The following is a 178,277-nucleotide window of genomic DNA, read 5'->3' as shown; positions in this document are numbered from 1 at the left end:
GGCCCCGGTGGGGCGGGGGGCCGGTGCGGGTCGGGCATACTCGGGTGGGTGAGTATCGCAGCGCAGACCCGTAGCCTCCCCGTACCCGACGGCCTGGAGGGCGAGCGGCTGGACGCCGCCCTGGCCCGGATGTTCGGGTTCTCCCGCACCAAGGCCGCCGAACTCGCCGCCGAGGGCAAGGTCACCCTGGACGGCGCGGTCGCCGGGAAGTCGGACCGGGTCACCGCTGGGTCCTGGCTGGAGGTCGAGATCCCGGCCCCCGCCGCGCCCGTGCAGGTCGTCGCCGAGGCCGTCGAGGGCATGCGGATCATCCACGACGACGACCACGTCGTCGTCATCGACAAGCCGGTCGGCGTGGCCGCGCACCCCAGCCCCGGCTGGACCGGCCCCACCGTGATCGGCGGCCTGGCCGCGGCCGGCTACCGGATCTCCACCTCCGGCGCCGCCGAGCGCCAGGGCGTCGTGCACCGCCTGGACGTCGGCACCTCCGGGATCATGGTGGTCGCCAAGTCCGAGCGGGCCTACACCGACCTGAAGCGGCAGTTCCACGACCGGGTCACCGAGAAGAAGTACAACGCGCTGGTCCAGGGCCACCCCGACCCGCTGTCCGGCACCGTGGACGCGCCGATCGGCCGGCACCCCAGCAGCGACTGGAAGTGGGCCGTCACCCGCGACGGCAAGCCCTCCGTCACGCACTACGACCTGATCGAGGCGTACCGGGCCGCGTCCCTGCTGGACATCAAGCTGGAGACCGGCCGCACCCACCAGATCCGGGTGCACATGTCCGCGCTGCGGCACCCCTGCGTCGGCGACCTCACCTACGGCGCGGACCCGACGCTGGCCAAGCGGCTGGGCCTGACCCGGCAGTGGCTGCACGCCGTCTCGCTGGGCTTCGAGCACCCGGAGGACGGGCGCTGGGTCGAGTTCGCCTCCACCTACCCCGAGGACCTCCAGCACGCGCTGGACGTCATCGCGAGGGAGAGCTGAGATGGGCGGTGCGTCGACGGGCGTGTCGATCCGGGTGGTCGACGGGGACGCGGACATGGCGCTGGCGCGCGGTGTCCGGCACGAGGTGTTCGTGGTCGAGCAGGAGGTGCCGCGGGAGCTGGAGTACGACGCGTACGACGCGACCTCCACGCACCTGCTGGCCGTCGACCCGGACGGGGCCGCGCTCGGCACCGTCCGGATGATCCACGGGGCCGAGGCGCTGGCGATGACCGGCGGCACCGAGGGGCGGGTGCTGCTCGGCCGGCTCGCCGTGGTCGCCGCCGCCCGCGGGACCGGGCTGGGCGCGCAACTGGTGCGCGCGGTCGAGGAGTTGGGGCGGGAGCGGGGTGCCCGCGAGGTGGAGCTGCACGCCCAGGTGCAGGCGCTCGGGTTCTACGAGCGGCTGGGGTACGTGGCCGAGGGGCCGGTGTACGAGGACGCCGGGATCCCGCACCGGACCATGACGCGGGTGCTGTAGGGCGCGAGGGGGCGGGGCCGCGTCCGGGGCGTTCCGGACGCGGTCACCCGGTGCGCACGCGCGGCAGGGACTGCGGGTGGTGGTCGCGCAGGTGCGCCAGCAGGTGCTCGCGGGCGGCGAGCCTGAGGGCGGCGGCGGTGTCCGGGTCGCGGGCGGTCATCATGGCGCGCACGACGATGGTGGAGGGGGTGGTGTCGCTGACGGCCAGCGACCACTCCCGGCCGTCCCAGAGGTCGGTGCCGGCGAGGTAGCGCTCCAGTTCGACGCGCAGGGCGTCGACGGGGGTGCGGTGGTCGAGGTGCAGCAGCACCCAGGCGAGCAGGCCCGGGTCGCGGCGGGTCCAGTTCTCGTACGGCCGGGAGACGAAGTAGGAGACCGGGACGACCAGGCGGCGGTGGTCCCACAGGCGCAGCACCAGGTAGGAGAGGGTGATCTCCTCGACGGTGCCCTGCTGGCCGTCCACGACGACGGTGTCGCCGATCCGGACGGTGTCGCTGAAGGCGATCTGCAGGCCGGCGAAGAAGTTGCCCAGGGCGGACTGGGCGGCGATGCCCGCGATGATGCCGAGGATGCCGGCGGAGGCGAGCAGGCCGGCGCCGACGGTGCGCATCGCGTCGAAGGTGAGCAGCAGCGCGCCGACGGTGACGACCCAGACGACGGCGGAGCCGCCCCGGCGGACCAGGCCGAGCTGGGTGCGGACGCGCTGGACCCGGGAGGCGTCCTCGGTGATCGTCTCGTAGCGGCTGAAGACCGCCTCCAGGGCGGCGGCCAGCACCCGGACGGTCAGCCAGCCGAGCGAGCCGATCAGCACCAGCAGGACGCCGTGGCGGATCGCGGCGTCGTCGGTGCGGAGGATCCGGTGTACCGGTCGGGAGGCGAGCAACAGGGCCGACAGCAAAGCCAGTTGGAGCGGGACGCGGCAGCGGCGCAGCTCGGCCCAGACCGGGGCGTCGGGGTTGCGGGCCGCCAGGCGTTGAAGGATCTGGTCGGCCAGCCAGCCGGCGAACAGGGCGGCGAAGACGGCGGTGAGCAGGCTGGCGAGCGGCCAGAACACGGGTCACCTCGGGTGGTCGGCCAGGGGGTGGGGGATTCGCACCCTATCGCGGGGGATTGCGGCGGTTCGGGAGCCCGGGCCGGTGGCGCGGGACGCCGGGCGGGAGGCGCCCCGGGACTGACGGATTCCCTACCTGCCGCCCGGTTAGGATCTTCGGCATGGGCTTCGGTGGGGCGTGGCGCGGGTGGTGGACCAGGCGCAGGACGGTGCTGGCCGGCGGAGTGGCGGCCGTGCTGCTGGTCGGCGGCGGGGCGGTCGCGCTGGCGGGGCAGCCGGAGCGGGTGCACCGGGAGGACCGCTTCCTGGAGATGCCCGAGAGCGCGGGCGGCGCCGGGGCCGTCCGGATCGACACCTCGTTCTTCACCGCCGGCGGCTCCGGGCCGCGCCCGGCGGTGCTGCTGGCGCACGGCTTCGGCGGGTCGAAGGACGAACTGCGCCCGCGCGCCGAGGAGTTGGCCCGCGAAGGGTACGCGGTGCTGACCTGGTCGGCGCGCGGCTTCGGGAAGTCCACCGGGCAGATCGGGCTGAACCAGCCCGAGCGCGAAGTCGCCGACGTGTCGCGGCTGGTGGACTGGCTGGCGCAGCGCCCCGAGGTGCGGCTGGACGGCCCCGGCGACCCGAAGGTGGGCGTCACCGGCGCCTCGTACGGCGGGGCGGTGTCGCTGCTGGCGGCCGGGTACGACAGCCGGATCGACGCGATCGCCCCGCAGATCACCTGGTTCGACCTGGCGGACGCGCTCTTCCCGCAGGCCGCGCAGGGCGGTTCGGCCGCCGACGGGGTGTTCAAGAAGCTGTGGGCCGGGATCTTCTTCACCACCGGCTCGTCCTCGGCCTTCGGGGAGGGCTCGGCGCCTCCCGGCGGGGCTCCCACCGGGGCTCCCGGCGGGGCTCCTTCCGGGGCGCCGGACACCGGGGCCCCGGAGGCGGGGCCGGTGGGCTGCGGGCGGTTCCGGGCCGAGCTGTGCGAGATGTACGACCGGGTCGCGGCGGCCGGGCGGCCGGACGCCGACGCCGTGAAGCTGCTGGAGCACTCCAGCCCCGCCTCGGTGGCGGACCGGATCAAGGTGCCGACGCTGGTGGTCCAGGGCCAGCAGGACTCGCTGTTCCCGCTCGACCAGGGCGACCGGATCGCCAAGGCGGTGGCCGCGAACGGCGCGCCCGTCGCGGTGGACTGGTTCGGCGCCGGACACGACGGCGGCCAGGAGACCAGCACCCGCGCCGACGCCCGGATCACCGCCTGGTTCGACCACTACCTCAAGGGCGACGGCACGGACACCGGCCCCGCGTTCCGGGTCACCCGCACCGGCGGCGTCGACTCCACCGGCTTCCAGGCGGTGCTGCGCGGAGCCGACGCCGACGCCTACCCCGGACTGGACGGCACGGACCGGCGCGAGGTCGAACTGACCGGCCGCGAACAGCGGATCGCCAACCCGCCCGGCGGGGCGCCGCCCAACATCTCCACCCTGCCCGGCATCGGCGCGCTGGCCCAGCTGTCCTCGGTCGGCGCGGGCCTGTCCATCGACTTCCCCGGCCAGTACGCCTCCTTCGACTCGGCCCCGCTGGACACCGCCCTGGACCTGACCGGCGCCCCGTCGGTCTCGGTGCGGATCGCGGCGGACGCCCCCGAGGCGGTGCTGTTCGCCAAGCTGTACGACGTCGCCCCCGACGGCAAGCAGACGCTCCCGCAGCAACTCGTCGCACCGCTGCGGGTGACCGGCGCGGACGCGCCCGGCGGGCGGACGGTGCGGATCACGCTGCCCGCCGTGGAGCACCGGTTCCCGGCCGGGCACCGGCTGCGCCTGGTGCTGGCCGCCACCGACCTGGCGTACGCCTCGCCCGCCCGGCCCGCCACGTACACCGTCTCGGAGGCCGGGGCGCTGAGCGTGCCGACGGTGCCCGGGCTGCGCACCGAGTCCGCGCCGGTGCCGGACCGGACGTGGATGCTGCCGCTGGTCGCGCTGGCCGTCGCCGCGCTGCTGGTGTTCGCCCGTCGGCGCCGGGACACCGCCCCGGCGCCGGAGCCGGAGCTCGCCGACGTGCCGCTGGTGATCACCGGCCTGTCGAAGAAGTACAAGGGCTCCGTCGACCGGTACGCGGTACGGGAGTTGTCGCTGCGCGTGGAGCGCGGGCAGGTGCTCGGCCTGCTCGGCCCCAACGGCGCGGGCAAGACCACCACGCTGCGGATGCTGATGGGCCTGATCCGCCCCGACGCGGGCGAGGTTCGGGTGTTCGGCCAGGCGATCCGGCCGGGCGCGCCGGTGCTCTCCCGGGTCGGCGCGTTCGTCGAGGGCCCGGGCTTCCTGCCGCACCTGACCGGCCGGGCCAACCTGGAGTCGTACTGGGCGGCCACCGGGCGGCCCGTCGAGGACGCCCGCTTCGCCGAGGCACTGGAGATCGCCGGTCTCGGCGAGGCCCTGGAACGCGCGGTGCGCACCTACTCGCAGGGCATGCGGCAGCGCCTGGCCATCGCCCAGGCCATGCTGGGCCTGCCCGACCTGCTGATCCTGGACGAACCCACCAACGGGCTCGACCCGCCGCAGATCCGCGAGATGCGGGAGGTGATGGTCCGGTACGCCGCCGCCGGGCGCACCGTCATCGTCTCCAGCCACCTGCTCGCCGAGGTCGAGCAGTCCTGCACCCACCTGGTGGTGATGGAACGCGGGCAACTGGTGGTCGCCGGGCCGACCGCGGAGATCACCGGCGCGGGCGAACAGCTGCTGGTCTCGGTCGAGGACGGCTTCGAGGGCGCGTCGCTCGAAGCGGTGGCCGGGAAGCTGGCGGAACTGGCCGGCATCGCCTCGGCGGAGGCCGCGGACGCCGGGCTGCTGGTGCGGCTGGACGGCCTGCCCGCGAGCCGGCTGACCGCCGAACTGGTGCGCCTGGGCGTGCCGGTGACCGGCATCGGGCCGCAGCGCCGACTGGAGGACGCCTTCCTGTCCCTGATCCGAGGAGCGGCATGAGCGGGACGAACGGGACGAGCGGAACGACGGGTGCGGGCGGGGCCGTGCTCGGCGCCGCGGGTGACACCGCCGCGCCCGGCTACCGGGCCGGCCGGACGCTGCCGCTGCGGGTCGAGGCGATGCGCCAGCTGCGCCGCCGCCGCACCCTGGTGGTCGGCGGGGTGCTGGCCGTGCTGCCCCTCGTCCTGCTGGCGGCGTTCCAGCTCGGCGGCACGCCCGGGCGGGAGAACCGCACCACGTTCATCGAGCTGGCCACCTCCTCCGGGGTCAACTTCGCCACCACCATGCTGTTCGTGGGCACCGGCTTCCTGCTGGTCATCCCGGTCGCGCTGTTCTCCGGCGACGCGGTGGCCTCCGAGGCGAGCTGGTCCTCGCTGCGCTACCTGCTGGCGGCGCCGGTGCCCAGGGCCCGGCTGCTGGTGCGCAAGTTCACCGTGGCGATGGCGTTCTCGGCCGCGGCGGTGGTCCTGCTGCCCGCGGTGGGGCTGGTGGTCGGCACCGCCGCGTACGGCTGGGGGGACCTGAAGCTCCCCACCGGGGCGAGCCTGACCGCGACCGAGGCGCTGCCCCGGCTGGCGATCGCCGTGCTGTACGTGTTCCTCGCCGAGATCGTGATCGGCGCGCTGGCGTTCTGGCTCTCCACGGCCACCGACGCCCCGCTCGGCGCGGTCGGCGGCGCGGTCTTCGCCTCCATCGTCACGGGCGTGCTGGACGCCGTCACCGCGCTCGGCTCGCTGCGCGAATGGCTGCCCGCGCACTGGCAGTACGCCTGGGCGGACGCGCTCCAACCCCGGCTGGAGTGGGGCGGGATGGTGCAGGGCGTGGTGCTGTCGCTGTCGTACGCGGTGGTGCTGCTGGCGCTGGCGTTCCGCGGGTTCGCGGGGAAGGACGTGGTGTCCTGAGGGGGCGGGGCGGGGGCGGTGCCGCGTCACCCGTGTCACGTCAGCAGTGCCGCGTCACCGGGCGCCGTCGCGGACCAGGAGCAGGTCGAGGTCGAGGGCGTGGGCCCGGGACGTCCAGACGGGCAGGTGCTCGGTGAGGAACCAGAACGCCTCCTCCAGGTCGTCGTCGTCCAGCTCCTCGACGTCCTGCTCGTGGATGGACTCCGAGGCCAGGGCGGCGAGTTCGACCAGCAGGTCGGCGGTGTCGGTGCGGGCGGCCAGGGTCGGGCACGGCCAGGGCCAGTCATAGGCGGCGTCGGCCGGGAACGGCCAGGGGCGGGACCAGAGGGCGGTGAGGGCGGGGAGTTCCAGGGCGGTGAAGACCTCCGTCAGTTCGTCCCAGTGGCGGCCGGGGACGGAGACCGCGCCCAGGGGGGTGCCGAGGGCACCGGCGAGGGCGGGGAGCAGGGCGGTGTAGCGGGAGTCCGCGTCGGGGCGCAGCCGGCCGGAGAGCAACTCGGCGAGCGCGGCGGAGGGGGCCACGCCGGGAAGCGCGCGCTCGCCCGAGCCGGGCAGGCGCAGCAGGGTGGCGGCGTCCACCGCGAAAGCGGAGAAGTACTGTTCGGCCATGCCCGCATTCTGCCTCGGATGGGTGGCAACTGCCCCGGGGAGAGCGGGAATCGTCCGGGGAATCGGCGGGCGGACGGGGCGGTCGGGTCAGGCGGTCGGGGCGGTCGGTCAGGAGAAGCGGAAGAGCTGGGAGCCGTCGCCCGGTTTGCAGGTGGCGACGGTGAGCGTCTTGCCGCTCCCGTTGTCGGTCAGGCAGCCCTGCGGGCCGTAGCCGAACTTCAGCTGGAAGTTGCCGGAACCGGCGTCGGCGGGGTACCAGCTGATCATGTCGCCGAAGGAACCGGAGCCGGCGAGTTCGGCGATGCTGGGGCTGGTCGCGTACTGGGCGCCCAGGTTGATGCCGCTGCCGGCCTTGCAGGCGGTGAAGGTGGTCGCGCCGTTGGAGGCGGACTTGATCCAGCCGTAGGAGGTGTAGCCGCCGGAGACCACGGGGACGCCCGCGCTGACGGCGTCGGAGCCGAGGCCGATGGTCCGGCCGCTGCCGGTGTTGACCAGCCGGCCCCAGCCGGTGCCGCCGCAGCCCGAGGCGGGGCCGGACGGGGTGGTGGGGGCGGTGGTGGTCTGCTTGGGCGGGTTGGGGGTGCTGCCGCCGCCTCCGCCTCCGTTGTTGCCGGTGCCGGTGCCGGTGCCGCTGCCCGAGGTGGTCGAGGTGCCGCCGCCCGCGCTGCCGCCGCCGCTGCCGTTGGAGGTGCCCGGGTTGGTCCCGCCGCCTCCGCCTCCGCCGGTGCCCCCGTTGCCGCCGCCGGGGTTGCCGCCCTGGTTCGGGTCGGTGCCCGGAGGGACGGGGTTGTCGGCCGGATCGGTGGCGGGGGCGGAGGACGGCGGCGGGGCGGGGGAGAGCTGCTCGGTGCCGGAGGCGCTGGGGGACGGGGACGGGGGCGCGGAGGTGCCGGTGGCCGCGGCGGGGACGCTGCCGGGGTTCTGGGTCCGGTCGGCGGCGGTGTGCGCGTCCCGGTCCTGCTGCCAGGGCAGCAGGTCGAAGTGCTGGGCGGTCATCCCGCCGCCGGTGACCAGCACCACGGGCAGGATCAGGGTGGCCAGCCGGCGGCGCCCGGAGCGCTTCTCGGCGGCGGGGGCGGCGGTCGCGGCCGGAGCGGCGGCCGGAGCGGGCTCGGCGGCCGGAGCCGCCACCGGGGTCGCGGTCGGTTCCGGGGCCGGGACGACCGGCGGGCCCTCGACGGGTTCGGGCGGGGCGAGCACCGCGCCGAGGCCGGTCGGGGTGGACATCGCCTGCCGGGCGGCGACGGCCATCGCCGCCGCGTCCGGGTAGCGGTCCTCGGGCTGCTTGGCGAGCGCCTTGGCGACCACCGCCCGCACCGGAGCGGGCACGCTCTCCGGGAGCTCGGGCACCGGCTCGCGGACGTGCTTGAGCACCACTTCGAGCGGTGTCCCGCCGGTGAACGGCACCGCGCCGGCCAGCAGTTCGTACAGCACCACGCCGACCGAGTAGAGGTCGGACACCGCCGAGGCGTCCTTGCCCTCGGCGCGTTCCGGGGCCATGTACAGGGCGGTGCCGATCACCGCGTGGGCGGTGGTGATCCGGGTGTCGGCCAGGGTGCGGGCGATGCCGAAGTCGGTGACGGTGATCCGCCCGTCCGCGTCGATCATCAGGTTGGAGGGCTTGATGTCCCGGTGCACGATGCCCTGCCGGTGCGCGGCGTGCAGCGCGTCCAGCACCTGGGCGGCGACGTCCAGCGCCCGGTCGGGCGGGAACGCCTTGCGCTCGCGGGCCCGGTCGAGCGGCTTGCCGGACAGCAGTTCCATCACGATGTACGCGGTCCTGGCGCCCGGCTCGCCGTCGTCCTCGCCGTAGTCGTGGATGTGCACCACGCCGCGGTGGTTCATCGCGGCCAGCACCGTCGCCTCGCGGCGGAACCGGGCGGCGAAGACCTCGTCCTCCATCAGCGCCGGAAGCACGATCTTCACCGCGACCTGACGGCCCAGCACCTGGTCCTCGGCCCGCCAGACCTCGCCCATCGCGCCGCTGCCGAGCCGCTCGGAGAGGGCGTAGCGGCCCCCGAGCACGGTCCCCCGACCCCACATGTCCCGCATCCCCCGAGCATGGTGTACGACTTGTCAGCGGTCATTCTGACTGCTCGACCGCGCGGGGGGAAGCCGGTACCGCCCCGCGCCCCGCCCGGCCGCGGCGACTCTACACCCGTTGATCGGTGCAACCGCCGTGCGGGCGGTGGATCTTGACGCTCGGTCAGCCGGCCGTGCCTCGCCCCCGGGAACGGTGCCCGGGGGCGAGGGCCGTGCCGGCCGGGGCCCGGTCAGCGGCGCAGGCGGGCGTCGGTGGCCAGGGAGTCGACCAGGGCCTCGACGCTCGCGGGCGGGAGGCCGCGGGAGACGAACCAGGCGCCGACGTTGCGCACGTCCCGCTCCAGGAAGGAGAGGCCGCGCGGGTTGGCCACCACGTCGACGATCTGCGGCACGTCGATGACCACCAGGCGGCCGCGGTGCACCAGGATGTTGTAGGCCGAGAGGTCTCCGTGCGCGTAGCCGTCGTAGGCCAGCAGCGCGAGGCTGCGGCCCAGCTGCGCCCACAGGTCTTCGATGTCGGCCTCCTCGGCGCGCAGTTGGGCCAGCCGGGGCGCGGCCGTGCCGTCCTCGTCGCCGACGAACTCCATCAGGATCTCGGTGCCGGTGATCTGCACCGGGTACGGCACGGCGACGCCCGCCGACCAGAGCCGGCACAGCGCGGCGAACTCGGCGGCCGCCCACTGGCCCGCGATCGCCTCCTTGCCGAAGGCGGTGCGCTTGGCCATCGCCCGGGTGACCCGGGACTCCTTGTGCTGGCGGCCCTCCAGGTATCCCGAGTCGCGGTGGAACATCCGGTGCTGGGCGTCCCGGTACCGCTTGGCGGCCATCAGGGTGCGGCGGCCGGTGCCGGGGACGGCGCGCTCCAGCAGGAAGACGTCCGCCTCCTTGCCGGTCTTCACGATGCCCAGTTCGGTGTCCACGGCCGCGAGTTCGGTGACGACCCAGTCGGGGCGCGGCTCGGGGCCCTTCTCGGTCGGGGTGGACTGGTCCCACGTCGACCAGCGGTCGCCCACGGCGGGGCCGTCGGTCACGGGGGCGGTGAACCGCTCCTCGGCGCCGGTGTCGGCGTCGCCGTCGGTGTCGGCGGCGGACTCGGCGGAGGCGAAGTAGTCGTACTCGGGCTGGGAGTCGTCGAAGCGGTCGGCCCGGCGGCCGCGACGGGAAGCGCCCTTGGGGCGGATGCGGGAGAAGGAATCGCTGTCGGCAAAGCGCTCGCGCACTGCGGTGGCTCCTGAGGAGTGGCCCACCGGGGCGCGGAGTGACGCGCTGTCAGCCGGTGGGGCGAAGACGGGGGGAGGCGTATGGCGCGCACACGAGGGCGCGCCGCGTCACGGCGGCAACCATCGGTCTGCACCTCCTCTCGTCGGGCCCGCGAACGCGCAGGGCGCGGCGGGACGGGGACCACTCTAGGTTCGGGGGCGGACGCGGCGCAAAGGGTTTTTCCCGAGGAGTTCCCCGGGGGAGCCCCGGGCGGTGGCGGCAGGGCGGAGGGCTGCGGGGCACGGCGTGTTGGGGTGGGGAATTCCCTATCACGCTGTACCTTGGGGGAAGATAGGGAAGGATAGGGAATGAACGATTTCTACTCCGTCGAGGACGTGGCGGAGCTGCTCGGGCTGCACGTGAAGACGGTGCGGGGGTACGTGCGGGACGGGAAGCTCAAGGCGGTGCGGATCGGCAAGCAGTACCGGATCGCCCGGGCGGAGGTGGAGGCGTTCACCGGGGGCGGGGTGCCGACGGGGCCGGCCCGGGTGGAGGTCTCGGCGGTGGTGCAGGTGGACGGGGTGGGCGCGCGGGACGCGGACCGGCTGGTGACGGGGGTGCTGGCGGCGGCGTCGGCGTGGTCCGGGGGGCCGCGGCCGCTGTGGGTGCAGGCGGTGCGGGAGGAGGAGCGGAGCGCGCTGCGGTTCGTGGTGATGGGCCCGCCCCGGCGGGTGTCCGAAGTACTGGCGTTGGTCGACGAGTTGGCGGGAGGCATGCGGTGACGGCGATCCGGGAGCTGGGCGGGGCGCAGGTGATGGTGGCCGAGGCCGGGGGCGAGGCGGTGGCGGGGGAGCGGCAGGCGCTGGACCTGCTGGGCGACGCGCACTACCGGGGCGCGTCCTGGGTGGCGGTGCCGGTGGAGCGGCTGGGGGTGGAGTTCTTCCGGCTGCGCAGCGGCGTCGCGGGGGCGGTGGTGCAGAAGTTCGCGCAGTACCGGATGGGCCTGGCGGTGGTGGGGGACGTTGCGGAGCAGGTGGCGGCGTCGGACGCGCTGCGCGACTTCGTCCGGGAGAGCAACCGCGGCCTGCAGCTGTGGTTCGTCGCGGACCTGGCGGAGCTGGCGGAGCGGCTGGCGGAGTAGCGCGTTATGCCGGGCAGTCGACTTGCCCGCGAGGACTTCCGGTGCCAGGTGACATGTGCAATTGTACATGTCACCTGGCCGTCGGGACGCCCCGACGGCCTCCGACCCTCCGCCGCGGCCCCCGACCGCGGCTCCCCACGGCCCGGAGGCCCCCACGTGCGAACCTTCCGGAAGGCATGCGCCCCCGCAGGACGAACGCCGAGCCTGCTGCTCTCCCTCTGCCTGACCCTCGGCTTCCTCGGCGCGCTGGCGCCGAGCGCCGGAGCGGCCGCCCCGGCCGGACAGCGACCGGCCGCGTCCGACCACCCCGCGAAGGCGTCGAAGTCGGCGCCGCGCAGCACCGAGGCGGCCGAGCGCCGCAAGGACTCCGACCGCGACGTGCGCTCGGACGCCAGCGAGCGGCCGCCGCTGGCGGCCACCGGCGAGCCGGACGAACCCGGCGGCGCGCGGGCCGGAGCCCGCGCGGCCGCGGCGGCCTGCAACGCCTCGGACTTCACCGGCCGCACCGGCGCCGCCCTGGTCGCGCAGATCAAGGCGTCCACCGTGGACTGCGTCAACTCGCTGTTCCTGCTCAAGGGCAACGACGCGAAGGCGGCGTTCGACGAGACGCAGATGACCACCGTCGCCGACGCGCTGCGCGACCTGTCAGCCGCCTACCCGGGCGACGACTCCACCTCCGCCCACCAGATCGTGCTGTACCTGCGGGCCGGCTACTACGTGCAGTGGTACAACCCGGACGTGGTGGGGGCGTACGGCAGCAAGCTGAAGAGCGCGATCGAGGGCGGCCTGGACGCCTTCTTCGGCAGCGCGCACTCGCGGGACGTCACCGACGCGAACGGCGAGACGCTGGGCGAGGCGGTCGTCCTGATCGACAGCGCCGCCGAGAACGCCCGCTACCTGAACGTCGTCAAGCGCCTGCTGGACGGCTACGACAGCGGCTACGACGCGTCCTGGTACATGGTCAACGCCGTCAACAACGGCTACACGGTGCTGTGGCGCGGCCACCAGAACAGCGACTTCCCGCCCGCCGTGCAGGCCGACCCGAGCGTGCTGGACACCCTGCGGTCCTTCGCCTCCCGCAACGCCGCGCTGCTCGGCGGCGACCACGGCTTCCTGGTCTCCAACGCCGGCCGCGAACTGGGCCGCTTCCTCCAGTACCCGGCGCTGCTGGCGAAGGTCCGGCCGCTGGTGAAGAGCCTGCTGGACCAGAGCTCGATCACCGGGCGCACCGCCGCGCTGTGGGTGGGCCTGGCCGAGATGACCGACAGCTACGACCAGGCCAACTGCTCGTACTACGGCACCTGCGACCTGGCCGACCGGCTCAAGGCCGCCGTGCTGACGGTCGACCGCACCTGCAGCCCCAGCATCAGGATCCTCGCCCAGGCCCTGACGGCCGACCAGCTGACCACCGCCTGCACCAGCCTCAAGGGCCAGGACGCCTACTTCCACAACGTGGTCCGGGACGGCGGCGCGGTCGCGGACGACAACAACACCACCATCGACGTGGTGGTCTTCCACTCCAGCGGCGACTACCAGACCTACGCCGGCACCATCTTCGGGATCTCCACCGACAACGGCGGCATGTACCTGGAGGGCGACCCGGCCGCGGCGGGCAACCAGCCCCGGTTCATCGCCTACGAGGCCGAGTGGGTCCGCCCGGACTTCCAGATCTGGAACCTCAACCACGAGTACACCCACTACCTCGACGGCCGCTTCGACATGGCCGGCGACTTCGAGGCCGGGATGACCACCCCGACCGTCTGGTGGGTCGAGGGCTTCGCCGAGTACGTCTCCTACTCGTACCGCAACGTCGAGTACACCGACGCGCTCGCCCGGGCCGGGCAGCACACCTACGCGCTGTCCACCCTGTTCGACACCACCTACGACAACGCCGACCAGACCCGGATCTACGACTGGGGCTACCTGGCGGTCCGCTACATGCTCCAGTCGCACCGCGCCGACCTGGACGCGGTGCTGGCCGAGTACCGCGCCGGTGACTGGGACGGGGCCCGGACGATCCTCAAGACCACCATCGGCACCCGCTACGACGCCGACTTCGACGCCTGGCTGACCGCCTGCGACGGTGGCGACTGCGGCGCCCCGGCCACCCCGACCGCCCCCGAGTGCACCGGCACCGACACCCGGCAGCTCGGCCGGGGCTGCGGCCGCTCGAACGTCTCCGCCACCGCCGGCAACTACGCCTACTTCTACCTGTACGTCCCGGCCGGCACCACCAGCCTGACCGTCACCGCCGGCGGCGGCACCGGCGACGCCGACCTCTACTACAACGGCACCGGCTGGGCCACCACCGGCTCGTACACCGCCAAGTCCACCGGAAGCGGCAACGCCGGGACCCTCACCGTCAGCAACCCGCCCGCGGGTTACAACTACGTCAGCCTCTACGGGCAGCAGTCCTTCGGCGGCGTCTCCGTCAGCACCTCGTACTGACCGGCCCCCGCACCGGACGGCCCGGCCCACCCCCGGTGGGCCGGGCCGTCGCGCGCCCCGGGATGGGCGATCATGGGAGGACCGCACCCGCAGCACCGAGGAGCCCGACCCGTGGCCGAGATCGTCCTGTTCCACTCCGCGTACGGCCTGCGCCCCGCCGTCACCGAGGCCGCCGACCGGCTGCGCGCCGCCGGGCACACCGTGCACACCCCCGACCTGTACGAGGGCCGGGTCTTCGACGAGCCGGAGGAGGGGACGGCGTACCGCGACCGGGTCGGCAACGACGAACTGCTGCGCCGGGCCGTCGGCGCCGTCGCCCCGCTGCTGCCGGCGGCGGACGGGCTGGTGTACGCCGGGTTCTCGCTCGGCGGGTCGCTGGCGCAGAACCTGGCGCTGGCCGACGAGCGGGCCCGCGCCCTGCTGCTCCTGCACGGCACCTCCGACCTGCGGGAGGACGCCGCGACGGAGATCCCGGTGCAACTGCACGTCGCCGAGCCGGACGCGTTCGAGTCCGAGGACTGGCTGAACACCTGGTACCTGCTGATGACCCGGGCCGGTGCCGACGTCGAGGTGCACCGCTACCGGGGCGCCGGACACCTGTACACCGACGCCGGGCTGCCCGACCACGACGCCGAGGCCGCCGAGCGGACCTGGGCGGCCGCGCTGGCGTTCCTGGCGGAGCTGGACGGACAGGGCTGACGGGCGGCCGGCCGGCGGGGCCGGGCGCCGCTCAGGACGCGAAGACCACGCTGCGGCCGTCGGCGCCCGGCTCCAGGAAGGCCAGCAGCCGCTCGCCCTCCCGCTCCAGCTCGGCGCGGGCGCCGTGCGGCAGCAGCGGGGTGAGGGTGAGCACGGCGGCGCCGCGCCGGCACTCGTGCTCCCACACGCCCGCCACCCGCCCGTCCACCAGGTAGGAGGCCAGCAGCGTCCCGTTGACCGCCCGGTAGACCCGCCGGTGGATCGCGGCGGGCAGCATCCGGGTGCGGTCGGCGTGCGAGAGCAGCGCGGCGTCCCACTTCGGCAGGAAGCGCACCGGCAGCTCGCGCTCCGGCCCGGCGGGCGGCGGCGGGGCGTCGGGCAGGTCGAGCAGCTCGCGGCCGTCCTCGGCCAGGTAGCGGACCAGGCCGCCCAGTTCGGCCAGCGCCGGGTCGACCTGGCGCAGCCGCAGGCCGGTGAAGTGCGCGACGTCGGCGCGCGAGGCCGGACCGTAGGCCGCCAGGTAGCGGCGCACCAGGCGGGCGGTGGCGACCGGTTCGGGCGGCAGCTCGCCGTCCCAGAGCACCATCCTCGGCTTGCCGTGCGCCCGCCAGTGCCCGGACGGGGCGACGTGCACCAGCGGGAGCAGCGCCCGCGGGTAGTGCAGCAGGTCCGCGGCGCCGACCCGGCCGCCGGACGCCTCGGCGGTGTGCTCGCGCAGCTCCTCGGCGCTGCGCGGGACGGCGGTGAAGGCCCGCAGCGAGGCCTCCAGGGCCGCCTCGTCCAGGCCGGCGTCCCGGTGCCGGGCGCGCAGGTCGGCCAGCCAGCGGCGGCGCCAGGCCGCGGCCAGGTGCCCGTAGTCGGCCCCGGAGACCAGGTGCAGGGTGCCGCGCATCAGCGTCGACTTGACCACGGTGCCGTCCAGCAGCGCGGCCTCCAGCTCCCGGTGCTCGAAGCCGGGCAGCCGGGCCCACAGCGCCAGGTGCGGGGAGGGCGAGTACTGGGCCTGCAGGGCGGTCAGCCGGGCCACCGCGGCGGCGGCGGTCGGCCGCTCGGCGCGGTCCAGCAGCTGACGGCCGAAGTAGGAGAGGGTCAGCTCGCGGTCGGACAGCGTGCGGACGGCGGTCATCGCCTGGCCTCCTGGGGTGCGGGCGGGAGCGGCCCAACCTAACAGCCGGTCAGGACGGCGGGGGGCGCGTGAAGGGTCCGCGTCGGGGTGCTCCCGGGGGGTCGGGAGGGGACTAGACTCGGTGGCGCGAACCCGGAAGCCGTGGTCCGAGCCCTGGTGGTGGCTCGGGCCTCACGTGTTTCAGCCCTCTCCCAGGACCCCGGAGGCCCCGCCTTGAGCGACCAGCCGTACGCGCACCTGCACGTCCACACCGAGTACTCGATGCTGGACGGCGCCGCCCGGTTGAAGCAGCTCTTCAAGGAGGTCGAGCGGCTCGGGCAGACCCACGTCGCGATGACCGACCACGGCAACATGTACGGCGCCGCCGAGTTCCACAAGCAGGCCACCGCGGCCGGCATCACCCCGGTGATCGGCATCGAGGCGTACGTCGCCCCGGACTCCCGGACCAACACCAAGCGCGTCCTGTGGGGCCAGCCGCACCAGAAGAAGGACGACGTCTCGGCGTCCGGCGCGTACACCCACAAGACCATCTGGGCCCGGAACAAGGAGGGCCTGCACAACCTCTTCAAGCTGACCTCGCGCTCCTACGCGGAGGGCTGGCTGGTGAAGTGGCCCCGGATGGACAAGGAGATCATCTCCGAGCACGCGGCCGGCCTGATGGCCACCACCGGCTGCCCCTCCGGCGAGGTGCAGACCCGGCTGCGGCTGGGCCAGTTCGACGAGGCGGTCCGCTCGGCCGGCGAGTACCAGGACATCTTCGGCAAGGAGAACTACTTCCTGGAGCTGATGGACCACGGCCTGGACATCGAGAAGCGGGTCCGCGACGGGCTGCTGGAGATCAGCAGGAAGCTGAACATCCCGCCGGTGGTCACCAACGACTCGCACTACACCACCGAGGCCGACGCGGGCGCCCACGACCTGCTGCTGTGCGTGCAGACCGGCAAGAACCTCTCCGACCCGGACCGCTTCCGGTTCGACGGCACCGGCTACTACATCAAGTCGGCCGCCGAGATGTACGCCCTCGACTCCTCCGACGCCTGGCAGGAGGGCTGCCGCAACAGCCAGCTGCTGGTCGCCCAGCGGGTCGACACCGAGGGCATGTTCACGTTCAAGAACCTGATGCCGCGCTTCCCGATCCCGGAGGGCTTCGAGTCCGAGGCGGACTTCTTCAAGTCCAAGGTCTGGGAGGGCATGGACTGGCGCTTCCCGAACGGCTACGACGAGGAGCACAAGAAGCTCGCCGAGTACGAGATGGACACCATCATCCAGATGGGGTTCCCGGCGTACTTCCTCGTGGTCGCCGACTTCATCATGTGGGCCAAGAGCCAGGGCATCGCGGTCGGCCCCGGCCGCGGCTCGGCGGCCGGCTCGCTGGTCGCCTACGCGATGGGCATCACCGACCTCGACCCGATCCCGCACGGCCTGATCTTCGAGCGCTTCCTCAACCCCGAGCGCATCTCCATGCCCGACGTCGACATCGACTTCGACGAGCGCCGGCGCGGCGACGTGATCCGCTACGTGACCGAGAAGTGGGGCTCCGACAAGGTCGCCATGATCGTCACGTACGGCACCATCAAGGCGAAGGCCGCCATCAAGGACTCCTCCCGGGTCCTGGGCTACCCGTACGCGATGGGCGACCGGATCACCAAGGCGATGCCGCCGGACGTGATGGGCAAGGGCATCCCGCTGTCCGGCATCACCGACCCCTCGCACCCCCGCTACGGCGAGGCGGGCGAGATCCGCGGCCTGTACGAGAACGACCCCGACGTCCGCAAGGTGATCGACACCGCGCGCGGCATCGAGGGCCTGATCCGCCAGCCCGGCGTGCACGCGGCCGGCGTGATCATGTCCGCCGAGCCGCTGACCGACCACATCCCGGTGTGGACCAGGCACACCGACGGCGTCACCATCACCCAGTTCGACTACCCCACCTGCGAAGGCCTCGGCCTCCTCAAGATGGACTTCCTCGGACTGCGCAACCTGACGATCATGGACGACGCCGTCAAGGCGATCGAGAAGAACAAGGGCATCAAGATCGAGCTGCTGGAACTGCCGCTCGACGACAAGCCCGCCTACGAACTGCTCGCCCGCGGCGACACGCTCGGCGTCTTCCAGCTCGACGGCGGCCCGATGCGCTCGCTGCTGCGCCTGATGAAGCCCGACAACTTCGAGGACATCTCCGCCGTCCTGGCGCTGTACCGGCCCGGCCCGATGGGCGTCAACTCGCACACCAACTACGCGCTGCGCAAGAACGGCCAGCAGGAGATCACCCCGATCCACCCGGAGCTGGAGGAGCCGCTGCGGGAGATCCTGGAGCCGACCTACGGCCTGATCGTCTACCAGGAGCAGGTGCAGAAGGCCGCGCAGATCCTGGCCGGCTACTCGCTCGGCCAGGCCGACCTGCTGCGCCGCGCGATGGGCAAGAAGAAGAAGGAGATCCTGGAGGCCGAGTTCGTCCCGTTCCAGAAGGGCTGCCGGGAGCGCGGCTACTCGGACGCGGCGATCCAGGCGGTGTGGGACGTCCTCGTCCCGTTCTCCGGCTACGCCTTCAACAAGGCGCACACCGCCGGCTACGGGCTGGTCTCGTACTGGACGGCGTACCTCAAGGCCAACTACCCGGCCGAGTACATGTCGGCGCTGCTCACCTCGGTCAAGGACGACAAGGACAAGTCCGCGGTCTACCTCAACGAGTGCCGCAAGATGGGCATCCAGGTGCTCCCGCCGGACGTCAACGAGTCGGACGCCGACTTCACCCCGCACGGCAGCGACACCGTCCGGTTCGGCCTGACCGCGATCCGCAACGTCGGCGGGCCGGTGGTGGAGTCGATGATCCGCACCCGCAAGGCCAAGGGGAAGTTCACCTCCTTCCCGGACTTCCTGGAGAAGGTCGAGTCGGTGGTCTGCAACAAGCGCACCGTCGAATCGCTGATCAAGGCCGGCTCCTTCGACTCGCTCGGGCACACCCGCAAGGGCCTGACCGCCCAGTTCGAGCCGATGATCGACAACGTGGTCGGGATCAAGCGCAAGGAGGCCGAGGGGCAGTTCGACCTGTTCGGCGGCGACTCGGTCTCGGACGAGCCGTCCTTCGGGCTGGACGTGGTGTTCTCCGAGGAGGAGTGGGAGAAGTCCTTCCTGCTCACCCAGGAGCGCGAGATGCTCGGCCTGTACGTCTCCTCGCACCCGCTGCACGGCATCGAGCACGTCCTGGCCGACAAGGCGGACTGCGCGGTCGCCGACCTCGCTGAGCGCCCCGACGGCGCGATCGTCACCATCGGCGGCATCATCTCCGGCCTCCAGCGCAAGATGACCAAGCAGGGCAACGCCTGGGCGATCGCCACCGTCGAGGACCTGGCCGGTTCGATCGACTGCATGTTCTTCCCCGCCAGCTACCAGCTGGTCTCCTCCCAACTGGTCGAGGACGCCGTGGTGTTCGTCCGCGGCAAGCTCGACAAGCGGGAGGACGTGCCGCGGCTGATGGGCATGGAGCTGTCGGTGCCCGACCTGAGCAACGTCGGGGCGCAGCTGCCGATCGTGATCACCGTGCCGGAGAACAAGCTCACCCCGCCGATCGTCGCCCGGCTCGGCGAGGTGCTGGGCAGCCACCGGGGCAGCACCGAGGTCCACGTCCACCTGCGCGGCCGGGCCAGGACGGTGGTGCTGCGCCTGGACCGGCACCGGGTGAAGTCCGACCCGGCGCTGTTCGGCGACCTCAAGCAGCTGCTCGGACCGAGCTGCCTGGCCAGCTGACGGAACGGCCCCGGCGGAGCGTGTGCTCCGCCGGGGCCGCGCCGCCCGTTCCGGGCCGCCGGGTCAGGCCTCCTTGACCACCACGGTCTTGGCGGCCTTGTCGTGGAAGCACTGCTGGAGCGGCTTGTCCCACAGCTGGGACAGGACGTTGACCAGCATGAACAGGCCGCCGACGTACGGGACCAGGAACGGGCCGCCGTAGACGCCCGCCCTGGTCCACAGCTCGTTGTCGGTCGGCCGGCCGCCGTGGGCGGCGCTGACCACGCGCAGCCGCATGGCCTTCTTGCCGATGGTCTGGCCCTGCTGGGTCAGCAGCATGCCGCCGTCGTAGGCGACGAGGACCACCGCGGCGAGCACGTAGTACAGGAAGCCCGCCTGCGTGATCAGGCTGATCACCACGAGCGGCACCAGGAGGACCGCCCCGTCGATCAGGCGGGCCAGGAAGCGGTCCAGCGGCGCGGCCAGCGCCCGGGTGCCCGGCGCGGGCTGCGCGCCGGGCGACGGGGTCGGGCCGAGCCAGGCGGGGGTCCCGCCCTGCGGATGGGGGGCGTAGGGGTCGTAGCCGGGAGGGGTGCTGCTGCTCATGCGGGCGACTCCAGCTCAACTGTCGGAAATCCTGGAGTCGTTGTACCGGTCCCGGGTGAATTCGGGAACGGTGATCGGACAATCGTTACCCGGCGCCCGGCTCAACTCCAGCGGTAGCGGCGCCGCAGCGAGTCCACCACCAGCTGGAAGCGGGCCCGGTCCAGGGCGCAGGCCTCCCGGCGCATCCCGCCGTCGCGCACCCGGAACACCCGGTCCAGCGCCACCCAGGAGTCCCGGCCGCTGCGGTCCCACGGGCCGGCGCCCAGCGGCACCCAGTCCCGGTCGTCGGCGTGGCCCTTGCTGGACAGCATCACCGTCAGCAGCGACCCGCCCGGCTCCCGGGCCACCACCAGCACCGGCCGGTCCTTGCCCCGGCCGTCGTTCTCCTCGTACGGCACCCACGTCCAGACGATCTCGCCCGGGTCCGGATCGCCGTCGTGGTCCGGCGCGTACTCGGTGCGCACCGGGCCCACGCCCTCGGCCCGGACCTCCACCGTGGCGTCCGGGCCGAACCGGCCCGGCTGCTCCTGCTGCTCGTTCAACTGATGCATGGCGGAAGGCTAGCGGCCGCTCCGGAGCGCCGGGTCGGCGGCCGTCAGGCGGAGCGCAGTCCGGCCGGGACGGCCGCGTGCAGGGCCGCCGTGAAGGCCGCCACCGCCGGGTGGGCCGCGCCGCCCGAGCGGAACGCGGTGCGGGTGCGCCGGTACAGCGGCAGCCGGGTCAGCGCGACGCCCGGCGGGCAGGGGTCGATGCCCAGGTGCGGGACCAGCGCCACCCCCTGGCCCGCCGCGACCAGGGCCAGCTGCGCGGCGAAGTCGTCCACCCGGTGGCGCACCCGCGGGCTGAACCCGGCGGACTGGCACACCCGTTGGACCATCGCGTGGCAGAGCGTGCCGACCGGGGAGGTGATCCACGGGCTGTCCCGGTGCCCGGCCGGCGTGCCCCCGGAGCGGGCCGCCAGGTACAGCGGCTCGGCGAACACCGGCCCGGTCAGCGCGATCCCCTCCTCGGGCTCGCCCGGCACCAGGTCGTACTCGTGCACCAGCGCCACGTCCAGCTCGCCCGCGCGCAGCGCCCCGGCCACCGCCGCCGGATCCACCTCGCTCACCATCGGCTCCAACTCCGGGTGCCGGGAGGCCAGTTCGGCCAGCGCCACGGGCACCAGGGCGCGCACCGCGGACGGGTAGGCGCCGATCCGCAGCGGCCCGGCCGGCCCCGTCCGGGCGTGCGCCAGCTCGGCGTCCGCCCGCTCCAGCAGCTCCAGCACCGCCTCGGTGTGCCGCACCAGGTTCCGCCCCGCCGGGGTCAGCGCCACCCGCCGCCCGGTCCGCTCCAGCAGCGGCACCCCCGCCTCCCGCTCCAGCACCGACAGCTGCTGGGACACCGCCGAGGGGCTGAACGACAACGCCTCCGCGACCGCCGCGATCGTCCCCAGGTGGGCCAGTTCGCGCAGCAACCGCAGCCTTCGCACATCGAGCATCGGCCCAGCTTACGAGAGCCATCGGAAATGTGAACTGGACCTGCACGGTCACCGCCCGGCAGGCTTCCCGCATGGAACTCCACGGCATCCACGTCCCGCTGGTCACCCCCTTCACCGCCGACGGCGCGCTCGCCCTCGACGCCCTGGAGCGGCTCGCCCGCGACAGCCTGGAGGCCGGTGCGGCCGGCCTGGTCGCCCTCGGCACCACCGGCGAACCCGGCTCGCTGACCGCCGCCGAACAGGACGCGGTGATCGAGGTCTGCCGCCGGGCCGCCGACGCGTACGGCGCGGTGCTCACCGTCGGCGCCGGGCACGGCGGCACCGCCCGCACCGCCGAGGCGGTCGCCGCGCTGGACGGCCGGGCCGACGCCGCGCTGGTCGCCGTCCCCGCCTTCGTCCGCCCCGGCGAGGCCGGCGTCCTCGCCCACTTCCGGGCCCTCGCCGAGCACAGCCCGCTGCCGCTGGTGATCTACCACATCCCGTACCGCACCGGGCAGCCGCTGGGCGCCGCCGCCCTGCTGGAACTGCTCGCGCTGCCCGAAGTGGCCGGGATCAAGTACGCGGTCGGCGGCATCGACGAGGAGACGGTCGCGCTGATGGCCGCCGGACCGCGCGGCGTCCTGGCCGGTGACGACCTGTTCCTCTCTCCGCTGCTCGCGCTCGGCGCCGACGGCGGCATCCTGGCCTCCGCGCACCTGGAGACCGCCCGCTTCGTCGCCCTGCACCGGGCCTGGCAGGACGGCGACGCGGCGCTCGCCCGCAAGCTCGGCGCCGAACTCGCCGGGCTCTCCCGCACCGCCTTCGCCGGTCCCAACCCGACCGCGCTCAAGGCGCTGCTGCACCGCGCCGGGCGCATCCCCACCCCCGCGGTGCGGCTGCCGCTGCTCGCGCACGCCTGAGAAGGACCGGAACGCGCGCAGGATTTCCGGCGGGGGAGGGCCCGCGCAGGAGGGATTGCCGCCCCGGACGGCAAGCGTTCACGCTTTGGGACGCCCCCGCCGAAACCCGTTCTGACAAGGCATGATGGGCCGGGACAAGCGGCCCAACCGGTAGCAGGAGGAGAGACGGATGAGGATCGGCATCGTAGGCGCCACCGGTCAGGTCGGCGGCGTGGTCCGCGAGATCCTGGCGGAGCGGGACTTCCCGGTCGAGCAGCTGCGGCTGTTCGCCTCGGCCCGCTCGGCGGGGCGCACCCTGCCCTGGAAGGACACCGAGGTCACCGTCGAGGACGCCGCCACGGCCGACTACAGCGGCCTGGACATCGTGATCTTCTCGGCGGGCGGCGCCACCTCCAAGGCGCTCGCCCCCAAGGTCGCCGCCGCCGGAGCCGTCGTCATCGACAACTCCTCCGCCTGGCGCCGCGACCCCGAGGTCCCGCTGGTCGTCGCCGAGGTCAACCCCGACGCGATCGCCGAGCGCCCCAAGGGCATCATCGCCAACCCGAACTGCACCACCATGGCCGCGATGCCCGTGCTGCGCCCGCTGCACGAGGAGTCCGAGCTGGTCGCCCTGGTGGTCTCCACCTACCAGGCGGTCTCCGGCTCCGGCCTGGCCGGCGTCTCCGAGCTGCACGAGCAGGCCCGCAAGGTCGTCGACGGGGCCACCGCGCTCGTCCACGACGGCGCGGCCGTCGAGTACCCGGCGCCCGGCGTCTACCAGCGCCCGATCGCGTTCAACGTCGTCCCGCTCGCCGGGTCGATCGTCGACGACGGCAGCAACGAGACCGACGAGGAGCAGAAGCTCCGCCACGAGAGCCGCAAGATCCTCGGCATCCCTGAGCTCAAGGTCGCCGGCACCTGCGTGCGCGTCCCGGTCTTCACCGGCCACTCGCTGCAGGTCAACGCCCGCTTCGCCCGCCCGCTCGCCCCCGAGCGCGCCGTCGAGCTGCTGACCGGAGCCCCCGGCGTGGTGCTGACCGACATCCCGACCCCGCTGCAGGCCGCCGGCCAGGACCCGAGCGCCCCGCCGTGCCGCGTGCGGGGGCTCACTGCCCCGGGTGCGCGCCCGACCCGTCGACCTCCAGCGGCAGCTGCTCCGACAGCGCGGACGTCGTCCACTTGTCGCCCGGCGCGTACCACTGGTACGTCCCCGACAGCCGGGCCGGCACGTTCAGCGCCAGCGTGCCTCGGGCGTCCGCGGTGGCGGCGGCGAGGGTGGTCCAGGTGTCGCCCCCGGCCGGGCGGAACTGCAGGTAGGCGACGGCGCCCTGCTGCGGGATCTCGGTGTTGTCGTCCCAGTCGGCGCGCAGCAGCCGGGCCCGGACGGCGACCGCCCCGCCGACGGCCGCGCGGGCCGGGGCCGCGGAGGCCAGGTCGAGCCGGGCGGTGCGCTTGAGCGAGAAGCCGGCGGCGTTCTTCGACAGGTAGCGGTCGCCGTCGTTGGCGCGGATCCGCAGGTCGACGAACCAGCTCCCGGCCTGGTCGTCGAAGAGCGCCCGGGCGGTGGCCGCGACGGTCGCCTCGCCGGTGCAGCGGGACGTCGTCCCGTCCGGGCCGAACGGCGCGCAGACCATCCGGCCGACCTTCAGGGCGGCGTAGTTGGGCCCCCACAGGCCGACCGGGTCGACCGAGCGGATCCCCGAGTCGTCGCGGGCGGTCACCTCGACCGTCACCGTGCGCGTCTCGGCCGGGCCCAGTTCGACCGTCCGCCCGCCGTCGACCGAGACCGAGAGCAGCGCGGTGTCCCCGCTGGAGGACTCCGGCGCGGTCGCGGGCACCAGCACGACGGCGGCCGCCCCGACCGCCGCCACCGTGCACAACGCCACCGCACTCCTCCGCACGGTGACCCAGTATCCAGGGTCGGACGCCCGGAACGCGGCGCGGTTCGGCGGGCGAACGGAGGGTAAAGGTGTGCCCAACGGTCGCCGGGCCGTCGGGCGGCGCCCCACCGCCGGGGCCGGGCCGAGGAGGAGGTGCCGGAGATGGACCGCTGCGTCGTCCTGGTCGATGCGGGCTACCTGCTGGGCGCGGCCGCCAGTCTGCTCGCCGGGGATCCCGGCCGCTCCCGGATCACCGTCGACCACCAGGTGCTGATCGGCGCGCTGCGCGAACGCGCCGAGGCCGAGACCGGCCTGCCGCTGCTGCGGATCTACTGGTTCGACGCGGCCGTCGACCGCCGCCCCGCCCCCGAGCACCGCAGGCTGCGGGTGCTGCCCCGGGTCACCGTCCGGCTGGGCGCGCTCACCAGGGCCGAGGGCCGCTGGGTGCAGAAGGGCGTGGACGCGGCGATGCACGCCGAACTCAGCGAACTCGCCCGCAACCACGCCTGCGCCGACGTGGTGCTGGTCACCGGCGACGGAGACCTGCTGCCCGGCGTCGCCTCCGCCAAGGAGCACGGAGTGGCGGTGCACCTGTGGGCGCTGGAGGCCGCGGACGGCGACTTCAACCAGTCCGAGGAACTGGTCGGCGAGGCCGACGAGCGCCGGGTGCTCGACCGGCGGTGGATCGAACGCTGGGCCCGCCCCAAGGAGGCCCACGCCGAGCCTGCCGCCGAACCCGCCCCGCGGTCGCTGCCGCCCGTCGCCCTGCCGCCCGTCGCGGTGCTGCCCGCCGCCGTACTGCCCGCCACCGCGCCCCGGCCCCGTCCCGTCCCGCTGGTGCCCGCGCCCGCCGCCGCCGCTGCCGCGGTCGCCGCCGCCGCGGCCCCCGCCCGCAGCGCCCCGCTGCGGGTCATCCCCACCCCCAAGGACCTGGCCGGCCGGGCCGTCCCCGGCCCGCCCCCCGCCGTCCCCGCCGCCACCGCCGGCCCGGTGCTGCGCTGGTCCTCCGACCGCGGCTGGGTCGACCGGGCCGACACCGCCACCGCCGCCGACGCCCTGCCCACCCTGGACCGGATCACCACCTCCGCCCAGCGCTGGGCCGACCGCGAGGAGGACATCACCAGCGTCGGCGGCGACCCGCAGGAGGTCGGCCAGGTCTTCGCCCGCCGCTGGCTCGACCGCCTCCCCGCCGCCGAGCGCCCCGGGCTGCTGTGGACCGACCACCCGCGCATCCCGCACCGCCTGGACGGCGAACTCCTCCGCTACGCCGCCCGGTTCGGGCTGCTCGCGCACAAGGAGGACCAGATCGACGAACAGGACAGGTACGCGATCCGGGAGGGCTTCTGGAAGGAGCTCGCGGCCCGCGTCCCCGACACCCGGCAGCCCCGGGAGGCGGCGGAGGACAGCTGACGCCCCGGCCGACTCCCGCACCCCGCGTGTCCGGAACGCCCCTTACGGCGCGTAGAGTCTTCCGTCGTGAGCAAGGCACCGCAGAGCTGCTGCACGGTCAGCGGCCTGGTCAAGACCTACCGGACGGGCGGCACCGAGGTCAGGGCCAACGACGGCATCGACCTCGTCGTCCACCGCGGCGAGGTCTTCGGCCTGCTCGGGCCCAACGGCGCCGGCAAGTCCACCCTGGTACGCCAGCTCACCGGCCTGCTCCGCCCCGACGCCGGCTCCGTCGAACTGCTCGGCCACGACGTCGTCCGGCACCCCGAACGGGCCGCCCGGCTGCTCGGCTACCTCGGCCAGGAGTCCACCGCCCTCGACGAGCTCACCGTCGCCCTGGCCGCCGAGACCACCGGACGGCTGCGCGGCCTGTCCCGGGCCGCCGCCCGCGCCCGGACCGCCGAGGTGATCACCGAACTCGGCCTCGAACCGCTCGCCCACCGCCCGCTGGCCAAACTCTCCGGCGGACAGCGCCGCCTCGCCTGCTTCGCCGCCGTCCTGATCGGCGAACGCCCGCTGCTGGTCCTGGACGAGCCCACCACCGGCATGGACCCGGTCGCCCGCCGTGCCGTCTGGAGCGCCGTCGACCGCCGCCGCGCCGAACACGGCACCACCGTGCTGCTGGTCACCCACAACGTCATCGAGGCCGAGACCGTCCTCGACCGGGTCGCGGTGATCGACGCCGGCAAGGTCATCGCCTGCGACACGCCGGGCGGCCTCAAGGCCCTGGTCGACGGCCACGTCCGGCTCGACCTGGTCTGGCGCACCGACGCCCCGCTGGGCGTCCCCGCCGTCGCCGCGCTCGCCGACCGCGCCGAACGCACCGGCCGCCGCTGGACCCTGCGCACCACCCCCGACGAGGCCCGCGAACTGGTCGCCGCCGTCACCACCGGCCCCGCCTTCGCCGCGCTCGACGACTTCACCCTGGCCACCCCCACCCTGGAGGACGCCTACCTCCGCCTCGGCGGCCGGACCGGAGGACTCGCCCGATGACCCTGCTCGACGCCCCCGCCGTCGCCACCGCGCCCGCGCCGCTCGCCCCCGCCGCCCGGCTGCTGCCCGCCCTGGCCGCCGTCTACCGCGCCCAGCTGGCCCGTGCCAAGGTCTCCCGGATCCCGCTGCTGTTCGTCGCCACCTTCCAGTCCGTCGGCATCCTGGTGATGATGCGGGGCGTCGTCGACCCCGGCGACAACCCCTCCGCGCACGCCGTGGTGGCCGGCTCCGCCGTCCTGGTGGTCGCCTTCGTCGCGCTCAACCTGCTCGCCCAGTACTTCGGCAAGCTGCGCGCCACCGGCGGCCTCGACCACTACGCGACCCTGCCCGTGCCGCCCGCCTCCGTGGTGCTCGGCACCGCCGCCGCGTACGCCTCCTTCACCGTGCCGGGCGTCTTCGTCACCGCGGGCACCGGCAGCTGGATGTTCGAACTGCCGGTCGCCCGGCTGTGGATCCTGCTCGCCGTCATCCCGCTCTCCGGCGCCGCCCTGGCCGGGCTCGGCGCGGCCCTCGGGCTGCTCGCCCCCCGGCAGGAACTCGCCACCCTGGCCGGCCAGCTCGGCATGTCCGCCGCCCTGCTGCTGGGCGTGCTGCCCGCCTCCCGGCTCCCCGAGCCGGTCCAGTGGCTGCGCGACCTGCTCCCCTCCAGCTACGGCGTCGACGCCTTCGCGCTCACCTTCGCCCCGCACCCCGACTGGGCCCGCGTCCTGATCGACCTCGGCGTCTGCGCCGCCGTCGGCCTGGTCTCGCTCACCCTCGCCACCTGGGCCTACCGGCGCGCGGCGAGGTGACCCGGGGCCCGTCGGGGCGGGGGCCGGATCCGTTGCCGACGGGAGATCGACAGCTCCGTGGCCGTCCATGAAACGATGGGCCCGTGACCGTACCGAACACACCCGCGGGCAGCACGCCCGGGCCGGACCCCTACGCCCCGGTCTTCCCGCCGCAGCCGCCCGCCCCCGCGCAGCGGCCGCCGCTCGGCCCCGAGCTCCGGATCGGGGCGGTCATCACCGGTGCCGGGGCGGTCCTCGGCGTGGTCCTCGGGCTGCTCTGGCTCTGGCTCGCGCCGCGGGTCGGCTACGCCGTCCAGGACAACCACATCCTGTACCGGGACCCGGAGGGCGAGGAGCTGATCGGCGCGGTCGGCGTCTTCTCGCTGCTCGGCCTCGGCTTCGGGCTGCTCACCTCGCTGGGCGCCTTCCTGTGGACCAGGGCCCGCAGCGGCGGCATCGCCGTCGCCGTCGGCCTCGCCGCGGGCGGCCTGCTCGGCTCGGTCATCGCCTGGCAGCTCGGCACCCACCTGGGCGCCACCACCGACCTGCGGGCCCACGCGCTCGCCGTCGGCAACGGCGGGACCTTCGACGGGCCGCTCGAACTCACCGCGAAGGGGGCGCTGATGGTCTGGCCGATGACGGCCATGATCCTGCTGCTGTTCCTCTCCGCGACCTTCGGCAAGCGCGAGCCCGACCGGCCCCCGTACTGGGCCACCCCGGGGCCGGCGCAGATGCAGGGGCCGACGCAGGGGCCGGTGCAGGCGCCGGTGCAGGGGCCGTCGTTGCAGAGGCCGGAGCAGGCCGGGCCGGAGCAGGGCCAGGAGCAGGGCCAGGAACAGGTGGGCCTCCGGAAGCCGGACCAGGAGCCCCCGGCCGGGTAGGGCGCCGCGGGCCCCGGGACGGGTCAGTCCCTGGCGATGGGGGCCGTGAGCGCGGCGGTGAGGCGGACCAGGTCGGCCGGGGCGAGTTCGACCTCGGCGCCGCGCTTGCCGGCCGAGACGAAGACGGTGGGGTGGTCGAGGGCGCCGGAGTCGACGACGGTGCGCAGCTTCCGGCGCTGGCCGAGCGGGGAGATGCCGCCGACCACGTAGCCGGTGGAGCGTTCGGCGGCGGCCGGGTCGGCCATCGCGGCGCGCTTGGTGCCGAGCGCGGCGGCCAGCGCCTTCAGGTCGAGCTGGCCGGAGACCGGGACGACGGCGACGGCGAGCGCGCCGTCGGCCTCGGCCAGCAGCGTCTTGAGGACCCGGCCGGGGGAGACGCCCATGGCCTCGGCGGCCTCGGCGCCGTAGGAGGCGGCGGCCGGGTCGTGGGCGTACTCGTGCAGGGTGAACGGGACGCCGGCGGCGTCGAGCGCGACGGTGGCGGGGGTGCCGCCGGCGGTCTTCTTCTTGGCCAAGGGAGTGGTCCTCCGTGCTCCTCGGTGGGGCTCTCAGCTGGGGGTTCTTGGTCGGGGTTCTCAGCCGGGGTTCTCGGTCGGGGTTCTCAGTTGGGGCTGAACGCCTGGCGGGTGAGATCGACGGCGGGCAGCGAGGGCAGTTTCGCGAGGACGGCGCTCTCGTGGCGGAGCAGGGCGAGTTCGCGGGTGAGCCGCTGGGCGGTGTCGGAGCAGGCGAGGAGTTCCTGCTTGACCTTGGTGGGCAGCGAGGTGGCGGCGGCGACCAGGTAGGAGAGCACCTGCGGGTCGTCGGGGAGCTCGGGTTCGCCGCTGATCGTGGCCTCGCGGGCCCCGGCCAGGCGCTTCTGGTAGGTGCGGAAGGCGCGCTCGACGCCCGCGGCGAGCGCGCCGGAGCCCTCGCCGGGTTCCTCGGGCAGCACGGAGACCTCGCCGACCAGGTAGGGGCCGGTGGCGTCCAGGGCGCGCAGCCGGAACCGGGTGGTGCCGGTGACGAGCAGTTCGTAGCGGCCCTCCGGCTGCTCCCGGACGGAGGCGACGTCGGCGACGCAGCCGACCGGGTAGAACGCCTCCAGCGGGTCGTCGCCGGGGGCGCCGATGCCCTCCAACGGGCCTGCCGGGCCGTCGAGTTCGCGGACGGGCGCGGTCTCCCGGCCGTCCTTGACGGCGACCACGCCGAAGCGGCGCGGCTCGTCCTCGGGCAGCTTCTGCAGGTCGGCGACCAGGTGGCGGTAGCGCTCCTCGAAGACGTGCAGGGGCATCACCAGGCCCGGGTACAGGACCGTGTTGAGCGGGAAGAGCGGGAGCCGATCAGTCACGGCGGACAGCGTAGTTGCCGGTGGGCCGCCGCCGCGCCGTAGTTGTTCGCCGTCGGGGGCGTCAGCCGCGCTGGAGCAGCCTGGTGACGCCCGCGACGGCGGTGGTGGCGAGCACCCAGCCGGTCAGCACGAGGGCGGTGGCGACCCACTGGCCGGTGGGGCCCGGGTCCCAGCCGTTCTGGCCGAGGTCGATCAGCGGGAGGACCTTCCCGGCCGCGTACAGGGCGGGGTTCCACACCACGTGCTCGTCGGCCTTGATCGGGGCGGGCCGGTGCGCGGCGAAGTACGCGGTGCCGAGCACCCAGGCGAGGACCAGCCAGGCGGCGGCCCGGCCGGGCCGGTAGCCGTAGCCGACGGCGGCGTCCTGGAGGCGGCCCCAGAGTCGGCCGGGCAGCGGCAGGGTGCGCCGGCGGCGGCGCTGCTTGGCGTACAGGACGGTGCGGGCGTCCTCGTCGGCGCCGTCGCGGCGCAGGGCGGCGGCGAGCTGCTCGTACGCCTCGGGGCGGAACTCCCGGCCGGAGTCGACCCAGGCGATCCGGCGCTCCAGCGGGAAGGGGACGGTGGGGCGGAGCGACTCGTAGCTGAAGCCGGTGAGCGAGACGTGGTGCTCGGTGGGCCAGGCGGCGGGGGAGTCGACCAGGTTGCCGATCCGGGCCCGGCTGAGGCTGACCGGGCCGGTGGGCGGGGTGTCGCAGGTGAAGCGGAGCTCGGGGGTCTGGATCCGGCTGAGCGCGAGCTCCTCCCCCTCGCCGAGGTGGATCTCGGCACCGGTGATCAGGCAGGCGTTCTCGAAGCGGCCGTCGGAGAGCCGGATGCGGCCCCAGGAGCGGAACGGGGTCTGACTGGACGTGCCCCGCGCGATGCCGGTGGGCTCGCCGTACCCGGCGCCGTAGACGGTGCGCGATCCGGCCCAGGTGCTGTCCTCGGAGGCGGACAGGTAGAGGGTGTGACCGATGGTGACCTTGGCGGCGTTGAGCGCGTAGGGATTGCCGGCGACAGCCCGCAGAGTGCCACCGCGGAGCGCCAGCCGACCACCGATCCGGGCCGAGCGCAGGCTCGTCTCGCCCAGCACGTCGAGGCGTTCGGCCTCGCAGTCCTGGTTGATCGCGATCCCGTCCGCGGAGACCGCCCGCCCGTACGCGTCGGGGCCGATCGCGGACTGGTTGAGCAGCAGGTCGGTGCCGATCCGGGCGTCGGTGAGGCGGACGCCACGGGGTATGCCGCAGCGGGCCAGGTGCACGTCGCCCTCGGTGGCCAGCCGGGACGCCTCCAGCCGGGGCAGGGCGCAGGAGACGATCCGCAGGGTGCCGGCGGTGGCCTCGGAGAGCAGCAGCTTGCGTTCGAAGCGACAGAGCTGGAACTCGACGTAGCAGCCGATCCGGCCACCCGCCAGGGTGAACTCGCCGGTGATCCGGGCGCCGGTGAGCTTGAGCGCGGCGACCTTGCCGGGGGCGGCCTCCGGGCCGTGCAGCAGCAGCCGGGCGATCACCTCGGCGCGGACGGTGCGCTCCGGACCCCACGCCCCGGCGGCGAACGGGTCGTCCGGGCCGTGCCCCTCGTCCCCGGGGCGGACGGCCTGCCCGGCGGGGGCGGGCAGCAGGAGGTCGACGGGGCCGCTCCCGGCCCGCAGGTCGTACACCTCGCCGTGCCGGAAGGCGTCCCACAGGCCGCGCTCGGTGTCGGTCCAGTCCTCCGGTGCCTGCTCCACCGCATCCCCCGATGATCTTGGTTTCGTCTCACCCTTCGTATCACGGACTGAAATGCCGGGCTGTCGCTTTTCGCCACTCCTTACACTTGGGCCTGTGATCTCTCGAATCGACCTCCGCGGCTCCTCCACGGACCCGCGCGACGTGCTGCCCCGTGCCGAGTTCGACGTCGAAGCCGCCCTGGAGAAGGTCCGGCCGATCGCGGAGGACGTGCGCCATCGCGGTGTCGCGGCGCTGATCGAGATCACCGAGCGCTTCGACGGCGTCCGGCTGGAGTCCACCCGCGTCCCGGCCGAGCAGATCGCCGAGGCGCTGGAGCGACTGGACCCGGAGGTCCGCGCCGCGCTGGAGGAGTCGATCCGCCGCGCCCGCGCCGTCCACTCCGACCAGCGCCGGGTCGGCCACACCACCCGGGTGGTGCCCGGCGGCACCGTCACCCAGCGCTGGGTGCCGGTCGACCGGGTCGGCCTGTACGTGCCCGGCGGCCTCGCGGTCTACCCGTCCTCCGTGGTGATGAACGTGGTGCCCGCCCAGGAGGCCGGGGTGGCCGGCATCGCCGTCACCTCGCCGCCGCAGAAGGCCTTCGGCGGCCGCGTCCACCCGACCATCCTGGCCGCCTGCGCGCTGCTCGGCGTGGACGAGGTCTACGCGGTCGGCGGCGCCCAGGCGGTGGCGATGTTCGCCCTCGGCACCGAGGAGTGCGCCCCGGTCAACCTGGTCACCGGCCCCGGCAACATCTACGTCGCCGCCGCCAAGCGCCTGTTCGCGGGCCGGATCGGCATCGACTCGGAGGCCGGCCCGACCGAGATCATGGTGCTCGCCGACGACACCGCCGACGCCGCGGAGGTCGCCGCCGACCTGATCAGCCAGGCCGAGCACGGCCCGACCTCCGGTTCGGTGCTGGTCACCGCCTCGCCCCTGCTGGCCGACGCGGTGGAGGCCGAGCTGAAGGCGCAGGTCGCCCGCACCAAGCACGGCGAGCGGGTGGCCGAGGCGCTCGGCGGCCCGCAGTCCGGCATCATCCTGGTCGACGACCTGGAGCAGGGCCTCGCCGTGGTCAACGCCTACGCCGCCGAGCACCTGGAGATCCAGACCGCCGAGCCGCACGCCGTCTCCGAGCGGGTCCGCAACGCGGGCGCGATCTTCCTCGGCCGCTACACCCCGGTCTCGCTGGGCGACTACGCGGCCGGCTCCAACCACGTGCTGCCCACCGGCGGCTGCGCCTGCCACTCCTCCGGCCTGTCCGTGCAGACCTTCCTGCGCGGCGTCCAGGTCGTCGAGTACGACCGCGAGGCGCTGGCCGGCGTCGCCGCGCACGTGGTCAACCTGTCCGCGGCCGAGGACCTGCCCGGCCACGGCGACGCCATCAAGGCTCGATTCGACTGGACGGTTCCCGGCGCGTGACGAAGATCGACGACCTCCCCATCCGGGACGAGCTGCGTGGCCAGTCCCCGTACGGCGCACCGCAGTTGGACGTTCCCGTCCAGCTCAACACCAACGAGAACCCGTACCCGCTGCCCGAGCCGCTGGTGGCCCGGATCGCCGAGCGGGTCGCCGAGGCCGCCCGCCACCTCAACCGCTACCCGGACCGGGACGCGGTCGAGCTGCGCACCGGCCTGGCGAAGTACCTCGGCGACACCACCGGCTTCGCCGTCGGCACCGAGCAGGTGTGGGCCGCCAACGGCTCCAACGAGGTGCTCCAGCAGCTGCTGCAGACCTTCGGCGGGCCCGGCCGCACCGCGATCGGCTTCGAGCCCTCGTACTCGATGCACGCCCTGATCGCCCGCGGCACCGGCACCGGCTGGGTCTCCGGCCCCCGCAACGCCGACTTCACCATCGACCTGGACGCGGCCCGCACCGCCATCGCCGAGCTTCGCCCGGACGTGGTGTTCGTCTGCTCGCCGAACAACCCGACCGGCACCGCCGTCGAGGCCGACACCGTGCTCGCCCTGTACGAGGCCGCGCAGGCCGCCGGGCCCAGCATGATCGTCGTCGACGAGGCGTACGTCGAGTTCTCGCACCGCGCCTCGCTGCTGCCGCTGCTGGCCGGCCGCCCCAACCTGGTGATCAGCCGCACCATGTCCAAGGCGTTCGGCGCGGCCGGCCTGCGGCTGGGCTACCTCGCCGCCGACCCCGCCGTGGTGGACGCGGTGCAGCTGGTCCGGCTGCCCTACCACCTGTCGGCCGTCACCCAGGCCACCGCGCTGGCCTGCCTGGAGCACACCGACACCCTGCTCGGCTACGTCGACCGGCTCAAGGCCGAGCGCGACCGGGTGGTGCTCGGGCTGCGCGAGCTGGGCTTCGAGGTCACCGAGTCCGACGCCAACTTCATCCAGTTCGGCCGCTTCGCCGACACCCACGCGGTGTGGCGGGCGATCCTCGACCAGGGCGTGCTGATCCGCGACAACGGCGTCCCCGGCTGGCTGCGCGTCACCGCCGGCACCCCCGCCGAGAACGACGCCTTCCTGAGCGCCGTCTCAACCGTGAGCAAGGAGCTGTGACCCGCATGTCCCGCATCGGCCGCGTCGAACGCACCACCAAGGAGACCTCCGTCCTGGTCGAGATCGACCTCGACGGAACCGGCAGGACGGACGTCTCCACGGGCGTCGGGTTCTACGACCACATGCTCGACCAGCTCGGCCGCCACGGCCTCTTCGACCTCACCGTCAAGACCGAGGGCGACCTGCACATCGACACCCACCACACCATCGAGGACACCGCCCTCGCGCTCGGCGCCGCCTTCCGGCAGGCGCTCGGCGACAAGGTCGGCATCTACCGGTTCGGCAACTGCACCGTCCCGCTGGACGAGTCGCTCGCCCAGGTCACCGTCGACCTCTCCGGCCGGCCGTACCTGGTGCACACCGAGCCCGAGAACATGGCGCCGATGATCGGCTCGTACGACACCACGATGACCCGGCACATCCTGGAGTCCTTCGTGGCGCAGGCCCAGGTCGCCCTGCACGTGCACGTGCCGTACGGCCGCAACGCCCACCACATCGTCGAGTGCCAGTTCAAGGCGCTCGCCCGGGCGCTGCGCTACGCCTCCGAGCGCGACCCGCGCGCCGAGGGGATCCTCCCCTCCACCAAGGGCGCGCTCTGATGGCCACCCTGTTCATCATCCTCGGGCTCTTCTTCGCGGGCGGCGTCTGGTCGTTCTGGAAGCAGAAGCTGCCCAAGGGCGTCATCCTCGTCCTCGGCTTCGCCTCGGCCATGTGCCTGGCCGCCGGCATCATGCGCCTCTAGGAGACCCACCGATGTCCAAGAACGTCGTGGTGCTGGACTACGGCTCCGGCAACCTGCGCTCCGCCCAGCGCGCGGTCGAGCGCACCGGCGCCACCGTCACCGTCACCTCGGACTTCCAGCGGGCGCTGGACGCCGACGGGCTGCTGGTGCCCGGCGTCGGCGCCTTCGAGGCGTGCATGCGCGGCCTGAAGGCGGTGCGCGGCGAGCAGGTCATCGGCCGCCGGCTGGCCGGCGGCCGCCCGGTGCTCGGCATCTGCGTCGGCATGCAGATCCTCTTCGAGAAGGGCGTCGAGCACGGCGTCGAGACCGCCGGCTGCGACGAGTGGCCCGGCACGGTCGAGCCGCTGGACGCGCCGATCGTCCCGCACATGGGCTGGAACACCGTCGACGCCCCCGAGGACACCCGGATGTTCGCCGGGATGGACGCCGACACCCGGTTCTACTTCGTGCACTCCTACGGCGTGCGGCACTGGGTGCTGGAGACCCACTCCGAGAAGATCCGCGCCCCCAAGGTCACCTGGGCCACCCACGGGCAGCCCTTCGTCGCCGCCGTGGAGAACGGCCCGCTGTGGGCCACCCAGTTCCACCCCGAGAAGTCCGGCGACGCCGGCGCAGCCCTGCTGACCAACTGGGTCGACACCCTCTGACGCCCCTCCGACGACTGAGAGTCCTCCACACCATGACCAACCGCCTCGAACTGCTGCCCGCCGTCGACGTCCGCGACGGCCAGGCGGTCCGCCTGGTCAAGGGCGCCTCCGGCACCGAGACCTCCTTCGGCGAGCCGCTCGCCGCCGCCCTCGCCTGGCAGAACGCCGGCGCCGAGTGGCTGCACCTGGTCGACCTCGACGCCGCCTTCGGCACCGGCAGCAACCGCGAGCTGCTCCGCGAGGTCACCGGCCGCCTCGACATCAAGGTCGAGCTGTCCGGCGGCATCCGCGACGACGAGTCGCTCGCCGCCGCCCTCGCCACCGGCTGCACCCGGGTCAACCTCGGCACCGCCGCCCTGGAGAGCCCCGAGTGGGTCGCCAAGGTCATCGCCGAGCACGGCGACAAGATCGCCGTCGGCCTCGACGTGGTCGGCACCACCCTGCGCGGCCGCGGCTGGACCCGCGACGGCGGCCAGCTCTACGACGTGCTGGCCCGCCTCGACGCCGAGGGCTGCGCCCGCTACGTGGTCACCGACGTCAACCGCGACGGCACCCTGACCGGCCCCAACCTCCAGCTGCTGCGCGACGTCTGCGCCGCCACCGACAGGCCCGTCGTCGCCTCCGGCGGCGTGTCGTCCCTCGACGACCTGCGCGCCATCGCCACCCTGGTGCCGGAGGGCGTCGAGGGCTCGATCGTGGGGAAGGCGCTCTACGAGCAGAAGTTCACCCTTGAGGAAGCCTTGGAGGCTGTGTCCCGATGACCGACGAGACCCCGACCACCGCCGCCCGCCCGTCCGACCGGTCCCCCTACGAGGACCAGTACGGATTCTCCCGGGCGGTGGTGGCCGGGGACTTCGTCCTGGTCTCGGGCTGCACCGCCCTCGACGACAGCGACGCCGCCGCCGAGGGCGATCCGTACGAGCAGGCGCTGGCCGCCTTCCGGACGGCCCTCGGCGCGCTCGACCACTACGGACTCACCGCCGCCGACGTGGTCCGCACCCGGATGTACCTCACCCACGTCCGGGACCGCGACGAGGTCGGCCGCGCGCACAAGGAACTCTTCGACGAGGTCCGCCCGGCCACCACCATGGTGGTCGTCCAGGGCCTGACCGACTCCCGGATGATGGTCGAGGTCGAGGTCGAGGCCCACCGGCCCGGCCTGGCCCGCACTTTGGAAGGCACCCCGCAGTGACACTCGCAGTACGCGTCATCCCCTGCCTGGACGTGGACGCCGGACGCGTCGTCAAGGGCGTCAACTTCCAGAACCTGCGCGACGCCGGCGACCCGGTCGAACTCGCCAAGCTCTACGACGCCCAGGGCGCCGACGAGTTGACCTTCCTCGACATCACCGCCTCCTCCGGCTCCCGGGAGACCACCTACGACGTGGTCCGCCGCACCGCCGAGCAGGTCTTCATCCCGCTCACCGTCGGCGGCGGCGTCCGCGCCACCGAGGACGTCGACAAGCTGCTGCGGGCCGGCGCCGACAAGGTCGGCGTCAACACCGCCGCCATCGCCCGCCCCGAACTGATCCGCGAGATCGCCCGGCGGTTCGGCCGCCAGGTCCTCGTCCTCTCGGTCGACGCCCGCCGCTGCCCCGAGGGCACCGAGACCGCCTCCGGCTTCGAGGTCACCACCCACGGCGGCCGCCGCGGCACCGGCCTCGACGCCGTCGAGTGGGCGGTGCGCGCCGCCGAACTCGGCGCCGGCGAGATCCTGCTCAACTCGATGGACGCCGACGGCACCAAGGACGGCTACGACCTGGAGATGATCCGGGCCGCCCGCGAGGCCGTCTCCATCCCGGTCATCGCCTCCGGCGGCGCCGGCAAGCTCGCCGACTTCGCCCCCGCGGTCGACGCCGGCGCCGACGCCGTCCTCGCCGCCAGCGTCTTCCACTTCGGCGACCTGACCATCGGCCAGGTCAAGGACGAACTCCGGGCCACCGGGCACCCCGTCCGCTGAGTCCCGCCGGGACCCCGCCGCTACCGGCGGGGTTCCGGCTCCAGCAGCGCGAACTGGGCGCCGAACGGGTCCGCCAGCACCGCGGTCCGGCCCACCCCCGGCACCCGCTCCGGCGGCACCACGACGCTCCCGCCGAGACGGCGCACCTCGTCGGTGGTCAGCAGCGCGTCCGCCACCGCGAAGTGCACCAGCCAGCCCGCGTCCACCCGCGGGTGCACCCCCGCGACGCCGCCGAACTCCTCCCCGCCGTCCGCCGGGCGCAGCACCGTGTACTCCGCTCCCGGCACGTCCGACTCCCCGGTCCGCCAGTCGAACAGGCCCCGGTAGAACCGCAGCGTCCTCGGCACGTCCGAGGTGCGCAGCTCCGCCCAGCACAGCTCGCCCGGCCCGCCCACCGCCTCCAGCCCGGCCGTCCCGCCGCCCTGCCACACCGCGAACCGGCCGCCCACCGGATCGGTCAGCTGCGCGAACCGGCCCTGCCCCGGCACCTCGGTGGGCGGGACGCGGACCGTGCCGCCGGAACGCCCCACCGCCGCCGCGGCACCGGCCGCGTCCGCCGCGGCGAAGTACACCGTCCAGGCGGGCAGCGCCTCCACCTCCGTCAGCGGGCCGGTGCCCGCCACCGTCCGGCCCCCGCTGCGGAAGAAGGCGTAGCCGTTCGGGCCCGGCCGGTCCAGCGTCCAGCCGAACACCGAGCCGTAGAACAGCCCGGACTCGGCGAGGTCCGGGCTGCCCAGACCGATCCAGTTCGGCGAACCCGGCCGGAAGTCGCTGCTCACCACGGTGTGCTCCTGAGGGTGCGGGGAGGGGCCTGGGGCCAGGCTGGCACACCGGCGGAGCGGGAACGGACCGGCCGCGCCGTCAGGCCCCCGCGGCCGGCAGCGGCAGCACGTGCGCCAGCGTCTCCACCGCCTCCGGCACGCCCTCCGCCGCCACCGACGTCCGCGCGCCCCGCCCGTACAGGAACAGCACCAACTCGCCCGGCTCCCCGCGCACGGTCACCACCGGCGTCCCCCGCCGGCGCACCGAGACCTCCCGGCCGTCCGGGTGCACCAGCCGCAACGAGACCGGCGCCTTCGCGTCACCGAACCGCGCCACCGCCGGCACCCGCCGCCACAGCGCCTCCGCCAACTCCGCCCCCACCGGCTCCGGTTCGAACGGCACCGCCCGCCGGACGTCCTCCGCGTGCACGAAGAACTCCACCAGGTTCGCCGCCCCGTCCACCCCCGGCAGGTTGAACGGCGACCACGCCGGCGGCCCCGACCGGAACGACTTCACCAATCCCTCGTACCCCCGCTCCGCCACCTTCCCCTGCACCCGCTCCGTCCACCCCGCCAGCGCCCCCACCCGGATCCCCGCCGCCGCGTCCGGCCGCCCCTCCCGCACCACCAGGTGCGCCACCAAGTCCCGCGTCACCCACCCCTCGCACAACGTCGCACCCTCCGGCCCCGCCGCCGCCAACAACCGACTCAACCGGGCCCGTTCACCCTGCGCAAGACTCACCATGCGCCCAGCGTACGGGGTCAGTGCAGCGGGGCGGTCAGCTTGCGTTCCGGCTGCTGGTTGCTGACCGTCACGGTGCAGCTGGCATCCCGGTAACCCTGCTGGTAGTACTTCGTCAGAGGAACGATCGGGCTGTTGTTGTACAGGTCCAGGCCGCCCCGCTGTTTCTGCACGCCCAGCAGCGAAGGGGTGCAGAGGTCCAACAGGGCCTTGTTGATCGAACGGTCGTCGGTCAGGCCGTCGGGCATCACGACGGTGGCGGTGGTCTCGGCGTCGTGCGGCTGGTCGCACGGAACGACGGTGCTGTCCTTCACCTCGCTCATCCACGGCATCAGCAGGCACGTGCCCGGCGGGTAGAACGGGTACGGGTACGTCTTCGACGGGCTGGGGCTCGGGGTCGGGCTGGGGGAGGGGCTCGGCGGGGGCGGCGCCGCGGCCGGCTGCTCCGGGTCGGGCCACAGCAGCAGCACCGCCGCCGCCACGACGACGAGCGCGGCCACCAGGCCCGCCAGGAACGCCTTCTGTCGTCCACTCATGCCAACCCCCCCGGGATCCACCGCCATTCTGAGGGCACAACAGCTGCCACGTCAGTCCTTTTCGGACATTGGTTTGCTCATCCTTTGCATGCTGATCAGTAGGATGACCCGCCTGTCAGAGGGATGTCGCAGAGAGGTAACTGCCATGGGGGACAGCGGGTTTCAGGTCGAGCCCAGTGCGCTCGACCGGTACTCGTCGCTGCTGGCCGAGCAGGCTGAGCAGTTGGGCCGGATCGCGGAGGCCACTGCCGCGATCACCATCTCGTCGGACGCGTTCGGCCACCTGCCGAACGCCCAGAACCTGGCGTCCGCGTACCAGGAGCACGCCGTGGCCAGCCGCGAGAACGTCGGGCTGATCGGCAGTGCGGTGGACGGCAGTTCGCAGGGGCTGGCGGGGGTGTCGCGGAACTACACCGACCACGAGGACTACGTGGTCGGCACCATGGGGGGCGGCAACCGATGAGCGGCACCACGAGGAGCGGCGGCACCACGAGGAGCGGCGGCGGCTCGTCGGGCAGGCAGCAGCAGCGGCCGACCGTGACCGACCCGCGCGAAGCCCTCGCCCGGCCGAGGCAGCCGGAGCAGGCGCCGCGTCCCGACCGCGGCGGGGCGGCGCCAGCGCCGACGGTGGGCCGCCCGGAGGAGATCCGCACCGGTTCGACCCGGCCGGCGGCTCCGCAGCAGACCCCGCACCCGGCCGCCCGGCACCCCGCTGAGGACGGGGGCGACGCGTCGGCGGAGCCGGAGGGCGCGGACCGGACGAGCTGGTTCGGCGGGATGCTGGGCGGCGCGCGGGAGGCGGCCCGGAACGCCGCCACCGACGCGGCCGGGAACTTCGGCGGCAAGGTCGGCGACTGGGCCGCGGAGCAGGTGTTCGGGCCCGCCGAGGAGCCGACCCCGCTGCTGGCGGGGGCGTTCCAGAGCGACGGGGAGGGCGTGCGGCCGGCCCCGGCGGACCAGTTGAACGGCCTCGACGACCGGGCCCCCACCCAGCCGGGGTCGGCGGCGGCGGGCTGGAGCACCCAGCCCGCCTACGTGCAGCCGGGGTTGGTCGGGGCACCGGGGGCCGCGCTGCCGAAGGGCCGCAGCGAGGCGTACGCGTGGGCCCACGCGCAGGTCGAGCAGAAGATGCAGCAGTTGGAGGAGGCGCGGCACCAGTCCCGGGGCGGCCTGAGCGGGGCGCTCGACGACCTGGTGGTGCAGGCGCTGGAGGCGTCCGGGCTGCTGGACGCGCTGGAGAAGGTCACCGGCAAGCTGGACGAGCTGAACAACGCCACGATGGAGTGGCAGGCCCAGGCGGCCGCGGTGCGGTCGGTGGCGGCGGAGCTGCGCTCGGGCGTGGCGCCGGTGGCGGAGAGCTGGTTGGGGTCGGCGAGCGACGCGTTCGGCGGTCACATGGGCGAGGTCGCGAACGCGCTCGACCAGACCGCCGAGGAGATGATGCAGACCGCGCAGATCATCAACTCGGCGGCGCAGGAGTGCGCGATGGCCGAGGGCATGGTGATCGACATCATCACCGAGGCGATCGAGTCGCTGATCGTGTCGCTGGCCGCGGAGGCGGTGCTCTCGGTCGTCACCTTCGGCGCGGCCGCGCTGGTCGGCGCGCTGCTCGACGAGGCGGAGATCGGCGTCTTCGTCGCTCGGGTGGGCCGGGTGTCGACCAAGCTGGCGAAGGCGCTGGAGGAGTTGCTGAAGGCGCTGCAGGAGATGGGGCGGGCGGTGAAGGCGACCCGGAACCTCAACGACGTCCGCAACGTGATGGAGAAGATGAAGACGGTCGAGACGACCTTCGACAACCTCCGCAAGCTGGAGGAGGGCGAGAGCAGGGCCGCCCGGATCGCCCAGAAGCTCGACGAGAAGGTCACCCAGAAGGCCACCTCCTGGGGGGAGGACCGGCTCAAGGAGGGGTTGGGCATCGACGAGGACGAGCGCGGCGGGATCGAGCGCGGCGACGGCACCGTCAAGGGCGACCTCAAGGCGGCCGGGAAGACGGCGCTCGGGGCCGCCCGGGACGCCTGGAAGAGCGACACCAACCAGGACGCGATCAAGCAGGAGTTCCTGAACGACATCGGGCTGGAACAGGAGCCGGACCCCTACCGGGTGGACCGCTCGCGGATCCGGACGGCGTTCGGCTGAGCACCCGGCCGGGCCGCCGGGCCCAGACGTCGTTCGGGGTGTCCGGGCGCAGCCACCGGCTGCCGACGGGCAGTTCGATCAGCGGGGTGGCCCGGTGCCCGGCGGCGGCGGACCGCCCGGTAGGCGCGCCGGGTCAGCGAGAGGCCGTGGGGGCGACGCCCGTAGCGGCCCGGTCCGAAGACCTCGACGACCCACCGCGGCGGGAAGTACGGCCGGAGGCCGCGCCGCAGCGATTTGCGGAAGTTCGTCGCCCGGACGAGCGGAGCGAAACCGGCGGAGCAAACCGGCGGCGCGAACGGTGTCGCGGTCCCGCCGGAGCGGCAGCAGGCGGTCGAGTTCCACCGCCCACGTGCCGATCGTCGGCTCGCCCGGATACAGGTACTGGCCTGCGGTTCGCTGGGGCCGGTAATTCCCGTGAGCGACCGCCGGAAGCGGTTGTGGCCGATAGGCGCTCATTAGACGAATCCCCCCGTTTACCAATGCGGTTCGGTTTTCGGCGGGGATCAACCCACCGGTGGGGAAGTGATTCCGAGAGGGGCGGCGAGACGGTCGGGCGCCCTGTTCGGGCCTGCGAGAATGGGGCCATGTCGACCACTCCCGCCGCCCCCGGCAGCACCGCACTGGATCCGGCGATCGCCGCCCGTCTCAAGCGCACCCCGGACGGCCTGCTGCCCGCCGTCGCCCAGCAGTACGACACCGGCGAGGTGCTGATGCTCGGCTGGATGGACGACGAGGCGCTGCACCGCACGCTGACCACCGGCCGCTGCACGTACTGGAGCCGCAGCCGCGCCGAGTACTGGGTGAAGGGCGACACCTCGGGCCACGTCCAGCACGTCAAGCAGGTCGCCCTGGACTGCGACGGGGACACCCTGCTGGTCAAGGTCGACCAGGTCGGCGCGGCCTGCCACACCGGCGACCGGACCTGCTTCGACGCCGACGTGCTGCCGCTCGCCGAGTAGCCTTTCCCCGACCAGATCTCCCTCCCATCCGATCGGTGTCCCATGGAACTTGAGGCTTTCCGCACGCTCGCCGCCGACACCCGGGTCATCCCGGTCACCCGCAGGCTCCTGGCGGACGGCCTCACCCCGATCGGCGTGTACCGCAGCCTCGCCGCCGAGCGGCCCGGCACTTTCCTGCTGGAGTCCGCCGAGCAGGGCCGCAGCTGGGCCAGGTACTCGTTCGTCGGGGTGCGCTCCGGCGCGGTCCTCACCGTCGGCCCGGACGGCGGCGCCCGCTGGCTCGGCGAGCCCCCCGTCGGCATCCCCACCGCCGGCGACCCGCTGGAGGTGCTGCGCGCCACCCTCGCCGCCCTGCACACCCCCCGGCACCCGGACGACGGCCTCCCGCCGCTCACCGGCGGCCTGGTCGGCTACCTCGGCTACGACGTGGTGCGCCGCCTGGAGAAGCTTCCGAACCTCACCCCGGACGACCTGGGGCTGCCCGAGCTGACCCTGCTGCTCACCACCGACCTGGCCGTCCTCGACCACGTCGACGGCACCGTGCTGCTGATCGCCAACGCGGTCAACCACAACGACCTGGCCACCGGCGTCGACGAGGCGCACGCGGACGCCGTCGCCCGCCTCGACGCGATGGAGGCCGACCTGCGCCGCCCCGTCGACCCCGGCCTGGCCACGTACACCCCGACCGCGGTCGACGCGCACTCGCCGTTCGGCGGCGAGCCCTACCGCAAGGCCGTCGAGGTGGTGAAGGAGCGGATCCGGGCCGGCGAAGCCTTCCAGGTCGTCCCCTCGCAGCGCTTCGAGGCGCCCTGCCAGGCCTCCGCGCTCGACGTCTACCGCGTCCTGCGCACCACCAACCCCAGCCCGTACATGTACCTGTTCCGCTTCCCCGGCCCGGACGGCGGCGCGGAGGGCGGCTTCGACGTGGTCGGCTCCAGCCCCGAAGCACTGGTCAAGGTCGCCGGCGGCGAAGCCATGCTGCACCCCATCGCCGGCACCCGGCACCGCGGCGCCACCCCGCACGAGGACGCCGAACTCGCCGCCGAACTGCTCGCCGACCCCAAGGAGCGGGCCGAGCACCTGATGCTGGTCGACCTCGGCCGCAACGACCTCGGCCGGGTCTGCGCGCCCGGCTCGGTCGAGGTGGTGGAGTTCATGACCGTCGAGCGCTACAGCCACGTCATGCACATCGTCTCCACCGTCACCGGCCAGGTCGCCGAGGGCCGCAGCGCGTTCGATGTCCTCACCGCCTGCTTCCCGGCCGGCACCCTCTCCGGCGCGCCCAAGCCGCGCGCCATGCAGATCATCGAGGAACTCGAACCCACCCGCCGCGGCCTGTACGGCGGCTGCGTCGGCTACCTGGACTTCGCCGGCGACTCCGACACGGCGATCGCCATCCGCACCGCGGTGATCCGCGGCGGGACGGCGTACGTCCAGGCGGGCGCGGGCGTGGTCGCCGACTCCGACCCGCACGCGGAGGACACCGAGTGCCGCAACAAGGCGGCGGCGGTGCTCAGGGCGGTCGCCACCGCGAACACCCTCCGCTGAGGCACCCGCCGCGCCCTGCCCGTCCACCCACCCGTGCGCCTACCACCGGGCCGGACCCGGCTCCGCCGGAGGAACGGGCGGGGCGGACCGCCGGCTGCGCCGGGCGGGGGCTGTGGGTTGATGGATCGCTGCGCGGGTCCGGCTCCGGCCCCGACCCCGGCCCCGGAGGGGCTTGGCCCGGCTGTGCCCCGCTTGGTTTCCGACCCCCGGCTGCGCCGGGCGGAGGGGCGCGGATGTGGCTCGCTGCGCGGGTCCGGCTCCGGCCCCGATGGGGTTCGGTCCGTCTGTGCCTCGCTCTGCCTCCGACCCCCGGCTGCGCCGGCCGTGCCGGGCGGTGGGGGCGTGGTCTTCCGGTCGGAGCCGGTGCTGTTCCGGCTGTCGCGCGTGCCCGCCGCTCGGGCCCGGCCGTGCCGGGCGGTGGGGCGGGGGTCGGGGGTGGGGTGAGGTCGGGGACACTGGGGGGGTGAGTGAGACGTCTGCTTCGCCTTCCGGTGGGTCCCCTGCTTCGACATCCCGTGGCACGTTGGGGCTGATGCTGCTGTTGACCGCGGTCGGGGCCGCCCTGGTGCTGACCGCGGTGGGGCGGACCTGGGCGGAGGGGGTGGCGCTCGGGATGGGGGGCAGCCGGGTCGCGGTGAGCGCGAGCGGGAGCAGGCTGACCGCGCTGCCGACCGGGATGGCGCTGGTGGCGATGGCGGCGGCGGTCGCGGTGTTCGCGGTGCGCGGCCGGGCGCGGGTGCTGGTGGGGGCGTTGACGGTGCTGGCGGGGGCGGGTGCGGTCGCGGGAGCGGTGATCGGGTACACCGACACCGCGGGCCTGCACTCCGTCGCGGCCGGGCAGCTCGCGCTGAGCAGCGGCCGGGCCGAGGAGATCACCAGGACGGCCTGGCCGTGGGTGGCGCTGGTGGGCGGGGTGCTGCTGGTGGCGGCGGGCGCGGTGACGGCGCGTTTCGGCAGCGGTTGGCCCGCCATGGGCTCGCGGTACGAGGCGCCGACCCGCAGGGCCCCGGTGCGGGCGGACAGCCCGTCCGACCTGTGGAAGGCGCTGGACCGGGGCGAGGACCCGACGGGCTGAGTGTGCTCGGCACCACGGTCGACCCGGCTTGGGGCCGCCGTGTTCGGCCCGGCACAATGGAGGGGTCAACCCGTCGAGCGCCGCCCAGGACCGCCCGACCGGGCCCCGGAGAAACAAGGAGCACCAACAAGATGGCTGCAGCAGCGCACGGCCACACCCCCGCCGCGTGGACCGGCGTGGTCATTGCTTTCGTCGGCTTCTGCGTGTCCGGCGTCGCGATGATCATTCCGAACGTCGTGCTGGTCATCGCGGGCCTCGCCGTGGTTCTGATCGGTGGCGTGGTCGGCAAGGCCATGTCGATGGCGGGCATGGGCAAGCAGCCCAGCAAGAACTTCGCCCCGGCCCCCACCGAGGAGCGCAGCGCGGTCGCCGCGGGCTGACCCGGCGGAGAGCGACGGACCGGACGGCGGGCCTGGGGCCCGCCGTCCGGCGTTTGCGGGTGCGGGCGGCCCGGGGGAGCGGCCCGGCGTTTCGGTGCGGGCGGCGCGCGGCCGGGCGGGGGCACAATCGTCCCCGTGAACGCTCCCGCCGCCCCGCAACCGGCCGTCCCGTCCCCCGTCGGCGGGGGGTCGGCGGTGCGCCGGCTGCTGCGCCCGCTGGCCGCGCTGACCGCGGTGGCGCTGCCGACGGCCTTCGTCGCCCTGGTGGATCCGAACGAGCCCGGGCACTACCCGGCGTGCCCGCTGCTGCGGGCGACGGGCTGGTGGTGTCCGGGGTGCGGCGGGCTGCGCTGCGTGCACGCGCTGGCCAGGGGGGACGTGCCGACGGCGGCGCACGACAACCTGCTGGTGGTGGCGCTGGCGCTGGTGCTGGCGGTGCTGTGGCTGGGCTGGGTGGTGGGGGCGGTGCGCGGCCGGCCGGTCCGGCGGCCGCGGCCGACGGCCCGGCGGGTGGGGGCGCTGCTCCTGGTGGTGCTGCTGTTCGCGGTGGTGCGGAACCTGCCGGTCGGCGCGGGGTTGGCTCCGCCCGGGGTGTGAGCGGGGGGCGCGGGCGGTCCACCGGGGGTCCGCTGGGCGAGACGCGCGCCGGGTTGATGCGGAGTGCGCCCCCGCCGCCCGATACCATCGAACTGCCGGGGCCGCGTTCGCCGTTCCCGGCCTCACCACCGAAACCCGATGGGGGCGCACGCGTGACTGTGCTCGACGAGATCATCGACGGGGTCCGGCAGGACCTCGCCGAGCGACAGGCCCGGGTCTCCCTGGACGAGCTCAAGGAGCTCGCCGCCAAGGCGCCCGAGGCGAAGGACGGCGTGGCCGCGCTGCGCGGCGACGGTGTCCGGGTGATCTGCGAGGTCAAGCGCTCCAGCCCGTCCAAGGGCGCGTTGGCGGCGATCGCCGACCCGGCCGCGCTGGCGGCCGACTACGCGGCCGGCGGTGCCGCCGCGATCAGCGTGCTCACCGAGCAGCGCCGCTTCGGCGGTTCGCTGGCCGACCTGGACGCGGTGCGCGCGGCCGTGCCCACTCCGATCCTGCGCAAGGACTTCATCGTCACCGCCTACCAGCTGTGGGAGGCCCGCGCGCACGGCGCGGACCTGGCGCTGCTGATCGTCGCCGCGCTGGATCAGCCGGCCCTGGTCTCGCTGATCGAGCGGGCCGAGTCGATCGGCCTGACTCCGCTGGTCGAGGTGCACGACGAGGAGGAGATCGCCCGCGCGGTGGACGCCGGCGCCCGGATCATCGGCGTCAACGCCCGCAACCTGAAGACCCTGGAGGTCGACCGGAACACCTTCGGCAACGTGGTGGACGCCATCCCGGCGCACATCGTGAAGGTCGCCGAGTCCGGGGTGCGCGGGCCGCACGACCTGATCACCTACGCCAACCAGGGCGCCGACGCGGTGCTGGTCGGCGAGTCCCTGGTCACCGGCCGGGACCCGAAGGCCGCGGTCGCCGACCTGGTCGCCGCCGGGGCGCACCCGGCGCTGCGCAACAACGGGCGGGGCTGAGCCTCCGCCGTGTCGATCGCCTCCCGTCTCGCCCCCGGCTGCCGCCCGCGCGGCTGCCGCGCGCCCGCACGCCGGGCGCTGGGGCGGCGGGTGCGCTACGTGATCGGCTGCGAGCCCGGACAGGTCCCCGGACGCCGATGGCGCGGCCCCCGCGGCTGACCACCCGCCGCGCGTTCCACGTCCACGCCGTCAATCCTTCATCCGAGGACGGATCATGTCCGAGCACCACCTTCCGGGCACCCAGGTGCCCACCGCGCACATCCCCGACGCCCGCGGCTACTTCGGCGCCTACGGCGGCCGCTTCATCCCGGAGGCGCTGGTCGCCGCCGTGGAGCAGGTCGCCGAGGAGTACGAGAAGGCCAAGAACGACCCGGCGTTCGCCGCCGAGCTGGACGCCCTGCTCAAGGACTACACCGGCCGGCCGAGCCCGCTGACCGACGTCCACCGGTTCTCCGCGGAGGCCGGCGGGGCGCGGGTCCTGCTCAAGCGCGAGGACCTCAACCACACCGGCTCGCACAAGATCAACAACGTGCTGGGCCAGGCGCTGCTGACCCGCCGGATGGGCAAGACCCGGATCATCGCCGAGACCGGCGCCGGCCAGCACGGCGTGGCCACCGCCACCGCCTGCGCGCTGTTCGGCTTCGACTGCACCATCTACATGGGCGAGGTCGACACCCGGCGGCAGGCGCTGAACGTGGCCCGGATGCGGATGCTGGGCGCCGAGGTGATCCCGGTGACCTCCGGCAGCCGCACCCTGAAGGACGCCATCAACGAGGCGTTCCGCGACTGGGTCGCCAACGTCGACTCCACCCACTACCTGTTCGGCACGGTGGCCGGTCCGCACCCGTTCCCGATGATGGTGCGCGACTTCCACCGCGTCATCGGCGTCGAGGCCCGGCAGCAGGTGCTGGACCGCACCGGGAGGCTGCCGGACGCGGTGGTGGCCTGCGTCGGCGGCGGCTCCAACGCGATGGGCATCTTCCACGAGTTCATCCCGGACGCGGGCGTCCGCCTGATCGGCTGCGAGGCGGCCGGCGAGGGCGCCGAGACCCCCAAGCACGCCGCCACCCTGACCAAGGGCGACCCGGGCGTGCTGCACGGTTCGCGCACCTACGTGCTGCAGGACGAGGACGGCCAGACCATCGAGTCGCACTCGATCTCGGCCGGCCTGGACTACCCGGGCGTCGGCCCGGAGCACGCCTGGCTGAAGGACACCGGACGGGCCGAGTACCGCCCGGTGACCGACCGCGCCGCGATGGAGGCGCTGCGGCTGCTGTCCCGCACCGAGGGCATCATCCCGGCCATCGAGTCCGCGCACGCCCTGGCCGGCGCGCTCGAACTCGGCCGCGAGCTCGGCCCGGAGGCGACCGTCCTGGTCTCGCTCTCCGGCCGCGGCGACAAGGACATGCACACCGCCGCCGAGTACTTCGGCCTCTACGACGCCGAAGGGACCAACTGACCATGGCCGACACCAAGCTCACCGCCGCCCTGGCCGCCGCGAAGGCCGAGGGCCGGGCGGCCCTGATCGGCTACCTGCCGGCCGGCTTCCCGACCGTGGACGGCGGCATCGCCGCGATCAACGCGCTGATCGAGGGCGGCTGCGACGCCGTCGAGGTCGGCCTGCCGCACTCGGACCCGGTGCTGGACGGCGCGGTGATCCAGACCGCCGACGACATCGCGCTGCGCGGCGGGGTGAAGATCAAGGACGTGCTGCGCACCGTCGCCGAGGTCGCGGCGGCCCACCCGGCCGTGCCGGTCCTGGTGATGACGTACTGGAACCCGGTGGACCGCTACGGCACGGCCCGGTTCGCCGCCGACCTGGCCGCGGCCGGGGGAGCGGGCTGCATCCTGCCGGACCTGCCGGTGGAGGAGTCCGAGGAGTGGCGCAAGGCCGCCGCCGAGCACGGTCTGGACACCGTGTTCGTGGTCGCCCCGTCCTCCCGGGACCACCGGCTGGCCGAGGTCACCGCGGCCGGCTCCGGCTTCGTGTACGCGGCCGCGGTGATGGGCGTCACCGGCACCCGGGCGGCCGTCGGCAACCTGGCCGAGGACCTGGCGGCCCGCACCCGCGCCACCACCGCGCTGCCGGTCTGCGTCGGCCTGGGCGTCTCCAACGCCGACCAGGCCGCCGAGGTCGCCGCCTTCGCGGACGGCGTGATCGTCGGCTCGGCGTTCGTCCAGCGCCTGCTGGACGCCGGTCGGACCGAGGACGGCGTGGCCGCGGTCCGCGCGCTCGCGGGCGAGCTGGCCGAGGGCGTCCGCCGCGCGTAGGACGCCAGGCAGCCAGGCAGGACCTGAGGGCCGTCCGGGGAGCAACTTCCGCTCCCCGGACGGCCCTTCGCGTTGCGCGACCGGCAAGACCGGCAAGACCGGCAAGACCGGCAAGACCGGCAAGGCCGACCGGGGCGGGGCCTACTCCGGCAGGGTGAAAAACCGGCGGGCGCGGGTGCTGCCCGGCGGGTCGACGGCGTTGGACCCTCCGGTGGTTCGTCGGCGAAAGGGCATCCGGATGGCGCGGGTTCACCGGGCGGTGCTGCTGCGGGCGCTGGCGGCCGGCCTGGCGCTGGCCGCCGCGCTGGCCGGAAGCGGGGACGTGGAGCGGGAGTTGGCCCGCCGGGGGGCCGAGCGGGCGGTGCTGTGCCGGCAGTTGGAGGCGGGCTGCGACGTGCCGGGACGATGATCCGGAAAATCGGACGTATGACCGTTTAAGGTCGCTCAAACGGCTTAACTCGCCAATGTGGAGGAACCACCCGCCATCCCCTACGGTTCATCAGGCAGGAAACGGTGGACGCGTCCGAGGGGGAACTTGATGGCCAGTCAGCAGGCCGACCGGGGCCGGGTGGGCGGGCTGCGCCGGGCGGTGGACGGCACGGCGGCCGAGTGGTTCGGGCTGGCGGTGCGGCTGGGCCTGGCGGTGGTGTGGGGCTGGGCGGGCCTGGCCAAGGTCTCCGACCCGGCGGAGGCGGCGCAGGCGGTGCGGGCCTACGAGATCCTGCCCGAGTCGCTGGTGAAGCCGGTCGGCTGGGGCCTGCCGTTCCTGGAGCTGGCGCTGGCGCTGCTGCTGGCGCTCGGCCTCGGGACCAGGATCGTCGCGGTCGTCTCGGCCGTGCTGCTGCTGGTGTTCATCGCCGGCATCTCCTCCGCGTGGACGCGCGGCATCTCGATCGACTGCGGCTGCTTCGGTGGCGGCGGCGCGGTGGACGAGTCGCAGACCAAGTACCTGCAGGAGATCCTGCGCGACTCCGGGTTCCTGCTGCTGTCGGCGTGGCTGGTCTACCGCCCCCGCACCAGGCTCTCGATGGACGCCTGGCTGGCGGCCTGACACCGCCGCCCCCGTCCCCGTCCCCGCACCGTTCCGCCGCCCGGCACCGACCCGATCCGACGATCCGACCCCTGGACTGGCAAGAGCACCCCATGAGCGAGAAGAACCGAGAAGGCAAGCGCAACGCCCGGGACAAGATGAAGGAGGCCCGGGCGGCCGAGGAGGCCAAGGCGCGGCGGAACAAGAAGCTGGCGGTCGGCGGCGTGGTGGCCGTGGTGATCGCCGCCGCCGTGGTGGTCGGCGTGGTGGTGCAGAACCAGCGCTCCAAGCCGGAGACCCCCACCGCCGCCCCGGCCGGCACCGTCGGCGACAAGAACCTGGTCATCCCGGTCGGCGCCGCCAACGCCCCGTCCACGCTGACGGTCTACGAGGACCCGCGCTGCCCGGCCTGCGGCAGTTTCGAGCGGACCTTCTCGCCGACCGTCGACCAGCTGGAGGACGCCGGCAAGATCGTCGTCAACTACCACATCGTCTCGTTCATCGACCGCTCGCTGGGCGGCAGCGGCTCCAAGTACGGCGCCAACGCGCTGGGCTGCGCGCAGGACGCCGGGCACTTCCGCGACTACCACGACGTGCTCTACCGCAACCAGCCGGAGGAGACCGAGGACTCCTTCGGCAGCAAGCAGACCCTGATCGACCTGGCCAAGCAGGTCCCCGGGCTGGACACCCCGGAGTTCCAGGCGTGCGTCAACGACAACGAGTTCGGCGGCTGGGTCTCTGCGGTGCAGCAGGACTTCGACAAGTCCAGCTACAAGTCGACCCCGACGGTGCTGCTGAACGGCGAGGCGGTCTACCCGAAGAAGGGCGACGAGCAGATCAGCCCGGAGAACCTGGTGAAGTGGGTGGACGCGGCCAACCAGGGCAAGGAGCTCGGCACCCCCGGCTCCAACGGCCAGAGCCCCGCGCCCAGCTCGACCGCCGCCGAGTCCAACAACCCGCCCTCGCCCTGACCGGCGGCCGCCGCGTGACGCTACCGTGACCCGCTCCGGTGCCGGTGTGGCCGGTGGGACACGGTAGCGTCGAGAGTGCCATGGATCTCGCATACATTCCGAGCCCGTCGCGGGGCGTCCTCAACCTGGGGCCCGTCCCGCTGCGCGCCTACGCCTTTTGCATCATCATCGGTGTCGTCGTGGCCGTGTGGCTGGGCAGCAGGCGCTGGGTCGCCCGCGGCGGCGGCCGGCACACGGTCGGTGACATCGCGGTCTGGGCGGTGCCGTTCGGCCTGGTCGGCGGTCGGCTCTACCACGTCATCACCGACAACCAGCTGTACTTCGGCGAGGGCAAGCACCCGATCGACGCGCTGAAGATCTGGGAGGGCGGCCTCGGCATCTGGGGAGCCATCGCCCTCGGCGCGGTCGGCGCCTGGATCGGCGCCCGCCGCCGCGGCGTCCCGCTGCCCGCCTACGCCGACGCGATCGCCCCCGGCATCGTGCTCGCCCAGGCCTGCGGCCGCTGGGGCAACTGGTTCAACCAGGAGCTGTACGGTCGGGAGACCACCCTGCCCTGGGGCCTGAAGATCGACAAGACGCTGGCGGACGGCACCGTCGTCCAGGGCGTCTACCACCCGACCTTCCTGTACGAGTCGATCTGGTGCGTGCTGGTCGCGGTCCTGGTCATCTGGGCCGACCGGCGCTTCACCCTCGGCCACGGCCGGGCCTTCTGGCTGTACGTGGCGGCCTACACCTTCGGCCGGTTCTGGACCGAGTGGCTGCGGATCGACGAGGCGCACCGCTTCTTCGGCCTGCGCCTGAACGACTGGACCGCGATCCTGGTCTTCCTCGGCGCGATCGTCGCCTTCGTGCTCTCCGCCAGGCTCCGCCCCGGCCGCGAGGACCCGGACTCGATCGACCCGCAGGCCACGAAGGAGCGCGCCGAGACCGAGGCCGCCGCCGACGCCGCCGAGCCGGCCAGCGAGTCGGCCGCCGAGCCGGAGCGGCCGGAGGACGCCGCGGACACCCCCGCGAAGCTCTCGAAGGACGCCGAGAAGCGCTCCTGAGCGAGACCGCTCGACCCCGTCGGGGCCGCCACCGCCGAGACCGGCGGAGGCGGCCCCAACTGCCTTTGGGCAGGCTTACTTTGCTGGAAAGCGGCAGGTCAAAACGGGTACGTTCGAGAGGCCCGGCAACCCGGCCGACGCGCGGCCCGGGGGGATCCGCCGCGCCCGGAAGGGGAGCCGCCAGCATGAGCACCGTCACCGCAGGCCCGCAGACCGACAGCCCGCAGCCCCGGATACCCGACGCCGACCACCACCGGGACGTCAACGGCGGCTGGCTGCGCCCGGCCGTGTTCGGCGCGATGGACGGCCTGGTCTCCAACTTCGCGCTGATGACCGGCGTGGTCGGCGGCGCGGCCGCCCCGAGCACCGTGGTGCTCACCGGCCTGGCCGGCCTGGCGGCCGGCGCGTTCTCCATGGCGGCCGGCGAGTACACCTCGGTGGCCTCCCAGCGCGAGCTGGTGGAGGCCGAGTTGGAGGCCGAGCGGATCGAGCTGCGGCGCAACCCGCAGGGCGAGCTGGCCGAGCTGGCCCAGCTGTACGTGGCCAAGGGCGTCGACCCGGAGCTGGCCCACGAGGTGGCCCGGCAGCTGTCCGCCGACCCGGAGACCACGCTGGCCGTGCACGCCCGGGAAGAGCTCGGCGTCGACCCGGACGACCTGCCCTCGCCGCTGGTGGCCGCGTTCTCCTCGTTCGGCTGCTTCGCGCTCGGCGCGCTGCTGCCGGTGCTGCCCTACCTGCTGGGCGCGACCACGCTGTGGCCGGCCGCCCTGCTGGCGGTGCTCGGCCTGTTCGGCTGCGGCGCGGTGGTGGCCCGGGTGACGGCCCGCAGCTGGTGGTTCTCCGGCCTGCGGCAACTGGTGCTGGGCGGGGCCGCGGCGGGCGTCACCTACCTGCTGGGACGGCTGATCGGCGGAGCCGTCGGCTGACCCGCCGCCCGGCCCGTCACCCGGCCGTCGTCCGGCCCTCATCCGAACAGCCTTGTACGAAAATCCAGACCTCTGTATAGTTATGCCATGGAACGCGTGATGTTCCGCACATGGGCCTGAGCCTGCGCCTTGCCCTAGTCTCGACATCCGGCTGTCGACCCCCGAAATCAAAAGCGGGGGCGGCGTCGACTTCGAAGATTCCCAGGTGGAACGGCCGAGACGTGTGTGGCGAGGGGGTTTCGCCCCTGTTTCACGGCCTTCGGCACAGGGCACACTGGAGGGAACGCGCGACGCTGCGCCTTCCCCCCATCCGCCCCCTGACCTGGGGATCAGTCCGGGATGTGGACGCAGGAATCCACTTCCCGGGCCAGGCGGCATCATGTAACCTGCACCGACAAATCGCATCAGGGCCAACGTCGTCCCTTTGCATGAAGCAACTGTTTACGACGACGGGAGAGCCGATGCTGTCTGCATCCATGCACTCCGGCCACGAGGACGCCAAGGCCACCGGCCCCTACGCCCTCGTTCCGGACGCGCGTCCCCAGGCCCAGGGTCTCTACGACCCGCGCAACGAGCACGACGCCTGCGGCGTCGGCTTCGTGGCCACGCTGACCGGCATCGCCGACCACAAGATCGTCGAGCAGGCGCTGACCGTCCTGCGCAACCTGGAGCACCGCGGCGCCACCGGCGCCGAGCCGGACTCCGGTGACGGCGCGGGCATCCTGACCCAGGTCCCGGACGCGTTCCTGCGCGCGAACACGGACTTCGAGCTGCCGGCCGCCGGCTCCTACGCGGTCGGCATCGCCTTCCTCCCGGTCGAGGACGAGGCGGCCGCCGCCGCGGCCACCCGGATCGAGGTCATCGCGGCCGAGGAGGGCCTGACCGTCCTCGGCTGGCGCGACGTCCCGGTCACCCCCGACCTGCTGGGCGCCACCGCCCGCTCCGTCATGCCGCGCTTCCGCCAGCTGTTCGTCACGCACGGCGAGCGCACCGGCATCGAGCTGGACCGGATCGCCTTCGTGCTGCGCAAGCGCGCCGAGCGCGAGGCCGGGGTGTACTTCCCCTCGCTCTCCGCCCGCACCCTGGTCTACAAGGGCATGCTGACCACCGGCCAGCTGGAGCCCTTCTTCCCCGACCTGTCGGACCGGCTCTACGCCTCCGCGATCGGCCTGGTGCACTCGCGCTTCTCCACCAATACCTTCCCGAGCTGGCCGCTCGCCCACCCGTACCGCTTCGTCGCGCACAACGGCGAGATCAACACGGTCAAGGGCAACCGCAACTGGATGACCGCCCGGGAGTCCCAGCTCGCCACCGACCTGATCCCCGGCGACCTGGACCGGATCTTCCCGATCTGCACCCCGGACCACTCCGACTCGGCGTCCTTCGACGAGGTCCTGGAGCTGCTCCACCTCGGCGGCCGCTCGCTGCCGCACGCGGTGCTGATGATGATCCCGGAGGCGTGGGAGAACCACGCCACCATGGACCCGGCCCGCCGCGCGTTCTACCAGTACCACTCCAACCTGATGGAGCCCTGGGACGGCCCGGCCTGCGTCACCTTCACCGACGGCACCCGGATCGGCGCGGTCCTGGACCGCAACGGCCTGCGCCCGGCCCGGTACTGGATCACCGAGGACGGCCTGGTCGTGCTCTCCTCCGAGGTCGGCGTGCTCGACATCGACCAGGAGAAGGTCACCAGGAAGGGCCGCCTGCAGCCCGGCCGGATGTTCCTGATCGACACCGCCGAGCACCGCATCGTCGAGGACGAGGAGATCAAGGCCGCCCTCGCCGCCGAGCACCCCTACGAGGAGTGGGTCGCCGCCGGGCAGATCCAGCTCGCCAAGCTCCCCGAGCGCGAGCACATCGCCCACACCCACGCCTCCGTCACCCGCCGCCAGCAGACCTTCGGCTACACCGAGGAGGAGCTGCGGGTCATCCTCGCGCCGATGGCCAAGACCGGCGGCGAGGCGCTCGGCTCGATGGGCACCGACTCGCCGATCGCCGCGCTCAGCGAGAAGCCGCGCCTGCTGTTCGACTACTTCACCCAGCTGTTCGCCCAGGTCACCAACCCGCCGCTGGACGCGATCCGCGAAGAGCTGGTCACCTCGCTGCACAGCAACCTCGGCCCCGAGGGCAACCTGCTGGACGCCTCCCCGGCGCACTGCCGCTCGGTCGGTATCACCTTCCCGGTGATCGACAACGACGAGCTGGCCAAGCTGGTCCACATCAACGTGGACGGCGACCAGCCCGGCCTGAAGGCCGTCACCCTCTCCGGCCTGTACAAGGTCGCCACCGGCGGCGAGGGCCTGGCCGCCCGCCTCGCCGAGATCGCCGCCGAGGCCGACGCCGCGATCGCCGACGGCGCCCGCATCATCGTCCTCTCCGACCGCCACTCGGACGCCGAGCACGCGCCGATCCCGTCGCTGCTGCTCACCTCGGCGATCCACCACCACCTGATCCGCACCAAGCAGCGCACCCAGGTGTCGCTGCTGGTCGAGGCCGGCGACGTCCGCGAGGTGCACCACGTCGCGCTGCTGGTCGGCTACGGCGCCGGCGCGGTCAACCCGTACCTGGCCATGGAGTCGGTCGAGGACCTGGTCGCCCAGGGCGTGTTCGTCTCGGGCATCGAGGCCGAGAAGGCGATCAAGAACCTGATCAAGGCGCTCGGCAAGGGCGTCCTGAAGGTGATGTCCAAGATGGGCATCTCCACCGTCGCCTCCTACCGCGGCGCGCAGGTCTTCGAGGCCATCGGCCTCTCCCAGGATCTGGTCGACGCCTACTTCGCGGGCACCACCACCAAGCTCGGCGGCATCGGCCTGGACGAGATCGCCAAGGAGACCGCCGCCCGCCACGCCAAGGCGTACCCGGCCTCCGGCATCTCCGCCGCGCACCGCGCGCTGGAGATCGGCGGCGAGTACCAGTGGCGCCGCGAGGGCGAGCCGCACCTGTTCGACCCGGAGACGGTCTTCCGCCTCCAGCACTCGACCCGCACCAAGCGCTACGACATCTTCAAGCAGTACACGGACCGGGTGAACGCCCAGTCCGAGCGCCTGATGACGCTGCGCGGCCTGTTCCAGCTGGACGGCCTCGGCCGGGCCCCGATCTCCATCGACGAGGTCGAGCCGGTCTCCGAGATCGTCAAGCGGTTCTCCACCGGCGCCATGTCCTACGGCTCCATCTCGATGGAGGCGCACGAGACGCTCGCCATCGCGATGAACCAGCTCGGCGGCAAGTCCAACACCGGCGAGGGCGGCGAGGACCCGGAGCGCCTGTACGACCCGGCGCGCCGCTCGGCGATCAAGCAGGTCGCCTCCGGCCGCTTCGGCGTCACCTCCGAGTACCTGGTCAACGCCGACGACATCCAGATCAAGATGGCCCAGGGCGCCAAGCCCGGCGAGGGCGGCCAGCTGCCCGGCCACAAGGTCTACCCGTGGGTGGCCAAGACCCGGCACTCGACCCCGGGCGTCGGCCTGATCTCCCCGCCGCCGCACCACGACATCTACTCCATCGAGGACCTGGCCCAGCTGATCCACGACCTCAAGAACGCCAACCCGCAGGCCCGCGTCCACGTGAAGCTGGTCTCCGAGGTCGGCGTGGGCACCGTCGCGGCCGGCGTCTCCAAGGCGCACGCCGACGTGGTGCTGATCTCCGGCCACGACGGCGGCACCGGCGCCTCCCCGCTGACCTCGCTCAAGCACGCGGGCGGCCCCTGGGAGCTCGGCCTCGCCGAGACCCAGCAGACCCTGCTGCTCAACGGCCTGCGCGACCGCATCGTGGTGCAGACCGACGGCCAGCTCAAGACCGGCCGCGACGTGGTCATCGCCGCCCTGCTGGGCGCCGAGGAGTTCGGCTTCGCGACCGCCCCGCTGGTGGTCTCCGGCTGCATCATGATGCGGGTGTGCCACCTGGACACCTGCCCGGTCGGCGTCGCCACCCAGAACCCGGTGCTGCGCGAGCGCTTCTCCGGCAAGCCCGAGTTCGTGGTCAACTTCTTCGAGTTCATCGCCGAGGAGGTCCGCGAGATCCTCGCCGAGCTCGGCTTCCGCTCGATCGAGGAGGCCGTCGGCCACGCCGAGCACATCAACGCCCAGGCCGCCATCGACCACTGGAAGGCCGCCGGGCTCGACCTGGCCCCGCTGTTCCACGTCCCGGCGCTGCCCGAGGGCGCGGCCCTGCACAACACCACGGGCCAGGACCACGCGCTCGACAAGGCCCTCGACAACCAGCTCATCGAGCTGGCCGAGGACGCCCTGGAGCGCGGCGAGGCCGTCCGCATCCAGCTGCCGATCCGCAACGTCAACCGCACCGTCGGCACCATGCTCGGCCACGAGGTGACCAAGCGGTACCGCGGCGCGGGCCTGCCCGAGGGCACCATCGACGTGACCTTCACCGGTTCGGCCGGCCAGTCCTTCGGCGCCTTCGTGCCCAAGGGCGTCACGCTCCGGCTGGAGGGCGACGCCAACGACTACGTCGGCAAGGGCCTGTCCGGCGGCGTGCTCGTGGTCCGTCCCGCCCGGGACGCCGCCGCGATCGGCGCCGACGCGCAGAACCACGTCATCGCCGGCAACACCATCGGCTACGGCGCCACCTCCGGCCGCATCCACCTGCGCGGCAAGGCCGGCGAGCGCTTCGCGGTCCGCAACTCCGGGGCTACCCTGGTGGTCGAGGGCGTGGGCGACCACGGCCTGGAGTACATGACCGGCGGCCGGGTGGTCATCCTCGGCGAGACCGGCCGCAACCTGGCGGCGGGCATGTCCGGCGGCATCGCCTACGTGCTCGACCTGCGCCCGGCCAACGTCAACAGCGGCATGGTGGGCATCGAGGCCCCCAGCGCCGCCGACCGCGACTGGCTGCGCGAGACCGTCCAGCAGCACTACGAGGAGACCGGCTCCACCGTCGCCGCCGAGCTCCTGGCCGACTGGGGCAGCGGGGTCTCCCGCTTCTCCAAGATCATGCCCACCGACTACAAGGCTGTGCTCGCCGCCAAGGACGCCGCTGAGCGCGATGGCCTCTCCGAGGTGGAGACCACTCGCAAGATGATGGAGGCGGCAAATGGCTGACCCCAAGGGCTTCCTGACCACGCCCAAGCAGCTGGCGGAGCGCCGTCCGGTGGACGTCCGGCTCCGTGACTGGAACGAGGTCTACGTCGAGCGCAGCCTCCTTCCGATCATCAGCAAGCAGGCCGGTCGCTGCATGGACTGCGGCATCCCGTTCTGCCACAACGGCTGCCCGCTCGGGAACCTGATCCCCGAGTGGAACGACCTCGCCTACCGGGACGACTGGTCCGGCGCGATCGAGCGGCTGCACGCCACCAACAACTTCCCGGAGTTCACCGGCCGCCTGTGCCCGGCTCCGTGCGAGTCGGCGTGCGTGCTCGGCATCAACCAGGACGCGGTGACCATCAAGAACGTCGAGGTCACCATCATCGACAAGGCCTGGGACCGCGGCGGGGTCACCCCGCAGGTCCCCGAGCGCCTGTCCGGCAAGACCGTCGCCGTGATCGGCTCCGGCCCGGCCGGCCTGGCCGCCGCCCAGCAGCTCACCCGGGCCGGGCACACCGTGGTGGTGTACGAGCGCGCCGACCGCATCGGCGGCCTGCTGCGCTACGGCATCCCCGAGTTCAAGATGGAGAAGCGCCACATCAACCGCCGCATCGAGCAGATGCGCGCGGAGGGCACCCGCTTCCGCACCGGCGTCGAGGCCGGCGTCGACATCAGCGGCCAGGACCTGCGCTCGCGCTTCGACGCGGTCGTCATCGCGGCCGGCGCCACCACCGCCCGCGACCTGCCCGTCCCCGGCCGGGAGCTGAACGGCGTCCACCAGGCGATGGAGTACCTGCCGCTGGCCAACAAGGTCCAGGAGGGCGACTACGTCGACTCCCCGATCTCGGCCAAGGGCAAGCACGTGGTCGTCATCGGCGGCGGCGACACCGGCGCGGACTGCGTCGGCACCGCGCACCGCCAGGGCGCCCTCTCCGTCACCCAGCTGGAGATCATGCCGCGGCCGTCCGAGGACCGCCCGGCCAACCAGCCCTGGCCGACCATGCCGATGACCTACAAGGTCACCTCGGCCCACGAGGAGGGCGGCGAGCGGATCTACTCCGTCTCCACCACCCACTTCGCCGGCGACGAGGACGGCAACGTCCAGGAGCTGCACCTGGTCGAGGTCGAGTTCAAGGACGGCAGGTTCGAGCCCGTCCCCGGCAGCGAGAAGGTCATCCCGGCCCAGCTCGTCACCCTCGCCATGGGCTTCACCGGCACCGACGTCAAGAACGGCCTCGTGGAGCAGCTCGGCGTCGACCTCGACGCCCGCGGCAACGTCGCCCGCGACGGCAAGTTCGGCACCAACGTCGACGGGGTGTACGTTTGCGGTGACGCCGGTCGCGGCCAGTCGCTGATCGTCTGGGCGATCGCGGAGGGCCGTTCGGCCGCCTCGGCGGTCGACAGGTACCTGGGCGGCAAGACCGCGCTCCCCGCCCCGATCAAGCCGACCGACCGCTCGCTGGTGGTCTGACCGACCACCGCCCCGAGAACGCCCACGCCCCCCGCGAGGGGGGTACGGCCGACAAACACCGACCCGCCAGAGCCGCCGGGACCCGGTCATCACGACGCCTGCCCACTCCCCGACCAGGTAAGGGCAGGCGTCGTTGTCCGTTCTCCGGCGGGTTTCAGGCCGTCGGGACCTTGTCCAGGAAGCCGACCACGGTGGCGATCCGGCCGTCCTCGGTGGCGGTGAGGACGTCGAAGCCGATCACCAGGGGCTCCGCGGCGCCCTCCGGGGCCAGCTCCCAGGTGAAGCGGGCGACGTCGTGGTGGGCGTCGACCGGGCCGCCGAGGCGGAAGACCAGCCCGGCGAACTGGTCCTGGACGGCGGCCAGGGTGGCGTCGAACTGCTCGTGGCCGCGGGCCTCCACCAGCGGGTCGGTGTAGCTGCCGTCGGCGGCCCAGGTCTCCTCGACCAGCTTGCGGCGGGCGGCCGGGTCGGTCTCGTTCCAGGCGGCGAGGTAGCGCTCGGCGAGGTTCTGCAGGTCCATCGTGGGCTCCTTCGTTCTGCTTCGTTCTCCGTGGTTCCCCTTGCGGGACAAGACGTTACGGAGACCGGGAGCCCGGGGAATCGGTCGCGTATAGGTAGGGTCGACCCATGCTGTACGGACGGGGGACGGAACGGGCGGCGGTCGACCGGCTGCTCGCGGCGGCAACCGGGGGGCGGGCCGGGGCACTGGTGCTGCGCGGCGAGCCGGGCATCGGCAAGAGCGCGCTGCTGGACGCGGTGGCCGGCGCGGCCACCGGGTGGCGGGTGCTGCGGGCGGCCGGGGTGGAGTCGGAGGCCAGCCTGCCGTACGCCGTGCTCAGCCAGCTGCTGGCACCCGTACTGGGCGAGCTCGACGGCCTGCCCGGGCCGCAACGGGCCGCGCTGGAACGCACGTTGGGGCTGGCGGACGGCCCGCCCGGCGACCGGCTGCTGGTCGGCCTCGCGGTGCTGACGCTGCTGGGCGACCTCGCCGATCACCGGCCGGTGCTGGTCCTGCTGGACGACGAGCAGTGGGCCGACCCGGAGTCCGCCGCGGCGCTGCGGCTCGCCGCCCGCCGACTGGGCGCGGAGCGCGTCGCGCTGCTGCTGGCCACCCGGGACGACGGGCCGGACCGGACCGGGCTGCCCGAACTGCGGGTGGAGCCGCTCGCCGAACCCGACGCGGCCGCCCTGCTGGCCTCGGTCGCGCCGGGGCTCGCCGACCCGGCCGCGGTGCTGCGCGCCGCCCGGGGCAACCCGCTGGCGCTGCGCGAACTGCCCGCCGCCGGCGCCTCCGGCGCCCTGCCGCCCGCCGGACGGCTGCGGCTGGCCTACCACGGCCAGGTCAGCCGGCTGCCCGCCGCCGCCCAGCGCTGGCTGCTGCTGGCCGCGCTGGAGGAGAGCGGCGAGCTGGAGGTGCTGCTGCGGGCCGCGCAGGACAGCGGGCTGGCCCCGGACGACCTGGCGCCCGCCGAACGGCAGGGCCTGCTGAGCGTCGACCTGGCGGCCGGCCGGGTCGCCTTCCGGCACCCGCTGCTGCGCTCCGCCCTGGTCGACCGGGCGCCGCTCGCCGACCGGCTGGACGCCCACCGGGCGCTGGCCGGCGCCTACCGGCCCGACCAGGCGCTGCGGCGGGCCTGGCACCGGGCGCTGGCGGCCGGCGGACGGGACGCCGGGGCGGCGGCGGAACTGGCGGCGGCGGCCGGCGCGGCCGCCTCCCGCGGCGGGCACACCGGCGCGTCGGCGGCCTACGAGCGGGCCGCCCGGCTCAGCCCCGACCCGGAACTGGCCCGGAAGTGGACGGTGGAGGCGGTGGAGGCCGCGCTGGAGGCCGGTGAGGTGGAGCGCGCCGAGCGGCTCGCCGCCGCCGCCGACCGCCCCGACGCCGACCCGGTCACCCGGGCCCACCTGCTGTTCGCCCGCGGCGTCGCCGAGTTCTGGCGCGGCGAGAACCGCTCCGCGCACCGGCGGCTGACCGACGCCGCCGCCCTGGTCGCCGAGGAGCACCCCGGCCCGGCGGCCCGCGTCCTGGTGCAGGCCGTGCACGTCGCCTGGTACGACGAACTCCCGTCCGTGCGGCGGGCCCTGGCGTCGCTCGCCGGGCTCCCGCTGCCGGACGGCGACCCGCTGGCCCCGGTGGCGCGCTACCTGGCCGCCGCGCTGGGCGGCGCGGACGGCCCGTCGCTGCCCGAGGCCGAGCGGGCGGCCCGGGCGGCCGGCGCCGCCGTCCCCGTCGACCTGGTGCTGCCCTGCGGGGCCGGGCTGGTGCCCGGCCACGACGCCGAGGTGCTGGACCTCTCCCGCCGCCTGGTCCGCGAGGCCCGCGAGAGCGGCGCCTTCGGGACGCTGCCCACCCTGCTGTTCTTCCTCGCCGAGGCCGAACTCTTCGACGGCCGCCCCGCCCTGGCCGCCGACCACGCCGCCGAGGCGCTGCGGCTGGCCCAGGACAGCGGGCAGCCGCTGTGGACCGGCCAGCTGCACGGCTTCCAGGCGTACCTGGCCGCGGCCCGCGGCGAGGCCGGGCCCTGCCGGGAGCAGGCCGCCGCGGCCTTCGCCCGGGGCGGCGCCGGCACCCCCTGGGCCCGCTGGGGGCTCGGCCTGCTCGACCTCGGCGCGGGCCGGGCCGAGGACGCCCACGGGCAGCTGGCCGCGCTCACCGGCGGCGCGCACGGCTACCACGTCTGTGCCGTCCGCGCGGTGCCCGACCTGGTGGAGGCCGCGGTCCGGCTGCGCCGCGGCGAGGAGTGCGCCGAGCCGCTGGCCCGCTTCGAGCGGTGGGCGGAGCGCTCCGGCCGGCCCTGGGCCCGCGCCCTGGTGCACCGCTGCCACGCGCTGCTCGCCCCCGACGAGTTCGCCGAGGACCTCTACCTCCGGGCGCTGGCCCGGCACGCCGAACAGCCCCGCCCCTGGGAGCAGGCCCGCACCGAGCTGCTGTACGGCGAGTGGCTGCGCCGCGTCCGCCGCCGGGCCGAGGCCAGGGCGCCGCTGCGCTCCGCCGAGCAGGCGCTGCGCCGGCTGGGCGCCGGGCCCTGGGCCGAGCGGGCCCGGCTGGAGCTGGACGCGACCGGCGCGCCCGCCGCCGCCGGCCCGGCCCGGACGGTGGCCGGGCTGACCCCGCAGGAGTCGCAGATCGTCCGGCTGGCCGCGCAGGGCCTGTCCAACCGGGACATCGCCGCGCAGCTGTTCCTGAGCGCCCGGACCGTCGGGCACCACCTGTACAAGGCCTACCCGAAGCTCGGGGTGAGCTCCCGGACCGACCTCGCGGAGGTGCTGCCCGCGCTGTCCTGAGCGGAGTCGAAACCCGCGCCAGTACAACGGATTGGCCAAATGCCGGAAGGACCTCGCGGAGTGTCGCCGCCCAGTGGCAGACTGCTTCCCACGAGGTCCACTCGGCGTTCCTGGGGCGGAGGGTTTGCAATGACGGGCCTGCAGACGGGCAGCGGTGCGACCGCGCGTCGCATCCAGTTGGGCGCCCAGTTGCGGCGCCTGCGCGAGGCCCGCGGCGTGACCCGGGAGGACGCCGGGTACTCGATCCGGGCCTCGGAGTCGAAGATCAGCCGGATGGAGCTCGGCCGGGTCGGCTTCAAGCAGCGCGACGTGGCGGACCTGCTGACGCTCTACGGCGTCGACGACGAGGAGTCCCGCGCCGCCCTGCTCGGCCTGGTCGGCGGCACCAACGCCCCGTCCTGGTGGCACGGTTACGGAGACGTGGTGCCCGGCTGGTTCCAGACGTACCTCAACCTGGAGGACGCGGCCGACCTGGTGCGCAGCTACGAGGTGCAGTTCGTGCCCGGCCTGCTGCAGACCCCCGAGTACGCGTACGCGGTGATGCGGGCCGGCAGCCCCGCCGCGTCCGAGGAGGAGATCGGGCGCCGGGCCGCGGTCCGGATGCGCCGGCAGGAGCGCTTCCTCGCCGAGGGGGCGACGGCCCGGCTGGAGCTGATCGTCGACGAGACGGCGCTGCGCCGCCCCTGCGGGGGGCCGGAGGTGATGCGGGCGCAGCTGGCGCGGCTGTCGGAGCTGTCGCTGCGCGGGACGATCAGCCTGCGGGTGCTGCCGCTGGGGATGGGCGCGCTGGCGGCCGACAGCGGGGCGTTCACGGTGCTGTGCTTCCCCGAGCCGGACTTGGCGGACGTGGTCTACGTCGAGCAGTTCACCACCGCGCTGTACCTGGACAAGCCGGCCGAGGTGGCCGAGTACGCGACGGCGCTGGAGCGGGTGTCGGCGGCCGCGCTGGGCGAGGAGGAGACCAGGGGACTTCTCGCGGAGATCCTCCGGACCACCTGATCCCCAATTAGGATGACGATCCGTCAGTAGGTGTTATTCGGCGCCGAAGGGGATCGGATGTCCTTGATCGCGGAACTCGCCCAGCAGTACATCGACGGCCGGTGGCGGCCCGGTACCGGCTCCTGGGACATCGTGGACCTGGACCCCTTCACCGGCGAGAAGCTCGCCTCGTTCACGGTCGCCACCGCCGAGGAGATCGACCAGGCCTACCGCGCCGCCGAACGGGCCCAGCCCGACTGGGCGGCCACCAGCCCGTACGAGCGCCGGCTGGTCTTCGAACGGGCGCTGCGGGTGGTCGAGGAGCGCGAGGCGGAGATCCTCCAGGTGATGACCGCCGAGCTCGGCGGCACGCTGATGAAGTCCGCCTTCGAACTCTCCCTGGTCAAGGACATGCTGCGGGAGGCCGGCTCGCTGGCGCTGCGCGCCGAGGGGAAGATCCTGCCCTCGCCGGTGCCCGGCAAGGAGAACCGGCTCTACCGCCTCCCGGTCGGCGTGGTCGGCGTGATCAGCCCGTTCAACGCCCCGGTCTTCCTCTCGCTCAAGGCCGTCGCCCCGGCGCTCGCCCTCGGCAACGCGGTCGTCCTCAAGCCGCACCAGGACGCCCCGGTGGCCGGCGGCACCCTGATCGCCAAGGTCTTCGAGGAGGCCGGGCTGCCGGCCGGCCTGCTGAACGTCGTCCTCACCGACATCGCCGAGATCGGCGACGCGTTCATCGAGCACCCGGTGCCCAAGGTGATCGCCTTCACCGGCTCCGACGCCGTCGGGCGGCACGTCGCCGCCGTCGCCGGCGGCCACCTCAAGCGCACCGTCCTCGAACTCGGCGGCAACAGCGCGCTGGTGGTCCTCGACGACGCCGACCTCGACTACGCGGTGGACGCCGCCGTCGCCAGCCGCTTCGTCCACCAGGGCCAGATCTGCATGGCCGCCAACCGGATCCTGGTCGACCGCGCGCTGTTCGCCGAGTTCAGCGAGAAGTTCACCGCCAAGGTCGCCTCGCTGTCGGTCGGCGACCCCGGCGACCCCGGCACCGACCTCGGCCCGCTCATCAACGCCGCCCAGGCCGAGGCGATCACCGCCGAGGTCGACCGCGCGCTGGCGGCCGGCGCCCGCGCCCTGCTGCACGGCTCGACCGTCGGCACCCTGGTCCGCCCGACCGTCCTGACCGACATCCCCGCCGACGACCCGATCCTGCACCGCGAGGTGTTCGGCCCGGTCGCGCTGCTGATCCCCTTCGACGGCGAGGACGAGGCCGTCCGGATCGCCAACGACACGCCCTTCGGCCTGTCCGGCGCGGTGCACACCGCGAACGTCGAACGCGGCGTGCGGTTCGCCCAGCGGATCGACACCGGCATGATCCACGTCAACGACGGGACGATCGCGGACGAGCCGGTCGTGCCGTTCGGCGGCGAGAAGGGCTCCGGCGTCGGGCGCCTGAACGGCGACACCAGCCTGGACGCGTTCACCACGGTGAAGTGGATATCGATCCAGCACGGGCGCTCGCGCTTCCCGTTCTAGGGACGGGTGGAGCCTCGCCGAGCGGGCGCGAAGCCGGGGGCGCGGGGAACTGCGCGAAGGGGGCCGCACGTCAGCAAGGTCGCGGACCGACCGGGCTCGGTGCCGGGGCAGTTGCGGGAGGCCGTCGGCGAGGCCGAGGACGGTGCGGGTGCCGAGCGGGCGGGAGAGCCGGAACTGGACCGGCGCGGCGCTGATGCCCGCCGGGTACCCTCCCCCGGGCCGTGGTCGGTGGCCGGACAGGGCTTGGACGGGCCCGGGCGGGAAGCGGTTCCCGGGGCGCGCGGGGGGCCGTCCGGGACGGAACTCCCGGACGGCCCCGGACCGGGCCTAGAAGACCGGCACGCCGGCCCGGACCAGGCGCCAGCCGCCCTGGCCGGAGAAGTCGGCCGGGTCGATGACGCCCTTGGCCTTCACCCAGGCGATCATCGTGTTGCGGATCTCGTCGGAGTCGGCCCACACCTGCTGGGCGGCGGCGACGTGCGGGAAGTTGCCGCCGCCGTTGGCCCGGTAGTTGTTGACGGCGAGGACGAACTTCGCCGCCGGGTCGACCGCCGCGCCCTGGTGCGACAGGTTGACGATCCGGCTGCCGACCGGCTGCGCGATGTCGATGTCGTAGGACAGGCCGTAGATCGAGTCGTAGTTGTAGTCGGGGGTGTTGTTGGCCTGGTTGGTCAGGGTGGCCGGGTCGATCGGGGCGCCGGGGGCGACCTGGGCGTAGTACTTGGCGGAGTACTCCAGGTAGTCCTTGAGCTGGGCGCCGGTCAGGATCCGGGCCTCCAGGGTGTTCTCGTAGATGTACAGGCCGGCCGCGTCGCGCAGCTTGACCTCGCCGGCCGGGATGACCGCGGTGCGGTTGAACGGCGCGGCCTGGGCGAGCACCGGCAGGCTCGCGTACTGGCCGCCGGCCAGCGCGTCGCGCACCGCGTCGGCCTGGACGCGGCCGATCAGGTCGATGATCGGGGTGTCCTTGAACCGGGACTCGGCGATGGAGAGGGTCTCCTTGCAGGTGCCGATGACCTGGTTGACGTAGGCGACGACCTTCTGGTGCTGGTCCTTGACCAGCTTGACGACCGCCGGGTCCTCGGCGACGGTGTTGGAGTTCAGCAGCCGCGCGCTGACGCCGGTGACGGTCCACTCGCCGCGGGCGAACTCGACCTCGAAGTCGAAGCAGGTCAGCCGCTCGCCCCAGAGCGCCGGCTCGGACAGCACGACGTTCTTGCCGGTCTTCTCGTTGACCACGATCCGCTGCGGGATCTCCTTGTGGGCGTGGCCGACCAGGATCGCGTCGATGCCGGGCACGGTCGCGGCGATCTCGGCGCCCGCGTTCTCCGAGTAGGGCAGCTGGTCGCCCCAGGAGGAGGTGCCGTCCACGCCGGTGTGCGCGGTGATCACGACCACGTCGGCGCCGGCCGCGCGGACCTTGGGGACCCACTTGGCGGCGATCTCCGGGATGCCCGGGAAGGCCAGCTGCCCCTGCACGTTGGCCTTGTCCCAGATGGCGATGCCGGGGTTGGTCAGGCCGAGGATGCCGACCCGGAGCGGGCGGCCGTGGCCGAGGCGCAGCTCGCGGATCACGTACGGCGGGAAGGCCGGCTTCTCGTCCTTGACGTTGACCGCGTTGGCGCCCAGCAGCGGGAAGTCCAGCTGCGCCTGGTAGGCGCGCAGCAGCGGGATGCCGTAGTTGAACTCGTGGTTGCCGAGCGCGGCGGCGTCGTAGCCGATGGCGTTCATCGCGGCGGCCATCGGGTGGCGCGGGGCCTTCTTGCCGGTGATCGGCTCGATCCGGGCGAAGTAGTAGGAGAGCTGGGTGCCCTGGATGGTGTCGCCGGCGTCGATCAGCAGGGTGCGGCCGTGGCCCTTCTCCCGGCGGACCTGCTGGACCAGGGTGGAGATCTTGGCCAGGCCGACGTCGTTGTGGGCGGCGTCGTCGTACTCGGAGTCGGTGAAGTACTCCCAGTTGAGGACGTGGCCGTGCAGGTCGGTGGTGCCCATCACGGTGAAGGCGGCCTTGAACGGGACGGGGCCCTTGCCGCGGGCCTCGTCCCGGTCGTGGTCCGCGGCGGCGGCGGGGGCGGCCGCGAGGCCGCCGGCCAGGGCGGCGCCGGCCGCGGTGGCGGCGGAGCGGGTGACGAAGTCACGGCGGTTCAGGGGCATCGAGGACTCCAAGTCGGGCGGTACGGGCGGTCAGCGGGCGTCCGGGCCGGGGCAGACGGTACCCCGCCACCCGTGGTGACGCGCGTAGAAAACGCGTCTGGCAGTCTGCCGCTTTCCGGCCGCCGGGGCCAGACCCTCCGGCCGTCCAACGGGTGAGACGTGGGTGACCTCCGTGTGACGCGGCCCCGCCGGACCGCACGCGCGTGCGTCAATCCGGGCCCCGGGCGCTCACCCCGCGCGCCACCCGCCGCACGCTGCGGGCCCGTTCACCAAATCTTTCGCCAACTGCCATGGGGGGACTGGCCGGAACCGCGCTGTTACGACCCGGTAATGCCTAGGCTCTGCTGTATGCGCCGAGCAAAAATCGTTTGTACTCTCGGGCCTGCCGCGGACTCGTACGACCAGATCAAGGCCCTGGTCGACGCGGGCATGGACATCGCCCGACTGAACCTCAGCCACGGCTCCCACGCGGAGCACGAGGACCGTTACCACCGGGTCCGCAAGGCCTCGGACGAGTCGGGCCGCAGCGTCGGTGTGCTGGCCGACCTGCAGGGCCCGAAGATCCGCCTCGCCACCTTCGCTGACGGGCCCGTCCTGCTGGAGCGCGGGGACGAGTTCACCATCACCGTCGACGACGTCCCCGGGGACCGGGAGATCTGCGGCACCACGTACAAGGGCCTGGCCGCGGACGTCTCGCGCGGCGAGCGGATCCTGGTGGACGACGGCCGGGTCTGCCTGGAGGTCACCCACGTCGAGGGCCCCCGGGTGCACTGCATCGTCATCGAGGGCGGCCTGGTCTCCGACCACAAGGGGCTCAACCTCCCCGGCGTCGCCGTCTCGGTGCCCGCGCTCTCCGACAAGGACGTCGAGGACCTGCGCTGGGCGCTGCGGACCGGGGCCGACATCATCGCGCTGTCGTTCGTGCGCAGCGGGAGGGACGTCGAGGAGGTGCACCGGATCATGGCCGAGGAGGGCCGCCGGATCCCGGTCATCGCCAAGATCGAGAAGCCGCAGGCGGTGGAGAACCTGGAGTCCATCGTGGACGCCTTCGACGGCATCATGGTCGCCCGCGGCGACCTGGGCGTCGAACTCCCGCTGGAGCAGGTGCCGATCGTCCAGAAGCGCGCCGTCAAGCTGGCCAAGCGCAACGCCAAGCCGGTCATCGTCGCCACCCAGATGCTGGACTCGATGATCAACGCCTCCCGGCCGACCCGCGCCGAGGCGTCCGACGTCGCCAACGCGGTGCTGGACGGCACCGACGCGGTGATGCTCTCCGGCGAGACCTCGGTCGGCAAGTACCCGGTCGAGACGGTCAAGACCATGGCCCGGATCGTCGCGGCCGCCGAGGAGGACATCCTGGCCGCGGGCCTGCCGCCGCTCACCGACAAGAACAAGCCCCGCACCCAGGGCGGCGCGGTCGCCCGGGCCGCCGCCGAGATCGGCGACTTCCTGGACGCCAAGTACCTGGTCGCGTTCACCCAGAGCGGCGACACCGCCCGCCGGCTGACCCGCTACCGCTCGCCGATCCCGGTCCTGGCGTTCACCTACGAGCCCGCCGTGCGCAGCCAGTTGGCGCTCACCTGGGGCGTGGAGACCTTCCTCGGCCCGTTCGTCACCACCACCGACGAGCTGGTCGCCCAGGTCGACTCCGCGCTGCTGAGCCTGGGCCGCTGCAAGCCCGGCGACGTCGTGATCATCACCGCCGGCTCCCCGCCCGGCCTGGCCGGCTCCACCAACCTGGTGCGCGTCCACCACGTCGGCGAACTGGACAACTGACGCCCCGCGCCGCGCGGAGCCTGACGGGGTGTCAGGCTCCCCGCGCCGGGGCCCGGCACGTTGTCGGTAGCATGCCCCGGGTGGTGTCCCGGGGCCGGGGCCGCACCGGAACCGGGGGGAAGACGCAGGTTGATACGCCGCCGCATCGCAGTGGTCTGGACCGCGGTCGTCCTTGTCGCGGGCTGCACGCCCTACGGTGCGGACACCCTGCGGGCGGTGCGGTCCAGCGGTCCCGCCCGGCCGCCCTCCCGGACCGTGACCCTGGACCGGACCGCCTGGTGGGGCGGCGACTCCTACCGGCTCACCGCGCTGACCACCACCGTGCAGCCGGACGGCCGGACTTCGGTCGAACTCGTCCTGGGCGTCGCCATCGAGTCCCCGGTGCCGGTCGCCGCCGCCCTGCCCCGGGCCACCCTGGAGTCCGACGGGGTCACCGTCAGCGGCCCGCTGGAGATGACGCCGCCGCCGTACGGCCGCGCCTCGCTGACCGCCACCGTGCAGGACGTCGGCACCCCCGGGCAGGAACTCGACCCCGACCGGCTCGCGCTGGTCCTCACCGCCCCCGGCTCGGCCCGCGCGGTGATCCCGGTCGGCACCCGGCCCGGCCAGGACCAGGTGGACCTGGCCCCGACCCCGCTGCGCCCCTCGGCGGACACCGTGCGGGCCGGCCGCTACCGGCTCGCGCTGGCCTCCGCCCGGCTGCGCGAGGACTGCGGCGGCGGGACGGGCACCGCGCCCACCGTCCTGCTCGGCACCGTCCCGGTCGTCCCGCGGGTGCTGAGCGCCCCGAAGCCGGGCCGGCACGCGGTCGAGGTGCTGTTCGAGGCCCCGGCCGGCACCACCCCCGACGGCCTGCTGCTGCACCTGACGCTCCCGGACGGGCGGCGGCTCGCCCCCGGCGTCCCGGTCGGCGCCACGCCCTACCCCGACCCGACGGGCCGGGTCAGCCTGGCGGCCTGGTTCGACTTCTACGGGGACACCGCGGGGACGTACACCCTGGAGGCGGTGGACGGGCAGCGGCCGGACGACCCGGCGGTGCTCACGCTGGTGGCCGGTTGAGGGCGACGGCTCCGAGGCGGCGCGGCCTCGGAGCCGGTGGAACGGGGTGCCCCGAGTGGGATTCGAACCCACACCGGACGGTGTTTGAGACCGTTGCCTCTGCCGATTGGGCTATCGGGGCCCAGCGGATCGAAGGTCGGACCCCCCACCCGTGGTGAACCAAACATACCGTGTCTGGGTAGGCTCATGCATGCAGCACCCCGCCGGACCGAGGAGCCCCGTGAGCACCGCCGACGAGCAGGCCCAGCCGCTTGACACCGACCCGCCCCAGATCACCCGAATCGTCATCGCCGAGGACGAGGCACTGATCCGCCTCGACCTCAAGGAGATGCTGGAGGAGGAGGGCTACACCGTCGTCGGCGAGGCCGGTGACGGGGAGAGCGCGGTCAGGCTGGTCGAGGAGCTCAAGCCCGACCTGGCCATCCTGGACGTGAAGATGCCCGTCCTGGACGGCCTCTCGGCCGCCGAGCGGATCCACGAGCAGCACCTCGCCCCGGTGCTGATGCTCACCGCGTTCTCCCAGCGCGAACTGGTCGACCGGGCCCGCGACGCCGGCGCGATGGCGTACATCGTCAAGCCGTTCAGCAAGAGCGACCTCGTCCCGGCGATCGAGATGGCGGTCTCCCGCTACACCGAGATGCGCACCCTGGAACAGGAGATCGCGGACCTCTCGCAGCGGCTGGAGACCCGCAAGCTGGTCGACCGCGCCAAGAGCGTGCTGCAGACCAAGTTCGGCCTGAACGAGCCCGCCGCGTTCCGCTGGATCCAGAAGACCTCGATGGACCGCCGGATGACCATGGCCGCCGTCGCCGAGGCCGTGATCGAGGAGGGCGCCGCCCAGGACCGCAAGAAGGCCGAGGCCGCCGAGGGCTGAACCGGCCCCGCCGCACGCGCGAGCGCCCCCGCCCGAACCGGGCGGGGGCGCTCGCACGCGGACTGACGGGCGGTCAGTCCTCGCCCAGGTACTGGCGGCGCACCGACTCGTCGTGCAGCAGGTCCGCGCCGGTGCCCGACAGGGTGATCCGGCCGGTGGTCATCACGTACGCCCGGTCCGAGAGCGACAGCGCGGCCTGCGCGTTCTGCTCCACCAGCAGGATGGTGGTGCCGGCCGCCCGCAGCTCGACGATGGTCGCCATGATCTTCTGCATCATCAGCGGCGACAGGCCCATCGACGGCTCGTCCAGCATCAGCAGCCTGGGCCGGGACATCAGCGCCCGCCCCATCGCCAGCATCTGCTGCTCGCCGCCGGACAGGGTGCCCGCGGCCTGCTTGCGCCGCTCGGCCAGGATCGGGAAGAGCGTGCAGGCGCGCTCCACGTCCTCGGCGATGCCCGCGGCGTCGCGCCGCAGGAAGGCGCCCAGCAGCAGGTTCTCCTCGATGGTCATCCGGGGGAAGATGTGCCGGCCCTCGGGGGAGTGCGCCAGGCCGCGGGCGACGATCCGGTGCGCGGGCACCGCGTCGATCGGCTCGCCCTCGAACAGGATCTTCCCCGAGGTCGGCCGCAGCAGCCCGGACAGGGTGCGCAGGGTGGTGGTCTTGCCGGCCCCGTTGGTGCCGATCAGGGTGGTGACCTCGCCCTGTTCGACGGTGAACGAGACGCCCTTGACCGCCTCGATCTTGCCGTAGGCGACACGGAGGTCCTCGACCTCCAGCAGAGCGGTCACTGGCCGTCCTCCTGAGCTGCGGTGGTTCCTTCGAGCGGGGCGCCCAGGTACGCGGTGACGACCCGCTCGTCGTTCTGGACGGTCTCCCGGTCGCCCTCGACGATCTTCCTGCCCTGCACCAGCACCGCGGTGCGGTCGCACAGGTTGAAGATGAACTTCATGTCGTGCTCGATCACCAGCACCGCGATCCCCAGGTCCCGGATCGCGAACACCAGCTCCTCGGCGGCCCGGGTCTCCTGCGGGTTCATGCCCGCCGTCGGCTCGTCCAGCAGCAGCAGGCCGGGCTCGGACGCCAGCGCCCGGGCGATCTCCAGCTTCCGCTGCTCGCCGTACGGCAGGTTGCGGGCCAGGTGGTCGGCCTTGGCGCCGAGGCCGCAGAACTCCAGCAGCTCCCGGGCCCGTTCCCGGCTCTCCGCCTCGGCCCGCCGGTAGCCCGGGCCGCGCAGGATCGCCGAGAACAGCCCCTCCTTGGTGCGGGTGTGCCGGCCCACCAGGACGTTCTCCAGCGCCGTCATGTTGGCGAACAGCCGGATGTTCTGGAAGGTGCGGGCGATGCCCGCCCGGGTCACCAGGTGCGGCTTCGGGGGCAGCACCTGTCCCCGGTACCGCACGGTGCCCTCGGTCGGGACGTACAGCCCCGTCAGGCAGTTGAAGAACGTCGTCTTCCCGGCCCCGTTCGGGCCGATCAGGCCGACGATCTCGCCCTGGCGGACCGTCAGGTCGACGTCGTTCACGGCGGTCAGGCCGCCGAAGCGCATCACCACGCCGGAGGCTTCCAGCACGGGGGCGGCCGTCGGCGCGGGCGCCGGCGCGGCGGGGGCGGTGTCGGTGGTCACGGCGCTCACGCCCCCGTCTTGGTCGGTACGTCGTCGATCGGGGCGGCCTGCGCGGGCAGCTGCGCCTCGTGGAACTCCAGCCGCTGCCGGCGGCTGGCGATCAGGCCCTCCGGGCGGAAGCGCATCAGCAGGACCAGCGCCGTGCCGAACGCCAGCAGCTGGTACTGCTGCAGGAACTCCAGCTTCGCCGGGATCAGGAACAGCAGCGCCGCGCCCACCAGCGGGCCGCTGATGGTGCCCATGCCGCCGAGGATCACCGCGGCCAGCAGGAACGCCGAGTTCGGCGGCGTCGGCCCGCTGAACAGGTACTGGTCGGGCGAGATCGCGCCCGACACGTGCGCCTGCACCGCACCGGCCAGGCCGGCCAGGGTCGCGCCCAGCGCGAAGGCGATCAGCTTCACCCGGAAGCCGTTGATGCCCATCGCCTCGGCCGCCGTCTCGTCCTCCCGGATCGCCACCCAGGCCCGGCCGATCCGGGAGTTGGCCACCCGGGCGAATACCGTCACCACGACCGCGGTCGCCACCAGCATCAGCAGCAGGTAGTTGCCGTTCTTGCCCAGGTGCAGGGCCCCGAAGTCGTGCGCCTCGCCGAAGTCGAAGCCGAACAGGCTGACGTCCGGGATCGCCGCGATGCCGTTCGGGCCGTTGGTCAGGCTCGGGCCCGACTTGCCGTCCAGGTTGTTCATCGCGATCCGGAAGATCTCACCGAAGCCCAGCGTGACGATCGCCAGGTAGTCGCCGCGCAGCCGCAGCGTCGGAGCGCCGATCACCACGCCGAACACCAGCGCCGCCAGCGCGCCGATCAGCACCGCCACCGGGAACGGCAGGTGCAGGTCCCGGAAGACCGAGAACCGCGAGCCGGAGACCAGCGCCGCCGCGTACGCGCCCACGCCCAGGAAGGCCACGTAGCCGAGGTCCAGCAGGCCGGCCAGGCCGACCACCACGTTCAGGCCGAGCGCCACCGTCGCGAAGATCAGGATGTTCGTGCCGATCAGCACGTACGTCTCGCTGCTCTGGGTGAACGGGAACGCGCCCGCCGCGGCGAACGCCGCGCCCGTGGTCACCGCCCGGTGCCGGGCGGTCAGTTCGCGCAGCCGGCCCACCGCGCCGGACGCCAGCAGCGCCGCGGTGCCGAAGGCGGTCAGCAGCAGGAAGCCGATGAACAGCTCGCCGTACTCGGTGGAGACGCCGAACTCCACCATGCCCAGGCCCACCGCGAACACCGCGGTCACCACCAGGATCTCCGCCCAGGCGGGCAGCGTCCGGGCGGCGGGCAGCGGGCGCTCGATCCGGCCGATCCGCAGCCACCCGTCCAGCAGCCGCCACAGCCGCAGCGCCGCGATGACGGCCGGCAGGGCGACGAAGAACCACAGGTTCTCGGTGAAGATCGGCCGGATGCCGGGCGGGACGGCGTGCAGCGCCCAGCCCTGGTCGAGGCCGACCCGCAGCACCACCGAGAGGACCAGGGCCGCGTACAGGCCCCAGTGCAGCTCGGCGTGGCGGACGGCGCGCCGGCGGTCCAGCGGCAGGCCGAGCGCGCCGAGGACGGCGAGCAGCGAGCCGACCGCGGCCAGCCAGCCGCCCGGGTCCAGGTTGACCAGGCCGTCCAGCTCCACGGCGATCGCCACCACCGCGTACCAGCACACCGCGAGGGTGCCGAGCGCGGCGAACAGCACGCCGTTGGCGCTGCCGGACGGGTTCAGCCAGCGCAGGCCCCTCAGCCCGCGCCAGGCCAGCGCCAGCAGCGCGGTCAGCACGCCGCCGGCCAGCGCCAGCCACTGCAGGCCGGCCGGGGAGCCGTAGTACGTCAGGTCGCCGGGGAAGTCCGCCGTCCAGGTCCAGGACATCGCCGAGGAGGCGGCGGCCAGCACCCCGCCGGCCACCACCGCGCCGAGCGCGGGGTTGGCGGGCAGCGGCAGGACCCGGCTGGTCTCGTGGGTGGCGCTCTCGCGGGCGGTGCCCTCGGCGGCGGTGCTCTCGGGGGTGGTCACGTTCATCGTCCTCACACCCGATCCGCGACGCGCTCGCCGAGCAGGCCCTGCGGCCGCACCAGCAGGACGACGATCAGCAGCACGAACGCCCACACGTTGGCCCAGGCGCCGCCGCCGAGCTGGTGCATGCCCGGGACGTCCTGCACGTAGGCGGTGGCCAGCGACTCGGCCACGCCCAACACCAGGCCGCCCAGCATCGCGCCGTAGATGTTGCCGATGCCGCCCAGCACGGCGGCGGTGAACGCCTTCAGACCGGCCAGGAAGCCCATGGCGAAGTCGACCTGGCCGTAGCGCAGGCCGTGCGCGACCGCGGCGACGGCCGCGAAGCCCGCGCCCAGCGCGAACGCGACCACGATGATCCGGTCGGTGTCTATGCCCATCAGCTTGGCGGTGTCCGGGTCCTGCGCGGTGGCCTGCATGGCCCGGCCGGTGCGGGTCAGCCGCACGAAGGCGGCCAGCACCAGCATGCACAGCGGCGCCGCCACCAGCAGGAACAGGTCGTTGCGCTGCAGGTGGAAGGAGCCCAGGCCGATCGGGTCGCCGGCGAACTGCGGGAAGGACAGCGCCTTCTTGGCGTTCGGGTAGAACGCCCACACCACCTGCTGCAGCGCGATCGACAGGCCGATCGCGGTGATCAGCGGCGCCAGCCGGGGCGCGGTGCGCAGCGGTCGGTAGGCGAAGCGCTCGGCGGCGGTGGCGGTGAGCACGGAGGCGATCACACCGCCGATGATCATGACCGGCAGGGCCAGCCAGAGGGAGGTGCCGTGCGGCAGCGCCGCGTAGGCGGTCAGCGCGCCGAAGCCTCCGATCATGAAGATCTCGCCGTGGGCGAAGTTGATGAGCTGGACGATGCCGTAGACCATCGTGTAGCCGATGGCGATCAGGCCGTACATCAGGCCGAGCATCAGTCCGTTGGCCAGGTTTTGCGGCAGTTCGTGCACCGCGGGCCTCCGTGGATAGGGGGGTACGAGCAGGCGGAGGGCACTTGTGGTGCCCTCCGCCTCACGGGTGTCTTAGCGGGAGGGGGGAGTGCGGTGCGGATCAGCCGCCGTACGTACCGCTCTTGACCTTCTTCCACGTGCCGCCCTGGACGCTGTACACGGTGAGCTGCTTGTTGGTGGTGTCGCCGTACTCGTCGAAGGCGACCGGGCCGGTGACGCCGGTGAACTTCACCTTGCCGAGCTCGCCCAGCACCTTGGTGCGCAGGTCGGACGGGACCTTGCCGCCGTTGTGCTCGACCGCGGCCTTGACCGCCTCGATGATCGACCAGGCGGCGTCGTACGAGTAGCCGCCGTACGCCGCGTACGGGTCCTTGAAGCCGGCGGCGGCGTAGTTGGCGACGAACTCCTTGGCGCTGTCCAGCTCCTCGACCGGGACGCCGACCGAGGTGGCCAGGTCGCCCTCGCCGTTGCCGTTGGCGAGCTTGATGAACTCCGGGTCGTAGATGCCGTCGCCGCCGAACAGCGGGACCTTGGCGTTGCCCTTCTTCAGCTGGTCGCTGAGCGGGCCGGCGTCCGGGTACTCGCCGCCGTAGTAGACCGAGTCGGCGCCCGCCGAGGCGACCTTGGTGGCGATCGCCGAGAAGTCCTTGTCGCCCGGGTTGATGTGGTCGGTGCCGACCACGGTGCCGCCGAGCTTCTTGAACTCGTCCGCGAAGATGGACGCCAGGCCCGCGCCGTAGGTCTTCTTGTCGTCGATGACGTAGACCTTGGTCTTCTTGGCGTCGTTGTACAGGTACTGGGCGGCGAACTTGCCCTGCACCACGTCGGTGGTGGCGGTGCGGAAGTACGACTGGTACTGGCGGGTGAACTTGCCGCTGCCCCAGTCCGGGCCCAGCGACAGGTCGGGGCTGGTGTTGGCCGGCGAGACCTGGGCCAGCTTGGCGTCGTCGAAGACCTTCTGCATGGTCAGCGAGACGCTGGAGTTGAGCGGGCCGACCACGCCGACGACGCTCTTGCTGTCGACCAGCGCGGTGGCGTTCTGCTTGCCCGTGGTCGGGTTGGCCTGGTCGTCCTTGGCCTCGATGGAGAAGGTCACGCCGGGGACGTAGTTCTTCGCGTTGGCCTGCTTGGCCGCGAGGTCCACCGAGTTCCGGATGCCCAGGCCCAGCGCCGACAGGCTGCCGCTGATCGGCGCGTCGACGCCGATCACGACCTTGGTGCTCGCCTTGCCGTCGCCGCTGCCGCTGCTCGCGCTGTCCGTACCGGAGTCGGACTTGTCGCCGCGCGAACCGCAGGCGGACAGGGTGAGCGCCGCGGTCACTGCAATGGTCACGGCAAGAAGTGAGCTCTTTCGCACGACGAGGGTCTCCTTCTGGATCTGGAGGACACGCGCACAGGGCTGGCGGTGCCGAATCGCGACGGCCCAGCCCGAAAACCGGACACGCGGTGACTGGGCGTGACTCTAGACCGCCGCTGCCGACTCGGGCAGAGGGGTGGGAGAGGCTGTGATTCTCTTGTTATGACCACGGCGCATGTTGATCTCACATCATGGTCGAAAACTCCAGGTGGAGGCCGGAATTCCGGGCCCCGTCCCGATTAGCGGATGCTCTCCTTCCTCAACTCCCTGGTCACGCCTGGGTTCTCCGATTATCGGACAGGTTTGTCCGAGACTGGAGGCCCGGTCGTCGGCGTCCGGTAATCGGTGCCTCCGCAGGCCGCGCGCAGCATCGAGGTGAGGTCCGGGGCGGAGGGGGCGTCCAGGGGCGGTCGCACCGTCTCCATTGCGCGCGTGTTACGCAGAGTTACATCCAGGGAAAGGGCGGCCCCGCCCGCCGACGCCGCCGAGCAGTCCGTCACCCGCAGCCCCAGCCGCAGCGACACCGCCCCGCCGGGCGGCACCGTCCGCGGCAGCCAGCCCGACACCAGCACGGTCAGGCCCGGCCGGCCCTGCCGCACCCCCAGCACGTCCACCGGGCCGGGCCCGGCGTTGTGCACCGCCAGCTCCAGCGCGAACGACTCCTGCCGGGCCGGGACCCGGCCGACGTACTCGAACCGGACGGACTGCGAGGGGAAGGGCAGCACCTGCCGTTGCGGCGGGGGCGAATTCGCCGCCTGTTCAGGGTAGTTCGCGATGTGCCTGGCCGTCAGGGCCAACACCGAAAGCAGCAAGAAACTTGCCACCAGCAGCTTCTGACGCCTGGTCAGCAGCCTGGGCGGGGCCTCCGGAGCCGGCCCGGGGCGCAGCACGAGCGGCGTCCAGGTGCCCTCGCCCGGCTCGACCGGGCCGACGAACCCGGCGGTGGACCCGGCGGCGCTCCTCGGTGATTCGCGCTCTGCGGACATGGCGGCGCCCCCTCGTCCAGCCCAGGCTGCCCCTGGCGGGGCGCGGCCAAACCGGGAGGGGGCGTGCGGGGGAGGACGGGCCCGGGGAGGAGCGTGCGCCCGACGCGGAGCTAGAGGTCGCGCAGCATGCAGGTCAGCCGGCAGGAGGTGATCCGGCGGCCGGTGTCGTCCGTCACCGCGATCTCGTACGTGGCCGCGGTGCGCCCCTTGAAGACCGCCGTCGCCACGCCCGTCACCAGGCCGGAGGTCGCCGAGCGGTGGTGCGTCGCGTTCAGGTCCACGCCCACCGCGTAGCGGCCCGGCCCGGCGTGCAGCATCGCCCCGATCGAGCCCAGCGTCTCGGCCAGCGCCGCCGACGCCCCGCCGTGCAGCAGCCCGTACGGCTGCTGGTTGCCCTCCACCGGCATCGTCCCGACCACCCGGTCCGGGGACGCCTCGACGAGGGTGATGCCCAGCTTCTCGCCCAGGTGGCCGCCGGAGAAGGTCTCCGCGCTGACCCCCAGCTTGGCGAAGTGGTCCAGCACGTCCTGGGGCACTTTCAGTACGGGCGCCGCGTCGGTCATGGTGCTCCCTGCTTCCGGTTTCGCTTCGTTGCGCGTCGATCGTACGACTGTCTACCCGCCGGTAGGGAGGCGCTCCGCGCCGCGCCGGAGATGTCCGCGCCACGCCCTAGGATCGGGGAGGCAGTGCAACCGGCAGGACGGGACGGGACGTGGCGACACAGGGTGCGGGTAAGAGTGCGGCCGGACGGCCCCGGCTGATGCTGCTGGACGGGCATTCGATGGCCTACCGGGCCTTCTTCGCCCTGCCGGTGGAGAACTTCTCCACCGCCACCGGCCAGCACACCAACGCCGTCTACGGCTTCGCCTCGATGCTGGCCAACACCGTGCGGGACGAGCGGCCCACCCACCTCGCGGTGGCCTTCGACCTGTCCCGGCAGACCTTCCGGTCCGCCGAGTTCCCCGAGTACAAGGCCAACCGCTCCGCCACGCCGGACGAGTTCCGCAGCCAGGTCCCGCTGATCGGCGAGCTGCTCGACGCCATGCGGGTGCCCCGGATCACCGCCGAGGGCTTCGAGGCCGACGACGTCATCGCCACCCTGGCCACCGCCGCCGCGGCCGAGGGCTTCGAGGTGCTGATCGTCACCGGCGACCGGGACTCGCTCCAGCTCGTCACCGACGACGTCACCGTGCTGTACCCCACCAAGGGCGTCTCCGAGCTGACGCGCTACACCCCGGAGAAGGTCGCCGAGAAGTACGGCGTCCGCCCCGACCAGTACCCGGACCTGGCGGCCCTGCGCGGCGACCCGTCCGACAACCTGCCCGGCATCCCCGGCGTCGGCGAGAAGACCGCCGCCAAGTGGGTCAACCAGTTCGGCTCCTTCGCCGAACTGGTCGAGCGGGCCGACGAGGTCAAGGGCAAGGTCGGCGAGAAGCTCCGCGAGCACCTCGACTCCGTCAAGCGCAACCGCTTCCTCACCGAACTCGTCCGGGACGTCGAACTGCCGCTCGGCGTCACCCAGTTGGAGCGCGCCCCGTTCGACAAGGACGAGGTCGCCCGGCTGATGGAGGCGCTGGAGTTCCGCAACCCCAACTTCCGCGACCGGGTGGCCGGCATCGACCCGGCCGGCGCCGAGTCCGCCGCCGCCGTCGAGGTCCCGGCCGGCCCCGCCGTCGACGGCGACCTGCTCACCGTCCCCGGCGCGCTCGTCGCCTGGCTGGAGCAGCACGCCGGCGAGGACGCCCGCACCGCGCTCGCCGCCGACTACACCTGGGCCCTCGGCAGCGGCAAGGTCGACCAGATCGCCCTGGCCACCGGCACCGCCGCCGCCTGGTTCGACCCCGCCGCGCTCACCGAGGACGACGACCGCGCCTTCACCGCCTGGCTCGCCGACCCCAAGCGCCCCAAGGCCCTGCACATCGCCAAGCAGGTGATGCGGGCCTTCGCCGAGCAGGGCTGGCAGTTCGCCGGCGTCACCGCCGACACCGCGCTCGCCGCCTACCTGGAGAAGCCCGGCCGCCGCGCCTTCACCCTCGACGTCCTCGCCGAGGAGTACCTGGGCCGCTCGCTCGCCCCCGCCGCCCAGGCCGAGACCGGCCAGCTCAGCTTCGACTCCGACGAGCCCGACCCGACGGCCGGCGCCCAGGCCCTGATGACCCAGGCCCGCGCCGTCCACGACCTCGCCGTCCTGTTCGACACCCGGCTCGCCGAGGTCGGCGCGGTCGAGCTGTTCCACGACATGGAGCTGCCGATCGCCGAACTCCTCGCCCGGATGGAGCGCCACGGCATCGCCGCCGACCGCGAGTGGCTGCAGGGCCTGGAGGCCCAGTTCGCCGCCGAGATCCAGCGCTGCGTCGAGGAGGCGCACGCCGCGGCCGGCCGCGAGTTCAACCTCGGCTCGCCCAAGCAGCTCCAGGAGGTCCTGTTCGGCGACCTCGGCCTGCCCAGGACCAAGAAGATCAAGACCGGCTACACCACCGACGCCGACGCCCTCACCTGGCTCGCCACCCAGACCACCAACGAACTCCCGGTCATCCTGCTCCGCCACCGGGACCAGGCCAAGCTGCGCACCACCGTCGAGGGCCTGCTCAAGACCGTCTCCCCGCAGGGCCGGATCCACACCACCTTCAACCAGATGGTCGCCGCCACCGGCCGGCTCTCCTCCCAGGACCCGAACCTGCAGAACATCCCCGTCCGCACCGAGGAGGGCCGCGCCATCCGCCGCGCCTTCGTGGTCGGCGCGGGCTACGAGACGCTGCTCACCGCCGACTACTCGCAGATCGAACTGCGCATCATGGCCCACCTCTCCGAGGACGAGGCCCTGATCGAGGCCTTCACCACCGGCGAGGACCTGCACACCACCGTCGCCTCCCAGGTCTTCGCGGTCGCCCCCGGAGCCGTCGACGCCGAGATGCGCCGCAAGATCAAGGCGATGTCGTACGGCCTCGCCTACGGCCTGTCCGCGTACGGCCTCTCCCAGCAGCTCGGCATCAAGCCCGCCGAGGCCCAGGGCCTGATGGACACCTACTTCGAGCGCTTCGGCGGCGTCCGCGACTACCTGCAGAACGTGGTCGAGGAGGCCCGCGCCGTCGGCTACACCGAGACGCTGCTCGGCCGCCGCCGCTACCTGCCCGACCTCACCAGCGACAACCGGCAGCGCCGCGAGATGGCCGAACGGATGGCCCTCAACGCCCCCATCCAGGGCTCCGCCGCCGACATCGTCAAGATCGCCATGCTCCGGGTCGACGAGGCGCTGCGCGCGGCCGGCCTCACCACCCGGATGCTCCTCCAGGTGCACGACGAGATCGTCCTGGAGGTCGCCCCCGGCGAACGCGAGCGGGTCGAGGCGCTGGTCCGCGAGCAGATGGCCGGCGCGTACCCGCTGCGCGCCCCGCTGGACGTCTCGGTCGGGGCGGGCGCCAACTGGGAGGTCGCGGCGCACTAGACGGTGCGCCAAACGGTTTGCGGGCGTCCGGCCGGTCCTTCCAGACTGGCCGGATGCCCGCTTCCACGACCTTCGCCGACAAGCCCACCCTGGTGGGCGAGAAGGTCCTCCTGCGCCCCGTCCGGCCCCAGGAGGACCTCCCCATGCTCCGCGTCATGATCAACGACCCGGACGTGCTCCGCTACACCTCCGCCTCCCACACCCCCGAACCACCCGAGTGGGACGAGGCGACGGAACGCCGCGTCGTCGACTGGTACACCACCCGCAACGACCGGACCGACCGCCTCGACCTGATCGTCGTCGACCGCGCCACCGGCCGCGGCGTCGGCGAGATCGTCCTCAACGAGTGGGACGAACCCAACCGCGCCTGCAACCTCCGCATCGCCATCGGCCCCGACGGCCGCGACCGCGGCCTCGGCACCGAAGCCGTCCGCCTCCTCACCGACCACGCGATCCGCGCCCTCGGCCTCAACCGGGTCTCGCTCTCCGTCTACGCCTTCAACGGCCGGGGCCGACGCGCCTACGAGAAGGCCGGCTTCCAGGTCGAGGGGGTGCGGCGCCAGGTGCTGCGCCACGGGGACGAGTGGATCGACGACATCGACATGGCGGTCCTGGCCCAGGACTGGGCCTGACGGCCCCGCCCCGCTCCGTCCCGCCCACCCCCGCTGGGCGTGCGCGGGCGGGCGGGCGGTGCCGGGCGGCGCGGCGTCACTTGCGCGGGTTGGCGCGGCGGGTGGCCTCCGCCGTGGTGGGGTCCTCGGGCCAGGGGTGGCGGGGGTAGCGGCCGCGGAGGTCGGCGCGGACGGCCGGGTAGCCGGTGCGCCAGAACGCGGCGAGGTCGCCGGTGACGGCGGCCGGGCGGCCCGCGGGGGAGAGCAGGTGGACGGTGAGCGGGACGCGGCCCCCGGCCAGGGCGGGCGCCGCCCCCCAACCGAACAGCTCCTGCAACTTGACGGCCAGGACCGGGCGTTCGGGGTCGGACGCGTAGTCGACCCGGATCCGGCTGCCGCTGGGGACGGTGATCCGCTCCGGCGCCAGCTCGTCCAGCCGTCCGGCCTGGCCGCCCGCCCAGGGCAGCAGGCGCTGCAGCGCGGCCGCGGTGTCGATCCGCTCCAGGTCGGCGCGGCGCCGGGCCCGGGACAGCTCCGGCTCCAGCCACCGCCCGGCGGCGGCCAGCAGCGCGTCGTCCGTGACGTCCGGCCACGGCTCGCCGATCGCCCGGTGCAGGAAGGCGAGCCGTTCGCGCAGCCCGCTCGCGGCCGGCGGCCAGCGCAGCAGCGCGGAGACGCCCTCCCGTTCGAGGCCGTCCAGCAGCGCGGCCCGCAGCAGCGCCGGGTCGGGCGCCGGCAGCGGCGCGGCGGCCAGCTCGATCGCCCCCAGCGCCTCCACCCGGCGGGAGGCCACCTCCCGCTGCCTTACCGACCAGCGCACCTCCTCGCGGGCCGCCAGCAGCGGCGCGGCCGCCCGCCTGGCCGTCGCCTCGTCCACCGCCACCGCCCGCAGCACCCGCGCCGACGGCGACCCGGCGGGCCGGTCCGCCACCGCGACGGCCAGCCAGCCGCCGGACGGCAGCCGCGTCCCGGCGGCCAGCCGCGCCGCCGTCCCGGACGCCATCAGGTACGCGCCGTCCCCGCCCTCCCGGGTCCGCGCCACCCGCTCCGGGTACGCCAGCCCGACCACCAGCCCGGCGGCGACGGCGTCGGGGAGGCCCGAGGGCGCGGAGGGCGCGTCGGCCAGCGCGCGTTCCAGCCGGCGGGTCTCCTCCCGCCAGCGGTGGGCGTACGGCTCGGTGGAGCGGCGGACGTCGCGGTGGATCCCGGCCAGGTCGTCGCCGAGGGCGCGCGGAGGCTCCTCGGAGAGCAGGGCGACGAGTTCGGCGGCGCGGCGGGCGCCGACGGCGGGGGCGCCGTCGAGCAGGGCCCGGGCGAGGCGGGGGTGCAGGCCGGTGCGGGCGATGGCGCGGCCGCGGTCGGTGGGGCGGCCGTCGGGGCCGACGGCGGCGAGGGCGCGCAGGACGTCGCGGGCGGCGGCCATCGCGCCGGCCGGCGGCGGGTCGGGGAGGGTGAGGCCGGTGGCGTCGGGGTCGCCCCAGCAGGCGGCCTGGAGGGCGAAGGGGGTGAGGTCGGCGAGGGCGATCTCGGGAGTGGGGAAGCGGGCGGCGCGGGCGTCCTCGGCCTCCGACCAGCAGCGGTAGACGGTGCCGGGGGCCTCGCGTCCGGCGCGTCCGGCGCGCTGCCGGGCGGCGGCCAGCGAGGTGCGGACGGTGACCAGCCCGGACAGGCCGCGGGCGTGGTCGGTGCGCGGCTCCCTGGTCAGCCCGGAGTCGACCACGACCCGGACGCCGGGGACGGTCAGCGAGGACTCGGCGACCGAGGTGGCCAGCACCACCCGCCGCCGCCCGCCGGGGCTCAGCGCCGCGTCCTGCACGGCCTGCGGCGCCCGCCCGTGCAGCTGGAGGACGTCGATCCCGGTCAGCTGCCCGGCCACCCGGGCGATCTCGCCCACGCCGGGCAGGAAGCACAGCACGTCGCCGTCCCGCTCGGCCAGCGCCCGGCGGACCGCCGCCGCGACGTGCGACAGCAGCGCCGGGTCGACCCGCGTCCCGTGCGGCGGGCGGACGGCGGTCGGCGGCGGGGCCCAGACCGTCTCCACCGGGTGCGAGACGCCCTCGGCGGCCACCACGGGCGCGCCGTCCAGCAGTTCGGCCCAGGCGGCGGTGTCGGCGGTCGCGGAGGCCAGCAGCAGGCGCAGTTCGGGGCGCAGCGCGGCCCGGACGTCGAGCAGGAAGGCGAGCGCGGTGTCGGCGTCCAGGTGCCGTTCGTGGCACTCGTCGAGCACCACCGCGTCCACGCCGGGCAGTTCCGGGTCGCGCTGCAGGCGCTGCAGCAGGACGCCGGTGGTGACCACCTCGGCCCGGGTGCCGGGCCCGGCCCGGCGCTCGCCGCGGACGGTGAACCCGACCGAGGCGCCGACCGGTTCGTCCAGCAGCCAGGCCATCCGCCGGGCCGCCGCCCGCACCGCGAGCCGGCGCGGCTCGGCGACCAGCACCCGGCGCGGCGGCGCGGCCGGCCCGTCCCCGAGCAGACCGGCCAGGGCGAGCGGCACCAGGGTGGTCTTGCCGGTGCCGGGCGGCGCGGACAGCACCGCCGCGCCGTGCCGGTCCAGCGCGGCGGCCAGCTCGGGGAGGGCCGCGGCGACGGGCAGGTCGAGCCCCCCGGGCCGCACCGCGCTCAGCCGTTCCGGCGGGCGACGAAGATCGCCGTCCCGGGGATGTGCTCGCCGCGCAGCGGGCTCCAGCCGCCCCACTCCTGCTCCAGCCCCTCCGGCCACTCCGGCTCCACCAGGTCGAGCAGCGTGAAGCCGGCCGCGACCAGCTCCCGCACCCGGTCGCCGATCGTGCGGTGGTGCTCGACGTAGGTGGCGACGCCCTGTTCGTCCTGCTCGACGTACGGGGTGCGGTCGAAGTACGAGGAGGTGGCGGTCAGGCCCTCCACCCCGGGCTCGTCCGGGAACGCCCAGCGGATCGGGTGGGTCACCGAGAACACCCAGCGCCCGCCGGGCCGCAGCACCCGGTGCACCTCGCGCATCAGCCGGGCGGTGTCCGCGCTGAACGGCACCGCGCCGTACGCCGAGCAGGCGTGGTCGAAGGAGCCGTCGGCGAACGGCAGCACCGCCGCGTCCGCCTGCACCACCGCGACGGGCTCCAGGCCGCGGCCCAGGTCGATCCGGCGGGAGTGCTGCAACTGCCGGTAGGAGATGTCCAGCGCGACCGGGCGGGCGCCCCGCGCGGCCAGCCAGCGCGAGCACTGCGCGGCGCCGGAGCCGATCTCCAGCACGTCCGCCCCCTTCAGCGCGGCCGGGTCGCCGAGCAGCCGGGCCCCGTCCTCGTCGACGCCCTCCGGGCACCAGGTGAACCGGTCGTCGCCGAGGAACTCCCCGTGCTCGTCCTGGTAGTCGTCCGCGTTCCGGTCCCACCAGTGCCGGCTGGCCCGGCTCGACTCCCGCTCGCCGGCCTCCCGCCGCAGCGCCTCGTCGCCGTCCTCCCCCTCGTCGTCCGGCGGCAGGGGGGCGGAGGGGACGTCGTACCCGGCCGGGTCGTAGTCGAGGGGTTCGGCGTCGCCGGGGGTGGAGTGGGTCATGGAATCCGTCACCTGGTGCATCGGGGAGGGCCGGCCGGGGCCGGGCGGGCGGGCCCCTGGCGCAAGCCGGGGCTGGACGTCAAGTAGGCTATGGGCTTGCGGAAGCGCCGCTGCCGCGGAGCCGGACCTGTACGGGGACGGGTCGGGCCGTGGCATCCGGGGTAGGGCCTGTGCTCCAGCCGCCGTCAGGCGCGCCATCGGAGGATATGGCCTGATCCGTCCCGGCCTCCACCGTCTCGTCGGCTTCGACGTTGACCGTGCCTGGGTGTCCCCGTATGCTACAAGTTGCGCTGCGGGCCTGCGCGCCTCGGACGGAGCAGGTCGCGCTCGCATCTGTCGAAGACCCCACGGTCGTCAGACGGACACCGGGACCCTGTCGTTTGCGGGTGTTCCTCCGGTGGGCCGTTTTCTGGCCTGTACGGCTTTCGGTGGGAGCGATCAGGGCCCTCCGCGTGGCATTACCTACGACTTCATGTCCGTACCGGAGCCCTTTTCCTAATGACGAGCCCCACCGACACCTCTGTCAGCACCACCCCGCAGGTTGCGGTCAACGACATCGGCGACGCGGACGCGTTCCTCGCCGCGATCGACGAGACCATCAAGTACTTCAACGACGGCGACATCGTTGAGGGCGTCATCGTGAAGGTCGACCGTGACGAGGTGCTCCTCGACATCGGTTACAAGACCGAGGGTGTCATCCCGTCCCGCGAGCTCTCGATCAAGCACGACGTCGACCCCCACGAGGTTGTCTCCGTCGGCGACAACATCGAGGCCCTGGTTCTCCAGAAGGAGGACAAGGAGGGTCGCCTGATCCTGTCCAAGAAGCGCGCGCAGTACGAGCGCGCCTGGGGCACGATCGAGAAGATCAAGGAAGAGGACGGCATCGTCACCGGTACCGTCATCGAGGTCGTCAAGGGTGGTCTCATCCTCGACATCGGCCTCCGCGGCTTCCTCCCGGCCTCGCTGGTCGAGATGCGCCGCGTCCGCGACCTCCAGCCCTACGTGGGCAAGGAGCTCGAGGCGAAGATCATCGAGCTGGACAAGAACCGCAACAACGTGGTCCTGTCCCGCCGCGCCTGGCTGGAGCAGACCCAGAGCGAGGTCCGCCAGACCTTCCTCACCACCCTGCAGAAGGGCCAGGTGCGCTCCGGCGTCGTCTCCTCGATCGTCAACTTCGGTGCGTTCGTCGACCTCGGCGGCGTCGACGGTCTGGTGCACGTCTCCGAGCTGTCCTGGAAGCACATCGACCACCCGAACGAGGTTGTCGAGGTCGGCCAGGAGGTCACCGTCGAGGTCCTCGACGTGGACATGGACCGCGAGCGCGTCTCCCTGTCGCTGAAGGCGACCCAGGAGGACCCGTGGCAGCAGTTCGCCCGGACGCACCAGATCTCGCAGGTCGTCCCGGGTAAGGTCACCAAGCTGGTTCCGTTCGGTGCGTTCGTCCGCGTGGACGAGGGCATCGAGGGCCTGGTCCACATCTCCGAGCTGGCCGAGCGCCACGTCGAGATCCCGGAGCAGGTCGTCCAGGTCGGCGACGAGATCTTCGTCAAGGTCATCGACATCGACCTCGAGCGCCGCCGCATCAGCCTCTCGCTGAAGCAGGCCAACGAGTCCCTCGGTGCCGACCCGGCGTCGGTCGAGTTCGACCCGACCCTGTACGGCATGGCCGCGTCCTACGACGACCAGGGCAACTACATCTACCCGGAGGGCTTCGACCCCGAGGCGAACGACTGGCTGCCCGGCTTCGAGAAGCAGCGCGAGGAGTGGGAGCGGCAGTACGCCGAGGCCCAGGCCCGCTTCGAGCAGCACCAGGCCCAGGTCATCAAGTCCCGCGAGGCCGACGCGGCTGCCGCCGCCGAGGCCGGCGAGGAGGCCCCCGTCTCCGGTGGCGGCGGTTCGTACTCCTCCAGCAGCGACGAGGGCTCCGGCGCGCTCGCCTCGGACGAGGCCCTGGCCGCGCTCCGCGAGAAGCTGGCCGGCGGCCAGAGCTGAAGCACCGCGCTTCGGCAGCTGCCTAGCTGACTGAACAGCGACCCCCCGTTCCAGGGTTTCCCTGGAACGGGGGGTCGCTGTTTTTTGCTGCCCGTCCACCTTCGCGGCGCGCGCGGATGGGTGGGTGAGGTGGAGCTTAAGTGGCTTTTATATGAAGGGAATTGTGAGATGAGGCTCATCGTCCGCCTATAGGAGGAATCGCGCGCTCGCGCATACATTGATGGGACTTGTCCGAAAGGCTCCCCGCATGCGCAGCTCTCGCTCCACCGCAGCAGAGGTCCAGGTTTCCCAGGTTCCCGGCCGGTTGGCCGCTCTGGGGCGAGTGTGTTTCCGGCACCGGCGTTGGGTGCTGGCGTTCTGGGCGCTGGTGCTCGTGGTGGGGGTGGTGATCGGCGGGCGGGTGTTCGAGGGCTCGGTGGCCGGGACGGGCGGCGGGGGGTCGGAGTCGGCGAAGGGGACGGCCGTCGTGCAGGCGGCCGACCCGGTGCAGGGCACCGTGACCGCCGTGGTGGACGGGCCCGCCGTCGGTGCCGAAGGCGTGAAGGCGGCGGTCGAGCGGGCGAGCGCGGAGGTGACGAAGCTGCCGGGCGTGGTCTCGGTGGCGGACACGTACTCCACCGGCGGGCGGCTGACCGCGAGCGACGGCAAGGCGTCGCTGGTGAGCGTGCGGATGGCGGACGGGTCGACGGCCAAGCAGCTCGCGGCCGTCACCGACCGGCTGGGGAAGATCGACGCGGACGGCGCGCACACCGTGGTCGGCGGCGACCTGGTGCTGCAGCAGGAGGTCAAGGACCAGACCGCGAAGGACACCCGGTTCGGCGAGATCGTCACGCTGCCGTTGACGCTGGTCGTGATGGTGCTGGTGTTCGGCGGGCTGGCCGCGGCGGGTCTGCCGGGCATCGGGGCGATCGCCTCGGTGGGCGGCGCGCTGCTGGCGATGTTCGGGTTCAGCAAGCTGATGGACATCGACACCTCCGTCCTGCCGATCGCCACCGTCCTGGGCCTGGGCCTGTCGATCGACTACGCGCTGCTGATGGTGAACCGGTTCCGGGAGGAGCGCGGCCACGGCGCGGACACCGCGCAGGCGGTGGAGCGGACGGCGGCCACCGCCGGCCGGACGGTGGCGTTCTCGGGGCTGACGGTGGCGGTCGCGCTGAGCGGGCTGTTCGTGTTCACCAGCCCGGTGTTCCGGGCGGTCGCGGTGGCGGGCGTCAGCGTGGTGGTGATCGCGGTGGCGGCGGCGCTGACGCTGGTGCCGGCGCTGCTGGGCTTCATGGGCGCGAAGATCAAGGCGCCGACCGCGCCCGTCCCGGACGAGGGCTTCTTCTCCCGGACGGTGCGCCGGGTGCAGCGCCGGGCGGTCCCGGTGATGCTGGCCTGCGTGGCGCTGCTGCTGGCGGCGGGCGCGCCGTTCCTGGGCTCGGAGTTCCGCAACTCGGGCGCCGACGTGCTGCCGAAGAGCTTCTCGTCCCGGCAGGTCGCCGAGTCCGTCGGGGCGCGCTTCCCGGACCAGGCCCCGGCGGCCGTGCAGGTGGTCGTCGAGGGGTCGCAGCAGCAGGCGCGGGACTACGCGGACCGGGTCGTCTCCGAGCTGCCGGGCGTGGCGGGCGTCCGGGCGGTGACGCCGGTCTCGGACGGCGTGCAGACCGTGGACGTGCTGGTCAACGGCGACCCGCAGGGCGCCGAGGCCAAGCGGGTGGTCGGCGAGCTGCGCGCGGAGCGCGGCGGGCTGGACACGTACGTGACGGGCGACGCGGCCTCGCTGGTGGACTTCCAGCACGAGATCGGCTCGCGCGGCCCGTGGGCGCTGGGCCTGGTCGCGGCCGGGACGCTGGTGCTGCTGTTCATGATGACCGGCTCGGTGGTGCTGCCGGTCAAGGCGCTGCTGATGAACGTGCTGTCGCTGGGGGCGTCGCTGGGCGCGCTGACCCTGGTGTTCCAGCACGGGTACTTCAGCTCGCTGCTCGGGTTCACGCCGACCGGCGGCCTGGAGACGGTGATCCCGGTGCTGGTGTTCGCCTTCGCGTTCGGGCTGTCGATGGACTACGAGGTCTTCCTGCTCTCGCGGATCAAGGAGCTGCACGACCAGGGGTACGACTGCGCGAAGTCGGTGGAGCTCGGCCTGCAGCGCAGCGGCCGGATCATCACCTCGGCCGGGCTGCTGATGGTGATCGTGTTCGCCGGGTTCGCCGCCGGGCAGATGCTCATGGTCAAGCAGATGGGCATCGCGCTGGCCGTGGCCGTCGCCGTGGACGCCACCCTGGTCCGCACCCTGCTGGTGCCCGCCACCATGACGCTGTTCGGCCGCCTCAACTGGTGGGCGCCCGCCCCGCTGCGCCGCCTGCACCGGGTCATCGGCCTGCACGAGCACGTCGAACTGCCGCCGCTGCGCCCGGTGGTGCTGCCCGTGCCGCGCCTGGTGAAACCGCGCGGCCTGGTGGGCGCGCCGTAGGCCCGGTCGTACGCCGGGCCGCATGCGACTGACGGAGTTCGGCCACGCCTGCGTCCGGATCGAGCACGCCGAGGGGGCGGTGCTGATCGACCCCGGCATGTTCGGCGCCCCGGAGGTGGTGGCGGGCGTGAGCGCCCTGCTGATCACCCGCGAGCACGCCGACCACCTGCGCGACGCCCGGCCCCGGGAGGCGGTGGCGATCCACGAGGCGACGCTCAGCGAGGCCGGGCAGGCGATCCACGGGCGGCTGCCCGGCCCGCAGGGCCCCGGCACCGGCGGCGTGGAGCACCGGACGCTGGGCGCGGGGGAGTCCCTCGGCCTGGCCTGACCCCGGCCCGACCCGCCGCCCGCCCCGGTAACCTGGCGGCATGCTGAGGATCGGACTGACCGGCGGGATCGGCGCGGGCAAGAGCGAGGTCTCCCGCCAACTGGCCGCGCGCGGCGCGGTGATCGTCGACTCGGACGTGATCGCCCGCGAGGTGGTCGCCCCCGGGACGCCCGGACTGGCCGCCGTCGCCGCCGAGTTCGGCCCCGGGGTGCTGCTGCCCGACGGCGCGCTGGACCGCCCCGCGCTCGGCCGGGTCGTCTTCGCCGACCCGGCCCGGCTGGCGAAGCTGAACGCCATCGTCCACCCGCTGGTGCGGGCCCGCTCCGCCGAGCTGGAGGCCGCCGCCGGCCCGGACGCGATCGTGGTGCACGACGTCCCGCTGCTCGCCGAGAACGGCCTCGCCCCGCTGTACGACCTGGTCGTGGTCGTCGACGTCCCGGACGCGGAGCGGCTGCGCCGCCTGGTCGCGCTGCGCGGCATGGCCGAGGACGAGGCGCGCGCCCGGATGGCCGCCCAGGCGAGCCGCGAGGACCGCCTGGCGGTCGCCGACCTGGTCCTCGACAACAGCGGCGACCTGGACCGGTTGACCGCCCGCGTCGACGAGTTGTGGCGCGAACTGGAGCGGCGCCGGGCCTGAGGGCCGGTCAGGCCAGCAGGTCGAACACGGTCTCGGTGAACTTCGTGCCGATGCCGGCCTGGGCGCGCAGGTAGGTGTTCATGTCCGCGTACTCGTCCAGGTCGGACGGGACGGACACCTCGACCGAGAAGGCGCCGGCGGCGTCGGACTCGGTGTCCCGCAGGTCCCGGTGCTGGTACTCCGTGCCGTTCGGGCCCTTGACGACGAAGGAGACCCGGACCACCGCGTCCGGCGGGAAGCCCTGCCCGGTGAGCACCGTCCGCGTCCCGCCGCGCCCGACGTCCGGCGAGGCCAGCAGGATCCGGTCCGCACCCGTCGCCGGGCCGGTCGGCGCCTCGCTGGGCAGGGCGTGGACGGGCGGGGCGGCGGACGCCGTGACGGTGGGGCCGGGCACGGTGACGGTGACGGTCGGCTGCGGCCGGGCGCCGGGGGCGGACTGCGACTGCGTGAGGTAGCCGCCCGCGAACCCCGCCCCCAGGGTGGCGACACCGACCAGCGCGGTCACCACGGCGCTCCAGCCCTGCAGGTCGATCCGCCGGGAGGGGGCCGGCTGGACGGTCGAATACGGAGGCATGTCGTCGGGTGGGGTCGGCGCGGTCACAGGTTCACCTCGTACTGGTCGGCGAGGACCCGGTCGCCCCAGGTCAGCGGCCGTGTCCCAGGTGATTCGTCCCCGCACCGACCGGGCTCGCAAACGCCCGCGCCCGCCCCACGGGGCGCGCGGCCCCGACCGGGGCGCGACGGCGGCGCCGGGGGCGCGGGGGGACGGACCGACCCGACGGCTGCCCCGCCCGACCCGGACGACCCGGACGGCCCGGACGTCCCGGATGACCCCGAGGAGACGTCCGACCGCTACGACCGGGAGCCGCCCCCCCCGGGCACCGTGGCAGGACTGCCGAGAAGACTGACCGCCTTCGCCCGGACAGGTGCACGGGGGAGGGCCCCGCCGACCCCGGTCGCCGGCGGCGGGCGGTACGGCGCCGCGCCCCCTCCGTCAGGGCTTGCGGGCGACGCCGGCCCAGATGGCGACCTCGCGGTCGGTGTCCTGCGGGGCCTGGTCGGGGCGCCAGAGCGGGGCGGTGACCAGGCCGGGGTCCAGCAGTTCGAGGCCGTCGAAGAAGCGCAGTACCTGCTCGCGGCTGCGCATGCTGAGCTGGGCGGTCGCGGACTTGTAGACGGCGGGGCCCTTGGCCGCGTCCTGCGGGGGGACGAAGTCGCCGGTGGCGTGCGAGAGGGCGAGGTAGCTGCCGGAGGGCAGCGCGTCGACCAGGGTGCGGACGATCGCGTACGGGTCGTCGGCGTCGTCGATGAAGTGCAGGATCGCGAACAGCTGGAGGGCGACCGGCTGTTCGAGGTCGAGCAGTTCGCGGACGGCCGGGTCGGCGATGATCGCCTTGGGTTCGCGCAGGTCGGCCTGCAGGACGCTGACGGTGCCGGGCCGGGCGCCGGAGAGCAGGGCCCGGCCGTGCACCAGCACGATCGGGTCGTTGTCGAGGTAGGCGACCTTCGCGGACGGGTCGACGGCCTGGGCGATCTCGTGGGTGTTCCCGGCCGAGGGGATGCCGGTGCCGATGTCGAGGAACTGGCGCACGCCCAGTTCGGCGAGGGTGCGCACGGCCCGCTGCAGGAACGCCCGGTTGGCCTGGGCGCTGATCCGCACCAGCGGGCTGAGCGAGAGGACCTGTTCGGCGGCGGCCCGGTCGGCGGGGAAGTTGTCCTTGCCGCCGAGGTAGTAGTCGTACATCCGGGCCGGGTGCGGCACCTCGGGGCGCAGGTCGGCGGACGGCGGCGTGCTCTGGTCGCCGGACATCCAGTCGAGCGAGATTTCCTGATGATCGGTCATGTCCGGCTCCCCGTGGGTGGAACGCGCTTCGGGAGGCAGCATAGACGGCCCGCCGGGCGGGGCGGCGGCGGGCCGGGAACGAGGCGGATCAGCCCTCCGGGTCCGGGCCGGGCCCGGGTTCGGGGCCGGTGTCCGGGTCGCGGGTGAGCAGGTAGCGGGCGCCGGGCCCGGCGGCGGCGGCCCGGTCGGCGGCGTTGTAGAGGCCGCAGCGGGTCAGGGAGAGGCAGCCGCAGCCGATGCAGCCGGTCAACTTGGCCCGCATCAGCTGGAGTTCGGCGATCTGCTGGTCGATCCGGTGCTGCCAGGCGGTGGCCACGGCGTCCCACTGGCGGGAGCTGGGGGCGCGGTCCTCGGGGAGCCTGGCGAGGGCGGCGCGGGCCTCGTCGAGGCTGAGTCCGACCTGCTGGGCGGCCCGGACGAAGGCGATCCGGCGCAGCGCGGCGCGCGGGTAGCGGCGCTGGTTCCCGGTGGTGCGGGTGGAGTGGATCAGTCCGAGGCTCTCGTAGTAGCGCAGCGCGGAGGCGGCCAGGCCGCTGCGTTCGGCGAGCTGGCCGATGGTGAGGACGTCGTGCCGGGAGGGTGCCATACCCGCGGAGGATACCGGGCGGTGCCCGCTTGACTTCAAGCGCGCTTGAAGTCGGAGGCTGTTCCCCATGACGAGCGAAGCGACCCGCACCCTCGGCGGCGGGTACACCGACCTGCCGCGCCTGATCTCCCTGATGACCGGCGACGAGAAGCACTCTCCGGCCGCGAACTCCACCCTGGACGCGCTGTGGGTGCTCTACGACCGGGTGCTGGACGTGCACCCGGGCAACGTGGACGTGCCCGACCGCGACAGGTTCCTGCTGTCCAAGGGCCACGGCCCGATGGCGTACTACGCGGTGCTGGCCGCGAAGGGCTTCTTCCCGGTGGAACTGCTGCACAGCTTCGGCGCGTACGACTCGCCGCTGGGCCACCACCCGGACCGGCTGCTGGTGCCCGGCGCGGAGATCGGCTCCGGTTCGCTGGGCCACGGCCTGCCGCTGGCGGTGGGGACGGCGCTGGGCCTGCGGGCGCAGGGGCTGGGGCGTCCGGCGGTGTGGGTGCTGATCGGGGACGCCGAGTTCGACGAGGGCTCCAACCACGAGGCGGTGGCCTTCGCCGGGGCGGTCGGCCTGGAGCGGCTGCACGCCCTGGTGATCGACAACTCCTCGGCCACGCACGGCTGGAGCGGCGGCATCGCGGCCCGCTTCGCCGGCGAGGGCTGGTCGACGGCCACCGTCGACGGCCGCGACCACGAGCAGCTGTACCGGGCGTTCACCGCCCCGCACCCGGGCCGCCCGCACGTCGTGGTGGCCCGCACCGAACCCAAGCACGGCTGAGCACAGGGGAGAAGAGACCATGCAGAGCGTCCACGAGAGCGTCCACGAGGCCACCATGCGCGAGCAGTTCGCCGCGACCGTCACCGAACTGCTGGAGCGGGACCCGCGCACCGCGCTGGTGCTCGCCGACATCGGGGTGGCGCAGTTCCCCGAGGCGGCCCGCGCCCATCCCGACCGGGTGGTCAACGTCGGCATCCGGGAGCAGTTGCTGATCGGCGTCGCGGGCGGCCTGGCGCTGACCGGGATGCGGCCGATCGCCCACACCTTCGCCAGCTTCCTGATCGAACGGCCCTTCGAGCAGCTGAAGTTGGACCTGGTGCACCAGGGCGTCGGCGCCGTCCTGGTGTCCGCGGCCGGCTCCTACGACTGGCCGGCCGGCGGCCGCACCCACATGTCCCCGGGGGACGTCGCCCTGCTCGACACCCTCCCCGGCTGGCAGGTGCACGTCCCAGGCCACCCCGCCGAGGCCGACCTGCTGCTGCGCCACGCGGTCGCCGCCGACGACTCCCTGCAGTACGTCCGGCTCTCCGCCCACCAGAACGCCGAACCCCGGCCCGTCGCCCCGGGCAGGTTCCTCACCGTCCGCCAGGGCTCCAGGACGGCGGGCGTGGTGCTGGCGGTCGGCCCGATGCTGGACGCCGTGCTGGAGGCCACCGAGACGCTGGACGTGACGGTGCTGTACGCCGCCACCGTCCGCCCGTTCGACGCGGCGGGCCTGCGCGCCGCGCTCGGCGACCGGGCCGACGTGGTGCTGGTGGAGCCCTACCTGGCGGGCACCTCCGAGCGCGCGGCGCACCTGGCGCTGGACGGACTGCCGCACCGCGTCCTCGGGTTGGGCGTGCCGGTGGCCGAGCACCGGCACTACGGCTCGATCCCCGAGCACCTGGCCGCCTACGGCCTGGACGCCGCCGGCCTGCACGCCAGGATCGCCGAGCGCCTCTGGTAGCCGCTCGGGCGTCAGGCGGTGCGCACCACCGCCACCGCGTCCGGGCCGAGCAGCACCGCACCGCCGGGGGCGGCCGCCACCTCGCCGAACGACGCCTCCAGCGCGGCGAGTTCGCCCTCCAGCGGGACGGGCAGCGGCGCGTCGCCGCCGAGTCGGACCAGCACCCGGTAGCGGCCCCGGTGCACCGCCAGCCAGCCCGCCGCCGCGTCGTGGCGCACCCGCACCGCCGCCAGGTCGCCGTCCGCCAACTCCGGGGCGGCCCGCCGCAGCCGGATCAACTCGCGGTACCAGGCGAGCAGTTCGCTGTGCGGGGCGCGCTGCGGCTCGGCCCAGTCCAGGGTCGAGGCGGCCACCGTCGCCGGGCTCTGCGGGTCCGGCACGTCCTCGGCCCGCCAGCCGTGCCCGGCGAACTCCCGCCGCCGCCCCTGCCGGACGGCCTCGGCCAGCCGCGGGTCGGTGTGGTCGGTGAAGTACTGCCAGGGCGTGCCCGCGCCCCACTCCTCGCCCATGAACAGCATCGGCGTGAACGGCGAGGTCAGCACCAGCGCGGCCGCCGCCGCCAGCCGCCCCGGCGGCAGCGACGCGGAGAGCCGGTCGCCGGTGGCCCGGTTGCCGACCTGGTCGTGGGTCTGCGCGTAGCCCAGCAGCCGGTGCCCGCGCTCCGGCGGGAACGGCCGCCCGTGCGAACGGCCCCGGAACGAGGACCAGCTCCCGTCGTGGAAGAACCCCCCGGTGAGCGTCTTGGCGAGCGCCGCGTACGGGTCGGCGGCGAAGTCCGCGTAGTAGCCCTGCGACTCGCCGGTCAGCAGGCAGTGCAGCGCGTGGTGGAAGTCGTCGCTCCACTGCGCGTCCAGCCCGTACCCGCCCGCCTCCCGGGCGGTGGTGGTGCGCGGGTCGTTCAGGTCGGACTCGCCGACCAGGAACAGCGGCCGGCCGGTGGCCTGCGCCAACTTCTGCACCTCGGCGGCGAGTTCCTCCAGGAAGTGCCGGGCCCTGGTGTCCACCAGGGCGTGCACCGCGTCCAGCCGCAGCCCGTCGATCCGGTAGTCGCGCAGCCAGGACAGCGCGCTGCCGATCAGGAACGCCCGCACCTCGTCCGAGCCCGGCGCGTCCAGGTTGACCGCCGAGCCCCACGGCGTCTGGTGCCGGTCGGTGAAGTACGGGCCGTACTGCGGAAGGTAGTTGCCGGAAGGGCCGAGGTGGTTGTGCACCACGTCCAGCACCACGCCCAGCCCGCGCCGGTGCGCCGCGTCCACGAACCGCTTCAGCCCGTCCGGCCCGCCGTACGGCTCGTGCACCGCCCACAGGTCCACCCCGTCGTACCCCCAGCCGGAGCGGCCGGGGAACGCGCACACCGGCATCAACTCGACGAAGTCCACGCCCAGTTCGACCAGGTGGTCGAGCTTCTCGGCGGCCGCGTCGAACGTCCCCCGGGGGGTGAAGGTGCCCACGTGCAGCTCGTACACCACCGACCCCGGCAGCGGGCGCCCCCGCCAGGCCGTCTCCGACCAGGCGAACGCGCCGTGGTCGACGGGCCGGCTCAGCCCGTCCGGCCCGTCCGGCTGCCACGCCGAGCGCGGGTCCGGCAGCGCCCGGCCCCCGTTCAGCCGGAACCCGTAGTCGCCCTCCGGCGCCTCCCCGTGCCACCAGCCCGGCCGGGCCGGATCGCGCTCCAGCAGGTACGGGATCGCCCCGACCTCGACCTCGACCACCTTGGCGTCCGGCGCCCACACCCGATACCGCGTCACGACCCCTCCGAGAGCAGAGCAACCGGCAACTGCCGGAACAGGTACGACACTTCGACCGGACCACCGGTGAAGTGGCGGCCGGTCAGCAGATCCGTCCAGCGGCCCGGCGGCAGCTCCAGCACGGTCTCCCGCCAGCCGCCCGCCCGGTGCAGCCCGTACGGCAGCCTGGTCGCCGCGCACAGCACCCGCTCGCCGCGCCCGAACGCCACCAGGTGCTCGGCGGCCGGGCCGTCCGCCGCCAGCGGCCGGTAGGAGCCCAACCCGCCCGAGCGGCGCAGGTGCAGGGCCGTGGTCGTCAGGTGCAGCTTCTCCCGGGCCAGGTCGCCCGGGCGCGGCTCCGGCGAGTCGGTCAGCCGCACCGCCAGCGCGTCCAGGTCCACCGGCGCCCGGTTGTCCGGGTCGACCAGCGTGTACAGCGGCTCCTCACCGCCCTGGAACACGTCCGGCACACCCGGCACCAGCAGGTGCAGCAGCGCCGCCGACAGCGAGTTCACCCGGGCGAACGGCGCGATCAGCCCGGCGAACCCGGCGATCCGCGGACACAGCCCCGGATTGGCCAGCGCCCCCCGCGCGTACCGCGTCAGCCAGCCCTCGAACCCGGCGTCCGGCTCCTTCCACGAGGTGCGCCGCTTCGCCTCCCGCACCGACTTCAGCACCACCCCCAGCAGCCGCTCCTCGGACACCGGCCACGCCGCCAGCAGCGTCTGCCACAGCAGCCACGCCGTCGAGCGGTCCGCGCACGGCCCCGCCGCCAGCGTCCACGCCGCGCACTCCGCCGCCCACACCTCCGGCAGCTCCGCCAGCACCGCGAGCCGCGCCCGGGCGTCCGCGCTGCGCTTGGTGTCGTGCGTGGACAGCGCCGTCATCGCCGCCGGCCACAGCCGCTCCTGCTCCGCGCACCAGTGGTGGAACTCCTCCACCGACACGCCCGGGTGCTCCGGCAGGCCGCCCACCTCGTTCAGCGACAGCAGCGCGTTGAACCGGTAGAACGCGGTGTCCTCCACGCCCTTGGCCGCCACCGCCGACGCCGTCTGCCCGAACCGCTGGCAGAACTCGTCCTTCGCCGCCGACCGCCCGTGCGCGCCCAGCGCCAGCGCCCGCACCAGCAGCTCGGTCTCCGAGGCGTCCGCCGGGGCCGCCAGCGCCGCCCGGGCCTCCGGCGGGGCGTCCTCGCCCGGCACCACGTACGGCCGGTACACCGGGTAGCCGGTCAGCAGGCCCTCCAGCGCCCGGCGCACCGCCAGCGGCGAGTGGTCCGCCAGCTCGGGCCCCTCTGCGCAGATCCGCCCCACCAGGCGCACCAGCCGGTCCGTCTCCGCGGCCAGCGCCCCGCCCGGCGCGACCATCTCCGCCCGCCCCTCCCGGCCCGCCTCCGCCGGACCGGCCGCGTCGCCCACGTCCCGCCGGTAGGCCGCGAACAGCTTCTCCGCACCCCGCCGGTCGGTCAGCACCCCGTCGATCCGGCGCAGCGCGTCGTACCCCGTCGTCCCCGCGCACGGCCAGTCCGCGGGCAGCGACTCGTCCCCCGTCAGGATCTTCTCCACCACCGTGTACGCCCCGCCGGTGGCCTCCGCGAGCCGCCGCAGGTAGCCGCGCGGGTCCGCCAGCCCGTCCGGGTGGTCGATCCGGAACCCGGACAGCACCCCCTCCCGGTGCAGCCGCAGCAGCACCCCGTGCGTCGCCTCGAACACCTCCGGGGCCTCCACCCGGACGGCGATCAGGTCGTTCACGGTGAAGAACCGGCGGTAGTTGACCTGCTCGTCCGCCAACTGCCACCAGCACAGCCGGTACCACTGCCGCTCCAGCAGCTCCGCCGGCGGCAGGCCCTCGGTGCCGGGCCGCAGCGGGAACTCGTGCTCGTGGTAGCGCAGCACGTCGCCGTCCACCACCAGCTGCTCCAGCACCGCGCCCAGCCGGTCGCCCAGCAGCGGCAGCAGCACCCGGCCCCGCTCCGGCGCGTCCACCGGGCCCGGCTGGGCGCTCCAGTCGATGTCGAACCAGGCCGCGAACGGGTCGTCCGGGCCGTTCTTCAGCACCTGCCACAGCGGGCCGTTCAGGTGCTCCGGCACCGGCAGCGCCATGTGGTTCGGCACCACGTCCGCGATCAGCGCCAGCCCGTGCTCGGCCGCCGCCGCGGCCAGCTCGCGCAGCGCCCCCTCACCGCCCAGCTGCTCGCTGATCCGGCTGTGGTCGAGCGTGTCGTACCCGTGCGTCGAGCCCGCCACCGCCTCCAGCAGCGGTGACAGGTGCAGGTGCGACACGCCGAGCGCCGCCAGGTACGGCACCGCCCGGCGGGCGTCGTGCAGGGTGAACTCCGGCTGCAGCTGGAGCCGGTAACTGGCCGTCGGAGCTGCGGCAGTCTCAGGGCGTGCGGCGGCAGACGTCATACCCGCATGCCTACCCCGGCCGCCCCGGGCCTACCGCCCCCACTGCGCCGAACGGGGCGGGCCGGGCCCCGGCGCTCAGACCGGATCGGGCTCCGCCACCCCCGCGCCCGCCAGCGCCCGCGCCGCCGCCAGCTCCGCCGCCTCCCCGGCCAGCGCCGCCTCCACCATCGCGTACGCGTCCGGCCCCACCGGCACCCGCACCGGGCCGGCCGGCCCGGCGACGGCCCGCAGCACCAGCTCCGCGAACGCCTCCGGCCGGTTCAGCTCCGCGTCCCCCGCCATGCCGCGCAGCGCCCGGTGCATCGGCGCGAGCGCCTCCCCGTACGCCGGCAGCTTCACCGCCGTCTCGGCCAGCGAACTCCCGTACGAGGTGGCGAAACCGCCCGGCTCCACCACCGTCACCCGCACCCCGAACGGCGCGGCCTCCGCCGCCAGCGCCAGGCTCATCCCCTCCAGCGCGAACTTGCCCGCCACGTACGCCCCCAGGCCGGGGAAGGCCATCCGGCCGCCCACCGAGGAGACGTTCACCACGTGCCCGCCGCCCTGCTCCCGCATCAGCGGCAGCACCAGCCGCGCCAGCCGCCACGGCGCCACCGCCAGCACCTCCAGCTGGTCGCGCAGCTCCGCGTCCGAGACCTCCTCCACCGCCCCGAACAGGCCCACCCCGGCATTGTTCACCAGCACGTCCACCCCGCCCAGGCGCTCCCGGGCCAGCTCCACCGCCGCCGCGCAGTCCGCCGCGCTGCGCAGCTCCAGCCGGGCCGGCACCACCCGCCCCGGGAACTCCGCCGCCAGCGCGTCCAGCGGCGAGGCCCCACGGCTGGTCGCCACGAGCACGTCCCCGCCCGCCACCACCGCCCGCGCCAGCGCCAGCCCCAACCCCGACGAACACCCGGTCACCAACCATCGACGAGACACTTCGTACCCCCTCTGATCTGCGGATCCGCACTGGGCGGGGGGCTACCCGCAGCGGCGGGCGTTCAGACCGGCGGGCGGGGGCGCACGGGGGTGCTACGCGGGGCGCTGGAGGACCATCAGGGCGCGGTCGGGGAGGCGGAGGGTGTCGCCGGCCTTGACGCGGGGGCCGGTGCCGCGCGGGGGGAGGGTGGGCAGGGAGGTGTCGACGACGACCTGCCAGGCCTCGCCGTGGTCGGCGGGGACGGTGAAGGAGAGCGGCTCGAAGTGGGCGTTGAACATCAGCAGGAAGGAGTCGTCGACGATCTTGCCGCCGCGGCGGTCGGGCTCGGAGATGGCGTTGCCGTTGAGGAAGACGGTCAGCGACTTCGCGTACGAGGTCGACCAGTCCCGCTTGGTCATCTCCTCGCCGGCGGGGGTGAACCAGGCGATGTCGGTGAGGTCGTCGTGGGTGCCGGAGACCGGGCGGCCGTGGAAGAAGCGGCGGCGGCGGAAGACCGGGTGGTCGCGGCGCAGCCAGATCATCGCCTGGGTGAACTCCAGCAGGGAGGCGTCGGCGCCCGCCCAGTCCACCCAGGTGAGTTCGGAGTCCTGGCAGTAGGCGTTGTTGTTGCCGCGCTGGGTGCGCCCGGCCTCGTCGCCGTGGCAGAGCATCGGGACGCCCTGGGAGAGCATCAGGGTGGCGATGAAGTTGCGCTGCTGGCGGGCCCGCAGGTCGAGGACGGCCGGGTCGGTGGTGGGGCCCTCGGCGCCGCAGTTCCAGGAGCGGTTGTGCGACTCGCCGTCCCGGTTGTCCTCGTGGTTGGCCTCGTTGTGCTTGTCGTTGTAGGAGACCAGGTCGCGCAGGGTGAAGCCGTCGTGGCAGGTGACGAAGTTGATCGAGGCGATCGGGCGGCGCCCGTCGTCCTGGTACAGGTCGGAGGAGCCGGTCAGCCGGGAGCCGAACTCGGCCAGCGTCGCGGGCTCGCCGCGCCAGAAGTCGCGGACGGTGTCGCGGTACTTGCCGTTCCACTCCGTCCACAGCGGCGGGAAGTTGCCGACCTGGTAGCCGCCCTCGCCCAGGTCCCACGGCTCGGCGATCAGCTTGGCCTGGGAGACCACCGGGTCCTGCTGGACCAGGTCGAAGAACGAGGAGAGCCGGTCGACCTCGTGGAACTGCCGGGCCAGCGTCGCCGCCAGGTCGAAGCGGAAGCCGTCCACGTGCATCTCGGTGACCCAGTAGCGCAGCGAGTCCATGATCATCTGGAGCACGTGCGGGCTGCGCATCAGCAGCGAGTTGCCGGTGCCGGTGGTGTCCTCGTAGAAGCGCTGGTCCTTGGCGAGCCGGTAGTACGAGGCGTTGTCCAGGCCGCGGAAGGACAGCGTCGGGCCCAGGTGGTTGCCCTCGGCGGTGTGGTTGTAGACCACGTCGAGGATCACCTCGATGCCGGCCGCGTGCAGCGCCTTGACCATCGACTTGAACTCCTGCACCTGCTGGCCGCGGTCGCCGGTGGAGGAGTACGAGGAGTGCGGGGCGAAGAAGCCGATGGTGTTGTAGCCCCAGTAGTTGGACAGCCCCAGGTCCCGCAGCCGGTGGTCGCGGACGAACTGGTGCACCGGCATCAGCTCGATCGCGGTCACGCCCAGCTTCGCCAGGTGCTCGATCACCGCCGGGTGCGCCAGGCCCGCGTACGTGCCGCGGATCTCCTCCGGGATGCCCGGGTGCAGCCTGGTCAGGCCCTTCACGTGGGCCTCGTAGAGCACGGTGCGGTGGTAGTCGGTGCGCGGCGGCCGGTCGGTGCCCCAGTCGAAGTACGGGTTGATCACCACCGAGTGCATGGTGTGCGGGGCCGAGTCCAGGTCGTTGCGGCGCTCGGGCGCGCCGAAGTGGTAGCCGTAGACCGACTCGTCCCAGTCGATGTGCCCGCTCATCGCCTTCGCGTACGGGTCGAGCAGCAGCTTGGAGGCGTTGTGCCGCTGCCCCAGGCCCGGCTGGTACGGGCCGTGCACCCGGAAGCCGTAGCGCTGGCCGGGCTGCACGCCCGGCAGGTAGGCGTGCCGGACGAAGGCGTCGGTCTCGCGGAGCTCGACCACCGTCTCGGTGCCGTCCTCGGCGAGCAGACAGAGCTCGATCCGGTGCGCGCTCTCGGAGTACACGGCGAAGTTGGTGCCCGCGCCGTCGTAGGTGGCGCCGAGCGGGTAGGGCTGCCCCGGCCAGACCTGCATGTGTCCTCGACTTCCTCGTACCTGACGCGAAGTGGCGCTCCCACGGGGGTTTCCCGGTGGAGCGCCCGGTCATGTGCCCGGCGGCAACCAGGTGACGCACGGCACACCCGCATACTCCCCGGCGGCGGCCCGAACTCCTCGCCCATTCGCGCGTGGTTCGCCCGAACGGGTGTCCCAGCCGCCCGACCGTCGGCGTGGCGTGGCCGGCCGGTGACGGACCGTCGGGAGCAGGTCCGCTTGCTGTCAAGAGGGCTGCGGCCCGGCGCCGGCGGGCGATACCCTTGATCGTCCGGATCGCGAGCCCCGGGCCCGCGCGGCGTGCGACCAGGGCCGTCGCGGTGGAGCGACACAGCGGACGCACCGCCACCGGCAGGGCGGCGGACGAGAGGTGAGGTAGCGGATGGGGTTCCCCGCCGGCGGCGACGGCACGGACCCGCGGGCGGGCAGCAGCGAGGCCCCCACGCTGATCGTCCGCGGCGGCCGCGGCCCGCTGCCCCCGCAGGGCGGCCCGCTGGAGGGGATGCCGCCCGCCTGGGCCCCCGACCAGTGGGACGACGCCTACCGCAGGGTCCGCCTGGCCGGGCGCGCCTACGTCTGGCTGAACCTGGTCGAGCAGCGGATGCGCGCCCTGGTGGACGAGGTGCTGCGCCCGGTCTACGCACCCGCCCACGGCGAGGAGTGGGTGACCGCCGCCGCCGGCCCGGCCGGCGAGGAGTGGGTGCACCGGGCCGCCGCCGTCCGCGAGGTCTCCCGCCGCAAGGGCTACCTGCTGGACCCGCTGGACGACGACCCGCTGGTCTTCCTCACCCTGCCGCAGCTGCGCGAGCTGATGGTGCAGCACTGGCCCTGCTTCGAACCGCACCTGGTGGACCGCCGGGAGGTCGAACTGGCCCTGGACGAGCTGGAGGTCGCCCGGCACGTGGTCTCCCGCAACCGGGCCCTGTCGCAGACCGTCCTCGACCAGACCGAGCGGGCCGCCGCCCGGCTGCTCGCCCTGCTCGACGGCGGGCACGGCGGCGTCCCCGCCGACGTGGTCGAGGAACTCGTGGCCGGCCGCTACGCGGACGTGGTCGCCGTCCACCCCGACCGGGTCCGGCTCCAGCGCGACCTGCCGGTCGAGGACCTGCTCGACGGCGCCCGCCGACTGGACGCGGTCGGCATCGGCCTGGGCATGCTCTGCCAGAACTACACCGGCAAGCGGCTGGTCCGGCTCGCCTCCGAGGGCTGCCGGGTGCGGCTGCTGTTCCTCAACCCGGCGAGCAGCGCGGTACGCCGACGCGAACGCGAACTGGGCATCGGGCGCGGCGAGTTGGGGCGCGCGGTGGAGATGAACATCATGCACGTGCGGCGGGTGCGGGCCCGGCTGCGCGACCAGGGCAGCTTCGAGATCCGGGTGTTCGACGAACTGCCCCGGTTCACCGCGTACCTGGTCGAGGGCCAGCGCACCACCGGCGCCGGCGGGCGCCGCAGCTCCACCGACCTCGGCGTCGTCCAGCCCTACCTGCGCAAGGCGCGCGGCATCGAGTCGCCCGCGCTGGTGCTGCGCGGCGGCGCCGGGCAGGAGTCCGGCGGCACCGAACCCGGGCTGCTGGAGGTCTACCGGGAGGAGTTCGAGGGGCTGTGGGGCGACTCCCGGCCGGTGTCCTGAGCGCGTGCCGGCCCGACCGGCGGGCAGACGTGCCGCGAGCGCTGTCACTGCGGCGCGCGATGATGGACGCACCTTGGCAGTGCTGACGGAAGGACACACCCCATGACCTGGTGGAAGGGGCCGCTCACCGGTTTCGACCTGGAGACCACCGGCACCGACCCGGAGGAGTCACGGATCGTCACCGCCGCCGTGGTCGACACCCTCGGCGGCGGCGTCCAGAGCGCCACCACCTGGCTGCTCGATCCGGGCGTGCCGATACCCGCCGAGGCCGCCGCCATCCACGGCATCACCGACGAGGAGGCCCGCGCGCACGGCCGCCCCGCCGCCGAGGCGGTCGAGGAGATCGCCCGCGCCCTGGTCGACCGGCTCGCCGCCGGGCGGCCCGTGGTCGCCTTCAACGCCCCGTTCGACCTCTCCCTGCTGGACGCCGAACTGCGCCGCCACGGCCTGCCCGTGCTGGCCGACCGGCTCGGCGGCCCGGTCGGCCCCGTGGTCGACGCGATGGTCGTCGACCGCGCGCTGGACAAGTACCGCAAGGGCTCGCGCACCCTGCAGCGGGTCTGCGAGGTCTACGGCGTCGAACTGCGCGACGCGCACGAGGCCGGCAGCGACGCGCTGGCCGCCGTCCGGGTCGCCGTCGCCCTCGGCCACCGGTACCCGGCGCAGGCCGGCGACCTGCCGCTGGACGAGCTGCACCGGCGGCAGGTCGACTGGCACCGGGCCTGGGCCGCCGACCTGCAGAGCTGGCTGCGCCGCAAGGACCCGGCGGCCGTGGTCGACCCGCGCTGGCCGCTCAAGGCCGCCTCCTGACGGCCCTCCCGGCGGTCCGTCAGGACCGCGGGAGGTCTCAGGACTGCGGGAGGTCTCAGGACCGCGGGAAGTCGAAGGAGTAGCCCTGCGCGACCAGCCACGGCAGCAGCTGCTTGAGCGCTGCCACCGTCTGGCTGCGGTCGCCGCCGCCGTCGTGCATCAGCACCACCCCGCCCGGGCGCAGGTTGTGCTGCACGTTGGAGACGATCGCCTGCACGCCCGGGCGGGACCAGTCGCGCGGGTCGACCGACCAGCCCAGCGACTTCATCCCCAGGTCGGCGCCGATCCCCTCGTTCTCCGCGGTGAAGTCGCCGCCCGGGGCGCGCCACCAGGTGATCTCCGGGGCGTTGCCGGCCGCCGCCTCGATGTCGGCCTTGGCGTCGCGGATCTCCGCGACCTGCTGCTCGTGCGACCGGGTGTGCATCGGCTGCGGGTGGTCCACGGTGTGGTCGCACAGCCGGTGGCCCTCGGCGAGGATCCGCCGCACCGCCGCCGGGTGGGTCTTCGCGTTGTTCCCGATCTCGCAGAACGTCGCCTTGGCGCCGTACTGCGCCAGCAGGTCCAGCACCTGACCGGTCGCCGAGCCGGGACCGTCGTCGAAGGTCAGTGCCACCGTCCGGCCGCCCGAGGCGGTGTGCCGCAGCACGTTCGAGGCCGGGGCGGGCGCGGTGCCGCTCGGCGAGGCGGCGGGCGTGCCCGGCGTGCCCGGCGTGGCGCTCGCGGCGGGCCGGGAGGGGGCCGCGCCGGTCCGCGACGCGGACGGGGAGGCGTACGGGGAGGCGGAGGCGGAGGCCGGGTCGGTGCTCCCGGCCGGCGGGGGGACGCGGGTGGGGGAGGCGGTGGCCTCCTCGCTGCCGTCCGGGGTCGGCCGCGCCGCCACCGAGGGGCTCCCGCCCGCCGGGCCCGTCGTGCTCGCGCTCGGCGGCGCCGAGCGGTGCGCGGCGTCCCCCGCCGCGGAGGTGGTGCCCGGCGCGCCGCACGCCGCCAGCAGGGCGGACGTGCCGAGCAGCGCGGAGGCACCGAGGAGGAGGGAACGACGGGGGGCGGGTATGCGGGGCTTCACCATGGGGCGACTCCTGACGTCGTACCGGCCGCCTGGGGGGGCGGGGCGTCCGGTACGACGCCAGGCACGAGCGGGGTGGTTCCGTCCGGGTGTGAGCCGGGCCACAGGGCGGGCGGTGTGCGCCGCGCCACGGGGCGGCCACCGGACGGAAGCGGTCAGAACGCGAACCAGCGTACTGCCGTCGCTCCGTCGCGCAGCGAGTCCACCCGGCGGCGGAACTCCGCCGCCGCGGCCGGGTTCCCGGCCGCCTGCTGGGCCACCCACGCGGCGCTCGCGGTCTCCCGCGCCCCGCGCAGCACCGCGAAGCCCGGCCACTCGCGGACGTCCCAGCCGTAGGCCGAGTCGAACGCGGCGACCTCCTCGGCCGGTACGCCGTAGCGGTCCTGACTGAGCGCCAGCACCACCAGGTCGTGCTCCCGCAGGTCGGAGGCCATGTACTCCAGGTCGAGCAGCACCGGGCCGTCCGGGGTGACGTGCACGTTGCGCGGCAGCGCGTCGCCGTGGATCGGGCCGGGCGGCAGGACGGGGGACAGGCCGGCGATCGCGGTGACAAAGCTCTCTTTCCGGGCACGCAGGAAGGCCGTGTCGGCCGGGTCGACGTGCCCCTCGGCGGCCGCCAGCCAGCCCTCCACCGGGGCCAGCAGCTCACGCCGCCCCAGCGGGACGGGGGCCGGGCCCAGTGCGTGCAGCGCGCGCAGCAGCGGCGCCAGGTCGACCGGCCGGGCCGGGCGGACGGCCGGCGCGAGCCGGTGCCACCACGTCACCGGGTGCTCGCGCACCACCGCGACGGTGCCGGCGGCCGGGCGCACCACCGGCACGCCCGCGCCGTCCAGCCATCCGGCCAGCGCGAGTTCGCGCTCGGCCCGCGGCGCCCCGCCCGGGGTGCGGCCCACCTTGGCCACCAGCCCCTCGGCGGGGAGGTCGAAGACGGCGTTCTGCCCCAGCGCGAGCAGCGAAGCCCCGGCCGGGTCGATCCCGGCCGGGGCGCAGGCTTCCTGCAGGAGGGCCAGCGCCCTCGGTTCGTCGAAGATCACCCGTTCATTGTCCCGGGGAGGGGCGGCCGGGCGTGCGCGCGGGGCCCGGGGAACCGCCGCGCCCCGGGCCCCGCGCACCGCCGGACGGCCTCAGCGGCCGGCCGCGGCGCGGCGCCGCCCCCGGCCGGCTCGACGGCCGGACCCTCGGCCCCGATCCGGGGGAGCCGGCTCAGCCAGCGGGGCAGGTACCAGTTCTTCTCGCCGAGCAGCGACATCACGGCGGGCAGCAGGACGGCGCGGACGACGGTGGCGTCGATCAGGACGGCGACGGCCAGGCCCACGCCCATCTGCTTCATGGACTGCATGGAGAGGGTGCCGAAGACCGCGAAGACGCCGACCATGATGACCGCGGCGCTGGTGACCACGCCGGCGGTGGTGCGGATGCCGTGGGCGACGGCGGCGCCGGTGGCCAGGCCGCGGTCGCGGGCCTCCTTGATCCGGGAGACCACGAAGACGTGGTAGTCCATCGAGAGGCCGAAGAGGATGACGAAGAGGAACAGCGGGATCCAGCTCTCGACCGCCCCCACGCCCGCGGTGCCGATCAGGGAGGCGCCGACGCCGTGCTGGAAGACCAGCGCGAGCACGCCGTAGGCGGCGCCGATGGAGAGCAGGTTGAGCAGGACGGCGGTCAGCGCGACGGTCAGCGAGCGGAAGGAGAGCAGCATCAGCAGGAAGGCGAAGGCGACCACGAAGCCGAAGACCGGCAGCAGGGAGCCCGACATCTGCCGGTTGAAGTCGACCGACCCGGCGGTGCTGCCGGTGACCGGGGCCTCGGCGCCGGCGACCCTGCCGACCGTGGCGGGCACGACCTCCTCGCGCAGGGCCTTCAGCGCGGCGACCGAGGTCTCGTCGTTGCCGCTGCCGTAGAGCGGGATGTCGACCGTCGCGACGTTCTGCTCGGCGTGCACGGTCAGCCCGGTGGGGCCGTGCATCTTCCCGGTGGCGAGGGCCCGGGCCTGCAGGTCGGCCAGGGCCCTGGTCATCTCCGGGGAGGTGATGTCCCGGGCCTTGACCACGACGGTGGCGGGGGAGGGGCTGCCGGGGAAGGCGGCCTCGACCCGCTGGGAGGTGGCGACCAGGGCGTTGCCCGCGGGCAGTTCCTGCTGGAAGGTCAGGTTCGCGGTGCGCATGGTCAGCAGCGGGGCGGCGACGGCGAGCAGGAGGCCGGTGGCGAGCACGGCGGCGGCCAGCGGGCGGCGCAGCACCGGGGTGAGCACCGCGTTCCAGAACCGGCCGCCGTCCCCGGCGCCGCGCCGCGGGCGGTGCAGGAAGGGGAGGCGGCCCTTCTCCACGCGGTCGCCGAGCATCGAGAGCAGGGCGGGCAGCACCGTCAGCGAGCCGACCACGGCGGTGATCACGACCACGATGGTGGCGAAGGCCATCGACCGGAAGTCGGCCATGCCGGTGAGGAACATGCCCGCCATGGCGACCACCACGGTGACGCCGGAGACCAGGACGGCGCGGCCGCTGGTGGCGGCGGCGATCCGCAGCGCGGTGGCGTGGTCGCGGCCGGCGGCGCGCTCCTCGCGCTCGCGGCGCAGGTAGAACAGGCAGTAGTCGACGCCGACGGCGAGGCCGACCAGCAGCATCACCGAGCCGGCGTTGTCGCTGGTGCGCAGCACGCCGGAGGCGAGCGAGACCAGGCCGCCGGCGGCGACGAAGGCGGTGATCGCCAGGACCACCGGCAGCACGGCGGCGACCACGGCCCCGAAGGCGATCAGCAGGATGCCCAGCGCCAGCGGCACGGCCGTCCACTCGGCGCGGGCGAAGTCGTCCTCGAACTGGTCGCTGAACCACTTGCCGGAGCTGGCCTCGCCGTACTCCTCGATCACGAAGTCGGCGCGCTCCTTCCGCACGCCGGCCACCGCGTCCATCACCGGGGGCACGTTGGCGACGGCGGCCTCGCGGTCGTCCCCGTCCACGGTGAACCGCAGCAGCGCCGAGTGCCGGTCCGCGGAGACCGCGCCGGTGTCGTACGGGCTCAGCGGCGCGCTGGTGCGGCCGGTGCCCCGGACGGCGGCGGAGACCTGCTCGACGGCGGCGCGGAAGGCCGGGTCGTCGACCGTCAGCGACCCGCTCTGCACCAGTACGGTCTCACCGGCCGGGGACGTCAGCCCCGCCTCGTCCAGGATCCGGGCGGCCCGGGCGGTCTGGCCGGGCAGCGACTCGGACTCGGTGACCTTGTCCGAGCCGTGCGCGCCGCCGAGGAAGGAGACGAGGACGACGAACAGGAGCCAGCCGAAGACCGCGGTCTTCCGGTGGCGGGCGCTCCAGGCGCCCATGGTGGCGGCGATTCCCTGCTTCACTGCTGGTTCCCCCAGGGTGTCGGGCGGCCGTGGACCGCCCCGGTCAGTGGGCCCCGGAAGCGGGTTCCGGCGGCACGGACAACGCTAGGAACCGGCTTCCTGACGGACCATCCGGCTAGTCACCGGCTTCCCCCTGGCCCTTCCCCCAGGGGGGAGTAGGGGGTTAACCCCACCCCGGGGGCCGGGGTCTCCTCCTTGGGGGGCGGTGCGGCGTCCACCCTGAGGGGGAGCGATCTCCACCCGGAGCACGAGGTGGGGCGGGCGGCGGCCGGGGGACGATGGTGCGGGGCCGGCTCCGTGGCCGTCCCTAGGGGGCAGACGCGAAACCCACTTGCCGGGCGGCAAGTAAGGTCCCGTAGGATGCTCGCTAGTCCTTACCTGCCGACCGGCTAGATCCCGCTGGGGTCCGCGTGCCGGTCAGAGCCGTTGCCCGGTCCCCGTCCCCCGGCGGCGGTGAACCATGCCCAGGAGGCATTTCGAGCATGTTCCACCGACTTGGACACTTCGTCGTCAAGCGGGCCTGGTGGGTGATCGCGGCCTGGGTGATCGGCATGATCGCCATCGCCGCCACCGCGCCGAAGATCAGCGCGCAGACGGACGAGGCATCGTTCCTGCCCAAGCACTACGAGTCGATCCAGGCCGCCGAGCTCCAGGAGAAGGCCTTCCCGACCAGCTTCACCCCGTCCGCGTACGCGCTCTTCGAGCGCAACGACGGCGGTGCGCTGACCGAGAAGGACAAGGCCGACATCGCCAGGATCACCCAGGGCCTGACCGACAAGAAGATCGAATCGGTCCAGCAGGTCGTGCCGGTCAGCGAGGACACGACCTCGAAGAACGGCCAGTACGCCCTGTCGCCGATCGCCATCGACAAGGCGAAGCAGCAGGACTCCAAGGAGTTCGGCGACATCGCCAAGAAGATCCGCGAGGACGGCAAGGCCCTCGCCCAGGGCACCGACGTGAAGTTCCAGCTCGGCGGCCCCGCCGCCCAGGCGCTGGACCAGCAGGACGCCTCCGGCTCGGCCGACGCGGTCATCGCCCTGTCCACCGTGCTGCTGGTCGCGGTCATCGTGGGCATCATCTTCCGCAGCGTCCTGGCCGGCATCCTGCCGCTGCTGGTGTCGCTGATGTTCGCCATGCCGACGGCCAGTGGCGTGATCAACTACGTCACCAAGGCCTTCGACCTGGACAGCACGCCGGTCCTCTCGGCGATCCTGATCGTCGTGGTGCTCGGCGTCGGCACCGACTACTTCCTGTTCCTGGCCTTCCGCTACCGCGAGCGGCTGCGGGCCGGCGACGACCGCAAGACCGCCGTGGTCAACGCGGTCGGCCGGGTCGGCGAGGCGATCACCTCGGCGGCCGGCGCGGTCACCATCGCGTTCGCGGCGCTGATCCTCTCCAGCCTCGGCATGTTCAAGGCGCTCGGCCCGGCGCTGGCCATCGCCGTCGTGGTCACCGCCTTCGCCGCGCTCACCCTGGCCCCCGCGCTGCTCGCCGTCATCCCCGCCAAGGCCGTGTTCTGGCCCGGCAAGAAGTGGATGAACGAACCCAGCGACGCCCGCTTCACCGCGCTCGGCAAGGCGGTCGAGAAGCGCCCCGCGTTCGTCGCGGTCGCCTCCGGCGCGGTGCTGGTGGCGCTGTCGGTGGGTGCCGTCAACTACAACGGCTTCTTCGACCTGGCCGGCAGCTCCATGCCCAAGGACGTGGAGTCGATGGTGGTCCAGGACAAGCTGGCCCACGGCTTCTCGGCCGGCGCGGCCGACCCGGCGCACGTCTACCTGACGAGCAAGTCCGGCACGAAGCTCGACCCGGCGGCCTTCGAGTCCTACGCCGCCGAACTCGGCAAGGTCGAGGGCGTGGCCGCGGCCGCACCCAAGCCGAAGGTCAGCGAGGACGGCGCGACCGCCGACTTCACCGTGATGTTCAACGACAAGCCGGAGAGCAACACGGCGATCGACGCCGTCACCGACCTCCGGGACGTCGCGCACGCGAAGGCCCCGGCGGGCACCGAGGCCAAGGTCGGCGGCATGAGCGCGATCTACAAGGACATCAACCTGGCGATGAACCACGACTACCGGCTGGTCTTCCCGGTCGCGGGTCTGCTGATCCTGCTGATCCTGGGCCTGCAGCTGCGCAGCGTGGTCGCGCCCTGGTACCTGATGGCCTCGGTCGGCCTCGGCTTCACCGCCACGCTGGGCGCCGCCACCGTGCTGTTCCAGAACATCAAGGGCGAGCCCGGGATGATGTTCATGATGCCGATCCTGATCTACCTCTTCGTGGTGGCGATCGGCACCGACTACAACATCCTGATCATCGCCCGCCTGCGGGAGGAGGCCCGCGCGGGCCGCAGCCCGCGCGAGGCGGCCCGCGAGGCGCTGCGTCACGGCGGCCCGACCGTCGCGGCGGCCGGCTTCATCCTGGCGGCCTCGTTCGCCACGTTCATGCTGGCGGGCAACGTCTTCATGCTGGAGTTCGGCTTCGCGATGGCCTTCGGCATCGCGGTGGCGGCCTTCGTGATGGCGATGTTCTTCACCCCGGCGATCACCGCGCTGCTCGGCAGGAGCGCCTGGTGGCCCGGCCACGGCGCGATGCCCGACCACGGCCCCGAGTCGATCGGCGAGCGCGAGCCGCAGCCGGCCGGCCGGGCCTGATCCGGCGGGCGGCGCGACCGCCCGGCGGCCCCGTGCGAGGGGGCGTGCGGCCCGAGAGGACCGCATGCCCCCTCCGCGCGGCCGCGAAACACGGTGTGACCAGCGCAACCATTGCCGCCATTGACGCGGGTGGGCGTGCTATTGTCGAAGCAGTTGCAGTATTGGTTCCCATGAACGTGTGTGTGCGCCTGCTGGTTACAACCGACAGGCGCATTTGTTTTGTCCGGTGTTTAGTCTCCGGATGGGGATCGCGGCTACGTGGGGCGCACGAGGTGTGCGTCCCAATGCCCCAGTGAAAGTGGAGACGGTTATGGCTACCGGCACCGTGAAGTGGTTCAACAGCGAAAAGGGCTACGGCTTCATCGAGCAGGACGGCGGCGGCGCCGACGTCTTCGCCCACTACTCGAACATCCAGTCGAACGGCTTCCGTGAGCTCGTCGAGGGCCAGAAGGTCGAGTTCGACGTCACCCAGGGCCAGAAGGGCCCGCAGGCGGAGAACATCCGCACCATCTGAGTCCCGGCTCACGCCGACTCCAGATGTCGCAGGCGAGGGCCCGTACCTCAAGGGTACGGGCCCTCGTCCATGCCGCCCGACGGCCGGGGCGGCCCCCTCACCCTTTCCGGCGGCCGGTTCATCGTTCAGCCCCTTCCGCGGTACGTGCCGCGCCCGGGCTGACGGCCCCCAGAGAGTGGAACCCGCATGCCCGAGCAGTCCCGTCCGCGCACCGACCAGTCCCGTACCGGGCGGTCCCGCACCGACCAGCCCCGCGGTGAGCAGCCCCGCGGCGGCAAGCCCCGCACCGGCGGCGGCAAGCCCCGTACCGGTGGCGCGCCCCGCGTCGAGCAGCCGCGCCGGCCGCGCCGCGCGGCCGCCGCGCCCGCGCCCGCCGAGGACTTCACGCCCGTCCAGGGCACCCCGTCCCGGCCGCCGGCGGCGAGCTTCGCCGAGCTGGAGCTGTCCGCCGGGCTGATGAAGGAGCTCGGCGCGCAGGGCGTCACCGAGCCGTTCCCGATCCAGGCCGCCACCCTGCCGGACGCGCTGGCCGGGCGCGACGTGCTCGGCCGGGGCCGCACCGGCTCCGGCAAGACGCTCGCCTTCGGCCTGCCGCTGCTGGTGCGCACCGCCGGCAAGCGGGCCACCGCACGGCGCCCGCTGGCCCTGGTGCTGGTGCCCACCCGCGAGCTGGCCCAGCAGGTCACCGACGCGCTCGCCCCGTACGCCGGGGTGCTGAACCTGCGGATCACCACCGTGGTCGGCGGCATGTCGATCACCCGGCAGTCCAACCAGGTCCGGCGCGGCACCGAGGTGCTGGTGGCCACCCCCGGCCGGCTGGACGACCTGATCCAGCGCGGCGACGTCTTCCTCGACGACGTGGCGATCACCGTCCTCGACGAGGCCGACCAGATGGCCGACATGGGCTTCCTGCCGCAGGTCGTCAAGCTGCTGGAGCAGGTCGCCGAGGGCGGGCAGCGGATGCTGTTCTCCGCCACCCTGGACCGCAACGTGGACCGGCTGGTCAACCGCTTCCTCACCGACCCGGTCACCCACTCGGTGGACCCGTCGGCCGGGGCGGTCACCACCATGGACCACCACCTGCTCCAGCTCGAACCGGCCGACAAGGCCGAGACCACCGCCCGGATCGCCGCCCGCGAGGGCCGGGTGATCATGTTCGTGCACACCAAGCACGGCGCGGACCGCCTCGCCAAGCAGCTGCGGGCCAACGGCGTGGTCGCCGCCGCGCTGCACGGCGGCAAGTCGCAGCCGCAGCGCAACCGGGTCCTCGACCAGTTCCGCGGCGGCGAGGTCACCGCGCTGATCGCCACCAACGTGGCCGCCCGCGGCATCCACATCGACGGCCTCGACCTGGTCGTCAACGTCGACCCGCCGATCGACCACAAGGACTACCTGCACCGCGGCGGCCGCACCGCCCGGGCCGGCGAGTCCGGCACCGTGGTGACCCTGGTGCTGCCCGAGCAGCGCCGCGAGGTCAACCGGCTGATGAGCATCGCCGGGATCCGGCCGACCGTCACCAAGGTCCGCCCCGAGGACGGCGAGCTCAAGCGGATCACCGGGGCCCGCACCCCGTCCGGCGTGGCCGTGGTCCTGCCGGTGCCGGCCTCGGCCGCCCCGGCTCCGGCCGCGCAGCAGCCGGCCGCCGGCGCCGAGAACGGCACCGGCGGGCGCGGGCGCGGCCGCGGGCGCGGCGGGGCCAAGCCGGTGGACGGCGAGGCGCGCCGCCGCCCGGCGAAGCGGGCCGACAGCGGCCTGCCCAAGGACGTCGACATGAGCGGCAACCCGCGCCGCCCCCGCCCCAAGCAGCGCCCCGGCGGCGGGAGTTCGCAGATGGCGGCGGGCTTCATCGGCAAGGCGTCCGGCCGGGCGAAGCCGGGCTCCGGCTCGAAGAGCGGCGCCAACTACGGGACGGGCCGCCAGCGCCGCAAGACGGACTGAGGCTGCGGACCGGGGCGGCGAACGGCCGCCCCGGTGCCGGGCCGGGGGCTCAGCCCTTCGGTTCGGCGAGCGCCCGGACGGCCGTGACCAGCGGGGCCAGCTCGGGGCGCAGTTCGGCGCTGTCCAGCGCCTCGGCGAGGGCCCGGTCGTTGGTGGGCCGGGCCCGGGCCAGCAGCTCCAGGCCGGCCGGGGTGACGTTGGTGTAGATGCCGCGCCGGTCGGTGGGGCACAGGTAGCGGGCCAGCAGGCCGCGGTCCTCCAGCCTGGTGACCAGGCGGGTGGTGGCGCTCTGGCTGAGCACCACCGCGTCGGCCAGCTGGTTCATCCGGAAGTGGCCGCCGTCGCCGTCGTGCTGGTCGGAGAGCACGTCCAGGACGGAGAACTCGCGGACGCTGAGCTCGTGCTCGGCCTGCAGCGCGCGCTCGACGTGGGCCTCGATCCGGCCGTGCAGGGCGGTGAGGGCGCACCAGCCGTGCGCCAGGCCTGGGTCCGGTCGGGTCATGGCCGCGGGCTCCCTTCGTCGGTGGTCCTGGGTCCTGTCGGTGTCAAGCTTATTCGAGGTGCGCAAATTCCCGCGCCTGCAAGTATCGGCGGGCGGCGCGGGGCGCGAGGGGAGACGGGATGGAGCGGGGTGAGCGGCTGGACGCCCAGGAGGCGGCGCTGGACGCGCTGCTGGCGGCGCTCGGCGTGCAGGTCCGGATCGAGCCGGACGAACGGGTCGCGGCGCTGGCCGCCCGGGCCCCCGGGTACGAGCAGTACCACCGGATCGGGCACAAGCGGCAGGCCGCGTACCGGCACCTGGCCGGGGACCGGGCGGCGGTCCGCGCCCACTACGGGCCGGTGCTGGAGGCGCTGCTGACCGACGACGACCCCTCCTCGCCGCGCTGGCTGGCGCAGGTGCTGGTGGTCGCGGGCGGGCGCCGGCGGCTGCAGGAGGAACTGGTCGCGGCGGTGGAGGCGGGCGGCCCGCTGCGGCGGGCGTGCGCGGCCGGCGCCTGGCGGTGGGCGGACGCCCCGTACGAGGACCTGGCGCGGCGGTTCCGGGCGGCGTGCCGGGAGGGGGCGCAGAACGCCGCCGACCCGTGGGTGCGCGAACGCCTGGCGGATCGGGCCGGTGCCCCGGAAAGGTGACGGCGCGTCGGCTCCTCCGCCGTCACCTGGCCTTTCCGTGACCGCCCCCGGCGAACTCCTGCGGGCCGTCCCGACCCGGTCTCGCTCGCCCCCGCGTGCGCCCCGCACCTGGAGCCGCCCCGGCGCGGGACCGCCGCCGCGTCCGGGCCCGTCGCGCCGGGCCGTCCCCCGTGCGAGCTACCTACGGGTGCCCCCGGTGAGGTGACGATTTCCGGCCGCCGCCTGCGTAGCGTTCGGTGCGGCCGCAGCGCTCGACTGCGGGCGGCGCACGCAACCGAGGGAAGAGACGTCATGAAACTGGTGTGGCAGGTCCTGGCCGTGGTCCTGGTCGGCGCGATCGGCGGGCAGGGCACCACCGCCGTCCGGGACGACCCGTGGCTCTCGCCCCTGCTGGGCGGCCTGACGGTGGTGCTCTGCGTGCTCGTCTACCGGTGGGTGGTGGGCCGCACCGAGCGCCGCCAGGTCACCGAACTCGCCCCGCGGGGAGCGTCCGCGGCGCTGCTGCGGGGCGCGGTCGTCGGGACGGTGATGTTCGCGGGCGTCATAGCCCTCATCGCCCTCCACGGGGACTACCGGATCAACGGCTTCGGCTCGCTGTCCGGGGCGATCGCGCTGGTCGGCTTCATGGCGGGCGCCGCCGTCACGGAGGAACTGATGTTCCGCGGCCTGCTCTTCCGGCTCGCCGAACGCGGACTCGGCACGTACCTGGCGCTGGCGCTGTCCGGCGTGGCGTTCGGCGCCGCCCACCTGCTGAACAAGGACGCCACCCTGGTGGGCGCCCTCGCCATCGCGATCGAGGCCGGCGGCATGCTCGCCGCCGGGTACGCCGCCACCCGCTCCCTGTGGCTGCCGATCGGCCTGCACTTCGCCTGGAACTTCGCGGAGTCCGGCATCTTCGGCACCGAGGTCTCCGGCAACGGCGACACGCACGGCCTGCTGGACGCCTCGATGTCGGGCGCCACCCTGGTCACCGGCGGCGAGTTCGGCCCCGAGGCCAGCGTGTACGCGGTGCTGTTCGGCGCGGTGCTGATGGCCTTCTTCCTGCGGCTGGCCCACCGGCGCGGCCGCATCGTCCCCCGGCGCCGGGCCGGGCGCACCGTCGCGCTCGCCGCGCTCGCCCGGTGACCCGGCTCCGCGACGCCCGCCGCGCGTGGCACGCGCTCCCCGTCGTCCTGCGCGACCTCCCGCTGGGAGCGCTGTTCCTGGCCATGCTGTTCGTCCCCGGGCTGCGCGGCCACGGCACCGAGCTCGGAGACCTGCCGACCCGCCCCTTCGACGCGCTCGCCGCCCTGGCCGTCGCGCCCGAATGCCTCGCCCTCGTGCTGCGCCGGCGCCGGCCGGAGGTCAGCCTCGCCCTGGTGGCGTGCGGCTTCGCCCTCGACCAGCTGCGCGGCTACCACTCGGCCGCCGGCACCGCCCTGCCGCTCGTGCTGATCAGCGCGGGCTCCCACCTGGCGCGCCACCGGCGCGCCACCGTGGCCCTCCTCACCGCGGCGTACCTGCCGCTGTCGGTGGCGCTCGCCCGGCTCGGCTCGGGCGCCGAGACGCCGACGGACTACGCCTCCTTCTACCTGGTGCTCGCGCTGGCCTGGGGGGCCGGGGCCTGGCTGCGCTCCGACCGGGCCGCCGAGGCCGCCCGCCGCGAGACCGTGGCGGGCGAGGCCCGCGCCGCCGAACGCGCCCGCATCGCCCGGGAGTTGCACGACGTGGTGACCCACCACGTGACCGCGATGGTGGTGCAGGCCGAGGCCGCCCGCTACCTGACCGCCGCCCCCGAGCGGCTGGAGCAGTCGCTGACCGCCGTCAGCGACACCGGCCGCCTCGCCATCGCCGACCTGCGCCACCTGCTGGACCTGCTCAACCCCGACCACGGCACCGGTCACGGCACGGGCCACGGCACCGGTCACAGCACCGGCCACGGTCACGGCCACGGAGCCGGCGACGGCACCGGCGCGGTGCGGGTTCCGGAGCCCAGGACACCGGTCGTCGGCCGGATCCTCACCCTGGTCGAGCAGACCCGCCGGGCCGGGCAGCCGGTGGACTTCACCGAGCGGGGCACCCCGCCGGAGCAGGCCGGCAGCGCCGACCTGGTCGCCTACCGGGTGGTGCAGGAATCGCTGACCAACGCCCTCAAGTACGCTCGCGGCAGCCGTACTTCGGTGCGGATACAGTACGGCGAGGGAGGGATCACCGTGGAGGTCAGCACGGACGGAACCGGTGCGCGGGACACCGCCTCCGTCACCACCGGCGGCGGGCGGGGCCTGGCGGGCCTGCGCGAGCGCGTCGACGTCCTGGACGGCGACTTCAGCGCCGGCCGCGGACCGGACGGCGGCTTCACCGTCCGCGCGCGCATCCCCGTCGGTGCCGCCTCGTGACCGCGCCGATCCGGGTGCTGGTCTGCGACGACCAGGTGCTGGTGCGCACCGGCCTGGTCACCATCATCGGCGCCCAGCCCGACATGGAGGTGGTGGGCGAGTGCGGGGACGGGCGGACCGCCGTCGACCTCGCCCGCCGGGTGCGGCCCGACGTCGTCGTGATGGACATCCGGATGCCGGTCCTCGACGGCCTCGAAGCCACCCGCCTGCTGGCCGGCGTCGCGGTGCCCGACCCGGTCAGGGTCCTCGTGGTGACCACGTTCAACCTGGACGAGTACGTGTACGAGGCGCTGCGCGTCGGCGCCAGCGGCTTCCTCCTCAAGGACGCGCCGCCGGACCGGCTGCTGGGCGGCATCCGGACGGTGGCCGGCGGGGCGGCCCTCCTCGACCCCGACGTGACGCGCCGGCTGGTGGGGCACTACGCCGCCCGCATCCGCCCGACCGGGGCCTCCACCTCCGACATCCCGCTCACGCCGCGCGAACTGGAGGTCCTGCGCCTCCTCGCGGACGGCCTCTCCAACAGCGAGATCGCCGCGGTCCTCGTCATCAGCCAGGAGACGGTCAAGACCTTCGTCTCCCGGATCCTCAGCAAGCTCCAGCTCCGCGACCGCGTCCAGGCCGTGGTCTACGCCTACCGCCACGGACTGGCCGCCTGAGCGGCGGTCAGGCGGTGCGCGCGGCGCGGGCGTTGGCGGTGACCGCGGCCACGGCCGCGGCTTCGGCGTGCCGGGCCAGGACCAGGCGGGCGAGCTCGGGGGACGCGCCGAGGACGGCGGCGACGTGGTCGGTGCGGTGGGCGGCCGCGGCGGTGGCGATCCGGTCGGGGAGGAGGCCGGGCGCCAGCAGGTAGGGGGCGACGGCGGTGGTGCGGACGGGCGGGGCGGTGCGCAGGGCGGCGAGGGCGTCGGCGACGGTCGGCCCGGCCCCGGAGGCGTGCGCGGTGGCGACGGCGGCCCAGCCCCGGGTGCGGCGCCACTCGGCGGCCACGGCGCGGGTGGTGGCGTTGGCGGCCGGGTCGGAGGAGCCGGCGGCGGCCAGGACGACGCCGGTGCGGGCGCGGACGGCCGGATCGGTGATGTCCAGGCCGGTCTCGGCGAGGCGGCGGTCGAGGGCGTCCAGCAGCAGCGGTGAGGGGCCGAGGACGTCCGCGACCGGGATCGGCGAACCGGCGGCGCGCAGGGCGGCCGGGATGTCGTGCTTGGCGTGGAAGGCGCGGTTCAGGAGGAGGGGCACGGCGATCGCGTCGGTCAGCCGCGGGGCGACCTGGGCGATCCGCGGGGCGCAGTGGTCCAGGTAGGCGGTGGTGACGGCGAGCCGGGGCGCGAGGGCGCGGACGGCGGCGGCCAGGGCCTCGACGGTCGCGGCGTGGCGCGGGTCGCGGGAGCCGTGCGCGAGCAGCAGCAGCGGCGGGCCGCCGCACTCCCGGCGGGGCGCGGGGGCGGTGCGGGGGCCCCCGCGCCCCTGGCGGGGCGCGGGGGTGGTGCCGGGTGCGGTGGTGCGGGGGGTCATGCGGTCAGCGGGAGTTGACGAGCAGGCCGCGGCTGCGCAGGACGCGGCGCTCCAGCGGGGAGAAGAACAGCAGGTCGATGGCGACGCCGACGAACAGGATCAGCAGGATGCCGAGGAAGACGCCGGGCATGTTGGTGAACTCGCGCTGGTTCTCCAGGTACCGGCCCAGGCCCAGGCCCAGGTCGGGGGAGGAGGCGATGAGTTCGGCGGCCATCAGTGAGCGCCAGGAGAACGCCCAGCCCTGCTTGAGGCCGGAGAGGTAGCCGGGCAGGGCGGCGGGCAGCAGGATGTGGCGGGCGCCGCGCAGGCCGGTCGCGCCGAGGGTCTGGCCGGCCCGCAGGTAGATCGGCGGGACCTGGTCGATGCCGCTGATCAGGCCGTTGGCGATGGACGGGACGGCGCCGAGCAGGATCACCGCGTACATCGCGGAGTTGGTGATGCCCAGCCAGATGATCGCGGCCGGCACCCAGGCCACCGAGGGCAGCGACTGCAGACCGGAGAGCACCGGGCCGAGCGCGGCCCGCACCGGCTTGATCCGGGAGACGACCAGGCCGATCGGGGTGCCGATGGCGACGGAGAGCGCGAAGCCGGACAGGCCGCGCCACACGCTGGTCCAGATGATCGAGAGCAGCGTTCCGGCGTACCAGAGTTCGGTGAACGAGTCCCAGACGTCGGCGGGGCTGGGGAGCTTGTCGGGGGTGGTGAGCTCCAGGCTGTAGGCGATCTGCCAGACGGCCAGGACCAGCACCACGCCGAGGACCGGCGGCAGGACCTTCTGGCGCAGCACCACGGAGACCGGGGTGCGCTGCGCCTGGACGGTCTCCAGGGCGTCGAGGCCGGCCTCGACGCTCGCGGAGTCGGAGGGCCCGTCCTTGGCGAGGGGGGCGGCGGTGTCAGTGCTGGACATGGCGGCGGATCTCCCCACGCAGTTCTTCGGTGATCTCGATGGACAGGTCCGCGACCCCGGCCGACTCGATCCGGCGCGGCTGGGGCAGGTCGATGCGCCACTCCTTCGCGACCCGGCCGGGGCGGGAGGAGAGCAGCACGACGCGCTGCGCGAGGCGGACGGCCTCGCGGACGTTGTGGGTGACGAACAGGACGGCGAGCTGCTTCTCCGCCCAGATCCGGGTGATCTCGTCGTGCAGGACGTCGCGGGTGATGGCGTCGAGCGCGGCGAACGGCTCGTCCATCAGCAGGACCTGGGAGCCCTGGGCGAGCGAGCGGGCCAGCGCGACGCGCTGGCGCATGCCGCCGGACAGCTCGTGGACGCGCTTCTTGTAGGAGCCCTGGAGGCGGACGAGTTCGAGCAGCCGCTCGGCCTCGGGGCGGCGCTCCTCCTTGGGGACGCCGGCCAGGCGCAGCGCGAGTTCGATGTTCCTGCCGGCGGTGAGCCAGGGGAACAGCGCGTGGTCCTGGAACATCAGGGCGGGGCGGCCGCCGGGCACCTCGATGGTGCCGGAGGTCGGCTTGTCCAGGCCGGCCACCAGGTTGAGCAGGGTGGACTTGCCGCAGCCGGAGGCGCCGAGCAGGGTGACGAACTCGCCGGGTGCGACGGTGAGGTTGATGTCCTCCAGCACCGGTGCGGCGGTGCCGGGGCGGCCGAAGGTCTTGTGCACGTGCGAGATCCGGACGGCGGTGTCGCCGTCCGGACGGCCCGCGCCGGGGGCGTCGGGCGAGGTGGTCAGTGCCGTGGTCACGGGCACCTCCTGCGGGTGTGGTTCCGGGCAGGGCGGGGATCGGTGTCCGGGGTCCGGCCCCGCGCCCGCCCGCTGAGTGGGCATCGGGTGGGCGGGCGCGGGGCGCGGACCTCGGGGCCTGGAGGACTTACTTGGTGCCCAGACCGGCGTCGTCGACGGCGGGCTGGTTGCTGGCCTTCAGCACCTTGTTGAGCAGGGTCAGGTCGTAGATCCCGGCCAGGTTGGGCTTCTTGAGCAGCCCGGCGGTGACGGCGTGGTCGGCCTCGGCCTGCAGGGTGTTCGCCAGCGGGTCGTCGATGAAGTCGATGTCCTGCCAGGCCGGGTCGAGGATCGCGGCGTCCAGGGAGTTGCCGGCGTCCGCCTTGATCTGCTCGTTGGCGACGGTCTTGGCCTGGTCGGGGTTGGCCTTGATCCAGGCGTTGGTCTTCACCGAGCCGCGCAGCACGGCCTCCACCACGTCCGGGTGCTCCTTGAGGAACTTCTGCGAGACGATCAGGTTGGTGATGACGAACTTCTTGTCCGGCCAGACGTCCTTCTCGTTGAGCAGGACCTTCGCGCCGAGGGTGACCAGCTTGGAGGCGGTCGGCTCGGGCACCCACGCGCCGTCGATGGAGCCGGACTTGTAGGCGTCCGGGGTGACCTTGTTGTCGGTGCGCAGCACCTTCACGTCGCCGTCGCCGGTCTGGGCGTCGACCTTGTAGCCCTTCTCCGCCAGGTAGTTCAGCAGGGCGACGTCCTGGGTGTTGCCGAGCTGCGGGGTGGCGATCTTCTTGCCCTTGATGTCGTCCAGGGACTTGATCTTGTCCGGGTTGACCACCAGCTTGACGCCGCCGGAGGCCGAACCGCTGATGATCTTCAGCGACTTGCCCTCGGACTTGGTGAAGCCGTTGATCGACGGGGAGGGGCCGATCCAGCCGATGTCGATCGAGCCGGCGTTCAGCGCCTCGATCTCGGCCGGGCCGGCGTTGAAGACCTGGGTCTTGATCTGGGTGCCGCCCAGCTCCTGCTGGAGGATGCCCTGCTTGAGGCCGACCAGCGCGGTGCCGTGGGTGAGGTTGGCGAAGTAGCCGATCTTCACGGTGTCCGCGGAGAGCTTCGCGCCGCTCGCGGACGGCTTGGCGGAAGCCTGGTCGTCGCTCTTGGAGCCGTACGAGCAGGCCGACAGCAGGCCGGCGGTGGTCAGCACGGCGACGGACGCCACGGCGGCGCGTCTGATCCGGCCCGCGCGGGGGCGTGCGGAGGTATGGGTGGACTCGGTGCTCGGTGCCATGAGAGGTGTCCCGTTCGAAGAAGGAGAGGGAAGGGTCAGCGGGTGACCGGTGTGCTCGACGTGCTGCCGGGTCCGGGACCGCCTCCGCCGCGCCTGCTGTGGGAAGGTGCGGCGGCTGCGGGCCCGGTGACAGGGGCTCAACGCCCCTGCCAGCCCCCACATCGCGTCAGGCCGCCCTGGCCGCTGCCGAGGACGCCGCTGCCGATGCGGCCGCCTTCCTTGTCCATGCCCGAGAACGCCTCGCTGGGCATCAGACCCAGTCCTCCTCTTCCGGAGCATCGGGTGCGCCGTTGGTGCTGACGGTGTCGAACGCCTCGCCCGCCATGCCGGCGGTGAGCGTGGTCCCGTCGGACGGGTCGATCAGGATGAACGAGCCCGTGCGGCGGTTGTCGGTGTAGTCGTCGAGGGCCAGCGGCTCGGCGGTGCGCAGCACCACGTGGCCGATGTCGTTGACGCTCAACCCCTCGGCGCCGGAGCGCTGTTCGAGCGAGTCGATGTCGATGCGGTAGCTGATCTCCTTGACGAGGGCGCGCACCGTGCGGGTGGTGTGCTTGAGCAGCACCTTCGCCCCGACGTGCAGCGGACGCTCGTTCAGGTGGCAGACCGTGGCCCGGACGTCCTTGGTGGGGACGGGCAGCGGGCCGGCCGCGATCAGGTCGCCGCGGGAGATGTCGATGTCGTCCGCGAGGCGGACCGTCACCGACTGCGGGGCCCAGGCGAGCTCGGTGGACTCGCCGAGCGCGTCGATCGCCGCGACGGTGGTGGTGTGGCCCGAGGGCAGCACCGTCACCGCGTCGCCGACCCGCAGCACGCCGGAGGCCAGCTGGCCCGCGTAGCCGCGGTAGTCGTGGAACTCCTCGCTCTGCGGCCGGATCACGTACTGGACCGGGAAGCGGGCCGGCTCGGCGCTCGGGTCGGTGCCCACCGGCACCGTCTCCAGGTGCTCCAGCAGGGTCGGGCCGCCGTACCAGTCCATCGCCGCCGAGGGCTCGACCACGTTGTCGCCGGCCAGCGCCGAGATCGGCACCGCCACGACGTCCTTGACCCCGAGCGAGGCCGCGTACGCGGTGAACTCCTCGGCGATGGCCGCGAACACCGGCTCCGCGTAGCCGACCAGGTCCATCTTGTTGACCGCCAGCACCACGTGCGGGACGCGCAGCAGGGCGGCGACCGCGGCGTGCCGGCGGGTCTGCTCGACCACGCCGTTGCGGGCGTCGACCAGCACCACGGCCAGCTCGGCGGTGGACGCGCCGGTGACCATGTTGCGGGTGTACTGCACGTGGCCGGGGGTGTCGGCGAGGATGAACCGGCGCCGGGCGGTGGCGAAGTAGCGGTACGCCACGTCGATGGTGATGCCCTGCTCGCGCTCGGCGCGCAGGCCGTCGGTCAGCAGCGCCAGGTCGGGGGCCTCCTGGCCGCGCCGGCGGGAGGCGTGCTCGACGGCCTCCAGCTGGTCGGCCAGCACCGACTTGGAGTCGTGCAGCAGCCGGCCCACCAGGGTGGACTTGCCGTCGTCGACGCTGCCGGCGGTGGCGAAGCGCAACAGCGAGGTGGCGGTGCCAGTCTGGGTCATGCCGGCCTGGGTGGTGCTCATGGTTTAGAAGTACCCCTCGCGCTTGCGGTCTTCCATGGCGGCCTCGGACATCTTGTCGTCGGCGCGCGTCGCCCCTCGCTCGGTGAGGCGGGAGGCGGCGATCTCGGTGATCACGGCCTCGATGGTGTCGGCGTCGGAGTCGACCGCGCCGGTGCAGGACATGTCGCCCACCGTGCGGTAGCGCACCAGGCGGGTCTCGACCGGCTCGTTCTCCTTCGGGCCGCCCCACTCGCCGGCGGTCAGCCACATGCCGTCGCGCTTGAACACCTCGCGGTGGTGGGCGTAGTAGATCTCCGGGAGCTCGATGCCCTCGCGCTCGATGTACTGCCACACGTCCAGCTCGGTCCAGTTGGACAGCGGGAAGACCCGGACGTGCTCGCCGACCGCGTGCCGGCCGTTGTACAGCGACCACAGCTCGGGGCGCTGGCGGCGCGGGTCCCAGGCGCCGAACTCGTCGCGCAGCGAGAAGACGCGCTCCTTGGCCCGGGCCTTCTCCTCGTCGCGGCGGCCGCCGCCGAACACCGCGTCGAACTTGTTGGACTCGATGCCGTCCAGCAGCGGGACGGTCTGCAGCGGGTTGCGCAGCCCGTCCGGACGCTCGCGCAGCACGCCGCGGTCGATGTAGTCCTGCACCGCGGCGACGTGCAGCCGCAGGTTGTGCTTGGCCACCGCGCGGTCCCGGTACGCCAGCACCTCGGGGAAGTTGTGCCCGGTGTCCACATGCAGCAGGGCGAACGGCACCGGCGCGGGCGCGAACGCCTTCAGCGCCAGGTGCAGCATCACGATGGAGTCCTTGCCGCCGGAGAACAGGATCACCGGCCGCTCGAACTCGCCCGCGACCTCGCGGAAGATGTGCACCGACTCCGCTTCGAGGGCGTCCAGGTGGGACAGCGCGAAGGGCGTGTCCTCGGCCCGGAACAGGCGCTGGGTGGTGACGGTCATGCCAAGCCCCTCTCGGTCAGGAAGGCGTGCAGTTCCCCGGCGGACTCGGCCACCGAGCGGCCCTGCGTCTGGAGGCGCAGCTCCGGCTCCTCGGGGGCCTCGTACGGGTCGTCGACCCCGGTCAGCCCGGAGATCTCGCCGGCCGCCTGCTTGGCGTACAGGCCCTTGACGTCCCGCTCGGAGCAGAGCTCGACCGGGGTGGCCACGTGGATCTCCAGGAACTCGGTGCCGTTGGCGGCGTGCCGCTCGCGCACCGCGGCGCGGGAGTCGGCGAACGGGGCGATCACCGGGGCGAGCACCTTGACGCCGTTGGCGGCCAGCTTCTCGGCGACGAAGCCGATCCGGGTGACGTTGGTGTGCCGGTCCTCGCGGGAGAAGCCCAGGCCCTTGGAGAGGAATTCGCGGATCTCGTCACCGTCCAGCACCTCGACCCGGTGGCCCTCGGCGCGCAGCCGCTCGGCCAGCGCGAACGCGAGGGTGGTCTTGCCCGCGCTGGGCAGGCCGGTCAGCCACACGGTGGCGCCGCGCTCGCGGCCGGCGGCCTCGGTCTCGGCGGTGGTCACGGTGGTCTCTCCTGACGGTCGGTGACGGTGGTTCGGTGGTGCGGCGGCGCGGCTCAGAGGTGGATGCCGCACTCGGTCTTGCCGGAGCCCGCCCAGCGGCCGGCCCGGCCCTCCTGGCCCTCGCCGGGCTTGGCGGTGCAGGACAGCGGCGAGCAGCCGATCGAGGTGTAGCCCTCCCACAGCAGCGGGTTCAGCAGCACCCCGTTGGCCTGGACGTACGCGTCGACGTCGTCCTGCGTCCAGCGGGCGATCGGGGCGATCTTCACCTTGCGGCGCTTGGCGTCCCAGGCCACCACGGGGGTGTCGGCGCGGGACGGCGACTCGTCGCGGCGCAGGCCGGTCGCCCAGGCGTCGTACGCGCCCAGGCCCCGGTTCAGCGGCTCGACCTTGCGCAGCGAGCAGCACAGGTCCGGGTCGCGGTCGTGCAGGTCGGGCCCGTACCGGGCGTCCTGCTCGGCCACGGTGAGCTTCGGGGTCAGCGTGATCACGTTGACCGGCATGGTCGCGGCGACCGCGTCCCGGGTGCCGATGGTCTCCGGGAAGTGGTAACCGGTGTCCAGGAAGACCACGTCCACGCCGGGCAGGGCGGTGGAGGCCAGGTGGGCGACCACCGCGTCCTCCATCGAGGACGTCACGCAGAAGCGCTTGCCGAAGGTGTCGGCGGCCCAGCGCAGGACTTCCTGCGCGGTGGCCTCCTCCAGCTCGCGGCCGGCCCGGACGGCTATCGCCTCGTAGTCAGTCGCGGTCGTCATGTCCGTTACCCCCGTGGTTCGTCGACAGCAGTCCGAGGAACTTCAACTGGAAGCCCCGGCGGCACGCCCGGCATTCCCACGCGCCGTGGCCGCCCTCGGACGGGCGCAGGTCCTCGTCCCCGCAGTACGGGCAGTAGAAGGGCGCGGCGCGCTCGCTCACGACAGCTGCTCCTCGGTGGCCCGGACCGTCCACTGGGCGAACCGCTCGCCGTCCTGGCGGTCGGCCTGGTAGCGCGTCAGCAGGCGCTCGACGTAGTCGGGCAGTTCGGCGCTGGTGACCTTCAGGCCGCGGATCTTGCGGCCGAAGCCGGCGTCCAGGCCCAGGGCGCCGCCCAGGTGCACCTGGAAGCCCTCGACCTGCTCGCCGTTCGCGTCGGTGACCAGCTGGCCCTTGAGGCCGATGTCGGCGGTCTGGATGCGGGCGCAGGCGTTCGGGCAGCCGTTGATGTTGATGCTCAGCGGCTCGTCGAACTCCGGGAGGCGGCGCTCCAGTTCGTCGATCAGGGTGCGGCCGCGCTCCTTGGTGTCGACGATCGCCAGCTTGCAGTACTCGATGCCGGTGCAGGCCATCGTGCCGCGGCGGAACGGGGTGGGCGCGACCCGCAGGTCCAGCGCCTCCAGGCCGGCCACCAGGGACTCCACCTTGTCCTCGGCGACGTCGAGCACGATCATCTTCTGCTCGACGGTGGTGGCGAGGCGGTCCGAGCCGTGCTCGGCGGCCAGGTCGGCGATCTGCGAGAGCAGCTTGCCGCTGGCGCGGCCGACCCGCGGCGCGAAGCCGACGTAGTAGTTGCCGTCCTTCTGCCGGTGCACGCCGACGTGGTCGCGCCAGCGGTCGCTGGGCTCCTGCGGGCCGGGGCCGTCGGCGAGTTCGCGCTTCAGGTACTCGTCCTGGAGGACCTGGCGGAACTTCTCCGGGCCCCAGTCGGCGACCAGGAACTTCAACCGGGCGCGGTTGCGCAGGCGGCGGTAGCCGTAGTCGCGGAAGATGCCGACCACGCCCGCCCAGACGTCCGGGACGTCCTCCAGCGGGACCCAGGCGCCGAGCCGGACGCCCAGCTTCGGGTTGGTGGACAGGCCGCCGCCGACCCACAGGTCGAAGCCCGGGCCGTGCTCGGGGTGGACCACGCCGACGAAGGCGACGTCGTTGATCTCGTGCACCACGTCCAGCAGCGGGGAGCCGGAGATCGCGGTCTTGAACTTGCGCGGCAGGTTGGAGAATTCCTTGTTGCCGATGTAGCGGCGGTGGATCTCGTCGATCGCCCAGCTGCCGTCGATGATCTCGTCCTCGGCGATGCCCGCGACGGGGGAGCCGATCACCACGCGCGGGCAGTCGCCGCACGCCTCGGTGGTGGACAGGCCGACGGCCTCCAGCTTCTGCCAGATCGCCGGGACGTCCTCGATCCGCACCCAGTGGTACTGGACGTTCTGCCGGTCCGTCAGGTCGGCGGTGCCGCGGGCGTACTGCTCGGAGACCTCGCCGACCGCCTTCAGCTGGGCCACCGTCAACTGGCCGCCGTCGACGCGCACCCGCATCATGAAGAACTCGTCCTCGAGCTCGTGCGGCTCCAGGACGGCGGTCTTGCCGCCCTCGATGCCCTGCTTGCGCTGGGTGTACAGGCCCCACCAGCGCATCCGGCCGCGCAGGTCGTTCGGGTCGATCGAGTCGAAGCCCCGGTGCGCGTAGATCGTCTCAATGCGTGTCCGCACGTTGAGACCGTCGTCGTCCTTCTTGAACTGCTCGTTGCCGTTGAGGGGGGTGAAGTGCCCCATGCCCCACTGACCCTCGCCGCGGTGGCGGGTCACCTTGCGGGCGGCGGGGCGGGCCGCCGGGGCGGCGCCGTCCTGAGGCTCGACCGTTTCGGGAGTGCGGGCCATGGTGTCAGTCCTTTGAGCGGCTTGGCAGGTGCGAGGGTGCTGGCGGTCCCCGGACGCGCCCCGCTCCCACCTGCGGTGTCCCGCGCAGGCGGAGGGAGGGGGTGACGCTGGGCCGGGCGAGGTCTTGCGCACATCCGCGACGGCGGGGATGGCGCCGTGCGGTGCGGCGTACGGAGGGCTCAGGTCACCGGACAGATGGCGCTGGACACGCGAAGGAGGTCGACGTGGAGTCGGCCAACTAGGGTGGTTCCGGCGCTAGACATGGCAAGAGATTCGCACGGCGAGCGACTCGCGGTCCACTAACGTCCGCATCCTGGACCAGAACGTTCCGAATGTTGGGACGAAGCCCGGTGCGGCGCTGTTCGGGGCCCGACCGGACGCCGGTGCGGGGCGGTGGCGCGCGGGTCGTCCGACCCGGGCCGATACCGTAGGGGCGTGCAAGGAGCAGGCAGTACCCCCCATCCGGCCCAAGGACCCGGGCCGGCCGGCGACCGGGCCTCCCGCCGCCGCGGCGGACGGCGCCGCGCCGCCAAGCGAACCACCTGGTACGGCACCGCCTGGGCGCTGGTGAAGGACACCACCAACACCTGCGTCGAGTACCGGGTCACCGGACTCGCCGCCGAGGCGGCCTTCTTCACGCTGCTGTCCATCCCGCCGCTGCTGCTCTGCCTGGCCGGCACCCTCGGCTACCTCGACGACATCCTCGGCGCCGGGACGATCGACAAGCTCAAGAACGACATCGTCTCAGCAGCTGGGACGGTGCTCTCACAGAGCTCCATCGACGAGATCGTCCATCCCCTGCTGCAGGACGTCTTCGACAGCGCCAGGCCCGACCTGATCTCGATCGGCTTCCTGCTCTCGCTCTGGTCCGGATCCCGGGCGCTGTACATCTTCATCGACACCATCACCGTCATGTACGGCCTCGACGGCAAGCGCGGCCTGGTCAAGACCCGGCTGATGTCGCTCGGCCTCTACCTCGGCGCCCTGGTCATCGGCTCCCTGGTGCTGCCGCTGCTGGTCGCCGGGCCGGGACTGCTGATCGGCACCTTCCAGAGCTGGGCCGGGGTGATCACCGCCCTGTACTGGCCGGCCGCGATCATCCTGCTGGTCGTCTCCCTCACCACCCTCTACCACGTGGCCGTCCCGGTCTCCACGCCCTGGCGCGAGGACATCCCCGGCGCGCTGGTCGCCCTGCTGGTCCTGGTGGTCTGCAGCGTCGCCCTGCGGCTCTACCTGGTCAGCTCGGTCGAGGGCCACTCCGTGTACGGCTCGCTCGCCGCGCCCGTCGCCGTGCTGCTGTGGATCTTCGTGGTGGCGCTGGCGGTGCTCATCGGCGCCGCCATGAACGCCGCCATAGACCGCCGCTGGCCCACCGTCGAGACCGCCGACGCGCGCGCCGAGAACGAGCGCATCGCCGAGGACGCCGCCGTCCAGCGCGGCCGCGAGGCGGCCGCCCGCCGCGCCGTCGAACGCGCCGAACGCGCCCGCCAGTTCGGCCTCGCGGACGGCCACGACGAGGACCTCTTCGACGAGGACGACGACCGGCCCGCCCCCAGCGAGTACCCCGAGCGCTGGGCCGGCTTCCTGCCGCCCCGCGACGTCCGGCGCCGGATCACCAGCCGGATCGGCGCCGAGCGGCGCCGCCGCCCGGGCCGGTGAGCCAGGGGCGGTGACCGGTGGTGGGTGACCGCCCTGGTGGGCGGGCCCCGAGGAGTGGCCGGAAATTCGGTGGCGCGGGCGGCGGGCGGCCACTAGCGTGGCGTCCGCCGATCGAGGGCACCCCGGGCGGGGTGCGCGAGGCGCGTCCGGAGAGGAAGGAGGTGAGGGCCGTGAGTTCCGTTCACGCAGGTGTTTCCCCCTGTGCTGTTCAGCAGTCCACCGAGTCCACCACCCCCTGGCTCCCGGTCCGCCGACTTCCGGTGTCGCCCACGCGCTGACGCCGTCCGGCCGGGGCCGCCCGTTCCCTCGAAGGGTCCCCGTTGATCACCGTGCACGACCCCACCAGCACGTCCGCCCCCGGCACGTCCGCCCCCGCTCCCGCCCATCCCCTCGCCGGGCTCGGCTGGACGGACGGGCGGGCCGCCGAGTTCACCCACCACGCCGAGGCCGGTCTGATCCCCGGGCGGATCGTCCGGATGGACCGCGGCAGTTGCGAGGTGCTGCTCGTCGACCCGGAGACCGGGCGGGCCGCCGTCCGGCGCGCCGCCACCCGCCCGGTCATGACCGCCGACACCGCGCACAACCCGTGCACCGGGGACTGGGTCGCCTACGACCCCGCCGCCCGGCCCGCACCCGCCCTCGCGGCGGTGCTGCCCCGCACCACCGCGATCATCCGCAAGGGCGCCCACAAGCGCTCCGAGGGCCAGGTCCTGGCCGCCAACGTCGACACCGTACTGATCGCCGTCTCGCTCGCCGCGGAACCCGATCCCGGCCGGATCGAGCGCCTGCTCGCCCTCGCCTGGGAGTCCGGGGCCGAACCGCTGATCGTCCTGACCAAGTCCGACCTGGTCCACGACGGCGACTTCGTCCGGGCGGACGTGGAGTCGATCGCACCCGGTGTCACCGTCCTGAAGGTCAGCGCCGAGACCGGTGAGGGGATGGACGAGCTGCGCGCCCGGGCCACCGGCTCCTGCGCCCTGATCGGCCAGTCCGGCGCCGGCAAGTCCACCCTCGCCAACGCGCTCACCGGGACGGCCGCCATGACGGTCCAACAGGTCCGCTCCACCGACGAGAAGGGCCGCCACACCACCACCGTCCGCGAGCTCGTCCCGCTGCCCGGCGGCGGCGCCGTCATCGACACCCCCGGCCTGCGCGGCGTCGGCCTGTTCGGCGGCGAGGGCATCGACCAGGCCTTCGCCGACATCAGCGCCGTCGCCGCCGACTGCCGGTACGCCGACTGCTCCCACCGCACCGAACCGCGCTGCGCCGTGCGCGCCGCCCTCGCCGACGGCACCCTGCCCGAGCGCCGCTGGGAGAGCTACCTCAAGCTCCAGCGCGAGAACGACTGGATCGCTGCCCGCACCGACGCCCGCCTGCGCGCCGAACGCGCCCGCCACCGCAAGAACCTCACCAAGGCGGCCCGCTCGTACCCCAAGCCCTGACGCCCCGCGGCCTCCCGGGCGCACCGACGGCCCGTGCCCGGCCCCGCGGGGGGCGGTCGGACACGGGCCGTTCCGGTACAGGGGGAGCGGCGGTCAGAAGGGGAACCACCCGAAGGGGAACCAGGTGCCGCACTCGGCGGACGTGTCCGGGCGTACGGAGTTCTTGTTCATGCGCACTCCAGTTCGTCGACGCGGTGAATCGTGTTCGCACGCCATCCACGGCGGAATGCCGCCACCAGAGGAATCCCGGGATCCGATTCGGTGGGATCCGTCGCGACGGGGGAGGGGCCGGTCCGGCGCGCGCGGCCGCCCGTCACGGCGATGTCCGATTCCCGCCAGTCGGTGTCCCGGGGATCACGCAGACTGGAAGGCGTGATCGACGACGAGACCAGATACCGGGCCGTGGACAGCCGGGACGCCCGCTTCGACGGGGTGTTCTTCACGGCGGTGCGGACCACCGGCATCTACTGCCGTCCGAGCTGCCCGGCCACCACCCCCAAGCGCACCAACTGCACCTTCTACCCCACCGCGGCCGCCGCCCAGGGCGCCGGCTACCGGGCCTGCCGGCGCTGCCGGCCGGACTCCGTGCCCGGCTCGCCCGAGTGGAACCACCGGGCCGACCTGGTCGGCCGCGCGATGCGGCTGATCGGCGACGGCGTGGTCGACCGGGAGGGCGTCGCCGGGCTGGCCTCCCGCCTCGGCTACAGCTCCCGGCAGCTCCAGCGGCAGCTGACCGCCGAACTCGGCGCCGGCCCGCTCGCCCTGGCCCGCGCGCAGCGCGCCCAGACCGCCCGGCTGCTCCTGCAGACCACCGAACTCCCGGTCACCGACGTGGCGTTCGCGGCCGGCTTCGCCTCCGTGCGGCAGTTCAACGACACCATCCGCGAGGTGTACGACCGCACCCCGTCCGCGCTGCGCACCGAGCACGGCGGCCACCGCCGCGACCCCGCCGCCGGCGGCACGCTCGGCCTGCGGCTGGCCTACCGGGGCGCCGTCGACACCGGCCACCTGCTCGACTTCCTCGCCCTGCGGGCCGTCCCCGGCGTCGAGGAGGTCGTCCCCGGCCGGCGCCCCGGCACCCGCACCTACCGGCGCACGCTGGCCCTCCCGTACGGGCACGGCCTGGCCGAGGTCGACGGGCTCGCTCCCGGCGACCGCCCGGACCGGGGCTGGCTGGACTGCCGGCTGACCCTCACCGACCTGCGCGACCTGACCACCGCCGTGCACCGGCTGCGCGCCCTGTTCGACCTGGACGCCGACCCGGACGCGGTGGACGCCCGCCTCGCCGAGGACCCGCTGCTGGCCCCGCTCGTCGCCGCCCGGCCCGGGCTGCGCTCGCCCGGCCACGTCGACCCGCACGAACTCGCCGTCCGCGCCGTGCTCGGCCAGCAGGTCACCGTGGCCGCCGCCCGCACCCTGGCCGGCCGGCTCGCCGAACGCTACGGCGCCGCGCTGCCCGCCGCCGACGGCGGACTGCGCCTGCTGTTCCCCACCGCCGCCGCGCTGGCCGCCGCCGACCCCGAACACCTGGCCATGCCGCAGGCCCGCCGCCGCGCCCTGCTCGGCCTGTGCGCGGCGCTCGCCGACGGCACCGTCCGGCTCGACCCCGGCGTGGACCGCGAACAGGCCGCCGCCGCACTGCTCGTCCTCCCCGGCATCGGCCCGTGGACGGTCGGCTACCTGCGGATGCGCGCCCTGGCCGACCCGGACGTGTTCCTCCCCACCGACATCGGCGTCCGCGACGGCCTGCGCGCCCTCGGCGAGGCGGGCGACCCGCGCGCCGCCGCCGAACGCTCCGCCCGCTGGGCGCCCTGGCGCTCCTACGCCCTGCACCACCTGTGGTCGGCCGCCGCCGCCCACCACGGTGCCACCAAGACCCGCACCGCACCCAAGGACCAGCCATGACCGCCACCGCACCGGCCACCACCGTGTTCACCACCATGGACAGCCCGCTCGGCACCCTGCTGCTCAGCGGCGCCGTCGACTTCGCCGGCGCCTTCGCGCTGAGCGCCGTCACCGCCCCCGGCCAGAAGGGCGCGCTCGCCGAACCCGCCGCCCACTGGCGCCCCGACGCCGACGCCCTCGCCCCCGCCGTCGAACAGCTCACCGCGTACTTCGCGGGCGAGCGCACCACCTTCGACCTGCCGCTCGCCCCCGTCGGCACGCCCTTCCGGCAGCAGGTCTGGGGCGCCCTCGACGACATCCCGTACGGCACCACCCTCACCTACGGCCAACTCGCCGACGCCGCGGGCCAGCCGCCGAACGCGGTGCGCGCCGTCGGCGGCGCGGTCGGCGCCAACCCGCTGCTGATCGTCCGCCCCTGCCACCGGGTGATGGGCGCCAACGGCAGCCTCACCGGCTTCGCCGCCGGCATCGACGCCAAGCGCTGGCTGCTGGCGCACGAGAGCGGCGGCCGGCTGTTCTGAGATCCGTGACGTCAAGGGCCCCGGTGCGTCGGGCTCCGACGCGCCGGGGCCCGACGTCGCGCCGCTCTCAGCGGGCCGGGTCGGTGCCCGCCAGGGAGTGGGCGAGCAGGTCGAGGCCGGGCAGGGCGCGCATGACCGCCTCCCGGTCGGCGGGGGAGAGGCCGGCCAGGGCGGCGGCGAGGCGGCGCTCGTGGGCGCTGCGCCAGTCGCGCAGTTGCTGGTGGCCGGCTTCGGTGAGGGCGATCCGGGCGGTGCGGCGGTCGCCCGGGTCGGGCTGGCGGTCGACCAGGCCGGCGTCCAGCAGCTTGGAGATCAGGCCGCTGACGGTGTTGGGGGCCAGCCGCTGACGGGCGGCCAGTTCGCCGACCCGCAGCGGGGAGGCGGCGAGCGTCTGGAGCAGTTCGACCTGGGCCATCGGCAGGGCCTCCCAGGGGAATTCGGAGCGGATCGAGCTCCGCAGCGCCCGGCGCAGCCGGGTGATCACGTCGGTGAGCTGCTGCGCCCCGGCGAGCGCGTCGGCAGCCGCCGCCTCGGCGCCGGGCGGGTTCGGGGCGGGCTGGGGCTGCGAAGACATGCCGGACAGCGTAGCGCCCGGCAACCGGCGGGCTGCCGGGCGTCCGTCCGCCGGTCGGCCGCGGCGGCGCGCCGTCCGGCCCGAGGCAACGGGGTGCGGGCGGCGGGGTGCGGGCCGCTGGGGCGCGGGCTGCGAGGGTGCGGGCTGCCGGGGCGGGGCGGCCGATCGATTGCTCGGGACTGGAAACACTCCTTGAACGATTATGTCGCAAGCAGATATGTTCGGCGCATGGCTGAACCCGTGGCCGCCTCCCGGCTGCTCGACACCCTGCAACTCGCCGAACGCCCCCGCCCCCGTGCCGTCGCCCGCTGGCCGCACGCGCACTGGCTGGCCGTCGGCACCGTCTGCCTGGGCGCGTTCCTCGGCCAGCTCACCGCCAGCGTCACCTCGCTGGTCTTCCCCGCCCTGGAAGCCCACTTCGACGCCTCCTTCGCCGCCGTCGAATGGGTCTCGCTGGCGTACCTGCTGGTGCTGGTCGCCCTGCTCGCCCCGGTCGGACGGCTGTCCGACCTGGTCGGCCGCAAGACCGTGTACCTGGGCGGGTTCGCGGTGTTCGCGGCCGCCTCGCTCGGCGCCGGACTGGCCGGGAACCTGGGCGTGCTGATCGCCTGCCGGGCCGTGCAGGCCGTCGGCGGCGCGATGATGCAGGCCAACAGCGTCGCCCTGGTCGCCCGCGGCGTGCCCGAGCGGGCGATGCGCACCGCGCTCGGCGTGCAGGCCGCCGCCCAGGCGCTCGGCCTGGCGCTCGGTCCGACCCTCGGCGGGCTGCTGGTCGCGCACGCCTCCTGGCGCTGGGCGTTCTGGATCAACGTGCCGATCGGCGTGCTGGGCATGCTGGCCGGCTGGTTCCTGCTGCCGCGCACCTTCCCCGACGGCCGCTGCCCGGCCCGCGCCGACCGCGAGGGCCGCTTCGACCTGGCCGGACTGCTGCTGCTGGCCGCGTCCTCCACCGCGCTGCTGCTCGCGCTGTCCGCCGCCTCCGGCCTGCCGCTGCCCGGCTGGGCGGTCGCCGCGCTGCTCGCCGCGGCCGCCGCCGGCACGCTCGCCCTGACCCGGCGGGAACGCCGCGCCGACCGCCCGATCATCCCGCCCGGACTGGTCAACACCCCCGGCATCCGGGCCGGTCTGCTGGTCGCGCTGACCGGTTACCTGCTGCTGTTCTGCCCGCTCGTACTGGAACCCGTCGTCCTCGCCGGACGCGGCACCGCCGCCACCGCCGCAGGTGCCGCGATCACCGCGCTGCCCGCCGCGTTCGCCCTCGCCGCCACCGCCGGCGGCGCCCTGCTGCCCCGCCGCTGGAGCGACGCCGCCCGCTGCCGCTGCGGCGCGCTCACCGCCGCCGCCGGACTCCTCGTCCTCGCCGCCCTCCCCGACCCCGGCCCCTGGACGACCGCCGCGCCGCTGCTGCTCACCGGCTACGGCCTCGGACTGCTGCTGCCCGCCAACAACGCCCTGGTGATGCGGGCGATCCCCGCGCAGAGTTCGGCCGTCGGCGGCGGACTGGTCAACATGGTGCGCAGCCTGGGCACCGCGCTCGGCACCGCCCTGCCGGTGCTGGCCGTCCACCAAGCCGGGGCGGCCGCGGGCGGCCGGGCCGTCCCGCTGCTGCTCGCGGCGGTCGCCGTGCTGGCCGCCCGGCTCTGCGAGGGCTGAGCGGCGCGGGGGAGCGGGGAGCGGGGAGCGGGGAAACGGAGAAACGGGGGAGCGCGCGAACGCCCGAGGGCGCCCTCCGGTGGTCGGGGGCGCCCTCGGGGCGTCGTGGCGTGGCGGTGCGGACGGTGCGACGGTGCGTCAGGGAGCGGGCTGGGCGCCGCGCTCGCCGAGCATGTCGGTCATCAGCTGGATCTCGGCGTGCTGCGCGTCGACCATGCCCTGGGCGAGCCGCTTCTCCGGGGCGTTCGTCCCCGCGTCCACGTACGCCTGGGCCATCTCCGCGCCCGCCTGGTGGTGCTTGATCATCAGCTGCAGGTAGTACACCTCGGCGTCCCGGCCGCTGAGCGAACGGAGCTTGTCCAGCTCGGTGTTGGTCGCCATGCCGGGCATCAGAGAGCCGTCGTGCGCCTCGTAGGTGTGCCCCATCCAGGCCATCGGCTTGGCGGTGGTGTTCTGCGACAGGCCCCACTGGTCGAGGAAGCCCATCAGCATGCCGCGCTGGTTGGCCTGGGTGTTGATGATGTCGAACGCGAGGCCGCGCACCGCCTCGTCCTGGGTGCGGTCCCGGACGATGAACGACATGTCGATGGCCTGCTGGTGGTGCATCGCCATGTCGCGGGCGAACCCGGCGTCCGCCGAACCGGTGGCCGGGGCCGCCGAGGCGGTGGCCGCCGAACTGCCGGACGCGGGCGTGCCGCCCGAGACCAGCGCCGGAACGCCGAGCCCGAGCGCCACCACGGCCGCCAGCGCGGCGGGCCACCAGAACGCCCGCCGCCCGCGCCGGGCGGCCGGCTGCCCCGGCTCGTCCGCCCCGGGCTCCTCGTACTCCTCGTCCGGCTCGCCGGCGGCGGGGGCCGCGGTCACATCTGCCCCGAGCTGCAGCTGGCACCCTGTTCGAGGGTCTGCGGGCCCTGCACGAACTTGGCGAAGAAGGTCTCCACCCGCGGGTCGCTGGCGGAGTCCACCACCAGCTGGTTGCTCCACGCGGTCAGCGTGATGGTGCCCTGCTCGTCCGGGTACGGGCTCATCAGGCTGTACGGGGTGGCCTTGACCTTGTCGCTGAGGGCCTTGATGTCCTCGGGGGTGGCCTTGCCGTTGTAGGTGACCCAGACCGCGCCGTGCTCCAGCGAGTGCACCGCGTTCTCGTTCTTGATCGGCTTGTCGTAGACGTTGCCCATGCAGGTCTGCCAGACCGGGTTGTGGTCGCCGCCGACCGGCGGGGTCTGCGGGTACTTCACCTCGGTCTGGACGTGGTTCTGGGTGAGCTTGCCGAAGGTCTGCAGGCCCGGGATGTCGGCCTTCGCGGCGTCGTCCTTGACCTTCTGCGCGGCGTCGGCCGAGGCCTGCGCGGCCGCCTTCTTCTCGTCGTTCTTGTGCTTGGCGTCCAGCGCCAGCCAGGTGCCGCCGCCGATCATGGCGAGCACCAGGGCGGACGAGATGCCGATGGTGAGGATCTTGTTGCGGCGCTCGCGGCGCTGCTCGACGGCGCGCAGCTCGGCGATCCGGGCCCGGCGGTCGGCCTGCTGGGCGGACTTGCTGCCCGGCTTGGGCTGCTTGCCGGTGGGGTCGGACTGCTTCGAGGCGGAACCCATGGATGTCTTCCTTGTCCCCGCCGTGACGAGCACGGCGGTCTGCGGTGTGGTGGGGGCAGCGGAGCCGACGACCTCCCCGCTCGGCGGGGCGCAGGTCGGCGGTGGGTTCCGCTCAGGACCGGTGAACCTGCAGGACGTGCAGGTCGGGCGCGTGGTGCGACCCCGTCGGGACGGCGCGGGCCGAGGCGGCGGGCGTCACCGGCGGGGCGACCAACTGCGGTCGGTCGGCCGTGCCGGGCTGCGGGGGCGCGTTCGGCAGGTGCGACTCGGGGCCGCAGAAGGGATGACTGGAGCAGCCGTGGCCGGGCACCGGGCCCGGGCCCTCGGCGGCGCACAGGATGAGTTCCGCACCGGGGACGTCCGCGGCCACCGGCAGGCGGTGCGACGGCGCCGGCGTCCCCGCGACCGTCCGCACCGCGACGGCCGGGCGGGCGGCCGTACCGGCGGCCGTACCGGCGGTCGGTTCGGTGACCGATTCGGTGACCGGCTCGGTGGCCCTTCCCGGGGTCGTTCCGGCGGGGGCCTGGCCCGGACCCGGACGCGCGGACGCGCCGTGCGACTCGTGGCCGGGGGCGGGGGCCGGGGGGTTCAGGGTCCGGGCGCTCGCCGCGCACGGCAGCAGCGCGAGCAGCGCGGCCAGCAGCAGGGACCACAGCACCGCCACCGGACGGATCACCGCGAATGCGGGTCCTCCGGGGCGGGTACGAGATCCTGGCGCGGCCATGCGCACATATTAATCAGCCGATCGGGTGAAGCGGTGCCCCCCTTGGGCTCTCATTTTCCGGCCGAACGCCCTTCATCCCCGTCCCCGAGCGAGCGGTTCGGACCCGTCCGAACCGCTCCCGTCCCCTCGCACACCCCCGGTGGCCGGAACCCTTCCCGGGCGTCCGTGCGATGTTCCGAATCCCGGACACCGTCGTCGTCCTTCGGAAGAATGGCGTGACGTCCGGCCCCCTCACGGATCAGGAGCGGTCAGTTGAACGAGCAGGGCGCACCCGGGCAGCCCCGTCCCGACGACACCTGGTGGCACACCGTCTACGCGGGCCCCGCCGACACCCTGCCCGACACCCCCGCCGCGAAGACCGACACCGGAACCGTCGACGACTGGTTCACCACCGCCGCCGGACTCATCGCCCCGCAGCGCCATCCCCCGCAGGACGCCGGGCCCGTGGCGGGAGGGGCCCGGACCGTGGTGTGGGCGCAGGAGGCGGAGCCCGCGCCGGCCGAGGAGGAACCGCCGATCGAGCCCTCGCCGCGCAGCTGGGCGGAGGCCGCCTGGCCCGATCTTTCGAAAGAGCCGGCCGAGGAGGCGCCTGAGGAGCAGGTCGGGCAGCAGGCCGGGGAGCCGGCCGGAACGGCCGAGGACGCAGGGGCACGGGTGCCACCGATGCCGTCGGTGCCACCGGTGCCACCGGCGGTACCGGTCGCGGGGCCGACTCCGACGCTGACGGACTTCCCGGCGGCCGAGCCGGAGCCCGTACAGGCCCCGAAGCCCGCGTCCGCGTCCGCGTCCGAGCCTGCGCCCGCGCCCGAGCCTGCGCCCGCGCCCGAGCCTGCGCCCGCGCCCGAGCCCGCGCCTCTGGAGGCGTCGGCGCCCGCGCCCGGGCAGACGGTGGCGGACCGCCCGCAGCCCGAGCGGGCCGCGCCCTGGCTGGGGCGCCCGCAGGCACCCGCCGTGCCGCACGTGGGGGAGCGGCCGCCGACGTACGAGCCCGAGCCGACCGCGCTGGCCGCCGCCGACCCGGCCGGGCTGGCCGCCGTGGTGCCCGACACCGCCATCGACGGCGCCCGGTTCGCGGGGACGACGCTGCGGGCGGTGTCCGTCCGTGGCGACTCGGCCCGCTACCGGGGCGAGCCGCGCACCGACGCGCTGCTCACCGTCCGGTTCGGCGAGGGCGAGGAGGCGCTCGTCCTGGCCGTGCTGGCCGCGCCCGCCCGCCGGGCCAACGCCCAGTGGGGGTCGGCCGCGGCCGCCGAGGCGGCCCGGCAGTTGGCCGCCGCGATCGGCCGCAGCCGGGCCGAGCTCGCCGCCGACCTGCGGGCCGGGGCCCGGGACCGGCTGCGCTACGGCCTCCAGCGGATCGCCCTGCGGGCCGCCGCGCAGTTGCGCAGCGCCGCGGAGGAGGCCGCGCAGGACGGTGACGCGCCGTCCGGCCTGCCGCCCGAGGAGACGGCCTCGCTGCACTGCCTGCTGATGTCCGCGGACCCGGCCGCGACCCACCGCGCCGCGTTCGGCACCGGCCCCGGCGGGCTCTACCTGCTGCGCTCGGGCCACTGGATCGACGCCTACGCGGCCCGTCTCCTCCACCACCCCGACGGGCAGCCCCCGCTCCCCCCGGCCTCGATGCCCGCGCCCCGGCCGTTCCGCTTCCGCCTCGTCCCGGCCACCTCCGGCGACATCCTGCTGCTCTGCACCCCGGGCCTGGCCGCCCCGATCGCCGAGGAACCCGCGGTCGCCCACTTCCTCTCCAGCCACTGGGCCCACCCGCACCCGCCCGGCACCGTCGACTTCCTCCGCCAGATCCAGGTCCGCGCCAAGGGCTACGCGGACGACCGCACGGCGGCGGCGGTCTGGACGGAGTGAGCGGGGAGGTGCTCCGGGGCGGGGGACGGGCCCCGGGGCCGAGGGCACGCGCCAGCGGCGGACCGGCAGCGGAGCCGTACCCGCCGTCCTCCCCTCCTCACAGCCCCAGCAGGGCGTGCGCGGCGGACGTCGCGTGGGTGAGGGCGCCTTCGCGGGTGGTGTGGGGCAGGCCGATGGCGAGCGGGACGGCGAGGCCGTCGAGCAGGGCGCGCAGTTGGGTGGCGCGGGCGGCGGCGGGGGTGGCCGGGGGGAGGACGCCGGTGTCGCGGCCCTCGTCGAGGAGGGCGGTGAGGTCGTCCTGCCAGGGGGCCTCGATGTCGTGCTGGCCCTGGCGCAGGTCCGCGGTGCCGGGGGAGCGGCTCCACACCTCGATCCACAGGATCCAGCGCGGGTCGCCGGGCCCCTCCGGCAGGTACAGCTCCAGGTAGCGGGCGAGCCGTTCGAGGACGGGCGCCTCGCGGCGGGCGAGTTCGCGGCCGCGCCGCTCGCCGAGCTGGGCCTCGCTCCAGCGGAGGGTCTCCAGCAGGAGCTGGTCCTTGCTGCCGAAGTAGTAGAGGAGGTGGCCGGCGCTCATGCCGAGCTGTTCGCCGAGGCCGGCCATGGTGAGTCCGGCCAGGCCGTGTTCGGCGATCGCGGTGCGGGCGGCGGCGTAGACCTCTTCGCGGGGGCGCGCCGGCCGGCGGGTGCGGGGCTGCGCCATCCGTACTCCTCGGTGCGTCGACTGTTCCGGTCCAGTCTCCCGCACGGGGGTGGGACGGGGGTCACCAGCCGCCGTGCTCGCGGCTCCCGGCGCTCTCCGGCGGTGAGCCCGGCGCGGTGGGCCCGACGCGGTGGGCGCGGCGGAGCAGCTCGGCGGTGAGGCCGTCCGGGGTGTCCGCCCGGCGCCCGGGCCCGTGCTCCCGGGCGCGTTCGCGGCGGCCGTGCTCCCCTCGCACCGCTCCCCGGCGGGGTTCGCCCGGCCGGGGAGCGGGAACGGGGGCGGCGGTGGGAGGCCGGGTGCTCAGGCGCCGGGGCGGCGGCCGTACTGGGTGGACCAACGCTCGCCGGGCAGCACGAGGTCGGCGGTTTCGACGGGACGGCCGGTGGCCTGGTCGTAGTGGGTGCGGTGGATGACCAGGGCGGGCGCGCCGGGGAACGTCGCGAGCGTCTGGGCCTCGGCGCGGGTGAGGGCGCGGGCGGTGACGAGTTCGACGGGTTCGCCGACCTCGATGCCGATGACGGCCATCCGCGCGGCGACGCCGATGCCGATGTGCGGGCCGGCCTCGGGCAGCACGATCAGGTGGTGGCCGGTGACGGACATCGGCTCCCAGGAGTCGGCGAGGAACCCGGGTTCGCCGTCGACCAGGTACACGTACGAGGTGTGCATCAGCGGGGTGCCCGCCTCGACGTCGAGGCGCTCGGCGATGTCCGCGGTCGCGGCCTCGGTGGTGGACTGGCTGCGCAGCCCGGTGTCGACGCCCTGCTCGACCAGGAAGGCGTTGTCCGGCCCGGGCTTCCCGCCCGCGGGCGGGCGGCGCACCAGGGTGCGGCGCGGCGCCTGCTCGCGGACGAAGTAGCCGCGCCCCTGCTTGGCGAGCACGACGCCCTCCTGCTCCAGCAGCCGGTACGCGGACTGGCCGACGCCGTGGGAGAAGCCGTACTGCTCCTGCAGGTCAGCCAGGGAAGGGAGTTGACTGCCGGGAAGGTACTCCCCCGCGGTGATCCGGTCCCGGATCTGCTCGGCCACCCGTAGGTAGGCGGAAGGCCCGGTGGTGGTCATGGATCGTCCTCCGAATGTGTGCGGTCCAGCCGATCGGTGACACAGTATCCCTCTCGGTACTACTCTATGTGTAGAGCTCGGCCACCTGTGTACACCTGGGGGAGTGGTGCGGATCAGCACGCGCGCGTCCGAGCTGCGGACGGCGATCGAACGGGCCAGCGGGGTGCGAGCGGACGTCCGGGTCTCGGTCGGCAGCACCCGGATCAGCATCCCGGCCCCGCCCGCGGACGCCCCGACCTGGGGCGAACTGCTCAGGGCCCTGCGCACCGCCGACCGCTGGGGCTCCGTCACCGCCGGCGGCCGGACGGTCCTCTGGGCCCAGATCGAGGAACGGTCCTGAACGCGGGCCGGGCGGCGGCCGGGCGCGGTCGGCCGTGCGCCTGGAAAAGACGGCTGGAAACCGCCGTACCGGTGAGCTGAGAAGCCATCAGGTGCGTTTGCGGTGGCGGAAGTTCACGCTCCCCGTTCCGCGGCTGACGCGGTTACGAGCGGGCGGCCGCGACCGCCTCGGTGTACAGCTCGGTGGTGAGGTCCCGGTCGGCGACCCCGAGCCCGCGCAGTACGCCCCGCACCACGGCGAGCGCACCCGGCAGGTCCGACTCGTCCGCCGCGAGCGTCTCGACCTCCAGGTAGCTGCCACCGATCTCGGGCACCCGCACCAGGGTCGCCACCACCCGGCGGCCGTCGGCGGTGAACCCGTAGTTCCGGCAGTGCTTCTCGAACGCGATCCGGGGCAGGTAGCCGAGCCCGCGGAAGACCGCGTGGGCGGCGTCCGGGTCGTCCACCCCGGTCTCGAACTCCGGCTTCGACCCGGAGGCTTCGTCCACCCGGGCACCCTTGTAGGTGAGCACCGTACGTGTACTGCCGGGCCCGTACGCGGTGCGGATCCGCAACTCGCGGTCCGTCTCCGTCAGCCCGCCGACGGGATCGTCGTAGTAGGTGTCGCGGTACACCTCCAACCGGCCCGGCCCGTGGGCCTCCTCCAGCGCGGCCATGACGCTCTCGGGGTCGTGAACGCGGGCCTTCAACTCTGCCTCGATGGCCATCCGGTCCTCCGTCGGTCGCTGCGTGCCGATACGTGCCGATGCACGGCATCGAACCGCCGGACCGGCCCGGCCCGCAAGGGCCGGCGGGAGCCGGGGGCGGGGTGCGGAGTCCCGTCTCGCGTCCGGTGCCGGGCGGTTGGTGTGACCGCCCGGCACCGGACCGGGGGAAGGTCAGGCGCGCGGCTGCTGTTGGGTGATGCAGTGGATGCCGCCGCCGTTGGCGAAGATCTCGCGGGCGTCGACCAGTTCGACGGTGCGGCCGGGGTGGGCCTTCTCCAGGATCGCCTTGGCCTGTTCGTCGCGGGGGTCGTCGAAGGCGCAGAGGACGACGGTGCCGTTGGCCACGTAGTGGTTGATGTAGGAGTAGTCGACCGGTTCGCCGTCTTCGTCGAAGAGGGTGGTGGGGGCCGGGAGTTCGATGACTTCGAGGGTGCGGCCGCGGGCGTCGGTGGCGGTGCGCAGGAGGTCGGCGAGTTCCTGGCAGACGGCGTGGTCGGGGTGGGCCTGGTCGGGCTGGGAGTGGACGAGGACGGTGCCGGGGCGGACGAAGGCGGCGACGATGTCGATGTGGCCGCGGGTGCCGAACTCGTCGTAGTCGCGGGTCAGTCCGCGCGGCAGCCAGATCGCCTTGGTGGTGCCCAGGTGGGCGTGGAGTTCGGCTTCGACCTGCTCGCGGGTCCAGTCGGCGTTGCGGCCCTCGCCGAGTTGGACGGTGTCGGTGACCAGGACGGTGCCCTCGCCGTCGACGTGGATGCCGCCGCCCTCGTTGATCAGGCGGGAGGCGAAGCGCCGCACGCCGGTCAGGTCGGTGATGTGCTCGGCGATGTCCTGGTCCTTGTCCCAGCGGGCCCAGGACTGGGCGCCCCAGCCGTTGAACACCCAGTCGGCGGCGGCGAGTCCGCCGTTGCCGTCGATCAGGAAGGACGGGCCGATGTCGCGCATCCAGGCGTCGTTGAGCGGGCGCTCGACGATTTCCACCTCGGGGGCGAGGTAGCGGCGGGCGGCCTCGCCCTCGCCGGTGTTGACCACCAGGGTGACCGGTTCGTAGCGGACGATCGTGTTGGCGACCTCCGCCCAGGCGCGGCGGGCGGCGTCCAGCTGCTCGGCGCCGTCGAAGGTCGGGTTGGCGGTGGGGAAGGCCATCCAGGTGCGCTCGTGCGGGTGCCACTCGGCGGGCATCCGGAAGCCGAGCGAGGCGGGCGTGGGGGCGGGGGTGGGGGAGCTGGTCATGAGAGTGGGTTCCTATGCGGGGTCAGGGCGTTCAGAGGAAGTAGAGGCGGCTGAGGGAGACCGAGTCGGCGGGCGCCGAGCGCAGCGGTTCGCCGTCGAGGGAGACCAGCCCGGTCTCGGAGACGTCGACCCGTCCGATCCGGCCGTTGCGCAGCATCGAGCGCGGGCCGATGCCGCGCGTCCCGCGTACGCCCACCCGTCGCCTGCGGGTGGGGAGTTGGTCGCCCGCCACGTCCAAGTAGGCGGTGTCGGCGGCGGCTTGGGCGACGAACGCCACCGAGAGGTCGGCCGCGGTGGCGCCGTGGGCGCCGAACTGCGGTCCCAGGACGAGCGGTTCGCAGCGGTCGGTGGAGGCGTTCGGGTCGCCGACCACGCCGTACGCGGGGAAGCCGGCCTTGAGGACGAGCTGCGGTTTGGCGCCGAAGTGGTCCGGGCGCCACAGCACGACGTCGGCCAGCTTGCCGACCTCCAGCGAGCCGACCTCGTGGGCGAGGCCGTGCGCGATGGCCGGGTTGACGGTCAGCTTGGCGATGTAGCGCAGGACCCGCTCGTTGTCGTCGCCGCCCTCGGCCGTGCCGTACGAGCCGGTGCCGTCCAGCGGGCCGAGTTCGGCCTTCATCTTCCCGGCCATCGCGAAGGTGCGGCGCACCGTCTCGCCGGCCCGGCCCATGCCCTGGGCGTCGGAGGAGGTGATGCCGATGACGCCCAGGTCGTGCAGCACGTCCTCGGCGCCCATGGTGCCGGCCCGGATCCGGTCGCGGGCCATCGCGGCGTCGCCGGGCAGGTCGGGCTTGAGGTCGTGGGCGGAGACGATCATGTCGTAGTGCTCGCCCAGCGCGTCCCGGCCGAACGGGAGGGTGGGGTTGGTGGAGGAGCCGATGACGTTCTCCACGCCCGCCATCTTCAGCACGTTCGGCACGTGGCCGCCGCCGCAGCCCTCGATGTGGAAGGCGTGGATGGTGCGGCCCTCCAGCACCGCGAGGGTGTCCTCCACCGAGAGGCACTCGTTCAACCCGTCGGTGTGCAGGGCCACCTGGACGTCGTACTGCTCGGCGACCCGCAGCGCGGTGTCCAGCGCCCGGGTGTGCGCGCCCATGTCCTCGTGCACCTTGAAGCCGGAGGCGCCGCCCTCGGCCAGCGCCTCGACCAGCGGGGCCGGGTCGGAGGACGAACCCCGGCCCAGGAAGCCGATGTTGACCGGCCAGGCGTCGAAGGCGTTGAACGCGTGCCGCAGCGCCCACGGCGAGTTGACGCCGACGCCCCAGACCGGGCCGAACTCCTGGCCGATGATGGTGGTCACCCCGGAGGCCAGTGACGCCTCCATGATGCGCGGGGAGAGCAGGTGCACGTGGGTGTCGACGGCGCCCGCGGTGGCGATCAGGCCCTCGCCGGAGACGATGGTGGTGCCGGTGCCGACCACCACCTCGACCCCGTCCAGGGTGTCCGGGTTGCCGGCCCGGCCGATCGCCGAGATCCGGCCCGCCCGGATGCCGATCGAGGTCTTGCGGATGCCCTGCACCGCGTCGATCACCAGCACGTTGGAGATCACCACGTCGCAGGTCTCCCGGACGGCGGCCGGCTTCAGGTGCAGGCCGTCCCGGGCGGTCTTGCCGAACCCGGCCAGGAACTCGTCGCCCGGGGCCTGCGAGTCCGACTCGACCCGGACGATCAGCCCCGAGTCGCCGAGCCGGACCCGGTCGCCCGCGCGCGGGCCGTGCACCGAGATGTAGTCGTGCGGGGAGATGGCGCTCATGCGGTGTCCTTCCGGGGGAGGCGGGTCGAGGGGGTCACTGCGCGGGTCCCGCGCCGTCGGACGGATCGGCGGACGGGGCGCCGAACGGGTCGGCGAGCGCGTCGCCGGACGGGTCGTCGAGCGCGCCGTCGAACTCCGTCAGGTAGCCCGTCGCCCGGGCCTTCGCGAGCGCCGCGTCCTTCGCGCCCGGCGCGTCCAGCGGGCCGTCCACCAGGCCCGCGAAACCGATCGCCACCCGGGCGCCGCCGATCGGCACCAGGCCGACCTCGACCGTCGCCCCGGGGTCGAAGCGCACCGAGGAGCCGGCCGGCACCGCGAGGTGCATGCCGTACGCGGCGGCCCGGTCGAAGGCCAGTCGCGGGTTCGACTCGAAGAAGTGGAAGTGCGAGGTCACCGAGATCGGCACCGAGGCGGTGTTGTGCACCGGCAGCAGCAGCGTCTCCTCCACCGGGTCGTACCCGGCCCCGGCGCCGGGCAGCGCCGCGCCCGGCGCGTCCTCGCCCAGCGAGCCCGCGCCGCGGAAGGGGTCGGTGACCACCGCCAGCCGCGTCCCGTCCTCGAACACCGCCTCCACCTGCACCACGGTCACCACGTCCGCGACGCCGGGCAGCACGTCGTCGGCGCCCAGCACGCCGCGGCCGGCCTCGATCGCCTCGGCCAAGCGGCGGCCGTCGCGGGCCGCCTCGCAGACGGTGTCCGCGATCAGCGCGGTGGCCTCGGGGACGTTCAGTTTCACGCCCCGCGCCCGGCGGGCGCGGGCCAGTTCGGCCGCGGTGAAGATCAGCAGCCGGTCCCGTTCGGTGGGGGTCAGTCGCACGGTGCCTCGCTTTGCGGGAGTGGCGGGGAGGGTCGGTACAGGGAAGGGCGGTGCAGGAGGGGAGGGTGGTGCAGGGTGGTGCGCGGGGTGGTGCGGAGGGTCGGGGCAAGAGTTTAGAACGCCGTTCAAACTTAGCACCGCCGACCCCGCGAGCGGCGGAGGCGTGCGGCCGGGAGCCCCGCGGGCCGCCGACCGGTCCCGGGGCCGGAGGGTTTTCCGGTTGCTGAGTGGGCAAGAGGAGAGCGATGACTGGTGGTCGGCCCGGTGGGGGGAACGGGACGGCCACTCCGTAACCGATCCGGGGGCATAAGAGGTTGATGGACGGTCAGGCAAGGTTTCCGCGGCAGCGGTCGGCTTCGTGGCGGGAGGGGACCGAATACCGGGGGCCGGTGCACGGGGCGCCGGCGGCGTACGAACCCGGGTGCGCACTGCACCGCCGACTGCACGCCTCGCTGGACGCGGCGGACCTGCCGGCGGTCGGGGCGATCCGCCGCAGGCTGCGGGCGGCGCTGGACCACTGGGGCGTTCCGGAGGAGCTGGCCGACACCGCGGAGCTGCTCGTCTCCGAGCTGGTCACCAACGCGCTGGTGCACACCGGCCGGGGCGCGGTGTTCGACGCGGTGCTGACGGACGAGTCGCGGCTGCGGGTCGAGGTGCAGGACGGCGCGGTGCAGGCGCCCAGCCGTCGGGCCGCCTCCGAGACGGCGACCTCCGGGCGCGGGCTGTTCCTGGTGGAGGCGCTGGCCGACGACTGGGGCGTGCAGCTGCGGGCGGACGGGAAGACCACCTGGTTCGAGCTCTCCGCGGCCTGAGCGCGGCCTGGGTGCAGCCCCGGCGCGGCCTGAGCGCGGCCTGAGCGCGGCCCGGGCGGGGCCGGGATCAGGCCCGGATCAGGGACGGGACCGGGGCGGGGAATTCCGGGCCGGGGAGGGACACCGGCGGGTGAATATGCCAGCGGCGATCGTGTGCGATCCTTGCCGTTCGGCGCACCGGCATTGCCGCCTTGCCGAACATACGGGAGGCTAGTGAGAATGTGTGCCAGTAGGCACACGCAACCATCGCGGTCCGGCCGGCCCACCAGGGGACACGGAGACACCAGTGGCCGCCAGGCAAGGCACCGGCAGGAGAAGCATGGCCGCAGAGCCCGAGGCGCCTGGGCCCGCCCGCCGCACCCCGCCCGCCCAGGCCACCAGGAACGAGACCCCGGCCAACCCGCTGCGCACCGCCCTCGGCGGGCCCGGCGCCCGGGCCGTCCCGCCGCCGTCCGGCCGCGGCCTGCCCACCCGCACCGGGGACTCCAGCCCCGAGTGGCTGGAACCCGCGATGGCCGCCAACGGCATCGGCTCGTTCGACTGGGACATCCGCCGCGACGTCCTGGTCGGTGACCAGCGCGCCTGCACGATCCTCGGACTGGTCGGCCAGCCCTTCGACCGCACCTCCGCCTCCTTCCTGGCCCTGCTGCACCCCGAGGACGCGCCCGTGGTGCGCCGCCGGGTCGAGCGCGCCGTCGCCGAACTCGGCCAGTGCGGCGCCTACTACCGCACCGTCTTCCCCGACGGCGAACTGCACGCCGTGCGCTTCCGCGGCCGGGTCCTGGCCGACGCGTTCGGCCGCCCGTCCCGGATGGTCGGCTTCGTCTGGGACGCCACCGTCGAGCTGCACAAGCGCGAGCGCGCCGACGAGATGGCCGCGCTGCGCGAGGAGCGCTCCCGGTTCATCAAGGAGGCCGCCCGGGCGCTCTCCGAAGCGGTCACCGTCCGGGACGTCGCCCGGGTCTTCACCGAACTCCCGCTGCCCGGCCTCGGCCCCGACGGCCTCGCGCTGGCCTCGCTGGAAGCCGGCCGGATCGCCCTGCTCGGCTCCAGCGGTTACCGCAACGCGCTCAGCGACCAGTTCGACCGCATCCCGCTCGCGCCCACCCACCCCGCCGCCGAGGCGATCCGGCAGCGCGCCCCGGTCTTCGTCTCCAGCCGCGAGGAGTACCGCGAGCGCTTCCCCGAAGCCTGGGACTGGGCCGAGAGCAGCGGACGCTCCTCCTGGGCGTTCCTCCCGCTGGTCGCCAGCGGCCGGCCCACCGGCGTCTGCGTGGTCTCCTTCGACGACACCCGCGAACTCGACGCCGACGAGCGCACCCTGCTCTCCACCCTCGGCGGACTGGTCGCCCAGTCCCTCGCCCGGGCCCGCCTGCACGACGCCGAGCACGAGCTCGCCGCCGGCCTGCAGCGGGTCATGCTGCCGCGCACCGTCCCCGCCGTCCCCGGCGTCAGCACCGCCGTCCGCTACCTCGCCGCCGGCTCCGGCCTCCAGATCGGCGGCGACTGGTACGACGTCGTCCCGCTCCCCGGCGGACACGTCGGCCTGGTCATCGGCGACGTCCAGGGCCACGACGTGCACGCCGCCGGCATCATGGGCCAGCTCCGGATCGCGCTGCGCGCCTACGCCGCCGAGGGCCACCCGCCCGCCGCGGTGATGGCCCGGGCCTCCCGCTTCCTCGCCGACCTCGACACCGACCACTTCGCGACCTGCACCTACGCCGAGGTCAACGTCGACTACGGCGTGGTCTACGCCGTCCGGGCCGGCCACCTCGACCCCGTGGTGCGCCGCGCCGACGGCACCGCGCACCCCGTCCCGGTCGCCGGCGGCCTGCCGCTGGGCGTCGACCCCGACGAGGAGTACCGGGTCACCCGGTTCAGCCTCGACCCCGGCGAGACGGTCGTGCTCTGCACCGACGGACTCGTCGAAGCCCGCGACATGGACCTCGACACCGGGTTCGCCCGGCTCTGCGCGACCGTCTCCGGCCGGCTGCCCGGCATCGACGAGTCCCCCCGCGAACCGCTGGAGGAACTCGCCGACCGGATCGCCTCCCAGGCCGCCGACACCAGCGAGCGCGAGGACGACATCGCGCTGCTGCTGCTCCGCTGGGACGGCCCGGCGGGCGGGCGCGCCGCGCAGCAGCTGCGCCGCCGGATCGGCCAGGCCGACCTGGCCCGGATCGCCGAACTGCGCGGCGAACTCCGGGACGCGCTGCGGCGCTGGGGCGTGCCCGAGCTGATCGACACCGCCGAGCTGCTCTCCTCCGAGCTCGTCACCAACGCGATCCGGCACACCGACCGGGACGCGATGTTCACCGCCCGCCTCTACCAGGAGCACGGCCGGGCCCGCCTGCGCGTCGAGGTCGAGGACGAGTCGGACCTCTGGCCCACCCGCCGCACCCCCGGCGAACAGGCGTCCTCCGGCCGCGGCCTGATGCTGGTCGAAGCGCTCGCCGACACCTGGGGCGTGGAGCCCCGGGGCACCGGCAAGCGGATGTGGTTCGAGCTCAGCAGCTGACGAGAAGCGGCACCGGGGGGCTCTCCTCAGCCGAACTGCTGCTCCAGGTCCTTGAGCTTCTGCTCCAGGGAGTCGAGCCGGGGCAGCGTCATGGTGTCCTCCTCGGGGGTGAGGTCGACGCTGCGGTGGGTCGCGGGGGTGGCGGGGAGGCCGGTGGGGGCTGCTATGGCGGGCTCCGTCGGGGTGGCCGCGGCGGCGGGGGCTGCGGCGGGTTCGAGTTGGCGGGCGGTGCGGTGGCGCCAGCCGATGCCGGGCTGGCGGCCGATCGCGCGGATCTCGGCGCGTTCCCGGCGGGAGGCCATCCGGCGGCGTTCGCGGTTCTCGGCGGCGGTCCGCCGGTCGTCGCGGACCTCCTCGACCGCCTCGTCCAGGGTGCGCACGCCCTCCAGGAGCATCAGCGACCAGGCCGCGTACGTCTCGCGGGGGGCGCGCATCCAGCGGACCACCCGGATCTGCGGGAGCGGGCGGGGGACGAGCCCCTGCTCGCGCAGGGCGGCGACCCGGGTCTGCTTCAGGGCGCGGTCGAAGAGCACCGCCGCGGAGAGCGACATCCCGGCGAAGAACTGCGGGGCGCCGTCGTGGCCCAGGCCGCGCGGGGCGTGCACCCAGTTGAACCAGGCGGAGGCGGCGGCGAACAGCCACACCAGCAGGCGGGAGCCGAGCGCCGCGTCGCCGTGGCTGGCCTCGCGGACGGCCAGGACGGAGCAGAACATCGCCGCGCCGTCGAGGCCGAACGGGACGAGGTACTCCCAGCCGCCGGAGAGCCCGAGGTTCTGGACGCCGAAGCCGACCAGCCCGTGGAAGGAGAGCGCGGCGGCGACCGCGGCGCAGCAGAACAGCAGCAGGTAGGAGGCGCCGCCGTAGAGGGACTCGGCGCGGCGGCGGCGCTCCTCGGCGCGCTCCCAGGCGGAGTCCGGGCCGCCGGTGGTGGCGGCGGTGGCGGCCTGCCCGGTGCGGCCGCGGGCGAAGGCCAGCAGGGCGATGGCGGCCACCAGGGCGGCCGTACCGGCGACGGCCCAGCCCAGCGGTATGTCCGACAGTCTCATGACCTGATCCAGCCTCGCTTTCCGGTCGTGACGGCGGGGACCATCATGGCGGAGAAATTCGGCGATCACGGCGGGATCGGGGCCATTACCCCGTTAGGGGGGAATTCCGGGCGGGAGAACGAATTATCGTCAGACCGGTGGTGCCGGGCGGCGCTATCGGGCGCGCGGGCAGCTGACGCAGAGTTCGGCCGGCCGGACGGTGTAGTACAGGCAGCAGCTGACCCTGGTCCTGGCCCGGGCGCCGGGCGTCCCCCGGAAGCCGGGCGTGCCGACGAACGGGGCCGCGGCGGCGTCGCCGGTCAGCAGGGCCTCGAGCGCGGCCACCGCCCGGGGCTCCTCGCCGAGCAGCCCGGCGGCGTACCAGAGGCCGTCCACCACGTCGTCGGTGACCAGGGCCCACAGGGTGCGCGGGCCGCGGCGCACCGCGGGGCGGAAGGAGTCGAGCAGCGGCGCGAAGTGCTCGGCGAGCGCGGTGCGCAGGGCGGCGTCGAGCGCCGGGCGGTCCGGGACGACCAGGGCGTCGGGCCGGGCGGCCGCCGGGTCGCCGGGCAGGCAGTGGAAGCCGGCCGGGCGGGCGGTCAGCTCGCCGGTGGTGCGGTTGACCGACACCTGGGAGGGCGGCAGCACCGGGACGCGGCGCTCCAGCAGCCAGGGCAGGGTGAAGGCCAGCGAGACCGGCCAGGCGTAGCGGTGCAGGCTGAACCCGGCGGTGACGTCCGGGCGGGTCGGGGCGCCGTACAGGTCGAGGCCGAGCCGCTCGTCGAAGGCGATCATCGCTTCCAGCGCGGCCGGGTCGTCGGCCAGCGCGGCGGCGGTGGTCCAGCCGGAGCCGGTGCGCGGGGCGGCGTGGTGGATCCGCAGGTCCGGGAAGACCCGGCCGAGGCGCAGCCAACTGCCCAGGCAGGGCGGCGCCCCGGCGGCGGGGCCGGGGCAGGCGGGGGAGACCGGGGAGGCGGTGGCGGGGGACTGCTCGACCTGGTAGGTGGTCACGCGGGCTCCCTGGGTGGTGCTCCCGGGGGCGGGCCCGGGCACGGCGAGGTGGACCCGCCCGGGCTGCTGCTCGCCCCGGGCAGGTAAGGCTCACCTTAGCTGATGCCGCGCCGCAGGTCGCGCCCGGTGCCACCGTCCGGAGGACCGGGCTGCGCCGGGACCTTCGCCAGCCGCCGCGCCAGCCACACCGGCACCCCGCCGAGCGCCTGCACCAGCCGGGACGCCTCCGCCCGCAGCCGCTCCGCCTCCACCGGGTCCGAGACCTCCGCCAGCGAGGCCAGTGCCGGCGCCACCCCCACCGTGAAGCCCAGCTCCTCGCGCAGCCGCAGCGAGGCCGCGAACCCCGCGTGCGCCCGCTCCCGGTCGCCCGCCGCCTGGGCCAGGCCCGCCAGGTGGCGCCAGGTCGAGGAGCGCAGCAGGTCGTCCCCGCGCTCCCGGGCCCCCTCGTGCGCCCGGGCGTACGCGCTGTGCGCCGCGACCGGGTCGTGCAGCAGGTTCTCCGCGACCAGCCCGCGCCGGAAGTCCAGCAGCGGACGGCCCGGCGCCTGCGGCGCGAGCAGCGCCGACGTCCGCCCCAGCGCGGCCTGCGCCTCGTCCAGCCTGTCCCGGCGGCCCAGCACGCTCGCCACGTACGCCAGGAACCCCCGGGCGCAGGACGCGGCCGCGCGCGCCTCGATGCCGGCCACCGACGCCTCCGCGTGCCGCAGCGCGTCCTCCGCGCGCTCCCAGTGGTCCGCGGTGAACAGGCACTGCTCGATCAGCAGTTCCGCCCGCTGGAGCGCCGCGGTCGGATCCCGCCCGGCCTGCGGTCGGAGCAGGTCCGCGGCCTCCTGCCAGCAGCCGCGCGACCGCAGCCGCCAGACGACGTCAGCCATGCCCCCCGGGGCAGTCCCGTGCACCGACAACGCCACCTCCTTGTGCGCGCCATGCAACGACCCGCCGGCCCAAGGGCCCGCGCCGTGGCGGCAATTCAACACGCGCGGGAGCTTGTGCACCAGATCACGAGCGCGAGGAAATCCGGAACGGCCCGATCCGGACGGTGGGCGCCGGGCGTACGCGGCGGTGGCCCGCCGGTGCGGTGTCAGGACGTCCAGCCGGTCTCCATCAACGCCTCGGCGGCACCGTTCGACGGCTGCGGGATGCCCGCCGCGTCCAGCGTGAACAGCGCCACCAGCAGTTGTTCACCGCGCACCACGGTCTGCCGGGAGTATCCGGAGACGGTGAACATGGCGGCCGCGACGTCCTCGCCGTGGAGCGTTTCCAGCCACAGGCACTCCACCGCCTTCACGTCGGCGGGCTCCGTCCAGGTGTCCACCCGGGCCACCATCCGGCTGCCCAGCAGGGTGGTCGAGTCGCGCTCCTCCCCCGGCACCAGCTCCAGGTCGTAGAAGCCCAGCCACTGCAGGTACCGGGCCGCCGTCAGCACCGCGTCCTGCGGCGTGCGCACCGGCTGCGGGCGGAACGGCGGACGCAGCGCCCGCGCCCGGCCCGAACCGGCCGCCGGGGGATCCGCCGCCGGGACGGGCGCGGCCGGCGGGACGGCGGTGGTGTACGGGCGGGCGGTCTCCACCGGACGGGCCTTCCGGGCGTCGGCGCTCTGCAGGCGCGGCACCCGGTCCACCGGCATCCGCACGGTCGCCCCGCAGTCGCAGGTGAACTCCGGCTGCGGCCACTGGTCGCTGCGCCCGCAGTGCGGACAGCGCATGTTCAGCCAGGAGTCCTCCCAGGACCGGAACCTCACCTGCACCGGCACCCCGCCGCGCAGCAGCGGCACCCGCAGCTGCGCCCCGCACGGGCACGGCAGGCTCGGCGGCTCGTACCGGTGCTCGGCCCGGCAGGCCGGGCAGCGCAGGTGGCTGACCCCCGACGGCGAACCGGGGGAGAAACCGGTGGGCACCCCGGCGTCGGCGGTGGTGTCGGCGGCGTCGGCGGCGTCCTCGGGCAGCGGCATGGCGGTCACCGTCCGTTCGGATCGGGTCGGATCTGGATGGCAGGAGGATTCCTCCCATCCTGGCCGATCGGGGGCCGAACCGGTGCGGAATGAGGGATTCCTCCAACGGAGTTGAGGTGGCGGAAAGGTGCGCGGACGGTTACGCGCCGGGGGCGCGCGCGGTCGCCCGGGGCACCGGTGGCGGGTGGGGCCCGGCGGCCCCGCCGGGACGCCGCTGACGTACCGTCGGTTCCGCCGATCGGCACGGGAAGACCGTGCCGCAGGTCTCCGCCACCACTACTTCCGTACCGGCCGCGGGAGCCCGGCTCGGCGCGTGGGCCCGGGACGACGTGGTGCCGCCGCGACGGCTCGCAGCCCCGGCCCGGGTCAGGCGATGCCCCAGCGGGTCAGGTCGGCCGGGGTGTCCAGGTCGTCCGGGACGCCCGCGCCGGTGCAGTCGACCAGGGTGACCGGACGGCTCGCCAGCAGGGCCCGGGCGCCCGCGTCGCCGGTCGCGGTGGCGCGGAGGAAGGGGAAGTGCGCGGCGCCGATCAGCACCGGGTGCGCCCGGCGCCCGGCGTAGGCGCACGCCGCGAGGTCCGCGCGGCCGGTGTGCGCGGAGCGCAGCCGGCGCACCGCCTCCGCCGTCACCCCCGGGGTGTCCACCAGCAGGACGAGGACGGCCGAGGCCCCCGGCGGCAGCGCGGCCAGGCCGGCGAGCAGGGAGGAGGCCATGCCCGTGCGCCAGTCGGGATTGTCGACCAGTCGACAGTCCCCGGTCTCCGCCCCGGCCCGCACCTCCTCGGCCGCCGCGCCCAGCACCGCCACCGCCCCGTCGCAGCCGCCGTCCGCCGCCACCGCCAGCACGTGCTCCAGCAGCGGCCGCCCCCGGTAGGGCAGCAGCGCCTTCGGCCGCCCGCCCAGCCGGGAGCCGCCGCCCGCCGCCAGCACCAGGGCCGGCACCCGCGGTTCCGCCGTCCCGCCGGTCACGCCACCAGTCGCACCGCCAGTCGCACCGTCCGTCACGCGGCCAGTCTGCCCCCGCGCCCCGCCGCGCCGCCTTGGACGATCCGACAGACCGGGCCCGCCGCCCGCCCGCCGCTCCCGGCCGTTCCGTCCCTGGACCGCCCCCCGGCCGCCCCCGTTCACTGGCCCCATGGCACCGCCGCGCACCACAGACGCCCCCACCGGCACCCCCGCACCGCTGCTCGACCGCCACGGCCGGGTCCACACCGACCTGCGGATCTCCCTCACCGACCGGTGCAACCTGCGCTGCACCTACTGCATGCCCGCCGAAGGGCTCGACTGGCTGCCGCGCGACCAGGCGCTCACCGACGACGAACTGCTGCGCCTGGCCCGGATCGCCGTCCACCGCCTCGGCATCCGCACCCTGCGCCTCACCGGCGGCGAACCACTGCTGCGCCGCGGCCTGCCCGCGCTCGTCGCCCGGCTCGCCGAACTCGGCGCGGAACTCTCGCTCACCACCAACGGCATCGGACTCGCCCGGCGCGCGGGCGAGTTGAAGCGGGCCGGACTGCACCGGGTGAACGTCAGCCTGGACACCCTGCGCCCCGAGCGGTACGCGGCGCTCACCCGCCGCGACCGGCTGCCGGACGTGCTGGCCGGGCTGGCCGCCGCGAAGGACGCCGGGCTCGCGCCGGTGAAGGTCAACGCGGTGCCGGTGCGCGGCGTCAACGAGGACGAACTCGTCGACCTGGTCGAGTTCGCGGTCGACGGCGGCTACCAGATGCGCTTCATCGAGTCGATGCCGCTGGACGCCCAGGGGGCCTGGGACCGGGCCGCGATGCTCACCGCGGACGAGATCCTCGCCGCCCTCGCCGCCCGCTGGCCGCTCACCCCGGCCGGCCGGCACGGCAACGCGCCCGCCGAGGAGTGGCGCCTGGCCGGCACCGACCACGTGGTCGGCGTGATCGCCTCCGTCACCCGCCCGTTCTGCGGCGGCTGCGACCGCGTCCGGCTGACCGCCGACGGCCAACTGCGCAACTGCCTCTTCGCGACCGCCGAGTCCGACCTGCGGGCGCTGCTGCGCGGCGGCGCCGACGACGAGCGGATCGAACGGGCCTGGCGGGACTGCGTGGCCCGCAAGGGGCCCGGGCACCGGATCGGCGACGCCGACTTCGTCCGGCCGGACCGGCCGATGTCCGCGATCGGGGGCTGAGCGGCGGCCGGGACGCCCGGGGGTCTCCGTCACTCTGGGATATCCGGTTTCCACCTTCCGTAACGGTCCGGGTCGCTACCCTGAGCGACGTCGAGGTGCAGCAACACCGCTGCGGGAAGGCGGACGTGACGCATGGTCAGCAAGAAGGAACCCCGCCCGTACATCTCCCCGAGCGCCTACTACGGGTCGGAGCTGCGGAGGTACCGCGAGGCGCGGGAGCTCTCCCAGGAGCAGTTGGGCGCGATGGTCTACTGCTCCGCCGGGTACATCGGCCAGTTCGAGGGTGCGACCAGGAACCCGCAGAAGGAGTTCTCGGACCGCTTCGACAAGGTCTTCGAGAGCGACGGGCACTTCGCCCGGATCTACTCCCTGGTGGCCGGCAACCGGCACGCCCCCTACTTCGGCCAGGTCGCCGAACTGGAGGCCCAGGCCAAGACGATCGCTCTGTACGCCCCGACGCTGGTGCCGGGGCTGTTGCAGACCCCCGACTACGCGCGCGCCGTCATCCGCACGGGCCAGCCGTTCTCCTCGCCCGCCGAGAAGGAGGAGAAACTGAGGGCCAGGCTCGGGCGGGCCTTCGACCTGAGCGACCCGGCGGCCCCCGAACTGTGGGTGATCCTGCACGAGTCGGTGCTCCGGACGCCCGTCGGCGGCCCGCGGGTGATGGCCGAACAGTTGCACCACCTCCTGAAGGCGACGAGGACGGGCAAACTCCTGCTCCAGGTCATGCCGTTCAGTGCGGGGGCGCACCCCCTCGCGGCAGGCTCGCTCTTCCTGATGACCTTCGAGGACGCCCCGCCGCTGGCGTACACCGAGGGCATGTATGCAGGTCAACTGCTCGACGAGCCAACCTTGGTGGACCTTTGCCAGAGGGCCTACAATCTGGCCAGGGCCGCCGCACTGCCGTCGGAAGTGTCCCAGGAACTGATCGAATCGGTGGCGGAGGAATACGCACATGAGTAACGCTCTTGACCGCAACGCCTCCGCATGGCGCAAGTCGTCCTACAGCGACGCCAACGGCGGGGAGTGCGTCGAGGTGGACGACGCCAACCCGGGCCTGGTGCGGGACTCCAAGGACCCGGAGGGTCCCCGGCTGGCCTTCGCGGCGCCCACCTGGCAGGCGTTCGTCACCGGCGTCAAGGCAGGGCACTTCCCGACCGCCTAGTGAAGGGGCACGCACATGAGTGAAGCGTCCGGCCGCAACGCCTCCGCATGGCGCAAGTCGTCCTACAGCGGAGCCAACGGCGGGGAGTGCGTCGAGGTGGACGACGCCAACCCGGGCCTGGTGCGGGACTCCAAGGACCCGGAGGGCCCTCGGCTGGCCTTCGCGGCGCCCACCTGGCAGGCGTTCGTCACCGGCGTCAAGGCAGGGCACTTCCCGACCGTTTGAGCGGGCGGGCGCGACGGGCGCCGGTTCCGCGCGCCGCCGCGCCGGATCAGCTGGAGCCGGTGGCCGAGTGGAACGCCGGGTAGCCGGGCAGCTCGGGCGCGTCCCACTCCGAGGCGAGTTCGGAGAGCAGCAGCCGCACGGTCGCGGTGAAGGCCGGGTACCCCGTGAGCCGCAGCGCGCTCGTCCAGCGGTGGCGCAGCAGTTGGCGGCGGGTGGGCACCGGGCGGCGGGTGCGGTGCATCGGGCCGTCCTCGGGCAGCGCGCGGCGCAGCAGGTGCAGCGTCGAGTCGACCGTCCAGACCACCACCGCCCGGGCCGTGCCGGCCTGCCAGACCGCGTCCTCGGCCAGGTCCGGGTACCGCGTCACCACCTCGGAGCGGTAGGCCCCCTCGACCCGCCGGGCCAGGCCGACCGGCAGCCGGTAGACGCACCAGCAGCTGGAGAACGGCATCCGGCAGTAGGCGGCGGTCAGGAAGACCGACTGGTAGCCGGCCGCCTCGAAGTCGAGCAGCCGCAACCCCTCCGCGGTGATCAGGTTGTTGTCGGGACAGGTGTCCCCCGGGGTGAAGCCCGGGTACCGCTCGCCGCCCGCGGTGCCGACCTCGGCGAGCTCGTCGGCCAGCCCGGGCGGGGCGCTCACGCCGCACTCGGCGAGCAGTTCGAGGAAGGCGCCGGCGTTCCGCAGCTGCCACGGCTCGTCCTCCCAGCTCGGCAGGCCCTCGCCGTGGTGCTGCCAGAGGGCCGCGAACTCGGCGCGCCGCGGCACCGAACGGGCCGCCAGCCGGCCCAGGCCGCGCGCCCACTCCAGCAGGCCGCGCTCGGCGGCCTTCGGGTCGGTGCCCAGCAGCAGGTCCGCCAGGGTGGGCGCGTTCCCCAGGTCCGCCATCACCAGCAGCCGCCGCTCGGGGTCCACGGCGAGCAGCCCGGGCCCGGCCAGGCCGAGCGAGAGCCCGGCCGTCTCGCCGGCGTACGCGCGCCGGGCCTCCGGTCCGTCGGCGAACGCCTTGACGATCACGCTGCCGCCGTCGGCCGTCCGGCAGCGCAGCACGGTGCTGCGCGGGCTGCCGCCGAGGTCGACGGGGTGGCGGAGCGGTTGGCCCAGGAGCGCGCCCGCAGCGCGGATGATCTCGTCCACCCGGGCATCCTGACAGCCCGCCGGGCCGAACTCACCGGGTTGTCCGGCCATCCGCTCGTCCGGCCCCGGCCGGGGGAGGGCCCCGGGTTTTCCTTCGGCAAAGAAACCGGCCCCGCCGCCTCCGCGTCCCTGGCTCTGCGTAGGGTGCCTGCACGGACCTCGGCACCGGACCGGCCGGGTGGGAACGGGGGTGGACGCCATGACGGAGTCCTGGAACGGCGCGGGGCTGCCGCCCGTCGCGGCGGCGCGGGTCGCCGCGGGGCGGGCCGGCGGCACCTGGTCGTCGGCGCTGTCGACGGGCGAGTTCGCCGCGATCAGGTCGGTCGGGTTCGAACCGGTCGGCCAGGTGATGGGATCGGCGGTGTACCGCGTCGGCCGCAGCGGCCGGTACTGGGGCTACCACGCCTGCGGCTACCGGGGCGGCTGGCTCAACGACGGGAACCGCGCCGCCGTCGCCCTCTCGGGCCGGGGCGGGCCCTCCGCCCCCCTGGTGAAGGTGCTGGACGACGCGCGGCGGGCCGCGCTCGGCCGGATGACCGCCGAGTGCGCCGCGTTCGGCGGTGACGGCGTGGTGGCGGCGCGGTTGACGATGGCCCCGTTCCCGGCCGCGCCGCACTGCCTGGAGTTCAAGGTGATCGGCACCGCCGTGCGCGCCGCCGGCCAGGTGCGCCCGAACCGCCCGTTCACCTCCCACCTGGACGGCCAGGGCTTCGCCAAGCTGATCACCGCCGGCTGGGTGCCGGTCGACCTGCTGGTCGGGATGTCGATCGGGGTGCGCCACGACGACTACCGCACCGGCCTTCAGCGCTTCTCCTGGTCCAACCAGGAGGTGGACGGCTGGACGGAGCTGGTCGGGCAGGTCCGGGCCGACGCCCGGGCCCAACTGCACCGGCAGGCGGCGGAACACGGCGGCGACGGCGTCGTCCTCTCCGGCAACAGCCTGCGGGTCTGGGAGGAGCACTGCCTGGTCAGGGACAAGCAGACCGACCACATCACCGAGAGCACCATGATCGGCACCGCCGTCGCCCGCTTCGCCACCGCGCCCGCCGAGCCGCGCACCCTCACCGTCATGCCGCTGAACGGCGACGGCGAACGGCTGCGCCGCCGCCTCGCGCGGGCGGCCCGCCGGTAACGGCCCGCCCCGGCGGGGGACACCGCCGGACCGCGCACCGCCGGGCCGGGCGTCGCCGGGCCGGACGACACACCAGCACAGCCATGGGGAGACTGACCAGATGAGCACCTTCGATCCCGCCGCCCAGGGCGTACCGGCCGACGCGATGCGGCGCCTCGCCGAACTGCAGCCCGGCAAGCCCGGCTCGATCTTCACCAGCGACCTGTCGGTCAACGAGTTCCTGCTGGTCCGCGAGGCCGGGTTCCAGCCGATCGGCCTGGTCCTGGGCAGCTCGATCTACCACGTCGGGATGCAGCTCGGCCGCTGGGGCAAGAACCAGGAGCTGGAGACGCTCAGCCAGGCCATGTACCACGCCCGCGAACTCGCCATGACCCGGATGGAGGCCGAGGCCGCGACCCTGGGCGCGGACGGGATCGTCGGCGTCCGGCTGAGCGTGGAGGCGCGCGAATTCGGTTCGGACATCGCCGAGTTCATCGCCATCGGCACCGCCGTCAAGGCCGACCAGCCCGCGCCCGGCGGCGCGAGCTGGCGCAACAACAAGGGCCAGCCGTTCACCTCCGACCTCTCCGGCCAGGACTTCTGGACCCTCATCCGGGCCGGCTATGCGCCGCTCGGCATGACCATGGGCACCTGCGTCTACCACATCGCCCACCAGAAGATGAGCTCGGTCTTCTCCAACATCGGCAAGAACGTGGAGATCGAACCCTTCACCCAAGCCCTCTACGACGCCCGCGAGTTGGCGATGGCCCGGATGCAGGCCGAAGCCGAGGCGCTGCAGGCCGAGGGGATCGTCGGCGTGCAGCTCAACGCGCACAACCACCGCTGGGGAGGCCACACCACGGAGTTCTTCGCGATCGGCACCGCGGTCCGCCCGCTGCGCGAGGACCACCGGATCGAACGGCCCACCATGGTGCTGAGCCTGGACGGCTAGGCTGCGCACGGACGACGGGACGGGCGTGCCCGCGGACCCACCGCACCGAGGAGTGACATGACCGACGACGGCCAGCTCGAACCGGCCGCGCAGGACGAGGGCTCGATCGACCTGCTGACGGCCGCCCTCCGCCGGGACGCCGCCGACCTGGAGGTGTACGCCCAGGTGCTGGCCGGCGCGCTCGCGGACGCGCTGCCGGCCGACGCGGTGACGGTCGAGCGCAGGCGCAGCCTGGCCGACCGGATGGCCGGCCGCCCCGGCCGGATCGAGCGGCTGGACGTCTCGACCGACGAACGGCGGCTCAGCCTGACCGTGGCCCGGGGACGCGCGTCCGCCGAGGTGTGCCGGGTGGTGCGCGGCGTGGTGCTGTCGCGCCGACCGGTGCCGCTCGACGAGTGGACCCGGGAGCTGGCCGCGGCCATCACCGCCCGGGCCCGCTCCGACGCCCGCGCCCGGGCGGCACTGGAACGGCTGCTGCTCGGCGGCTGAGGGCCCGTCGGGAGCACACGGTCCGCGTCCGGCGGGGCCGGACGCGCGCCGGACCGGGCGGGAGGGATTCCCCGTGACGGACGTCGGGCGGCATCCGCGCGGCCCGGCGGTCCTCGTCGGCGAACTGCCGGACTTCGGCCGGGAAGGTGCGCGGCGGGGCCGACATTCGCCCGGTTTGTGAGGTGTGTCATGCCGCACCCCGCCCGGCTTGACCCGGCGGGGCGGGGCTGGTCTCCTGGTGGGCCGTCAGAGTCGCCCAGTCGCAGAGGACCACCGTGCGATCCCGCCGTACCGCCGCCGTTGCCGTCCTGTTGCTCGGCCCGCTCGCCCTCGCCGGGTGCACCAGTGGCGGGAAGGGGGGCGGTGGCGCCAGCGGCAGCCCGGGGACGGTCTCCCGGGGAACGAACCCGCTGCAGAACCCGGACGGGACCAAGCCCGGCCTGGCGCCCGTCACCAGCGACACCGACCGGCAGGCCGGGCGGGACCTGATCGCCAAGGTGAAGACCGCCGACCCCGGCCCGAAGACCGGCTACGACCGCGACCAGTTCGGGCCGCCGTGGACCGACAGCGTGGACGGCGTGCCGATGGGGCGCAACAACTGCGGGACGCGGGACGACGTGCTGGCCCGGGACGGCAAGGACGTCGAGCACAAGGACGGCTCCGCCTGCGTGGTCACCGGGATGACCATCTGGGACCCGTACACCGGCAAGACGGTGCGGTGGAACAAGCAGCAGGCGTCGAAGATCCAGATCGACCACGTGATGCCGCTGTCCTACGACTGGCAGCAGGGCGCCGCGCAGTGGGACAAGGGCAAGCGGGTGCAGATCGCCAACGACCCGCTGAACCTGATCCCCGCCGACGGTTCGCAGAACGCCTCGAAGGGCGACTCCGGCCCGGCCACCTGGCTGCCGGCCAACACCGAGGTGCGCTGCTCGTACGCGATCCGGTGGGCGCAGGTGTCGCTGAAGTACCAGCTGCCGGTGACGCCCGCCGACAAGAAGACCATGCTCTCGCTGTGCGGCGGCTGAGCCGGGGCCACCGGGCCGCGCGGGCGTAGGCGCGCGGCGGCCCGGGGCCGTCCGGGGCTCCCCGGGGAGGGGAGTCCGGACGGCCCCGGGCCGCCGCGGTGGTCTGCCGGGTCAGCCGCCGGACTTGGGCGTCGCGGTCAGGTCGTACATGGTGGTGCTGCCGACCGTCTTGGCGGTGTAGGCGGACTCCACCCAGGAGGCGATCTCCGAGGAGTAGTTGGAGCCGCCCATGCCGCCGCCCATGCCGCCGCCGCCGATGAACCAGTGCACCTTGCCCTCCGCGACCAACTGCTTGAAGCCGTCGAGCGAGAGCGACGGGTCACTGCCGTTGAAGCCGCCCAGCGCCATCACCGGCTCGCCGGCGGCGAGTTGGTAACTGGCCTGGTTCTGCGAGCCGACGGCGGCCGCGACCCAGGTGTACCGGTCGGCGTCCTGCTTGAGCAGCTCGGCGACCTCGGACGAGACCCGGGCGCCGTCCAGCAGGCCGCCCATGCCGCCGCCGCCCATGCCGCCGCGGCCGTCCCGGAGCTCGCCGGCGGTGCCGCCGGGGAAGGTGCCGGTGCCGCCGGTGCCGCCGGTGCCGCCCGGGAAGGTGCCGGTGCCGCCGGGGAAGGCGGGCATGCCGCCGTTGCCGTTGCCGCCCGTGCCGCCGGGGAAGTTGGGCAGGTTGGGCAGGTTGCCGGTGCCGCCGTTCTGGCCGCCGCCCGGGAAGCCCGGGAAGTTGCCCGTCCGGCCGCCGCCACCGCCGCCGGGGAAGCCGCCCCGACCGCCGCGGCCGCCGAAGCCGCCGCCCTGGACCGCCGGGCCCGCGGTGACGATGGAGCCGCTGTGACCGGTGGAGACGGTGTCGAGGGCGTACGCGGCGGGGCCGGCCAGGCCCGCGGCGAGGGCGGTGAGGCCCGCGACGGTGGCGATCCGGCGCCCGGCGGGGCCGGCGATCCGGCCGGAGAGCAGCAGGGCGATCGCGGCGAGGACGCCGCCGACCAGCACCGCGCTGCGCAGCCACGGCACGAAGTCGGCGCTGCGGCCGAGCAGTCGGTACGCCCACCAGGCGGTGACCAGGACGGTCACGGCCAGCACCGCGGCGTACGGCAGGCGGTGGCGGACCTTCCACAGGCCGTCCGCGCCCATGCCGACCAGGGCGGCGACCGCCGGGACGAGGGCCACCGTGTAGTACTGGTGGAAGATGCCGGACATGAAGCTGAAGGTCAGCGCGGTGGAGAGCAGCCAGCCGCCCCAGACCAGGAAGGCGATCCGGGCCGAGTCGGTGCGCGGGTGGCGGCGGGTCGCCCACAGGCCGAAGACCAGCAGGATCAGCGCGGCGGGCATCAGCCAGGCGATCTGCCCGCCGATGTCGCCGTCGAACAGCCGGGTGATGCCGGTGGAACCCCACATGCCGCCGCCACCACCGCCGGGGGAACCGCCCCGGCCGCCGCCACCGCCGCCCACCGAGCCGGTCTCGTCGCCGGTGATCCGGCCGAAGCCGTTGTAGCCGAAGGTCAGCGAGAGGAAGGAGTTGTCCTGCGAGCCGCCGATGTACGGGCGGGCCGAGGCCGGCATCAGCTCGACGATCGCGACCCACCAGCCGCCGGCCACCACCATCGCGACGGTGCCGTACAGCAGTTGGCGGAAGCGGCGGCCCAGGCCGGCGGGCGCGCAGACCAGGTACACCAGGGCGAACGCGGGCAGCACCAGGAAGGCCTGCAGCGTCTTGGCGAGGAACGCCAGGCCGAGCACCACGCCAACGAGGACGATCCAGCGGGTGGAGGCCGTCTCGGTGGCCCGGACGACGCCGTACGCGGCCAGCGTGAGCAGCAGCACCAGCGCCGCGTCCGGGTTGTTGAAGCGGAACATCAGCGCCGCGACCGGGGTCAGCGCCAGCGCGGCGCCGGCCACCAGGCCGCCGAGCGCGGAGAAGCGGCGGCGCACCGTCGCGTACACGGCGGCGACCGTGCCGACGCCCATCAGCACCTGCGGGGCCAGCACGCTGAACGAGCTGAGGCCGAGGACCCGGGCGGACAGCGCCATCGGCCACAGGGCCAGCGGCGGCTTGTCGACGGTGATGAAGTTCGCCGAGTCCGAGGACCCGAAGAACATCGCCTTCCAGCTGACCGAGCCGGCCTGGACGGCGGCCGAGTAGAAGGAGTTCGCCCAGCCGGAGGCGGTCAGGTTCCAGAAGTACAGCACCGCCGTCGCCAGCAGCAGGCCGAGGAAGGCCGGACGCACCCAGCGCGGGTCGTCCGGGCGGCCCCGCCAGGCGCGGGCGGGCAGCGTGCGCAGCCGGCCCGCCCAGGAGGCCCGGCCCCCGGGGCCGGCGGGCGGCAGCGCGACCGGCGGGAACAGCGTCTCAGCGGGCCGCTCGCGTCCGGCCCCGGCGGGCGGGAGCGGCGCTGCGGCGGGCCACTCGGTCGGCCCGGCGGCGTCGGCCGCGGCCGCCGGTGGCGGGTAGTTCGCGGCGTCGGGCCACGGCTCGCTGGTCGGGGGAACGGAACTGGACGTGGTCATGGGCAATACGCTCGGAGGCCCGGCTGAGAGGTTGATGAGAGCCGGGTATGAGGCCGCTCTAATCTCCCGGCGAACGGGTGACGTACGCCTCGGCGAAGGGCTCCGGCGGCGGGACGGCCGAGCCTGACGGGCCGTCAGCCCGCCGCGTGGGCCGCCGTTCCCGCGCCCGCGGCCGGGCCCGGGGAGGGCGGGGACAGGCGGGCGCCGAGCCAGGTGAGGGCGGGCGGGATCTCGCGCGTCCAGGTGTGGAAGTTGTGGCCGCCGCTGTCCAGCGTGATGGTGGACAGCCGGGTCGGCTCCTTGAACGCCTCCACCATCTGCCGGGTGGGCTGGTAGTTCTCCTCGTTGCGGCTGGTGGCCAGCAGCAGCGAGACCGGCGGCGCGGGCTGGGTGCGCAGCCGCCACAGCAGGTCGTTCTCCTGCTTGACCTGGTCGCTGCCGCCGAACAGGTCGCCGGTGGTCGGGTCGTTGTGCACCTCGTAGTAGCCGGACAGCGCGATCGCCGCCCGGTACGAATCCGGCTTGCGCACCGCGAACTTGACGGCGCAGTAGCCCCCGGTGGAGTCGCCGATCACGGCCCGCGCCTCGGGCCGGTCCTCGACCCGGTAGGACGCCGACATCGCCTTCGGCAGGTCCACGGTGAAGAAGGTCTCCACCTGCGGGCCGCCCGGCACGTCCATGCACTCGGTGTCGCGGTTGCCGACCAGGGTGGGCCGCATCATCACCAGCACGGTGGGCGGCAGCTCCTTGGCCTCGATGGCCTTCAGGGTGGACGCCGGGTACTGCAGCAGCGAGATCAGCTTCTCCGGCGTGCCCGGGTACCCGGACAGCGCCAGCACCATCGGGAACCGGCTGTTCGCGTACTCGGGCTGGAAGTACTGCGGCGGCAGGTAGACGTACGCGGGGGTGCCGGTCAGCCCGGAGGCGACGCCGTGGATCTCGACCTTCTGGATCACCCCGGAGCGGTCCTGCGCGGAGCCCTGCGCGGAGTACACCTTCTGCTCGCCCGTCACCGAGACGGCCTTGCCGCCCGGCTGGTGGTCGACCACGGTGCCCGGGCTGCCGTCCAGGCCGAGCAGGTCGCTCCAGGTCGAGTAGAAGCCGAAGTACGAGTTCGCGACCAGCCCCATCGCGACCAGCACCGCGACCTGCGTCCCGAGGAACGCCCCGATCCGCCCGAGCCAGGCCCGCCAGCCCCGCCCGCCCAGCCGGGGCCACAGCCACATGGTGGCGGCGAACGCGGCGACGGCCACCAGGGTGGCGATGATCTGCAGCGGGAGTCCGGTCAGGCTGGGCACTCGATGATCGTAAGGTACGTCTTCATCGAACTCACAGTCGGGGGCCGCCGGTGCGCGGTGCGGCGTCAGCCCAGGCTGTTGTGGATGGTGTTCAGCAGCGTGGAGTTGTCGTCGTCGTTCTCCAGGGCGAAGGCGAACATGCCGCCCAGGCCCTTGCTCTTCGCGTACGCGGCGCGGGCCTGGATGGCCTTCGGGTCGTCACCGGTCCAGAAGTTGGTGCCGTCGTAGACCCAGGTGCTCTCGGTCACCGGGTCCCAGTGGGTGTTCTGGGAGGTGAGGGTGAGCTCGCGCCAGCTGGCCAGGCCGGCCTCCTGGCTGCCCGGCTTGGCCGGGGTGGCGCCGGTGGCCTTCTGGTACAGGCCGTAGTTGTTGCCGGCCTGGACACCGGTCCAGCCGCGGAAGTAGAACGGGATGCCGAGGATGATCTTGTTGGACGGGAAGCCGCCCTTGATCCCGTACTCCGGCAGGCCGGTGGTGTACGCGGCCAGCGTGGTGTCCACGTTGTACTTGGCGGTGCCGGGGGCGATCGGCGCGGTCGGGTCGGCCGGGCTGTCGTGCAGCGGGTCCTGGAGGTTGGTCGGGCCGGTGGCGTCCCACGAGCCGTGCATGTCGTACGTCATGATGTCGGCGTAGTCCAGGTACGAGCCGATCTTGTCGGTCTCGATGTACTGGATCTTGTCCTGGCCGGACGGCAGCGCCGCGGTGAGCAGGAACTTCTTGCCGACGCCGGCGCCGTACGCGTCGAGCTGGCTGCGGAACTCGGCGAGCAGCGCGGTGAAGTTCTGCTTGTCGGCCGCCGAGTAGTGGTTGCCGGTGTGGCCGCCGGCCGAGCCCGGGTACTCCCAGTCGATGTCGATGCCGTCGAAGACGCCCGCGGCGCTGGCCGCGCCGCCGGAGGCGTCACCCGCGACGCCGGTCGGCAGGTTGCCCTTCAGGAACATGTCGATGCAGGACGAGACCAGCTTCTTGCGCGAGGCGTCGGTGGCCGCCGCGTCGGAGAAGTACTTGGAGTACGTCCAGCCGCCCAGCGAGAGGGTGATCCGCAGGTTCGGGTTCTTCGCCTTGAGCTGGCGCAGCTGGTTGAAGTTGCCCTTCAGCGGCTGCTGCCAGTCGTCGGTGGAGCCGTCGACCGAGATGGCGTTGGAGAAGTCCATCTGGTAGTCGGCGTACGCGTCGGCCGCGCCGTCGCCCGCGTTCGGGTTGTCCTCGTGGGAGGCGTCCGAAGCCTTGACCGCCTCGAAGCAGTTGAGGTTGGTCGGGTGGATGTTCTCGAACGCGTAGGAGATCACGTCCAGTTTGGCGCCCGCGCCCGAGGTGTCCACGTTCTTCGGGTAGTAGGCGGCGTCGTACACCGACCACTGGTCGAAGTACGCCGACTTCAGCGGCTTGGTGGTGGCGGGCGCGGCGGCGGTGGAGGTGGTCACCGCGGCGGACTGCTGCGAGGCGTGCCCGGCCTTGTCGTACGCCTGCACGGTGAAGGTGTACGAGGTGTTCGGCAGCAGCGAGGAGACCGCGATGCTGGTGCCCATCGAGGTGCCGACCAGCTGGCCCTTCGACCACACCTTGTAGCCGACGTAGTTGTCGGTCGAGTCGGTCGAGGCGCTCCACTTCAGCACCACCGCGTTGGCGGTGGTCCTGGTGACCGACACCCCGCCCGGCACGGTGATCTTGCCGTCGCCCGCCGGGCCGTTGCCGGTGCCCGAGCTGGAGCTCGCGGACGGCGACGGGGAGGCCGAGTTGGACGGGCTGGGGGAGGCCGAGTTCGACGGGCTCGGCGAGGCCGAGGTCGAGGTGGAGGCCGACGGGCTCGCCGAGGTGCTGCCGCCGGTCGACGCGGACGGGCTGGTGGAGCCGCTCGCCGGGCCGGTCAGCACCAGGTCGTCCGCCTGGTAGGCGCCGGTGCCGTACCAGCCGTGGGTGAACACCGTCACCGAGGTGGTGGAGGCGCCCGTGGTGAACGTGGTGCTCAGCTGGGTGTAGGCGGTGGCGCCGGGCGTCCAGGTGGACGCGTTCACGCCGGTGCCGGTGGCGCCCAGGTACACGTAGCTGCCCTTGAGGAAGCCCGAGAGCGTGTACTTGGTGTTCGGCTGGACGGTGACGGTCTGCTGGCACTGGCCGGTGTCCGAGGCGGTGGCGTTGCCGTTCAGCGCGTACGACCCGCCGTGCGCGGGGGTGGTGACCACCGAGCCGTTGGTGCAGGTCCAGCCGTTCAGCGAACCGGCCTCGAAGTCGCCGTTCGCGAGCAGGTTGACGGTGGCGGCGGAAGCCGAACCGAGCGAGAGCGCCAGGGCGGTGGAGCCGACGGTCATGGCGGCGGCCACCACGAGGGCGCCTGCGCGCCGCCGGGAGGGAGCCCGACGCGGAGTCGACTCAGGTGCGGGCGTGGCCCGTTCGAGCATGGAGGAACCTCCGGAGAAGTGGGGTTGTCCGGTAGGTGCGGCGGCCGTGGGGACCAGGTGGGAGCCTGCGCGCTTGGGGTGAGCGCGTCACCTAGATTGGACTGGACCATTCGCCCGGGTCAAGGACTTCGACCCGTGAACCGTCAGGAAGCTTTCCGAACAGTCCCTCCGGGCCCCGGTCCCGCCTCCGGCTCGTAGTTGCACATGACTTGCAATTGCGTCCGTACAAGCGGAAGGATGGCCCGGCTCGCAGCCCGCACGTCACCACCCCGGAGGGAACTTCCATGGCAGCGCCCAGTCGTCTGCGCGATCGGCTCACCCGGGAGGAGTGGATCCGGCTCGCCGGGATGGGCGGGTTCGTCCTGCTCCTGCACGTGGTGGGGTGGGTGACGCTGCTCGCGGTGATCGCGCCGGAGCACTACGACGTGGGCGGGCAGGTGTTCGGGGCCGGGATGGGGCTGACGGCGTACACGCTGGGGATGCGGCACGCCTTCGACGCGGACCACATCGCGGCGATCGACAACACCACCCGGAAGCTGATGGGGCAGGGCAAGCGTCCGCTCTCGGTGGGGTTCTGGTTCTCGCTGGGGCACTCGTCGATCGTGTTCGGGCTGTGCGCGCTGCTGGCGTTCGGGATCAGGTCGCTGGCGGGGCAGGTGGAGTCGGACGACTCGACGCTGCACGACGTGACCGGTCTGATCGGCGTCAGCGTCTCCGGGACGTTCCTGGTGCTGATCGGCCTGATCAACCTGGGCGCGTTCAACGGGATCCTGAAGGTGTTCCGGCGGATGCGCCGGGGCGACTTCGACGAGGCCGAGCTGGAACGGCAGCTGGACAGGCGCGGGTTCCTGAACCGGATCCTGGGGCGGGTCACCCGGGCGGTGACCAAGCCGTGGCACATGTACCCGGTGGGGCTGCTGTTCGGGCTGGGCTTCGACACCGCGACGGAGGTCTCGCTGCTGGTGCTGGCGGGCGGCGCGGCCGCGTTCTCGCTGCCCTGGTACGCGCTGCTGGTGCTGCCGGTCCTGTTCGCGGCGGGCATGAGCCTGCTGGACACCATCGACGGCTCGTTCATGAACTTCGCCTACGAGTGGGCGTTCTCCAAGCCGGTCCGGAAGATCTACTACAACCTGACGGTGACCGGCCTGTCGGTGATCGTGGCGCTGGTGATCGGTGTGATCGAACTGCTCCAGCTGGCGTCCGAGAAGCTGGAGATCACCGGCGGCCCGGTCGGCTGGATCGGCTCGCTGGACCTGAACGTGGTCGGCTACGTGATCGTCGGCCTGTTCGTGGTGACCTGGGCCGGGGCACTGGCGTTCTGGAAGTTCGGCCGGGTCGAGCAGAAGTGGGGCGCGGGCCTGCGCGGCGAACAGGCGTAGCGGGCGGGCGGTGGTGGCGGGGAGGGGCGCCCGGCGGGCGCCCCTCCCCGCGTGTCGGGAACTGTTCACGCCGGCACCCTTGTCGCGTCAACTTCTACGCGCGTATCTTCTGGACTTGGATCTACGCGAGTAGCCAGACAGGGCCGGTCCGAGCGCCCGGGCGTCCGAGCCGGCCCTGGCAGCCAGCCTCCTGACGAACCCTCACCACCACCCGGAGCCGCCCGGCGGCGCCCGGGCCACGGCCTTGCCACGAAGGAGCCCCGCAACGGTGCCCAGCCCCACTCCCGCCCGCCGCTCCCGCCGCGCCCTGCTGCGCGTGACCGCGACGGCCGCGGTCGCCGCGTCCCTGTTGGCCGTCCCGCTGCCGGGCGCGTCCGCCGCGCCGTCCACCGGGGTGGTGATCGCCGAGGTGTACGGCGGCGGCGGGAACTCCGGTGCGACGCTGAAGAACGACTTCATCGAGCTGGGCAACCCGTCCGGTGCGGCCTTCGGCCTGGCCGGCTACAGCGTGCAGTACCTGCCGGGCAGCCCGAGCGCCTCCAGCCAGTGGGGCGTCACCGCGCTGAGCGGGTCGGTGGCCCCGGGCGGGCGGTACCTGATAGCCGAGGGCGCGGGCGCCGGCGGCACCGCGGACCTGCCGGCCGCCGACGCGAGCGGCAACCTGGCGCTGTCCGCGACCAGCGGCACCGTCGCGCTGGTCGACGGCACCGCCGCGCTGACCTGCAAGACCGCCGCGGACTGCGCGGCCGACCCGCGGATCGTCGACCTGGTGGGCTTCGGCACCGCCGTCGTCCGCGAGGGCGGCCCGGTGACCGGGGCGTCCAACACGGCCTCGGTGGCGCGCGGCGCCTCGCTCGCCGACACCGACGACAACGCCCAGGACTTCGCGGCCGGCGACCCGACGCCCGCCAACTCCAAGGGCGGGAGCACCGGCGGCGGCACGACCCCGCCGACCACCCCGCCGACCACCCCCGGTGACCTGCGGATCCACGACGTCCAGGGCACCACCCGGGTCTCGCCGAAGAACGGCCAGACCGTCACCAACGTCCCGGGCGTGGTCACCGGCGTGCGCGCGTACGGCACCAAGGGCTTCTGGATCCAGGACCCGAACCCGGACGCGAACCCGGCCACCAGCGAGGGCGTCTTCGTCTACACCGGCTCCGCCAACCCGACCGTGAAGGTCGGCGACTCGGTGCTGGTCACCGGCAAGGTCAGCGAGTACTACCCGAACAGCTCGGGCGGCTCGCAGTCGATCACCGAGCTGACCGGCCCGAAGACCACCGTGCTCTCCGCCGGCAACCCGGTGCCCGCGCCGGTGGTGCTGGACGCCGCGAACATCCCGGCCGCCTACGCCCCCGACGCGGGCGGCGGCTCGATCGACGGCCTGCCGCTGGACCCGGCGAAGTACGCCCTCGACTTCTACGAGTCGCTGGAGGGCACGAACGTCCAGGTCGCCGACGTGCCGGTGGTGCAGGCCACCGACAAGTACAACGAGCTGTGGGTGGACGCCAGCGCGGCCGACCCGCGGACCGGGCGCGGCGGCGTGGTGTACCTCGGCTACGACCGGCCGAACAGCGGCCGGATCATGATCCAGTCGCTGCCACCGCTGAGCGAGGTGCCGTTCCCGGCCGCCAACGTCGGCGACGAGCTGACCGGCGCCACCGCCGGCCCGCTCGACTACAACCAGTTCGGCGGCTACACGATCGCCGCCAACACCCTCGGCGCGGTCGAGGACAACGGGCTGCGGCGCGAGGTCGCCGACCGGGCGCTGCCCAGCGAACTCTCCATCGCCACCTACAACGTGGAGAACCTCGACCCGAGCGACGGCGCCGACAAGTTCGCCGAGCTGGCCCAGGGCGTCGTCACCAACCTGCGCTCGCCCGACATCATCGCCCTGGAGGAGATCCAGGACGACAACGGCGCCGTCAACGACGGCACCGTGGACGCCTCGGTGACGATCAGGACCTTCGTCGACGCCATCAAGGCGGCCGGCGGCCCGACCTACGACTGGCGCTCCGTCGACCCGGTGGACGGCAAGGACGGCGGCGAGCCCGGCGGCAACATCCGCCAGGTGTTCCTGTTCAACCCCGACCGGGTGTCCTTCACCGACGTCCCCGGCGGCACCTCCACCACCGCCGTGGACGTCACCGGCACCGGCAAGCGCACCGCGCTGACCGCCTCGCCCGGCCGGATCGCCCCGGAGGACGAGGCCTGGAACTCCAGCCGCAAGCCGCTGGTCGGCCAGTTCAGCTTCCACAACAAGCCGGTCTTCGTGATCGCCAACCACTTCAACAGCAAGGGCGGCGACCAGGGCGTCGACAGCCGCTTCCAGGCCCCCGCCCGCTCCTCCGAGGTGCAGCGGGTCAAGCAGGCCGCCCTGGAGCAGGCGTTCGTCGCCAAGCTGCTCAAGGCCGACCCCGACGCCCGGATCGTCTCGCTCGGCGACTTCAACGACTACCAGTTCTCGCCCGCGCTGCAGACCCTCACCAAGGACGGCGTGCTGCGCGACCTGGTGAACGACCTGCCCGAGAGCGAGCGCTACTCGTACGTCTACCAGGGCAACTCGCAGGTGCTCGACCACATCCTGGTCAGCGACGCGTTCAAGCGGCAGCACGTCCGCTACGACGTGGTGCACATCAACAGCGAGTTCGCCGCCCAGGCGTCCGACCACGACCCGCAGGTGGTCCGGGTCAAGCCCTGACGGCCCCCGTTCCGGCAGCCCCCGCCCGGCCCGGCGGGGGCTGCCGCCGTTCCGGGCGGAGCCGGAAGTTACCGGCGGGTTGACCGCGGGGCGCGCAGGCCGCAGGATCATGGCACCCCGAGCCAGGTCTGGAAGGACGCCCCGCATGGTCTACGACGCCGACGTCATCGTGATCGGAGCGGGCCTCGCCGGCCTGGCCGCCACCGCCGAACTCGCCGACGCCGGACGGAAGGTGCTGCTGCTCGACCAGGAACCCGCCGGCTCGCTCGGCGGCCAGGCCCACTGGTCCTTCGGCGGCCTGTTCCTGGTCGACTCGCCCGAGCAGCGCCGGATGCGGATCAAGGACTCCCGCGACCTCGCCTGGCAGGACTGGCTGGGCACCGCCGGCTTCGACCGCGAGGAGGACGCCTGGCCGCGCCGCTGGGCCGAGGCGTACGTCGACTTCGCGGCCGGCGAGAAGCGCGCCTGGCTGCACGGGCAGGGCGTCCGGCTGTTCCCGGTGGTCGGCTGGGCCGAGCGCGGCGGGCTGCTGGCCTCCGGGCCCGGCAACTCCGTGCCGCGCTTCCACATCACCTGGGGCACCGGCCCCGGCATCGTCGAGCCCTTCGCCCGCCGGGTCCGCGAGGCCGTGAAGGCCGGACGGGTCGAACTGCGCTTCCGGCACCGGGTCACCGGCCTCGCCGCGAGCGCCGGCAGCCTGGACACCGTCACCGGCGAGGTGCTCGCCCCGTCCGCCGTGCAGCGCGGCGAGGCCAGCTCCCGCGAGGTCGCCGGGCACTTCGAACTGCGCGCCCAGGCCGTGGTCGTGGCCTCCGGCGGCATCGGCGGCAACCACGACAAGGTCCGCGCCGCCTGGCCCGAGCGGCTCGGCACCCCGCCCGCCAAGCTGCTCTCCGGCGTCCCCGCGCACGTCGACGGACTCATGCTGGACGTCGCGGGCGCGGCCGGCGGCAACCTGGTCAACGGCGACCGGATGTGGCACTACACCGAGGGCATCGAGAACTGGAACCCGATCTGGGCCAGGCACGGCATCCGGATCCTGCCCGGCCCGTCCTCGCTCTGGCTGGACGCCACCGGCAAGCGGCTGCCCGTCCCGCTGTTCCCCGGCTTCGACACCCTCGGCACCCTCGAACACATCATGCGCACCGGCCACCAGCACACCTGGTTCGTGCTCACCCAGAAGATCATCGAGAAGGAGTTCGCGCTCTCCGGCTCCGAGCAGAACCCCGACCTGACCGGCCGCTCGATCCGCCAGGTCCTCGGCCGCGCCCTGCCCGGCGCCACCGGCCCGGTCGAGGCCTTCAAGCAGCACGGCCCGGACTTCGTGGTCGCCGACACCCTGGAGGAACTCGTCCGCGGCATGAACGAGCGGCAGGGCGACGCCCCCGCCATCGACGGCGCCGAACTGCGCCGCGAGATCGAGGCCCGTGACCGCGAGATCGCCAACCCGTTCAGCAAGGACCTCCAGGTCACCGCCGTCCACGGCGCCCGCCGCTACCTCGGCGACAAGCTGATCCGCACCGCCAGCCCGCACCGCCTGCTCGACCCCAAGGCCGGCCCGCTGATCGCCGTCCGGCTCAACATCCTCACCCGCAAGTCGCTCGGCGGCCTGCAGACCGACCTCGACTCCCGCGTCCTGCGCGCCGACGGCTCCGTCCTGGACGGCCTCTACGCGGCCGGCGAGGCGGCCGGCTTCGGCGGCGGCGGCATCCACGGCTACCGGTCCCTGGAGGGCACCTTCCTCGGCGGCTGCCTCTTCTCCGGCCGGGCGGCGGGCCGCGCTGCGGCGGCCGCCACCGCGTAGCGGGCCGTCAGCGGCCGGTCGTCCCGTCGAGCTGCTCGCGCAGGATGTCGGCGTGGCCCGCGTGCCGGGCGGTCTCGCTCGTCATGTGGGCCAGCACCCAGCGCACCGAGCGCGCCGCCCCGGCCACCGGCGCGGCGGTCGAACGCGACGGGTCGGCGCCCCGGAGGACCGCGTCGCTCGCCGCACAGGCCCCCCGGTAGTCGGCCAGCACCCGTGCCGCCGTCACGTCCTCCGGGACGGCCATGCCGAAGTCGACGTCCCGGTACTGCTCCTGGCCCGCGACGTGGTACCCGAACCAGTAGCGCTCGCCGTCCGTCAGGTGCCGCACCAGGCCGAGCAGGTTCGTTCCCGTCGGCACCAGGACGCGGCGCAGCTGCTCCTCCGTCAGCCCCTCGGTCTTCTTCAGCACGCACTCCCGGGCGAAGGCCAGGAAGGCGAGCGCGGTGTCGAGTTCGCCGCCGTCGGCGAGGGGGACGGGGCGGCGCTGGCTCTCGATGTTCGTCATCCCGCGAACCTAACCGGGGTCCGCCCGTCCCGCACCGGGGTTTCGGGGGCGGTCCGCGGATCACCGAGAATGGGCGGGCGAGCGGAGGAGGCGCGGTGGCGGAGTTGGACGGGCGGCCGGTGACGGCGGCGCAGTTGCAGGTGCTGGCGCTGACGAACTACGGGCACTTCACCACCATGCTGGTGGAGGACGGCCGGGTGCGCGGGCTGGGGCTGCACCTGGAGCGGCTGGAGCGGGACTGCGCGGCGCTGTTCGGGGTGGTGCCGGACCGGGAGCGGGTGCGGGAGTTCGCCCGGCGGGCGGTGCCCGCGGCGGGGACGGCGGCGGTGCGGGTGACGCTCTTCGACCCGGCGATCGACCTGGGCAGCATCGGCGGGAAGGCCGAACCGCGGGTGCTGGTGACGGCCCGTCCGGTGGGCAGCGGGGTGCCGGGCCCGATCCGGGTGCGGACGGCGCGCTTCGAACGGGAGCTGCCGGAGGTGAAGAGCGTGGCCCTGTTCGGGGCGCTGCGCCAGCGCCGGCTGGCCCAGCAGGCCGGGTTCGACGACGTGCTGTTCGTGGACCGGGACGGCGGCGTCACCGAGGGCGGGACCTGGAACGTCGGCTTCCTGCGCGGCGGCGAGCCGCTGTGGCCGCGCGGGGCGTACCTGGCGGGGACGGCGATGACGCTGCTGCGGGCGGCGGTCGGGGGCGCCGAGGAGCGGATCGGGCCGGACCTGGCGGGGGTGGAGGCGGTGTTCGTGACCAACGCGGCGGTCGGGGTGCGCCCGGTGGCGGCGGTGGACGGGCGGCCGTTCGACACCGCCGGGGCGGCGCGGCTGCGCGAGGCGTACCTCGCGGTGCCGGGGGAGCGGCTGTAGGCCCCGTCCGGGGAGGTTTTGCCATCACATGGTCCGATCATGTGCTGCGCAAGACCGGCGCGATGACGGTCGTTCACCGCCCATCAGGGCGCAGGCCACCGGCCGCTGACAGTCTCCCGCGCATGGATATCCCGAACATGGGCGTGCCCGCCGAACTCGCCGCCCGCATGAGCATGGCCGAGCAGCACGAGTACCTGCGCGGCAAGCTGTCCCGCCGCACCCTGCTGCGCTCCAGCGCGGTCGCGGTCGGCGCGCTGGCCGTCGGCGGGGCACCGGGCTCCGGCACGGCCTTCGCCGACCAGTCGGCGAAGCCCGGCTCCGCCACCGCCGACGTGGACGGCTCGCTGGTCGCCCCGACCGGCCGCCACCTGCAGTTCGGCGCCGACGCGGGCACCCAGATGCGGGTGTCCTGGCAGGTGCCGGCCGCGGTGAAGAAGCCGTTCCTGCGCTTCGGCCGCCACCCCTGGGAGCTGAGCCACAAGATCGAGGCCGAGGTCCGCGCGCTGCACACCCCGGCGCTGGTCGACGGCGCCACCCCGGTCGACCAGTACTACCCGCACGTGGAGCTCGACCACCTGCAGCCCGGCACCACCTACTACTACGGCGTCGGCCACGAGGGCTTCGACCCGGCCTCGCAGCAGGCGATCTCCACCCTGAAGACCTTCACCACCGCGCCGCCCCGCAACGGCCGTCGGGGCCGCCCGTTCGAGCCGTTCACCTTCACCGCCTTCGGCGACCAGGGCGTCTCCACCCACGCGGCCGGCAACGACAACGTGATCCTGGCGCAGAACCCGGTCTTCCACCTGCACGCGGGCGACATCTGCTACGCCGACCCGATGGGCCAGGGCCTGGACAGCGACAGGTCCGCGTTCAACGCGCTGACCTGGGACGCCTTCCTGGCGCAGACCGAGCCGGTCTCCGCGAGGATCCCGTGGATGGTCTCCTACGGCAACCACGACATGGAGGCCTGGTACTCCCACAACGGCTACGGCGGCGACGACGCCCGCTTCACCCTGCCGGCCAACGGCCCGGACCCGCGCAAGGCCCCCGGCGTCTACTCCTTCAGCTACGGCAACGTCGGCGTGGTCTCGCTGGACGCCAACGACGTCTCGTACGAGATCCCGGTCAACTTCGGCTACACCAACGGGCAGCAGACCCGGTGGCTGGAGCGAAAGCTGCGCGAGCTCCGGGCGGACGAGTCGATCGACTTCGTCGTCGTCTTCTTCCACCACTGCGCCTTCTCCACCACCCACCAGCACGCCTCCGAGGGCGGTGTCCGCGAGGCGTGGGTGCCGCTGTTCGAGAAGTACCGGGTGGACCTGGTCGTCAACGGCCACAACCACGTGTACGAGCGCACCGACGCGATCCTCGGAAACAAGGTCAACAAGGCCGTGCCGAGCGGCGCGACGGTCGACCCGACCAAGGACGGCGTGGTCTACGTGACCGCCGGCGCGGCCGGGCGCAGCCTGTACTACTTCGACGCCCCCGACACCTACGAGGGCCACGAGAACCACCAGGACGAGGTGGTCACGTACCACTTCGAGAAGGGCGCGGTGAAGGTCCCCGAGACGGTCGGCTGGTCGCGGGTCCGCTACACCGGCTACTCCTTCATCAAGGTGGACGTCACCCCGGCGCACCGCGGCGCGAACACCACCATGGAGGTGACCGCGCTGGCCGAGAACGGCACCCGGATCGACCACTACTCGATCGTCCGCCGCGCGGGCCGCAGCGAGCACGGCCACTGACGGCGGGTCGGCGCCCGTCCCGGGGCCCGGTGCCGCCGGGCCCCGGGGCGGGCGCCGTCTAGGGTGGGGCGGTGAGCACCGCCCGTTCCGTCCTGCTGTTCGTGCTGGCCGCCGCCCTGGAGATCGGCGGCTGCTGGCTGGTCTGGCAGTCCGCCCGCGAGTCCCGCCCGTGGTGGCTGGCCGGGCTCGGGGTGGTGGCGCTGGGCCTGTACGGCTTCACCGCAGCCCTCCAGCCGGACGCGAACTTCGGCCGGGTGCTGGCCGCGTACGGCGGCGTGTTCGTGGCCGGTTCGCTGCTGTGGGGCGTCCTGCTGGACGGCTTCCGGCCCACCCGGTGGGACGTGGCCGGGGCGCTGGTCTGCCTGGTCGGCGTCGGCGTGATCATGTACGGGCCGCGCCGCTGAGCGGTCCGGCGCGGCTCAGGACGCGATCCAGCGCCAGCCGTTCTTGTCCACGCAGACGATGACCCGGCCGGAGGCGTCGGTGCCCGACACGCCGTGGTCGGAGGCGCGGCAGAACTGGCCCGCCTGGTAGCAGTTGCCCGCGTTGGACAGCGGGTGGCAGCCCGCCGCCTGCTGGGTGCGCGTCGGCGTCGGCGTCGGCGCGGGCGGCTTGCTGGTGGTGCGGGCGGTGGTGGGGGTGGCGGCGGCCTTCGGGGCCTGGGTGGTCGGCTCGGGCGTCGGGG

General features: G+C 73.9%; 155 protein-coding genes, 1 tRNA gene and 2 pseudogenes. 87 read left to right on the top strand and 71 right to left on the bottom strand.

The features are described from left to right. The first annotated feature begins 48 nt into the window (after positions 1-48). Both OO48_RS05085 and OO48_RS05080 read left to right on the top strand, forming a co-directional pair. On the top strand, positions 49-987 hold the full coding sequence (locus OO48_RS05085) for an RluA family pseudouridine synthase (protein ID WP_033213093.1): 939 nt from the start codon (positions 49-51) through the stop codon (positions 985-987). 1 nt (position 988) lies between these two features. Continuing rightward, positions 989-1,465 carry a GNAT family N-acetyltransferase gene (locus tag OO48_RS05080; RefSeq protein ID WP_033213092.1) on the top strand — a complete coding sequence of 159 codons (477 nt, stop codon included), beginning with the start codon at positions 989-991 and terminating at the stop codon, positions 1,463-1,465. Positions 1,466-1,508: 43 nt separating this feature from the next. Here the strand turns inward: OO48_RS05080 and OO48_RS05075 are convergent, their stop codons facing one another. After that, on the bottom strand, positions 1,509-2,519 hold the full coding sequence (locus OO48_RS05075) for a mechanosensitive ion channel family protein (protein WP_033213091.1): 1,011 nt from the start codon (positions 2,517-2,519) through the stop codon (positions 1,509-1,511). Positions 2,520-2,677: 158 nt separating this feature from the next. On the opposite strand from OO48_RS05075, the gene OO48_RS05070 reads away from it, so the two are divergent. Together OO48_RS05070 and OO48_RS05065 are read left to right on the top strand one after the other, a co-directional pair. After that, positions 2,678-5,479 carry an alpha/beta fold hydrolase gene (locus OO48_RS05070; RefSeq protein WP_033213089.1) on the top strand — a complete coding sequence of 934 codons (2,802 nt, stop codon included), beginning with the start codon at positions 2,678-2,680 and terminating at the stop codon, positions 5,477-5,479. Continuing rightward, positions 5,476-6,381, top strand: coding sequence for an ABC transporter permease (locus OO48_RS05065; protein WP_425338505.1), 906 nt, complete (start codon positions 5,476-5,478; stop codon positions 6,379-6,381). Before OO48_RS05070 ends, OO48_RS05065 begins: the two co-directional genes overlap by 4 nt. A 54-nt stretch (positions 6,382-6,435) precedes the next feature. Here the strand turns inward: OO48_RS05065 and OO48_RS05060 are convergent, their stop codons facing one another. From OO48_RS05060 to OO48_RS05050, 3 genes are all read right to left on the bottom strand, one after another. Next, entirely contained in the window at positions 6,436-6,990 is a 555-nt protein-coding gene (locus tag OO48_RS05060; protein ID WP_033213087.1) for a hypothetical protein, read from the bottom strand. 108 nt (positions 6,991-7,098) lie between these two features. Then, positions 7,099-9,033, bottom strand: coding sequence for a serine/threonine-protein kinase (locus OO48_RS34880; RefSeq protein ID WP_051731740.1), 1,935 nt, complete (start codon positions 9,031-9,033; stop codon positions 7,099-7,101). A 230-nt stretch (positions 9,034-9,263) separates the two neighbouring features. Then, positions 9,264-10,253, bottom strand: coding sequence for a serine protein kinase RIO (locus OO48_RS05050; protein ID WP_033213086.1), 990 nt, complete (start codon positions 10,251-10,253; stop codon positions 9,264-9,266). Between the two features lie 348 nt (positions 10,254-10,601). Here OO48_RS05050 and OO48_RS05045 point away from each other — a divergent pair, with 348 nt between their 5' ends. From OO48_RS05045 to OO48_RS05030, 4 genes are all read left to right on the top strand, one after another. Continuing rightward, a complete protein-coding gene (locus OO48_RS05045) occupies positions 10,602-11,015 on the top strand; it encodes a helix-turn-helix domain-containing protein (protein ID WP_033213085.1) in 414 nt (137 codons plus the stop codon). Positions 11,016-11,047: 32 nt separating this feature from the next. Further along, the gene (locus tag OO48_RS05040) at positions 11,048-11,374 is read left to right on the top strand and encodes a DUF4180 domain-containing protein (protein WP_051731750.1); all 327 of its coding nucleotides are present in this window, start codon (positions 11,048-11,050) and stop codon (positions 11,372-11,374) included. Positions 11,375-11,578: 204 nt separating this feature from the next. Further along, entirely contained in the window at positions 11,579-13,822 is a 2,244-nt protein-coding gene (locus OO48_RS05035; protein WP_033213129.1) for a M9 family metallopeptidase, read from the top strand. A gap of 72 nt (positions 13,823-13,894) precedes the next feature. Then, a complete protein-coding gene (locus tag OO48_RS05030) occupies positions 13,895-14,521 on the top strand; it encodes a dienelactone hydrolase family protein (RefSeq protein ID WP_051731739.1) in 627 nt (208 codons plus the stop codon). Positions 14,522-14,552: 31 nt separating this feature from the next. Here the strand turns inward: OO48_RS05030 and OO48_RS05025 are convergent, their stop codons facing one another. Further along, positions 14,553-15,647, bottom strand: coding sequence for a winged helix DNA-binding domain-containing protein (locus tag OO48_RS05025; protein WP_033213081.1), 1,095 nt, complete (start codon positions 15,645-15,647; stop codon positions 14,553-14,555). Positions 15,648-15,860: 213 nt separating this feature from the next. Between OO48_RS05025 and dnaE the strand changes: the two genes are divergently transcribed. Then, complete coding sequence (dnaE, locus tag OO48_RS05020; protein WP_033213080.1) at positions 15,861-19,394, top strand: DNA polymerase III subunit alpha; 3,534 nt, start codon at positions 15,861-15,863, stop codon at positions 19,392-19,394. 63 nt (positions 19,395-19,457) lie between these two features. Here dnaE and OO48_RS05015 read toward each other — a convergent pair whose 3' ends face one another. The 3 genes from OO48_RS05015 to OO48_RS05005 form a co-directional block, all read right to left on the bottom strand. Beyond that, positions 19,458-19,979, bottom strand: coding sequence for an RDD family protein (locus tag OO48_RS05015; protein WP_033213079.1), 522 nt, complete (start codon positions 19,977-19,979; stop codon positions 19,458-19,460). 101 nt (positions 19,980-20,080) lie between these two features. After that, on the bottom strand, positions 20,081-20,530 hold the full coding sequence (locus tag OO48_RS05010; protein ID WP_033213078.1) for a type II toxin-antitoxin system PemK/MazF family toxin: 450 nt from the start codon (positions 20,528-20,530) through the stop codon (positions 20,081-20,083). A gap of 44 nt (positions 20,531-20,574) precedes the next feature. After that, the gene (locus OO48_RS05005; RefSeq protein WP_033213076.1) at positions 20,575-21,459 is read right to left on the bottom strand and encodes a LysR family transcriptional regulator; all 885 of its coding nucleotides are present in this window, start codon (positions 21,457-21,459) and stop codon (positions 20,575-20,577) included. 71 nt (positions 21,460-21,530) lie between these two features. On the opposite strand from OO48_RS05005, the gene OO48_RS05000 reads away from it, so the two are divergent. Then, positions 21,531-22,358, top strand: a complete 828-nt coding sequence (locus OO48_RS05000) for a dihydrodipicolinate synthase family protein (RefSeq protein ID WP_033213128.1) — start codon at positions 21,531-21,533, stop codon at positions 22,356-22,358. Between the two features lie 169 nt (positions 22,359-22,527). Beyond that, positions 22,528-23,418 (top strand): annotated as a pseudogene (locus OO48_RS35955) (aspartate-semialdehyde dehydrogenase); the annotation flags it as partial. 25 nt (positions 23,419-23,443) lie between these two features. On the opposite strand, the gene OO48_RS40940 reads toward OO48_RS35955, so the two are convergent. Further along, positions 23,444-24,223 carry a hypothetical protein gene (locus tag OO48_RS40940; RefSeq protein WP_157845380.1) on the bottom strand — a complete coding sequence of 260 codons (780 nt, stop codon included), beginning with the start codon at positions 24,221-24,223 and terminating at the stop codon, positions 23,444-23,446. A gap of 156 nt (positions 24,224-24,379) precedes the next feature. Between OO48_RS40940 and OO48_RS04980 the strand changes: the two genes are divergently transcribed. From OO48_RS04980 to OO48_RS35690, 4 genes are all read left to right on the top strand, one after another. Then, positions 24,380-25,627 (top strand): NYN domain-containing protein, encoded by a 1,248-nt coding sequence (locus OO48_RS04980; RefSeq protein ID WP_033213069.1) that lies wholly within the window; start codon positions 24,380-24,382, stop codon positions 25,625-25,627. Positions 25,628-25,693: 66 nt separating this feature from the next. Next, the gene (locus tag OO48_RS04975) at positions 25,694-26,659 is read left to right on the top strand and encodes an ABC transporter ATP-binding protein (protein ID WP_033213068.1); all 966 of its coding nucleotides are present in this window, start codon (positions 25,694-25,696) and stop codon (positions 26,657-26,659) included. Next, the gene (locus tag OO48_RS04970) at positions 26,656-27,450 is read left to right on the top strand and encodes an ABC transporter permease (RefSeq protein ID WP_033213067.1); all 795 of its coding nucleotides are present in this window, start codon (positions 26,656-26,658) and stop codon (positions 27,448-27,450) included. The genes OO48_RS04975 and OO48_RS04970 overlap by 4 nt, the downstream gene beginning before the upstream one ends. 83 nt (positions 27,451-27,533) lie before the next feature. Next, positions 27,534-28,310 (top strand): hypothetical protein, encoded by a 777-nt coding sequence (locus OO48_RS35690; RefSeq protein WP_063830611.1) that lies wholly within the window; start codon positions 27,534-27,536, stop codon positions 28,308-28,310. A gap of 23 nt (positions 28,311-28,333) precedes the next feature. Here the strand turns inward: OO48_RS35690 and ybaK are convergent, their stop codons facing one another. The 3 genes from ybaK to OO48_RS04950 form a co-directional block, all read right to left on the bottom strand. After that, entirely contained in the window at positions 28,334-28,825 is a 492-nt protein-coding gene (gene ybaK / locus OO48_RS04960; RefSeq protein ID WP_033213066.1) for a Cys-tRNA(Pro) deacylase, read from the bottom strand. Between the two features lie 86 nt (positions 28,826-28,911). Continuing rightward, positions 28,912-29,640, bottom strand: a complete 729-nt coding sequence (locus tag OO48_RS04955; RefSeq protein WP_033213065.1) for an LON peptidase substrate-binding domain-containing protein — start codon at positions 29,638-29,640, stop codon at positions 28,912-28,914. A gap of 61 nt (positions 29,641-29,701) precedes the next feature. Next, the gene (locus tag OO48_RS04950; RefSeq protein ID WP_033213064.1) at positions 29,702-31,348 is read right to left on the bottom strand and encodes a hypothetical protein; all 1,647 of its coding nucleotides are present in this window, start codon (positions 31,346-31,348) and stop codon (positions 29,702-29,704) included. A gap of 94 nt (positions 31,349-31,442) precedes the next feature. On the opposite strand from OO48_RS04950, the gene hisD reads away from it, so the two are divergent. Genes hisD through hisF form a run of 8 tightly spaced genes read left to right on the top strand, consistent with a single transcriptional unit; the run spans position 31,443 to position 37,195 of the window. Then, positions 31,443-32,750 carry a histidinol dehydrogenase gene (gene hisD / locus OO48_RS04945; RefSeq protein WP_033213062.1) on the top strand — a complete coding sequence of 436 codons (1,308 nt, stop codon included), beginning with the start codon at positions 31,443-31,445 and terminating at the stop codon, positions 32,748-32,750. Next, positions 32,747-33,847, top strand: coding sequence for a histidinol-phosphate transaminase (locus OO48_RS04940; protein WP_033213061.1), 1,101 nt, complete (start codon positions 32,747-32,749; stop codon positions 33,845-33,847). The genes hisD and OO48_RS04940 overlap by 4 nt, the downstream gene beginning before the upstream one ends. Before the next feature lie 5 nt (positions 33,848-33,852). After that, entirely contained in the window at positions 33,853-34,446 is a 594-nt protein-coding gene (gene hisB / locus OO48_RS04935; RefSeq protein WP_033213059.1) for an imidazoleglycerol-phosphate dehydratase HisB, read from the top strand. Then, on the top strand, positions 34,446-34,589 hold the full coding sequence (locus OO48_RS38800) for a hypothetical protein (protein WP_033213058.1): 144 nt from the start codon (positions 34,446-34,448) through the stop codon (positions 34,587-34,589). Before hisB ends, OO48_RS38800 begins: the two co-directional genes overlap by 1 nt. 11 nt (positions 34,590-34,600) lie before the next feature. Then, positions 34,601-35,236 (top strand): imidazole glycerol phosphate synthase subunit HisH, encoded by a 636-nt coding sequence (hisH, locus tag OO48_RS04925; protein WP_033213057.1) that lies wholly within the window; start codon positions 34,601-34,603, stop codon positions 35,234-35,236. A gap of 32 nt (positions 35,237-35,268) precedes the next feature. Further along, positions 35,269-35,997 carry a bifunctional 1-(5-phosphoribosyl)-5-((5-phosphoribosylamino)methylideneamino)imidazole-4-carboxamide isomerase/phosphoribosylanthranilate isomerase PriA gene (priA, locus tag OO48_RS04920; RefSeq protein WP_033213056.1) on the top strand — a complete coding sequence of 243 codons (729 nt, stop codon included), beginning with the start codon at positions 35,269-35,271 and terminating at the stop codon, positions 35,995-35,997. Continuing rightward, positions 35,994-36,428, top strand: coding sequence for a RidA family protein (locus tag OO48_RS04915; RefSeq protein ID WP_033213054.1), 435 nt, complete (start codon positions 35,994-35,996; stop codon positions 36,426-36,428). Before priA ends, OO48_RS04915 begins: the two co-directional genes overlap by 4 nt. Further along, positions 36,425-37,195, top strand: a complete 771-nt coding sequence (hisF, locus tag OO48_RS04910) for an imidazole glycerol phosphate synthase subunit HisF (RefSeq protein WP_033213053.1) — start codon at positions 36,425-36,427, stop codon at positions 37,193-37,195. Before OO48_RS04915 ends, hisF begins: the two co-directional genes overlap by 4 nt. A 20-nt stretch (positions 37,196-37,215) precedes the next feature. On the opposite strand, the gene OO48_RS04905 is transcribed toward hisF, so the two are convergent. The 3 genes from OO48_RS04905 to OO48_RS04895 all read right to left on the bottom strand — a co-directional run bounded on the left by OO48_RS04905 (position 37,216) and on the right by OO48_RS04895 (position 39,234). Continuing rightward, entirely contained in the window at positions 37,216-37,974 is a 759-nt protein-coding gene (locus OO48_RS04905) for a VOC family protein (protein WP_051731738.1), read from the bottom strand. Between the two features lie 82 nt (positions 37,975-38,056). Continuing rightward, positions 38,057-38,701 (bottom strand): TIGR03085 family metal-binding protein, encoded by a 645-nt coding sequence (locus tag OO48_RS04900; protein WP_033213051.1) that lies wholly within the window; start codon positions 38,699-38,701, stop codon positions 38,057-38,059. Between the two features lie 17 nt (positions 38,702-38,718). Continuing rightward, the gene (locus OO48_RS04895) at positions 38,719-39,234 is read right to left on the bottom strand and encodes a septum formation family protein (RefSeq protein WP_033213050.1); all 516 of its coding nucleotides are present in this window, start codon (positions 39,232-39,234) and stop codon (positions 38,719-38,721) included. A 145-nt stretch (positions 39,235-39,379) separates the two neighbouring features. Here OO48_RS04895 and OO48_RS04890 point away from each other — a divergent pair, with 145 nt between their 5' ends. The 18 genes from OO48_RS04890 (at position 39,380) to OO48_RS04815 (ending at position 59,648) form a co-directional block, all read left to right on the top strand. Continuing rightward, the gene (locus OO48_RS04890; protein WP_033213049.1) at positions 39,380-39,697 is read left to right on the top strand and encodes a hypothetical protein; all 318 of its coding nucleotides are present in this window, start codon (positions 39,380-39,382) and stop codon (positions 39,695-39,697) included. Continuing rightward, positions 39,694-41,370, top strand: coding sequence for a WXG100 family type VII secretion target (locus OO48_RS04885; RefSeq protein ID WP_033213048.1), 1,677 nt, complete (start codon positions 39,694-39,696; stop codon positions 41,368-41,370). The genes OO48_RS04890 and OO48_RS04885 overlap by 4 nt, the downstream gene beginning before the upstream one ends. Before the next feature lie 584 nt (positions 41,371-41,954). Next, positions 41,955-42,329, top strand: a complete 375-nt coding sequence (gene hisI, locus OO48_RS04880; protein WP_033213125.1) for a phosphoribosyl-AMP cyclohydrolase — start codon at positions 41,955-41,957, stop codon at positions 42,327-42,329. Between the two features lie 42 nt (positions 42,330-42,371). Next, positions 42,372-43,877, top strand: coding sequence for an anthranilate synthase component I (locus OO48_RS04875; protein WP_033213047.1), 1,506 nt, complete (start codon positions 42,372-42,374; stop codon positions 43,875-43,877). 532 nt (positions 43,878-44,409) lie between these two features. Continuing rightward, positions 44,410-44,952: a TIGR02234 family membrane protein gene (locus OO48_RS04870; protein ID WP_081951915.1), complete on the top strand. Its 543-nt coding sequence runs from the start codon at positions 44,410-44,412 to the stop codon at positions 44,950-44,952. A gap of 131 nt (positions 44,953-45,083) precedes the next feature. Continuing rightward, complete coding sequence (locus OO48_RS04865; protein ID WP_033213045.1) at positions 45,084-45,332, top strand: HGxxPAAW family protein; 249 nt, start codon at positions 45,084-45,086, stop codon at positions 45,330-45,332. A gap of 135 nt (positions 45,333-45,467) precedes the next feature. Next, positions 45,468-45,929, top strand: a complete 462-nt coding sequence (locus tag OO48_RS04860) for a DUF2752 domain-containing protein (RefSeq protein ID WP_063830610.1) — start codon at positions 45,468-45,470, stop codon at positions 45,927-45,929. Positions 45,930-46,081: 152 nt separating this feature from the next. Further along, positions 46,082-46,894: an indole-3-glycerol phosphate synthase TrpC gene (gene trpC / locus OO48_RS04855; RefSeq protein WP_033213044.1), complete on the top strand. Its 813-nt coding sequence runs from the start codon at positions 46,082-46,084 to the stop codon at positions 46,892-46,894. Between the two features lie 9 nt (positions 46,895-46,903). Further along, positions 46,904-47,053 carry a tryptophan biosynthesis modulator TrpM gene (trpM, locus tag OO48_RS41115; RefSeq protein WP_425338504.1) on the top strand — a complete coding sequence of 50 codons (150 nt, stop codon included), beginning with the start codon at positions 46,904-46,906 and terminating at the stop codon, positions 47,051-47,053. Positions 47,054-47,105: 52 nt separating this feature from the next. Then, positions 47,106-48,353 carry a tryptophan synthase subunit beta gene (gene trpB / locus OO48_RS04850; protein ID WP_033213043.1) on the top strand — a complete coding sequence of 416 codons (1,248 nt, stop codon included), beginning with the start codon at positions 47,106-47,108 and terminating at the stop codon, positions 48,351-48,353. A gap of 2 nt (positions 48,354-48,355) precedes the next feature. Further along, on the top strand, positions 48,356-49,165 hold the full coding sequence (gene trpA / locus OO48_RS04845; protein ID WP_033213041.1) for a tryptophan synthase subunit alpha: 810 nt from the start codon (positions 48,356-48,358) through the stop codon (positions 49,163-49,165). A gap of 238 nt (positions 49,166-49,403) precedes the next feature. Beyond that, complete coding sequence (locus tag OO48_RS38065) at positions 49,404-49,574, top strand: hypothetical protein (protein WP_157845379.1); 171 nt, start codon at positions 49,404-49,406, stop codon at positions 49,572-49,574. A gap of 129 nt (positions 49,575-49,703) precedes the next feature. Further along, on the top strand, positions 49,704-50,216 hold the full coding sequence (locus OO48_RS04840; protein WP_209439432.1) for a MauE/DoxX family redox-associated membrane protein: 513 nt from the start codon (positions 49,704-49,706) through the stop codon (positions 50,214-50,216). Between the two features lie 92 nt (positions 50,217-50,308). Continuing rightward, positions 50,309-51,166, top strand: a complete 858-nt coding sequence (locus OO48_RS04835) for a DsbA family protein (protein WP_033213040.1) — start codon at positions 50,309-50,311, stop codon at positions 51,164-51,166. Positions 51,167-51,246: 80 nt separating this feature from the next. After that, complete coding sequence (gene lgt / locus OO48_RS04830) at positions 51,247-52,212, top strand: prolipoprotein diacylglyceryl transferase (protein ID WP_033213039.1); 966 nt, start codon at positions 51,247-51,249, stop codon at positions 52,210-52,212. A gap of 185 nt (positions 52,213-52,397) precedes the next feature. Then, positions 52,398-53,138 carry a VIT1/CCC1 transporter family protein gene (locus tag OO48_RS04825; protein WP_033213038.1) on the top strand — a complete coding sequence of 247 codons (741 nt, stop codon included), beginning with the start codon at positions 52,398-52,400 and terminating at the stop codon, positions 53,136-53,138. A 476-nt stretch (positions 53,139-53,614) separates the two neighbouring features. Next, a complete protein-coding gene (gene gltB / locus OO48_RS04820) occupies positions 53,615-58,195 on the top strand; it encodes a glutamate synthase large subunit (protein WP_209439435.1) in 4,581 nt (1,526 codons plus the stop codon). Then, complete coding sequence (locus tag OO48_RS04815) at positions 58,188-59,648, top strand: glutamate synthase subunit beta (protein WP_033213036.1); 1,461 nt, start codon at positions 58,188-58,190, stop codon at positions 59,646-59,648. The genes gltB and OO48_RS04815 overlap by 8 nt, the downstream gene beginning before the upstream one ends. 154 nt (positions 59,649-59,802) lie before the next feature. Here the strand turns inward: OO48_RS04815 and OO48_RS04810 are convergent, their stop codons facing one another. Beyond that, positions 59,803-60,168: a nuclear transport factor 2 family protein gene (locus OO48_RS04810; protein WP_033213035.1), complete on the bottom strand. Its 366-nt coding sequence runs from the start codon at positions 60,166-60,168 to the stop codon at positions 59,803-59,805. Positions 60,169-60,275: 107 nt separating this feature from the next. Between OO48_RS04810 and OO48_RS04805 the strand changes: the two genes are divergently transcribed. The 3 genes from OO48_RS04805 to OO48_RS04795 all read left to right on the top strand — a co-directional run bounded on the left by OO48_RS04805 (position 60,276) and on the right by OO48_RS04795 (position 65,447). Then, the gene (locus OO48_RS04805; RefSeq protein WP_033213033.1) at positions 60,276-62,933 is read left to right on the top strand and encodes a helix-turn-helix transcriptional regulator; all 2,658 of its coding nucleotides are present in this window, start codon (positions 60,276-60,278) and stop codon (positions 62,931-62,933) included. 129 nt (positions 62,934-63,062) lie between these two features. Beyond that, positions 63,063-63,932 (top strand): helix-turn-helix domain-containing protein, encoded by an 870-nt coding sequence (locus tag OO48_RS04800; protein WP_033213032.1) that lies wholly within the window; start codon positions 63,063-63,065, stop codon positions 63,930-63,932. Between the two features lie 57 nt (positions 63,933-63,989). Then, entirely contained in the window at positions 63,990-65,447 is a 1,458-nt protein-coding gene (locus tag OO48_RS04795; RefSeq protein ID WP_033213030.1) for an aldehyde dehydrogenase family protein, read from the top strand. 327 nt (positions 65,448-65,774) lie between these two features. Here OO48_RS04795 and OO48_RS04790 read toward each other — a convergent pair whose 3' ends face one another. Continuing rightward, positions 65,775-67,601, bottom strand: a complete 1,827-nt coding sequence (locus OO48_RS04790) for a bifunctional metallophosphatase/5'-nucleotidase (protein WP_033213029.1) — start codon at positions 67,599-67,601, stop codon at positions 65,775-65,777. 348 nt (positions 67,602-67,949) lie between these two features. Between OO48_RS04790 and pyk the strand changes: the two genes are divergently transcribed. Further along, positions 67,950-69,377, top strand: a complete 1,428-nt coding sequence (pyk, locus tag OO48_RS04785) for a pyruvate kinase (protein ID WP_033213027.1) — start codon at positions 67,950-67,952, stop codon at positions 69,375-69,377. A gap of 255 nt (positions 69,378-69,632) precedes the next feature. Next, positions 69,633-70,436, top strand: a complete 804-nt coding sequence (locus tag OO48_RS04780) for a hypothetical protein (protein ID WP_157845378.1) — start codon at positions 69,633-69,635, stop codon at positions 70,434-70,436. 47 nt (positions 70,437-70,483) lie between these two features. Here the strand turns inward: OO48_RS04780 and OO48_RS04775 are convergent. Further along, positions 70,484-70,557, bottom strand: a tRNA-Leu gene (locus OO48_RS04775). Between the two features lie 69 nt (positions 70,558-70,626). Here OO48_RS04775 and OO48_RS04770 point away from each other — a divergent pair. Beyond that, positions 70,627-71,310: an ANTAR domain-containing response regulator gene (locus OO48_RS04770; RefSeq protein WP_033213025.1), complete on the top strand. Its 684-nt coding sequence runs from the start codon at positions 70,627-70,629 to the stop codon at positions 71,308-71,310. A gap of 73 nt (positions 71,311-71,383) precedes the next feature. Here the strand turns inward: OO48_RS04770 and OO48_RS04765 are convergent, their stop codons facing one another. From OO48_RS04765 to OO48_RS04735, 7 genes are all read right to left on the bottom strand, one after another. Further along, positions 71,384-72,100, bottom strand: coding sequence for an ABC transporter ATP-binding protein (locus OO48_RS04765; protein WP_033213024.1), 717 nt, complete (start codon positions 72,098-72,100; stop codon positions 71,384-71,386). Next, on the bottom strand, positions 72,097-72,945 hold the full coding sequence (locus OO48_RS04760) for an ABC transporter ATP-binding protein (RefSeq protein WP_033213023.1): 849 nt from the start codon (positions 72,943-72,945) through the stop codon (positions 72,097-72,099). The genes OO48_RS04765 and OO48_RS04760 overlap by 4 nt, the downstream gene beginning before the upstream one ends. After that, positions 72,942-74,933, bottom strand: a complete 1,992-nt coding sequence (locus OO48_RS04755) for a branched-chain amino acid ABC transporter permease (RefSeq protein WP_033213022.1) — start codon at positions 74,931-74,933, stop codon at positions 72,942-72,944. Before OO48_RS04755 ends, OO48_RS04760 begins: the two co-directional genes overlap by 4 nt. Positions 74,934-74,938: 5 nt before the next feature. Further along, on the bottom strand, positions 74,939-75,868 hold the full coding sequence (locus tag OO48_RS04750) for a branched-chain amino acid ABC transporter permease (RefSeq protein ID WP_033213020.1): 930 nt from the start codon (positions 75,866-75,868) through the stop codon (positions 74,939-74,941). A gap of 100 nt (positions 75,869-75,968) precedes the next feature. Then, positions 75,969-77,225: a branched-chain amino acid ABC transporter substrate-binding protein gene (locus tag OO48_RS04745; RefSeq protein ID WP_033213019.1), complete on the bottom strand. Its 1,257-nt coding sequence runs from the start codon at positions 77,223-77,225 to the stop codon at positions 75,969-75,971. 290 nt (positions 77,226-77,515) lie between these two features. After that, the gene (locus OO48_RS04740; protein WP_033213017.1) at positions 77,516-78,211 is read right to left on the bottom strand and encodes a hypothetical protein; all 696 of its coding nucleotides are present in this window, start codon (positions 78,209-78,211) and stop codon (positions 77,516-77,518) included. A 110-nt stretch (positions 78,212-78,321) separates the two neighbouring features. Further along, positions 78,322-78,774: a PaaI family thioesterase gene (locus tag OO48_RS04735; RefSeq protein WP_033213016.1), complete on the bottom strand. Its 453-nt coding sequence runs from the start codon at positions 78,772-78,774 to the stop codon at positions 78,322-78,324. Between the two features lie 197 nt (positions 78,775-78,971). Here OO48_RS04735 and polA point away from each other — a divergent pair, with 197 nt between their 5' ends. Together polA and OO48_RS04725 are read left to right on the top strand one after the other, a co-directional pair. Beyond that, positions 78,972-81,656 (top strand): DNA polymerase I, encoded by a 2,685-nt coding sequence (gene polA, locus OO48_RS04730; protein WP_051731735.1) that lies wholly within the window; start codon positions 78,972-78,974, stop codon positions 81,654-81,656. 53 nt (positions 81,657-81,709) lie between these two features. Then, positions 81,710-82,288, top strand: coding sequence for a GNAT family N-acetyltransferase (locus OO48_RS04725; RefSeq protein ID WP_033213014.1), 579 nt, complete (start codon positions 81,710-81,712; stop codon positions 82,286-82,288). A gap of 76 nt (positions 82,289-82,364) precedes the next feature. Here the strand turns inward: OO48_RS04725 and hrpB are convergent, their stop codons facing one another. Together hrpB and OO48_RS04715 are read right to left on the bottom strand one after the other, a co-directional pair. After that, on the bottom strand, positions 82,365-84,881 hold the full coding sequence (hrpB, locus tag OO48_RS04720) for an ATP-dependent helicase HrpB (RefSeq protein WP_033213013.1): 2,517 nt from the start codon (positions 84,879-84,881) through the stop codon (positions 82,365-82,367). A gap of 5 nt (positions 84,882-84,886) precedes the next feature. Next, positions 84,887-85,795: a class I SAM-dependent methyltransferase gene (locus OO48_RS04715; protein ID WP_081951914.1), complete on the bottom strand. Its 909-nt coding sequence runs from the start codon at positions 85,793-85,795 to the stop codon at positions 84,887-84,889. Positions 85,796-86,293: 498 nt separating this feature from the next. Here OO48_RS04715 and rpsA point away from each other — a divergent pair, with 498 nt between their 5' ends. From rpsA to coaE, 4 genes are all read left to right on the top strand, one after another. Then, entirely contained in the window at positions 86,294-87,787 is a 1,494-nt protein-coding gene (gene rpsA, locus OO48_RS04710) for a 30S ribosomal protein S1 (RefSeq protein WP_033213011.1), read from the top strand. A gap of 346 nt (positions 87,788-88,133) precedes the next feature. After that, positions 88,134-90,239: an MMPL family transporter gene (locus OO48_RS04705; protein ID WP_051731734.1), complete on the top strand. Its 2,106-nt coding sequence runs from the start codon at positions 88,134-88,136 to the stop codon at positions 90,237-90,239. A 22-nt stretch (positions 90,240-90,261) separates the two neighbouring features. Beyond that, a complete protein-coding gene (locus tag OO48_RS04700) occupies positions 90,262-90,567 on the top strand; it encodes an MBL fold metallo-hydrolase (RefSeq protein ID WP_033213010.1) in 306 nt (101 codons plus the stop codon). Between the two features lie 40 nt (positions 90,568-90,607). After that, positions 90,608-91,204 carry a dephospho-CoA kinase gene (gene coaE / locus OO48_RS04695; RefSeq protein WP_033213009.1) on the top strand — a complete coding sequence of 199 codons (597 nt, stop codon included), beginning with the start codon at positions 90,608-90,610 and terminating at the stop codon, positions 91,202-91,204. A gap of 7 nt (positions 91,205-91,211) precedes the next feature. On the opposite strand, the gene OO48_RS04690 is transcribed toward coaE, so the two are convergent. From OO48_RS04690 to soxR, 3 genes are all read right to left on the bottom strand, one after another. Next, complete coding sequence (locus OO48_RS04690) at positions 91,212-91,778, bottom strand: hypothetical protein (protein ID WP_157845377.1); 567 nt, start codon at positions 91,776-91,778, stop codon at positions 91,212-91,214. Positions 91,779-92,198: 420 nt separating this feature from the next. Next, complete coding sequence (locus OO48_RS04685; protein WP_106970248.1) at positions 92,199-93,047, bottom strand: SAM-dependent methyltransferase; 849 nt, start codon at positions 93,045-93,047, stop codon at positions 92,199-92,201. Between the two features lie 88 nt (positions 93,048-93,135). After that, entirely contained in the window at positions 93,136-93,633 is a 498-nt protein-coding gene (soxR, locus tag OO48_RS04680; protein WP_033213005.1) for a redox-sensitive transcriptional activator SoxR, read from the bottom strand. Positions 93,634-93,700: 67 nt separating this feature from the next. On the opposite strand from soxR, the gene OO48_RS04675 reads away from it, so the two are divergent. Both OO48_RS04675 and OO48_RS04670 read left to right on the top strand, forming a co-directional pair. Then, positions 93,701-94,408, top strand: a complete 708-nt coding sequence (locus tag OO48_RS04675) for a thiamine pyrophosphate-dependent enzyme (protein WP_033213004.1) — start codon at positions 93,701-93,703, stop codon at positions 94,406-94,408. A gap of 19 nt (positions 94,409-94,427) precedes the next feature. Further along, on the top strand, positions 94,428-95,354 hold the full coding sequence (locus tag OO48_RS04670; protein WP_033213003.1) for a transketolase family protein: 927 nt from the start codon (positions 94,428-94,430) through the stop codon (positions 95,352-95,354). An 11-nt stretch (positions 95,355-95,365) separates the two neighbouring features. On the opposite strand, the gene treZ is transcribed toward OO48_RS04670, so the two are convergent. The 4 genes from treZ to glgX all read right to left on the bottom strand — a co-directional run bounded on the left by treZ (position 95,366) and on the right by glgX (position 102,609). Then, entirely contained in the window at positions 95,366-97,102 is a 1,737-nt protein-coding gene (gene treZ / locus OO48_RS04665; RefSeq protein WP_033213001.1) for a malto-oligosyltrehalose trehalohydrolase, read from the bottom strand. Then, complete coding sequence (gene treY, locus OO48_RS04660; RefSeq protein ID WP_033213000.1) at positions 97,099-99,489, bottom strand: malto-oligosyltrehalose synthase; 2,391 nt, start codon at positions 99,487-99,489, stop codon at positions 97,099-97,101. Before treY ends, treZ begins: the two co-directional genes overlap by 4 nt. A 75-nt stretch (positions 99,490-99,564) precedes the next feature. Continuing rightward, entirely contained in the window at positions 99,565-100,389 is an 825-nt protein-coding gene (locus OO48_RS04655; protein WP_245194516.1) for an SDR family oxidoreductase, read from the bottom strand. A 111-nt stretch (positions 100,390-100,500) separates the two neighbouring features. Beyond that, positions 100,501-102,609 carry a glycogen debranching protein GlgX gene (gene glgX / locus OO48_RS04650; RefSeq protein WP_033212998.1) on the bottom strand — a complete coding sequence of 703 codons (2,109 nt, stop codon included), beginning with the start codon at positions 102,607-102,609 and terminating at the stop codon, positions 100,501-100,503. 400 nt (positions 102,610-103,009) lie between these two features. Here glgX and OO48_RS04645 point away from each other — a divergent pair, with 400 nt between their 5' ends. Further along, positions 103,010-104,257 (top strand): SAV2148 family HEPN domain-containing protein, encoded by a 1,248-nt coding sequence (locus OO48_RS04645; RefSeq protein ID WP_051731733.1) that lies wholly within the window; start codon positions 103,010-103,012, stop codon positions 104,255-104,257. A gap of 102 nt (positions 104,258-104,359) precedes the next feature. Then, positions 104,360-105,067: a 3'-5' exonuclease gene (locus OO48_RS04640; protein ID WP_033212996.1), complete on the top strand. Its 708-nt coding sequence runs from the start codon at positions 104,360-104,362 to the stop codon at positions 105,065-105,067. Between the two features lie 55 nt (positions 105,068-105,122). Here OO48_RS04640 and OO48_RS35685 read toward each other — a convergent pair whose 3' ends face one another. The 3 genes from OO48_RS35685 to OO48_RS04625 all read right to left on the bottom strand — a co-directional run bounded on the left by OO48_RS35685 (position 105,123) and on the right by OO48_RS04625 (position 109,446). Beyond that, a complete protein-coding gene (locus OO48_RS35685; protein ID WP_033212994.1) occupies positions 105,123-106,133 on the bottom strand; it encodes a polysaccharide deacetylase family protein in 1,011 nt (336 codons plus the stop codon). A 152-nt stretch (positions 106,134-106,285) separates the two neighbouring features. After that, entirely contained in the window at positions 106,286-107,164 is an 879-nt protein-coding gene (locus OO48_RS04630; protein WP_033213118.1) for a phosphotransferase enzyme family protein, read from the bottom strand. Continuing rightward, positions 107,161-109,446, bottom strand: a complete 2,286-nt coding sequence (locus OO48_RS04625; protein ID WP_081951919.1) for an MMPL family transporter — start codon at positions 109,444-109,446, stop codon at positions 107,161-107,163. Before OO48_RS04625 ends, OO48_RS04630 begins: the two co-directional genes overlap by 4 nt. A 506-nt stretch (positions 109,447-109,952) precedes the next feature. On the opposite strand from OO48_RS04625, the gene OO48_RS04620 reads away from it, so the two are divergent. The 3 genes from OO48_RS04620 (at position 109,953) to OO48_RS04610 (ending at position 114,570) form a co-directional block, all read left to right on the top strand. Then, the gene (locus OO48_RS04620; protein WP_033212993.1) at positions 109,953-112,118 is read left to right on the top strand and encodes an MMPL family transporter; all 2,166 of its coding nucleotides are present in this window, start codon (positions 109,953-109,955) and stop codon (positions 112,116-112,118) included. 310 nt (positions 112,119-112,428) lie between these two features. Then, positions 112,429-112,632 (top strand): cold-shock protein, encoded by a 204-nt coding sequence (locus OO48_RS04615; RefSeq protein WP_033212992.1) that lies wholly within the window; start codon positions 112,429-112,431, stop codon positions 112,630-112,632. A 186-nt stretch (positions 112,633-112,818) separates the two neighbouring features. Next, positions 112,819-114,570, top strand: a complete 1,752-nt coding sequence (locus OO48_RS04610; protein WP_033212990.1) for a DEAD/DEAH box helicase — start codon at positions 112,819-112,821, stop codon at positions 114,568-114,570. A 49-nt stretch (positions 114,571-114,619) separates the two neighbouring features. Here the strand turns inward: OO48_RS04610 and OO48_RS04605 are convergent, their stop codons facing one another. After that, complete coding sequence (locus OO48_RS04605) at positions 114,620-115,072, bottom strand: MarR family winged helix-turn-helix transcriptional regulator (RefSeq protein WP_033212988.1); 453 nt, start codon at positions 115,070-115,072, stop codon at positions 114,620-114,622. A gap of 119 nt (positions 115,073-115,191) precedes the next feature. Here OO48_RS04605 and OO48_RS04600 point away from each other — a divergent pair, with 119 nt between their 5' ends. From OO48_RS04600 to OO48_RS04585, 4 genes are all read left to right on the top strand, one after another. Beyond that, on the top strand, positions 115,192-115,701 hold the full coding sequence (locus OO48_RS04600; RefSeq protein ID WP_033212987.1) for a hypothetical protein: 510 nt from the start codon (positions 115,192-115,194) through the stop codon (positions 115,699-115,701). A gap of 291 nt (positions 115,702-115,992) precedes the next feature. Next, the gene (locus OO48_RS04595) at positions 115,993-116,826 is read left to right on the top strand and encodes a CPBP family intramembrane glutamic endopeptidase (protein ID WP_033212985.1); all 834 of its coding nucleotides are present in this window, start codon (positions 115,993-115,995) and stop codon (positions 116,824-116,826) included. Next, positions 116,823-118,076 carry a sensor histidine kinase gene (locus OO48_RS04590; protein ID WP_033212984.1) on the top strand — a complete coding sequence of 418 codons (1,254 nt, stop codon included), beginning with the start codon at positions 116,823-116,825 and terminating at the stop codon, positions 118,074-118,076. The genes OO48_RS04595 and OO48_RS04590 overlap by 4 nt, the downstream gene beginning before the upstream one ends. Beyond that, complete coding sequence (locus tag OO48_RS04585) at positions 118,073-118,732, top strand: response regulator (protein WP_033212983.1); 660 nt, start codon at positions 118,073-118,075, stop codon at positions 118,730-118,732. The genes OO48_RS04590 and OO48_RS04585 overlap by 4 nt, the downstream gene beginning before the upstream one ends. Positions 118,733-118,739: 7 nt before the next feature. Here OO48_RS04585 and OO48_RS04580 read toward each other — a convergent pair whose 3' ends face one another. The 11 genes from OO48_RS04580 to OO48_RS40935 all read right to left on the bottom strand — a co-directional run bounded on the left by OO48_RS04580 (position 118,740) and on the right by OO48_RS40935 (position 128,544). After that, positions 118,740-119,585: a sirohydrochlorin chelatase gene (locus OO48_RS04580; protein WP_081951912.1), complete on the bottom strand. Its 846-nt coding sequence runs from the start codon at positions 119,583-119,585 to the stop codon at positions 118,740-118,742. Between the two features lie 4 nt (positions 119,586-119,589). Next, complete coding sequence (locus OO48_RS04575; RefSeq protein ID WP_033212982.1) at positions 119,590-120,492, bottom strand: ABC transporter permease; 903 nt, start codon at positions 120,490-120,492, stop codon at positions 119,590-119,592. Further along, positions 120,479-121,282, bottom strand: coding sequence for an ABC transporter ATP-binding protein (locus OO48_RS04570; protein ID WP_033212981.1), 804 nt, complete (start codon positions 121,280-121,282; stop codon positions 120,479-120,481). Before OO48_RS04570 ends, OO48_RS04575 begins: the two co-directional genes overlap by 14 nt. A 127-nt stretch (positions 121,283-121,409) precedes the next feature. After that, positions 121,410-122,552 carry an aliphatic sulfonate ABC transporter substrate-binding protein gene (locus OO48_RS04565; protein WP_051731732.1) on the bottom strand — a complete coding sequence of 381 codons (1,143 nt, stop codon included), beginning with the start codon at positions 122,550-122,552 and terminating at the stop codon, positions 121,410-121,412. Between the two features lie 250 nt (positions 122,553-122,802). Beyond that, the gene (locus OO48_RS04555; RefSeq protein ID WP_033212978.1) at positions 122,803-124,146 is read right to left on the bottom strand and encodes a sulfate adenylyltransferase subunit 1; all 1,344 of its coding nucleotides are present in this window, start codon (positions 124,144-124,146) and stop codon (positions 122,803-122,805) included. Positions 124,147-124,149: 3 nt separating this feature from the next. Next, complete coding sequence (gene cysD, locus OO48_RS04550) at positions 124,150-125,088, bottom strand: sulfate adenylyltransferase subunit CysD (RefSeq protein WP_033212977.1); 939 nt, start codon at positions 125,086-125,088, stop codon at positions 124,150-124,152. Further along, complete coding sequence (gene cysC / locus OO48_RS04545; protein ID WP_033212976.1) at positions 125,085-125,651, bottom strand: adenylyl-sulfate kinase; 567 nt, start codon at positions 125,649-125,651, stop codon at positions 125,085-125,087. Before cysC ends, cysD begins: the two co-directional genes overlap by 4 nt. Before the next feature lie 53 nt (positions 125,652-125,704). Then, the gene (locus tag OO48_RS04540; RefSeq protein ID WP_033212974.1) at positions 125,705-126,403 is read right to left on the bottom strand and encodes a phosphoadenylyl-sulfate reductase; all 699 of its coding nucleotides are present in this window, start codon (positions 126,401-126,403) and stop codon (positions 125,705-125,707) included. After that, positions 126,387-126,563, bottom strand: coding sequence for a hypothetical protein (locus OO48_RS38795; protein WP_167346421.1), 177 nt, complete (start codon positions 126,561-126,563; stop codon positions 126,387-126,389). The genes OO48_RS04540 and OO48_RS38795 overlap by 17 nt, the downstream gene beginning before the upstream one ends. Next, positions 126,560-128,281 carry a nitrite/sulfite reductase gene (locus tag OO48_RS04535; protein ID WP_051731731.1) on the bottom strand — a complete coding sequence of 574 codons (1,722 nt, stop codon included), beginning with the start codon at positions 128,279-128,281 and terminating at the stop codon, positions 126,560-126,562. Before OO48_RS04535 ends, OO48_RS38795 begins: the two co-directional genes overlap by 4 nt. 179 nt (positions 128,282-128,460) lie before the next feature. Next, positions 128,461-128,544, bottom strand: coding sequence for a putative leader peptide (locus OO48_RS40935; protein ID WP_318264789.1), 84 nt, complete (start codon positions 128,542-128,544; stop codon positions 128,461-128,463). 172 nt (positions 128,545-128,716) lie between these two features. On the opposite strand from OO48_RS40935, the gene OO48_RS04530 reads away from it, so the two are divergent. The 4 genes from OO48_RS04530 to OO48_RS04515 all read left to right on the top strand — a co-directional run bounded on the left by OO48_RS04530 (position 128,717) and on the right by OO48_RS04515 (position 133,808). Next, positions 128,717-129,940 carry a YihY/virulence factor BrkB family protein gene (locus tag OO48_RS04530; protein ID WP_051731730.1) on the top strand — a complete coding sequence of 408 codons (1,224 nt, stop codon included), beginning with the start codon at positions 128,717-128,719 and terminating at the stop codon, positions 129,938-129,940. 329 nt (positions 129,941-130,269) lie between these two features. Further along, complete coding sequence (gene rsgA, locus OO48_RS04525) at positions 130,270-131,382, top strand: ribosome small subunit-dependent GTPase A (protein ID WP_033213110.1); 1,113 nt, start codon at positions 130,270-130,272, stop codon at positions 131,380-131,382. A 321-nt stretch (positions 131,383-131,703) separates the two neighbouring features. Further along, on the top strand, positions 131,704-133,287 hold the full coding sequence (locus OO48_RS04520) for a DNA-3-methyladenine glycosylase 2 family protein (protein WP_051731744.1): 1,584 nt from the start codon (positions 131,704-131,706) through the stop codon (positions 133,285-133,287). Further along, on the top strand, positions 133,284-133,808 hold the full coding sequence (locus OO48_RS04515; protein WP_033212973.1) for a methylated-DNA--[protein]-cysteine S-methyltransferase: 525 nt from the start codon (positions 133,284-133,286) through the stop codon (positions 133,806-133,808). Before OO48_RS04520 ends, OO48_RS04515 begins: the two co-directional genes overlap by 4 nt. A 67-nt stretch (positions 133,809-133,875) precedes the next feature. Here OO48_RS04515 and OO48_RS04510 read toward each other — a convergent pair whose 3' ends face one another. After that, positions 133,876-134,382 (bottom strand): MarR family winged helix-turn-helix transcriptional regulator, encoded by a 507-nt coding sequence (locus OO48_RS04510; protein WP_033212972.1) that lies wholly within the window; start codon positions 134,380-134,382, stop codon positions 133,876-133,878. 228 nt (positions 134,383-134,610) lie between these two features. Between OO48_RS04510 and OO48_RS04505 the strand changes: the two genes are divergently transcribed. After that, entirely contained in the window at positions 134,611-136,035 is a 1,425-nt protein-coding gene (locus tag OO48_RS04505) for an MFS transporter (protein WP_051731729.1), read from the top strand. 138 nt (positions 136,036-136,173) lie between these two features. Here OO48_RS04505 and OO48_RS04500 read toward each other — a convergent pair whose 3' ends face one another. The 3 genes from OO48_RS04500 to OO48_RS04490 form a co-directional block, all read right to left on the bottom strand. Next, positions 136,174-136,899, bottom strand: coding sequence for a DUF305 domain-containing protein (locus OO48_RS04500; protein ID WP_033212971.1), 726 nt, complete (start codon positions 136,897-136,899; stop codon positions 136,174-136,176). Next, complete coding sequence (locus OO48_RS04495) at positions 136,896-137,627, bottom strand: thioredoxin-like domain-containing protein (protein ID WP_033212970.1); 732 nt, start codon at positions 137,625-137,627, stop codon at positions 136,896-136,898. The genes OO48_RS04500 and OO48_RS04495 overlap by 4 nt, the downstream gene beginning before the upstream one ends. A gap of 112 nt (positions 137,628-137,739) precedes the next feature. Continuing rightward, entirely contained in the window at positions 137,740-138,303 is a 564-nt protein-coding gene (locus tag OO48_RS04490; RefSeq protein ID WP_033212969.1) for a hypothetical protein, read from the bottom strand. A 300-nt stretch (positions 138,304-138,603) separates the two neighbouring features. Between OO48_RS04490 and OO48_RS04485 the strand changes: the two genes are divergently transcribed. Then, a complete protein-coding gene (locus tag OO48_RS04485) occupies positions 138,604-140,211 on the top strand; it encodes a protein phosphatase 2C domain-containing protein (protein ID WP_033212967.1) in 1,608 nt (535 codons plus the stop codon). Positions 140,212-140,308: 97 nt separating this feature from the next. On the opposite strand, the gene OO48_RS04480 is transcribed toward OO48_RS04485, so the two are convergent. The 3 genes from OO48_RS04480 to OO48_RS04475 all read right to left on the bottom strand — a co-directional run bounded on the left by OO48_RS04480 (position 140,309) and on the right by OO48_RS04475 (position 141,970). Continuing rightward, complete coding sequence (locus tag OO48_RS04480; RefSeq protein ID WP_033212966.1) at positions 140,309-140,911, bottom strand: TetR/AcrR family transcriptional regulator; 603 nt, start codon at positions 140,909-140,911, stop codon at positions 140,309-140,311. Between the two features lie 61 nt (positions 140,912-140,972). Then, positions 140,973-141,146, bottom strand: a complete 174-nt coding sequence (locus OO48_RS38060) for a hypothetical protein (protein WP_157845376.1) — start codon at positions 141,144-141,146, stop codon at positions 140,973-140,975. 65 nt (positions 141,147-141,211) lie between these two features. After that, entirely contained in the window at positions 141,212-141,970 is a 759-nt protein-coding gene (locus tag OO48_RS04475) for a GntR family transcriptional regulator (RefSeq protein WP_033212965.1), read from the bottom strand. Between the two features lie 106 nt (positions 141,971-142,076). Between OO48_RS04475 and OO48_RS04470 the strand changes: the two genes are divergently transcribed. Further along, a complete protein-coding gene (locus OO48_RS04470) occupies positions 142,077-142,310 on the top strand; it encodes a hypothetical protein (protein ID WP_033212963.1) in 234 nt (77 codons plus the stop codon). 142 nt (positions 142,311-142,452) lie between these two features. Here the strand turns inward: OO48_RS04470 and cyaB are convergent, their stop codons facing one another. The 4 genes from cyaB to ureA all read right to left on the bottom strand — a co-directional run bounded on the left by cyaB (position 142,453) and on the right by ureA (position 146,816). Then, positions 142,453-143,016 (bottom strand): class IV adenylate cyclase, encoded by a 564-nt coding sequence (gene cyaB, locus OO48_RS04465; protein WP_033212962.1) that lies wholly within the window; start codon positions 143,014-143,016, stop codon positions 142,453-142,455. Between the two features lie 171 nt (positions 143,017-143,187). Continuing rightward, complete coding sequence (locus tag OO48_RS04460; protein ID WP_033212961.1) at positions 143,188-144,246, bottom strand: agmatine deiminase family protein; 1,059 nt, start codon at positions 144,244-144,246, stop codon at positions 143,188-143,190. Between the two features lie 31 nt (positions 144,247-144,277). Continuing rightward, positions 144,278-145,999 (bottom strand): urease subunit alpha, encoded by a 1,722-nt coding sequence (locus tag OO48_RS04455; RefSeq protein ID WP_033212960.1) that lies wholly within the window; start codon positions 145,997-145,999, stop codon positions 144,278-144,280. A gap of 34 nt (positions 146,000-146,033) precedes the next feature. Then, entirely contained in the window at positions 146,034-146,816 is a 783-nt protein-coding gene (gene ureA / locus OO48_RS04450) for an urease subunit gamma (protein ID WP_051731728.1), read from the bottom strand. A gap of 389 nt (positions 146,817-147,205) precedes the next feature. Here ureA and OO48_RS04445 point away from each other — a divergent pair, with 389 nt between their 5' ends. After that, positions 147,206-147,628 carry an ATP-binding protein gene (locus OO48_RS04445; RefSeq protein WP_245194515.1) on the top strand — a complete coding sequence of 141 codons (423 nt, stop codon included), beginning with the start codon at positions 147,206-147,208 and terminating at the stop codon, positions 147,626-147,628. Positions 147,629-147,947: 319 nt separating this feature from the next. Further along, on the top strand, positions 147,948-150,146 hold the full coding sequence (locus OO48_RS04440) for a SpoIIE family protein phosphatase (RefSeq protein WP_081951910.1): 2,199 nt from the start codon (positions 147,948-147,950) through the stop codon (positions 150,144-150,146). Positions 150,147-150,172: 26 nt separating this feature from the next. Here the strand turns inward: OO48_RS04440 and OO48_RS04435 are convergent, their stop codons facing one another. The 5 genes from OO48_RS04435 to OO48_RS04415 form a co-directional block, all read right to left on the bottom strand. Then, positions 150,173-151,192 carry a DUF2637 domain-containing protein gene (locus OO48_RS04435; RefSeq protein ID WP_033212959.1) on the bottom strand — a complete coding sequence of 340 codons (1,020 nt, stop codon included), beginning with the start codon at positions 151,190-151,192 and terminating at the stop codon, positions 150,173-150,175. A gap of 153 nt (positions 151,193-151,345) precedes the next feature. Next, positions 151,346-152,182, bottom strand: a complete 837-nt coding sequence (locus tag OO48_RS04430) for a (2Fe-2S)-binding protein (RefSeq protein ID WP_033212958.1) — start codon at positions 152,180-152,182, stop codon at positions 151,346-151,348. Positions 152,183-152,277: 95 nt separating this feature from the next. After that, a complete protein-coding gene (locus OO48_RS04425) occupies positions 152,278-153,057 on the bottom strand; it encodes a hypothetical protein (protein ID WP_051731727.1) in 780 nt (259 codons plus the stop codon). Positions 153,058-153,263: 206 nt separating this feature from the next. Continuing rightward, positions 153,264-154,133 (bottom strand): hypothetical protein, encoded by an 870-nt coding sequence (locus OO48_RS04420; RefSeq protein ID WP_106970245.1) that lies wholly within the window; start codon positions 154,131-154,133, stop codon positions 153,264-153,266. Between the two features lie 366 nt (positions 154,134-154,499). Beyond that, positions 154,500-155,102: a nucleotidyltransferase family protein gene (locus tag OO48_RS04415; RefSeq protein ID WP_051731726.1), complete on the bottom strand. Its 603-nt coding sequence runs from the start codon at positions 155,100-155,102 to the stop codon at positions 154,500-154,502. 166 nt (positions 155,103-155,268) lie between these two features. On the opposite strand from OO48_RS04415, the gene moaA reads away from it, so the two are divergent. From moaA to OO48_RS04395, 4 genes are all read left to right on the top strand, one after another. Beyond that, positions 155,269-156,291, top strand: coding sequence for a GTP 3',8-cyclase MoaA (gene moaA / locus OO48_RS04410; protein WP_033212955.1), 1,023 nt, complete (start codon positions 155,269-155,271; stop codon positions 156,289-156,291). Between the two features lie 132 nt (positions 156,292-156,423). Further along, entirely contained in the window at positions 156,424-157,254 is an 831-nt protein-coding gene (locus OO48_RS04405) for a helix-turn-helix domain-containing protein (RefSeq protein ID WP_051731725.1), read from the top strand. Further along, positions 157,247-157,456, top strand: coding sequence for a DUF397 domain-containing protein (locus tag OO48_RS04400; RefSeq protein ID WP_033212954.1), 210 nt, complete (start codon positions 157,247-157,249; stop codon positions 157,454-157,456). The genes OO48_RS04405 and OO48_RS04400 overlap by 8 nt, the downstream gene beginning before the upstream one ends. 15 nt (positions 157,457-157,471) lie before the next feature. Next, on the top strand, positions 157,472-157,681 hold the full coding sequence (locus tag OO48_RS04395; RefSeq protein WP_033212953.1) for a DUF397 domain-containing protein: 210 nt from the start codon (positions 157,472-157,474) through the stop codon (positions 157,679-157,681). Positions 157,682-157,727: 46 nt separating this feature from the next. Here the strand turns inward: OO48_RS04395 and OO48_RS04390 are convergent, their stop codons facing one another. Beyond that, positions 157,728-158,816 carry a hypothetical protein gene (locus tag OO48_RS04390; protein ID WP_033212952.1) on the bottom strand — a complete coding sequence of 363 codons (1,089 nt, stop codon included), beginning with the start codon at positions 158,814-158,816 and terminating at the stop codon, positions 157,728-157,730. A 199-nt stretch (positions 158,817-159,015) separates the two neighbouring features. On the opposite strand from OO48_RS04390, the gene OO48_RS04385 reads away from it, so the two are divergent. The 4 genes from OO48_RS04385 to OO48_RS04370 all read left to right on the top strand — a co-directional run bounded on the left by OO48_RS04385 (position 159,016) and on the right by OO48_RS04370 (position 162,396). Next, the gene (locus OO48_RS04385; protein WP_063830613.1) at positions 159,016-159,948 is read left to right on the top strand and encodes a heavy metal-binding domain-containing protein; all 933 of its coding nucleotides are present in this window, start codon (positions 159,016-159,018) and stop codon (positions 159,946-159,948) included. Between the two features lie 100 nt (positions 159,949-160,048). Further along, complete coding sequence (locus OO48_RS04380) at positions 160,049-160,879, top strand: heavy metal-binding domain-containing protein (protein WP_209439430.1); 831 nt, start codon at positions 160,049-160,051, stop codon at positions 160,877-160,879. Positions 160,880-160,936: 57 nt separating this feature from the next. Further along, the gene (locus tag OO48_RS04375; RefSeq protein WP_051731723.1) at positions 160,937-161,368 is read left to right on the top strand and encodes a hypothetical protein; all 432 of its coding nucleotides are present in this window, start codon (positions 160,937-160,939) and stop codon (positions 161,366-161,368) included. Positions 161,369-161,643: 275 nt separating this feature from the next. Beyond that, complete coding sequence (locus tag OO48_RS04370; protein ID WP_033212951.1) at positions 161,644-162,396, top strand: HNH endonuclease family protein; 753 nt, start codon at positions 161,644-161,646, stop codon at positions 162,394-162,396. 111 nt (positions 162,397-162,507) lie between these two features. Here OO48_RS04370 and OO48_RS04365 read toward each other — a convergent pair whose 3' ends face one another. The 3 genes from OO48_RS04365 to OO48_RS04355 form a co-directional block, all read right to left on the bottom strand. After that, entirely contained in the window at positions 162,508-164,901 is a 2,394-nt protein-coding gene (locus OO48_RS04365; protein ID WP_033212949.1) for an ArnT family glycosyltransferase, read from the bottom strand. A gap of 134 nt (positions 164,902-165,035) precedes the next feature. Further along, positions 165,036-166,199 carry an alpha/beta hydrolase gene (locus tag OO48_RS04360; protein WP_051731722.1) on the bottom strand — a complete coding sequence of 388 codons (1,164 nt, stop codon included), beginning with the start codon at positions 166,197-166,199 and terminating at the stop codon, positions 165,036-165,038. Positions 166,200-166,264: 65 nt separating this feature from the next. Beyond that, complete coding sequence (locus tag OO48_RS04355) at positions 166,265-168,523, bottom strand: glycosyl hydrolase family 18 protein (protein ID WP_033212948.1); 2,259 nt, start codon at positions 168,521-168,523, stop codon at positions 166,265-166,267. Positions 168,524-168,882: 359 nt separating this feature from the next. Here OO48_RS04355 and nicT point away from each other — a divergent pair, with 359 nt between their 5' ends. The 3 genes from nicT to OO48_RS04340 all read left to right on the top strand — a co-directional run bounded on the left by nicT (position 168,883) and on the right by OO48_RS04340 (position 174,482). Continuing rightward, a complete protein-coding gene (gene nicT / locus OO48_RS04350) occupies positions 168,883-169,977 on the top strand; it encodes a Nickel transporter NicT (RefSeq protein ID WP_033212947.1) in 1,095 nt (364 codons plus the stop codon). 268 nt (positions 169,978-170,245) lie between these two features. Beyond that, on the top strand, positions 170,246-172,678 hold the full coding sequence (locus OO48_RS04345; protein ID WP_081951909.1) for an endonuclease/exonuclease/phosphatase family protein: 2,433 nt from the start codon (positions 170,246-170,248) through the stop codon (positions 172,676-172,678). Between the two features lie 145 nt (positions 172,679-172,823). Next, entirely contained in the window at positions 172,824-174,482 is a 1,659-nt protein-coding gene (locus OO48_RS04340) for an FAD-binding dehydrogenase (RefSeq protein WP_033212946.1), read from the top strand. Between the two features lie 7 nt (positions 174,483-174,489). Here OO48_RS04340 and OO48_RS04335 read toward each other — a convergent pair whose 3' ends face one another. Further along, a complete protein-coding gene (locus OO48_RS04335) occupies positions 174,490-174,987 on the bottom strand; it encodes a DinB family protein (RefSeq protein WP_033212944.1) in 498 nt (165 codons plus the stop codon). A 95-nt stretch (positions 174,988-175,082) separates the two neighbouring features. Between OO48_RS04335 and OO48_RS04330 the strand changes: the two genes are divergently transcribed. From OO48_RS04330 to OO48_RS04320, 3 genes are all read left to right on the top strand, one after another. Beyond that, positions 175,083-175,847, top strand: coding sequence for an aminotransferase class IV (locus OO48_RS04330; RefSeq protein ID WP_033212943.1), 765 nt, complete (start codon positions 175,083-175,085; stop codon positions 175,845-175,847). Positions 175,848-175,969: 122 nt separating this feature from the next. Continuing rightward, on the top strand, positions 175,970-177,592 hold the full coding sequence (locus tag OO48_RS04325; RefSeq protein ID WP_033212942.1) for a purple acid phosphatase family protein: 1,623 nt from the start codon (positions 175,970-175,972) through the stop codon (positions 177,590-177,592). A gap of 71 nt (positions 177,593-177,663) precedes the next feature. Next, positions 177,664-177,996, top strand: a complete 333-nt coding sequence (locus OO48_RS04320; protein WP_033212941.1) for a YnfA family protein — start codon at positions 177,664-177,666, stop codon at positions 177,994-177,996. A gap of 15 nt (positions 177,997-178,011) precedes the next feature. Here the strand turns inward: OO48_RS04320 and OO48_RS04315 are convergent. Then, positions 178,012-178,277, bottom strand: a pseudogene (locus OO48_RS04315) (hypothetical protein); the annotation flags it as partial.

The organism is Kitasatospora phosalacinea (assembly GCF_000716545.1).
GTDB classification, from domain to species: Bacteria; Actinomycetota; Actinomycetes; order Streptomycetales; family Streptomycetaceae; genus Kitasatospora; species Kitasatospora phosalacinea.
The sequence above is the reverse complement of the archived record's forward strand: the minus strand, read 5'-3'. Positions and strand labels throughout refer to the sequence as shown.

Coding starts and splice junctions, on each gene's coding strand:
- OO48_RS35685 (WP_033212994.1), bottom strand. CDS start 106,133: ATGGTGAAGCCCCGCATACCCGCCCCCCGTCGTTCCCTCCTCCTCGGT.
- OO48_RS04895 (WP_033213050.1), bottom strand. CDS start 39,234: ATGAGTGGACGACAGAAGGCGTTCCTGGCGGGCCTGGTGGCCGCGCTC.
- OO48_RS04565 (WP_051731732.1), bottom strand. CDS start 122,552: ATGGCACCGAGCACCGAGTCCACCCATACCTCCGCACGCCCCCGCGCG.
- OO48_RS05005 (WP_033213076.1), bottom strand. CDS start 21,459: ATGCTCGATGTGCGAAGGCTGCGGTTGCTGCGCGAACTGGCCCACCTG.
- OO48_RS04685 (WP_106970248.1), bottom strand. CDS start 93,047: ATGACCGATCATCAGGAAATCTCGCTCGACTGGATGTCCGGCGACCAG.
- OO48_RS04900 (WP_033213051.1), bottom strand. CDS start 38,701: ATGGTGAGTCTTGCGCAGGGTGAACGGGCCCGGTTGAGTCGGTTGTTG.
- OO48_RS04380 (WP_209439430.1), top strand. CDS start 160,049: ATGAGCACCTTCGATCCCGCCGCCCAGGGCGTACCGGCCGACGCGATG.
- OO48_RS04770 (WP_033213025.1), top strand. CDS start 70,627: ATGCAGCACCCCGCCGGACCGAGGAGCCCCGTGAGCACCGCCGACGAG.
- OO48_RS04340 (WP_033212946.1), top strand. CDS start 172,824: ATGGTCTACGACGCCGACGTCATCGTGATCGGAGCGGGCCTCGCCGGC.
- OO48_RS04980 (WP_033213069.1), top strand. CDS start 24,380: ATGGACCGCTGCGTCGTCCTGGTCGATGCGGGCTACCTGCTGGGCGCG.
- OO48_RS04375 (WP_051731723.1), top strand. CDS start 160,937: ATGACCGACGACGGCCAGCTCGAACCGGCCGCGCAGGACGAGGGCTCG.
- trpA (WP_033213041.1), top strand. CDS start 48,356: ATGGCCGACACCAAGCTCACCGCCGCCCTGGCCGCCGCGAAGGCCGAG.
- OO48_RS05060 (WP_033213087.1), bottom strand. CDS start 6,990: ATGGCCGAACAGTACTTCTCCGCTTTCGCGGTGGACGCCGCCACCCTG.
- OO48_RS04700 (WP_033213010.1), top strand. CDS start 90,262: ATGCGACTGACGGAGTTCGGCCACGCCTGCGTCCGGATCGAGCACGCC.
- hisH (WP_033213057.1), top strand. CDS start 34,601: ATGTCCAAGAACGTCGTGGTGCTGGACTACGGCTCCGGCAACCTGCGC.
- OO48_RS04595 (WP_033212985.1), top strand. CDS start 115,993: ATGAAACTGGTGTGGCAGGTCCTGGCCGTGGTCCTGGTCGGCGCGATC.
- OO48_RS04605 (WP_033212988.1), bottom strand. CDS start 115,072: ATGACCCGACCGGACCCAGGCCTGGCGCACGGCTGGTGCGCCCTCACC.
- cysD (WP_033212977.1), bottom strand. CDS start 125,088: ATGACCGTCACCACCCAGCGCCTGTTCCGGGCCGAGGACACGCCCTTC.
- pyk (WP_033213027.1), top strand. CDS start 67,950: ATGCGCCGAGCAAAAATCGTTTGTACTCTCGGGCCTGCCGCGGACTCG.
- OO48_RS05030 (WP_051731739.1), top strand. CDS start 13,895: ATGGGAGGACCGCACCCGCAGCACCGAGGAGCCCGACCCGTGGCCGAG.
- OO48_RS04610 (WP_033212990.1), top strand. CDS start 112,819: ATGCCCGAGCAGTCCCGTCCGCGCACCGACCAGTCCCGTACCGGGCGG.
- OO48_RS04480 (WP_033212966.1), bottom strand. CDS start 140,911: ATGGCGCAGCCCCGCACCCGCCGGCCGGCGCGCCCCCGCGAAGAGGTC.
- OO48_RS05065 (WP_425338505.1), top strand. CDS start 5,476: ATGAGCGGGACGAACGGGACGAGCGGAACGACGGGTGCGGGCGGGGCC.
- OO48_RS04670 (WP_033213003.1), top strand. CDS start 94,428: ATGCAGAGCGTCCACGAGAGCGTCCACGAGGCCACCATGCGCGAGCAG.
- OO48_RS04365 (WP_033212949.1), bottom strand. CDS start 164,901: ATGACCACGTCCAGTTCCGTTCCCCCGACCAGCGAGCCGTGGCCCGAC.
- OO48_RS04505 (WP_051731729.1), top strand. CDS start 134,611: ATGGCTGAACCCGTGGCCGCCTCCCGGCTGCTCGACACCCTGCAACTC.
- OO48_RS04580 (WP_081951912.1), bottom strand. CDS start 119,585: ATGACCCCCCGCACCACCGCACCCGGCACCACCCCCGCGCCCCGCCAG.
- OO48_RS04395 (WP_033212953.1), top strand. CDS start 157,472: ATGAGTGAAGCGTCCGGCCGCAACGCCTCCGCATGGCGCAAGTCGTCC.
- OO48_RS04805 (WP_033213033.1), top strand. CDS start 60,276: ATGCTGTACGGACGGGGGACGGAACGGGCGGCGGTCGACCGGCTGCTC.
- OO48_RS04400 (WP_033212954.1), top strand. CDS start 157,247: ATGAGTAACGCTCTTGACCGCAACGCCTCCGCATGGCGCAAGTCGTCC.
- OO48_RS04970 (WP_033213067.1), top strand. CDS start 26,656: ATGACCCTGCTCGACGCCCCCGCCGTCGCCACCGCGCCCGCGCCGCTC.
- OO48_RS04335 (WP_033212944.1), bottom strand. CDS start 174,987: ATGACGAACATCGAGAGCCAGCGCCGCCCCGTCCCCCTCGCCGACGGC.
- OO48_RS04475 (WP_033212965.1), bottom strand. CDS start 141,970: ATGACCACCACCGGGCCTTCCGCCTACCTACGGGTGGCCGAGCAGATC.
- OO48_RS05010 (WP_033213078.1), bottom strand. CDS start 20,530: ATGCATCAGTTGAACGAGCAGCAGGAGCAGCCGGGCCGGTTCGGCCCG.
- OO48_RS04645 (WP_051731733.1), top strand. CDS start 103,010: ATGGGGTTCCCCGCCGGCGGCGACGGCACGGACCCGCGGGCGGGCAGC.
- OO48_RS04425 (WP_051731727.1), bottom strand. CDS start 153,057: ATGGCTGACGTCGTCTGGCGGCTGCGGTCGCGCGGCTGCTGGCAGGAG.
- nicT (WP_033212947.1), top strand. CDS start 168,883: ATGGCAGCGCCCAGTCGTCTGCGCGATCGGCTCACCCGGGAGGAGTGG.
- OO48_RS04575 (WP_033212982.1), bottom strand. CDS start 120,492: ATGTCCAGCACTGACACCGCCGCCCCCCTCGCCAAGGACGGGCCCTCC.
- OO48_RS04815 (WP_033213036.1), top strand. CDS start 58,188: ATGGCTGACCCCAAGGGCTTCCTGACCACGCCCAAGCAGCTGGCGGAG.
- OO48_RS05015 (WP_033213079.1), bottom strand. CDS start 19,979: ATGAGCAGCAGCACCCCTCCCGGCTACGACCCCTACGCCCCCCATCCG.
- OO48_RS04520 (WP_051731744.1), top strand. CDS start 131,704: ATGTCCGATTCCCGCCAGTCGGTGTCCCGGGGATCACGCAGACTGGAA.
- OO48_RS04675 (WP_033213004.1), top strand. CDS start 93,701: ATGACGAGCGAAGCGACCCGCACCCTCGGCGGCGGGTACACCGACCTG.
- OO48_RS04735 (WP_033213016.1), bottom strand. CDS start 78,774: ATGACCGACGCGGCGCCCGTACTGAAAGTGCCCCAGGACGTGCTGGAC.
- OO48_RS04755 (WP_033213022.1), bottom strand. CDS start 74,933: ATGAACGTGACCACCCCCGAGAGCACCGCCGCCGAGGGCACCGCCCGC.
- OO48_RS04825 (WP_033213038.1), top strand. CDS start 52,398: ATGAGCACCGTCACCGCAGGCCCGCAGACCGACAGCCCGCAGCCCCGG.
- polA (WP_051731735.1), top strand. CDS start 78,972: ATGCTGCTGGACGGGCATTCGATGGCCTACCGGGCCTTCTTCGCCCTG.
- gltB (WP_209439435.1), top strand. CDS start 53,615: ATGCACTCCGGCCACGAGGACGCCAAGGCCACCGGCCCCTACGCCCTC.
- hisB (WP_033213059.1), top strand. CDS start 33,853: ATGTCCCGCATCGGCCGCGTCGAACGCACCACCAAGGAGACCTCCGTC.
- OO48_RS05080 (WP_033213092.1), top strand. CDS start 989: ATGGGCGGTGCGTCGACGGGCGTGTCGATCCGGGTGGTCGACGGGGAC.
- priA (WP_033213056.1), top strand. CDS start 35,269: ATGACCAACCGCCTCGAACTGCTGCCCGCCGTCGACGTCCGCGACGGC.
- coaE (WP_033213009.1), top strand. CDS start 90,608: ATGCTGAGGATCGGACTGACCGGCGGGATCGGCGCGGGCAAGAGCGAG.
- OO48_RS04455 (WP_033212960.1), bottom strand. CDS start 145,999: ATGAGCGCCATCTCCCCGCACGACTACATCTCGGTGCACGGCCCGCGC.
- OO48_RS04625 (WP_081951919.1), bottom strand. CDS start 109,446: ATGGGCGCCTGGAGCGCCCGCCACCGGAAGACCGCGGTCTTCGGCTGG.
- lgt (WP_033213039.1), top strand. CDS start 51,247: ATGGATCTCGCATACATTCCGAGCCCGTCGCGGGGCGTCCTCAACCTG.
- OO48_RS04435 (WP_033212959.1), bottom strand. CDS start 151,192: ATGAGACTGTCGGACATACCGCTGGGCTGGGCCGTCGCCGGTACGGCC.
- OO48_RS04615 (WP_033212992.1), top strand. CDS start 112,429: ATGGCTACCGGCACCGTGAAGTGGTTCAACAGCGAAAAGGGCTACGGC.
- OO48_RS04790 (WP_033213029.1), bottom strand. CDS start 67,601: ATGCCCCTGAACCGCCGTGACTTCGTCACCCGCTCCGCCGCCACCGCG.
- OO48_RS05045 (WP_033213085.1), top strand. CDS start 10,602: ATGAACGATTTCTACTCCGTCGAGGACGTGGCGGAGCTGCTCGGGCTG.
- OO48_RS04840 (WP_209439432.1), top strand. CDS start 49,704: ATGGCCAGTCAGCAGGCCGACCGGGGCCGGGTGGGCGGGCTGCGCCGG.
- OO48_RS04885 (WP_033213048.1), top strand. CDS start 39,694: ATGAGCGGCACCACGAGGAGCGGCGGCACCACGAGGAGCGGCGGCGGC.
- OO48_RS04540 (WP_033212974.1), bottom strand. CDS start 126,403: ATGACGACCGCGACTGACTACGAGGCGATAGCCGTCCGGGCCGGCCGC.
- glgX (WP_033212998.1), bottom strand. CDS start 102,609: ATGCAGGTCTGGCCGGGGCAGCCCTACCCGCTCGGCGCCACCTACGAC.
- OO48_RS04495 (WP_033212970.1), bottom strand. CDS start 137,627: ATGGGTTCCGCCTCGAAGCAGTCCGACCCCACCGGCAAGCAGCCCAAG.
- OO48_RS40935 (WP_318264789.1), bottom strand. CDS start 128,544: ATGTCTAGCGCCGGAACCACCCTAGTTGGCCGACTCCACGTCGACCTC.
- soxR (WP_033213005.1), bottom strand. CDS start 93,633: ATGGCACCCTCCCGGCACGACGTCCTCACCATCGGCCAGCTCGCCGAA.
- OO48_RS04535 (WP_051731731.1), bottom strand. CDS start 128,281: ATGGCCCGCACTCCCGAAACGGTCGAGCCTCAGGACGGCGCCGCCCCG.
- OO48_RS05000 (WP_033213128.1), top strand. CDS start 21,531: ATGGAACTCCACGGCATCCACGTCCCGCTGGTCACCCCCTTCACCGCC.
- OO48_RS04875 (WP_033213047.1), top strand. CDS start 42,372: ATGGAACTTGAGGCTTTCCGCACGCTCGCCGCCGACACCCGGGTCATC.
- OO48_RS04385 (WP_063830613.1), top strand. CDS start 159,016: ATGACGGAGTCCTGGAACGGCGCGGGGCTGCCGCCCGTCGCGGCGGCG.
- OO48_RS04600 (WP_033212987.1), top strand. CDS start 115,192: ATGGAGCGGGGTGAGCGGCTGGACGCCCAGGAGGCGGCGCTGGACGCG.
- OO48_RS04405 (WP_051731725.1), top strand. CDS start 156,424: ATGGTCAGCAAGAAGGAACCCCGCCCGTACATCTCCCCGAGCGCCTAC.
- OO48_RS04915 (WP_033213054.1), top strand. CDS start 35,994: ATGACCGACGAGACCCCGACCACCGCCGCCCGCCCGTCCGACCGGTCC.
- OO48_RS05070 (WP_033213089.1), top strand. CDS start 2,678: ATGGGCTTCGGTGGGGCGTGGCGCGGGTGGTGGACCAGGCGCAGGACG.
- OO48_RS04865 (WP_033213045.1), top strand. CDS start 45,084: ATGGCTGCAGCAGCGCACGGCCACACCCCCGCCGCGTGGACCGGCGTG.
- cyaB (WP_033212962.1), bottom strand. CDS start 143,016: ATGGCCATCGAGGCAGAGTTGAAGGCCCGCGTTCACGACCCCGAGAGC.
- OO48_RS05025 (WP_033213081.1), bottom strand. CDS start 15,647: ATGACCGCCGTCCGCACGCTGTCCGACCGCGAGCTGACCCTCTCCTAC.
- OO48_RS05040 (WP_051731750.1), top strand. CDS start 11,048: ATGGTGGCCGAGGCCGGGGGCGAGGCGGTGGCGGGGGAGCGGCAGGCG.
- OO48_RS38800 (WP_033213058.1), top strand. CDS start 34,446: ATGGCCACCCTGTTCATCATCCTCGGGCTCTTCTTCGCGGGCGGCGTC.
- OO48_RS04740 (WP_033213017.1), bottom strand. CDS start 78,211: ATGTCCGCAGAGCGCGAATCACCGAGGAGCGCCGCCGGGTCCACCGCC.
- OO48_RS04325 (WP_033212942.1), top strand. CDS start 175,970: ATGGATATCCCGAACATGGGCGTGCCCGCCGAACTCGCCGCCCGCATG.
- OO48_RS34880 (WP_051731740.1), bottom strand. CDS start 9,033: ATGTGGGGTCGGGGGACCGTGCTCGGGGGCCGCTACGCCCTCTCCGAG.
- OO48_RS04510 (WP_033212972.1), bottom strand. CDS start 134,382: ATGTCTTCGCAGCCCCAGCCCGCCCCGAACCCGCCCGGCGCCGAGGCG.
- OO48_RS04620 (WP_033212993.1), top strand. CDS start 109,953: ATGTTCCACCGACTTGGACACTTCGTCGTCAAGCGGGCCTGGTGGGTG.
- OO48_RS04440 (WP_081951910.1), top strand. CDS start 147,948: ATGGCCGCAGAGCCCGAGGCGCCTGGGCCCGCCCGCCGCACCCCGCCC.
- OO48_RS04555 (WP_033212978.1), bottom strand. CDS start 124,146: ATGAGCACCACCCAGGCCGGCATGACCCAGACTGGCACCGCCACCTCG.
- OO48_RS04640 (WP_033212996.1), top strand. CDS start 104,360: ATGACCTGGTGGAAGGGGCCGCTCACCGGTTTCGACCTGGAGACCACC.
- OO48_RS38065 (WP_157845379.1), top strand. CDS start 49,404: ATGGCGCGGGTTCACCGGGCGGTGCTGCTGCGGGCGCTGGCGGCCGGC.
- OO48_RS04835 (WP_033213040.1), top strand. CDS start 50,309: ATGAGCGAGAAGAACCGAGAAGGCAAGCGCAACGCCCGGGACAAGATG.
- moaA (WP_033212955.1), top strand. CDS start 155,269: ATGGCACCGCCGCGCACCACAGACGCCCCCACCGGCACCCCCGCACCG.
- rpsA (WP_033213011.1), top strand. CDS start 86,294: ATGACGAGCCCCACCGACACCTCTGTCAGCACCACCCCGCAGGTTGCG.
- OO48_RS04890 (WP_033213049.1), top strand. CDS start 39,380: ATGGGGGACAGCGGGTTTCAGGTCGAGCCCAGTGCGCTCGACCGGTAC.
- OO48_RS04460 (WP_033212961.1), bottom strand. CDS start 144,246: ATGACCAGCTCCCCCACCCCCGCCCCCACGCCCGCCTCGCTCGGCTTC.
- hisI (WP_033213125.1), top strand. CDS start 41,955: ATGTCGACCACTCCCGCCGCCCCCGGCAGCACCGCACTGGATCCGGCG.
- OO48_RS04800 (WP_033213032.1), top strand. CDS start 63,063: ATGACGGGCCTGCAGACGGGCAGCGGTGCGACCGCGCGTCGCATCCAG.
- OO48_RS04795 (WP_033213030.1), top strand. CDS start 63,990: ATGTCCTTGATCGCGGAACTCGCCCAGCAGTACATCGACGGCCGGTGG.
- OO48_RS04810 (WP_033213035.1), bottom strand. CDS start 60,168: ATGGACCTGCAGAACCTCGCCGAGCGCTACCTCGCCGCCTGGAACGAG.
- OO48_RS04870 (WP_081951915.1), top strand. CDS start 44,410: ATGCTGCTGTTGACCGCGGTCGGGGCCGCCCTGGTGCTGACCGCGGTG.
- treY (WP_033213000.1), bottom strand. CDS start 99,489: ATGACGTCTGCCGCCGCACGCCCTGAGACTGCCGCAGCTCCGACGGCC.
- OO48_RS04725 (WP_033213014.1), top strand. CDS start 81,710: ATGCCCGCTTCCACGACCTTCGCCGACAAGCCCACCCTGGTGGGCGAG.
- OO48_RS04420 (WP_106970245.1), bottom strand. CDS start 154,133: ATGCCGCTGCCCGAGGACGCCGCCGACGCCGCCGACACCACCGCCGAC.
- OO48_RS04515 (WP_033212973.1), top strand. CDS start 133,284: ATGACCGCCACCGCACCGGCCACCACCGTGTTCACCACCATGGACAGC.
- OO48_RS04715 (WP_081951914.1), bottom strand. CDS start 85,795: ATGACCCACTCCACCCCCGGCGACGCCGAACCCCTCGACTACGACCCG.
- OO48_RS04690 (WP_157845377.1), bottom strand. CDS start 91,778: ATGCCTCCGTATTCGACCGTCCAGCCGGCCCCCTCCCGGCGGATCGAC.